At 69.8% G+C, this 218,604-nt stretch carries 202 protein-coding genes and 2 pseudogenes (1 of these 204 running past the window's edge); 93 read left to right on the plus strand and 111 right to left on the minus strand.

From position 1 onward, the window contains the following. The 3 genes from QTI33_RS19405 to QTI33_RS19415 all read left to right on the plus strand — a co-directional run. Positions 1 to 331, plus strand: the end of a protein-coding gene (locus QTI33_RS19405) for a Bug family tripartite tricarboxylate transporter substrate binding protein (RefSeq protein ID WP_286507882.1). It extends 650 nt beyond the left edge of the window; the window shows 331 of its 981 coding nt (coding positions 651-981); its start codon lies off the left edge, out of view; it ends in the stop codon at positions 329 to 331. A gap of 276 nt (positions 332 to 607) precedes the next feature. Then, positions 608 to 1,024, plus strand: a complete 417-nt coding sequence (locus QTI33_RS19410) for a GFA family protein (RefSeq protein ID WP_286507883.1) — start codon at positions 608 to 610, stop codon at positions 1,022 to 1,024. Positions 1,025 to 1,175: 151 nt separating this feature from the next. Further along, entirely contained in the window at positions 1,176 to 1,628 is a 453-nt protein-coding gene (locus QTI33_RS19415) for a hypothetical protein (protein ID WP_286507884.1), read from the plus strand. Between the two features lie 42 nt (positions 1,629 to 1,670). On the opposite strand, the gene QTI33_RS19420 is transcribed toward QTI33_RS19415, so the two are convergent. Both QTI33_RS19420 and QTI33_RS19425 read right to left on the minus strand, forming a co-directional pair. Continuing rightward, positions 1,671 to 3,116, minus strand: coding sequence for a coniferyl aldehyde dehydrogenase (locus QTI33_RS19420; RefSeq protein ID WP_286507885.1), 1,446 nt, complete (start codon positions 3,114 to 3,116; stop codon positions 1,671 to 1,673). After that, on the minus strand, positions 3,113 to 4,018 hold the full coding sequence (locus QTI33_RS19425) for a sterol desaturase family protein (RefSeq protein WP_286507886.1): 906 nt from the start codon (positions 4,016 to 4,018) through the stop codon (positions 3,113 to 3,115). The genes QTI33_RS19420 and QTI33_RS19425 overlap by 4 nt, the downstream gene beginning before the upstream one ends. A gap of 115 nt (positions 4,019 to 4,133) precedes the next feature. On the opposite strand from QTI33_RS19425, the gene QTI33_RS19430 reads away from it, so the two are divergent. Beyond that, complete coding sequence (locus tag QTI33_RS19430) at positions 4,134 to 5,078, plus strand: LysR family transcriptional regulator (RefSeq protein ID WP_286507887.1); 945 nt, start codon at positions 4,134 to 4,136, stop codon at positions 5,076 to 5,078. Here the strand turns inward: QTI33_RS19430 and hmpA are convergent. Further along, positions 5,042 to 6,232, minus strand: a complete 1,191-nt coding sequence (gene hmpA / locus QTI33_RS19435) for an NO-inducible flavohemoprotein (protein ID WP_286507888.1) — start codon at positions 6,230 to 6,232, stop codon at positions 5,042 to 5,044. The two genes, QTI33_RS19430 and hmpA, sit on opposite strands and share 37 nt — an antisense overlap. A 126-nt stretch (positions 6,233 to 6,358) precedes the next feature. Between hmpA and norR the strand changes: the two genes are divergently transcribed. After that, positions 6,359 to 7,966, plus strand: coding sequence for a nitric oxide reductase transcriptional regulator NorR (norR, locus tag QTI33_RS19440; RefSeq protein ID WP_444814859.1), 1,608 nt, complete (start codon positions 6,359 to 6,361; stop codon positions 7,964 to 7,966). Between the two features lie 7 nt (positions 7,967 to 7,973). Here the strand turns inward: norR and selD are convergent, their stop codons facing one another. Continuing rightward, positions 7,974 to 9,062: a selenide, water dikinase SelD gene (gene selD, locus QTI33_RS19445; protein WP_444814860.1), complete on the minus strand. Its 1,089-nt coding sequence runs from the start codon at positions 9,060 to 9,062 to the stop codon at positions 7,974 to 7,976. Between the two features lie 73 nt (positions 9,063 to 9,135). Between selD and QTI33_RS19450 the strand changes: the two genes are divergently transcribed. The 5 genes and pseudogenes from QTI33_RS19450 (at position 9,136) to mnmH (ending at position 13,455) form a co-directional block, all read left to right on the plus strand. After that, positions 9,136 to 9,993, plus strand: coding sequence for a putative selenate ABC transporter substrate-binding protein (locus QTI33_RS19450; protein ID WP_286507892.1), 858 nt, complete (start codon positions 9,136 to 9,138; stop codon positions 9,991 to 9,993). Between the two features lie 97 nt (positions 9,994 to 10,090). Further along, positions 10,091 to 10,759: pseudogene (locus tag QTI33_RS19455) on the plus strand (phosphonate ABC transporter ATP-binding protein); the annotation flags it as partial. Next, positions 10,756 to 11,583 carry a PhnE/PtxC family ABC transporter permease gene (locus tag QTI33_RS19460; RefSeq protein WP_286507894.1) on the plus strand — a complete coding sequence of 276 codons (828 nt, stop codon included), beginning with the start codon at positions 10,756 to 10,758 and terminating at the stop codon, positions 11,581 to 11,583. The pseudogene QTI33_RS19455 and the gene QTI33_RS19460, both read left to right, overlap by 4 nt. Beyond that, positions 11,580 to 12,380 (plus strand): phosphonate ABC transporter, permease protein PhnE, encoded by an 801-nt coding sequence (gene phnE / locus QTI33_RS19465; RefSeq protein WP_286507895.1) that lies wholly within the window; start codon positions 11,580 to 11,582, stop codon positions 12,378 to 12,380. The genes QTI33_RS19460 and phnE overlap by 4 nt, the downstream gene beginning before the upstream one ends. Next, positions 12,373 to 13,455 carry a tRNA 2-selenouridine(34) synthase MnmH gene (gene mnmH, locus QTI33_RS19470; protein ID WP_286507896.1) on the plus strand — a complete coding sequence of 361 codons (1,083 nt, stop codon included), beginning with the start codon at positions 12,373 to 12,375 and terminating at the stop codon, positions 13,453 to 13,455. The genes phnE and mnmH overlap by 8 nt, the downstream gene beginning before the upstream one ends. Before the next feature lie 21 nt (positions 13,456 to 13,476). Here the strand turns inward: mnmH and QTI33_RS19475 are convergent, their stop codons facing one another. From QTI33_RS19475 to QTI33_RS19495, 5 genes are read right to left on the minus strand one after another with little or no spacing between them, the layout of a single operon-like run. Next, positions 13,477 to 14,451 (minus strand): Bug family tripartite tricarboxylate transporter substrate binding protein, encoded by a 975-nt coding sequence (locus QTI33_RS19475; protein WP_286507898.1) that lies wholly within the window; start codon positions 14,449 to 14,451, stop codon positions 13,477 to 13,479. 28 nt (positions 14,452 to 14,479) lie between these two features. Next, positions 14,480 to 16,033 carry a bifunctional 3-(3-hydroxy-phenyl)propionate/3-hydroxycinnamic acid hydroxylase gene (locus QTI33_RS19480; RefSeq protein ID WP_286507899.1) on the minus strand — a complete coding sequence of 518 codons (1,554 nt, stop codon included), beginning with the start codon at positions 16,031 to 16,033 and terminating at the stop codon, positions 14,480 to 14,482. Beyond that, complete coding sequence (locus tag QTI33_RS19485; protein WP_286507901.1) at positions 16,030 to 16,893, minus strand: fumarylacetoacetate hydrolase family protein; 864 nt, start codon at positions 16,891 to 16,893, stop codon at positions 16,030 to 16,032. Before QTI33_RS19485 ends, QTI33_RS19480 begins: the two co-directional genes overlap by 4 nt. A 20-nt stretch (positions 16,894 to 16,913) precedes the next feature. Further along, entirely contained in the window at positions 16,914 to 17,813 is a 900-nt protein-coding gene (locus QTI33_RS19490) for a VOC family protein (RefSeq protein ID WP_286507902.1), read from the minus strand. Continuing rightward, positions 17,810 to 18,838, minus strand: a complete 1,029-nt coding sequence (locus QTI33_RS19495) for an amidohydrolase family protein (RefSeq protein WP_286507903.1) — start codon at positions 18,836 to 18,838, stop codon at positions 17,810 to 17,812. The genes QTI33_RS19490 and QTI33_RS19495 overlap by 4 nt, the downstream gene beginning before the upstream one ends. Positions 18,839 to 18,925: 87 nt before the next feature. On the opposite strand from QTI33_RS19495, the gene QTI33_RS19500 reads away from it, so the two are divergent. Continuing rightward, entirely contained in the window at positions 18,926 to 19,852 is a 927-nt protein-coding gene (locus QTI33_RS19500) for a LysR family transcriptional regulator (RefSeq protein ID WP_286507904.1), read from the plus strand. Here QTI33_RS19500 and QTI33_RS19505 read toward each other — a convergent pair. Beyond that, positions 19,815 to 20,906 (minus strand): Rieske 2Fe-2S domain-containing protein, encoded by a 1,092-nt coding sequence (locus tag QTI33_RS19505; RefSeq protein ID WP_286507905.1) that lies wholly within the window; start codon positions 20,904 to 20,906, stop codon positions 19,815 to 19,817. The two genes, QTI33_RS19500 and QTI33_RS19505, sit on opposite strands and share 38 nt — an antisense overlap. A 67-nt stretch (positions 20,907 to 20,973) precedes the next feature. Here QTI33_RS19505 and QTI33_RS19510 point away from each other — a divergent pair, with 67 nt between their 5' ends. From QTI33_RS19510 to QTI33_RS19575, 14 genes are all read left to right on the plus strand, one after another. Further along, on the plus strand, positions 20,974 to 21,876 hold the full coding sequence (locus QTI33_RS19510; RefSeq protein WP_286507906.1) for a LysR family transcriptional regulator: 903 nt from the start codon (positions 20,974 to 20,976) through the stop codon (positions 21,874 to 21,876). 43 nt (positions 21,877 to 21,919) lie between these two features. Continuing rightward, positions 21,920 to 22,705, plus strand: coding sequence for a YoaK family protein (locus QTI33_RS19515; RefSeq protein ID WP_286507907.1), 786 nt, complete (start codon positions 21,920 to 21,922; stop codon positions 22,703 to 22,705). A 321-nt stretch (positions 22,706 to 23,026) separates the two neighbouring features. Next, entirely contained in the window at positions 23,027 to 23,647 is a 621-nt protein-coding gene (locus tag QTI33_RS19520) for a hypothetical protein (RefSeq protein ID WP_286507908.1), read from the plus strand. Next, positions 23,644 to 24,333, plus strand: coding sequence for an ABC transporter ATP-binding protein (locus tag QTI33_RS19525; protein WP_286507909.1), 690 nt, complete (start codon positions 23,644 to 23,646; stop codon positions 24,331 to 24,333). Before QTI33_RS19520 ends, QTI33_RS19525 begins: the two co-directional genes overlap by 4 nt. Further along, entirely contained in the window at positions 24,330 to 25,541 is a 1,212-nt protein-coding gene (locus QTI33_RS19530) for an FtsX-like permease family protein (protein ID WP_286507910.1), read from the plus strand. The genes QTI33_RS19525 and QTI33_RS19530 overlap by 4 nt, the downstream gene beginning before the upstream one ends. 12 nt (positions 25,542 to 25,553) lie before the next feature. Then, complete coding sequence (locus tag QTI33_RS19535) at positions 25,554 to 26,321, plus strand: outer membrane lipoprotein-sorting protein (RefSeq protein ID WP_286507911.1); 768 nt, start codon at positions 25,554 to 25,556, stop codon at positions 26,319 to 26,321. An 11-nt stretch (positions 26,322 to 26,332) separates the two neighbouring features. After that, positions 26,333 to 27,682, plus strand: a complete 1,350-nt coding sequence (locus tag QTI33_RS19540) for a phthiocerol/phthiodiolone dimycocerosyl transferase family protein (protein ID WP_286507912.1) — start codon at positions 26,333 to 26,335, stop codon at positions 27,680 to 27,682. Then, a complete protein-coding gene (locus tag QTI33_RS19545) occupies positions 27,679 to 28,956 on the plus strand; it encodes a hypothetical protein (RefSeq protein WP_286507913.1) in 1,278 nt (425 codons plus the stop codon). Before QTI33_RS19540 ends, QTI33_RS19545 begins: the two co-directional genes overlap by 4 nt. Positions 28,957 to 29,308: 352 nt before the next feature. Then, a complete protein-coding gene (locus QTI33_RS19550) occupies positions 29,309 to 30,439 on the plus strand; it encodes an ABC transporter substrate-binding protein (RefSeq protein WP_286507914.1) in 1,131 nt (376 codons plus the stop codon). 18 nt (positions 30,440 to 30,457) lie between these two features. Next, entirely contained in the window at positions 30,458 to 31,330 is an 873-nt protein-coding gene (locus QTI33_RS19555; RefSeq protein ID WP_286507916.1) for a branched-chain amino acid ABC transporter permease, read from the plus strand. A 12-nt stretch (positions 31,331 to 31,342) separates the two neighbouring features. Continuing rightward, a complete protein-coding gene (locus QTI33_RS19560; protein WP_286507917.1) occupies positions 31,343 to 32,221 on the plus strand; it encodes a branched-chain amino acid ABC transporter permease in 879 nt (292 codons plus the stop codon). Continuing rightward, a complete protein-coding gene (locus QTI33_RS19565; RefSeq protein ID WP_286507918.1) occupies positions 32,218 to 32,991 on the plus strand; it encodes an ABC transporter ATP-binding protein in 774 nt (257 codons plus the stop codon). The genes QTI33_RS19560 and QTI33_RS19565 overlap by 4 nt, the downstream gene beginning before the upstream one ends. Next, positions 32,988 to 33,698 (plus strand): ABC transporter ATP-binding protein, encoded by a 711-nt coding sequence (locus QTI33_RS19570; RefSeq protein WP_286507919.1) that lies wholly within the window; start codon positions 32,988 to 32,990, stop codon positions 33,696 to 33,698. Before QTI33_RS19565 ends, QTI33_RS19570 begins: the two co-directional genes overlap by 4 nt. 2 nt (positions 33,699 to 33,700) lie before the next feature. Continuing rightward, entirely contained in the window at positions 33,701 to 35,305 is a 1,605-nt protein-coding gene (locus QTI33_RS19575) for an AMP-binding protein (RefSeq protein WP_286507920.1), read from the plus strand. A 23-nt stretch (positions 35,306 to 35,328) separates the two neighbouring features. On the opposite strand, the gene QTI33_RS19580 is transcribed toward QTI33_RS19575, so the two are convergent. From QTI33_RS19580 to QTI33_RS19605, 6 genes are all read right to left on the minus strand, one after another. Continuing rightward, entirely contained in the window at positions 35,329 to 36,630 is a 1,302-nt protein-coding gene (locus tag QTI33_RS19580; RefSeq protein ID WP_286507921.1) for a four-carbon acid sugar kinase family protein, read from the minus strand. Beyond that, positions 36,627 to 37,889 (minus strand): ribulose-bisphosphate carboxylase large subunit family protein, encoded by a 1,263-nt coding sequence (locus QTI33_RS19585; RefSeq protein WP_286507922.1) that lies wholly within the window; start codon positions 37,887 to 37,889, stop codon positions 36,627 to 36,629. The genes QTI33_RS19580 and QTI33_RS19585 overlap by 4 nt, the downstream gene beginning before the upstream one ends. Continuing rightward, positions 37,886 to 38,440: a VOC family protein gene (locus tag QTI33_RS19590; protein ID WP_286507923.1), complete on the minus strand. Its 555-nt coding sequence runs from the start codon at positions 38,438 to 38,440 to the stop codon at positions 37,886 to 37,888. The genes QTI33_RS19585 and QTI33_RS19590 overlap by 4 nt, the downstream gene beginning before the upstream one ends. Positions 38,441 to 38,466: 26 nt before the next feature. Further along, entirely contained in the window at positions 38,467 to 40,362 is a 1,896-nt protein-coding gene (locus QTI33_RS19595) for a TRAP transporter large permease (protein ID WP_286507924.1), read from the minus strand. Between the two features lies 1 nt (position 40,363). Then, complete coding sequence (locus QTI33_RS19600; RefSeq protein ID WP_286507925.1) at positions 40,364 to 41,395, minus strand: TRAP transporter substrate-binding protein; 1,032 nt, start codon at positions 41,393 to 41,395, stop codon at positions 40,364 to 40,366. Positions 41,396 to 41,488: 93 nt separating this feature from the next. Then, entirely contained in the window at positions 41,489 to 42,289 is an 801-nt protein-coding gene (locus QTI33_RS19605; RefSeq protein ID WP_286507926.1) for an SDR family NAD(P)-dependent oxidoreductase, read from the minus strand. A 119-nt stretch (positions 42,290 to 42,408) separates the two neighbouring features. Between QTI33_RS19605 and QTI33_RS19610 the strand changes: the two genes are divergently transcribed. The 5 genes from QTI33_RS19610 (at position 42,409) to QTI33_RS19630 (ending at position 48,329) form a co-directional block, all read left to right on the plus strand. Beyond that, positions 42,409 to 43,443, plus strand: coding sequence for a LacI family DNA-binding transcriptional regulator (locus QTI33_RS19610; RefSeq protein ID WP_286507927.1), 1,035 nt, complete (start codon positions 42,409 to 42,411; stop codon positions 43,441 to 43,443). A gap of 116 nt (positions 43,444 to 43,559) precedes the next feature. Beyond that, positions 43,560 to 43,940 carry a DUF805 domain-containing protein gene (locus QTI33_RS19615; RefSeq protein WP_286507928.1) on the plus strand — a complete coding sequence of 127 codons (381 nt, stop codon included), beginning with the start codon at positions 43,560 to 43,562 and terminating at the stop codon, positions 43,938 to 43,940. Continuing rightward, on the plus strand, positions 43,937 to 46,246 hold the full coding sequence (locus QTI33_RS19620) for an FAD-binding protein (protein WP_286507929.1): 2,310 nt from the start codon (positions 43,937 to 43,939) through the stop codon (positions 46,244 to 46,246). The genes QTI33_RS19615 and QTI33_RS19620 overlap by 4 nt, the downstream gene beginning before the upstream one ends. After that, positions 46,247 to 47,299: a hypothetical protein gene (locus tag QTI33_RS19625; RefSeq protein WP_286507930.1), complete on the plus strand. Its 1,053-nt coding sequence runs from the start codon at positions 46,247 to 46,249 to the stop codon at positions 47,297 to 47,299. Continuing rightward, entirely contained in the window at positions 47,283 to 48,329 is a 1,047-nt protein-coding gene (locus QTI33_RS19630) for an alpha/beta fold hydrolase (protein ID WP_286507931.1), read from the plus strand. The genes QTI33_RS19625 and QTI33_RS19630 overlap by 17 nt, the downstream gene beginning before the upstream one ends. Here QTI33_RS19630 and QTI33_RS19635 read toward each other — a convergent pair. From QTI33_RS19635 to QTI33_RS19650, 4 genes are read right to left on the minus strand one after another with little or no spacing between them, the layout of a single operon-like run. Next, positions 48,326 to 48,646 carry a non-heme iron oxygenase ferredoxin subunit gene (locus QTI33_RS19635; protein WP_286507932.1) on the minus strand — a complete coding sequence of 107 codons (321 nt, stop codon included), beginning with the start codon at positions 48,644 to 48,646 and terminating at the stop codon, positions 48,326 to 48,328. The two genes, QTI33_RS19630 and QTI33_RS19635, sit on opposite strands and share 4 nt — an antisense overlap. Positions 48,647 to 48,654: 8 nt before the next feature. Continuing rightward, positions 48,655 to 49,146, minus strand: coding sequence for an aromatic-ring-hydroxylating dioxygenase subunit beta (locus QTI33_RS19640; RefSeq protein WP_286507933.1), 492 nt, complete (start codon positions 49,144 to 49,146; stop codon positions 48,655 to 48,657). Position 49,147: 1 nt separating this feature from the next. Next, positions 49,148 to 50,407: an aromatic ring-hydroxylating dioxygenase subunit alpha gene (locus QTI33_RS19645; RefSeq protein WP_286507934.1), complete on the minus strand. Its 1,260-nt coding sequence runs from the start codon at positions 50,405 to 50,407 to the stop codon at positions 49,148 to 49,150. A gap of 18 nt (positions 50,408 to 50,425) precedes the next feature. Then, positions 50,426 to 51,379, minus strand: coding sequence for a 2Fe-2S iron-sulfur cluster-binding protein (locus tag QTI33_RS19650; protein WP_286507935.1), 954 nt, complete (start codon positions 51,377 to 51,379; stop codon positions 50,426 to 50,428). Between the two features lie 118 nt (positions 51,380 to 51,497). Here QTI33_RS19650 and QTI33_RS19655 point away from each other — a divergent pair, with 118 nt between their 5' ends. Continuing rightward, positions 51,498 to 52,427, plus strand: coding sequence for a LysR family transcriptional regulator (locus tag QTI33_RS19655; protein WP_286507936.1), 930 nt, complete (start codon positions 51,498 to 51,500; stop codon positions 52,425 to 52,427). Between the two features lie 12 nt (positions 52,428 to 52,439). On the opposite strand, the gene QTI33_RS19660 is transcribed toward QTI33_RS19655, so the two are convergent. Both QTI33_RS19660 and QTI33_RS19665 read right to left on the minus strand, forming a co-directional pair. Beyond that, a complete protein-coding gene (locus tag QTI33_RS19660) occupies positions 52,440 to 54,257 on the minus strand; it encodes an acyclic terpene utilization AtuA family protein (RefSeq protein ID WP_286507937.1) in 1,818 nt (605 codons plus the stop codon). 3 nt (positions 54,258 to 54,260) lie between these two features. Then, positions 54,261 to 55,241: a Bug family tripartite tricarboxylate transporter substrate binding protein gene (locus QTI33_RS19665; RefSeq protein WP_286507938.1), complete on the minus strand. Its 981-nt coding sequence runs from the start codon at positions 55,239 to 55,241 to the stop codon at positions 54,261 to 54,263. Between the two features lie 119 nt (positions 55,242 to 55,360). Between QTI33_RS19665 and QTI33_RS19670 the strand changes: the two are divergent. After that, positions 55,361 to 56,227 (plus strand): annotated as a pseudogene (locus QTI33_RS19670) (LysR family transcriptional regulator); the annotation flags it as partial. A gap of 13 nt (positions 56,228 to 56,240) precedes the next feature. Here the strand turns inward: QTI33_RS19670 and QTI33_RS19675 are convergent. Genes QTI33_RS19675 through QTI33_RS19705 form a run of 7 tightly spaced genes read right to left on the minus strand, consistent with a single transcriptional unit; the run spans position 56,241 to position 63,316 of the window. Next, complete coding sequence (locus tag QTI33_RS19675; RefSeq protein WP_286507939.1) at positions 56,241 to 57,176, minus strand: polysaccharide deacetylase family protein; 936 nt, start codon at positions 57,174 to 57,176, stop codon at positions 56,241 to 56,243. Positions 57,177 to 57,180: 4 nt separating this feature from the next. Further along, on the minus strand, positions 57,181 to 58,224 hold the full coding sequence (locus QTI33_RS19680; RefSeq protein ID WP_286507940.1) for a bifunctional UDP-4-keto-pentose/UDP-xylose synthase: 1,044 nt from the start codon (positions 58,222 to 58,224) through the stop codon (positions 57,181 to 57,183). Positions 58,225 to 58,250: 26 nt separating this feature from the next. Continuing rightward, complete coding sequence (locus QTI33_RS19685) at positions 58,251 to 59,180, minus strand: formyltransferase (RefSeq protein WP_286507941.1); 930 nt, start codon at positions 59,178 to 59,180, stop codon at positions 58,251 to 58,253. Beyond that, positions 59,177 to 60,175, minus strand: a complete 999-nt coding sequence (locus tag QTI33_RS19690; protein ID WP_286507942.1) for a glycosyltransferase — start codon at positions 60,173 to 60,175, stop codon at positions 59,177 to 59,179. Before QTI33_RS19690 ends, QTI33_RS19685 begins: the two co-directional genes overlap by 4 nt. Beyond that, positions 60,172 to 61,314 carry a DegT/DnrJ/EryC1/StrS family aminotransferase gene (locus QTI33_RS19695; protein WP_286507943.1) on the minus strand — a complete coding sequence of 381 codons (1,143 nt, stop codon included), beginning with the start codon at positions 61,312 to 61,314 and terminating at the stop codon, positions 60,172 to 60,174. The genes QTI33_RS19690 and QTI33_RS19695 overlap by 4 nt, the downstream gene beginning before the upstream one ends. After that, positions 61,311 to 61,700 carry a DMT family transporter gene (locus QTI33_RS19700; RefSeq protein WP_286507944.1) on the minus strand — a complete coding sequence of 130 codons (390 nt, stop codon included), beginning with the start codon at positions 61,698 to 61,700 and terminating at the stop codon, positions 61,311 to 61,313. The genes QTI33_RS19695 and QTI33_RS19700 overlap by 4 nt, the downstream gene beginning before the upstream one ends. After that, a complete protein-coding gene (locus QTI33_RS19705; RefSeq protein WP_286507945.1) occupies positions 61,697 to 63,316 on the minus strand; it encodes a glycosyltransferase family 39 protein in 1,620 nt (539 codons plus the stop codon). Before QTI33_RS19705 ends, QTI33_RS19700 begins: the two co-directional genes overlap by 4 nt. A gap of 385 nt (positions 63,317 to 63,701) precedes the next feature. Here QTI33_RS19705 and QTI33_RS19710 point away from each other — a divergent pair, with 385 nt between their 5' ends. The 3 genes from QTI33_RS19710 to QTI33_RS19720 all read left to right on the plus strand — a co-directional run bounded on the left by QTI33_RS19710 (position 63,702) and on the right by QTI33_RS19720 (position 65,791). Next, complete coding sequence (locus tag QTI33_RS19710; protein WP_286507946.1) at positions 63,702 to 64,910, plus strand: hypothetical protein; 1,209 nt, start codon at positions 63,702 to 63,704, stop codon at positions 64,908 to 64,910. Between the two features lie 144 nt (positions 64,911 to 65,054). Beyond that, positions 65,055 to 65,369 carry a hypothetical protein gene (locus tag QTI33_RS19715; protein ID WP_286507947.1) on the plus strand — a complete coding sequence of 105 codons (315 nt, stop codon included), beginning with the start codon at positions 65,055 to 65,057 and terminating at the stop codon, positions 65,367 to 65,369. Further along, complete coding sequence (locus QTI33_RS19720) at positions 65,366 to 65,791, plus strand: DUF1801 domain-containing protein (protein ID WP_286507948.1); 426 nt, start codon at positions 65,366 to 65,368, stop codon at positions 65,789 to 65,791. Before QTI33_RS19715 ends, QTI33_RS19720 begins: the two co-directional genes overlap by 4 nt. On the opposite strand, the gene QTI33_RS19725 is transcribed toward QTI33_RS19720, so the two are convergent. From QTI33_RS19725 to QTI33_RS19735, 3 genes are read right to left on the minus strand one after another with little or no spacing between them, the layout of a single operon-like run. Then, positions 65,792 to 66,214, minus strand: coding sequence for a GlcG/HbpS family heme-binding protein (locus tag QTI33_RS19725; RefSeq protein ID WP_286507949.1), 423 nt, complete (start codon positions 66,212 to 66,214; stop codon positions 65,792 to 65,794). It abuts the gene before it with no gap. A 26-nt stretch (positions 66,215 to 66,240) separates the two neighbouring features. Beyond that, positions 66,241 to 67,974: a thiamine pyrophosphate-binding protein gene (locus QTI33_RS19730; RefSeq protein WP_286507950.1), complete on the minus strand. Its 1,734-nt coding sequence runs from the start codon at positions 67,972 to 67,974 to the stop codon at positions 66,241 to 66,243. A gap of 5 nt (positions 67,975 to 67,979) precedes the next feature. Then, positions 67,980 to 68,969, minus strand: coding sequence for a Bug family tripartite tricarboxylate transporter substrate binding protein (locus QTI33_RS19735; protein ID WP_286507951.1), 990 nt, complete (start codon positions 68,967 to 68,969; stop codon positions 67,980 to 67,982). A gap of 114 nt (positions 68,970 to 69,083) precedes the next feature. Here QTI33_RS19735 and QTI33_RS19740 point away from each other — a divergent pair, with 114 nt between their 5' ends. Next, a complete protein-coding gene (locus QTI33_RS19740) occupies positions 69,084 to 70,001 on the plus strand; it encodes a helix-turn-helix domain-containing protein (RefSeq protein ID WP_286507952.1) in 918 nt (305 codons plus the stop codon). On the opposite strand, the gene QTI33_RS19745 is transcribed toward QTI33_RS19740, so the two are convergent. Then, the gene (locus QTI33_RS19745; protein WP_286507953.1) at positions 69,989 to 70,480 is read right to left on the minus strand and encodes a GNAT family N-acetyltransferase; all 492 of its coding nucleotides are present in this window, start codon (positions 70,478 to 70,480) and stop codon (positions 69,989 to 69,991) included. The two genes, QTI33_RS19740 and QTI33_RS19745, sit on opposite strands and share 13 nt — an antisense overlap. A 155-nt stretch (positions 70,481 to 70,635) precedes the next feature. On the opposite strand from QTI33_RS19745, the gene QTI33_RS19750 reads away from it, so the two are divergent. Then, positions 70,636 to 71,208, plus strand: a complete 573-nt coding sequence (locus tag QTI33_RS19750) for a hypothetical protein (protein ID WP_286507954.1) — start codon at positions 70,636 to 70,638, stop codon at positions 71,206 to 71,208. 26 nt (positions 71,209 to 71,234) lie between these two features. Here QTI33_RS19750 and QTI33_RS19755 read toward each other — a convergent pair whose 3' ends face one another. Then, entirely contained in the window at positions 71,235 to 71,921 is a 687-nt protein-coding gene (locus QTI33_RS19755; RefSeq protein WP_286507955.1) for a GntR family transcriptional regulator, read from the minus strand. A gap of 150 nt (positions 71,922 to 72,071) precedes the next feature. On the opposite strand from QTI33_RS19755, the gene QTI33_RS19760 reads away from it, so the two are divergent. The 7 genes from QTI33_RS19760 to QTI33_RS19790 all read left to right on the plus strand — a co-directional run bounded on the left by QTI33_RS19760 (position 72,072) and on the right by QTI33_RS19790 (position 80,834). Next, positions 72,072 to 73,040 carry a VOC family protein gene (locus QTI33_RS19760; RefSeq protein ID WP_286507956.1) on the plus strand — a complete coding sequence of 323 codons (969 nt, stop codon included), beginning with the start codon at positions 72,072 to 72,074 and terminating at the stop codon, positions 73,038 to 73,040. 61 nt (positions 73,041 to 73,101) lie between these two features. Next, positions 73,102 to 74,316 (plus strand): amino acid ABC transporter substrate-binding protein, encoded by a 1,215-nt coding sequence (locus QTI33_RS19765; protein WP_286507957.1) that lies wholly within the window; start codon positions 73,102 to 73,104, stop codon positions 74,314 to 74,316. A 4-nt stretch (positions 74,317 to 74,320) separates the two neighbouring features. Then, positions 74,321 to 75,181: a branched-chain amino acid ABC transporter permease gene (locus tag QTI33_RS19770; protein ID WP_286507958.1), complete on the plus strand. Its 861-nt coding sequence runs from the start codon at positions 74,321 to 74,323 to the stop codon at positions 75,179 to 75,181. 55 nt (positions 75,182 to 75,236) lie between these two features. Beyond that, on the plus strand, positions 75,237 to 77,054 hold the full coding sequence (locus tag QTI33_RS19775; protein ID WP_286507959.1) for a branched-chain amino acid ABC transporter ATP-binding protein/permease: 1,818 nt from the start codon (positions 75,237 to 75,239) through the stop codon (positions 77,052 to 77,054). Continuing rightward, the gene (locus tag QTI33_RS19780) at positions 77,047 to 77,784 is read left to right on the plus strand and encodes an ABC transporter ATP-binding protein (protein WP_286507960.1); all 738 of its coding nucleotides are present in this window, start codon (positions 77,047 to 77,049) and stop codon (positions 77,782 to 77,784) included. The genes QTI33_RS19775 and QTI33_RS19780 overlap by 8 nt, the downstream gene beginning before the upstream one ends. Positions 77,785 to 77,930: 146 nt before the next feature. Beyond that, complete coding sequence (locus QTI33_RS19785; RefSeq protein WP_286507961.1) at positions 77,931 to 78,359, plus strand: hypothetical protein; 429 nt, start codon at positions 77,931 to 77,933, stop codon at positions 78,357 to 78,359. A 102-nt stretch (positions 78,360 to 78,461) separates the two neighbouring features. Next, the gene (locus QTI33_RS19790; protein WP_286507962.1) at positions 78,462 to 80,834 is read left to right on the plus strand and encodes a DNA polymerase II; all 2,373 of its coding nucleotides are present in this window, start codon (positions 78,462 to 78,464) and stop codon (positions 80,832 to 80,834) included. Here the strand turns inward: QTI33_RS19790 and QTI33_RS19795 are convergent. After that, positions 80,831 to 81,340, minus strand: coding sequence for a MarR family winged helix-turn-helix transcriptional regulator (locus QTI33_RS19795; RefSeq protein ID WP_444814861.1), 510 nt, complete (start codon positions 81,338 to 81,340; stop codon positions 80,831 to 80,833). The two genes, QTI33_RS19790 and QTI33_RS19795, sit on opposite strands and share 4 nt — an antisense overlap. Before the next feature lie 133 nt (positions 81,341 to 81,473). Here QTI33_RS19795 and badH point away from each other — a divergent pair, with 133 nt between their 5' ends. The 11 genes from badH (at position 81,474) to QTI33_RS19850 (ending at position 92,610) form a co-directional block, all read left to right on the plus strand. Further along, on the plus strand, positions 81,474 to 82,241 hold the full coding sequence (gene badH, locus QTI33_RS19800; RefSeq protein ID WP_286507964.1) for a 2-hydroxycyclohexanecarboxyl-CoA dehydrogenase: 768 nt from the start codon (positions 81,474 to 81,476) through the stop codon (positions 82,239 to 82,241). 38 nt (positions 82,242 to 82,279) lie between these two features. After that, positions 82,280 to 83,062, plus strand: coding sequence for a 2-ketocyclohexanecarboxyl-CoA hydrolase (gene badI, locus QTI33_RS19805; protein ID WP_286507965.1), 783 nt, complete (start codon positions 82,280 to 82,282; stop codon positions 83,060 to 83,062). A 176-nt stretch (positions 83,063 to 83,238) separates the two neighbouring features. Beyond that, positions 83,239 to 84,390 carry a cyclohexanecarboxyl-CoA dehydrogenase gene (gene aliB / locus QTI33_RS19810; RefSeq protein WP_286507966.1) on the plus strand — a complete coding sequence of 384 codons (1,152 nt, stop codon included), beginning with the start codon at positions 83,239 to 83,241 and terminating at the stop codon, positions 84,388 to 84,390. Between the two features lie 36 nt (positions 84,391 to 84,426). Continuing rightward, the gene (gene aliA / locus QTI33_RS19815) at positions 84,427 to 86,067 is read left to right on the plus strand and encodes a cyclohexanecarboxylate-CoA ligase (protein WP_286507967.1); all 1,641 of its coding nucleotides are present in this window, start codon (positions 84,427 to 84,429) and stop codon (positions 86,065 to 86,067) included. 8 nt (positions 86,068 to 86,075) lie between these two features. Further along, positions 86,076 to 87,068 (plus strand): Bug family tripartite tricarboxylate transporter substrate binding protein, encoded by a 993-nt coding sequence (locus QTI33_RS19820; RefSeq protein WP_286507968.1) that lies wholly within the window; start codon positions 86,076 to 86,078, stop codon positions 87,066 to 87,068. A gap of 12 nt (positions 87,069 to 87,080) precedes the next feature. Beyond that, a complete protein-coding gene (locus QTI33_RS19825; RefSeq protein WP_286507969.1) occupies positions 87,081 to 87,857 on the plus strand; it encodes an enoyl-CoA hydratase in 777 nt (258 codons plus the stop codon). A gap of 30 nt (positions 87,858 to 87,887) precedes the next feature. Further along, positions 87,888 to 88,931: a zinc-binding dehydrogenase gene (locus QTI33_RS19830; protein WP_286507971.1), complete on the plus strand. Its 1,044-nt coding sequence runs from the start codon at positions 87,888 to 87,890 to the stop codon at positions 88,929 to 88,931. 86 nt (positions 88,932 to 89,017) lie between these two features. Continuing rightward, on the plus strand, positions 89,018 to 90,250 hold the full coding sequence (locus QTI33_RS19835) for an MFS transporter (RefSeq protein WP_286507972.1): 1,233 nt from the start codon (positions 89,018 to 89,020) through the stop codon (positions 90,248 to 90,250). A 68-nt stretch (positions 90,251 to 90,318) separates the two neighbouring features. Then, positions 90,319 to 90,474: a hypothetical protein gene (locus QTI33_RS19840; RefSeq protein ID WP_286507973.1), complete on the plus strand. Its 156-nt coding sequence runs from the start codon at positions 90,319 to 90,321 to the stop codon at positions 90,472 to 90,474. 17 nt (positions 90,475 to 90,491) lie between these two features. Further along, positions 90,492 to 91,880: a phenylacetate--CoA ligase family protein gene (locus QTI33_RS19845; RefSeq protein WP_286507974.1), complete on the plus strand. Its 1,389-nt coding sequence runs from the start codon at positions 90,492 to 90,494 to the stop codon at positions 91,878 to 91,880. A gap of 88 nt (positions 91,881 to 91,968) precedes the next feature. Next, positions 91,969 to 92,610, plus strand: a complete 642-nt coding sequence (locus tag QTI33_RS19850; protein WP_286508095.1) for a LysE family translocator — start codon at positions 91,969 to 91,971, stop codon at positions 92,608 to 92,610. Between the two features lie 13 nt (positions 92,611 to 92,623). On the opposite strand, the gene QTI33_RS19855 is transcribed toward QTI33_RS19850, so the two are convergent. Next, a complete protein-coding gene (locus QTI33_RS19855) occupies positions 92,624 to 93,151 on the minus strand; it encodes a GNAT family N-acetyltransferase (protein WP_286507975.1) in 528 nt (175 codons plus the stop codon). A gap of 87 nt (positions 93,152 to 93,238) precedes the next feature. Between QTI33_RS19855 and QTI33_RS19860 the strand changes: the two genes are divergently transcribed. Next, on the plus strand, positions 93,239 to 93,733 hold the full coding sequence (locus QTI33_RS19860; protein WP_286507976.1) for a C40 family peptidase: 495 nt from the start codon (positions 93,239 to 93,241) through the stop codon (positions 93,731 to 93,733). Here QTI33_RS19860 and QTI33_RS19865 read toward each other — a convergent pair. From QTI33_RS19865 to QTI33_RS19875, 3 genes are read right to left on the minus strand one after another with little or no spacing between them, the layout of a single operon-like run. Continuing rightward, entirely contained in the window at positions 93,730 to 94,161 is a 432-nt protein-coding gene (locus QTI33_RS19865) for a cupin domain-containing protein (RefSeq protein ID WP_286507977.1), read from the minus strand. The two genes, QTI33_RS19860 and QTI33_RS19865, sit on opposite strands and share 4 nt — an antisense overlap. Positions 94,162 to 94,177: 16 nt before the next feature. Further along, positions 94,178 to 95,698, minus strand: coding sequence for an arylsulfatase (locus QTI33_RS19870; protein WP_286507978.1), 1,521 nt, complete (start codon positions 95,696 to 95,698; stop codon positions 94,178 to 94,180). Positions 95,699 to 95,757: 59 nt separating this feature from the next. Next, positions 95,758 to 96,654, minus strand: coding sequence for a LysR family transcriptional regulator (locus QTI33_RS19875; RefSeq protein WP_286507979.1), 897 nt, complete (start codon positions 96,652 to 96,654; stop codon positions 95,758 to 95,760). A gap of 82 nt (positions 96,655 to 96,736) precedes the next feature. Here QTI33_RS19875 and argC point away from each other — a divergent pair, with 82 nt between their 5' ends. After that, positions 96,737 to 97,660 carry an N-acetyl-gamma-glutamyl-phosphate reductase gene (gene argC / locus QTI33_RS19880; RefSeq protein WP_286507981.1) on the plus strand — a complete coding sequence of 308 codons (924 nt, stop codon included), beginning with the start codon at positions 96,737 to 96,739 and terminating at the stop codon, positions 97,658 to 97,660. On the opposite strand, the gene QTI33_RS19885 is transcribed toward argC, so the two are convergent. The 5 genes from QTI33_RS19885 to QTI33_RS19905 form a co-directional block, all read right to left on the minus strand. Further along, positions 97,653 to 98,621: an ABC transporter substrate-binding protein gene (locus QTI33_RS19885; RefSeq protein WP_286507982.1), complete on the minus strand. Its 969-nt coding sequence runs from the start codon at positions 98,619 to 98,621 to the stop codon at positions 97,653 to 97,655. The two genes, argC and QTI33_RS19885, sit on opposite strands and share 8 nt — an antisense overlap. A gap of 121 nt (positions 98,622 to 98,742) precedes the next feature. Further along, positions 98,743 to 99,528, minus strand: coding sequence for an adenylate/guanylate cyclase domain-containing protein (locus QTI33_RS19890; RefSeq protein WP_286507983.1), 786 nt, complete (start codon positions 99,526 to 99,528; stop codon positions 98,743 to 98,745). After that, entirely contained in the window at positions 99,525 to 100,610 is a 1,086-nt protein-coding gene (locus tag QTI33_RS19895; RefSeq protein WP_286507984.1) for a carboxymuconolactone decarboxylase family protein, read from the minus strand. Before QTI33_RS19895 ends, QTI33_RS19890 begins: the two co-directional genes overlap by 4 nt. Positions 100,611 to 100,719: 109 nt before the next feature. Next, complete coding sequence (locus QTI33_RS19900) at positions 100,720 to 102,285, minus strand: cation:proton antiporter (RefSeq protein WP_286507985.1); 1,566 nt, start codon at positions 102,283 to 102,285, stop codon at positions 100,720 to 100,722. 25 nt (positions 102,286 to 102,310) lie between these two features. Then, positions 102,311 to 102,724, minus strand: coding sequence for a hypothetical protein (locus tag QTI33_RS19905; protein ID WP_286507987.1), 414 nt, complete (start codon positions 102,722 to 102,724; stop codon positions 102,311 to 102,313). A gap of 200 nt (positions 102,725 to 102,924) precedes the next feature. On the opposite strand from QTI33_RS19905, the gene QTI33_RS19910 reads away from it, so the two are divergent. The 3 genes from QTI33_RS19910 to QTI33_RS19920 all read left to right on the plus strand — a co-directional run bounded on the left by QTI33_RS19910 (position 102,925) and on the right by QTI33_RS19920 (position 106,156). Beyond that, positions 102,925 to 103,923 (plus strand): formylglycine-generating enzyme family protein, encoded by a 999-nt coding sequence (locus tag QTI33_RS19910; protein WP_444814862.1) that lies wholly within the window; start codon positions 102,925 to 102,927, stop codon positions 103,921 to 103,923. After that, a complete protein-coding gene (locus QTI33_RS19915) occupies positions 103,920 to 104,867 on the plus strand; it encodes a SphA family protein (protein WP_286507990.1) in 948 nt (315 codons plus the stop codon). The genes QTI33_RS19910 and QTI33_RS19915 overlap by 4 nt, the downstream gene beginning before the upstream one ends. A gap of 101 nt (positions 104,868 to 104,968) precedes the next feature. After that, complete coding sequence (locus QTI33_RS19920) at positions 104,969 to 106,156, plus strand: BamA/TamA family outer membrane protein (protein ID WP_286507991.1); 1,188 nt, start codon at positions 104,969 to 104,971, stop codon at positions 106,154 to 106,156. Here QTI33_RS19920 and QTI33_RS19925 read toward each other — a convergent pair. The 21 genes from QTI33_RS19925 to QTI33_RS20025 all read right to left on the minus strand — a co-directional run bounded on the left by QTI33_RS19925 (position 106,153) and on the right by QTI33_RS20025 (position 123,405). Beyond that, positions 106,153 to 107,334 (minus strand): hypothetical protein, encoded by a 1,182-nt coding sequence (locus tag QTI33_RS19925; protein WP_286507993.1) that lies wholly within the window; start codon positions 107,332 to 107,334, stop codon positions 106,153 to 106,155. The two genes, QTI33_RS19920 and QTI33_RS19925, sit on opposite strands and share 4 nt — an antisense overlap. 5 nt (positions 107,335 to 107,339) lie before the next feature. After that, positions 107,340 to 108,380, minus strand: a complete 1,041-nt coding sequence (locus QTI33_RS19930; RefSeq protein ID WP_286507994.1) for a VWA domain-containing protein — start codon at positions 108,378 to 108,380, stop codon at positions 107,340 to 107,342. A 380-nt stretch (positions 108,381 to 108,760) separates the two neighbouring features. After that, positions 108,761 to 108,994: a DUF2789 domain-containing protein gene (locus tag QTI33_RS19935; protein ID WP_286507995.1), complete on the minus strand. Its 234-nt coding sequence runs from the start codon at positions 108,992 to 108,994 to the stop codon at positions 108,761 to 108,763. A gap of 201 nt (positions 108,995 to 109,195) precedes the next feature. Beyond that, complete coding sequence (locus tag QTI33_RS19940; RefSeq protein ID WP_286507996.1) at positions 109,196 to 109,681, minus strand: VOC family protein; 486 nt, start codon at positions 109,679 to 109,681, stop codon at positions 109,196 to 109,198. A gap of 106 nt (positions 109,682 to 109,787) precedes the next feature. After that, a complete protein-coding gene (gene ccmI / locus QTI33_RS19945; RefSeq protein ID WP_286507997.1) occupies positions 109,788 to 111,044 on the minus strand; it encodes a c-type cytochrome biogenesis protein CcmI in 1,257 nt (418 codons plus the stop codon). Then, on the minus strand, positions 111,041 to 111,502 hold the full coding sequence (locus QTI33_RS19950; protein WP_286507998.1) for a cytochrome c-type biogenesis protein: 462 nt from the start codon (positions 111,500 to 111,502) through the stop codon (positions 111,041 to 111,043). Before QTI33_RS19950 ends, ccmI begins: the two co-directional genes overlap by 4 nt. Further along, complete coding sequence (locus QTI33_RS19955; protein WP_286507999.1) at positions 111,495 to 112,037, minus strand: DsbE family thiol:disulfide interchange protein; 543 nt, start codon at positions 112,035 to 112,037, stop codon at positions 111,495 to 111,497. The genes QTI33_RS19950 and QTI33_RS19955 overlap by 8 nt, the downstream gene beginning before the upstream one ends. After that, a complete protein-coding gene (locus QTI33_RS19960; RefSeq protein WP_286508001.1) occupies positions 112,034 to 114,028 on the minus strand; it encodes a heme lyase CcmF/NrfE family subunit in 1,995 nt (664 codons plus the stop codon). Before QTI33_RS19960 ends, QTI33_RS19955 begins: the two co-directional genes overlap by 4 nt. After that, complete coding sequence (gene ccmE, locus QTI33_RS19965; RefSeq protein WP_286508002.1) at positions 114,025 to 114,504, minus strand: cytochrome c maturation protein CcmE; 480 nt, start codon at positions 114,502 to 114,504, stop codon at positions 114,025 to 114,027. The genes QTI33_RS19960 and ccmE overlap by 4 nt, the downstream gene beginning before the upstream one ends. Then, positions 114,501 to 114,647: a heme exporter protein CcmD gene (gene ccmD, locus QTI33_RS19970; RefSeq protein WP_286508004.1), complete on the minus strand. Its 147-nt coding sequence runs from the start codon at positions 114,645 to 114,647 to the stop codon at positions 114,501 to 114,503. The genes ccmE and ccmD overlap by 4 nt, the downstream gene beginning before the upstream one ends. Next, on the minus strand, positions 114,635 to 115,429 hold the full coding sequence (locus QTI33_RS19975; RefSeq protein ID WP_286508005.1) for a heme ABC transporter permease: 795 nt from the start codon (positions 115,427 to 115,429) through the stop codon (positions 114,635 to 114,637). The genes ccmD and QTI33_RS19975 overlap by 13 nt, the downstream gene beginning before the upstream one ends. Positions 115,430 to 115,436: 7 nt before the next feature. Continuing rightward, positions 115,437 to 116,105 carry a heme exporter protein CcmB gene (gene ccmB / locus QTI33_RS19980; RefSeq protein ID WP_286508006.1) on the minus strand — a complete coding sequence of 223 codons (669 nt, stop codon included), beginning with the start codon at positions 116,103 to 116,105 and terminating at the stop codon, positions 115,437 to 115,439. Between the two features lie 4 nt (positions 116,106 to 116,109). Next, on the minus strand, positions 116,110 to 116,745 hold the full coding sequence (gene ccmA, locus QTI33_RS19985; protein ID WP_286508096.1) for a cytochrome c biogenesis heme-transporting ATPase CcmA: 636 nt from the start codon (positions 116,743 to 116,745) through the stop codon (positions 116,110 to 116,112). A 24-nt stretch (positions 116,746 to 116,769) separates the two neighbouring features. Further along, positions 116,770 to 117,357, minus strand: a complete 588-nt coding sequence (locus QTI33_RS19990; protein ID WP_286508008.1) for a NapC/NirT family cytochrome c — start codon at positions 117,355 to 117,357, stop codon at positions 116,770 to 116,772. Positions 117,358 to 117,369: 12 nt separating this feature from the next. Continuing rightward, on the minus strand, positions 117,370 to 117,867 hold the full coding sequence (locus QTI33_RS19995) for a nitrate reductase cytochrome c-type subunit (RefSeq protein WP_286508010.1): 498 nt from the start codon (positions 117,865 to 117,867) through the stop codon (positions 117,370 to 117,372). A gap of 10 nt (positions 117,868 to 117,877) precedes the next feature. Next, complete coding sequence (napA, locus tag QTI33_RS20000) at positions 117,878 to 120,373, minus strand: periplasmic nitrate reductase subunit alpha (protein ID WP_286508011.1); 2,496 nt, start codon at positions 120,371 to 120,373, stop codon at positions 117,878 to 117,880. Continuing rightward, positions 120,345 to 120,683 (minus strand): chaperone NapD, encoded by a 339-nt coding sequence (locus QTI33_RS20005; protein ID WP_286508012.1) that lies wholly within the window; start codon positions 120,681 to 120,683, stop codon positions 120,345 to 120,347. The genes napA and QTI33_RS20005 overlap by 29 nt, the downstream gene beginning before the upstream one ends. 88 nt (positions 120,684 to 120,771) lie before the next feature. Further along, positions 120,772 to 120,936: a periplasmic nitrate reductase, NapE protein gene (gene napE / locus QTI33_RS20010; protein WP_286508013.1), complete on the minus strand. Its 165-nt coding sequence runs from the start codon at positions 120,934 to 120,936 to the stop codon at positions 120,772 to 120,774. Positions 120,937 to 121,058: 122 nt separating this feature from the next. Continuing rightward, positions 121,059 to 122,078 (minus strand): methyltransferase, encoded by a 1,020-nt coding sequence (locus tag QTI33_RS20015; protein ID WP_286508014.1) that lies wholly within the window; start codon positions 122,076 to 122,078, stop codon positions 121,059 to 121,061. A gap of 73 nt (positions 122,079 to 122,151) precedes the next feature. Further along, the gene (locus QTI33_RS20020) at positions 122,152 to 122,940 is read right to left on the minus strand and encodes a DUF899 domain-containing protein (protein ID WP_286508015.1); all 789 of its coding nucleotides are present in this window, start codon (positions 122,938 to 122,940) and stop codon (positions 122,152 to 122,154) included. A gap of 120 nt (positions 122,941 to 123,060) precedes the next feature. Then, the gene (locus tag QTI33_RS20025; protein ID WP_286508016.1) at positions 123,061 to 123,405 is read right to left on the minus strand and encodes a hypothetical protein; all 345 of its coding nucleotides are present in this window, start codon (positions 123,403 to 123,405) and stop codon (positions 123,061 to 123,063) included. Between the two features lie 128 nt (positions 123,406 to 123,533). On the opposite strand from QTI33_RS20025, the gene zwf reads away from it, so the two are divergent. The 4 genes from zwf (at position 123,534) to QTI33_RS20045 (ending at position 127,331) form a co-directional block, all read left to right on the plus strand. Next, positions 123,534 to 125,000, plus strand: coding sequence for a glucose-6-phosphate dehydrogenase (gene zwf / locus QTI33_RS20030; protein WP_286508017.1), 1,467 nt, complete (start codon positions 123,534 to 123,536; stop codon positions 124,998 to 125,000). Positions 125,001 to 125,109: 109 nt separating this feature from the next. After that, positions 125,110 to 125,421, plus strand: a complete 312-nt coding sequence (locus tag QTI33_RS20035; protein WP_286508018.1) for a hypothetical protein — start codon at positions 125,110 to 125,112, stop codon at positions 125,419 to 125,421. A gap of 275 nt (positions 125,422 to 125,696) precedes the next feature. Next, positions 125,697 to 126,416: a hypothetical protein gene (locus tag QTI33_RS20040; protein ID WP_286508019.1), complete on the plus strand. Its 720-nt coding sequence runs from the start codon at positions 125,697 to 125,699 to the stop codon at positions 126,414 to 126,416. Positions 126,417 to 126,419: 3 nt separating this feature from the next. Further along, a complete protein-coding gene (locus tag QTI33_RS20045; protein ID WP_286508020.1) occupies positions 126,420 to 127,331 on the plus strand; it encodes a DUF2628 domain-containing protein in 912 nt (303 codons plus the stop codon). 27 nt (positions 127,332 to 127,358) lie between these two features. Here QTI33_RS20045 and QTI33_RS20050 read toward each other — a convergent pair whose 3' ends face one another. From QTI33_RS20050 to trkA, 4 genes are all read right to left on the minus strand, one after another. Beyond that, positions 127,359 to 127,595: a hypothetical protein gene (locus QTI33_RS20050; RefSeq protein WP_286508021.1), complete on the minus strand. Its 237-nt coding sequence runs from the start codon at positions 127,593 to 127,595 to the stop codon at positions 127,359 to 127,361. A 35-nt stretch (positions 127,596 to 127,630) separates the two neighbouring features. Further along, on the minus strand, positions 127,631 to 128,029 hold the full coding sequence (locus QTI33_RS20055) for a hypothetical protein (RefSeq protein ID WP_286508022.1): 399 nt from the start codon (positions 128,027 to 128,029) through the stop codon (positions 127,631 to 127,633). A 127-nt stretch (positions 128,030 to 128,156) separates the two neighbouring features. Beyond that, complete coding sequence (locus QTI33_RS20060; RefSeq protein WP_286508023.1) at positions 128,157 to 129,623, minus strand: TrkH family potassium uptake protein; 1,467 nt, start codon at positions 129,621 to 129,623, stop codon at positions 128,157 to 128,159. Positions 129,624 to 129,640: 17 nt separating this feature from the next. Continuing rightward, positions 129,641 to 131,107, minus strand: a complete 1,467-nt coding sequence (trkA, locus tag QTI33_RS20065) for a Trk system potassium transporter TrkA (RefSeq protein ID WP_286508024.1) — start codon at positions 131,105 to 131,107, stop codon at positions 129,641 to 129,643. Positions 131,108 to 131,245: 138 nt separating this feature from the next. On the opposite strand from trkA, the gene QTI33_RS20070 reads away from it, so the two are divergent. Genes QTI33_RS20070 through QTI33_RS20080 form a run of 3 tightly spaced genes read left to right on the plus strand, consistent with a single transcriptional unit; the run spans position 131,246 to position 132,830 of the window. Beyond that, complete coding sequence (locus QTI33_RS20070) at positions 131,246 to 131,539, plus strand: type II toxin-antitoxin system Phd/YefM family antitoxin (protein WP_286508025.1); 294 nt, start codon at positions 131,246 to 131,248, stop codon at positions 131,537 to 131,539. Then, the gene (locus tag QTI33_RS20075; protein WP_286508026.1) at positions 131,536 to 131,919 is read left to right on the plus strand and encodes a hypothetical protein; all 384 of its coding nucleotides are present in this window, start codon (positions 131,536 to 131,538) and stop codon (positions 131,917 to 131,919) included. The genes QTI33_RS20070 and QTI33_RS20075 overlap by 4 nt, the downstream gene beginning before the upstream one ends. 29 nt (positions 131,920 to 131,948) lie before the next feature. Beyond that, positions 131,949 to 132,830, plus strand: a complete 882-nt coding sequence (locus tag QTI33_RS20080; protein WP_286508027.1) for a LysR family transcriptional regulator — start codon at positions 131,949 to 131,951, stop codon at positions 132,828 to 132,830. Positions 132,831 to 132,832: 2 nt separating this feature from the next. Here the strand turns inward: QTI33_RS20080 and QTI33_RS20085 are convergent, their stop codons facing one another. From QTI33_RS20085 to QTI33_RS20100, 4 genes are all read right to left on the minus strand, one after another. Next, positions 132,833 to 133,819: a tripartite tricarboxylate transporter substrate binding protein gene (locus QTI33_RS20085; protein WP_286508028.1), complete on the minus strand. Its 987-nt coding sequence runs from the start codon at positions 133,817 to 133,819 to the stop codon at positions 132,833 to 132,835. Then, positions 133,809 to 134,651, minus strand: coding sequence for an amidohydrolase family protein (locus QTI33_RS20090; RefSeq protein WP_286508029.1), 843 nt, complete (start codon positions 134,649 to 134,651; stop codon positions 133,809 to 133,811). Before QTI33_RS20090 ends, QTI33_RS20085 begins: the two co-directional genes overlap by 11 nt. Next, entirely contained in the window at positions 134,644 to 135,453 is an 810-nt protein-coding gene (locus QTI33_RS20095) for an isocitrate lyase/PEP mutase family protein (protein ID WP_353506347.1), read from the minus strand. The genes QTI33_RS20090 and QTI33_RS20095 overlap by 8 nt, the downstream gene beginning before the upstream one ends. 61 nt (positions 135,454 to 135,514) lie before the next feature. After that, on the minus strand, positions 135,515 to 136,507 hold the full coding sequence (locus tag QTI33_RS20100; protein ID WP_286508031.1) for a tripartite tricarboxylate transporter substrate binding protein: 993 nt from the start codon (positions 136,505 to 136,507) through the stop codon (positions 135,515 to 135,517). A 109-nt stretch (positions 136,508 to 136,616) separates the two neighbouring features. On the opposite strand from QTI33_RS20100, the gene QTI33_RS20105 reads away from it, so the two are divergent. Next, a complete protein-coding gene (locus tag QTI33_RS20105; RefSeq protein WP_286508032.1) occupies positions 136,617 to 137,579 on the plus strand; it encodes a DMT family transporter in 963 nt (320 codons plus the stop codon). A 10-nt stretch (positions 137,580 to 137,589) separates the two neighbouring features. On the opposite strand, the gene QTI33_RS20110 is transcribed toward QTI33_RS20105, so the two are convergent. Further along, entirely contained in the window at positions 137,590 to 137,973 is a 384-nt protein-coding gene (locus QTI33_RS20110) for a nuclear transport factor 2 family protein (RefSeq protein ID WP_286508033.1), read from the minus strand. Between the two features lie 372 nt (positions 137,974 to 138,345). Between QTI33_RS20110 and QTI33_RS20115 the strand changes: the two genes are divergently transcribed. The 5 genes from QTI33_RS20115 to QTI33_RS20135 all read left to right on the plus strand — a co-directional run bounded on the left by QTI33_RS20115 (position 138,346) and on the right by QTI33_RS20135 (position 144,030). Beyond that, positions 138,346 to 139,266: an HAD family hydrolase gene (locus QTI33_RS20115; RefSeq protein ID WP_286508034.1), complete on the plus strand. Its 921-nt coding sequence runs from the start codon at positions 138,346 to 138,348 to the stop codon at positions 139,264 to 139,266. A gap of 319 nt (positions 139,267 to 139,585) precedes the next feature. Then, complete coding sequence (locus QTI33_RS20120; protein ID WP_286508035.1) at positions 139,586 to 140,362, plus strand: DUF2092 domain-containing protein; 777 nt, start codon at positions 139,586 to 139,588, stop codon at positions 140,360 to 140,362. A gap of 12 nt (positions 140,363 to 140,374) precedes the next feature. Then, the gene (locus QTI33_RS20125; protein ID WP_286508036.1) at positions 140,375 to 140,902 is read left to right on the plus strand and encodes a hypothetical protein; all 528 of its coding nucleotides are present in this window, start codon (positions 140,375 to 140,377) and stop codon (positions 140,900 to 140,902) included. Between the two features lie 99 nt (positions 140,903 to 141,001). After that, positions 141,002 to 142,177, plus strand: a complete 1,176-nt coding sequence (locus tag QTI33_RS20130; RefSeq protein ID WP_286508037.1) for a BamA/TamA family outer membrane protein — start codon at positions 141,002 to 141,004, stop codon at positions 142,175 to 142,177. Between the two features lie 128 nt (positions 142,178 to 142,305). Next, a complete protein-coding gene (locus QTI33_RS20135; protein WP_286508038.1) occupies positions 142,306 to 144,030 on the plus strand; it encodes a SulP family inorganic anion transporter in 1,725 nt (574 codons plus the stop codon). Here the strand turns inward: QTI33_RS20135 and QTI33_RS20140 are convergent. From QTI33_RS20140 to QTI33_RS20160, 5 genes are read right to left on the minus strand one after another with little or no spacing between them, the layout of a single operon-like run. Further along, positions 144,027 to 144,422, minus strand: coding sequence for a DUF4189 domain-containing protein (locus QTI33_RS20140; RefSeq protein ID WP_286508039.1), 396 nt, complete (start codon positions 144,420 to 144,422; stop codon positions 144,027 to 144,029). The two genes, QTI33_RS20135 and QTI33_RS20140, sit on opposite strands and share 4 nt — an antisense overlap. Further along, positions 144,413 to 145,471 carry an adenylate/guanylate cyclase domain-containing protein gene (locus tag QTI33_RS20145; protein WP_286508040.1) on the minus strand — a complete coding sequence of 353 codons (1,059 nt, stop codon included), beginning with the start codon at positions 145,469 to 145,471 and terminating at the stop codon, positions 144,413 to 144,415. The genes QTI33_RS20140 and QTI33_RS20145 overlap by 10 nt, the downstream gene beginning before the upstream one ends. Next, complete coding sequence (locus QTI33_RS20150) at positions 145,464 to 145,805, minus strand: Hpt domain-containing protein (RefSeq protein WP_286508041.1); 342 nt, start codon at positions 145,803 to 145,805, stop codon at positions 145,464 to 145,466. The genes QTI33_RS20145 and QTI33_RS20150 overlap by 8 nt, the downstream gene beginning before the upstream one ends. Beyond that, a complete protein-coding gene (locus QTI33_RS20155) occupies positions 145,802 to 150,574 on the minus strand; it encodes a response regulator (protein WP_286508042.1) in 4,773 nt (1,590 codons plus the stop codon). Before QTI33_RS20155 ends, QTI33_RS20150 begins: the two co-directional genes overlap by 4 nt. Next, the gene (locus tag QTI33_RS20160) at positions 150,571 to 151,533 is read right to left on the minus strand and encodes an AraC family transcriptional regulator (protein ID WP_286508043.1); all 963 of its coding nucleotides are present in this window, start codon (positions 151,531 to 151,533) and stop codon (positions 150,571 to 150,573) included. The genes QTI33_RS20155 and QTI33_RS20160 overlap by 4 nt, the downstream gene beginning before the upstream one ends. 151 nt (positions 151,534 to 151,684) lie before the next feature. Here QTI33_RS20160 and QTI33_RS20165 point away from each other — a divergent pair, with 151 nt between their 5' ends. Continuing rightward, a complete protein-coding gene (locus QTI33_RS20165) occupies positions 151,685 to 152,506 on the plus strand; it encodes a Rossmann-fold NAD(P)-binding domain-containing protein (RefSeq protein ID WP_286508044.1) in 822 nt (273 codons plus the stop codon). A gap of 9 nt (positions 152,507 to 152,515) precedes the next feature. Here QTI33_RS20165 and QTI33_RS20170 read toward each other — a convergent pair whose 3' ends face one another. From QTI33_RS20170 to QTI33_RS20185, 4 genes are all read right to left on the minus strand, one after another. Next, positions 152,516 to 153,022, minus strand: coding sequence for a hypothetical protein (locus QTI33_RS20170; RefSeq protein WP_286508045.1), 507 nt, complete (start codon positions 153,020 to 153,022; stop codon positions 152,516 to 152,518). 88 nt (positions 153,023 to 153,110) lie between these two features. Continuing rightward, a complete protein-coding gene (locus tag QTI33_RS20175) occupies positions 153,111 to 154,112 on the minus strand; it encodes a Bug family tripartite tricarboxylate transporter substrate binding protein (protein ID WP_286508046.1) in 1,002 nt (333 codons plus the stop codon). A 41-nt stretch (positions 154,113 to 154,153) separates the two neighbouring features. Then, entirely contained in the window at positions 154,154 to 155,140 is a 987-nt protein-coding gene (locus QTI33_RS20180; protein ID WP_286508047.1) for a hydroxymethylglutaryl-CoA lyase, read from the minus strand. After that, complete coding sequence (locus QTI33_RS20185; RefSeq protein WP_286508097.1) at positions 155,137 to 156,339, minus strand: CaiB/BaiF CoA transferase family protein; 1,203 nt, start codon at positions 156,337 to 156,339, stop codon at positions 155,137 to 155,139. Before QTI33_RS20185 ends, QTI33_RS20180 begins: the two co-directional genes overlap by 4 nt. Before the next feature lie 91 nt (positions 156,340 to 156,430). On the opposite strand from QTI33_RS20185, the gene QTI33_RS20190 reads away from it, so the two are divergent. Beyond that, positions 156,431 to 157,333 (plus strand): LysR family transcriptional regulator, encoded by a 903-nt coding sequence (locus tag QTI33_RS20190; protein WP_286508048.1) that lies wholly within the window; start codon positions 156,431 to 156,433, stop codon positions 157,331 to 157,333. A gap of 16 nt (positions 157,334 to 157,349) precedes the next feature. Here the strand turns inward: QTI33_RS20190 and QTI33_RS20195 are convergent, their stop codons facing one another. Further along, positions 157,350 to 158,051: a FadR/GntR family transcriptional regulator gene (locus tag QTI33_RS20195; RefSeq protein ID WP_286508049.1), complete on the minus strand. Its 702-nt coding sequence runs from the start codon at positions 158,049 to 158,051 to the stop codon at positions 157,350 to 157,352. Positions 158,052 to 158,239: 188 nt separating this feature from the next. On the opposite strand from QTI33_RS20195, the gene QTI33_RS20200 reads away from it, so the two are divergent. From QTI33_RS20200 to QTI33_RS20235, 8 genes are all read left to right on the plus strand, one after another. After that, complete coding sequence (locus tag QTI33_RS20200; protein ID WP_286508050.1) at positions 158,240 to 159,430, plus strand: ABC transporter substrate-binding protein; 1,191 nt, start codon at positions 158,240 to 158,242, stop codon at positions 159,428 to 159,430. Positions 159,431 to 159,517: 87 nt separating this feature from the next. Continuing rightward, the gene (locus QTI33_RS20205; protein WP_286508051.1) at positions 159,518 to 160,618 is read left to right on the plus strand and encodes an ABC transporter ATP-binding protein; all 1,101 of its coding nucleotides are present in this window, start codon (positions 159,518 to 159,520) and stop codon (positions 160,616 to 160,618) included. Next, on the plus strand, positions 160,615 to 161,478 hold the full coding sequence (locus QTI33_RS20210; protein ID WP_286508052.1) for an ABC transporter permease: 864 nt from the start codon (positions 160,615 to 160,617) through the stop codon (positions 161,476 to 161,478). Before QTI33_RS20205 ends, QTI33_RS20210 begins: the two co-directional genes overlap by 4 nt. Before the next feature lie 2 nt (positions 161,479 to 161,480). Further along, positions 161,481 to 162,323, plus strand: a complete 843-nt coding sequence (locus QTI33_RS20215) for an ABC transporter permease (RefSeq protein WP_286508053.1) — start codon at positions 161,481 to 161,483, stop codon at positions 162,321 to 162,323. An 11-nt stretch (positions 162,324 to 162,334) separates the two neighbouring features. Further along, positions 162,335 to 163,537 carry a mandelate racemase/muconate lactonizing enzyme family protein gene (locus QTI33_RS20220; protein ID WP_286508054.1) on the plus strand — a complete coding sequence of 401 codons (1,203 nt, stop codon included), beginning with the start codon at positions 162,335 to 162,337 and terminating at the stop codon, positions 163,535 to 163,537. 10 nt (positions 163,538 to 163,547) lie between these two features. Then, positions 163,548 to 164,498, plus strand: a complete 951-nt coding sequence (locus QTI33_RS20225; protein ID WP_286508055.1) for an aldose 1-epimerase — start codon at positions 163,548 to 163,550, stop codon at positions 164,496 to 164,498. Further along, positions 164,495 to 165,400 (plus strand): dihydrodipicolinate synthase family protein, encoded by a 906-nt coding sequence (locus QTI33_RS20230; RefSeq protein ID WP_286508056.1) that lies wholly within the window; start codon positions 164,495 to 164,497, stop codon positions 165,398 to 165,400. Before QTI33_RS20225 ends, QTI33_RS20230 begins: the two co-directional genes overlap by 4 nt. Before the next feature lie 2 nt (positions 165,401 to 165,402). Beyond that, positions 165,403 to 166,368, plus strand: a complete 966-nt coding sequence (locus tag QTI33_RS20235; protein WP_286508057.1) for a Bug family tripartite tricarboxylate transporter substrate binding protein — start codon at positions 165,403 to 165,405, stop codon at positions 166,366 to 166,368. Here the strand turns inward: QTI33_RS20235 and QTI33_RS20240 are convergent. From QTI33_RS20240 to QTI33_RS20280, 9 genes are all read right to left on the minus strand, one after another. After that, positions 166,355 to 167,713: an adenylate/guanylate cyclase domain-containing protein gene (locus QTI33_RS20240; RefSeq protein WP_286508058.1), complete on the minus strand. Its 1,359-nt coding sequence runs from the start codon at positions 167,711 to 167,713 to the stop codon at positions 166,355 to 166,357. The genes QTI33_RS20235 and QTI33_RS20240 overlap by 14 nt on opposite strands. A gap of 103 nt (positions 167,714 to 167,816) precedes the next feature. Next, positions 167,817 to 168,779, minus strand: coding sequence for a Bug family tripartite tricarboxylate transporter substrate binding protein (locus QTI33_RS20245; protein ID WP_286508059.1), 963 nt, complete (start codon positions 168,777 to 168,779; stop codon positions 167,817 to 167,819). A 20-nt stretch (positions 168,780 to 168,799) separates the two neighbouring features. Then, a complete protein-coding gene (locus QTI33_RS20250; protein WP_286508060.1) occupies positions 168,800 to 169,546 on the minus strand; it encodes an enoyl-CoA hydratase/isomerase family protein in 747 nt (248 codons plus the stop codon). Position 169,547: 1 nt separating this feature from the next. Next, a complete protein-coding gene (locus tag QTI33_RS20255) occupies positions 169,548 to 170,357 on the minus strand; it encodes an enoyl-CoA hydratase (RefSeq protein ID WP_286508061.1) in 810 nt (269 codons plus the stop codon). Further along, entirely contained in the window at positions 170,354 to 171,556 is a 1,203-nt protein-coding gene (locus QTI33_RS20260; protein ID WP_286508062.1) for a CaiB/BaiF CoA transferase family protein, read from the minus strand. Before QTI33_RS20260 ends, QTI33_RS20255 begins: the two co-directional genes overlap by 4 nt. A gap of 54 nt (positions 171,557 to 171,610) precedes the next feature. Continuing rightward, entirely contained in the window at positions 171,611 to 173,239 is a 1,629-nt protein-coding gene (locus QTI33_RS20265; protein ID WP_286508063.1) for a carboxylesterase/lipase family protein, read from the minus strand. A gap of 31 nt (positions 173,240 to 173,270) precedes the next feature. Continuing rightward, the gene (locus QTI33_RS20270) at positions 173,271 to 174,326 is read right to left on the minus strand and encodes an ABC transporter ATP-binding protein (protein ID WP_286508064.1); all 1,056 of its coding nucleotides are present in this window, start codon (positions 174,324 to 174,326) and stop codon (positions 173,271 to 173,273) included. Between the two features lie 12 nt (positions 174,327 to 174,338). Next, the gene (locus tag QTI33_RS20275) at positions 174,339 to 176,057 is read right to left on the minus strand and encodes an ABC transporter permease (protein ID WP_286508065.1); all 1,719 of its coding nucleotides are present in this window, start codon (positions 176,055 to 176,057) and stop codon (positions 174,339 to 174,341) included. Between the two features lie 7 nt (positions 176,058 to 176,064). After that, complete coding sequence (locus tag QTI33_RS20280) at positions 176,065 to 177,114, minus strand: ABC transporter substrate-binding protein (RefSeq protein WP_286508066.1); 1,050 nt, start codon at positions 177,112 to 177,114, stop codon at positions 176,065 to 176,067. A gap of 150 nt (positions 177,115 to 177,264) precedes the next feature. Here QTI33_RS20280 and QTI33_RS20285 point away from each other — a divergent pair, with 150 nt between their 5' ends. The 4 genes from QTI33_RS20285 (at position 177,265) to QTI33_RS20300 (ending at position 181,153) form a co-directional block, all read left to right on the plus strand. Further along, positions 177,265 to 178,245, plus strand: coding sequence for a quinone oxidoreductase family protein (locus tag QTI33_RS20285; protein ID WP_286508067.1), 981 nt, complete (start codon positions 177,265 to 177,267; stop codon positions 178,243 to 178,245). Positions 178,246 to 178,265: 20 nt separating this feature from the next. Then, a complete protein-coding gene (locus QTI33_RS20290) occupies positions 178,266 to 179,027 on the plus strand; it encodes a glutathione S-transferase family protein (protein WP_286508068.1) in 762 nt (253 codons plus the stop codon). Between the two features lie 94 nt (positions 179,028 to 179,121). After that, a complete protein-coding gene (locus QTI33_RS20295) occupies positions 179,122 to 179,862 on the plus strand; it encodes a GntR family transcriptional regulator (protein WP_286508069.1) in 741 nt (246 codons plus the stop codon). Positions 179,863 to 180,289: 427 nt separating this feature from the next. Next, on the plus strand, positions 180,290 to 181,153 hold the full coding sequence (locus QTI33_RS20300; RefSeq protein WP_286508070.1) for a bile acid:sodium symporter family protein: 864 nt from the start codon (positions 180,290 to 180,292) through the stop codon (positions 181,151 to 181,153). Positions 181,154 to 181,156: 3 nt separating this feature from the next. Here QTI33_RS20300 and QTI33_RS20305 read toward each other — a convergent pair whose 3' ends face one another. The 10 genes from QTI33_RS20305 to QTI33_RS20350 all read right to left on the minus strand — a co-directional run bounded on the left by QTI33_RS20305 (position 181,157) and on the right by QTI33_RS20350 (position 202,499). Then, positions 181,157 to 183,259 carry a site-2 protease family protein gene (locus QTI33_RS20305; protein ID WP_286508071.1) on the minus strand — a complete coding sequence of 701 codons (2,103 nt, stop codon included), beginning with the start codon at positions 183,257 to 183,259 and terminating at the stop codon, positions 181,157 to 181,159. Continuing rightward, positions 183,253 to 184,593 (minus strand): efflux RND transporter periplasmic adaptor subunit, encoded by a 1,341-nt coding sequence (locus QTI33_RS20310; protein ID WP_286508072.1) that lies wholly within the window; start codon positions 184,591 to 184,593, stop codon positions 183,253 to 183,255. The genes QTI33_RS20305 and QTI33_RS20310 overlap by 7 nt, the downstream gene beginning before the upstream one ends. Then, a complete protein-coding gene (locus tag QTI33_RS20315) occupies positions 184,590 to 185,369 on the minus strand; it encodes an efflux RND transporter periplasmic adaptor subunit (protein ID WP_286508073.1) in 780 nt (259 codons plus the stop codon). The genes QTI33_RS20310 and QTI33_RS20315 overlap by 4 nt, the downstream gene beginning before the upstream one ends. Further along, positions 185,350 to 186,879: a TolC family protein gene (locus tag QTI33_RS20320; protein WP_286508074.1), complete on the minus strand. Its 1,530-nt coding sequence runs from the start codon at positions 186,877 to 186,879 to the stop codon at positions 185,350 to 185,352. Before QTI33_RS20320 ends, QTI33_RS20315 begins: the two co-directional genes overlap by 20 nt. Before the next feature lie 26 nt (positions 186,880 to 186,905). Next, the gene (locus tag QTI33_RS20325) at positions 186,906 to 198,239 is read right to left on the minus strand and encodes a cadherin-like domain-containing protein (protein ID WP_286508075.1); all 11,334 of its coding nucleotides are present in this window, start codon (positions 198,237 to 198,239) and stop codon (positions 186,906 to 186,908) included. A 112-nt stretch (positions 198,240 to 198,351) separates the two neighbouring features. Further along, on the minus strand, positions 198,352 to 198,834 hold the full coding sequence (locus QTI33_RS20330; RefSeq protein WP_286508076.1) for a YidH family protein: 483 nt from the start codon (positions 198,832 to 198,834) through the stop codon (positions 198,352 to 198,354). Further along, positions 198,831 to 199,214, minus strand: coding sequence for a DUF1622 domain-containing protein (locus QTI33_RS20335; protein WP_286508077.1), 384 nt, complete (start codon positions 199,212 to 199,214; stop codon positions 198,831 to 198,833). Before QTI33_RS20335 ends, QTI33_RS20330 begins: the two co-directional genes overlap by 4 nt. A 38-nt stretch (positions 199,215 to 199,252) precedes the next feature. Then, positions 199,253 to 199,636, minus strand: a complete 384-nt coding sequence (locus QTI33_RS20340) for a response regulator transcription factor (protein WP_286508078.1) — start codon at positions 199,634 to 199,636, stop codon at positions 199,253 to 199,255. A 47-nt stretch (positions 199,637 to 199,683) separates the two neighbouring features. Beyond that, positions 199,684 to 200,304 (minus strand): response regulator transcription factor, encoded by a 621-nt coding sequence (locus QTI33_RS20345; protein WP_286508079.1) that lies wholly within the window; start codon positions 200,302 to 200,304, stop codon positions 199,684 to 199,686. A 14-nt stretch (positions 200,305 to 200,318) separates the two neighbouring features. Beyond that, positions 200,319 to 202,499, minus strand: coding sequence for a sensor histidine kinase (locus QTI33_RS20350; protein WP_286508080.1), 2,181 nt, complete (start codon positions 202,497 to 202,499; stop codon positions 200,319 to 200,321). Between the two features lie 371 nt (positions 202,500 to 202,870). On the opposite strand from QTI33_RS20350, the gene QTI33_RS20355 reads away from it, so the two are divergent. Next, positions 202,871 to 204,382, plus strand: coding sequence for an arylsulfatase (locus QTI33_RS20355; protein ID WP_286508081.1), 1,512 nt, complete (start codon positions 202,871 to 202,873; stop codon positions 204,380 to 204,382). Between the two features lie 37 nt (positions 204,383 to 204,419). On the opposite strand, the gene QTI33_RS20360 is transcribed toward QTI33_RS20355, so the two are convergent. The 8 genes from QTI33_RS20360 to QTI33_RS20395 all read right to left on the minus strand — a co-directional run bounded on the left by QTI33_RS20360 (position 204,420) and on the right by QTI33_RS20395 (position 214,192). Continuing rightward, positions 204,420 to 205,166, minus strand: coding sequence for a FadR/GntR family transcriptional regulator (locus QTI33_RS20360; RefSeq protein WP_286508082.1), 747 nt, complete (start codon positions 205,164 to 205,166; stop codon positions 204,420 to 204,422). A gap of 72 nt (positions 205,167 to 205,238) precedes the next feature. Further along, a complete protein-coding gene (gene arfA, locus QTI33_RS20365) occupies positions 205,239 to 206,759 on the minus strand; it encodes an arabinosylfuranosidase ArfA (protein ID WP_286508083.1) in 1,521 nt (506 codons plus the stop codon). 40 nt (positions 206,760 to 206,799) lie between these two features. Then, positions 206,800 to 208,137, minus strand: a complete 1,338-nt coding sequence (locus QTI33_RS20370; RefSeq protein WP_286508084.1) for an extracellular solute-binding protein — start codon at positions 208,135 to 208,137, stop codon at positions 206,800 to 206,802. 13 nt (positions 208,138 to 208,150) lie between these two features. Next, positions 208,151 to 209,491 carry an extracellular solute-binding protein gene (locus QTI33_RS20375; protein WP_286508085.1) on the minus strand — a complete coding sequence of 447 codons (1,341 nt, stop codon included), beginning with the start codon at positions 209,489 to 209,491 and terminating at the stop codon, positions 208,151 to 208,153. A gap of 35 nt (positions 209,492 to 209,526) precedes the next feature. After that, a complete protein-coding gene (locus tag QTI33_RS20380) occupies positions 209,527 to 210,363 on the minus strand; it encodes a carbohydrate ABC transporter permease (protein ID WP_286508086.1) in 837 nt (278 codons plus the stop codon). A 1-nt stretch (position 210,364) separates the two neighbouring features. Further along, positions 210,365 to 211,291 carry a carbohydrate ABC transporter permease gene (locus QTI33_RS20385; protein ID WP_286508087.1) on the minus strand — a complete coding sequence of 309 codons (927 nt, stop codon included), beginning with the start codon at positions 211,289 to 211,291 and terminating at the stop codon, positions 210,365 to 210,367. Continuing rightward, on the minus strand, positions 211,288 to 212,394 hold the full coding sequence (locus QTI33_RS20390; RefSeq protein WP_286508088.1) for an ABC transporter ATP-binding protein: 1,107 nt from the start codon (positions 212,392 to 212,394) through the stop codon (positions 211,288 to 211,290). Before QTI33_RS20390 ends, QTI33_RS20385 begins: the two co-directional genes overlap by 4 nt. A gap of 55 nt (positions 212,395 to 212,449) precedes the next feature. Then, the gene (locus QTI33_RS20395; RefSeq protein ID WP_286508089.1) at positions 212,450 to 214,192 is read right to left on the minus strand and encodes an IlvD/Edd family dehydratase; all 1,743 of its coding nucleotides are present in this window, start codon (positions 214,190 to 214,192) and stop codon (positions 212,450 to 212,452) included. 156 nt (positions 214,193 to 214,348) lie between these two features. On the opposite strand from QTI33_RS20395, the gene QTI33_RS20400 reads away from it, so the two are divergent. From QTI33_RS20400 to QTI33_RS20420, 5 genes are all read left to right on the plus strand, one after another. Next, the gene (locus tag QTI33_RS20400; protein ID WP_286508090.1) at positions 214,349 to 215,113 is read left to right on the plus strand and encodes an SDR family NAD(P)-dependent oxidoreductase; all 765 of its coding nucleotides are present in this window, start codon (positions 214,349 to 214,351) and stop codon (positions 215,111 to 215,113) included. Further along, a complete protein-coding gene (locus tag QTI33_RS20405; RefSeq protein WP_286508091.1) occupies positions 215,104 to 215,988 on the plus strand; it encodes an SMP-30/gluconolactonase/LRE family protein in 885 nt (294 codons plus the stop codon). The genes QTI33_RS20400 and QTI33_RS20405 overlap by 10 nt, the downstream gene beginning before the upstream one ends. Beyond that, complete coding sequence (locus QTI33_RS20410; RefSeq protein ID WP_286508092.1) at positions 215,985 to 217,085, plus strand: aldose epimerase family protein; 1,101 nt, start codon at positions 215,985 to 215,987, stop codon at positions 217,083 to 217,085. The genes QTI33_RS20405 and QTI33_RS20410 overlap by 4 nt, the downstream gene beginning before the upstream one ends. Beyond that, positions 217,082 to 218,011 carry a dihydrodipicolinate synthase family protein gene (locus QTI33_RS20415; protein WP_286508093.1) on the plus strand — a complete coding sequence of 310 codons (930 nt, stop codon included), beginning with the start codon at positions 217,082 to 217,084 and terminating at the stop codon, positions 218,009 to 218,011. Before QTI33_RS20410 ends, QTI33_RS20415 begins: the two co-directional genes overlap by 4 nt. Positions 218,012 to 218,026: 15 nt before the next feature. After that, positions 218,027 to 218,604, plus strand: a 578-nt coding sequence (locus QTI33_RS20420) for an aldehyde dehydrogenase family protein (RefSeq protein ID WP_286508094.1), incomplete at its 3' end; no start/stop codon positions are given.

The following is a 218,604-nucleotide window of genomic DNA, read 5'->3' on the forward strand; positions in this document are numbered from 1 at the left end:
GAGCGGGCAACTGAGAGCGCTGGGCGTCAGCAGCGACGCCCGCAGCGCGGCCGCGCCGGACATCCCGACGATGCGCGAGGCCGGCGTGCCCGGCTACCACGCCACCACCTGGTTCGGCGTCTTCGCGCCGGCCGGACTGAATCCCGCGCTGGCCCACCGCCTCTACCAGGCGATCCACGACGGCATGGGCACGCCCGCAGCCCGCCAGGCCCTGACCGTGCGCGGCGTGGAGCCCGTGCTCGACACGCCGGCGAGTTTCCGCGCCGAGCTGGAGGCGGACATCGCGCGCTGGCGCGAGGTCACGCGCCGCGCGAAGCTCAGCCTGGACTGAGGCGCGGAGGAGCGCCATGCGGAACTGGCTCCGGCGTGCGGGGTGCTCGGTTCGCCGGCTGGTGATCGAGTCGTCTGCGTTGGTGGCGGGCGCGTACGCCGAGCCGCAGCGGGCACCGTCGACCGAAGTCCCATTGACTCATCTCAACATTGACGGTGATGGCCGCCAGGCGTTCGCGGTCTATAGTGGCACCCAGTCGCCGCCCTGCGGTGGGTCGGCTCGACGCAGGCGCTGGGCCGCAGGCCGCTTCGCCTCGCTACCTGAGGAGAGGAACGAATGAACGGTCATTGCCTTTGCGGCGCAGTCAGCCTCACGTCGCCGGATTCCCGAGCGATCGGCGCCTGTCACTGCGGTTTCTGCCGCCGATGGGGAGGCGGGCCACTTCTGGCCGTTCACTGCGGTCCCGATGTTCAGTTTCAAGGCAGCGAGAACATCACTGTCTATGCGTCGTCGGAGTGGGCCCAACGCGCCTTCTGCAGCCAATGCGGAACGCACCTCTACTACAAGCTCTTGGCAACAGGCGAGTACTTCGTTCCAGCGGGCGTGTTCGAGTCTGCCGATTTCGACCTTGCCTCGCAGATCTACATCGACAAGAAGCCCGGCTACTATTCGTTCGCCAACCAGACGCCCATGCTCACCGAGCAGCAGGTCATCGAGCAGTTTTCCTCGCCAGGCAGCGAGACGACGGCATAGCTCGACGGCCTGTCCGAGGGCCTGCCGGCCATGGTCCGAGATGGCAGCCGTGCCTGCGCCACCGACTTGACGGTTTGCGACCTTTCGGCGCAAAGTCGGCTCGCGATCGAAAGCACGCAGGGCCTGCCCGGGTTCTGGGAGAAGATGGCTTATGCGAACGACGCTACGTGTATGGCTGACAGGCTTTCCGCGGCGACTGGCGCGGCAGGCCCTGATCCTGGATGCGGCGGACCACCGCGCGGCGCTGAAGCGGGTTCGTCACGCGCTGTTCGGCCTCCGGCCGACCCCGCTCGACTGCCCCGTGAGGGGCGGGCTGACCCGCATTCCCGAGACCTTTTCCGAACGCCAGGCCTACCTGGCGCTGGACCTGGCGACACTTCACCTGAGCAGCCGTGCCCGCGCGCTTCACACCTTGCAGGACTGGGCGCATGCGCGGCTTCTGAGCCCCAGCCAAGCCGAATGCCTGGCGCAGATGCTCCTGCTCGACCGACAGGACTTCCTGGCCACGCTGGCCGACGCGATGAAGCCGTGCGCGCTTCGCCATGAATTGCGTGCCATGCGGCATCACTTCCGGCGCGGCGGCGCGGCTTGCGCCTGGTCTTGAAGGCGAAGGCGGGATCGACCTGGCCAGCCGCCCTGGGCCGCTTCAGCTGATCAGCCGGAGCAGCCGCCCCATCCGTTCGAAAGTCCGCCCATAGGGCGGCCGCAGCAGCGCCGTGCCCGACAGCCTCGACTGGTGGAACACCGGCTTCTCCTTGCTGAAGGTGCGGAAGCCGTACACGCCGTGGTAGGCGCCCATGCCGCTCGCACCGACGCCGCCGAAAGGCAGCTCCTCCTGCCCGAAGTGCCACATGCAGTCGTTCAGCGTCACGCCGCCGGAGATCGTGCCCGACAGCAGCCGGTCCTGCTCGGCGCCGGCGGCACCGAACCAGTACAGCGCCAGCGGCCGCTCGTGCGCGTTGACGTACGCGATCACCTCGTCGAGCGTGTCGTAGGCCAGCACCGGCAGCAGCGGCCCGAAGATCTCCTCCTGCATGATCTTCATGTCCTCGGTCGGGTCGAGCACCAGCGCCGGTGCCAGCACCCGGCCCGCTGCGCCGCCCGCCATGCCTTCGGCGTGCAGCGGCACGACCCGCGCGCCGCGCTGCTGCGCGTCCGCGAGCAGGCCCTGCAGGCGCATCAAGTGCCGCTCGCTGACGATGCCTGTGCAGTCCGGATTGCCCGCCAGCCGCGGGTACTGGCGCGCCACCGCGCGCCGCATCGCCTCGACGAAGGGCCCGACCGCGCTGCGCGGCACCGCCGCGTAGTCGGGCGCGATGCAGGTCTGGCCGGCGTTGAACAGCTTGCCCATCACCAGCCGCGCCGCGACCTGGTCCAGGTCGGCGCCGGCACCGACGATCGCGGGCGACTTGCCGCCCAGCTCCAGCGTCACCGGCGTCAGGTTGGCCGCTGCCGCCATCGCCACCTGCCTGCCCACCGCCGTCGAGCCCGTGAACAGCAGGTGGTCGAAGGGCAGGCCGGCGAAGGCGGTGCCGATCTCGGCGCCGCCGTTGACGACCGTCAGCTCCTCGGGCGCGAAGCATTCCGCCACCGCCGCCCGCATCAGTTCGGCCAGCCGCGGCGTCAGCTCCGAGGGCTTGATCATCACGCGGTTGCCGGCGCCGAGCGCCGCGATCGCCGGACCCATCGCCAGCTGGTATGGATAGTTCCAGGGGCTCACCACGCCGACCACGCCGAGCGGCTGCGGCACGATGCGGCTGAAGCCGGGCCGGAAGGCGAGGGCGGTCGGGGCGCGCCGCACCTTCATCCACGACTTGAGCTGCCGGCGCGCATGCTTGACCGCGGACTGCACCATCATCACGTCGGCCAGGCGCGTCACGTGCACCGATCGATGGCCGAAATCGGCCGACACCGCGCGCTCGATCTCCGGCGCGATGCGGTCGGTCATCGCGAGCAGGCGATCGAGCCGGTCGATGCGCACCGCGTGCGACGGATTCATGTCGCTGCCGAAGGCGGCCCGCTGGCGGTCGAAGGCCTCGCGCATGCGCAGCAGCGCGGGGTCGAGGATCTGCTCGCGCACGATCGCGTTCATGGCTTGCCCGCCAGCGCCTGCGGCGCGTGGGTGGAGGCATCGCCGTCGACCTCGGCCTCTGCATAGGCGCGGCCACCGCGCACCAGCGCCGAGTGCGCGCGCCGCGAATGGATGAGCGGATAGAACATCTCGACGAACCAGCGCTCCTTGCCGAACACCAGGTCGTCCTGCAGGCCGACCTTGGCCGGGTAGCGGCGCGTGATCTTGGCGGTGCCGAAGAGCAGGTCCCAGACGAACAGCAGGTTGCCGAAGTTGCCCTTGTAGTGGCCGATGCCGTCGTCGTTGGTGAGCGCGTGGTGGGCCCAGTGCGTGGCCGGCGTCGAGAGGGTGCGCTCCAGCACCCAGGCCAGCGGATGCAGCCACCTGATGCGGTAGAGCGGGGCGTCCCACGGCACCGCGCTGTGGGCGCCGAGGATCACCGTGAGCTTGATGACGATGTAGACCAGGTAGACGTTGCCGAAGCCCAGGTAGATCAGCACGCCCGAGGCCCACAGGCCCGGCATCATCAGGTAGTAGAAGAAGTTGTTGCGGTAGGTGACGCGGATGCTCATGTAGTGCGCCGTGTGGTGCGCGCGGTGCAGCGGCCAGAGCAGCGGCGAATGCGAGACCCGATGCCACCAGTACTGCGTCATGTCGTCGGCCACCAGCAGGATCGCGCCCATCGCCCACCAGGGCAGGTGGGCCCAGGCATCGCGCTGCGCCGGCATCAGCAGCGCGCACAGCTTGCCGGTGACCGCGAAGATGAAGGGCTGCGAGAAGGCGAGCAGCGACAGGAACATGAACAGTTCCAGCTTGGTGTCGTCGGCGGTGGCGTGGAACTGCCGGTGCTTGCGGGAGCCGACTTCCAGCAGCGCGAAAAAGAGAATGATCGCCACCAGGACGATGTTCTGGACCAGGTTCACTGTCTTGTCTCCTTGCTTGGTGCCCGCAGTGTTCCGTCAATCCCCTATTGAGTCCAATGCATAGTGAAGCTAATCTCGATGCAGTGGCTGCAATTGGCCGCCCAGGAGTGGCGTCATGGACTTGAAGCGCTGGACCCACATCGTCGCCGTCGCCGACCGGCGCAGCTTCATCCGTGCTGCCGAGCAGGTGCACCTGAGCCAGCCGGCGCTGACCCGCAGCATCCAGGCGGCCGAGGCCGAGCTCGGCCTGCTGCTGTTCGACCGCGGCACCCAGGAGGTGGTGCCGACGCCGGCCGGCGAATTCATCGTCGCGCGGGCGCGCCAGCTGGTGTTCGACAACCGCTGCCTGGAGCGCGACATCGCGCTGTACCGCAGCCTGGAGCTCGGCGATACCGCCTTCGGCGTCGGGCCTTTTCCGGCCGCGACCTTCCTGGCGCCGCTGCTGGCCTCGATGCGGCGCGAGTACCCGGCCATCAACCTGCGGGTCGAGATCAGCAACTGGCAGCTGCTGCTGGCGCGGCTGCGCGAGGAAGACATCGAGTTCTTCGTCGCCGACACCCGCGACCTGCCGACGGACAGCAGCCTGGACCTGCGGCCCCTGCGGCGGGAGCCCGGCGGCTTCTATGTGCGCGCCGGACACCCGCTGGCGCGCCGCAAGGGCGTCGCGTTGCAGCAGCTGTGGACCCATGGGGTGCTGACGGTCCGGCTGCCGGAGGGCGTGCGGGCCGTGATCGCGCAGCTGCTCGGCCTGCCCTCGGTGGCCGAGCTGTCGCTGGCGCTCGAATGCGACCACGTCGACCTGCTGAAGGACATCGCGCTCGGCTGCGACTCGGTGCTGGCGGCCCCGCATGCCGCGGTCGCGCACGAGGTCGAGGCCGGCCGGCTGCGCGCGCTCGACATCGGGGGTCTGCCGCCGATGGCGTCCGAGATGGGCGTGGTGACCCTGAACGGCCGCACGCCTTCGCCGATGGCCAAGCTGATCATGGGTCGGCTGCCGGGCGGTGAGCCAGCCTCGGCTGCCCCTTACTCCAGCGCCGACGCCGGCCCGAAGAACTCATAGCGCGCCTGCCGGTCCGGCACCCCGAGCGTGCGCAGGGCGCTCTTCACCTGCTGCATGAAGGGCTTCGGCCCGAGAAAGTAGGCATCGATGTCGCGGGTCGCCGGCAGCCATTGGGCGAGCTTCTGCACGTCGAGCCGGCCGACCGCGTCCGGCGCATCGGCCTGCGCTGCGTCCTTGGCCACCTCTTCGTAGCAGTAGAAGCGTTCAAGCTGCGGATGCTTGTGCGCCAGCGCATCGATGGCATGGCGGAAGGCATGCGCGCCGCGGGTGCGCGCGCAGTGGATGAAGTGCACCGCGCGCGAGGTCTTCAGCGCGGCTTCGAGCATGGCCAGCGTCGGTGTGATGCCGACGCCGCCGCTGATCAGCACCAGCGGCCGCTCGCCTGCCTCCAGCGTGAAGGCGCCCGCGGGCGGGAACAGCTCGACCGTGCCGCCTTCCCCGACCGCGTCGTGCAGGTGGTTGGACGCCACGCCGCCGGTTTCACGCTTGACGCTGATGCGGTAGGTCTGGCCGTTCGGCGCTGCCGACAGCGAGTAGTTGCGGCGGATCTCCTGGCCGTCCACCACCAGCCGCAGGCCGATGTACTGGCCCGGCTTGAAGTCGAGGATGGCGCCGCCGTCGGTCGGCGCAAGGTAGAAGGAGTTGATCTCCTCGCTCTCGACTTCCTTCCTCACGACCGTGAACGACCGGGCACCGCGCCAGCCGCCGGGCGCATCGGCCCGCTCGTCGTAGGCCTGCTTCTCGGCGCCGATCAGGATGTCGGCCAGCTGGCCGTAGGCGGCGGCCCAGGCGGCGATCACCTCGTCGGTGGCGATCTCGGCGCCGAGCACCTCGCGGATCGCGCGCAGCAGGCAGGCGCCGACGATCGGATAGTGCTCGGGCAGCACCTGCAGCGCGACGTGCTTGTTGACGATCTGGCCGGCCAGCTCACCGAGCGCTTCCAGCCGGTCGATGTTCTTGGCGTACATCAGCACGCCGTTGGCCAGCGCGCGCGGCTGGTCGCCGCTGGCCTGGTGGGCCTGGTTGAACAGCGGCCGCACCTCGGGATGCTCGGCGAGCATGATCCGGTAGAAATGGGTCGTCAGCGCCTCGCCGCCGGTTTCGAGCAGCGGGACGGTGGCGGTGACGATGGACTTTTGTTGGGTGGTCAGCAAGGGAGGGCTCCTGGGTTCACTAGGGATGCGTTGTGCAGTGCAATAGCCGTTCCAGGGGCGGCGGCCAGCCAAATCAAGGACTTGGCGTTGCGAGTGTCTTTCTGACATCACTAAAATCGTGTCGAAATGACTCAAATTCGTGTCCATTTGACCGCCGACAAACTGCTGGAGGCGATTGCACCGCTGCTTTCGGACATGGGCGCCGGCCTGCCCGGCGACGAGCTCTATCGGCGCCTGCTGCAGTCGCTGCGGGTGCTGCTGCCCTGCGATGCGGCGGCGCTGCTGCGGCTGGAAGACGGCAGCCTGCTGCCGCTCGCGGTCGACGGCTTGAGCCGCGACACCCTGGGCCGCCGCTTCCGGATCGCCGAGCACCCGCGCTTCGCGGCGCTGCTGGGCTCCGGCGGGCCCTTGCGCTTTCCGTCCGACAGCCCGCTGCCCGACCCCTACGACGGCCTGGTGGAGGGGGTGCACGGCGAGCTCGACGTGCACGACTGCGTCGGCTGTCCGATCCGGCTCAACCAGCGCGTCTGGGGCCTGCTCACGCTCGACGCGCTGCAGCCCGACCGCTTCTCGCGCGCCGACCTGGCGGCGCTGCAGCTGTTCGCCGACCTGGCCGCGGCCACCGTCACCGTGGCCGGCCGCATCGAGCAGCTCGAGAACCGGGTCGCGCTGGAGAGCCGGCGGGCCGAGAGCTTCAGGCTCGCCGCGGCGCCGCGGGCCCGCACGCTGATCGGGCGCAGCCCGGCCATGCGCCGGCTGCTGGCCGACATCGAGCTGGTGGCCGCCAGCGAGCTGTCGGTGCTGATCCAGGGCGAGACCGGGGTCGGCAAGGAACTGGTGGCCGAAGCGATCCACGCCGGCTCGCCCCGCGCGGCGCGGCCGATGATCAGCCTCAATTGCGCGGCCTTGCCCGAGACGCTGGTCGAGAGCGAGCTCTTCGGCCACGTCAAGGGCGCCTTCACCGGGGCCGCCGGCGACCGGCCGGGCAAGTTCGAGCTGGCCGACGGCGGCACGCTGTTCCTCGACGAGGTCGGCGAACTCCCGCTGCCGGTGCAGGCCAAGCTGCTGCGCGTGCTGCAGAGCGGCCAGCTGCAGCGCCTGGGCTCCGACCGCGAGCACCGCGTGGACGTGCGCCTGATCGCGGCCAGCAACCGCGACCTGGCCGAGGAGGTGCGGGCCGGCCGCCTGCGGGCCGATTTCTACCACCGGCTGAGCGCCTACCCGCTGCGCGTGCCGCCCCTGCGCGATCGCGGCCGCGACGTGCTGCTGCTCAGCGGCTTCTTCCTCGAAGAGAACCGCTCGCGGCTCGGCATCGGCGCCGCCCGGCTGGACGCAGGCGCGCAGGCCGCGCTGCTGGCCTATGGCTGGCCGGGCAATGTGCGCGAGCTGGAGCACCTGCTCGGGCGCAGCGTGCTGAAGGCGCGGGCGCGGCATCATCCGCAGCGGCCGCGGATCCTGAGCCTCACGGCGGAAGACCTGGAGCTGGCAGGGCGCCGGGCCGAGGCGGCCCCGGCGCCGGAAGCGGTAGACAGCGCGGACATCGCCAGTGAGGCGCCGCGCCAGGGCGAGTCGCTGCAGCAAGCCGTCGATGCGCTCAAGAGGCAGCGCCTGCTGGCGGCGCTCGCCGCCCACGGCTTCAACCGGGCGGCGGCGGCGCAGGCGCTCGGCCTCGACCGCGCCAACCTGATCCGGCTGGCGAAGCGGCTGGGGGTCGCGCTCGAACCCGTGAAGTGACGAGGCCTCAGGGCAGCACGCGCAGGCCGGCCTTGCCGGCTTCGGTGCGGCCGATCACGGCCGCGGCGCCGAAGCCTTCGTCGCGGAAGATCGCCAGCACCGCGTCGACCGCCCCGGGCGCACAGCTGACCAGCAGCCCGCCGGATGTCTGCGGGTCGCTGAGCAGCGCCTGCGCGGTGGCCGGCAGGCCCGCGGCCAGCGCGACGTCGTCGCCATAGCCGCCCCAGTTGCGGCCCGAGGCACCCGTCACGAAGCCTTCGGCGGCCAGCGCCTCCACGCCCTCGAGCCGCGGCACCTTCGACCATTCGATCACGGCTGTCAGCCCGGCGCCGCGCGCCAGTTCGAGCGTGTGGCCGGCCAGCCCGAAGCCCGTGACGTCGGTCAGCGCATGCACGCCGGGCAGCGCCGCCAGCGCGATGCCGGGCGTGTTGAGCCGGGTCGTGCTGTCGATCAGCTGCCGGTAGCCGGCCTCCGACAGCTGCTCCTTCTTGAGCGCCGCCGACAGCACGCCCACGCCCAGCGGCTTGCCGAGCACCAGCAGGTCGCCGGCCTGGGCGTCGGCGTTGCGCTTGACCTGGGCCGGGTCGACCAGGCCCATCACCACCAGGCCGTAGATCGGCTCGACCGAGTCGATGGTGTGGCCGCCGGCGATCGGGATGCCGGCCGCGCGGCAGACGTCCTGGCCGCCGCGCACGATCTCGCCGATGGCCTCGAGCGGCAGCTGGTTGACCGGCATCGCGACCAGCGCCAGCGCCATGATCGGCTTGCCGCCCATCGCGTAGACGTCGCTGATAGCGTTGGTGGCCGCGATGCGCCCGAACTCGTACGGATCGTCGACGATCGGCATGAAGAAATCGGTGGTCGCGATCAGGGCCTGGCGGTCGTTGAGCCGGTAGACCGCGGCGTCGTCGGCGGTCTCGATGCCGACCATCAGCTCGGGCGGCATCAGGCCGCCGGCGCCGCTCTTGAGGATCTGCGAGAGCACGCCGGGGGCGATCTTGCAGCCGCAGCCGCCGCCATGCGAGAAGCTCGTGAGCCGCAGCGGGGCCAGCGGGTTGACGGGGCGGGGGGAGGGCGTGTCGTTCATGGGGCCCATTATCCGAGCGGCTTGCAGTTGCGGCTTTCTACAATCGAGAGCTGTCCGCCTATCGGCCTCCGGCTGCCCCATCATGAAAAACATCTCCCGCCGCGCCTTCGCGCTGGTCCTTTCCGTCTTCGCCGTCGGTGCCTTCGCGCAGGGCAAGGTGCTGCGCGTGTCCGCCATTCCCGACGAGGCGCCGACCGAACTGCAGCGCAAGTTCAAGCCGCTCGGCGACTACCTGCAGAAGGAGACCGGCATGGAGGTGCAGTTCACCCCGGTCACCGACTATGCGGCGGTGGTCGAGGGGCTGGCCACCAACAAGCTCGACCTGGCCTGGCTCGGCGGCTTCACCTTCGTGCAGGCGCGCATCCGCACCAACGGCGGCGCGCTGCCGATCGTGCAGCGGGCCGAGGACAAGGTCTTCACCAGCAAGTTCATCGTGCCGGTCGACAGCCCGGCCAAGACCCTGGCCGACCTGAAGGGCAAGACCTTCGCCTTCGGCGCGCCTTCGTCCACCTCGGGCAGCCTGATGCCGCGCTACTTCCTGCTGCAGGCCGGCATCGACCCCGAAAAGGACTTCAAGACCGTGGCCTTCTCGGGCGCCCACGATGCCACCGTGGCCTTCGTGGCCGCCAACCGGGCCGAGGCCGGCGTGCTCAACGCCTCGGTCTGGGACAAGCTGGTCGAGGCCAAGAACCCCAACGCCGCCAAGGTGCGCGTGCTGGCGACCACGCCGACCTACTACGACTACAACTGGACCGTGCGTCCGGGCCTCGATCCGGCGCTCACGAAGAAGCTGACCGACGCCTTCCTGAAGCTAGATCCCGCGAACCCCGCCCACAAGGAGATCATGGACCTGCAGCGGGCCAGCAGGTTCATCCCGACCCAGTCGTCCAACTACGACGGCATAGAGGCGGCGGCCAAGTCCGCGGGCCTGGTGAAGTGATGCGGCGCCCGCCGCCTGCCGGGCCGCGCGCGTGAGCTTCTCGCTCGATGCGGTCGGCCTGGTGCATCCGAACGGCCACCGCGCGCTGCAGGGCGTGTCGCTGGCCGCCGCCGGCGGTGAGCGGCTGGCCGTCATCGGTCCTTCGGGCGCCGGCAAGACCACGCTGCTGCGGGTGCTCGGCGCCGCGCTGCGGCCCGGCGAGGGCGTCGTCCGGCTGCTCGACCAGACTCCCTGGCAACTGACGGCGCCGGCTTTGCGCGGCCTGCGGGCGCGCATCGGCACCGTGCACCAGAGCCCGCCGATCGCGCCCAGGCTGCGGGTCGTGACCGCGGTGCTCGCGGGGCGGCTCGGCCAGTGGTCGGCGCTGCGGGCGCTGGGCTCGCTGCTGCGCCCGTCCGACCTGCCCGGTGCGCACGAGGCGCTGTCGCGGCTGGCGCTGGAAGACCGGCTGTTCGAGCGCTGCGATCGCCTGTCGGGCGGGCAGCTGCAGCGCGTCGGCATCGCCCGCGTGCTGTACCAGCGGCCGGCCCTGCTGCTGGCGGACGAGCCGGTGTCGGCGCTCGACCCCACCCTGGCCGACCTGACGCTGCAGCAGCTGGTGCGGCAGAGCGAGGCGACCGGCGCGACCCTGGTGGCCTCGCTGCATGCGGTGGACCTGGCGCTGCGCTGGTTTCCTCGCATCGTCGGCATGCGCGGCGGGCAGCTGGTGTTCGACCGGCCGGTGGGCGAGGTCGACGAGGCGATGCTGAAGGCGCTGTACGCATGACGGAGCCCACCGCGCTGCGCGATCCGGCGGCTCGGCGGCGGCTGGTCGGCGGCCTGGCTGCGCTGGCGATCGCCTGGCCGATGCTGCAGCTGGCCGGGTTCCATCCCGCGGCCTTGTTCGGCGCCGGCAACCTGCAGGTGATCGGCGGCTTCCTGGCCGGCTTCGTGCCGCCGGCCGCGGCACCGGACTTCCTGGCGCTGCTGGCCAAGGCCACGCTCGAGACCCTGGCCATGGCCACCGCCGGCACCGCCCTGGCCTTCCTGATCGGCGCGCCGCTGGCCTTCGTGACCACCCGCGCGCTGTCGCGCTCGCGCATCGGCCCGGGACCGGGGCGGCTGCGCGCCGCGGCATTGCGGCAGTGCGCACGCTCGCTGCTGATGGTGCTGCGCGCCATCCCCGAGATCGTCTGGGCGCTGATCTTCGTGCGCGCGCTGGGCCTCGGTCCGGCCGCCGGCGTGCTGGCGCTGGCCATCACCTACGGCGGCATGCTCGGCAAGGTCTACGCCGAGGTGCTCGAATCGACCGACACCGCCCCGGCGCGGGCCCTGCTCGAAAGCGGCAGCGGCCGGCTGGCGGCGCTCGGCTACGGCCTGCTGCCGAACTGCGCCCAGGAGCTGACCTCCTACACCGTCTACCGCTGGGAGTGCGCGGTGCGGGCCTCGGTGGTGATGGGCTTCGTCGGCGCCGGCGGCCTGGGCCAGCTGATGGACCAGTCGATGAAGATGCTCAACGGCGGCGAGGCCAGCAGCATCCTGCTGGTCTTCCTGGGCCTGGTGCTGCTGGCCGATGCGCTGAGCAACGCCCTGCGGAGGCTGCTGCGATGAGCGCGTCGTTCGCCGCCGCGCCGCCGCGCTGCCTTCGCTGCTGGGCCACGGCGCTCGCCATCTTGGTCGCGGTGGCGGCCAGCTTCGCCTGGCTCGCGATCGACTACGGCGCACTGTTCACCGGCGAGTCGCTGGCGCTGATGGGCCGCTTCATTGCCGAGTTCTTCCCGCCCGACCTCTCCGCCGCGTTCCTGCAGAAGACCGCCTGGGGCGCCATGCAGACCCTGGCGGTGTCGGCGCTCGGCACCTTGCTGGCGGCAGCCGGCGGTGCGCTGCTCGCGCTGCCGGCGTCGGGCCGCTCGGGGGCCTGGGTGCAGGGCGCGACCCGCTTCCTGCTCAACTTCCTGCGCAGCGTGCCTGAGCTGGTGTGGGCGGCGCTGATGGTGCTGGCGGCCGGCATCGGCCCCTTCGCCGGTGCGCTGGCGCTCGCGCTGCACACCACTGGCGTGCTCGGCCGCCTGTTCGCCGAGAGCCTGGAGAACGCGCCGCGCGAGCCCGAACGGGCGCTGTCGCAGAGCGGCTCGGGCGCCGTGGCGGCCTTCGCCTACGGCAGCCTGCCGCTGGTGCTGCCTCGATGGGTGGCCTACACGCTGTATCGTTGGGAGATGAACATTCGCATGGCCACCGTGCTGGGCTTCGTCGGCGGCGGCGGCCTGGGGCAGCTGCTCTACTTCCACCTGTCGATCTTCCAGCAGCAACAGGCCATGACCGTGCTGGCCGCGATGTTCGGCCTGGTGGCGCTGGTCGACATGGCGAGTGCCCGGCTGCGCCGGGACCTGGGGCCGGCCCATGCATGAGGACGACAAGCGCTACCGCCCGACGCGGGTGGCCGACATCCCCGCCTTCGACACCCTGATCGACGCCCGCTCGCCGGCCGAGTTCGCGCTCGACCACATCCCGGGTGCCATCAACTGCCCGGTGCTCGACGACGACGAGCGCCGCATCGTCGGCACGCTCTACAAGCAGACCGGGGCCTTCGAGGCCCGCCGGGTCGGCGGCGCGATGGTCGCGGCCAACCTGGCGCGCCACCTGCGCGAGCAGTTCGCCGACCGGCCCGCCAACTGGCGGCCGCTGGTCTACTGCTGGCGCGGCGGCTTGCGCAGCGGCTCGATGGTGACCTGGCTGCGGCTGGTCGGCTGGGACGCCCAGCAGCTGGCCGGCGGCTACAAGAGCTTCAGGCACCACGTGCTGGCGCAGATCGAGGCCGCCTGCCCGCAGCTGCAGCTGCGCGTGATCTGCGGCGCCACCGGCAGCGCCAAGACGCGCCTGCTGCAGGCCCTGGCCGCGCGCGGCGAGCAGGTGCTCGACCTCGAGCACCACGCCCGCCACAAGGGCTCGCTGCTGGGCGCCTTGCCCGGCGTGCCGCAGCCTTCGCAGAAGCAGTTCGAGACCCGCATCGCGACCGACTTCCAGGCCCTGGACCTGGCCCGGCCGGTGTACGTGGAAGGCGAGAGCGCCCGCATCGGCCGGCTGTCGCTGCCGATCCCGCTGGTGGCGCGCATGCGCGGGGCCGACTGCATCGAGGTGCAGGCCGACCCGGCCGCGCGGCTGGCCTACCTGCTGCGCGACTACGCCTACCTCGGCGACGACCCGGAGGCCCTGGCCGGCCAGCTGGGCAAGCTCAAGGAGCTGCAGGGCAAGGCGGTGGTGGAGCGCTGGCAGCAGTGGGCGCGGGCGGGCGAACTGGCGCCGCTGTTCGAGGAGCTGATGCGCCTGCACTACGACCCGCACTACGAGCGCTCGCAGGCGAAGCACTTCAGCCGCTGGGCGCAGCGTGCGCGGGTGGCGGCAGCGGACCTGACGGAGGCGGGAATCGAGGCGGTGGCGCAGGGCGTGCTGGCCTTGGCCGCCGTGCCTGCGCCGGCGCCATGACATGCCGCGCCGGGCCTCGCCTCATTCCGGTGCGATGCTCAGGTCCTTCGTGAGCCTGGCCCAGCGTGAATGCTCCGCATCCAGCATGCCGCCCATCTGCGCCACCGTGCCGGCGCCGTCCGTCATCGGGCCGATGGCCAGCAGGCGCGCCGCCATGTCCTTGTCGCTCAGCACGACGTCGAGCTCGCGGTTGAAGCGCTGGACCACGGCGCTCGGCGTGCCGGCGGGGGCGACGATGCCGATCCAGCCGGCGTAGTTGAAGCCGGGCAAGGTGTCGGCCACCGGCGGCACCTGGTCCCAGCCGGCGATGCGCTTGGCGGTGGTGACGGCCAGCGGGCGGAGCTTGCCGGCCGTGACCATCTGCGAGACCGAGGGGACGTCGCTCACCAGCACTTCGATCTGGCCGCCGACCGTGTCGGTCACGCCCGCACTGACCGAGGCATAGGGCACCGAGTTCACCTCGATGCCCAGCTGCGCCGCCAGCAGCCGGGTGACCATGCCGCTGAAGGTCTTCGGCCCTTCGTTGGCGATGGCCAGCTTGCCGGGATTGGCCTTGGCGTACGCGACCAGGTCGCCCAGCGACTGGAACTTCGACCCCGCGTTGACCGAGATGGTGAAGGGCACCGTGCCGACCATGCCGACGGGGATGAAGTCCTTGCGCGGGTCATAGGGAAGGTTCTTGAACAGGTAGGAGTTCATGACCAGGGCCGCGGCGGTCGCGAAATAGAAGGTGTAGCCGTCGGCGGCCGACCGGGCGGCCGCCTGGGCGCCGATCGCGTTCTGTCCCCCTGGACGGTTCTCCACCACGATCGGCTGGTTGAGCCGGCGCGCGAGCTGGTCGCCGATCATCCGCGCCATCGAGTCGGCGCCCGATCCGGCAGGCTGCGACAGGATCAGCTTGATGGGCTTGTCGGGCCAGCCTTGGGCCAAGGCGGTCGGCAGCCAGGTGGCGAGCAGCGCGGCGCCGGTGGTCAGGGTGAAGGTCCTGCGATTCATGGTCGATGTCTCCTGTTGATTGTGGGGTTCAGGCCTCGCAGGCCGCCTTGGCGCCGAGGGCGATGGCCGCCTCTTCGAGCAGCGCCGTCGCTTCTTCGGCCGTGGCTGCGACGCCATAGACGTAGTTGTCCGGCCGCACCAGCGCCGCCACGCAGGCATGACGCCGGAACCAGTCGGCGGCCACCCCTTCGGTTTCCGCCAGGGTCGCCAGCGGTACCCGCGTGAGCCCGCGCCAGAGGCCGGTCTGCGCGCTCGCTGCAGCTTCGTTGGCCAGCACCAGCCGCCAGCCGTGGCCGGCGACCTCGTCCATGCGGCGTTGCTTCCCGCCCTGCTGCAGCCAGGGCTGAGGGAACAGGCCGCCGCGTGCCGCGCTCTCGCGCCCGGAAAGCAGGCCGCGTTCGAGCCGGGGCAGGATGTCCTGGCGCGGCGTGTCCCTGACCACCCCGGCGCAATCCGCCAGCAGCTGCGCATCGCGCGCCCGGGCCTTGGCCGGGTCGCGTTCGCAGATCACCGCGCCGACGCCCTTGATGCGGCTGGTCAGCTCGCGCACATGGGCCTTGCGCTCGGTGCCGTAGCTGTCCAGCAGGGCGTCGGCGGCGCTGCCGCCGACTTCGCCCTGCAGCACGGCGGCGAGCTTCCAGCTCAGGTTCGCCGCGTCGCGGATGCCCTGGCACATGCCCTGGCCGAGGAAAGGCGGCTGCATGTGCGCGGCATCGCCGGCGAGAAACACCCGGCCCTTGCGCCACTGGGCGGCCACCAGCGCGTGGAAGCGGTAGCTGGCCTGGCGCCACAGCTCGCCGTCCGCGGGCGTGAGCCAGCGCGCCAGCAGCTTCCAGGTCTCGGCGTCGGTGGCGACCTCGCCGGGGTCCTCGCCCGGCTTCAGCGAGATCTCCCAGCGCCGGTGGTTCTTCGGCCCGATCACCAGCGTGCAGGGGCGCTCCGGCTCGCAGTACTGCACGCTCACCGGCGGCAGCTTGGCCAGGCCCTGCTCGTTGACCCGCACGTCCACCACCAGCCAGGGCTCGTCGAAGTCGAGGTCCTCCAGCGGCATGTCGAGCTGCGTGCGCACGGTGCTGGAGCCGCCGTCGCAGGCGATCGCGTACCGGGCGCGCACCGTCTGGCGCTCGCCGTTCGCCGCGTCGATGGCGAGCGACACGCCGTTCGCGTCCTGGTCGATGCCTTGCAGCGTGGCGCCGAGCGCCACCGTCACGTTCGGCAGTTCGGCGACCCGTGCGCGCAGCACGCGCTCGACCGCCGGCTGGGTGAAGACCATCGAGGGCGTGTAGCCCTGCGGATAGGGTGGCGCCACCATGGTCATGCGGCGGATCAGCTGGCCGTCGACGCCGAAGTACTCGGAGTTGGTGAAGGGCTCGCAGTGGGGCTGCACCGCTTCCGCCACGCCGAGCTGCTGGAACACCCGCATGATCTCGTGGTCGAGGGCGATCGCGCGCGGTATCTGGTAGACGTCCAGCAGCCGCTCGCAGACATGGACGCGCAGGCCCTGTTGCCCCAGCAGCCCGGCCGCGACCTGGCCCGCCGGCCCGTAGCCGACGATCGCGACGTCGTAGACGGGCTCGCTCATCGTGCTTCGTTCACGATCGGATTGGACAGGGTGCCGACGCGCTCGATCTCGACCTCGTAGCGGTCGCCGGCCTTCATCCACACCGGCGGCGTCCGCGCCTGGCCGACGCCGGCCGGCGTGCCCATCACGATCACGTCGCCGGGCTCCAGGGTCAGCACCTCGGCCAGCAGGGCGATGGTCTCGGCGACGCTGAAGATCATGTCGCTGGTGTTCGCGTCCTGCATCACCTCGCCGTTGAGGCGGCCCTGGATCTTGAGGCCGACCGCGCCGGGCGGCAGCGCGTCGGCGCTCACCAGCAGCGGGCCGAAGCCGCCGGTGCCGTCGAAGTTCTTGCCGATGGTCCATTGCGGCGTGCGCTTCTGGTAGTCGCGCACGCTCATGTCGTTGAAGCAGCTGTAGCCGAAGACGTAGGGCAGCGCGTCGGCCTCCTGGGTGTGGCGCGGCACCCGGCGGCCGATCACCACCGCCAGCTCGGCCTCGTAGTCGAACTTCGAGGACACCGAGGGCACCACGCCGGCCTCGCCGTGGGCGATCAGCGAGGAGGCGCCGCGGAAGAAGAACCAGGGGTAGTCGGGCTTCTCGCGCCCGCCTTCCTTGGCATGGTCGTAGTAGTTGAGGCCGAGGCAGATGATCTTGCCGGGCTCGGGCACCAGCGGCGCGAGGGTCGCGGCGGCCAGCGGCTGGCGGGTGCCATTGGCCAGCGCCTGCCGCGCCGCCTCGTTCAGGTCGACGCCGGCCTGGAGCGCGCGGCGGAGGTCGTCGGGGACCTGCGGCTGGGCATCGTTCAGGTCGATCAACTGGTCGCCGTCGACCACGGCCAGGCGAGGCGCGCCGTTGCGCAGGTAGGTGCTGAAGTTCATGGCTTTCTCTTTCGGGGGAATCAGGAGGGGACGAAGAGGACGCGCCGCTGCGCCTCCTTCAGGGTGGGGCCGGGTGGCGCCGAGATGCCCCACTGGTCGACGCGGCCGGGCGGCCACTTCCAGTCTTCGGGGCCGCGGGGTTGGTAGCGCTCGTCGACCTGCTCGACTTCGGCCGTGTATTCGATGACGACGCCGAAGGGATCGATGAAGTAGTTGAAGAGGTTGTTGCCCGGGCCGTGGCGCCCGGGCCCCCACTGGATCGGGAATCCTGCATCCTTCATGCGGCCGCCCCCGCGCATCACGGCATCGCCGTCGGGCATCAGGAAGGCGATGTGATTGAGCGCGTCGTTGTCCGAGACGCCGACGGCCAGCGTGTGGTGGTCGCTGTTGCAGTTCATGAAGGCGATGGCCACGGTGCGGTCGGCCAGCGTGAAGCCGAGCACCTTCGTCAGGAAGGCCTGGGTCTCGTCCACGGCATGGCTGTTCAGCACGACGTGGGTCAGCCGCAGCGGCCGGTCGCGCGTCGAGGCCGACGGCTCGCTTCGGACGTCGCCATGCACCACCTGGAAGATGCGGCCGTGCGGGTCGCGGAAGCTGAAGCCGGTGCCGCCCGCGGCGTCGTCCAGCGGCTGGATCGGGCTCAGGACCCGGCCGCCGTTCGGTTCGACCTGCGCGGCCACGGCGGCCAGCGCCTCGGCGCTGCGCGCGCGCAGCGTGACGTGGCGGATCCGCGGCACGTCGCCGCCCTGGTACAGCGCGAGCAGGAAGGCATCGCTGCCGCTGCCCCGCAGGCAGAGCGCGCCGTCGCCGCGCGCGGCGACCTCCAGCCGCCAGGTCTCGGTGTAGAAGCTTTCGGCCTGCGCCAGGTCGGGCATGTCGAGCGCCACGCTGCGCAGCCCCTCGATCCAGGGTGAACTCATGCAATGCCTTTCGAAAGGCCGAGGAAACGCTCGGCGTTGCGGTGGACCAGCGCGGCCGCGGTGTCGGCATCGAAGCCTGCGGCCTCGATGCGCGCCACCGGCGTGCGGTCGTGGAAGTTGAAGGGGTAGTCGGTGCCCAGCATCAGCTGGCTGCCGCCGAAGCTGCCGACCAGGTGGCGCAGGGTCGGGGTGTCGAATACCAGCGTGTCGTAGAAGAAGCGGCGCGCCTGTTCCACGGGCGCCTGCAGCAGGGTCTCCTGCAGGGCCGGGAACACGCCCGCACCCTGCTGCAGGCGCGGCAGCAGCGAGGCCAGCGTGCCGCCGCCGTGGCTGAAGGCGATCCGCAGCTTGGGGCGCCGCACCAGCAGGTTGCTGGTGATGGCCGAGGCGGCGGCCAGGCCGACGTCGCCGGGGTAGGCCAGCACCTGCTGCAGTGCCGGCGGCCCCACCAGCCGCTCCATGCCGGCGGGGCGGATCGCATGCACGAACACCGCGGCGCCGAGCCGTTCGCAGGCCTCGAAGAAGGGATCGAAGGCCGGCGCGCCGATCGCCACGCCGTTGATGTTGCTGCCGATCTCGACGCCGGGGAAACCGAGCACCTGGACCACATGCTCGAGTTCGCGGATCGCGAGGTCCATGTCCTGCAGCGGCACCGCGCCCAGGCCTGCGAGGGCGCCGCCGCTTTCGGCGACCATGGCGGCGATCTGCTCGTTCAGGAAGCGCAGCAGCTGCTGCGCGGGCTCGGCCTCCATCCAGTACGAGAGCAGTTCCGGCATCGGCGAGACCACCTGCAGCGCCAGCCCCATGCCGGGCAGGTCCTGCAGCCGCCTGGCCGTGTCCCAGCATTGGTCGGACACGGTGCGGTACACCTTGCCCGAGATCATGACGCTCCGGTGGCAGGGCTGGGCCGCGGCCATCGACGGCCAGTCGGCCGGCAGGCGGCTGCCGAGGTAGGCCGGGAAGTTCTCCGGCACCACGTGCGCATGCGTGTCGATGCCGCAGGCGCAGCCGGATGGGTGTTTCAACGTGCTCAATGTGTGTCTCCGGCCGCGATCGTAGGAAGTCGACCAGTTCGTGTACAGACGATTTGGCCGATAGATAAAATCGGTTTCATGGATATTCGTTCGGTCGATCTCAACCTGCTGGTCCTGTTCGACACCATGGCCCGCCTGCGCAGCGTCAACAAGGCGGCCGAGGCCCTGGCGCTGAGCCAGTCGGCCACCAGCGGTGCGCTGGCGCGGCTGCGTGCGGTGTTCGACGACCAGCTGTTCGTGCGGACGGCCTCGCAGATGGAGCCGACGCCGCGCGCGCTCGAACTGGCGCCGGTGGTGCATCGGGTGGTGCAGACGATCCAGTCGGAGATCCTCCAGCAGGCGGCCTTCGACCCGGCGCGGGCCGAGCGCAGCTTCACGATCCTCACGCCCGACATCGGCGAGGTCGCCTTCCTGCCGGGCGTGCTCCGGCGCCTGCGCGAAGAGGCGCCGCATGTGCGGCTGCACGCGGTGTCCAGGCCGCGGGCGGCGGCCGCGGACGCGCTGGAGCAGGGCGAGGCCGAGCTCGCCGTCGGCTTTTTTCCGGACCTGCAGCGGGCCGGCTACTTCCAGCAGGCGCTGTTCATGAGCTCCTACACCTGCATCGCCTGTGCCCGCCATGTGGGGGCGGGGTCGCGCATGACGCTCAAGCAATATTTGTCAGCGCGCCACATCGTCGTGCGGCCCGACGGCCGGGAACATCTGCTGGACCGCTTCCTCGACGACAAGGGCTGGCAACGCCATGTCACGCTGGAGCTCTCGCACTTCATGAGCCTGGTGGTGCTGCTGCCCGGCAGCGACCTGATCGCTACCGTGCCGCAGGACATCGCGACCGTGGTCGGCCGGCATGTCGCGATCAAGGAGATCGCGCTGCCGTTCCGGCCGCCGCAGCTGCAACTGCAGCAGTACTGGCACCGGCGCATGCAGAACGATCCCGCCAATCGCTGGCTGCGCGGGCTGTTCTATGACGTCAACCGGCGGGAGGCCGGAGCCCGGATGCCGGGTTGACGGCAGCCTGCTCCGCCTCGATCAGCTGCGCCAGCACGCGCCGGGCGCGCACCGGGCCGGCATCGACCGACAGCATGACGGGTTTCAATTCGTCCAGGCCGAGGCCGCCCATGTTCTGCTGGACCGCCTCGATCATCGGCTTGTCCTGCGTGTCGAAGGCCTTGCGCAGGGAGGCCAGGCGGGCACTGTCCATCTCGGGATCGCGCGCCCCCCAGTTGCGCCCCTGGGCCCAGAAATAGTGGGTCGCGGTGGCCGAGGCCGGCGTCATCAGATGGCAGCCCTGGCTTTCGTGCGCGCTTTGCGCGGGCTCGCCCTCCGGCAACACGCCCACGCTCAGCTTCATCAGCGCCGGCGGGTCCCAGCGCACGTCGAGCCAGCGCTCGACGAAGCGATCCTGGGCTTCGTACCAGCGCTGGAGAAAGGGCGGAAGAACCTCATGGCTGGTGCGGCGCTTCGAGAACACGGTGTGGCCTTCCTGCACCACGCCCGACTGCGCGCGCCGGACCGCCTCGCTGCCGAGCAGCCCGGGATGCAGGAACTCGATATGGCCCAGATCCATGATGTTGTCGGTCATCAGTTCGTAGTGGCCCTCGGCCAGGGTGTAGCCCTTGACGTTCTGGAATTCGGGATCCGTCAGGAAATCGAACTCGGGGATGGCGGCCGGGTCCGCCCGCTCGGCGTCGCCCATCCAGATCCAGATCAGGTGGTGGCGCTCCACCGCCGGAAAGCTGCGCACCACGGCGCGCTTCGGGATCATCCCGTTGCCATGCGGGTTGTGCACGCAGGCGCCGCTGCAGTCGAAGCGCAGGCCGTGGTAGGCGCACTCGATCCCGTCATCGACCCGCTTGCCGAGGTGCAGCGGCGCGAACCGGTGCGGGCAACGGTCGTGCAGTGCGTTCGGCCGGCCGTCCGAGGTGCGGAACAGGACGACGGGGATGTCCAGCAGGCGGCGGGGCAGCATCGGGCCCGCGAGTTCGTCGGTCCATGCGGCCACGTACCACGCGTTGAAGAGAAAGGATCGGCCGGGTGATTCATGTGGTGCGGGGGTGTTCATCGGAGCGATCGTATGAAGCGAGGCAGAATCCATCAACGCAATGCCATGAATACGGGAAATCCACGCCATGGATCCAAGGTCGCTCGATCTCAATCTGCTGGTGGTCTTCGACGCCATGCTCAAGCACCGCAGCGTGACGCGGGCCTCGGAGGCCATCGGCCTGAGCCAGCCGGCCGCGAGCGCCGCCGTGGCACGGCTGCGCGCGCTGTTCGACGATCAGCTGTTCGTGAAGATCGGCGCCGAGATGAAGCCGACGCCGCGCGCGGCCGCGCTGGCGCCGAGCGTGCTTCGCGTGATGGACACCGTGCGCGACGAGATCCTCCAGGACAGCGCGTTCGATGCGGCGCTGGCCAGGAGGACCTTCACGGTCCTCACGCCCGACATCGGCGAGGTGGCTTTCATTCCGCCGATTCTCGAACGGCTTGCAGGGCAGGCGCCGGGGGTTCGCATCCGATCCCTGGCCATGCCGCGCAACGCGGCCGCGGAGGCCCTCGAATCGGGCGCGGCCGAGTTGGCGATCGGCTATTTTCCGGACCTCCAGAAAGGCAATTTCTTCCAGCAGCGGCTGTTCAAGACCTCGTATGTCTGCATCGTGAGCCGCGGGCATCCAGGCGTTGCAGACAAGATCACGGTGAAGCAGTTCCAGCAGGCGCGCCATGCCGTCGTCAGCCCGGACGGACGCGAGCACCTGCTCGAGCGCTGGCTCAAGGAAAAGAACATCGAGCGCGACGTGTTCATCGAGGTCTCGCATTTCATGAGCCTGGTGGCGATCGTCCCGGGCAGCGAACTCGTGGCCACCGTGCCGCGCGAAATCGCGCAGGTGATCGCCCGGCACGCGGGCATCAGGATCGTGGACGCGCCATGGAAGACGCCGCCGATCGAGGTCCACCAGTTCTGGCACCGGCGCTTCCACAAGGACCAGGCGGTCATCTGGCTGCGTGGGGTGGTGCACGAGTTGCTTCGCCATTAGTCGCGGCATGCCAAGATGGCGCCGTCGAACCATCGAGACCGCCATGCGACGCCTGCGTTTCCTCACCAACCGCCATCGCGCGCCCTCGACCAACCGGGCCCTGGGGCTGCTGCTGGCCTTCAATGCGGGGGCCGTCAACGCGGGCGGCTTCCTGGTGCTGCACATGTACACCTCGCACATGACCGGCTTCGCCTCCCAGCTCGCCGATGGGCTGGTGCTGGGCAACGCGAAGCTGCTGCTCAACGCGCTGGGTGCGGTGCTGGCCTTCCTGAGCGGCGCGGCGGTGTGCGCGATGCTGGTGAACTGGGGCCGCCAGAACCGCCTGCATGGCGTCTACGCGCTCCCGCTGCTGCTGGAGGCGATGCTGATGCTTCCCTTCGGGCTGATGGGCGCGATCACGCTGACCTGGAACACGCCCTTCGCCGTGCCGCTCACGGTGCTGCTGCTGTCGTTCATCATGGGGCTGCAGAACGCGGTGGCGTCGAAGACTTCGGGCGGCAGCATCCGCACCACCCACATGACCGGCAACATCACCGACCTGGGCATGGAACTCGGCAAGCTCTTCTACTGGAACCGCGCCAATCACGTGGCCGCAGCGCCGGTGCGCCACGACCCGCTGCGCATCCGCATGGCCAGCGGCCTGGTGGGCATGTTCGTGCTCGGGGGCATCGTCGGGGCGCTGGGTTTCAAGTACCTGGGCTTCATCTGCACGCTGCCGCTGGCCGCGCTGCTGCTGGCGCTGTCGCTGCCGCCGCTGGCGCGCGATCTGCCCCGCTCGCGGGTGCTGCGGCGGGTGGCTGGCTTTGTGGGGTGGCGGACTGGGCGCTGATCAGAACAAGCGACGTCCCGCCTCCAGGCCGTGCGGGCGGCTCCGGCTGGCAGCAAGGGGAAATACAAAACCACACTTCTTTCAGCGGAGTGCTTTTCTCTGAGCGGGTTTTCACATACAGATTTCTCATTCCCATCCGACTGGGAATTGATTAGATTCGCTCGCAAGAGATAAAAAGGAACCGCGAGCCGCCAGCCAAGAGCCTTGGTGTGCGCGCTTCTCCCGGACGGACGTTTCCGCGGTGCAGACAGAAGATTTTCAGGGACGGAAATCATGATCGATCCAGCTTCCGGGCCGCTCAGGGTCCGAAGGGGCATCGCCGTGACGGCGCTGACCATAATCGCCTTGACGCTTGCGCGACCGGGCATGGCCTATACGGAGGCGGAGTACGAGGACGCGAGCAGGGCGCTGCGCGCGGTGTACGCCGGCGACAACGCAGCCATTCCCGTCGCGCTGGACAAATTCAAGGCACTGTCTCCGGCCGGATCTGCCGATCCACTGGTGATGGTCAACGTGGGTGCGGCCACCTCGTTGCAATCGCGCGCAACCATCCTGCCCTGGAAGAAGATCTCCTACGCCGAGGACGGCATGGCGATCCAGGACAAGGCCATCGCCCTGCTGACTCCCGCGCACGACGCCAGCCTGTACAAGGGTACGCCGGTGTCGCTGCATGTGCGCCTGGTGGCGGCCAGCACGTTCCTCTCGGTCCCGAGGTTCTTCAACCGAGAAGCACAGGGCGGCAAGATTCTCAACGGCATCATGGACAGTCCGCTGTTCGAGCAGGCCAACCCGCAGTTCAAGGGCGCCACGTGGATGCGGGCCGCGCGATGGGCCGTCGACGAGAAGAGACTCGAGGACGCGAAGAAGTACTTGCTCATCGTCATCGAGAGGAGCGCACCGCAGGCGCATGAAGCCGCGGCGCAACTCGCCGCGATCCAATGAGCGTCGCAGGCAGCGCAGCCGTCGTGCGGTTGCGCGGCATCGAAAAGTCCTACCGATTGGGCCAGCACCGGGTGCCCGCGCTGCGAGGCGTTGACTTGGAGGTCGTGGCCGGCGAACTGGTCGCTCTCACCGGTCCCTCGGGCAGCGGAAAGAGCACGTTGCTCAACATCTGTGGCTTGGTCGATCGGCAGGACGCCGGGCAAGTCCAGTTGGCTGGCAGCACGATCGACCACCTTGCGGAAGATCGGCGCACGCTCATGCGCCGGGATCTGCTGGGTTTCATTTTTCAGGGCTTCAATCTGGTGCCCGTGATGACCGTCGCAGAGAACGTCGACTATCCGCTCTTCATTGCCGGCGTTGGCGTGCGCGAGCGCCGCGAGCGCGTGACGGAACAACTGGAAGCGGTCGGGCTCGCGCAACACGCCCGGCATCTGCCGGACAGGCTTTCGGGTGGTCAGCGCCAGCGGGTGGCCATCGCACGCGCCCTGATCAAGCGCCCGACACTGGTGATCGCCGACGAACCCACGGCCAGCCTGGATTCGGTCACGGCCGACCAGGTGCTCGCGCTGATGCGCCTGCAGAGCCACCAGAAGGGTTGTGCGTTCCTGATCGCAACGCACGACAGCCGCTTGCGGTCGCAATGTGATCGCGTGATTTCCATCCATGACGGGCGGATCGTGTCATGAGGTGGATCCGCTTCGCCCTCAAGAACGCGCGGCGCAATCGCAGGCGTTCCCTCGTGACCGTGGCCATCACCGCGATCGGCACGTTGGCGATCCTGCTCGCGGGCGGCTTTGCGCTCTACACCTACGAATCGTTGGCGCAGGCTTCGGCGCGCATGACGGGGCACCTCATCCTGGGTACTCCCGATCAGTTCTTTTCCGAAGAGGAACAGCCGCTGCAGCACGGCATCGACGACTGGAAGGCGGTGGCGTCTTCTCTGCTCGGCGACGCCGACGTGCGTGCGATCCTGCCTTCGGTATCGTTCTCCGGGTTGGCCAGCAATGGAGAAAAGTCCACGGTCATGGTGGCGCTCGGGGTCGACCCGAAGGCGGAATTCACCATCAAGGGTCCGTTCCTCAAAATGATTGACGGCAGTGTCTTGACGGGTGATTCCGGCGGGGCCGAGGTCATGCTGGGCGAAGGCCTGGCGCGCAGCCTCAAGGCGAAGCCAGGCGCCTCATTGACACTGCTGGCCAGCACCAGTGACGGCGCGATGAACGCGCTCGACGTGATCGTCCGAGGCGTTTTTTCCACTGGCGTCACCGAGGTGGACAAGCGGATCCTTTACGTCGATCTGGTCACTTCGCAACGCTTGCTGCATTCCGAGCGAGTGTCTGCCTTGGGCGTCTTTTTGTCGCGCATCGACAAGACGGCCGACGCGCAGGCGCGGTTGGGTGCATTGCAGCCCGCCTTGGTGACGCGCTCATGGGAGGACGAGGCGACGTTCTACCAATCGGTCAAAGCGCTCTACAACCGCATCTTCGGCGCGCTGGGCATCGTCATTGCTTTGATCGTGGTGGCCGTCGTCACCAACGCAATGGCGATGTCGATCGTGGAGCGAACGCGGGAGATCGCGACCCTGCGCGCCATTGGAACCTTCCCCCGCCAACTGATCTGGTGCCTGACCTGGGAAGGCCTGCTTCTGGGGCTGGCTGGCGTCATGTCGGGCGGTGTCCTGGCCTTCGGCGTTTCCATGCTTCTGTACGTCTTTCCGGTTCAGATGCCGCCACCCCCGGGCCGCTCGACCAGCTACCCGCTGAACATCAGCGTGGACGGCTGGCTGTACCTGGGAACCGCTTTCTTGATGGTGGCCCTGGCCGTTGTGGCGTCAGCGCTGGTTGCGCGCAGGACAGTGAATCTGCCCATCTCCGCCGGCCTGGCACACACCTGAAAGCGAGCCACCATGATCCCCTTCAGAACTTCTTCCATATTGCTGGCGTTTCTGCTGGTCGTGCCCCTGCTTGGCCATGCGGAGGCGCCAATGGCGAACGGGCAAAGCGCCGCCGAGATTCTGAAGAAAGCGGACAGCTACCGTGCTTCGTCTGCAGATCTTCAACTCGACGTCGAAATTGCGGTATTCAACGCGGACGGCTCGCCGTCAAAGGAACGCCGCTACACCGTTTTCTCTCAGTCGCAGCACCGATCACTGGTGCTCATGCAGAGTCCGTCCGAGAAAGGCCAGAAGGTCCTGATGCTCGGCGATGATTTCTGGCTGTTGATGCCCGGCACCAGCCGGCCGCTGCGGATCACGGCAATGCAGAAACTGCTTGGTGACGTCTCCACCGGAGACATCGCGACGATGAGCTGGGCAGAGGACTACGCCAGCGCCATCGTCGGTGAGGAGGCGTGCGCGGGCCAGCCCTGCACCCACCTGAGCCTGACGGCCAACCGCAAGTCGCTGAACTACCAACGAATCGAATTGTGGGTCGGCAAGATCCACCGCGAACCGATCAAGGCCGAGCTGTTTGTGCAGTCCGACAAGCTGGCCAAGGTCGCCCGCTTTTCCACCGACAAGCCAGCTGCACCTTCCGCAGTGGTCGAGATGACCCTGCTTGATCGTCTGAGCAACAACAAGGAAACCCGTGTGCGATACGGCGCGCGACGCGAGCGCACTTTGCCGGCGGAGTGGTTGAACCCGATGTTCCTCGCGGCCAACCCCAAGATCGATTGAGGCGCACACCGATGGCGTGGTCCCGGCCGCTCGATCCTGCTGAAGCTTTCTTTGTGCGGCTGGACCGGGTTTCGCGCATGAATTTCGTTGTACGTGTCGACTGCGACGAAGTCATTGACTCTGCCCGCCTGCGCGTTGCGCTGGACCAGGTTCAGCATGAGGATCGGCTACTGGCTGTGGCGATCACGAAAGTCGATCAGCAGCTGATCTTCGAGTGGCAACCCGGCCGTGCAATTCCCATCGAGGTCCTGGAGAGTTCACGAGATCAATGGGATCGGATGGCCGAGCGACAGTTGTCCAGCAAGTTTGAAGCGGGTGACGCGCCTTTGCTGCATGCCTTGTTGCTCCACGATCGTGCATGTGGTTGGAGCAGCCTCACACTGACGTTCCACCATGCCATCGCGGATGGCCGCTGTGCTGGCGAACTGTGCCGACGCATCCTGGATGCGATGGCTGGTGATGCCCGCGCTACACCTTCCGCTTCGCTCGGTGCGGCCGATTGTGGTGCTGTGCCCGCCGACCTGCTGCCACTGCACGAGGGCTATCCTGAAGTGTTCCGACCGCCACAGTGCAACGCGGTCGAGCGGCGCATCGAGCGCGAATGGGCCCTGCAGGCCTACCGGTCGGGGCCGCCGACGCCTCTCCCATGGTTTGCCGACCATCCGGGCCCGTTCTCGCCGAAGATCCACCGGCTTCGGATTTCTGAGCATGATTGGCGCGATCTCGCGGCGCAATGTCGGCGCAGGAACGCAAGCGTCCATGGATTGTTCTGTGCGATTCAGCTGCTGGCCCTACACGAAATCCTGGGTGCCGATGCAAGCCATAACTTGCTCATTTTCTCCGCGGTCGATCTGCGCGGGCGCCTCGCGACGCCCGCACCACTGCGTCCTGTCCAGCTGCATGCCTCCAACCTCTACAACATGTACACCCTGCACGAGCGCACGGAACTGTGGGAATTGGCCAAGATGGCGACAGTACTGACAAGGGCGCAACTCGATCGTGGCGACGCGCACCTTTTCTATCGTCGTCGCGAGGTCGCACGGTTCGCTCTTCCGAACCCGCAAACAGATGCGCTTCGATGGTCACAGCAGACGATGGAGCCACGTGGCAGCGTATTGAGTACGGTGGGTCAGTTTCGCGGCTTCGCGCCGCATGGCCAGGTGCGCAACGTGTCTTTGGCGATCGCACCGGCGCGCAATCAAGCTTGTTGCACCATGGTTTCCAGCGTGAACGGCCGGCCTGATGTCTGCGTCATTTGTGATGACGCCAATTTGCGGCCCGGTCTGCGAGAGCAGTTGGTGCAGAGCCAGCAGCGGGTGTTGGATCGGGCAGTGCAAGCGTGCGGCGAAATTTCGCCGTGAGCATTCATCGGATGCTAGTGAAAGCGTTGTGGATCTCCGCGGCAGCCGATCCGGCTGGCGTGCTGGCGCAGGAATCCGCCGTCGAGGCGACGGGCAATGTGCGTGTGTTCGGCGAACTTGATCAACTTGCTGGCCGCGGCCCGCTGCACGGTGCTCAGGCTCTGTCCAATGCGATCGCGCTGCCGGCGTCCGCGACAGCGCAGCTCGATGCAACGCTTGGGGCCCGCTACGAGGAAATCAGCGGCTCGGTCACTTTGCGCAGCGCACGGGCCAGCAATCACGCCTATTTCGGGTCTGACACCACGCGCCTGATCCTCGACGAACTGGTCTACACGGCCAGGCCGGGACCCTTCCAGCTGGTGGTGGGAAAGAAGGTCGTGTCCTGGGACGTGGGCTATGCGTTCAGGCCGAATGACCTGGTGCAGCAGGAGGCCCGTCGACCGCTGGTGCAACGTACGCTGGAAGGCCGGCCCTTGGTGATGGCCGAGGGCTTTGGCGAGGATTCAGCTTGGTCAATCGTCGCGTTCAAGAAGAAGGTGCGGCCGGAAGACGCGGCTCCTCTGGCCAGGGAGGAGGAAGCGGTCGCCGGGCGCCTTTACAGGCGCCTTGGTTCCGCAGACCTGTATGCATTCGCGGGGTCGGGCTCGGCGAGCCACGGCACGGCCGGTGCATCGGTCTCCTGGGTCGCCAGTGACGCCATCGAGTTCCATGCGAGCTACCGGCATGCCGGCCGCTACAGCGTACGCAGCGAGGGGCCTCCGTCGTCCGTCCCGGCCCGGGCCAACCCCTACGTGGTGGTTGCCCGCAGCGCAGCGGACCAGGGCTTGATCGGCATGACGTGGACGACCGAGAGCAAGCTCGGAGTCATTGCCGAGGCGTGGTACGACGGTACCGCGCCCTCCGATGGCTTTTGGCAGGCATGGAGCGAACGAAACGAATCGCTGGTACGGGCATCGGTCAGCGCATCGCCTGTGGTCCGCCAGCTGGTAGCGGGAAATCTGGGTTGGCAAGCTGTGCAACTGGGCAATGGCTCTCTGCGGCGGGCGAACGTTTTCTTGCGGGTTTCCTGGACCAGCGATCCATGGGAGCCCGCGCTGGATCTTCTCTACACGCCAGCGGATCGCGGCCTGATCGCCACGGCTGGGCTGTCCTGGAAGAGCGACAAGCTGTGCGTGGATGCCGGCTTGCGGTATTTCGGTGGGGCGCAGAACTCGCTCTATGCGCAGACGCCGATCAAGGCGATTGCGTTCCTCGGGTTGACCCTCTTTTTCTGAGCCGACGCGCTGCCATCCGACGCGGTGCAGGCAAACGCTTGTCGCCCCGCGGCCTGCCTGGCCGCCAGCGCGCGACGCATCGGGGCGACACGCCGGCAGCGCCTGCACCGGCTCGGGAGCGTGGTCGCACGGCTGCGGACGATCAATTCGGAATTGGCTGCCATTTCTGGATGAAAAATCTCAGACAGCTGTCGGCGGCATTGCTCGATCGAGCACGCGTTGCCGCGCAACGAACGCCCCCTTCACCATTCGCGAAGGGTGAGGATGCGCATGGTTGCGTAGCATGGGCCGTATCGAACGGGTCCAGAGAGACTTTCCGCATTCGAGGCGGATAACAAAGAGGAGGCAAAGCGTGTCAATTTTTCGCAAGACAACCGTGTTCGCCGCCCTGGCGGCCGTGATCATGGCGGCACCGGCCGCGCAAGCGCAGAACCAGACCATCGGTGCGCTGTTCCCGCTGAGCGGTCCGAATGCGTCCTACGGCGACGTGTTCAGCGCCGGCGCCAACCTGGCGGTGGAGCACATCAACGCCGACCAGATGCTGGGCGGCACGCTGACCATCCAATACGAGGACAGCCAGGGCCTGCCGCAGCAAGGCGTGATCGCGATGAACAAGCTCGTCAACGTCACCAAAGTCCCTTACGTGCTCTCGGCGTTCACCGGCGTGTCCAAGGCCGTGTCGGCCACCGCCACACGCAGCAAGACCGTGACGGTCAACGGCGGCGGTGTCGGCCCGGACCTGGCCGAGTTGGGTACCTATTTCTGGAATGTGATTCCGCTGGCCAACGTCGAGGTCAAAGCCATCCTGCCGTTCCTGGCCAACGAGAGGAAACTCAAGAATCTCGTGCTGGTCTACGTGGACGACCCGCTCGGCCAGTCGATCCAGAAAGAGATCGAGAAGGCCCTGCCCGCAGTTGGCGGAAAACTGCTGGAATCCTTGTCCGTGCCCCCTTCGGCGCAGCAATTCAGTGGCATCGCGGCGCGCATCCGCGCGGCCAACCCCGATGCGGTCTACATCGCGTCCTTCGGCGCACAGCAGACGCAGATCATCAAGCAGTTGCGCGACAACGGACTCCAGCAGCAGTTCGTCAGCTACTCGGCCTTTTCGGTGCCGGAGACCAGCAGGCTGCCCGAAGCACTGGGCGCGCTCTATACGGCGCAGAGCGTGGATTGGAGTTCCTCCGACCCGGTGACCCGGCGCTTTGCCGACGACTACCAGAGGAAGCACCACAAGGCCCCCACGGCTTACGTGGCCAACTACTACAACGCCGTGCGCCTCTTCGGCCTGCTGGCGCAGCAGTTGCGCCAGCAGGGCAGGCCTGTCACGGGCGAAAGCCTGCTGGCCCAGCGTTTGCAAACCAAGACCTTCGACTTGGTCGGCGGCAGGGTCACGTTCGGAGACGATGGCACCGTCATCAGCCCCATGCAGGTGGTGGAGATCGATGGCAAGGCAGGCAAGATCGTCGCAAGCGGTCTGCGTTGACCGGTCGAGGAATCGGCCATGCTCCTGTTCCAGCTTCTGGTCAACGGCGTGCAGGTCGGCGCGCTGTACGCGCTGATCGCGGTCGGCTTTTCGCTGATCTTCGGCTCCACGAAGGTCTTTCACTTCGCCCATGGCGCGACCTTCACGCTCGCTGCCTACGTCTTCTACGACCTGTACAGCGTTCGCCATCTGCATTGGCCGTTGGCCGCGCTGGCTGCGGCCGGGTCCGCAGTCGTCTTCGGCGTTCTTCTGGACCGGTTGGTGTATGAGCCGATACGGCGCCATCGCGGGTCGTTCTTCACTTTGTTCGTGGCCTCGTTCGGCGCTGGCATCGTCGTGCAGAACCTGGTCGGCATGGCGTTCGGACGCAGCTTCGTCTCTGTTTCTACGCCGCTTTCCAAGGGCATCGAGGTCATGAGCGGCGTGTTCGTGGCCCCCCTCGCCGGCATCGCAATCCTGTGCGCACTGTTGTTCTTCGGCGCGCTGCAGTTCCTGCTGATGCGCACACGCGTGGGCATGGGCATGCGCGCGCTGTCGGAGAACCCCGAGTTGGTGCGCGCCTACGGCCTCAGCCCGCAACGCCTGTCTGTGTTCGTGTTCGCGCTGGGTTCGTTGCTGGTGGTACCAGCCGCTGTTCTGACGGCCGCCAGTTCGGGCTTGAATCCGGCCATCGGCCACCACGCGATGCTCGTCAGTCTCGCGGCCACCATCGTGGGCGGCGTGGGCAGCCTGCGCGGCGCGGCGTGTGCAGGGCTGCTGCTCGGCATGGCGGAAAACCTTGCACTGCTGCAGTTCGGCTCGCAATGGAGCGAGGCCGTGACCTTCATCGTGCTCTTCCTTTTCATCCTGGTGCGGCCCTCCGGCTTCTTCGGCCGAGCTGTCGCACATTGAGAGGGCACCGTCATGCTTTCCTACGTTCTCAACCTGGCCACGCTCGTGTGCATCAACGCGGTACTGGCCATCACGCTGAACTTCATCATGGGCTACGCGGGAATCTTCTCGCTCGCGCACGCGGTGTTCTTTGGCGTGGGGGCCTATGCGGCCGCCAATGTTGCGCTGCATGTCGGCCCTTCGCTGCTGCTGGCCGTACCGGCCGCGATGGCTGCGGCCGCTGTGCTCTCGCTGGTCCTCGCGCTGCCGGCGCTGCGCGTGCGCGGCGAATACTTCGTTGCCGCCTCCCTGGGCCTGCAGGTGCTGGGCGCGACGGTGTTCGCCGAATGGAAAGGCGCCACCGGCGGCCTGGGTGGATTGATCGGTATTCCGCCCGCACAACTGTTCGGCCGCGAACTTGGCGATCCCGCGGCCTTCCTCGCCTTGTCACTGGCTTGCCTGCTGATGGTCGTTGGCCTCACCACCTTGCTGCTGAATTCCGGCTTCGGACGCAACCTGCAGGCCATCCGTGACAGCGAATCGGCGGCCCACGCCTTCGGCAAGAACGTGGCGGCGATCAAGACGCTGTCGGTCGTGATCTCCTCGGCCCTGACGGGTATCGCCGGCGCGCTTTACGCGTTCTACCTGGGCTTCATCAACGTGGAGAGCTTCATGCTCGACAACTCCGTGCTGGTGATGGCGATGGTCATCATCGGCGGCACCGGCACGCTGCTCGGACCGATCGTCGGCGCCCTGCTGCTCATGCTGCTGCCCAGCCTGTTCAGCTATATGAGCTTCCTGCCGCAGGCGGAGATCGGCGCCATCCAGCAGATCGCCTACGGCCTGGCCATGGTGGTGCTGATGATGCTGCGGCCCGGCGGGCTGGTGGGCAGCGCAAGGAGCGGCCGATGAGCACCGACGTAGATCCGCAGGTGCTGCTGAGCATCCGCAACCTGAATAAGAGCTTCGGTGGCCTGAAGGTCACCGACGGCGTGACGATGGACTTGCGCGCGGGCCTGGTCACCACGTTGGTGGGGCCGAACGGAGCGGGCAAGACCACGCTGTTCAACCAGATCACAGGGCACCTCGCTCCCGATTCCGGCGACATCCTCTGGCAGGGCCGTTCGGTGCTCGGCCGGTCGCACTACGCCATCGCCCGCATGGGAGTGGCTCGCACCTTTCAGGACCTGCGGCTGTTCGACCAGATGACGGTGGAGGACAACCTGCTCACCGTGATGGAGCCCAGCGCCTGGGTCTGGCAGCGTGGCGGCCGTGCTGGCGCGCATGCGCGGCGCGACAGGGCGGCGCAGATCCTGAACAAGACCGGTCTGGCCGATGCGGCCAAGGTGCGTGCGGTCGAGCTGGCCTATGCCGAGCGCAAGTTTTTGAGCCTGGCGCGCATCATGGCCGCGGACGCGAAGATCTGGCTGTTGGACGAACCGGCGTCGGGCCTGGACCGCGGCTCCTACAAGCTGTTTCTGGAACTGCTGCGCGGCGCAGTGGGCAGTGGCGTCACCGTCTGCATCATCGAACACAACCTGGACATCGTCTTGAGTGTTTCTGACCGCATCGCCTTTCTGGATCGCGGCAAGCTCCTGGCAGACGGCGACCCCGCCACGATCCTGAAAGACCCGCACCTCGCGGCGATCTATTTCGGCGAGCAGACGGAGGCCGCATCATGAGCGCCGTGCTGCAGACCCGCGGTCTGGTGGCCGGTTACGGCGGCCGGCCGGTGCTCGGCGGCATCGACATGGCGCTGGGTCCGGCCGAGGTGCTGTGCCTCATCGGTCACAACGGGGCCGGCAAGTCGACGCTGCTCAAGTGTCTCTTCGGCCTGCTGTCGCGCCAGGGCGGCGACATTCTGCTGGATGGGGTGCCCCTCGGACGCGTGGAGCCCCGGACGCTGACAGCCGCCGGCGTGTCGCTGATGCCCGAGGGGCGTGGCGTCTTCCCTGGCCTGACCGTGGAAGAGACGCTGAAGCTGGGCATGTGGGCGGCCGGCGTCCCCGCGGCCGAGCGTGCCGACCGCGTCGAGTGGGTTCTTTCCGTGCTGCCGGCGCTTCGGGATCTGTACCGGCGCCGCACGGGCTCGATGTCGGGCGGGCAGCAGCAAATGGTGTCCATCGGCCGCGCGCTGCTGAGCCGCCCGCGCTGCCTGCTGATGGACGAACCGTCGATCGGCCTGGCGCCCAAGCTGTTCCAGGACCTGCTGCACCCGATCCGCGACCTGCAGCGCGCCACGGGCATGTCCATCCTGCTGGTCGAGCAGAACGTCAAGGAAGCGCTGAAGGTCTCGGACCGCGTCATCGTGATGAAGTCCGGCCAGTTGATCCGCGAAGCACAGCCACACGAACTGAGCGACAACGTCGCGTTGATGGAGTTGTATTGAGCATGCTGCCCACCCTGTTGCATGTACTGGACCAGCACGCCGCCGAACGTGGCGATGCTCCGGCTTTCATCGTCGAGGGACGCGCAGTCGACTTCGCCGCGTTCGCGTCCACCGTGGACCGCACGGCCGTCTGGCTGCAGGCCCATGGCGTCCGGCGCGGCGACCGCGTGGCGGTCTGGCTGGTCAACCGCCTGGAATGGCTGGCCCTGTACTTCGCGCTGGCCCGCATCGGCGCGCCACTCGTGGCCGTGAACACGCGCTACCGCGCGCACGAGGTGGGCTACCTCTTGGAGAAGTCGTGCGCGAGGCTGCTGGTGATGCAGTCGAACTTCCACAGCATCGATTTCACGGCGCTGATGGCCGATGTGCCTCAGGCCGCCTTGGCCAGCTTGACCCGAATCGCCATGGTCGACAGCGCCGGAACGGCGCCGCCGGCCACACTGTTCGGGAAACCCGTAATCGCCTTCGCGCTGGACGACCTGCCCCCGGCACCAGCCAGCCGGCCTGCCGGCACCGATGCCGACGCTGCCAGCATCCTGTTCACGACCTCGGGCACCACCCGTGGCCCCAAGCTCGTCATGCATTCGCAGCGCACGGTGGCCATGCATGCGCAGCGCGTCGCGCGGGCCCATGGGCTGCTGGATGAAGGCACGGCGCTGCTCGCGGCGCTGCCTTTGTGCGGCGTCTTCGGGTTCTGCGCGGCCATGGCCGCGTTGGCTGCGGGTCGACCCAGTGTTCTCCTCGACACCTTCGACGCAACGCGCGCCGCGCGCGCGATCACGCAACACGGCATCACTCACCTGTTCGGCAGCGACGAGATGGTCCAGCGCCTGCTGGACGCGGTGCCGGACGCGCGGCCGTTCCCCAGCCTTCGCGTTGTCGGCTTCGCGGCGTTTGGCTCCGGTGCGGACGTGCTGGCGCGCGCAGCCTGGGAACGCGGCGTTCCATTGCTTGGCGTCTACGGTTCCAGCGAGGTGCAAGCGCTGTTCGCGCTGCAGCGGGCCACCCTGCCGCTGGAACAGCGCACCCAAGCCGGTGGCATGCCTGCCCACACGCGTGCCGCGGTACGCATCCGCGACCTCGGCACGCACGCGCTGCTCCCACCCGGCCAAAGCGGGGTGATCGAGATCCGCTCGGACACCAGCTTCGTCGGCTATTTGGACGACGCGGCTGCCACGCAGGCCGCCTTGGACGCCGAAGGCTTCTTCCGTACCGGGGACATCGGCCATCTGCGCGACGACGGCAGCCTGGTCTTCGAGACGCGCCAAGGCGACGTGATGCGCCTGGGCGGCTACTTGGTGAGTCCCGCCGAGATCGAAGAGGCCCTGAAGGCGCAGGAGAACGTGGCTGAGGTGCAGGTGGTCGCGGTAGAGATCGAGGGACGCATGCGGGCCGTGGCATTTGCAATCGCCCAGCCGGGCGCGGTACTGGACGTGCAGCGGCTCCAGCAGGCTGTCGCCTCGGGCCTTGCGTCCTTCAAGGTTCCAGCACGGATCTGGCAGGTGGCGCGCTTCCCCGTTGCCGAGAGTTCCAATGGCACCAAGATCCAGCGTGCCAGGCTGCGCGAGATGGCCTTGCAGCGCATCGCACAGGGAGATGCCGGATGACCCACTCGCGCGCCGGAGATCGCTCAACCCCCGGTGCCATGTACCAGCCGCTCGAACAGGTCCACCCCGCCCATCTGGCCGCCCTTGAGCATCACCTCCATGCCATCGAGCGCGCGTGACTCGCTGTGCAGCCGGCACAGCGGCGCACCCGGCGCGACGAGGCCGGCGTAGGAGAGGCCCCAGGCGTCGAGCGCGCGCACGCCCAGGCTCGAGGTGTCGCCGCCGGCGATGCCCAGGCGCAAGACAGGGGTGGTCGTCAGCGTTTGCGCAAGCAGCAACCCGCAGCAGCGGGCGAGTTCGCGCGCAGGGACTGGCGCCGGCGCGCCACCATCCGACACGGTGCAGGCGAGCACGTGTCGCCCCGCGGCCAGCCTGACCGACAGATCGCGCGACGCGCTCGCGCGGTAGAGCCCGTCGGCCTCGACGAGGCGCGACGCATCGAGCCGCACGATGTCGTACGACCTGGCGGCCTCGACCTGGCGCGCCGTGACGGGCGACAGGCTGCCCGCGAGCACCAGCACCGGCCCGCGTGCGGCCTCGATGCGCTCGGGCACGGACGCACCACGCGCCGGCATCGATCGCGCGACCGCCTCCGTGACGCTGCTCGGTCCGACGGCCAGCAGCGGCGCCTGGGCGGCGTTTCGCCAGAGGGCCTGCCCGATGACGCTCAGGTCGCCGGCTTCGGCCACGTCGAAGAGCACCGCGCGTGCGCCATCGGACCGCAGCGCAGCGAGACGTGCGGCGACCGCTTCGGCGCCGGCGCCGTAGAGCGTCCATGGAACGAGGCCGATCCGCTCGATCCCCTGCTGCGACAGATGCCGCCGCAGGTCGGCCTCGTGCATCGGCGTGACCGGATGGCGCGACATGGTCGGATGGCGATCGATGCGAAACACCTCGCCGCCACTCCCGGCGGCTGCGAACAGGTTGCCGAACAGGCAATGGCGGCCGAGGTTCGGTTGGCCGCCGAGCAGCGCCACCCAGTCGCTGGCCATCGCGGGCCGCAGCAGGCGGATGGCCTCCCCGATGCTCCCCACATCGGGGGCGCTGTCGAAAGTCGAGCAGGTCTTGTAGTGCAGCACGCGGGGCGCGATGCGTCGGGCCAGTGCCGCGATCGGCGCCAGTTCGTCGCGCATCTCCTGCGGGTTCATCGCGCGGGCTGCGCCTGCGATGCCGAGGCAATCCAGGGCGCCCAGCGCTGCGAGGCGCGGCGCATCCGGTGCCTCGAACAGCAGCAGGCTGCGGAGTCCGGCGCGGGCCGCGGTGGCCAGCGCGTCCGTGGCGCCGGTGAAGTCGTCGCCGTAGTAGAGCAGGGGCGGCGAGTTCATCGGCCGAAGAAGCGCAACGCGGCAGCGAGCTCGGGCGCATCCTGTGCGGCGTCCTCCAGCGCGCGACCGGCGCGCGCCGCGGCCCACGCCTGGCGGATGCTCGCGACGCCTGCGGCCGGTCCGCCCGGATGCGCGAGGATGCCGCCGCCGGCCATGAAGAGCAGGTCGTCGCGGCCGACCGCCTGCCAGGTGGCCGGCACCGTGCCGGCCCATTGCCCCGAGGAAAAGGCCGGCATGACGGCGTCGTCGATCCCGTCGGCCAGCGGCGTGAAGCAGTCGCGCGCCGAGGCGACGACCTCGTCGTCGTCCTGGGCGAACTTGCCCTGCAGTCCGTGCACGTGCATGTGGTCGACGCCGGCCAGCCGCCACAGCGTCTGGTAGGCCTGGAAGCCGATGCCCAGCAGCGGCTGGCGCGACATGGCGCCGAAGCCGTTGCGATGGCCGTGGATCGCCAGCGGCGTGTGGCGGCGCAGGCTCTGCAGGGCCGAGAATCCGCACCAGTTGAGGCTGGCCATCACGCAGCTGCCGCCTTCGCGCTCGACCAGGTCGGCGTGCCGGCGCATCGCGTCGGCCTCGTCGCTGATGTTGAAGGCCACCATCACCGATTTGCCCGTTCGGTCGCGGTGCGCGCGGACCGCCGCCATGACCGCCGGCACGCGCTCGGCCAGCGGGGCATGGACCGGATCGGCGCAGACCTCGTCGTCCTTGATGAAGTCGACGCCGGCCGCGCACAGCCGTGCCACGAGCTCGGCCGTCTCCCGGGCCGAGAGGCCGACGTTCGGCTTGATGATGGTGCCGACCAGCGCGCCGTGCGCGACCCCGGTGGCGGCGCGCGTTCCCGCGATGCCGAACCGCGGAAGGTCGAAGCGGGCGCGGTAGGCGGCCGGCAGTTCGAGGTGCTCGAGCCGCATGCCCGTGACCTCGCCGAGGTCGTACAGGTTGCCGGCCACGGTGGCCGCCAGCGTCGGCAGGTTGGCGCCGACGTTGCCGGCCGGATAGGCGATGCGCACCCGGGCCCGGCGGTAGGGACCCGCGCGCCCCTGTCGCGCCAGCAGCGCATTGGGCAGCGTGGGTTGCGCGACGCTCTCCAGTTCGTCGATGGACTCGACCACCGCGCGGGCGCGGGCGCGCAAGGCGTCGGTCTCGCCCTCGACGCGGGCGAAGGTGCCGCAGGACTGCTCGCCGGCCATCACCTCGGCCACGGCGGCCGGGTCGAGCGGCGTCTCGACCAGGTAGGTGGCCCTCAGCGGCGCGTTCACAGCGTGTCCAGGTCGGGGAAGGGCCGCACCGGATCGGCGCCGTCCCAGTCCCGGGCCGCTTCACGGATCAGTCGGAACAGGCGCCCCTTGGGCCCGGCCACTTCGGACAACTCGATCGTCGTGCCGGGATGGCAGCCCGGCAGGTCGCTGCGGTCGTCGAAGTACACGAAGCGGCCGTTCTCGCCGACCTCGCCGCTCATGCACACCTTGAAGCCGGCGGCCTCGGCGCGCCGCAGGTCGGCATCGAAATCCTCGGTCCAGTAGGCGAAGTGCTGCGCGCCCGCGTGGCCGGCGCGCTGGAAGTCGCGGTACATCGAGGGCACGTCGTTGCGGGTCTGCAGCAGTTCCACCTGCAGGCCGCCGGCATTGGCCAGCGCCACCGAGTTGTGCGGCTCGTAGCGCTCGCCGCGGTAGCTGAAGTTGCGGATCGGGACCTTGGGGTTGTAGTACCACGGCCCCACGCCGAGCACGCGCGACCAATAGTCCATGGCCGCCTCGATGTCGGGCACGAGGTAGGCCACCTGGCGGATCTCGCCGAAGAATCTGCTCATTGCTGTCTTTCCGGATGCGCTGGTTGTTACTTGAGGAATCCGATCGAGAACCACGGCACGGCGGCCACGGCGATCAGGCCGATCACGAGGGCGACCAGGTAGCCCCAGATGGGCCGCATGCCTTCCACCGGATCGACCTTGCCGATCGCGCAGGCCGCGTAGTAGCCGACGCCGAAGGGCGGCGCGAACAGGCCCAGGCCCATCGCGAGCACGACGACCATCGCGTAGTGCACCTCGTGCACGCCGACGGCGCGTGCGATCGGGAACATCAGCGGGCCGAACAGCACGATCGCCGGAATGCCCTCGAGCACGCTGCCGAGCACGACGAAGGCCACCACCGAGACCGCGAGGAAGCCGGCCCGGCCACCCGGCATCGCCTCCATGGCGGCGGCCAGGTCCTGCGCGAAGCCCGATTGCGTGAGGCCCCAGGCCATGCCGGTGGCAGCGCCGATGATGAAGATGATGGCGCCGGACAGCGCCGCGGTCTCGACCAGCATCGGCAGCACGCGCCGGAAGTCGAACTGCCGGTACACCGCCAGCCCCGCGATCACCGAATAGACGATGCCGATGGTCGACACCTCGGTCGCGGTGGCCACGCCCTCGACCACCGCGGCCCGGATCACGAACGGCAGGGCGACGGCGGGCAGCGCGTAGACCAGTGCGCGGCCGATGGCGCTGCCGCTGGCGCGCTGCACGCCCGACAGGTCCTCGTGGCGGTAGCGCCACCAGACCACGGCGCACAGCGCCACGCCGAGCACGATGCCCGGCAGCATGCCGCCGGTGAACAGCGCGGCGATCGACACGCCGGTAACCGAGCCGATGGTGATGAGCACGATCGACGGCGGGATGGTTTCGGTCTGCGCGCCGGTGGTCGCCAGCAGCGCGACCAGGTCGCCGGGCTTGGCGCCGCGCTTCTTCATCTCGGGAAACAGCACCGGCGCGATGGCCGCCATGTCGGCCGCCTTGGATCCCGAGATGCCCGACACCAGGTACATGGCGCCGATCAGCACATAGCTGAGCCCGCCGCGGACGTGGCCCAGCAGGCTGGCGAGGAACTGCACCATGGCGCGCGCCATGCCGGTCATCTCGATCAGCAGGCCCAGGAACACGAACAGCGGGATCGCCAGCAGGATCAGGTGCGACATGCCTTCGTCCATGCGCCCGACCAGCACGATCATCGGCGTGCGCGTGGTCAGTGAAAGAAAGCCGAAGGTGGCCAGCGCGAAGGCGAATCCGATCGGGACGCCGGCGAAGACGCAGGCCCCGACGACGCCGGCGAAGAAGATCACCAGGTTGGCCTTGCCCAGTGGCGCGAGCACCGGCGCCAGCAGCCAGAAGACCAGACAGACCAGCCCGACCAGCGCCAGGGCCTTGAGCGAGCGGCCGGGCGGCTGGACCTGCAACAGCCGCAGCACGCTCACGACGATCATCAGCAGCACGCCGACCGGCAGGGCCGCGGCGCGCCAGGCGTTGCTGATCTCGAGCGCCGGCGTCACGACGATCGCCTCTTCCGAGGCGTACTCGTAGGCCGGATGCACCACCAGCAGCAGGAAGGCCAGCGCCGCCGCCAGCGCGAACACGTCGAGGAAGGCGCGCGTGCCGGGCGAGGCCTTGGCGACGAAGGCCGTCATGCGCATGTGCTCGCCGCGCCGAAGGGCCACCACGGCGCCGAGCATCGACATCCACAGGAACAGGATGCCGGCCAGCTCGTCGGTCCAGACGATCGGGTCGTGGAAGACATAGCGCGCCACGACCCCCGTGAACAGCACGACGATGTCCGCCAGCACCAGTGCCGCGGCGGGAAGCTCCGTGGCGATGCCGAGCCAGCGATCGAGTCCATGCAGCGACGCCCGCCAGCCGGTGGCGGGCGTCTCCAGCAGACTCGATGCCGGCCCGACGCCCTTGGCGTGGCCGACGTTCATCTCAGGACACCTTGCCGGCGGTCGCTTCCAAGAGCGCCCAGGCCTCGGGCCCGAACTTGCCCTTCCACTCGGCGTAGAAACCGGCCTTCTGGAGCTGGGCCCGGAAGCTGTCGGCGGCGGCCTGGTTGAACACCAGGCCCTTGGCCGTCAGGTCGGCCTGCAGCGACTCGTTGAGCTTGCGCAGGTCTTCGCGCTGCTGCAGCGCGCCTTCGTTGAAGGCGCGCGCCACGATCAGCTTGAGGTCGTCGGGCAGGCCGCGCCAGGCACGCCCGTTGACCACCAGGTGATAGCCGTCCCAGCTGTGGTTGGTGAGCGAGCAGTATTTCTGCACCTCGTAGAGCTTGGCGGTCTGGACGATCGCGAGCGGGTTCTCCTGGGCATCGACCACCTTGGTCTGGAGCGCCGAGTAGACCTCGCTGAACTGCAGGCTGGTCGGTGCCGCCGACAGCGCCTTGAACAGCGAAATGCCCATCGGGCTCACCGGCACGCGGATCTTCATGCCGGCGAGGTCGGCCGCCGTGACCACGGGGCGCGTGCTGGTGGTGATCTGGCGAAAGCCGTTGTCCCACATCTTGTCGAAGGTGTAGAGCCCGATCTTGGCGAAGGATGCGCGGATGCTGTCGCCGAGCTTGCCGTCGACCGCGCTCCAGACCTGGTCGTAGTTGGAGAAGGCGAAGCCGACGGCCGTGATGGCGCTGAGCGGTGCCACGGTCGCGATGACCATCGTGCCGGGATTGAAGATCTCCAGGCCGCCGCTGCGCACCTGGGCCAGCATGTCGGTGTCGCCGCCCAGCTGGTTGTTCGGAAACAGCTTGATCTCCATGCGGCCCTTGCTCTCCGCGGCCACGCGGGCGGCCACTTCCTGTCCGCGCACGTTCAGCGGATGGCTGACGGGCAGGTTGTTGCCGTACTTGAAGCTGAATTCGGGCGCGGCATGCGCCAGTCCGGGCAGGGCGCTGGCGATGCCGGCCGCCGGCAGCGCCGACAGGGAGCGCAGCAGGCTGCGGCGCGTGAGCGAATTCGAAAGGGCCATTGTCTTGTCTCCTGTTGTTCAGCTGACGATAACGCCCGACCTGGGCGGGCGCAAACCTCGGATCTGATGGATTTTGATGGAATTGACGGAGCGTCAGTTGCAGCGTGCATGCAGGCCGCCGTCCACCAGCAGTTCCACCCCGTTGATGTAGCGGGCCTCGTCGGAGGCCAGGAAGACGGCGGCGTTCGCCACGTCCCAGCCATCGCCCATCCAGCCCGTGGGCGACATCCGGTTGCGCGCCGCGACCATCTCGTCGGTGCTCTGGTAGAAGCCCGAGATCTGCTGGTAGATGTGCGGCGTGTCCATGACGCCGGGCAGGATGCAGTTGGCGCGGATGCCCTTGGCCGCGTACTGCAGCGCCACGCTCTGCGTCAGCGAATTGACCGCGCCTTTCGAGGCGGCGTAGGCGCAGTAGGCGTAGCCGGTCCAGCGCACGCCGCCCAGCGCGCCGATGTTGACGATCGCGCCGCGGCCCTGCGCCTCCATCAGGGGCAGCACGCACTTGCAGGTGAGGAACATGCTCTTGACGTTGACCGTCATCACGCGGTCCCACATGGCCTCGCTGGTCTCGACCGGTCCGCCCTGGGAGGTGATGCCGACGTTGTTGTGCAGCACGTCGACCCGGCCCCAGGCGTCCAGCGCGGACGCGACCGCCTGTTGCACGTCGGGCAGCAGCGTGACGTCGGCCGCCACGGCCAGCGCCTCGCCGCCCTCGGCCCGGATCGCTTCGCAGGTGGCCTGCGCCGCCTCGAGATGGTGGTCGACCGCCACCACGCGGGCGCCGTTGCGCGCATAGGCGACCGCCGCCGCCTTGCCGTTGCCCCAGCCCTCGCCGATCGATCCGGCTCCGAACACCAGGGCCACGCGCCCCGCCAGTCTTGCCTGTGTCTCCATCCGTGCTCCTGAGTGATGCCCTCCCGATTGCCGCGAGGAGGTGCTTACGATAGGCTTGGCGACCCTGTTCGACAAACGCCGGTTCTGATGCTTTTTGATGGATTTTTCGAGGAGCGGCCGTGGCGCGCAGCCTGCCCGGCGTGAATGACGTGGCCCTGGCGGCCGGCGTGTCGAGCGCCACGGTGGACCGCGTGCTCCACCGGCGGCCCGGCGTCAGGCCGGCCACGGTGCAGCGCGTCCTGAAGGCGGCGGCGGAGCTGCAGTACCTGCCGCAGTCGGAACTGTATGCGGCCCTGGCGCCGCCGCCGATGCAGCTGCTGTTCGTGTTGCCCGACCGCAGCGGTCGCTTCTTGCGCATGCTCGGGGAATCGGTACGCTTCCTGAAGGCGCATTGGTCGCCGCTCAACGTGAACTGCCGGGTCGCCTTCGTCCAGAGCTTCGACCCCGACGCGCTCGCGACGGCGCTGCGGCGGCGCGGGCGCGACTGCAACGGCGTGGTCTTCATGGCGCTGGAGCATCCGGTGGTGCGCGAGGCCGTGTCGTGGCTGGCCGATCATGGGGTGCCGACCGTGACCGTGGTGTCCGATCTGTCGAACTCGCCGCGCGCCGCCTATGTGGGCCTCGACAACCGGGCGGCCGGGCGCACCGCGGGCTACCTGATCGCGCGCTTCGTCGGACCGGCACGGCGTGCCAAGGTGGCGATGATCGCGGGCTCGCTGAGCTATCGGGCCCACGAGGAGCGCGAGGCCGGGTTCCTGCACCTGTTCGCCGAGCAGTACCCGCACATGGAGGTCGTCGGCCTGCGCGAGGGCTACGACGACGAGCGCACCAACTACCGGCAGACCCGCGCCCTGCTCGAACGCCACCCCGATCTGGCGGCCATCTACAACATCGGCAGCGGCGCCGAGGGCATCGGACGCGGGCTCAAGGAAAGCGGCCAGGACCGCAAGGTGGTGTTCATCGGCCATGGCCTCACGCCCGACACGCGGGCCCTGCTGATCGACGGCACGATGGACGCCGTGATCACCCAGAGCCCGCAGACCACGATCATGAATTGCGTGCGGATCTTCATCAACCTGCGCGAAGGCCGCGACCTGCTGCTCGGCATCGAATCGACACGCAGCCAGGTGATCTTTCGCGAGAACCTTCCCTAGCCCCGCGCCGGCCATCGGTGCCCGGATGGGTACACATCTCGATACATCGCGATTAGGATAGCGGGGCCAGGCATCGGTCGGATTCTGGCTGTCACAGGCAGAACAAGCACTCGAACATGTCCTGGATTCAAGAGTTTTCCCTGCAGGGTCGACTGGGCCGCACCGGCTTCTGGCTGCGCATGGTCGTGGTCGTTCCGCTGGCGCTCTGGCTGTGCACGCTGGTGCAGCGCTGGCCGGGCGCGCCCTTCGACCTGGTCCCGGTGATGGCCCTCGTGGCGCACCTGGTCTCGGTCTGGGGCCGCCGGCTTCACGACCGCGGGCGTTCGGCCGCATGGCTGCTGCTGGCGGCGGTGCCGGTGGCCGGCGCGATCGCGCTGCTGGTCGAATGCGGCTTGCGCGGCCCGGCGGCGAAGGCCGAACGCTACGGGGCGCCGGCGGGCGTGCGCAGCGACTACCTGCGGGTGACGAACCCCGCCACCGACCCAGCCCTGCCATGACCAACCACCACATCGTCAACGACGTCACGCAACTCAACCCGGTGCGGGTCATGGCCATCGTGGCGCCGGCCTGCACCCAGGACGTCGTCGAAGCGTTGCGCCGCACCTCGGGGCCGGTCTCGATCGGGGGCGGCCGGTTCAGCATGGGCGGCCAGACGGCCAGCCCGGGCAGCCTGCATTTCGACATGCGATCGATGAACCGCATCCTCGCGTTCTCGCCCGACGAGAAGACCATCCGGGTCCAGCCCGGCGTACGATGGTGCGACATCCAGCGCTTCGTCGACCCGCACGGCCTGGCGGTGAAGATCATGCAGACCTACGCCAACTTCACCGTCGGCGGGGCCTTGAGCGTGAACTGCCACGGCCGCTACGTGGGGCTCGGCCCCTTGGTGCTGTCGATCCGCAGCATCGAGGTGGCGCTGCACGACGGCCGGCTCGAGCGCGCCAGCCGGACGCTCAATCCCGAGCTGTTCTACGGCGTCATCGGCGGCTACGGCGGCCTCGGCGTGGTGGTCGAGATCGAGCTCGACCTGGCCGAGAACAAGCGCGTGCTGCGGGTCGACAAGGTGATGCCGCTGTCGCAGTACTGGACCCACTTCAAGAACGAGGTCCGCAACAACCCGAAGGCGGTCTTCCACAACGCCGACCTGTACGCGCCGCACTACGCGAGCGTGCGCTCGGTCACCTGGGTCGAGACCGAGGCGCCGGCCACCACCTCGGCGCGGCTGCAGCCGCTCGCGGGCCGATACCCGCTGCACCAGTACTTCCTGTGGGCCGTGTCCGAGACGCCCTTCGGCAAGGAGCGGCGCGAGAAGCTGGTCGACCCGCTGCTGTACCTGCGCAAGAAGGTGCACTGGCGCAACTACGAGGCGGGCTACGACGTCGCCGAACTCGAGCCGCCGTCGCGCAAGGACCGCACCTACGTGCTGCAGGAGTACTTCATCCCGGTGGAGCAGCTGGAGGCCTTCGTGCCCCTCATGGCCACGGTGCTCCAGCGCCATCGCGTGAACGCGCTGAACGTGTCGATCCGCCATGCCATGCCCGACACCCACACCTTGCTGAGCTGGGCGCCGCGGGAGACCTTCGCCTTCGTGCTGTACCACAAGCAGCGCACGCGCGAGAACGCCCGAAGCCGGGTCGGCGTCTGGACCCGCGAGCTGATCGATGCCGTGCTGTCGGTCGGCGGCACCTACTACCTGCCCTACCAGCCGCACGGCACCGAGGCGCAGTTCCACCGCGCCTATCCGCGCGCCCGGGAGTACCTGGCCCTGAAACAACGGCTCGACCCCGACTTCCGCTTCACCAATGTGCTCTGGGACAAGTACCACCGGCCGGGGCAGCCGGTGCCCGCGGCCCCCGCCGCGCCGGGTTCGGAGTTCCACCAGGTCTTCGGCGATGTCGGGCTGTCCGATGCCTTCTACCGCTTTCTCCAGAGCGTGTTTCGCACCCTGCCGGAAGACCGCTTCCACCAGCTCATCCGCGACGCCTGCAAGCTGCACCAGGACGAGGAGAGCGTCTACCGCTACCTGCAGAGCGAGCTCAGGGGCATCAAGCCGATGCTGGCCGACCTGACGCATGCGCTGCCGTCGCTGGTCAAGCAGAAGGCGGAGATGACCCGGCAGACGCTGCAGCTGCTGGGCGGGCGCAAGCGCTTCTCGGGCTATGCCGAGATCGGCTCCAAGGGACGCTACTTCCGCGGACTCGCGTCGGCGCTCGACATCGGCGGCTCCTGCTATTTCATCGACGAGAAGGCGCCGACCTTCTCGCCGGTCGACATCATGGAGCGCGGGCAGCTGCGCAAGCTCGAAGGCGTGCACCTGCCGCTCGCCGACTACGCGCCGCTGCCGGCCGATCCGATCGCCGACGAATCGCTCGACCTGGTCGGCTGCTACGTCGGGCTTCACCACATGACGGTCGAGCGGCTGCGGGCCTTCCTGGCGTCGGTCAACCGCGTGCTGCGCCCCGGCGGCGTCTTCATCGTCCGCGACCACGATGTCCGCTCGGACGAACTGCGGGTGCTGGTATCGCTGGCGCACACCGTCTTCAATGCGGGCCTGGGCGAGACCTGGGAGACCAACCGGGCCGAGCTGCGCTTCTTCGAGCCCGTGGCGACCTGGGTCGAGCGGCTGGCGCAGGCCGGCTTCAGGGACTCGGGCGCCCGCATCCTGCAGGACAACGACCCGACCGACAACGTGCTGCTGTGCTTCACCAAGGAAGGCCGGGCGCTGGCCGGCAGCGTGGCGAACGACGAGGCGGCTTCGCCGCCGGCCTCCGCGCGGCCCGCAGCGATCGCGGCGGTGGCCTAGATGAGGACGCTGCGGGCGCTGGCCCTCCTGGCGTTCGCGGGCTTCGCGCTCGCGGGCTGGCACGGCGGGGCCGCCGCGGCGGAAGCCGCCACGCCGCCGGTCCACCAGCGCACGCCCGACCAGACCTTCCTGACCTTCCCCGAGTGGTACCTGGTGCACAGCCCGGCGGAGTACGCGGCGTACCTGGGCAGCGGACGGCCGCCCAGCGCCTTTCCCTTGTTTTCGCACATCGGCCAGTTCTGGCAGGGCTACCGGGCGGTCGGCCGAGAACTCGGCAACTACCCGTTCAATGGCGGCTACCACCTCATGGTGATGGTGATCGGCACCAGCACCACGGTCGAGTATGCGGTCAAGGGCGCCTACGAGCACACGGTCGGCAGGCTTGCGGAGGCCACGCGGTCGGGCCCGGCGCAAGTGCCCGAGGAAGCCTTTGCCGCGCGCTATGCGCAGGCCTATGTGGACTTCATCCGGGTCGACCCCTGGTACCTGTTCGACTTCGGGGCCGAGCTGCGCCGGCTCTGGGCGGCGCAGCTGCCGCTGTCGGGGCCCAACCTGATCCGGCGCTGGGAGCGCCGGTTCGCGCTCACGACCGAGCTGCTGGTCAAGGCCGGCTACGCGCAGGCCATCCAGCTCGGCACCCAGGCCATCTACGACGCGCCGCTGCCGGTCACTGCCGTGGTCCTCAGCGGCGCGCCGGCCAGGGATGCCGCGCATCCGGACTACGCGCTGCTCGAAACGGGCGCCGCTGGCGTGCTGGCGACCATCCCGCGCTACGAGGGGTTCACGGCCTACAGCCGATGGCTCGCGGGCCAGGGGATCGATTTCCGGGAGATCGCCGGCAACCGCGGCGAGGTCGTGGTGAGCCTGCTGGTGCCGGCGCAGTGGCCGCCGCCCGGCTCGGCGACGCGGGTGCTGTTCGTGCAGCCGATCCTCACGCGGCCGGGCACCGTGCGGGTGGTGCTGGCCACGCCGATCGACCGGCTCGGCGGCCTGCTGCGGCAGGTGGAGTCGGGGCTGGGCGCCGGTGCCATCGAGCATGTCTACGATTTCTAGCGCGCTCGCCGCGACGCTCCTGCGCTGGGCGGCGGTCGCACTGCTGCTGGTCGCCGCGGTGGTCGTCGCGGCCGCCGGATGGATCGCCTACGCCCACGGCGCACGCAGCGCGCGGGAGACGCTGTCGGTCGAGCAGCTGGCCGGCGGGCAGGGCCGCTGGGTGCCGGCCGGCGACGCCGCGCTCTACGTGCAGGAATGGGGGAACGCCAAGGCCCCGACGCTGCTGCTGCTGCATGGCACCGGGGCCTGGAGCGGGACCTGGTTCGAGTTGCCGCGGACCCTGAGCGAAGCCGGGTGGCGCGTCGTGGCCGTGGACCTGCCGCCGTTCGGGCTGTCGAAGCCGGCGCGGCCCGGCGCCGGCCCGGACTATTCGCGCGCGGCGCAGGCCCGGCGGGTCCTCGGCCTGATCGACAGCCTCGGGGCGCCGGTGGTCCTGGTGGGGCATTCGTTCGGCGCCGGGCCCGCGCTCGAGGCGGCGCTGCAGGCCCAGGGGCGCGTGCGCCAGCTGGTGCTGGTCGATCCGGCGCTGGGCCTGGGCCCGCTGGGCGAAGCGCCGGTCTGCGAGCAAAGCGCCCCTGGCCTGCTGGCGCAGCGCGATCTTCGAACCGCCCTGGTCGGCGCGACCGCGACCTGGCCCGGCCTGACGGGCACGCTGCTGAAGCAGTTCGTCTTCCGGAAGGACGCGGTGACCGACGCGCTGGTCCCCGCCTACCAGCTGCCCTTCGCGCGCGAGGGCTTCAGCGCCAGCCTCGGCGACTGGGCGCTGGCCTTCGCGGCTTCGGCCTGCGAGGGCGCCGCCAGCCTCGATCCCGCGAAGCTGCGGGCCTGGGCCGCCGGCGGCCTGCCGGTGGCGCTGCTGTGGGGCGAGCAGGACAGCATCACGCCGCTGGCGCAGGCGCGTGCCCTGCAAGGCTGGATTCCGCAGGCGTCGCTCACCGTCCTGCCGCAGGTGGGGCACATTCCGCACATCGAGAGTCCGGGCGCCTTTGCCGAGGCGTTGCTGGGCCGGCTGCCGGCGGCCGTGCCTTAGGCTTCCAGCTGCAGGTACACCCGCCCGCCCTCGATGCGCACCGGATAGCTGCGGATGTCCTCGGTCACGGGGGCGCAGGTGCCGCGGCCGCTGCGGATGTCGAACTTGCCCTGGTGCAGCGGGCATTCGATCTCGAAGCCGTCGAGGAAGCCGTCGCACAGGCGCGCATGGCCATGGGTGCAGATGTTGTCGGTCGCGTAGACGCTGCCGTCGACCTTGTAGAAGGCCAGGTCGCGGCCGGCGACCTGCACGCCGACGACGTCGTCGTCGGGCACGCCGTCTTCGTCGACGGCCTCGATCCAGGGGGAATCGCTCATGATGGGTCTCAGATCGGATAGATGATGGAGTTGGGGATCATTTCGCTGTCGTACACGCACAGCCGCTGCTGGAACTTCAAACCTGTGGGCGTGCGCACGATGACGTCGAGGTAGCGCCCGACATTGAAGACGGTCGATTCCTGAGACAGCTTGGTGCGGAACACCGCGTAGTTCGCCTCGACCTCGATGCGCTCGCCGTCGGCGCGCAGCACCAGCGGCGCCCCGACCACGTGGCGCTGGTAGTAGGGGTCGTGAAACAGCGTCTCGCGGATGCCGTAGGCGCGGTCTTTCAGCATGCCCTTGCTTTCGAAGAACAGCGTGGCCAGTGGAAAGCCGCGCTCGTGGTTCTCGCGCGGGATCAGCTTGTAGATGCAGTCGTCGGTGAAGAACTCCGGCCAGAGGTCCCAGTCGCCCGAGTCGACGGCGCTCGCGTAGTCGGCATGGAGCTGGGCCACCTGCAGGTAGTCGGCGAAGCCGATCGAAGTCGTTGCGGCGTTCATGTCAGCACTCCATCACTTCGCGCCAGTATTCATACATGCCGCGGATGAGCGTCTCGGTCACCATGTGGTCGGTGTCGCCGACCTCGCGGCCGCCGAGCTCGGCCAGCGTGCGGTGGAAGGGCTTCTGCTCGAAGCCCTGCTGCGACAGCTCGATCACCTCGCCGTCGTCGGCCGACACGAAGCCCGCCGGCCCGAACAGGTTGGCCTGGCGCAGCCGGCGCTGCGTCATCTCGGGCGTGTCGTCCTCGAAACCGAAGTGCGTCCAGACGAAATCGAAGGCGCCATGTCCGTCCGGCTGGATGTGGCGGGTCGACACGCTGTTGACCTGCTGCTGCAGGATCACGCTCGGGAACAGCGTCATCATCACGGCGGTCGGACCGCCCCACCAGGGCTCCGGCACGATGTCGAGGAAGCGCGGGTCGTTCAGCGCCATGCTCTCCTTGAAGCTGGACACCTGCGTGACCTGGTCGGCCTTGCCGGCGCTGCCACGGGTCGAGATCATGGCCGCATGCCGGTGGCGGGCGTCCATCTTGAGCTCGCTCTTGTTGTCGGCGCGCCAGAGCCCGAAGGTGACGAACCAGGTGTGCAGCAGGCCCGGGTGGTAGGGGTCCTTGATGTTCTCCTGCATCAGCTTCCAGTTGCCCGGGATGCGCTGGCGGTTGTAGCCCAGGATCTTCAGCGGCCGGCCGTCGAACAGGCGGTCGAAGTAGCCGAGGATGACCGGCCCGAGGAAGTCCTCCAGCGATTCGATGCCGTGGTCGAAACTGGCGAACACCACGCCGCCGCGGGTCGCCACCTTGAGCTTGTTCAGGCCGTGGTCGGCGGTCTTGAAGTCGGCCGGCATGCCGCCGTTGACCTTGCCGTCCTGCTTGACGCCGCGCCGGAAGGGCACGCCCTGCAGGTCGCCCTGGAGGGTGTAGCTCCACTGGTGGTAGGGGCAGACGAACTCCTTGCGGTTGCCGTGGCGTTGGCGGCAGAACTGCATGCCGCGGTGGGCGCAGACGTTCTCGACCACGCCGATGCCGCCGTCGCTGTCGCGCACCATCAGCACCGAGCGTTCGCCGACCACGGTGCGCTTGAAGTCGCCGGGGTTCGGAATCTCGGCCTCCAGGCCGACGTAGTTCCAGTGCTTGTTGTAGAAGAAGCGCTCGAGCTCCTTCTTGTGCTGGTCCGGGTCGGTGTAGGCCATGAAGGGAATCCGGCTCGTGCCTTCGGACTCCCAGTGGATCTTGACCGGAAAGGTGTCGGGGGTGGGGCTCATGTCTGTCTCCTTGTCGTCTCAGGTGCCGCTGGCATAGAAGGCGTCGGCGTAGACCTGTTCGGGCTGCACGCCCATCTGGCGGATCAGGTGCGAAGTGGCCTCGACCATCGGCGGCGCGCCGCACAGGTAGGCGCGAAAGCCTTGCAGATGCGGCCAGTCCCGGGCGATCGCCTCGGTCACCAGGCCGCTGCGGCAGTCGGCTGCGCGGCCGGAGGTGACGACCACGTGCACCTTCAGTCCGGGATGCCGGCGCTGCAGCTCGGCCAGCCACTCGCGCCCGTAGATGTCGCGCTCGGAGCGCACGCCGAAATAGAGGTGGATGTCGTTGCCCATGCCTTCGGCGATCGCGCCGCGGACGATCGACAGGATCGGCGCCAGCCCGGTGCCGCCGGCCACGCACAGCATCGGGCCCGGGTGCTTGCGGCGCAGGTAGGCCGAGCCGAGCGGGCCGCTGACGCGCACCGCGTCGCCGACCTTCAGCGTGTCGGCGATGTAGCTGGTCACGCGGCCCTCGGCGACCAGGCGCACGTGGAACTCGAGCTCGCCGTCGTCGCAGAGCCCCGCCATCGAATACGGACGGATGTGGTCCGGCGTGAACTGCAGCAGCGCGTACTGTCCCGGCGAGAAGGACAGGGGCTTGGCCGGCTTCAGGCGGATGCGCTTGATGTCGTGCGTCTGGTCCTCGATCCCCACCACGGTGGCCTTGAGGATCTTCGCGGCGTGCACGACCACCTCGTCGGGCTCCGGAATCTCGATGGTGCAGGACTCGGTCGGGAAGGTCTGGCAGGCCAGCACGTAGCCGTCGCCGCCGTCCGCGGGCCGGTCCGACAGCATCTTGCAGCGGCAGGTGCCGCAGCGCCCGGCCATGCAGCTGTACGACACCGGCACGTCGTTCGCGCGCAGGGTCTCCAGCAGGTTGGCGCCAGGCGCGGCGCTCAATGTCCGCTGCAGGGGGCGCACGACGATTTCCATCTTGTTCTGACTGCCTCTTGTCTCGTGGGAAGGTGATCGTCGGGCGCGCAGGCAGATCAGTCAATGCAATGAGATGAATGGTGGATATCATTCAGATCAATATGACCGAAAGGGCGCCATGGAGCTCCACGACATCGACCTGAACCTTCTGGTGGTCTTCAACCAGTTGCTGGTCGAGCGCAAGGTCTCGAAGGTCGCGGAGAACCTGGGCCTGGGGCAGCCGGCGGTCAGCAATGCGCTCGCCCGGCTGCGCAAGCTGTTCGGCGACGAGCTGTTCCTGCGCACGTCGGCCGGGATGCAGCCGACGCCCTTTGCCGAGCAGCTGGCGGAGTCGATCGGCTATGCGCTGGGCATGATCCACGGCGCGGTCAACGTCCGCAGTTCATTCGACCCGGCGACCAGCCCGCGCAAGTTCTCGATCGGCATGACCGACATCGGCGAGATCTACTTCCTGCCGCGGCTCATGAAGCGGCTGCAGGAGGTCGCGCCCTCGGTCTCCCTCAGCACGGTGCGCAACACCGCGGTCAACCTGAAGGACGCGATGGAGGCGGGGCAGGTCGACCTGGCCATCGGCCTGCTGCCGCAGCTGAAGGCGGGCTTTTTCCAGCGCCGGCTGTTCACCCAGCAGTACGTGTGCCTGTTCCGGCAAGGCCACCGGCTCGACAGGAAGAAGGTGCTGCCCGCGGAGTTCTACGCCGCCGGCCATGTGGCGATCGTCGCGGCCGGCACCGGGCATGGCCGGGTCGACGAGATCCTCGACAGCAGCTCACCGCAGCGGCGCGTGAAGCTGACCGTGCCGCACTTTGTCGCCGTGGGCCACATCCTGCAGTCGACCGACCTGATCGCCACGGTGCCCGAGCGGCTGGCCGAGCGCATGGTCGAGCCCTTCGGGCTCAAGTACCTGGCGCACCCGGTCAAGCTGCCGCCGATCGCGATCAACCTGTTCTGGCATGCCAAGTTCCACAAGGACCCGGCCAACCAGTGGCTGCGAAGCCTGGTGGTCGAGCTGCATGCGGATGATCGGGAGCAGGGCGGCGCGCTGGCCTGAGGCGCGCGTTCTTCAGGGCGCGCCGGCGGCAGGGAGCATCGCCGCCGGTACGCGCACCGGCATGCCCAGCACCATCTGCGCCATGCCCTTGCCCAGCGGGTCGGTGCGCAGCGAGGTCGGTCCGCCGCCGTCCAGCGCGTGCTGCAGCACGAAGTTGAGCGCGTTCAGCCCGGGCGCGTGATACCGGCGGACATCGCCCCGGACCAGGTGGGCCAGGTAGCCGGCCAGCGTGCGTTCGTCGATGGCGCGTGCGATGTAGGGCAGCAGTTCGGGCCGGCGCGCGAAGATCGCGACGTTCGAATGATCCCCCTTGTCGCCCGAGCGGGCGTAGGCCAGGCGGATCAGCGGCACCTCGACCCAGTCGTCGGGTGCCGGGCCGGGCGCTGGCGCCGGCGCGGCCTGCGAGGGCGGGGGTGGTGTCGGCTGGGCCCGGCCCGGCGGCAACTCGACCTGCGATCGCTCGCCGCCCAGGATCACGCTGGGCGCCGGCAGGCGCGACTTGGCGAGCAGGCAGGTGAAGAGCCGATAGCGCGGCTCGACGGCCGGCTTGCCGTTGAGCGTCAACGCGCTGCCTGCCGTGCTGCCGGGCGCCCACGAGACGCCGCAGGCGCGCGACTCGCGGGCGAACAGGTCCAGCGCCGTGTCGCTCGCATGGACCACTGCCACCCGCGCGACGGCCTCGCGCAGCGCGGCGCCGCCGCCGGCATGGGGGCCGTAGCCGTCCTCGGCGCCGATGACGGTGACGGCCGTCTTGTCGAAATCGCCGTAGCCGGCGCGTGCCAGCAGCGTGCGCGCGCGATTGCACAGGGCCTCGCCGGTGCGCCGCGCCTTGCGGATCGCGTCGAGCCCGAACACCGAGACCTGGGCCACGCAGCGAAAGCCGTCCTGGTAGGTCGCCGAGACCTTGTAGCTGTCGCTCGGCCTGCGGCCGCGGGCGCCGCTCACGCGCACGCGGTCGGGCGCCTCCTGCTCGATGCGCACGTCGGTGAAATCGCAGATCACGTCGGGCAGCATGTAGTTCGCCGGGTCGCCGACTTCGTAGAGCACCTGCTCGGCCACGGTCGACACCCGCACGATGCCGCCGGTGCCTTCGGGCTTGCCCAGGCTGAAGCGGCCATCGCCATCGAAGGCGATGACCGGATAGCCGATGTTTTCCCAGTCGGGCACGTCCTCCCAGTCGGTGTGGATGCCGCCGGTGGCCTGTGCGCCGCATTCGAGCAGATGGCCCGCCAGCGAGCCTGCGGCCAGGCGGTCGAATTCGTCGGCGCGCCAGCCGAAATGGTGGATCAGTGCGCCCAGCGTGGTCGCGCTGTCGACGATGCGGCCGGTGATCACGACGTCCGCGCCCATGTCCAGCGCGCGCGCGATCGGCAGCGCGCCGAGATAGGCGTTGGCGCTGTCGAGGTCCTTGGGCATCGGCGCGCCGGTATAGAAATCGACCACCCCTTCGGCACGCAGGGGACCCACCAGATCCAGGCAGTCGTCGCCCTCGACCCAGGCCACCTTCAGCGTCGTGCCGATCCGGCGCTGGAGCGCGTCGATGGCTTCGGCGCATGCGCGCGGGTTGAGCCCGCCCGCGTTGGCGACCAGGCGGATGCCCGCGGCCGCGCAGGCCGGAAGGATCTCGGCCAGCGCGACGTCGACGAAATCGTTGGCCCAGCCTTGTGCGGGGTCGCGCGCCTTGGCGCGCGCCATGCTCGACAGCGTCATCTCCGACAGGTAGTCGAACACCAGGTACTGCATCCCCGGTACCTGCACCAGTTGCCGGGGCCCGAGGATGCTGTCGCCGATGAAGGCGCAGGCGCCGCCGAGGATCGCGGGGGTGGTCATCGCTCAGTCCAGGCGAATGCCGGCGCTGCGGATGACTTCCGCGCCGATGCGATTTTCCTCGGCGAGGAAGCGGGTGAACTCGGCCGGCGTGGAGCCGACCGCATCGGTGCTGATGGCGGCCAGCCGCTCCTTCAGCTCGGGCGACTGCAGCACCGCCGCGATCTCGGCAGCGAGGCGTTGCCGGATCGGCTCCGGGGTGCGCGCCGGCGCCAGCAGCCCGGCCCAGGCGTAGGACACCAGTTGAGGAAAGCCCAGCTCGACCACGGTCGGCACGCCCGGCAGTTGCGCCGACCGTGTCGAGCCGGTGACCGCGAGCGCGTCGAGCTTGCCGGCGCGGATCTGCGGGCCGATGGCCGACACGGCGTCGAACATGAACCCGACCCGCCCGCCCACCAGATCGCTGATGGCGTCGGCCGTGCCCTTGTAGGGGATGTGCGTGGCCTTGAACCCTGCGGCCTGGGCGAAGCGCTCGCCCAGCAGGTGGGCGGCCGATCCGACGCCGCTGCTGGCGTAGGTGGCCTGGCCGCTCGGGCGCACCGCCGCGAGGAACTCCGCCATGCTGTTCACCGCCAGTTGCGGCGTCGATACGAGGACCAGCGAGGTGCGCGAGATCTGCGTGATCGGCGTCAGGTCGTTCGGCCCATAGGGCAGCGACTTGTAGAGCCACTGGTTGTTGGCGTAGGCGCCGATCACGACCAGCAGCGTGTAGCCGTCGGGCGCCGACTTGGCGACCATGTCGGTGCCCAGGATGCTGTTGCCGCCGGGCTTGTTGTCGATCACGAAGGGCTGGCCCATGCGGGCCGAGACCTCCTTCATCACGGCGCGCGCGATGACGTCGGTGTTGCCGCCCGCGGGGTAGGGAACGACCACGCGGACCGGTCGCTCGGGATAGCCGGTCTGGGCCACGGCGGGCTGGACACCGATGGCTGCCGCGGCCGTGACCGCCAACGCGCCGCATCGGCGCAGGAAGGTGCGCAGGAACATGTCTCTTGTCTCCTCTGGAGCGTGAATGATGCGGCCCGGGGCCGGCGGTGGCCTCGCGCATTCCCGGCTACATTGATAACGATCTGGAATCGGGCCCGCCGATCGTCGAAGGAGTCTTCATGCAGTTCAAGGACGTCAGCGCTTTCGTGAAGGCGGCCGAGGCCGGCAACCTGCACGCCGCCGCGGCCGTGATCGGTATCACCCAACCCGCCTTGACCAAGTCGATCCGGCGGCTCGAGGCCGCGCTGGAGGTCCGGCTGTTCGAGCGCACCGCCCGCGGCGTGGCGCTGACGCCGATCGGCCGGGTGCTGTACGAGCGCAGCCGCAGCCTGGAACTGCTGGTCGACGACATCCGCACGGAGCTCGCCGACATCAAGACCGCCGGCAGCGGGCTGGTGCGCATCGGCGCCGTGCCGGCGGTCGTCGAGTCGATCGTGGCGCCGATGCTGACGCGGTTCGTGGACGGCGAGGGCGCCTTGCGCTTCGACATCCAGGTGCAGCTCAGCGGCGGTCTGCTGCGCAGCCTGCAGGCGGGGCAGCTGGACCTGGCGGTGGCCGCCATACCGGAGGTCCTGCCGGCCGACCTGAGCGTGACGCCGCTGGCCGCACTGCGCAGCGCGGTGGTGGCGCGCGAGGGCCATGCGATGCTGGGCCGCCGCTTCACGCTGGCCGAACTGGCGCGCCAGAAGTGGCTGCTGCCGCCCTCGGACATCCTGCTGCGGCAATGGGTGGCGGCGATGTTCGTCGACAACGGCCTGGCGCCGCCGGAGGTGTCGGTCCAGGCCGACGCATCGCCGGCCATCTTCGCGGCGCTGGTGCGCAGCACCGACCTGCTGACCGTCATGACGCATGCGATGCTGCATTCGTCGATGGGCGCCGGCCTGGCGCCGCTGCCGGCGCCGGCGCGGACCTGGGAGATTCAGCTCGGGCTGTTCTGGCGCCGCAAGGGCTTCTTCTCCGGCGCGATGACGCAGTGCCGCGAGCAGCTCGAAGGCGCGTTCAGGGCTGCGGCGCAAGGCGGCCAGCCGGCGTCCAGGCTGCCCCCTGCACCGCCAGCAGCCCCGAGCGCCCCGCCACCTCGCCCTGCCGCAGCCGGTGCCGCGGCAGGGCCGAGCGATCGACCGCCGCGGCGAGCGCGCCGAGGCTGACCAGCTGGTGGCCCTGGGCCTGCCAGCCCTGCAGCAGGCGCTCGAACACCGGCATGAGCTTCATGCCTTCGAGCTCGGCGTGCAGGGTGTAGACCTGGTCGCGGTCGGACCCGGCCGTGAGGCCCAGCAGGTGGGCGTGGACGTTCTGCGCATCGAGGCCGTCGATGCCGATCAGCTCGTCGAGGGTCGGCAGCGTGGTCGGGAACTGCGGCGGCCCGATGACGCGCCCGTCGTCGGCGACCGGAATGAACGGCCCCTCGCCGCGGGTGTCCGACGCCAGCGCGATGCCGAGCGCCGTCTCGGCCTGCGCGGCTGCCGCGTCGAACTGCCAGCCGGCGGCACCGTGCAGCCGCGGGGCGCTGCCGAAGATCTGCGTGTGGCGTTCGACCGCGCGCTTCATCTGGCGCAGCGTCCATGCCGCATCGCGCTGCATCAGGTGGTCCTGCCAGTCGATGTGGTCCCAGCAGTGGACGCCGACCTCGAAGCCAGCGTCGCGGACCGCGCGCAGGGTCGAGGCTTCGCGCCGGCCGATGTCGGGGCCCGGCAGCAGGCTGCCGTAGAGCAGCGTACGCACGCCGTAGTGCTCGACCACCGAGGTGCGCGCCACCTTGCGGAGGAAGCCGGGCCGGAAGACGCGCAGGATGGCCCGCCCGGTGTGGTCGGGGCCGAGGCTGAACAGGAAGGTGGCGCCGGCGCCGACGCGCTGCAGCGCCGTCTGCAGCCGAGGCACGCCTTCGCGGGTGCCGCGCAGGGTGTCGACGTCGATCTTCAGTGCGATGCGCGCCATCGGCTCAGAGCGCCAGGTCGGCGGTGGCCTCGGCCTCGTCCCGGTAGTAGGCGAAGAGGCTGGCCAGCGCCTCCTGCATGCCGACCCTCGGCCTCCAGTCGAGGTCCTTCATGGTCGCGCTGATGTCGGGCACGCGATGGGCCACGTCCTGGTAGCCGCGGCCGTAGTACTCGGCCGACGACACGTCGGTCAGGCGCACCGCCGCGGCCGCCTCGGTGTATTCGGGCAGCGTGCGCGCCAGCCGCAGCATCATCTCGGCCAGCGCGCGGATCGAGTGGTTGTTGGCCGGGTTGCCGATGTTGTAGATCTTCTGGTCGGCCACGCCGCCTTCGTTGGCGATGATCTTGACCAGCGCCGCGATGCCGTCGTCGACATAGGTGAAGGCGCGCTGCTGGCTGCCGCCGTCCACCAGCCGGATCGGCTCGCCGCGCACGATGTGGCCCAGGAACTGGGTGATCACGCGGCTCGAGCCCTCCTTGGGCGTGTGCAGGCTGTCCAGCCCCGGACCGATCCAGTTGAACGGGCGGAACAGCGTGTAGCGCAGCCCTTCCTCCATGCCGTAGGCATGGATGACGCGGTCCATCAGCTGCTTGGCGGCGGCATAGATCCAGCGCGGCTTGTTGATCGGGCCGTAGACCATGTTCGACGATTCAGGGTCGAAGGCATCGTCGGCGCACATGCCGTAGACCTCGCTGGTCGAGGGGAACACCACCCGCTTGCCGTACTTGAGGCACTGCCGCACGATCGGCAGGTTGGCCTCGAAGTCGAGCTCGAAGACGCGCAGCGGCTGCTTCACGTAAGTGGCCGGCGTGGCGATCGCCACCAGCGGCAGCACGACGTCGCACTTCTTGACGTGGTATTCGATCCACTCCTTGTTGATCGTGATGTCGCCTTCGAAGAAGTGGAAGCGCGGGTCGCCCAGCCACGGCCGGACCCGGTCGGTCTGCATGTCCATGCCGTAGACGTGCCAGTCGGTCGTCTCGAGGATGTGGCGGGTGAGATGGTGGCCGATGAAGCCATTGACGCCGAGGATGAGGACTTTGAGCATGGGGTGATCCGTGGGTTGGAAGTGAATCAGTGATCGACCCGCACGCAGGGCGCACCGAAGCGGCGTTCGAAGCCGGCCGCGTCGATCGCGCCGGCGGGGCCCCGGGCGGCCAGCACTTCGAGCGCGCTGCCGTCGGCGGCCAGCAGCCGGAGCGCGCCGGCCTCGCTCGCCAGCCGAAGGCCGGCGCCGGGTGCCCGCCTCGGCCGTTCGGCGAAGCGGGTGCTGTCGATGCGGATGCGCTCGCCGCCGACGTGGCAGAAGGCACCGGGGTAGTGGGGCGGCGCGAGGGCGCGCACCAGGTTGTGGATCTGCAGCGCGTTGGCGGTGGCCGGGATCAGGCCGTCTTCCGGCTTGCGGCCGCCGAAGTAGCGGCCCTGCGAGAGGTCCTGCGCCCGCTCGACGGCGGTGCCGGCGAGCAGCAGCGGCAGGCTTCGCGCCAGCACGATCTCGGCCGCCACCACGACCTTGCCGAACACCTCGTGGGCGGTGTCGTCGATCAGGATCGGCACCGCGCACTGGTCGACGATGGCGCCGTTGTCGGGCTTCTCGTTCATGCGGTGCAGGGTGGCGCCGGTCTGCGTCGCGCCTTCGATCACGGCCCAGTTCACCGGCGCCCGGCCGCGGTACTGCGGCAGCAGCGAGCCGTGCATGTTGAAGGCGCCGCGGCTCGGCAGCTGCAGCCAGGGCGCCTGGAGCATGTGGCGGTAGTAGAACGAGAACAGGAAGTCGGGCGCCGCCGCGGCCGCTTCGGCCAGCAGTTCCGGCAGGTGCGGGTCGGCGGGCGTCACGCAGCGCAGCCCGTGCGCCGCCGCCACGTCGGCCACGCTGGAGAACCAGATGGCCTCGCCGGCGGCGTCGGCATGCGTGACGACCAGCGGCACCTCGACGCCGGCATCGAGCAGCACGCGCAGGCAGCGCACGCCGACGTCGTGGTAGGCGAAGACGATGGCTTTCATGGGCGCTTGCGCTCCAGCACGGCGTTGATGACGTAGCGCGGCCGTGCCCGCACCTCCTGGTAGATGCGCCCGATGTATTCGCCCAGCAGGCCGATGCCGAACAGGGTCAGCCCGACCAGCAGGAACAGCAGGGCGAACAGCGTGAAGACACCGCCTTCTTCCGGTCCCAGCACGACCCGGCGGGTCGCCAGGATCAGGAACAGCAGCGCCGACAGCATCGACACCACGATCCCGAGCAGCGAGAACGCCTGCAGCGGCACCAGCGAGAAGCCGGTCACCAGGTCGAAGTTGAGCCGCACCAGGCTGTAGAACGAGTACTTCGATTCGCCCGCGTGCCGCTCTTCATGGCCGACCACCACCTCGGCCGGGTTGCGCGAGAACTGCAGGGCCAGGGCCGGGATGAAGGTGTTCATCTCGTTGCACTGGTTGATCAGCTGCACCACGTTGCGGCTGTAGGCGCGCAGCATCGAGCCGTGGTCGGTCATCACGATGCCGGTGAGCCGGTGGCGCATCCGGTTCATGGCCCGGGAGGCCCAGCGCCGCCAGGCCTGGTCCTGGCGGTCGCGGCGGATCGAGCCGACGCAGTCGTGGCCGCGGTCCATGGCGTCCAGCAGCAGGCGGATGTCCTCGGGCGGGTTCTGCAGGTCGGCGTCGAGCGTGACGATGCGGTCGCCCCGGCAATGCTCGAAGCCCGCCAGGATCGCCCGGTGCTGGCCGAAGTTGCCGTTGAAGAGGATCACCCGCGTCACGTCGGGCCGGCGCTCGAACTGGGCCGCCAGCAGCGCGGCCGAACGGTCGCGGCTGCCGTCGTTGATGAAGATCAGCTCGTAGGCGATTCCGAGCGCATCGAGCGCCGGGTAGAGCCGCTCGAACAGCGCCGCCAGGCCCTGCTCCTCGTTGTAGACCGGGATCACGACGCTGAGCTCGGGCGTGTCGTCGTCGATGTCGTTGTCGTTGTCGGCTTCGTGGCCGGCAACCGACTTCAGCGCCGTCATGGCCGCACCTCCGCGAGGTCCGCCATCACCGTGCGCACGGCGGCGCAGACGCGATCGACGTCGGCGTCCGTCATGGCCGGGAACAACGGCAGCGTGACCGTGCGTTCGCCGATGTCCTCGGCGACCGGGAAATCGCCCCGGTCGTGGCCCATGGCCCGGAACATCGAGAACAGGTGCATGGCGGGGTAGTGCACGCCGACGCCGATGCCGAGCGCCTTCATGCCAGCGACGAAGCCGGGGCGCGCCGCGGCGAACGCGCGCGGCAGCAGCGGCTGGAACATGTGCCAGTTGCCGTGCAGTTCTGCGTCTTCGGGCGGCAGCTCGAAGCCGAGCGAGCGGTCCCAGCACTCGAAATAGCGCCGGGCCAGCTGGCGTCGGCGCAGATTGAAGTCGTCGATGCTGCGCAGTTGGCCCAGGCCGATCGCCGCCGCGATGTCGGTCATGTTGGCCTTGGCGCCCCAGGCCTCGACCTCCATGCCGCCGCCGGGCAGCCGCTCGACACCCTGCAGCCGCAGCCGCTCGAAGCGCCGGGCTTCGGCCTCGTCGTTCATCACCAGGCAGCCGCCCTCGCCGAAGGTCATGTTCTTGTTGGCATGGAAGCTGAACGACACCAGGTCGCCGAAGCTGCCGATCGGCCGCCCGCCCCACTGGGCGCCGAAGGACTGCGCGGCGTCCTCGATCACGCGCAGGCCATGGGCCGCGGCCAACCGGTTGAGCCGGTCGCGGTCGACCGGCAGGCCGGCCAGGTCGACCGGCAGCAGGGCCCGGGTGCGCGGCGTGATGGCGGCCTCGATGCGGTCGAGGTCGATGTTGCGGGTGCCGGCGTCGGCATCGACGAACACCGGCGTGGCGCCGACCGCCAGCACCACGTTGGCGGTGGCGACCCAGCTCATCGGCGTGGTGATGACCTCGTCGCCCGGGCCGATGTCGCACAGCCGCAGCGCCAGTTCGAGCGAGGCGGTGCCGGAGTTCACCAGCCGCACCGGCCGTCCGCCGAAGCGCCTGGACAAGGCGGCCTCCAGCGCCTGGCACTTCGGGCCGGTGGTGAGCCAGCCGGAGCGCAGCACCTCGGACACTTCGGCGATGGTGCGCTCGTCGATCGAAGGGCGCGTGAAGGGCAGGAAGGGCGTGTCGCTCAATTCGTGCTCCCGCTGCGCGCCACCAGGATGACGCCGATGGCGATGACCGCGATGCCGAGCCAGCGCTGGGCGTTCACCTGTTCGCCGAACAGCCACCAGGCCAGCGCCGCGTTGACGATGTAGCCGATCGAGAGCATCGGGTAGGCGATGCTCACTTCGACCCGCGACAGGGCGACGATCCAGACCACCACGCTGATCGCGTAGCAGGCCAGGCCGCCGAGGATGCCGGGATGCTGGGCCAGGCCGGTCGCGCTGCGCCAGAGCGCGGCACTGCCGTCGCTCATGGAAATCTCGCCGACGCTGCGCGCTCCGGCCTTGAGCAGCAGCTGGGCTGCGGCGTTGAGCAGGACGCCGGTCAGAACCCACGCAAAATCGATGATCTTCATTGTCTGGCTACCACCACGCGTCGTTGATCCTGAAAGATGATCCGCATCGGAAGACCGCGCCGGCGCATCTCGACGAAGCTCGGAAAGTCCATGTAGGCCGCGGCCTGCGGCAGGGCCTGCCAGCGGCTGGCGAAGGCGTCGAACGAGTCGAGCGAGCGGCCGGGCTCCAGCGCCTGTCCCATCGCGAATTCGTCCTCGTAGTCGACCAGCACCACCTCGCGCCGCAGGTAGAAGGGCAGCGTCTGGTCGTAGATGCCGACCGCGAACATCGGGGCCCCGGACCGCAGCACCGGCTCGAGTGCCGACACGAAGGGCGCCGCGCTCTTGAGTTGTCCGTAGGCGTTGTGCGCCGCCATCACGATCGTCATCCCGACGAGATGGCCGAGCGCCAGGCTGACGATGGCCAGCGTCACGCCGCGCCGCCGCAGGGCCCACCATGCGAACGCCGCGAAAGCGAGGAAGGCCGCGCCACCCCAGCGGATCCCGGCGCCCAGCTGGGCGAAGATCTCGGCCGGCGTCGAATGGGAGGCCACCCGCGCGCTCTGGGTCGAGGCGACCAGTGCGATCGACCAGACCAGGACCGGAACCAGCAGGTGGCCGCGCAGCACGCGCGGGCTGGCCTGCTTGAGCCGCAGGCCGATCAGCAGCGCCAGCGCCGGGAACATCGGCAGGATGTAGGAGGGCAGCTTCGATCCGCTGGCGCTGAAGAACAGCAGGACGAAGACCGAATGCACGAACAGGAAGTCGGCCGGCGCGATGCCGCGCGGCGGCGCGTCGCCGTCGCGGCGGGGCCCGAGCCAGGGCAGGGCGCTGGTCCACGGCAGCATCCCGCCGAGCAGCAGCGGCAGGTAGTACCACCAGGCGCCTTCACGCTGGTGGACCTTGGTCAGGTAGCGCGCGAAATGCTCGTGGATGAAGAAGAACTGGGCGAAGCTCGGATTGCGCATCGACACCAGCACGAACCATGGCGCCGCCAGCAGCAGGAAGACCAGCAGGCCGGAAGCCCAGTGCATCCGGCGCCAGGGGCCGAAGTCCCGGCGCCAGAGGCAGGTCAGGACCAGCGTCGCTCCGGGAATCAGGATCCCGACCAGCCCCTTGCTGAGCACCGCGCCGGCCATCGCGGCCCAGGCGAGCCAGATCCAGTTGCGGCGCACGGCGGGTGGCGCGGCAATGTGCTCCGCGATCAGGACGGCGCACAGCGCGATCGTGAGGAACAGCGTCAGGCCGGCGTCGAGGGTCAGGAAATGCGCGTTGCCGAAGACCCAGGTCATCGACGCGACGACGGCCAGGCTGCGGATGCCGGTCTCCCGGCCCCACAGCTTCCAGGCCGTCGCGCCGACCAGCAGCACCGTGAGGAAGCCGGCCAGCGCCGGCCACAGCCGGGCGGCGAAGTCGTTCAGGCCGAACAGGTGCAGGAACAGCGCGCTGAGCCAGTACTGCATCGGCGGCTTCTCGAAATAGAGAAGGCCGTTCAGGCGCGGCGTGATCCAGTCGCCGCTGCGCATCATCTCCCAGGCGATGCTGGCGTAGCGGCCCTCGTCGGGGCTGATGAGCGAACGCGTGGCGAGCGAGCCGAACCAGACCAGCGTCAACGCGGCGAGCAGCAGGGCCAGCATGCCGCGAGAAAGCGCTGGCGCGTCGGCAAGGGACGGTGTGGCGGGGTATCTGCCTCGTTCGATCGGGTGGTTCATGAATACGTCGGATGGACCTCTGGCGCGGTGCTGCATCGCGACACCGTCGCCTCGGCGCCGCAGGTCGATGCCATGCGGCGCGACGGGCCGGCCTGTGCGGCCGCCCGCTTTGTCAGAAGGACGACACACGCCTGGCGGCAGGTCGAAAAGGGTGCTGGGTGGACATGCATGGATGCTATGTCCGCCACCTGCACGAAACCTGAACGGCCGGCCCTGTGCGCTGGTCAGGCAGCGTTCAGGCGCCCTTCATCGTGCGGCCCCGCCCCGGCCGCCGTGTAGGATGCTGCACCGATTGCGGAGGTTCCGAGCCATGCCCCCTGCGACGCCGAGCATCGATGAGCTGCGCCAGCTCGAATCGGAAGATTTTTCCCTCGTGCTGGGCGGCCCCCTGTTTCAACTCTGGCGGCGCTCGCGCCTCTCGGACGAGGTCGGGAACATGCCGCACCGTCGCGCGCTGGCCGCGGTTTTGCTCGCCTGGGCCCCGCTGCTGCTGCTGTCCGTGCTCGAAGGACGGGCCTGGGGCCGCGTCGAACTGCCGTTCCTGCGCGATCTCGAACTGCATGCCCGCCTGCTGGTCGCGTTGCCGCTGCTGATCCTGGCCGAGCTGGTGGTTCACCGGCGCATGCGCCTGGTCGTGCGGCAGTTCCTGGAAGACGGCCTCATTCCCGACGCTTCGCGCAGCCGGTTCGGCCTGGCCGTCGCCTCCGCCCTGCGCCTTCGCAATTCGGTCTGGGCGGAGGTCCTGCTCGTGCTGCTGGTCTACGGCATCGGCGTGTTCGTGGTCTGGCGGACGCGTTTGACGCTCGACGTCTCGAGCTGGTATGGCGTCATCGCCGACGGCCAGCTCAGTCTCACGGCCGCGGGCTGGTGGCTGGCCTGCGTGAGCCTGCCGCTGTTCCAGTTCCTGTTGTTGCGCTGGTATTTCCGGCTGTTCATCTGGGCCCGCTTTCTCTGGCAGGTGTCGCGCATCCGGCTGGACCTGATCCCCACGCACCCCGACCGCTGCGGGGGGCTCGGCTTTCTCTCGCTGGTGCGGGTGGCCTTCGCGCCCTTCCTGTTCGCCCAGGGCGTGCTGCTGGCCGGGATGATCGCCGACCGGATCTTCTTCGGCGGCGCCAGCCTGCTCCAGTTCGAGGTCGAGATCGCCGGCGTGGTCGCCCTGATGGTCTGCGTGATCCTCGGGCCGTTGTGCGCCTTCGGTCCGCAGCTCGAGGCGGCGGAGAACAGGGGCCGCCGCGAGTACGGCACGCTGGCGCAGCGCTATGCGCGCGAGTTCGACCACAAATGGCTGCGCGGCGGGGCCCGGCCCGACGAGGCACTGATCGGCAGTCCCGACATCCGTTCGCTGGCCGACATGGGCAACAGCTTCGCGATCGTGGAAGACATGCGCTGGGCGCCGTTCACCCTGAGGACCGTGCTGCACCTGGCGGTCACCACGCTGCTGCCCGTGCTGCCGCTCACGCTCACGATGTTCTCGGCGCAGGAACTGCTGGCGCGGCTGGTCAAGGTGCTCATGTGAGCCGGTCTCGTTCGGAGCCGAGGGCGTCGTGGCGCGGCCGGATCGCCGACGTCCGGTTTGCCGGCCGATCCGCTTGTGCGCCGGTTGCTCCGCGCGCGCCCGGGTGCTCCAATGAGCGTCCTTTCTGCGACGAAGGAGACATCCATGGCCTACGAAGCGCGCTATGTGTTGCGACCCAACCCCGGGGCCGATCTCGCGGCCGTCATCGACGCGTTGAAGGCGGGGGCGGCGCTCTGGAAGAAGCATGGTGCACCCGAGCCCCGGCTGTGGACGGTGGCGGCGGGCGAACTGGGCAACTATGTGCTGACCGTGGAGTTCGACAACGCGGCGGCCTACGCCAAGGTCACGGACCCGCTGTCGGCCGACCCCGCGTTCCGCCAATGGCAGGCGGGCAACGTCGGCGCCGGGGCCTTCACCTGGGTCCGCAGCAACCTCATGCGAGAACTCCCCCTGGCATGAAGAAGCCAGAAGCGACCGCTGGCCCGTCGGCCTCCGAACTGATCGACCAAAGGATCGCCGAGCTCGGCGACTGGCGCGGCCAGACCCTGGGCAGGATGCGCCGGCTGATCAAGGAAGCCGACCCGGAGGTGGTCGAGGAATGGAAGTGGATGGGCACGCCGACCTGGTCGCACGACGGCATCCTCTGCACCGGCGAGTCCTACCAGGCGAAAGTCAAGCTGACCTTCGCCAAGGGGGCCTCGCTGCCAGACCCCGCCAAGCTCTTCAACGCCAGCATGGACGGCAAGGTGCGGCGCGCGATCGACATCGGCGAGGGCGAGCAGGTCGACGCCGAGGCGTTCAAGACGCTGGTGCGGGCCGCGGTCGCCCTCAATGCGGCGGGCGCCAAGTCGAAGGCGAAGCCGAAGCGGGCGGCTTCCTGATCACACGGCGAGGCCGGCCGCCTGCACCCCCGCGATGCAGATGGCCTCGTCTTCATCGCCGGTGCCTCCGCTCGCGCCCACCGCGCCCAGCACCCGGCCTTGGGCGTCCTTGATCAGCACCGCACCGGTCTGCGGCAGGAAGCGGCCGGCCGAGGTGGCGGCCAGCGAGACGAAGAAGTTCGGGTTGCCCTTGGCCCGCTCGCCGAGCAGCCGGCTCGACACGCCCATGCCGACCGCGCCCCAGGCCTTGGCCTGGGCGACGTCGAAGCGGAACATGCTGGCGCCGTCCTCGCGCGCGAAGGCCTTGAGATGGCCGGCGTCGTCGAGCACCGCGATGCCCATCGGCTGGTAGCCGGCCTGCTTCGAATGGGCGAGCGCGGCGGCGATGATCTGGTTGGCTTGGGCGAGGGTCAGTGAGGTCATGGTGATGAGTTGCAAGGTGGAAGGAGTCAGCCCGGGGCGGGCACCGGCATGAAGGCCTCGAAGCCGAAGCGGTTCATGCTGCCGAAGGCCGGCGCGGCGGGATGCGACACGAAACGCGTGCGGCAGTCCAGCACCGACGGCAGGCCCGAGGCCAGCGCCCGGCCCAGCGCCGGCGCGAGCTGCTCGGCCCGGGTCACGGTTTCGCCGAAGCAGCCGAAGCCGCGCGCGATGGCCGCATGGTCGGTGCCTTCGAGGCTGGTCGCGAATTCGAAATCGAGCTGGGCCCGCTGGCCCGAACGGATGATGCCCCAGGCGGCGTTGTTGTGGATGATGCTGACGACGGGCAGCCCGGCGCGCCGCGCGGTGTCGAGCTCGTTCAGCGTGAAGCCGAAGGAGCCGTCGCCCGTGATGTTGAACACCGGCCGGCCAGGATGCTGCAGCTGCAGCGACAGCGCATACGGCAGCCCGAAGCCGAGGTGGCTCATGCCGGGCTCGTGGAAGCGGGTGCGCACCGCGTCGACCGGCGTGAAGTCGTTGCTCCAGAAGGTGGTGTGGCCGCCGTCGAACACCGCCAGCGCGTCGGCCGGGAGCGCATCGGCGATGGCCTTGGCGAGGGCCGCGGGATGCATCGTCGGGTCCGGGTCGCGCGCCATCGCGGCCAGGCCTTCGACGTAGCGGGCGCGAACCGCGCGCAGGCCGGCGAGCCAGCCGCCGTCCGGCGCTTCCTTCGGGCCCTCGGCCGCGAGGGCGGCCACCAGGTCTTCCAGCGCCAGGCGCGCATCGGCCTGCATCGCCACTTCGTGGAGCACCGGATGGCCCAGCGCCGACGGGTCGGTGTTGATGCTGATGGTGCGGTGGTGGCGGCGCGCCAGGGGCCCGCGCGCATCCCACATCCAGGACGAGAAGCGGCAGCCGACGGCCAGCACCACGTCGGCCTGCTCGAAGGCCGCGCGCAGCGCGTCGCCCGAGATCAGGCCGCCGTGGCCGATGAAGTGCGGGCTGTCGCTGGCGACCGCGCCGAGCGCCATCTGGGTCGGCACCACGGGCGCGCCGAGCAGGCCGGCCAGGCTGCGCACGGCATCGACCGCGCCGCTGGTGACCACGCCGCCGCCGGCGACCAGCAGCGGACGCCGGGCCTCGCGCAGCAGGGCCGCCGCGCGGGCGACCGACTCGGCCGCCGGGCGCGGGCCGAGGGTGGCCCGGTAGCGTTCCGGCGGCAGCGCGAACTCGTCGTCGGGATAGTCGGTCGTGGCCGCCAGCACGTCCTGCGGAATGTCCAGGTGCACCGGGCCGGGCCGGCCCGACAGCGCCTCGCGGAAGGCGCGGCGCACCAGTTCGGGCAGCCGGCGCGGGTCGTGCACGACCGCGTTCCATTTGGTCAGCGGGGCGAACACCGCCTGCGTGTCCAGGTCCATGAACATGCCGCTGTGCGGATAGGCGGCCGCCCGGTGCTGGTTGGTGGTGATGGCCAGCAGCGGCAGGTTGTTGTTGAGCGCCACGCCCATGCCGGAGGCGAGGTTGAGGCCGCCGGGCCCCATCTCGCCGACGGCCACCGCCATGCGGCCCGAGCCGGCGTGGACGGCGGCGGCCATCATCGGCGCGCTCGCTTCATGGCGCACGCCGACGAAGCGCACGGCCTGCTGCTGCGACAGGGCGTGCATCAGCGGCGCCAGCTTGCCGCCGACGATGCCGAAGGCGAAAGGAACTTGCTCGATCGCCAGCAGGCGCACCAGCGCCTGGGCTGCAGTGAGACGAGGCACGGTGCTCAATCCTCCGCGGTGAAGCCGGTGGAGCGCACGATCGGGCCCCATTTCTCGTAGTCGGCCTTGACGATCTGCGCGAACTCCTGGGGCGACTGGTGGATCGGCTGCAGGCCGTAGGTGGCCAGCGCGGCCACGAAATCGGGCACCTGCAGCGCCTCGCCGACCAGGGTGTTCAGGCGCAGCACCACCTCGGCCGGCGTCCGGGCCGGCAGGAACCAGCCCAGCCACTCCTGCACCGCGATGTTCTTGTAGCCCTGCTCGATCAAGGTCGGCACCTCGGGCAGGAAGGGCGAGCGCTGCGCGCTGGTGATGGCCAGCGAGCGCAGCTTGCCCGAGCGCACGTGCGGCATCACCTCGCCGACCACGTTGAAGCTCACCGGCACCTGGCCGCCGAGCAGGTCGTTGAGCAGCGGCGCGCCGCCCCGGTAGGCGACGCTGGTCATCTCGATGCCGGCCGCCTTCTGCAGCAGCATGCCGGCGAAGTGCAGGGCCGAGCCCGCGGCCGGGATGCCGTAGGTCGCGAGCTTGGGATTGGCGCGGGCCCAGGCGACGTAGTCGGCCACCGTCTTGATCTCGGCCGGCAGGCCTGGCCCGGCGGTGAACGAGAAGGCGTAGGTCACGGTCGAGCAGACCGGCGCGAAGTCGGTCAGGGGGTCGTAGTTGAGCTTCTTGTAGGTGTGCGGATAGAGCGTCATGGGCGAGCTCGGGATCTGCAGGATGGTCAGGCCGTCGGGCGCGGCCCGCTTCACGTATTCGACCGCGATGCGCCCGCCGGCGCCGGTGCGGGCCTCGACCATCAGGCTGTTCGCGTAGCGCCCGCGCAGCCGTTCGGCCACCGGCCGTGCCACGTTGTCGCCCATGCCGCCGGCGGGAAAGCCCGAGACGATGACGGCGTTGCCGTTGAGTTGGGCCCATGCCGAGCGCCCGAGGCCCAGGCTGGCCAGGGCGGACAGTGCGGCGCTGCGTTGCAGCAGCTCACGTCGATTCCACATGCTTGTCTCCGGTGTTTCTTGATGAACGGCTCCAGCTTAGGGAGACGGCGGACTTTCCACCATGGACGAATAGGAGGGCTTCTTGTAGATTTCCGGCCTCCAAGGCATAGATTCATGCGGCCCAGCAACCTCCTCGTCGTCCCGTTCCGCGAAGTGCGCCACTTCATGCCGGAGGACAGCCTGCATGTCGAGGCGATCGGTGTCCGGGCCCAGCAGAACCATTGGAGAATTCCGGCTCACCGGCACGAGGGGCTGCACCAGTTCCAGCTGCTCACCGCGGGCGCGCTGGTCGGCACCCTCGACGGCGAGCGCCATGCGCTGCGGGCGCCGGTGGCGCTGATGCTGGCGCCGGGCGTGGTGCACGGCTTCGACTACGAGCCCGACAGCGTCGGCACGCAGGTGACGGTGCCGAGCAGCGCGCTGGCTTCCCTGTGCGCCCACTCGCCGGTGGTGGCACAGCGGCTGGCGCAGACGCTGGTGCTCGACGCCGCGTGCCTGGGCGACAACGCTGCGGACTGCGCCCGGCATTTCTCGGTGCTGGCCGAGGAGTTCCAGTCCCAGCGCATCGGCCGCGCCGAGGCGCTGCAGTCGCAGCTCGTGCTGCTGGCCCTGTGGTTCCTGCGCCAGGAGATCGCGGCCACCGGCATCGGCCGGCGCCAGGCCCTGCGCGACACCCTGGTCCAGCGCTACCGGGCGCTGCTGGAGCGGCATTTCCACGAGCACCGGCCGCTGGCCTTCTATGCCCAGGCGCTGGAGGTCACGGCCGACCACCTGAGCCGCGTCTGCCGGGCGGTGGCCAGCACCAGCGCGCTGGCCCTGCTGCACGAGCGCGTGGTGCTGGAGGCCAAGCGCGTGCTGGCCCATACGCCCATGACGGTCTCGGAGGCCGCCTTGCACCTGGGCTTCGACGATGCCGCCTACTTCAGCCGCTTCTTCAAGGCCGAGGTCGGCTGCGCGCCTTCGGAGTTCCGCCTGCGCATCGCTTCGGGCGCGCAGGCCGTGCCTGCGCCCGGGCGCTCTCAGAGCCGTTGAATCATCTCGTGCCAGGCCATGCCGCCGTGGTTCGAGGCGGACGGCCTGGCGTAGTCATAGCCCATGCGCCGGTAAAGCTCGATGTGGTCTTGCTTGCACATCAGGTGGATCTCGCGCTTGCCTGCGGCCCGCATCCTGCGCACGAACTCGGTCATCAAGAGCTTCGAGAAGCCTCGCCCCTGCCGGGCCGGCGCCACGGCCACCGACATGATGACGACCTTGGGTGCCGCAGGATCGTGCCCCACGAGTTCCTTGAAGGCCGAGTCGGACATCACGACCGGGTCCGCGCAGCCGCTGTTGATGAAGCCGACGACCTCGTCGTCGACCTCCAGCACCAGGAACCCCTGGGGATACACCTCGATGCGCTTGACGATCTTTGCCAGCGTGGCAGCTTCGTCGCCCTCGTAGGCGGCGCTTTCGATCTCGAAGCAGCGAGCGGCGTCGCGGGGGACGGCATCGCGAAGGGTCGTCTGGGTCATGGCGAAGCGATGTGAATGATGCGCAAGGGCGACAGTATCGGTTCGCCGGTGCCCTCGGCCCACCCGAAGGTCTTGGTGCATCCCCCGAATGGCGGATGTGCAAGCGCCGCACCCGAATGCAGACTCCGGCACGTCGCAATGTCAGAGGAGACGAGATGGGAAGCAACAGCCGCGAAAGGCTCGCCATGCGAATCGTGCGGACTCCGTCGAACAAGGTCGAAGGCCCGATTTCCGACTATCACGTGCTCACCTACGCCGATTCCGACTTCGGCCCCCTGCCGCACTACACCAGGCGTCGCGTTCCGCGCGATCAGGTGAAGGCCATCGTCAGCCGCATCAACCAGCGCGACGAGGCCGCGACCTTCTTCCCGCTGCCGCTCAGCGCGGTACCCCGCAGGGTGATCTGGGACCAGCGCCACTGGGCGGAGCTGCGCGCGCACCTTGCGGATTTTCTCCATGTCAATGCACGCACCTTCGGTGCGCGCCGCATCCTCCTCGACCTGCAGTCCCCGCATGGCACCGCGCACCTGATGGAGCCGCTGCGCGGCGCGGTCGAGGATGTCCCGCCGGTCTGCGTGGACGAGATCGTCGTCGTCACGGCCGCCGAAGGCGACGACGACCCGCCGGCCCTTTCACGGCGCCAGCGCGACGCCAGTGTCATCGCGGCCATCGCCAAGGACCACGAGGCGGCCGAAGCCGGGCGTCGCGATCGGCGCTCACGGCCGTAGGCCGGGCGCGGTCCACCCGCCTGCCATCAGCCGGCCACGCCGGCCTGCGTTTCCCGCGCCTGGTTCAGGTCCGGCGAGTCCAGCAGCAGCTGCGCCGTGTGGTCCAGGTGACGCGCGATCAGGGCCTGGGCGGTCGGGATGTCGCGGCCGAGGACCGCGTCGACGATCGCCTGGTGCTCGGCCTGGACGTCGCGCCCGGTGGCGGCCAGCGGGGCCGTCAGGTAGCGGTAGCGCTCGCTCTGCTGGTAGAGCATCTGGTGCATCTTCAGCAGCCATTCGTTGGGGCAGCCGGACACCAGCGCGTGATGGAACTCGCCGTGGTTGGCGGCCCATTCGCGATTGAGATGGCGCGGCTGCCCGGCTTCGCGCTCGGCGATCCGGGTCAGCCGGTGCAGGGCCGAGACGATGCGGCCCTCCCAGGCCAGGTCGCCGTGCCGGATGGCTTTGGCCAGGCACAGCTGCTCGACCTGGATGCGGGCTTCGACCAGGTTGCGCAGGTCGAGCGCCGAGACCGGACTGACGCGAAAGCCGCGGGCGGGCTCCGACACCACCAGCGCCTCGGCCTCGAGCATCGCCAGGCCTTCGCGCACCGCACCGGCACTCACCGCGAGTTCCTCCGCCAGGGCCGCGATGTTGAGCTTGGAGCTCGGCAGCAGGCGGCCCTCGACGATGGCCGCGCGCAGGCGCTCGAACACCAGGCGTGTCTGGCTCATTCCCCTGGGGCGCTCGCTCGTCGCTGTCATGTGTGGTCCGAAGGAACGATGTTCCTTGTTAACCCTAGGTGTAGATAAAGCGTCTATCGATATAGTTTGAATTGAAGAATATATTATTTCGAGCTTCGCGAGAAGTACCGGAGACAGACCATGGCCCTCGAGCTTCGTACCCGGAAGGACCCGCATCGGGCCGCCGTGCATGGCGTGCACTCGCTGGACGGCATCGTCTTCACGGTCCCCGAGCTCGACGAAGCCGTGCGCTTCTACGAGGCCTTCGGCCTGGAGACGAAGCGCGTCGGCGAGCGGCTCGACCTGTGCACGCCCGGACATCCGCACGCCTGGGCCTCGGTCCATGAGGCGCCGGGGCCGAAGAAGCTCCAGTACCTGCGCTTCGGCTGCTTTGCCGAAGACTTCGATGCCATCGCCGCGCGCATCGAGACGCTGGGCGTCGAGCGCTGCGCCCCGCATCCCCTGGGCAGCGGCGATGGCCTGTGGGTCCGGCATCCGGACGGCTTCCCGGTGCAGGTCGTGGTGGCCGCCAAGAGCACGCCGGACTGGCGCAGCGAGAAGCAGCAGGAGCCGCCCGTGCCGCTGGGAACCGGCGCCTCGCTGGCGCGCTCGCGCATCCCGAAGGTGCGGCCGCGCCGGCTGTCGCACGTGCTGCTGTTCTGCCCCGACGTGTCGCGCGCCATCCGCTTCTACGAGGAGGCGCTGGGCCTGCGCCTGACCGACCGCTCGGCCGACCTGGTGGTGTTCATGCACGGCGTGCACGGCAGCGACCACCACCTGATCGCCATGGCGAAGTCGGACGGGCCGGGCCTGCACCACCTGAGCTGGGACGTGGCCAGCATCGACGAGGTCGGGCGCGGCATGGAGCAGATGTACGCGGCCGGCTTCACGCGCGGCTGGGGCGTCGGGCGCCACGTGCTGGGCTCGAACTACTTCTACTACGCGCGGGACCCGTGGGGCAGCTACAGCGAGTATTCGTTCGACATCGACTACGTGCCGGGCGATTTCGAGTGGCGTTCCGGCGACCACCCGCCCGAGGATTCCTTCTACGCCTGGGGCCCCGCGGTGCCGGAAGAGTTCATCACCAACTTCGAGATCCGCAACGCTTGACCGCACCCGGACCCGAGGGTCGACGGCGGCCGCTTCCCCGAACAACTACAGGAGACAGAGCATGAACATGGACCGTCGTTCCTTCGTGGCAGCGGCCGGCGCCCTCGGCGCCGGCGCACTGTGGAGTTCGCAGGCCGGCGCCCAGCCCAGCGGGGCGCCGATCAAGGTCGGCGGCACGCTGGCGCTGACCGGCCCGCTGTCGTCCACCGGGCTGGTGCACAAGCTCACCGGCGAGATCTATGTCGACTCGCTCAACAAGCGCGGCGGCCTGCTCGGCCGGCCGGTGGAGTGGGTGCTGAAGGACGACCAGTCCAAGCCCGACCTGGCCCGCACGCTGTACGAGCAGCTGGTGACGGCCGACAAGGTCGACCTGCTGATCGGGCCCTATGCCACCGGCAACATCCTGTCGGCGATGGGCGTGGCGCAGCGCTACAACAAGACCCTGGTGCACCACACCTTCGGCATCCCGAACCTGGCCAAGTACGAGCAGCAGTTCCCGGCCTGGTCGATCGGCCCCGAGCCCGAGAAGACCCTGCCGGCGCTGGTGCTGACCGCGCTGGCCGCGTCGTCGGCGCCGCCCAAGACCATCGCGGTCGTGACCAGCAAGTTCCCGTCGGTGCACTTCGTGGCGCTCGGCGCGCGCGAAGTGGCCAAGCAGCGCGGCATCAAGGAGGTGCTGTTCCTCGAGTGGGACTTCGGCAACCGCGACTTCGGCCCGATCGCCGGCCGGGTGAAGGAGGCCAACCCCGACTTCATCTGGACCGGCGCCATCGGCCTGGAGGGCAACCAGCTGCTCGACGCGATGAAGAAGATCGACTATGCGCCGCTGCACCACTTCTATCACGTGCCGGCGCCGGCGCCGATGCTGAAGGCGCCCGAGGCCAACGGCGCGCTGTCGATGACCATCTTCGAGGACCATCCGCCCTTCACCAACAACCCGGTGGCGGCCGAGTTCGTCAAGGTCTACCGCGAGCGCGCCGCCGGCGCCGGCATGCCCGACACGGCGGTCGAGACCCAGGCCGCGGCCTCGTTCACGGCCTGGCAGCTCATCGAGGCCGCGGTGATCGCCACCAAGGGCCTGGACGACAAGGCCATGGCCGCCTGGCTGCGCGCCAACCAGGTCGACACCATCCAGGGCAAGCTGCGCTTCAACGAGCGCGGCAACTTCGGCGCCGACCTGAGCCGGGTCAAGCAGGTGCAGAACGGCAAGTGGGTCACGGTCTGGCCGGCCGACTGGGCTGCCCCCGGCGCCAAGCTGCAGACCCGCGGCGCCTGAGCCGATGACACTGCCGAGCGCCACGCTTCTCGCCCAGGCCATCCTCGCGGGCCTTTTCACGGGGGCGCTCTACGGCCTGCTGGGCCTGGGCCTGAGCCTCTCGTGGGGCCTGCTGCGGCAGATCAACCTGGCGCATTTCGCGCTCGCCTTCCTCGGCGCCTACCTGACCTACGAGCTGTCGAGCCGGCGCGGTGTCGACCCGCTGCTGTCGCTGGCCTTCATCGTGCCGCTGTTCTTCGCGCTCGGCACGGCCTTGCACTGGGTGCTGACCCGCTTTCGGGTCAGCCCGTTCAACTCGCTGCTGGTGACCTTCGGCGTCACCGTGATCATCGAGGCGCTGCTGCAATGGATCTGGACCGCCGACTACCGCAAGCTGGAGTCGAGCTATGCCGAGCACAAGCTGCGGCTCGGGCCGCTGTTCCTGCCGGTGCCCGAACTCATCACGCTCGGGCTGGGCGTCGGCATCTCGCTCGCGGTCTGGGTGGCGCTGCGCCGCACCGACCTCGGCAAGGCGATGCGCGCCGCCGCCGAGGACGCCCCGATCGCCGCCGCCTTCGGCGTCAACCAGAACGCGCTGGCGCTGATGCTGTCCGGACTGAATGCCGCGCTGGCCGGCGTGGCGGGCGTGTGCATCGCGCTGGCCTACACGCTGTCGCCGTCGCAGATCTACGCCTGGATCGGCGTCGTCTTCGCCGCCGTGATGCTCGGCGGGCTGGGCCGGCCGCTCGGGCCGCTGATCGCCGGCTGCGTCATCGGCGTCACCGAAGCCGTGACGATGGCGGTCACTGCGCCCTCGTGGGCGCCGCTGGTGTCGTTCTCGCTGCTGATGCTGGTGCTGCTGGCGCGGCCGGGGAGGGTGGCATGAGCCGCCGGGCCGCTCCCAAGGCGAATACCGAAGCGCTGTGCGCGGAGGTTGCCGAATGAAGCGGTCGCTGCTCCTGATCCTGGCGGCCGGCGCGGGCCTGGCCACGGTGCCCTGGCTCGGCCTGCCGGCCTTCTACGAGTCGATCCTCTACCTGGTGCTGCACTGGATCGCGCTCGCCACCTCCTGGAACCTGCTGTCGGGCTACTCGGGCTATTTCTCGTTCGGCCACGGCGCCTTCTTCGGCATCGGCATGTACACCACGGCAACGCTGGCGACGCGCTTCGACATCCCGTTCCTGTGGACCTTGCCGGCCGCCGGCCTGGTGGCCGCGCTGTTCGGCACCCTGCTCGGCGTGGTGGCCTTCCGGGTCCAGGCGGTGCGGGCCGAACTGTTCTCGCTGCTGACCCTGGCCGCCACCTTCGTGGTCGCGACGCTCATTCTCAACACGCCGATCGACGGCGGCCCGGGCGTCTACATGAGCGCGGTGGCGGTCCCGGCGATCGGGCCCACGGCCTCGGGCACCTTCTACCTGCTGGCGCTGGCGGTCGCGCTGGCCACGGTGGTGGCCGCGCTGGTGGTCTACCACTCGCGCTTCGGCACCGGCCTGTTCGCGATCCACGACGACGAGGACGTCGCAGAAGTGATGGGCGTGCCGACCTTCCGCTACAAGCTCGGTGCCTTCGCGTTGTCCTGCGGCCTGGCGGGCGTGGTCGGCGGCGTGCAGGCGCTGTTCATCTCCTACGTGACCACCGGCGACACCTTCACGATCGCGCTGCCGCTCACGGTGGTGCTGATGGCGGTGCTCGGCGGCACGCGCCACTGGGCCGGTCCGATCGTCGGCGCCACCGCGATCACGCTGCTGCTCTATGCGTTCACGGGCGGCGATACCGCGATCATCGGCAAGGGCCTGACCGGCCTGGTGCTGATCGTCGTGATCCTCTTCATGCCTGAAGGGCTGCTCGGCCAGGCCCTGAAGTGGTGGCACGCACGGCGCGGCGCCGGGGCGGTCGCAGCGCCTGCGCCGGTGCTGGCGGCGAGCGCGCCGGCCGTGCCGCCGCGCTGCGTGGCCGGCGGCGCCGGCGAGGTGCTGCTGCGCGCAAGGGGCGTGCGCAAGTCCTTCAAGGGCGTGCAGGCGCTGCGCGGGGTCGACCTCGAACTGCGGCGCGGCGAGATCCTCGGGCTGCTCGGCCCCAATGGCTCCGGCAAGTCGACCTTCATCAATGTCGCGAGCGGCCACTACGCGGTGACGGCGGGGGTGATCGAGTTCGACGGCCGCCGGATCTCGGGCATTCCGGCCCACCGCATCGCGCATGGCGGCATGGCGCGCACCTACCAGATCCCCCGGCCCTTCGCCCATCTCACGGTGCTCCAGAACGTGGCGCTGCCGGCGATGTTCGGCGCCGCCTCGCTCGACCGCCGCCGTGCCGAGGCCGAGGCCTGGCAGTGGCTGGCCTTCACCGGCCTCACCGAGCGCGCCGGGGCGTTGCCCGGCGAACTCAACCTGCACCAGCGCAAGTTCCTCGAATTCGCGCGCGCGCTGGCTTCGCGGCCGCAGGTGCTGATGCTCGACGAGGTGCTGTCGGGCCTGACGCCGTCGGAGATCGACGAGGCCGTGGCGCTGATTCGGCGCATCCGCGACCAGGGCGCGACCATCGTCTTCGTCGAGCACGTGATGCGGGCCGTCATGGCGCTGTGCGACCGGGTCGTGATCTTCCACCGCGGCGAGGTGCTGGCCGAGGGCGAGCCGCAGGAGGTCATGCGGCGGCCGGCGGTGGTCTCGGCCTACCTGGGCCAGGCGATGGCGCCCGCGTGCGCCGAGGCCGCCGACGAAGCGCCGATGCCCGCCGGCATCGTGGAGCTGAGCCATGCTTGAGGTGCAGCAGATCCGCGTCGCCTACGGCCAGGCGACCGCCCTGTGGGACGTGTCGCTGGCGATCGGCCAGGGCGAACTGCTCTGCGTCGTCGGGCCCAACAGCGCCGGCAAGAGCACGCTGATCAATGCGATCGCCGGGCTCCATCGCGTGAGCGCCGGCCGCCTCCTGCTGGACGGCCAGGACATCGCGCGGCTGGCACCGCATCGCTTCTGCGGCCAGGGCATCGCGCTGGTGCCCGAGGGCCGGCGCCTCTTCACCGAGATGACGGTGCGCGAGAACCTCGAGATCGGCAGCTACCTGGGCGCCGCGCGCCGCGAGCGGGCCCGGTCGCTGGAGCGCGTGTGCGCGCTGTTCCCGGCGCTGGTGGAGAAGCTCGCGCAGCCGGCCGGCTCGCTGTCGGGCGGGCAGCAGCAGATGGTGGCGATCGGCCGCGCGATGATGGCGAGGCCGCGCCTGCTGCTGCTCGACGAACCTTCGCTGGGCCTGGCGCCGAGCATCGTGCTCGACATGTTCGAGGCCATCCGGCGCATCCATGCCGACGGCATCGCGGTGCTGCTGGTCGAGCAGAACGTGAGCATGGCGCTGGAGGTTGCGCAGCGCGCCGCGGTGCTGGAGGAGGGGCGCATCGTCGCGATCGGGCGGCCGGACGAACTGATGGCGCGGCCGGAGTTGCGGCGGGCCTACCTGGGCCTCGACCCCGCGCGCGAGCCAGCGCCGGGCGTCGCCTGATTCGCCACGCACCAGGCGGCAGCGCGGTCTGTGGGCCCCTGGGGTGTCGCGTCGAGTCCCATTGCAGGCCCCGGCGTAGGCGGCGAGTGCACCGGATCGGCCCCCTGTCCTACCCCGCGGGCGGGGCGGCCGGTGTCCATTGAGGGATGACTTCCCCGCTGTCCCCCGTGTTGCGTGTCCTGCAGGAAATCTCGCACTTGCATGTCCTGCGGGATGTCGAGCTCGTCTTTGCGCCGGCGGGCCGGGCGACCGAGGTCGGCAGCCCCTTCGAATTGCGCATCGAAGCCTGCCAGCGAGCGCTGCGCCGCCTGTGTCTCGGGGCCACCGGGGCGGAGTTGTCCCGTGTTCGCATGGAGCGGGCGCTGTTCCTGCGCCTGCTTCTTGCCAGCGCCGATGTCCGGCTGGCGGCCTGGAAGAGCGCCGCCGAGTGGCAGCCGCTGCGGCGCTCGCAGCTGCAGGAATCGCTCTCGCACGACGCCGAGCAGCGCGAACTGGGCTTGCTAGAAAAGGCCATGGATGGGTCTCAGTTCGCGAACTACGTCTACGAGGCCGCGCAGCGGGCCTCCGTCGCCTGAGGCCGTCGCCGTCCTGGACCAGCGGCTCCCCGCTGCGCGGCGACCCGCCGCAACCGGGCGAAAATCGGGGGCTTCCTGCTCCACCCGATTTCCCAAGCGCTCGTGGCACCCAACGAACTCCAGGGCTTCATCCTCACCCGCCACTGGCGCGACACCCCGGCCGGCACCGACATCGAGTACTGGCTGGCGACCGACGCCGGGCCGGTGAAGCTGATCCTGACCGCCCGGACTTCGGTCGCGTTCGTCGAAGCCCGGCACCGGCCGGCGCTGGAGGCGCAACTCGCAGCCATGCCCGGCCTGCAGGTGCGTGAGCTCGGGCTCAGGAATTTCCATCGGGAGCCCGTCGTCGGCGTCTATGCGAAGCAGTTCCGCCAGCTGGGCCGGCTGGCACGGGCGCTCCAGGCCCAGGCGATTCCACTGCTCGAAGCCGACGTTCGGCCGCACGACCGCTACCTCATGGAGCGGTTCGTCACCGCGGGGGTGCGGGTCGAAGGAGGGCGCCGGGACGGCGCCACCATCGTCGATGGCCACCTCAAGCCTGCGCCCGACTTCCGCCCGGTGCTGAAGGTGGTGTCGCTGGACATCGAGACCAGCCAGCATGAGGCGCTCTACTCCATCGCGCTGGACGGCAGCGCCGACCGCGTGGTCTTCATGTTGGGCGAGCCGCCGCCCGAGCCCGTGGCGCCCGAGGGCTTCTCCCTCGTCTATTGCCCGACGCGCAGGGCGATGATCGAACGCCTGAACGACTGGTTCGAGACCCGAGACCCCGACGTCATCGTCGGCTGGAACGTGATCCAGTTCGACCTCCGCGTGCTGCAGAAGACCGCCGACGACTGCGGCGCGCAGCTGCTCCTGGGGCGCGAGCGCCGGGCTATCGAGTGGCGCACCCATCCGGGCCGGCAGGGCTACCTGTTCGCGCCGACGCCCGGGCGCGTCGTCATCGACGGCATCGACGCCCTCAAGGCCGCGGTGTGGAGCTTCCCGTCCTTCAGCCTCGAGACCGTCTCGCAGGCGCTGCTGGGCGAGGGCAAGGCGATCGGGGACGCGTACGACAAGATGGCCGAGATCGAGCGGCGCTACCAGGAGGACAAGCCGGCGCTGGCCAGCTACAACATCCGCGACTGCGAACTGGTGCTGCGCATCTTCGAGAAGGCGAAGCTGCTGCAGTTCGCGCTGGAGCGGGCCCAGACGACGGGCCTGCAGGCCGACCACTTCGGCGGCTCCATCGCCGCCTTCAGCCACCACTACCTGCCGCGCATGCATCGGCTGGGCTACGTGGCACCGAACGTGGGCGAGATCCCGAGCAAGGCCTTTCCCGGCGGCTACGTGATGGACTCGAAGCCGGGGTTCTACGACTCCGTCGTGGTGCTGGACTACAAGAGCCTCTACCCCTCGATCATCCGGACCTTCCTCGTCGACCCTGTCGGGTTCGTGGAGGGTTCGAACGCCGACGATCCGGCGCGGGTCGTCCAGGGACCGGGCGGCACCGTCTTCTCGCGCGACAAGCATGCCCTGCCGGAGATCGTGACCACGCTGTGGCGCGCCCGGGACGAGGCCAAGCGGGCCGCGAACGAGCCCTTGTCGCAGGCCCTGAAGCTGCTCATGAACTCTTTCGCCGGGGTGCTGGGTGCGGCCGACTGCCGCTTCTTCAATCCCAAGCTCGTGTCCGCCGTGACCTTGCGCGGACACGAGATGATGAAGCTCACCCGGGAGTTCGTGCAAGACCGGGGCTACGAGGCCATCTACGGCGACACCGACTCCATCTTCATCTGGCTGCGCCGCACCCACACGAATGAAGAGGCGCACGCCATCGCGGCGCAGCTGGCGCTGGACATCAACGCCTGGTGGACGCGCACCCTTCGCGAAGAGCAGGGCCTGGACAACTTCCTGGAGATCGAGTTCGACACCCACTACAAGAAGTTCTTCATGCCCACCATCCGCGGCTCGGACGTGGGCAGCAAGAAGCGCTACGCCGGCCTCAGCATGGATGCCGCGGGCCGGGAGGAAATGGTCTTCCGCGGCCTCGAGATGGCCCGCAGCGACTGGACCCCGCTGGCGCGCCAGTTCCAGGAAGGCCTGCTCTCGCGCATCTTCCACGGCGAGCCCCACCAGGCCTACGTGGCCGACTATGCGCAGTCGACGCTGGCAGGCCGCATGGACGCCCTGCTCGTCTACCGCAAGCGCCTGCGGCATCGCCTCGATGCCTACCAGGTCAACGTGCCGCCGCAAGTCCGCGCGGCCCGGATGGCCGACGCGCACAACGATCGGGTGAACCGCCCCAGGCAATACCAGAACGGCGGCTGGATCGAATACGTCATGACCCTGAACGGGCCGGAGCCCATGGAAGCGCGCCGCTCCCGCATCGACTACGAACACTACCTGGGCAAGCAGCTGCAGCCGATCGCCGATGCCATCCTGCAGCCCATGGGGGAGAGCTTCGTGGCGTTGACGACGGCGCAGCGGGGCTTGTTCTAGATCTCGTCCGGCTCGGCGCCGCCCTGCACGTCATCCACCCGCTGCATGTTCTCGAGGATCCGCAGCAGGTAATGCAGCGTGTGCGTGATGTCGTTGACCGAGAAGTCGCCGATCACCTGCTCGTAGTAGTCGTGGATCTTCGGCAGCGCCTCCTGCTGCCACACCTGCAGGCCTGAGGGCGTCATCGAGACCAGCCGCGACCGGCGGTCGCGCCCGTCGGGCGCCATCCGCAGGCGGCCGTCGCGCTCCATGCGGCTGAGCAGCCCGGACAGCGCCTGTCGGCTCACCTTCAGGTAGCGGGCCAGGTCGCCCACGCTCATCCCGTCGCCGGCCTCGGGCCGCGACAGCGCGCCCAGCACCGCCCATTGCTGCGTCGTGAGGCCTTCGGCCTCGACGGCCTTGGTGCCTGTTTTATGCAACATGTTTGCACATTGGTACAGGCGGAAGAACACCCGGTTGGCCAGCGCCATGCGCGCCGGGTCCGCTGATTGATTAGGGATAACCATGATTCATCTCTGAAAGATCGATTTGACAGGCGAGTCGATCCGACCATAATACGTAAACATGTTGTCGTAATGGCGCGGAAGCTCTCGAAGCTGGCGCCCACGATAGCAAGCTTCGCAACCCTTGGAGACCCAGATGCAGACATTCAATGAAAAGACCGTCGTGATCACCGGCGGCGGCGGCGGCATCGGTGGCGCGACCAGCCGCCGCTTCGCACGCCAGGGCGCGCGTGTCGCGGTGTTCGACCTCAACCCCGAAGCGGCCGAGAAAGTGGCCGCGCAGATCCGCGCCGAAGGCGGCCAGGCCGAGGCCTTCCGCTGCGACATCACCGACCGCGCCAGCGTCGACGCCGCGGTCGCCGCCACGATCGAGCGCTTCGGCGCCATCGACGTGCTGGTCAACAACGCCGGCTGGGACGTGTTCAAGCCTTTCACCAAGACCGAGCCGGCGCAGTGGGATAAGCTGATCGCCATCAACCTGACCGGCGCCCTGCACATGCACCACGCGGTGCTGCCGGGCATGGCGGCGCGCAAGGCGGGGCGGATCGTCAACATCGCCTCCGACGCGGCGCGGGTCGGGTCCTCGGGCGAGGCGGTGTACGCGGCCTGCAAGGGCGGGCTGGTGGCGTTCTCGAAGACCATCGCGCGCGAGCATGCCCGCCACGGCATCACGGTCAACGTGGTGTGCCCGGGCCCGACCGACACCGCGCTGTTCGCCGACTACAAGGAAGGCGCCGGCAACCCCGAGAAGCTGATGGAAGCCTTCACGCGCTCGATCCCGCTGGGCCGCATCGGCCAGCCGGACGACCTGCCGGGCGCCATCCTGTTCTTCGCCAGCGACGACGCGGCCTACGTCACGGGCCAGGTGCTGAGCGTCTCCGGCGGCCTGACCATGAACGGCTGAGGCCGCGTCCCCCCGACCCCTCCCCCTGAAAGAACACCATGGAATTCGAAGACATCCTCTACGAAGTGCGCAACGGCGTGGCCTGGATCACCATCAACCGGCCCGACAAGATGAACGCCTTTCGCGGCCAGACCTGCGACGAGATCATCCGGGCGCTCAACCGCGCCGGCTACGACCGCGAGGTCGGCGCCATCGTGCTGGCCGGCGCCGGCGAGAAGGCCTTCTGCACCGGCGGCGACCAGTCGGCCCACAACGGCAACTACGACGGCCGCGGCACCATCGGCCTGCCGATGGAAGAGCTGCACACCGCCATCCGCGACGTGCCCAAGCCGGTGATCGCGCGGGTGCAGGGCTTCGCCATCGGCGGCGGCAACGTGCTGTGCACCATCTGCGACCTGACCATCTGCTCCGAGAAGGCCATCTTCGGCCAGGTCGGCCCGAAGATGGGGTCGGTCGACCCCGGCTACGGCACGGCCTTCCTGGCGCGCGTCGTCGGCGAGAAGAAGGCCCGCGAGATCTGGTACCTCAACAAGCGCTACTCGGGCCAGGAGGCCGTGGCCATGGGCCTGGCCAACATCTGCGTGCCGCCCGAGAAGCTCGACGAGACGGTGCAGGAGTGGGCCGAGACCATCTGCGAGCGCAGCCCGACGGCCATCGCCATTGCCAAGCGCAGCTTCAACGCCGACACCGCGCACCAGAGCGGCATCGCCGGCCTGGGCATGTACGCGCTCAAGCTGTACTACGACACCGAAGAGTCGCGCGAAGGCGTCAAGGCGCTCGGCGAGCGGCGCAAGCCCGAGTTCCGCAAGTACATGAAGTGAACAACCCCCTGAGGCGCTTCGCGCCTTCCCCCTTCTCTCGCGTCGCTGCGCGAGGCGGGAAGGGGGACGCCGCCAGTGGCCCGGCGAAGCCGGTTCCACGGCGGCCCTGGCTCAGGTTGCGCGAGTTCGAAATGCAGCAGCACTGCTGGACGCTGCGGCTTCTTTCTGGAGACGACATGAATCCTTACATTGACGAAGATCTGGCGGCGCTGGCCGAGCATGCGCGCCGCTTTGCCACCGGCCGGGTCGCGCCGGGCTTTCTGGAGCGCGACAGGACGCGGGTGCTCGACCGCACGCTGATGCGGGAGATGGGCGAGATGGGATTCATCGCGCCCGAGCTGCCCGAGGCCCACGGCGGCCAGGGCCTGGGCGCGCTGGCCGCCGGCGTGATCCACGAGGAGATCGCGCGCGCCGACCTGAGCCTGAGCTACGTCAACCTGCTGGCCTCGCTCAACGGGCAGATCCTGGCCCATCACGGCCGGCCGGAGGTGGTCGCGCCATGGCTGGCGAAGCTCACGCGGGGCGAGGCGCTGTTCGCCATCGCGCTGACCGAGCCGCGCGGCGGATCGGATGCGGCCAACCTGCGCCTGCGCATCGAACGGGTCGGCGACGCGTACGTCGTCAATGGCGAGAAGACTTCGATCTCGGCCGCCGACCAGGCCGACGCGGCGGTGGTGTTCGGCCGCACCGGATCGGTCGAATCGGCGGCCCATGGGGTCACGGCCCTGCTGGTGCCGATGGACCTGCCGGGCGTCACGCGCAACCGCTTCGACTGCCATGGCCAGCGCGCGATCGGACGCGGTTCGCTGTTCTTCGAGAACGTCCGGGTGCCGGTCAGCCACCGCCTGGGCGACGAGAACAAGGGCTTCGTGCAGGTCATGCAGGGCTTCGACTTCTCGCGCGCGCTGATCGGGCTGGAGGTGCTGGCCGTCGCCCGCGTGGCACTGGAAGAGACCTGGGAGTACGTCGCGCAGCGCGAAGCCTTCGGCAAGCCGTTGTCGGCCTTCCAGGGCGTGTCGCATCCGCTGGCGGACTTCGACACCCAGGTCGAGGCGGCCCGCCTGCTGTGCCTTCAGACGCTGTGGCTGAAGGACAAGGGCGCACCGCACACCGCCGAAGCCGCGATGTGCAAGTGGTGGGCGCCCAAGCTCGCCTACGACGTGATCCACCAGTGCCTGCTGATGTTCGGCCATGGCGGCTACGACCGCGGCGCGATGGAACAGCGCCTGCGCGATGTGCTGGGCTTCCAGATCGGCGACGGCACGGCCCAGATCATGAAAACCATCATCGCCCGCACGCGTGCAGGACGCGACGCCGTGCCGGCCTGAGGCCGGTTCATTCCCAAAGCAAAGAAGGAGACAAGCATGGAACTCGACGCCGTACTCATTGCACCGCGCCGCGCCCGGATGGTGGCCCAAGGACTCTGGCACGACCGCACCATCAACGACGACCTCGACGCCTGCGTCGCGGCCTGCCCCGACAAGGTCGCGCTCACCGCCTGGCGGACGGAGGAGGGCGGCACCACCCGCTTCACCTACCGCGAGATGGCCCGGATGGCCGACCGCATCGCGGTCGGGCTGGCCCGGCTGGGCGTGGGCCGCAACGACGTGGTGGCCTGCCAGCTGCCCAACTGGTGGCAGTTCACCCTGACCTACCTGGCTTGCTCGCGCATCGGCGCCGTGATGAATCCGCTGATGCACATCTTCCGCGAGCGCGAGCTGTCCTTCATGCTCAAGCACGGCGAAGCCAAGGTCCTGATCGTGCCGCAGGCCTTCCGCGGCTTCGACTTCGAACAGATGGTGGCGGGCTTGCGGGCCGATCTGCCGCGGCTCGAGCACGTGGTGGTGGTCGGCGGCAGCGGCGGCAACAGCTTCGAGGCCCTGCTCGGCGGCCCGGCCTGGGAGGACAGCGCCGACGCGCCGGCGATCCTGACGCGCAGCCGCCCCGGTCCGGACGACGTGACCCAGCTGATCTACACCTCGGGCACCACCGGCGAGCCCAAGGGCGTGATGCACACGGCCAACACCACCATGGCCAACATCATTCCGTACGCGCAGCGCCTGCGCCTGGGGGCCGACGACGTGGTGCTGATGGCCTCGCCGATGGCGCACCAGACCGGCTTCATGTACGGGCTGATGATGCCGATCATGCTCAAGGCGAGCGTGGTGCTGCAGGACATCTGGGAGCCGGGCCGGGCGCTCGAGCTGATCCGCAGCGAGCGGGTCAGCTTCACCATGGCCTCCACGCCCTTCCTGACCGACCTGACCCGCACCGTGGCGGAGCGCCAGTTGGCAGTGCCGACCCTGCGCACCTTCCTGTGCGCGGGCGCGCCGATTCCCGGCCCGCTGGTCGAGCAGGCGCGCGCCGTGCTGGGCACCAAGATCGTCTCGGCCTGGGGCATGAGCGAAAACGGCGCCGTCACCCTGATCGAACTCGACGACGACGACGAGCGCGCCTTCAACACCGACGGCCGTCCGCTGCCGGGCGTGGAGATCAAGGTGGCCGACGACGCCGGCCAGGCGCTGCCCGCGGGTGAGTCCGGCCGTCTGCTGGTGCGCGCGTGTTCCAACTTCGGCGGCTACCTGCGGCGGCCGCACCTCAACGGCACCGACGCCGACGACTGGTTCGACACCGGAGACCTCGCGCGCGTCGATGCAGGGGGCTACATCCGCATCACCGGCCGCAGCAAGGACGTGATCATCCGCGGCGGCGAGAACATCCCGGTGGTCGAGATCGAGTCGCTGCTCTATCGCCACCCCGCCATCGCCATGGCCGCGATCGTGGCCTACCCGGACGAACGCCTGGGCGAGCGGGCCTGTGCGGTGGTGGTGGCGCGGCCGGGGCACAGCGTGGACCTGCCTTCGATCGTCGACTTCCTCCAGCGCGAGAAGGTGGCGATCCAGTACATCCCCGAGCGCCTGATCGTGCGCGACGCCATGCCGTCCACGCCGTCCGGAAAGATCCAGAAATTCAAGCTGCGCGAACTGCTGCGCGCCACCGTCTAGGAAACAACATGTCCACCTCATCGTTCATTCGCCGCCGCCTGCTGCAGGCCCTTTGCGTCGCCGCCCTCACGAGCACCGGCTGCGCCGCGTTCGCGCAGACGGCGTCGGCCTGGCCCGCGAAGCCGGTCCGCATCGTCGTCGGCTTCGCGCCCGGCGGCAGCACCGACGTCATGGCCCGGATCCTGTCGCAGTCGCTGTCCGAATCGCTGGGGCAGCCCGTCGTCATCGACAACAAGCCGGGCGCGAGCGGCAACATCTCGGCGGCCGAAGTGATCCGCGCCGCGCCGGACGGCCACACCTTCCTGATCGCGCCGACCTCGGTGGAAACCGCCAATCCGTCGCTGTTCAAGTCCACCATCCTGCCGTCGCGCGACCTGATGCCGGTGGCCAGTGTCGGACGCACCCAGATGTACCTGGTCGCCAAGCCGCAGATGGCCGCCAAGGATGCGCGCGACCTGGTCGCCCTGGCCAAGTCCCGGCCGGGCACGCTGTCCTACGCCTCGGCCGGCGCGGGCACGCCGCCGCACCTGGCCTGCGAGCTGTTCAAGCAGGCGACGGGCACCGATGTCGCCCATGTGCCCTACCGCGGCGCGGCCCCGGCCTTGCAGGACGTGCTGTCGGGCCAGGCCGACTTCGTCTGCGACCCGGGCATCGCGTTTCCGCACATCCGGACCGGCAAGGTCAAGCTGCTGGGCATCGTCAGCGCCAAGCGCTCGCCCTTCTTCCCCGAGGTGCCCACGGTGGGCGAGCAGGGATTCAAGGGCGCCGACCTCGACATCTGGTTCGGCCTGTGGGCGCCGCTCGGCACTCCGCCCGAGATCGTGGCCCGCATGAACCGCGAAGTGGCCAAGGCGCTGGCGCAGCCGGCCGTCAAGTCGCGCTATGCGGACCTGGGGGCCGAACCGGTCGCCATGGAGACCGCCGAGTTCCGGTCGCTGCTGGCCGACGAGGGCGCCTTGTTGTCGGCGCTGATCAAACAGCAGAAGATCGTGGTGGATTGACGCAGGACCGGCATGCAGGAACAACCCATCCTCACGCAGACGCACGGCCGGGTCGGCCTCGTCACGCTGGCCCGGCCGCAGCAGATGAACGCGCTCGACGATGCGCTGATGGACGCGCTCGGCGCGGCGCTGCTCGCATTCGACGCCGACGCCGACATCGGCGCCATCGTCATCACCGGCAGCGCGAAGGCCTTCGCGGCCGGCGCCGACATCGCGGCGATGGCCGACTGGCGCTACATGGACGTCGTCCGGGGCGAGTTCATCACGCGCAACTGGGAAACCATCCGCCGGGTGCGCAAGCCGGTGATCGCCGCGGTGGCGGGCGTCGCGCTGGGCGGCGGCTGCGAACTCGCGCTGGCCTGCGACATCGTCATCGCGGCCGAGTCGGCGCGCTTCGCGCTGCCCGAGATCAAGCTGGCCATGATGCCCGGCGCCGGCGGCACCCAGCGGCTGCCGCGCGCCATCGGCAAGGCCAAGGCCATGGACATGTGCCTGTCGGCCCGCGCGCTGGATGCCGCGGAGGCCGAGCGCTGCGGACTGGTTTCGCGCGTCGTCGGCGACGCGCGCCTGCTGCCCGAGGCGATGGAACTGGCGGCGCGCATCGCCGGCTTTTCGCTGCCGGCGCTGATGGCGATCAAGGAGTCGGTGAACCGGGCCTGGGAGGCCTCGTTGACCGAAGGCATCCTGTTCGAGCGCCGGCAGCTCCACGCCCGCTTCGCCAGCGATGACGCGCACGAAGGCATGAACGCCTTTCTCGAGAAACGCCGGCCGGTGTTCCGGCACGGCTGATCCTGATCCATTTCCCAGGAGAAGCACCGCATGCAGGCAGTCTTCATCACGGGCCACGGCGGCAACGAGGTGGTTGTCGTCGGCGAGCGGCCCAGGCCGGTGCGCGGCCCGGGCGAGGTGCTCGTGCGCCTCCAGGCGGCCACGCTCAACCAGGTCGATCTCTACATGCGCGACAGCGGCGCGGGCATCACGCATCGGCTGCCCCAGATCATGGGGCTCGATGGCGCGGGGATCGTGGAGGAGGTGGATGCGGACGAACGTCTTCTGGCGCCCGGCCAGCAGGTCGTGCTGCACCCGGGCATCGCCTGTGGCCGCTGCGAGTTCTGCCAGCGTGGCGAGGGCGTGCTGTGCACCGCGATCCAGTACCTGGGAGAGCATCGCGACGGCACCCTGGCCGAGTACGTCAGCGTGCCGGCCCGCAACGTGTTCGCGATGCCCGCGCACCTGCGCCCCGCCGAGGCCGCGGCGCTGGGGGTCAATCACCTCACGGCCTGGCGGATGCTCTTCACGAAGGCGCAGCTCAAGCCCTGGGAGACGGTGCTGATCTTCGGCATCGGCGGCGGTGTCTCGCTGGCGGCGCTGCAGCTGGCCCGGCTGGCCGGCGCCAGGGTGATCGTCACCTCGCGCAGCGAGGCCAAGCTGCAGCGGGCCCTGCAGATGGGCGCGGACCATGCGATCGACAGCCCGACCCGCGACGTGGCGAAGGAGGTGATGGCGCTCACCGGCGGCCGTGGCGTCGATGTCGTGATCGAGAACGTGGGCGCCGCGGTCTGGTCCAGCGCCATGAAATCGCTGGTGCGCGGCGGCCGGCTCGTGACCTGTGGCGCCACCAGCGGCGACCAGCCGCCCGCGGACCTGCGCCGCATCTTCATCCGCCAACTTCAGATCCTGGGCTCGACGCTGGGCGATCTGGACGAGTTCGCGGCCTTGCTTTCGCTGGTCCGACGCACCGGGCTGCGTCCCGTGATCGATGCGGCGTTTCCGATGGCCGACGCCCACGCCGCACTCGACCGCCTGGCCGCCGCCGACCGATTCGGAAAGGTGGCCATCGCCATCGGCGACGGCGCGCGCTGATCGCTGCGCGAAGGGGCCCATCGCCAGATGGCATGCACGCCATCGGGCAGGCGGCGGGACAATGAATGCGACTTCTCCCGCGCTTCATGTCCGATATTTCCGCCGCCAGCTCCCGCACCCCTGCCGACCAGACCGCCGAACACTGGCGGCGCAATCTCGTCGTCTGCATGTTCGGCTCCTTCACCACCATCGTGGCGATGACGCTGCTGCTGCCCTTCCTGCCGCTCTACGTCGAACAACTCGGCGTGCATGATCCGGCCGCCATCGTCCGCTGGTCGGGCGCGGCCTACGGCGCGACCTTCTTCAGCGCCGCCCTGGTGGCGCCGCTGTGGGGCCGGCTGGCCGACCGCTACGGCCGCAAGCTGATGCTGATTCGCGCCAGCCTGGGCATGGCCGTTGCGATGGCGCTGATCGGCCTGGCGCAGGACGTCTGGCAGCTGGTCGGCCTGCGGCTGCTCGCCGGCCTGCTGGGCGGCTATGCCTCGGGCTCGACCGTGCTGATCGCGACCCAGACGCCGAAGGAACGCTCGGGTTGGGCGCTGGGCACCCTGTCGTCCGCTGTCATGGCGGGCAGCCTGGTCGGCCCGCTGATCGGCGGCGTGCTGCCGCCGCTGATCGGCATCCGCTGGACCTTCTTCGGCGCCGGCGCCGTGATCTTCGTCGCCTTCCTGGCCACGCTGTTCCTGGTCCGGGAGGAGCGTCGCCCGGCGCGCGCCAAGGCCGACGCCAAGCCGGCCGGCGGCTGGGCCGCGGTGCCCGACAAGCGGCCGGTCACCGCGATGCTCTTGACCGGGATGCTGCTGATGCTGGCCAACATGTCGATCGAGCCCATCATCACGGTCTACGTCGCGCAGCTGGTGGCCGAGCCCGCGCGCGTCACGGTGATGGCCGGCTTCGTGATGTCGGCGGCGGCGCTGGGCAGCATCCTGTCGGCCTCCCGGCTCGGCCAGCTGGCCGATCGGGTCGGCCACTGGAACGTGATCATCGGCTGCCTGGCGATCTCGGCCGTGCTGCTGGTGCCGCAGGCCTTCGTCAGCGCGGGCTGGCAACTGGTCGGGCTGCGCTTCCTGATGGGCCTGTCGCTCGGCGGACTGCTGCCGTGCATCGCCAGCGTGATCCGGCACAACGTGCCCGAGGGCAGCGCCGGCCGCATGCTGGGCTATTCGATTTCGGCGCAGTACACCGGACAGGTCGCCGGGCCGCTGCTGGGCGGCTTCGTCGGCGGCCATTTCGGGATGCCCACCGTGTTCCTCGCCACCTGCGTGCTGATGGCCTTCGGCGCGCTGTGGAACTGGCGCGCGAAACGTGCCTGCGACTGACGCGGTCTGTATTTCTTGCCGCCGGCGGCTCAAAATGGGCGTTCTTCCGCTGTCCGAGGATCCGTCCCATGTCCACTCCCAAAGTCCCTTCCGAGGACGACCCCGGGCAGCTGCCCGTGGAGCCTGAATTCCCCACCGATGCCGATCCGACGAACCCCCATTCGGACGAGGGCCAGCCCGGCGCCGACGAGAACGCCGCCGGCTTCGTGAAGGAGAAACTCTAGGACGAGGAGGCCGCCTGATGCCGTCGCCGATCGACCCCTGGCTGTCGGGCTCGGTCGCGCTGGACGTTGCGCTGGCCGGGCGCGCGCCGGCGGCGTCGATCGCCGCCCGGCAGGCCAGGCGCCTGGTAGAACTGCTGGCTTCGGCGCACCGGCACTCGCCGACCTACCGGCGCCTGCTCGCGGGGCGCGAGCTGCACACGGTGCAGCTGGCGGAACTGCCGGTCGCGCACAAGGCCGCACTGATGGGCGACTTCGACGGCTGGGTGGCCGACCCCGGCCTGCGGCTGGACGGCCTGCGCCGCTTCGTGGCCGACCGCCGGCGCATCGCCGAGCCTTTCCAGAGCCGCTACGCGGTGTGGGAGAGTTCGGGCAGCAGCGGGGAGCCCGCCATCTTCGTGCAGGACGCCGCTGCGATGGCGGTCTACGACGCGCTGGAGGCGCTGCGGCGGCCTGTCCTGCGGCCGCTGCAGCGGTGGCTGGACCCGTGGGGCCTGGCCGACCGCATCGCCTTCGTCGGCGCGACCGGCGGCCACTTCGCCAGCACGGTGTCGATCGAGCGGCTGCGGCGTCTCCATCCTGCGCTGGCACTGCGCCTGCACGGGATCTCGTTCCTGCAGCCGGTCGCGGGCCTGGTCGAGCAACTGAACGCGCTGGCCCCGACCGTGATCGCCACCTACCCGAGCGCGGCGGTGCTGCTGGCGGAGGAACGCATCGCCGGGCGGCTGCGGGCCTCGCCGTCCGAGCTCTGGACCGGCGGCGAAGACCTGTCGGCGGCCGGGCGCGACTTCGTGCAGCAGGCCTTCGGCTGCCCGATGGCCAACAGCTACGGCGCATCGGAATTCCTCTCGCTGGCCTTCGAATGCGGCCACGGCCGGATGCACCTCAACAGCGACTGGGCGATCCTGGAACCCGTGGACGCGCAAGGCCGCGCCGTGGCGCCCGGCGAGCTGCCCGCGACGACCTTGCTCACCAACTTGGCGAACCACGTGCAGCCGCTGATCCGCTACGACCTGGGCGACCGCGTGACCATGTGGCCGGGCGACTGTCCCTGCGGCTCCTGCCTGCCCGTGATCGAGGTCCAGGGCCGCTGCGACGACACGCTGCGCCTGGGCGCCGCCCGCTCGGGCCCGGTCAGCGTGCTGCCGCTGGCGCTCAGCACCATGCTGGAGGAGGAGGCCGGCCTGTTCGATTTCCAGCTGGTGCAGGTGGGCCCCTGCGAATTGCTGCTGCGCACCGGGCTGTGCGGTTCGGCGGCCGAACCGGCGCTGCGGCGGGCGCGGCAGGTGCTGGCCGCGTTCCTCGAATCCCAGGGTGCCCCCGGCGTGCGGATCCGTTGCCGCAGCGGCGAACCCGGCCGCGCCGGCCGCAGCGGCAAGGTGGCGCGCGTGGTGGCAGCGGCGCCCTGATTCCGGACCGCGGGCGGGGGGTTTCCCGGTCGGAAGACAATCGGGACCTGAAACGCCGCCGCGCGGGTGGCGTCACTGAGGGGTGATGGTGACCTGGTCGAACTGGCTCGTCTTTTGCGGTGTTTCGTTGTTCATGGCCTTCACGCCGGGCCCGGCCGTGCTGCTGGCAGTCTCCAATTCGGTGTCGGTCGGGCCGCGGCGCGCCATGTGGGGTTCGCTCGGCAATGCGGTCGGCGTGTTCCTGGTGTCGGCCGTCGCGATGGCCGGCCTCGGCGTGCTGCTGAGCAGCTCCGCCACGGCCTTCATGGTGCTCAAGCTGGCCGGTGCGGCCTACCTGGTCTACCTCGGCATCCGGCAGTGGCGCAGCGGTGCCAACGCCTTCGCCGATACCCGCCGGCCGGACGAAGCCGTCGTGCCGCCCGCCACCCTGCGGCTGTTCGGGCATGGCCTCACGGTGGCCGTGACCAACCCCAAGAGCATCCTGTTCTTCTCGGCCCTGTTTCCCCAGTTCCTGACGCCGGGCGCGCCGGTGGCGGAGCAGTTCTTCGTCCTGACGGCGACCTTCGCCGTCTTCACCGTGCTGTCGCATGCCTTCTACGTGCTGCTGGCGCGCGGCATGAAGCACGGCTTCTCCGACCTGCGCCGGGTGCGGCTGTTCAACCGCATCGCGGGCGCGGCCTTCGTGCTGCTCGGTCTGGGCCTGCTGCGCCTGCGCAGCCGCGTGGCCTGAGCCGCAGGCGCCCCTAGGGCGCGCGCGGGGCGTCCGGCTCGGTGCGCGAATCCACCTTGAGCTGCAGGAACACCAGGTCCAGCCAGACGCCGAACTTGGTGCCGACCTCGCGCAGCAGGCCGACCTGTTCGAAGCCCAGCTTCTTGTGCAGCGCGATCGAGCCGGTGTTGCCGGCCTCGATGGCGGCGACCAGCACATGCTTGCCGATGCCGCGGGCGCGCTCGATCAGCGCCACCATGAGCGCCTTGCCGATGCCCGCGCCACGGCAGTCCTGGCGCACGTACACCGAATGCTCCACCGTGTGGCGGTAGCCGTCGAAGGCGCGCCAGTCGCCGAACGAGGCGTAGCCGGCGACGCCGCCTGCGGCATCGATCGCCACCAACACCGGGTAGCCGACGCGCTGCCGCTCGGCCAGCCAGGCCGCCCGATTGGCGGCGTCGACGGTCTTCTCGTTCCAGATGGCGGTGGTGTTGCGCACCGCGTCGTTGTAGATGGCGACGATGCCGTCGATGTGGGTGCTGTCTGCGTCAAGGACCTGCATGGGGCCTCCGGGTTGAAGATCCGCCGATTGTCAGTCCGACCTCTCTATCGCGCTGGGCGGCAGGCTGGCATCATCCGACCCCACACCATGAGCGATCTGCGTTACTCCTCGACCCTCCTTCGCCTGCTTTCCACGGCCGCCTGCCTGCTGGCGCTGGGCTGCGCGAGCCCGCCGCCGGCGTCGATGAGCGGGCCCGGTCCCGCGGCGCTTTCGGCCGAGCAGTCGAACGATGTCGCCATCCATGCGCTGGGGCTGGTCGGCACGCCGTACCGCTACGGCGGCAACACCCCGGCCGGCGGCTTCGATTGCAGCGGGCTGATCGGCTACGTGTACCGACAGAGCGTGGGCCAGGCAACGCCGCGCACCGTGGCCCGCATGGTGGCCTTCGGCCGGCCGGTGCCGGTGTCCGAGATCCGCTCGGGCGACCTCGTGCTGTTCGGCGCCGCCACGCCGTCGCATGCGGGCATCTATGTCGGGGAAGGGCGCTTCGTGCATGCGCCGTCGACCGGCGGCGAGGTGCGCCTGGACCGCCTCGACGGCATCTACTGGTCGCGCCAGCCGACGCAGGTGCGGCGGCTCTAAGGCTGGGCGGGCGCGGCGGGCTTCAGCCCGTAGCGCGACATCACTTCCATCAGCTTCGCCCGGTCGGGCGGACCGCCGGCGTTGATCACGACGGCCACGTCGCGGAAGTACTGCGCGCCGATGTCCGGCGTCAGGACCACCAGCGCGCGCGCCGTCTGCGTCCCTTCGTTCTTGAAGCCGTGCACGGAGCCCCGCGGGGTCGACATCCATTCGCCCGGCTTCAGCTGGCGCGTGTCGGCGTCGACCGAGTAGGTGACCGAGCCTTCGACCACATAGAAGAACTCTTCGTTGTCACGGTGGCTGTGGGCCGGCGGGACGTTGGAGCCCGGCGGCACCGTGAGTTCGAACACGCCCAGCCCGCCGCTGGCCGAGCCGTCGACCAGGTAGCGGATCTCGAGTTGGCCCGCGCGGATCGGGTCGCTGCTCATAGGGGGTCTCCGGTGCTCAGCTGCTCGGGTGCAGCGACTCGACTTCTTTCAGGCGCTTCAAGGCATCGACCTGCTTCAGCAGCGCGTAGTTGATGCTGCCGGCATTGAGCGAGCTGCCCGCCTGGTAGGGGTAGTCCATGAAGTCCGAGAAGAAAGCCTTGATGGCACCCATCACCGGCACGATCAGCCACATCTGCCGGGCCAGGAAGTCGATCGCGCCGCCGCCTTCGTCGAGTCCGCGCTCGTAGGGGTCCATGCGCAGGTTGGTGATCATGGCCCAGTTGGTGGTGGTGCGCGAGCCGGTGGCGATGTTGCCGTGGGCCTGCATCGCGAAGCTCAGCTTCCAGTCCTGGTAGCGCAGCGCGTTCAGGTTGCCGCCCTGGTCGAAGTAGAAGACGGCGTCGCGCGGCCCCTTCTTCTCCTTGCCCTGGAAGTACGGCATGAAGTTGTAGCCGTCGAGCTTGACCTTGAAGTCCTTCTTGCCAACGGTCGTGCCCTTGGCGAGCTTTTCCTTGATGTCCGGCACGCCCGCCGCCGCGCACAAGGTGGGGAACATGTCGATCAGCGAGATCGGGTCGTTGCAGACCGTGCCGGGCTTGATCGCACCGGGCCAGCGGATCGCCATCGGGATGCGGAAGCCGCCTTCCCAGGTCGAGCCCTTCTCGCCGCGGAACATGGTCATCGCGCCGTCCGGCCACAGCGCGATCTCGGCGCCGTTGTCGGTGGTGTAGACGACGATGGTGTTGTCGTCGATCTTCAGCTCGTCCAGCAGGTCCAGCAGCTGGCCCACATGGCCGTCGTGCTCGACCATGCCGTCGGCATGCAGCCCCTTGCCGGTCTTGCCCAGCGATTCCTTCTTGAGGTGCGTGAAGACGTGCATGCGGGTGGTGTTGAACCACACGAAGAAGGGCTTCTTGTCGCCGACGCTCTTGCGGATGAACTTCTGCGCGCCGTCCAGGAATTCTTCGTCGACGGTCGGCATGCGCGCCGTGTTGAGCGGGCCGGTGTCTTCGATCTTGCCGCCGGCCAGCGAGTGAATCACGCCGCGCGGCCCGTACTTCTTCTTGAACGCGGGGTCCTTGGGATAGAAATATCCTTCCGGCTCTTCCTCGGCGTTGAGGTGATAGAGGTTCCCGAAGAACTCGTCGAAGCCGTGGTTGGTCGGCAGGTGCTGGTCCTGGTCGCCGAGGTGGTTCTTGCCGAACTGGCCGGTCGCGTAGCCTTGCGCATTGAGCACGTCCGCGATGGTCGGCATCCAGGCGGTGATGCCGTGCGGATCGCCGGGCATGCCGATGGTCAGGAGCCCGGTGCGGAACGGTTCCTGGCCGAGGATGAACGAGGCCCGGCCCGCGGTGCAGCTCTGCTGGCCGTAGGAGTCGGTGAACAGCGCGCCTTCGTTGGCGATGCGGTCGATGTTCGGCGTCTGGTAGCCCATCAGGCCCCGCGTGTAGCAGCTGAGCTGGGGAATGCCGATGTCATCACCGAAGATGACGAGGATGTTGGGCTTGCCCTTGGCGGGACTGTCCTTCGATGCCATGACGCTCTCCTGGGTCGGGGTGACCGGCGGCAGCCATCCTACCGGCAGAGCCCGTCGCGTCAAGTCCGTTCGTCATCGGTCCTTTCGGGCAGCAAGGCGTCCAGCACGAAGCGCGTCGGTCCGCTGGCGCCCCGGTCACCGACTGCGAGACCCAGCTGCCGCCACAGCGCCGGGCTGAGCGGGCGGACGGCGATGCGAGGGTCGAGCGCGGGCTGGTGCGATTCCGCCGGCAGCAGCGCCGCGCCATAGCCCGCGGCGACCAGTGTCCGGATCGCATCGTTGTAGTTGAGCTCGATGCGCGGCCGGCAATGGACGCCGGCCGCGGAGAACCATTCCGCGGTCAACCGGTAGAGACGGGTGGAGGCGTCGTTCATGATCAAGGGTCGCTGGCCCAGCCACTGCGGCGTCAGCCGTCTGGGTGCCTGCCAGGCCGCCGGCAGGAACGCGACCACGGCCTCGCGCCGCAGGGGCGTGACATGGACGCCCCGCAGCTGCGCCTGCGGCAGCGCGACGATCGCCAGGTCCAGGCTTCCGGCGGCGAGCCGGGCCATGCTTTCGTTGGAGGTCAGCACCTGCACGTTGACGTCGATGCCGGGATGGTGCCCGGCCAGGCGTTCGAGCGCGGGCGGCAGCAGGTGCGCAATGGCGCCCGTCGAGGCCCCCACGCGCACGCGGCCGGTCTGGCCGGCGAGCTGGCGTCGAACGTCCTCGACGGCGTCGTCCGCGTCCGCCAGCAGCCTGCGGGCGCGGGCGATGAAACGCTCTCCCAAGGCGGTCGCCTGCGCGGGCCCCCGCCCGCGAACGAGCAACTGGCCGCCCAGGCGCGACTCCAGCTCCGCGATCTGGACGGTGACGGTCGGTGCCGCCAGGTGAAGGGCGCGCGCCGCATTGGCCAGCGACCCGAGGTCGGCGATGGCGACCAGGGTGCGCAGATGATCGAGGCTCAGTTCCCGCATGTCGCTAATTTAACGTTTCTTAATCCGGGGTTTCATAAATTCAGCTGGAGCCATCGAGGCCGAATCCCTACGATCGCACCCCATGGACCTTCAGATCTTCATCGACGGCGACCAAGGCACCACCGGCCTGGACCTGCAGAACCGGCTTCGCGGCGGGGAATTCCGCATCCGCACCTTGCCGACGGACCTGCGCAAGGACGCGGCGGCCCGCCGCGACGCCCTCAACGCCTGCGACATCGCCATCCTCTGCCTGCCCGATGCCGCGGCGCGCGACGCGGTGGCGATGATCGACAACCCTTCGGTGCGTGTCATCGACGCCAGCTCGGCCCACCGCACCAGCCCGGGGTGGGTCTACGGACTGCCGGAGCTCGATGCAGGGCAAGGCGAACGCGTCGCCTCGGCAGCGCGGGTCAGCAATCCGGGCTGCTATCCCACCGCCGCGATCGCCCTGCTTCGACCGCTGACGGACGCGGGCCTGTTGCCCGCCGACTGTCCGCTCGCCATCCATGCCGTCTCGGGCTATTCGGGCCAGGGCAGGGCGGCGGCCGAAGCGCACGAGGCCGGGGCCGGGGCGCATTCGTTCAAGGTCTACGGCCTGGCACTGGCGCACAAGCACGTACCGGAAATCGAAGCCTACGCGGGCTTGGCGCAGCGGCCCCTCTTCGTCCCGGCCTATGGCAGCTGGCGGCAGGGCATCGTGCTCACCATCGGACTGCACGCGCGAATGCTTCCCCCGGATGTCTCGGGCGCGCGCATCCACGAATGCCTGGCGCAACGCTACCGCGATGCGGCGCATGTGCGCGTGCGGCCGATGTCGTCGGCTGAGCCGATCACCGAACTGGACCCGCAGGTCCACAACGGCTCGAACGACATGAGCCTGGCCGTCGCCTGCAATGAACGCACGGGCCAGATCGTCCTGGGCGCGGTGCTCGACAACCTGGGCAAGGGTGCCGCGGGTGCGGCGGTCCAGAACCTGCGCTTGATGGCGGGCGTCGATATCAGCTGATGAGCCGGTCTGCGCGCACCAGCAGCGACTGCGGCAGCTTCAGCCCGATGGCGTTGGCGGTCCTCTGGTTGAGCACCAGCTCGAAGGTCGTCGGCCGCTCGATCGGCAGGTCCGCGGGCCGGGCGCCCTTGGCGATGCGATCGACATACGACGCCAGCCGCGCATAGGAATCCACCAGCCGCGGGCCGTAGGTGCACAGCGCGCCGCTGTCCGCGAACACCGGCCAGCCGGACATCACGGGCATCTTGCGCGCGATCGCGAAATCGAGGATCTGCCGCCGGTTGGCCACCGCGAAGCTGTCGCTGAAGATCGACACCGCGCGTGCGGGCGAAGCGGCCATGGCGTCCAGCGAGGATGCGAGCTCGCTGCGCGTTCGGGCCGGAAAGTACGCGGTGCGCAGGCCGAGTTGCGTGGCCGCGCCGTCGGTGTAGTCGCGCTCGATGTGCGAGCCGGGATGCTCGGGGTTGGCCACGATCGCCACGTCGCGCAGCGTCGGAACCATCTCGCGCAGGATCTCCAGCAGCTTGCCGTTCATCTCGGCCGCCATCAGCGTGAGGCCGGTCATGTTCGACTCGGGGTGCGCGAGGCTCTTCGCGAAGCCGGCCGAGACCGGATCGCCGCTGAAGACGTAGGCCACCGGCACCGCCAGCGGCAGGCCGCTCACGACATTGACCGCCGGCCCGCCCTGCGCCAGCAGGATGTCGATGCCCAGGCCCTGGAGTTCGGCGACCTGCTCGGGGACGCGGTCGACCGAGCCGTCGCCGTACCGGAACGCGATGACAAGGTTCTGGCCTTCGACATGGCCGAGCCGGGCGAGCGAGGCGCGCAGCGCCGCGACCATCGGCGCCAGGCTGGGGGGCTCCTGCGCGGTGACCCATCCCAGGCGCAGCACCTGGTCGGCTGCGTGGGTCCGCGAACGGACCTGCGTCAACGCCAGCGCGAACGCGGTGCCCAGGACCATGCGTCGTTCCATGGCGGGAGGGTGCACCATCGGTGGCGGTTGCGCAAGACGCCGGCGGACCCTCAGGGTGCGCGAGGAGGTGATGCCGACGCCGCAGCCGCCGCTGTGCGACCGCCGCCGCTCATCGTTCGGCGGCCTCCACGTGGTAGGTCTGGATCGGCTCCGCCTTGCCCTTGACCAGCGCCGGAGGCATGGGCCGCAGCCGGAACCGGTTGTCCAGCGCGCGGCGGATGTCCTCCGTGACCAGCAGGTCGACCTCGTACTTGCCGGTCAGTCCTTCGACCCGGGAGGCGACATTGATGGGGTCGCCGGTCACGCTGAACTTGGACAGGCCGGCGGTGCCGATCACGCCCGCCACCACCTCGCCGCCGTGGATGCCGATGCCGAAGCGCAGCTCGGGCAGGCCCCGCTCGCGCAGGGTGGTGTTGTAGCGCGCCAGGGCCGCGCGCATGTCCAGCGCGGCCAGCACGGCGTCCCGGGCCTGCCAGGGGTTGGCCTCCAGCGCGCCGAACAGCGCCAGCAGGCCGTCGCCGACGAATTCGGTGACATGGCCGTGGTGATGGCCGATGGCGATCGTCATGTGGCGGAAGTAGTCGTTCAGGATGGCCACCGTCACGGCCGGGTCGAGCCGGTCGCACAGGGCCGTGAAGCCGCGCAGGTCGGCGAACAGCATCGTCACCTGGCGCCGCTCGGGCGCCAGGGCGTCGCTGGCCTGGGTCAGCCGCTCCACCACGTCGGCCGGCACGAAGCGCTCGAACTGGCGCTGCAGTTGCTCCAGCCGGTCGTCGGCGGCGAGCAGCAGCCGTTCGAGCTGGTCGTTCTGCCGGCGGCCGTGCAGGACCAGCGCGGCCAGGCCCGACAGGGCGATGGCGCCGAGCGCGACCAGGATCCAGTCCAGCGCCGTCACTCCAGCAGCATGGCCAGCCGCACGGTCGCGTTGGCCAGCGATGCCACGCCGATGGCCTCCAGCAGCGCGGGGCCGCCCAGTTCGGCGCCGAGGGCGCGGGTCTTCTGCTGGATCGACGACGGCTCGTAGTAGACCGTGTCGCGCGCCCACGCGAGCAGGCCGGCTTCGCCCTGCGCCAGCAGGGGTGAGCGAAGCGTCGCCATGGCGCTGTCGATCTCCGCCTGGCCGAGGCCGTCATCGAGCAGCAGCCGCGTCGCCGCGGCTTCGCAGTGCGGGCAGCCCAGCGTGCGCGCGACCACGGCGAACATCAGCGCCTTGGCACTGCGGCTCAGCAAGCCGGATTCGAAGGCGCCATCGAGCGCCGCCTTCATGATGCTGCCCGCCTGCAGGCCGGCCAGCGGCGCGACCACCACGCCGAAAGGGCCGGCAGCCAGGGTCGCCCGGTCCAGGACCGGCGTCGCCGGCCGCCCCGGCCCGAGCTTCTTCATCAACGGCATGGCCAGCGCGAGAAGCCAGCGAAACGGCCCGCTGGCCATGCGCTCGAACTTCTTCTCGGGCGGGCAGGCCAGCAGGGTGCTGACGCGGTTGTAGAAGCAGCCGAGCGAGATCGCAAAGGCGATCTCGCCGATCTGCGCCGGGCTGTAGCCGAGCGCGCGCAGGGCCGCCCGCTCGGTTGCGGCCGGGCGCGGCCGCGACCGAGCCAGGCTGCGGCAGAAGGCGATGTAGGCGCGCTCCTTGCCGTCCAGCTCGGCCATCTGCACGTCGCGCTCGACCTGCTGGATGAACGACTCGGAATAGCCCAGCAGCTTCATGTAGGCCCGGTTGGCGCCATAGCAGTAGCGGCAGGCATTCTCCTGGGCCGTCACCATGCTGCCCATGCGGTGCAGCCGCTCGGGCAGCGCGGCGGGCATGTAGTTGGTCGCCTGGTAGGCGGCCTCGCGCAGCCAGCGGCTGGCCGCCACCCGGCGGTCGACCTCGAGCACCGGGGCGCCGCGGCGCTTGAGTTCGGCTTCCCAGGCCGCGTCCGGCGCCGCCGGCAGGACGGGGTCGCTCCACTGGATCTCACTCAGCAACACGGCCATGCACCACTCCACAGGAAACCGGACGCCATGGCCGATCGTCCATCGGCCGGCCTGGATGGTATATCCAATGCAGACCGCGCCTTGCCGGCCTCCGTGGGCGGCCTCTGCGTCATTGCGGCCGGCCGCCGCCGGCGCTGAGTTCGGCCCAGTCGAGCTCCTGCACCAGCACCCGGTAGGCATCGTCGCCGATCACGTCGTCGCGGCGCATCTCGAAGGCGCGCTGCCGCGCCACCGCGATGGCGCGGCGCCGCAGCGGGCCGCCGGGCACTTCGTCGATCGGCGCCTCGTCGGCATGGCCCGAGTTGAGCTCGACGACCGCGCCGTATTCCTTGCGCAGCAGCTTGCCGGCCAGGCTGTCGTCGTGCGCGATGGCGTCGAGCAGCGCGCGATAGGCCTGCGTGCGGCCGAGCCGGATCTCGCGCCCCACCGGGTCGTCGTCGCTGAGGCCCATGCGCCGGATCAGCGGCGCCATCGTGAGGCCCTGCAGCACCAGCGTGCCCAGCACCACCGCGAAGGCGCACAGCAGGATCAGGTCGCGGTGCGGGAACGGCGTGCCGTCGGGCAGGGTCTCGGGAATCGCGAAGGCGGCGGCCAGCGTGACGATGCCGCGCATGCCGGCCCACGACAGCACGATGCCGCTGCCGAAGGCGCCGCCTGCTTGCCCGCCCGGCGCGGCGGCGCGATGGCGCCGCAGGGTGAGCGCCTTGTAGCTCAGCACCCAGACGAAGCGTGCCGCGATCGTCGTGCCGAGCACCACCAGGGCCGTGAGCACCGCATCGGTGCGCGCGCCGCCGGCTTCCAGCCGCTGCCAGATCGGCCGCAGCTGCATGCCGATCAGCACGAAGGCGAAGGCATTCAGCACGAACACCACCGCCTCCCAGACCGCGAACACGGGCACGCGCTGGCGCGCCGTCAACTGGGCGCCGCCGCTGCGCGCCACCGTCATCGCGTAGGCGACCAGCGTGAGGATGCCCGAGAGCCCGATCGCCTCGGCCGCGATCCAGACGCCGAAGGTCAGGGCGAACTGCATGATCAGCAGCACCGGCACCTCGCGCACGCCGCTCATCAGCCGCCGCAGCGCCCAGGCGCAGCCCACGCCCGCCGCCAGGCTGCCGAAGAGGGTCAGCAGGAACACCGGCGCGAAGCTGGCGAAACCCAGGTGGCCGGCCATCACGGCCATGATCGCGAGCCGGTAGACCAGCAGCGCGCTGGCGTCGTTGAGCAGGCTCTCGCCCTCGATGATCTTGAGCAGCTTGTGCGGCAGCTTGACCTGCCGCATCACGGCGGTCGCGGCCGCCGCGTCGGGCGGCGCGACGATCGCGCCCAACGCGATCGCCACCGGCCAGGACATGCCGGGCACCAGCCAGCGCGCCACCAGCGCGACCGCGATCACCGTGGTGCCGACCGCGGCGATCACCAGCCCGGCGATCGGCCGCCAGTGGGTGCGCAGGTCGCGCAGCGAGGTGTCGTAGGCGGCGTCGACCAGCACCGGCGCCACGAACAGGGTCAGCGCCAGGTGCGGGTCCAGCGTCCAGTTGGGACTGTCGGGCACGAAGGCGAGCAAGGTGCCGCCGAGCGCGAGGAAGGTCGGATACGGCGCGCCCAGCCGCCGCGCGAGCGCAGCCAGCAGCGCCGCGCCGAGCAACAGCACGATGATCCATTCGAAGGTGACCATGGTCGGGCCGATTCGGTGCGGGCGCTCAGGTCCTGTTCGCGGCCTTCCGGGCGATCCACCACCTGGCGATCCGGTCCGCCGGCCCGCGGACCAGCAGGTAGGGCAGGAACGCCAGGAAGAACACGATCACGACCGCCTCGCCGAGGTAGAAGGTGCCGACGGTCTTGAACTGGTAGATGGCGTCCAGGCCGAAGCCCAGGGCGATGATGCGCGAGGTGGCCTTGAAGCCTTCGCGCAGCCGTGCGCCGCGCTGGGCCGGATCACGCAGCAGGGCCCGGAAGTACGGCGTGCGGCCGGCGCGGGCATCCTTGATGCCGTCGACCACCGCGACCACCGCGGCCATGATCGGCTGGAAGATGAAGCGGAACGACTCGGGTCCGCTCGGACGCGAAAGCAGGTCCGTCCAGACGCGGTGAAGCACCTCCTGAATTTCATTCATCATTGGCTCCGTGGCTTGCCGGCTTCGCCCGCGCTCGGCGCAAGGCGGTCGAGCATGCCGGCGCCGAGAGGGCCCGTCAACACGATTGTTGCGGCGTAGGACGCGGCCGACAGCACGGCGCCGGCGGCGCGCGCAAAGCGGTGGTCAGTGGCCTTGGGCCCGCCTATCATGCGGGCGACCCATCTTCCGACCCAAGACGCATGGACAGCTTGAACACGCCTCTCGCCCCGACGCCGGCCGCCCGCGGCAAGCCGCCTGCAGCCGGCATGGCCTGGATACCGGGGGGCACCTTCCTCATGGGATCGGATCGCCACTATCCCGAAGAGGCGCCCGTGCACAAGGTCGCGGTCGAGGGCTTCTGGATCGACACCCACACCGTGACCAACGCCGACTTCAAGCGTTTCGTCGACGCCACCGGCCACGTCACGCTGGCCGAGAAGCCGGCGCGGGCCGAGGACTATCCCGGCGCCGACCCGGCGATGCTGGCACCCTCGTCGGTGGTCTTCCGCAAGACCGAGGGACCGGTCGACATGGGCAACGTCCACAACTGGTGGACCTACCAGCAGGGCGCCGACTGGCGCCATCCGCGCGGCCCCGGCAGCTCGCTGCAGGGGCTCTGGAAGCACCCGGTGGTGCATGTCGCCTTCGAAGACGCCGAGGCCTATGCGGCCTGGGCCGGCAAGGCCCTGCCGAGCGAGGCCGAATGGGAGTTCGCGTCCCGCGGCGGCCTCGATGGTGCGCAATACACCTGGGGCGACGAGTTCACGCCGGGCGGCAAGCACATGGCCAACACCTGGCAAGGCCAGTTCCCCTGGCAGAACCTGCTGGTCGACGGCTACGAGGGGACGGCGCCGGTCGGCTCGTTCCCGCCGAACGGCTACGGCCTGTTCGACATGGCCGGCAACGTCTGGGAATGGACCACCGACTGGTACCAGGAGCACGGCAAGATCGAGCATGCCTGCTGCACCCTCCGCAACCCGCGCGGCGGCACGGCCGACGCGAGCTTCGACCCGCGCACGCCCGCGCTGCGCATCCCGCGCCGGGTCATGAAAGGCGGCTCGCACCTGTGCGCGCCGAACTACTGCCACCGCTACCGCCCGGCCGCCCGGATGGCGCAGCCGATCGACACCATGACCTCGCACCTCGGCTTCCGCTGCATCGTGCGCGAAGAACAACGTCCTGAAGGAACCCGCCCATGAAGTTGCGATCCCTGCGAAGCGCCCTCTGGTGCGCAGCCCTCATGGCGCCGGTGCTGGCGCTGGCGACCGAAGGCGGCATCGGCCGGCCGATCACGGGGCAGCAGGTGTACTCCGATGCCGGGATCGTGCCGCCCACGCCGGGCCTGGTGCTGACGCTCGGCAGCATCTACTTCAACGGCGAACTCGACGGCTCGCGGCAGGTCTCGGTGGGCCGCGTCGTCAGTGCCGGCCTGGAGGCCACGGCCTCGTACAACATCGCCAACCTGACCTATGTCTGGAACACCGGCCCGGGGCGCTGGAACTTCGCGTCGGCGATCGGCCTGCCGGTGCAGTACACCAAGGCCGAGATCGACATCGCGGGCCGCCGGCTGGGCGTCTCGCGCAGCGACAGCAACACGCACTTCGCGGACATCCTGGTCAACCCGCTCGTGGCCGGCTACCACTTCAGCGAGACCGAGCACATCGCCTTCTCGCTGCCGTTCTACGCGCCGACCGGCTCCTACGACCCGAACCGGCTCGCCAACGCCGGGCAGAACACCTGGACCTTCTCGCCGACGGTCGCCTACACCCGGCTGCTGGCCGGCGGCGGTGAGTTCACCGCCGTGACCGCGATCGACTTCTACACCCGCAACGACGACACCGACTACAAGAACGGCGCCGTGTTCCGCATCGACGCGATGTGGACCGCGACCATCGCGCCGCAATGGCACCTGGGCGTGGTCGGCGGCTGGATCGAGCAGCTCCAGGACGACTCCGGGCCGACCGCCGACAGGCTCAACGGCTTCAAGGGCTACTCGGTGGGCCTCGGCCCGATCGTGACCTGGGCCGGCAAGTTCGGCAACCAGCCGGCGGCCTTCTCGGCGCGCTGGGTCTACGACGTCGACGCCAAGAACCGGCCCAAGGGCAATGGGGTCAGCCTGAGCCTGACCCTGCCCTTTCTTTGAGGCCTCGCCCGTCGCGCCTGACCGGCGATTGCACGAAGGTGCAGCTCCCGCCGCCCCTTGGGCCGGTAGCCAGCAGCGCCGCGCTTTCCGAGAATCCGCGCATGCCATCCGCAAGCCCCGGTGCCCCCGACCTCCGACAGCTGGTGCGAGGCGGGGTGGTGGCGGCGGCGCTGGCGGCGAGCGGGCTCTGCGCGTCGGCGCCCGCCTTCCTCGAAGACTTCGTCGACGCGGATGATGGCCATCTCGACATCTCGAACTGGCTGATCGACCGCCAGGGCTTCCTGCCGATCCCGATCGTCATCACCGAGCCGGCGGTGGGCTACGGCGGCGGCGTGGCGCTGATGTTCGTGCGCAACTCGATGCGCGAGAGCGCGCAGAAGGCCCGGGAGACCGGCCACATGTCGCCGCCCGACATCTTCGTCGTCGGCGCGGCCGCCACCGAGAACGGCACCAAGGCCGCCTTCGCCGGCGGGATGGCGACCTTCGCCGAGGACCGCTGGCGTTACCGCGGCGGCGTGGGCCGCGCCGATGTCAACCTGGCCTTCTACGGCATCGGCGGCAGCGGCCTCGGCGACGGCGTCCAGAGCCTGGCCTATTCGCTCGACGGCTGGATGTCGAGCCAGCAGGTGCTGCGCCGCCTGGGCGACAGCGACAACTGGCTGGGCCTGCGCTGGATCTTCCTCGACCTCGACAGCAAGCTCGACCTGAGCGGCGACCCGCGCGCCGGATTGCGACCGGACGAGGCCGCGCAGCGGGCCTCCGGCCTCGGGCTGACGCTGGAGCACGATTCGCGCGACAGCATCTTCACGCCGTCCAAGGGCTGGACCGGCGCCCTGGACGCGATGTTCTATGCCCCGGGCATCGGCAGCGACACGCGCTTCGAGAGCTATCGCGGCCACCTGTTCGCCTACTGGCCCTTCGCCCGCGACTTCGTGCTCGGCGGCCGCCTCGACGGCCGCAGCGTGAGCGGCACGGTGCCGTTCTACATGCTGCCGTTCATCGACATGCGCGGCATCCCGGCGGGACGCTACCAGGACGAGCACACGGCGGTCGTCGAGACCGAACTGCGCTGGAACTTCACCCCGCGCTGGGCCGCCGTGGGCTTCATCGGCGCCGGCCGCGCCTGGGGGCGCAGCACGGATTTCGGCGAGGCCTCGAGCGCGGTGAGCCGGGGCGTGGGCTTTCGCTACCAGATCGCCGAGCGGCTCGGGATGTGGGTCGGGCTGGACTATGCCAAGGGGCCCGAAGACGGCACCTGGTACATCCAGGTCGGGAACGCCTGGCGCTAGAGAAGCATCCCCACCAGCTGGTCGAACAGCTTGTCGAACGGCACCATCGCCAGCGCGACCACGCCGAAGGGCAGGGCCGTGGACGCGGCCAGCGCCAGCAGGCTGCGCAGGTCGACCGCAACCAGCCGCATGGTGAACGCGTTGCCGGCGCTTTGGTAGAGGTCGGTCACCGCGGAGAAGTCGCCGCTCGACAGGGGCTCGGACGTGTCCGGCGTTGCTGGCCCGGCCATCCACTTGTCCTCGAAGGCCTCGCCGACGCGCTGCACCAGCGCGCCGTAGTCGACGACGCCGCGCCGCCAGGCCGCCAGCAGCGGCGGACTGAACACCAGCAGTGGCGCCGTGAACAGCACGACCACCACCCCCACGGTGCCGAGCGCCAGCCGGCCGAGCTGTTCCGGGCTGCCGGCGCCGCCAGCCACGACATGCGCCAGTTCGGTGGCGGCGACGATGATGCCGATGGCGACGCCGACCGGTGAGAAATCGCGCAGCGAATAGCCCACGACCATCAGGCCGGCCGCGCCTTCGGGATGAGAGACGACCAGCCGCAGCTTCAGCCGCGAGACCCGCCAGAGATAGTGCGCCCACAGGCACAGCCGCCAGACCCATCCGAGCAGCAGCACCAGCAGCAGCGGCAGGCTGACCAGTGCGTGCCACCAGCTCGCCAGCGACCGGCCCAGCGGCGCGCTGGCGTCGCCCCGGTGCCAGTCGGGCAGGAAGGCGGCCGGCACGTGGCTCACGAGCAGCAGCGCCGCGGCGCAGGCCAGCACGACCGCGAAGGCCTCGACCATCCAGCTGTCGCGCAGCCGCCGGATCGACCGCACCACGGCCTCGTAGGCGGGTCCCTCGGAGGGCGGGACGATCCCCCGCGTGCCCAGCGACTGCGCGATGGCGCCCAGGCGCGGGATGCACAGCGCCTCGGCCAGCACCAGCAGCGGCGCGGCGAGCAGCGAGCGCGCATGCACCGAGGCATCGCGCAGGAAGGCGGCCAGGACCTCGGCATGGCCGTAGGCGCCCGAGACCAGCGCCAAGGCCATCAGTGGCAACCAGCCCAGCGCGATCACCACCAGGGCGCGCCGCACCACGTGCCGGTGCCAGGGGTCGAAGCGGCCCCACAGCCGCAGCAGGCGCAGCGGCGGGCCGCCGTCGAACAGGTCGAGGTCCCCGGCAGCGTCGTTCATCGGGTTCAATACAGGCGGCTTCCGGACCAGAGCAGCGACAGCACGGCCGCCGCGATCGCGACCAGCGCCGAGACCAGCGCCACCACGCCCGTGAGCTCGGTGTCGCGCGTCAGCACCTGCACGCGCGAGCCGAGCTTGCCGTACACGCTGCGCAGCGCCTCCGCGGTGCCGGCATGGAAATACTCGCCGCCGGTCATGCGCGCCACCTCGCGCAGGGTCGGCTCGTCCAGCTTCATGTAGATCGCCAGCCCGTCGGGCGTGGCGGCGTCACCCTCGACCGTGCCGAGCCCGACCACGTAGATCCGCACGCCGCGGTCGGCGGCCATCTTCGCCGCTTCGAGGGTGTCGACCCCGGTGGTGCGGCGGCCGTCGCTCAGCAGGATGATCGCGGCGGAATCGAAGGAGCCCGGCGCCACGGGCGTGATCTGCTGGGGCGGCGGCTTCGCCTTCTCGTCCAGGCTGCGCCCGCGGGGCCGGCTGCCGAAATTCATGTCACCGAGGTCGATGCCCTGCTCCGGAAACAGCTCGGCCAGGCACTGCACGATGGCGTTGCCCACCGCGGTGCCCATCTGCATCTGGAAGCCGTCGATGCTCGTGACCAGGCTGGCGCGGTCCAGCGTGGCGCGCTGGGCCACCTGGCTGCTGCCGGCGAAGGTGACGAGGCCGACCTCGATCTCCTTGGGCAGTTCGCGCAGGAACAGCTTCGCCGCCTCCTGCGCGGCGGCCATCCGGGTCGGCAGCACGTCGCTCACGCGCATGCTGAGCGACACGTCCATGGCCAGCATGACGGACGACCGCGCCCAGGGCAGCGGCACGCGCGCCACGGGCCGCGCCGCCGCCAGCAGCAAACCCGCGCAGGCGACGAGGAACAATGCGGGCGGAACGTGCCGCCGCCAGTTGCGCCCCGCGACCGCCGTGCGGACCAGCGCCAGGCTGCTGTAGCGCAAGGCACTCCGGCTGCGGCGGCGCAGCAGCCAGACGTAGGCCGCCGGCAGCAGCGCAAGCGCCGGCAGGAACCAGAGGCAATCGGGCCAGAGGAAGGACATCGGCGGCGCCTTGGAGTTGGGCGGTGCGGCACTATCGTGCCCGTGCGGGGGCGGTTTCGCAAGAAGCGCGCCGCCGTCGCCCGGCGCCTCAGGCGGTCCGCGTCGCCCCGTCGGCCTTGAACATCGCCCGGATCCCGCGCACGGCCTGCCGGATGCGCGCTTCGTTCTCGGCGCCGGGCACCTGGGGTAGCTGCCGCGGATGGTGCGTTCGAGTTCGACGAAGAAGTCGACGCCCGGCACCAGCGGCACCGAGCGGATGCACCTGGCAGGTTTGAATCTCACGTAAGCGCCCGGAACCGTCCGAGCGACGCAGGCCGCAACGAGGCGGCCGGATTCGACCATGGCCGCAGGTCAGCGGCCATCCGAAACCGGCGGGCCGCTCAGGCGCGCAGCGCCAGGTTGAGCTGGTCCACCACCTCGGCCCAGTCGGCATCCTCCCGGATCTCCTCGCGCAGGAACTGCGACTGGGCGGGCGTCCAGAAGCTCGCGTCGGCCAGCGCCACCTTGTCGCTCAGGGGGCGGTGCGTGGTGATGAAGCGCTGGATCTCGGACTCCGTGCTGGGAAGTCCGAGCTGGTCGAACAGGCTTTGGAAGGTGTGGCTGCTGAGGTCCATGGCGTGCAAGTCCGTGAGGTCGTTGCCAGAACCATAGCGCAAAGTGCGGCCCGCGTTGCTGTCGGTGCCGCCGACCGCGTGAGTGGCCGCACAATTCGGCATGGCGAACCCCGCGCTGCCGAAGGCCGCCGAGCCCGACGGCCTCACCGAGGCGCGCCGAGGACCTCGGCTGCCGCGAACTGCCGGGCTAGGGCGCGAACCTCACTTCGGGCCGCGCCGCGCCGCCTCGATCGCCGCGATGTCGATCTTGCCCATGGTCATCATCGCGTCGAACGCACGCTTGGCCGCCGCACGGTCGGGGTCGGCGAGCGCGGCGGTGAGCGCGCGCGGCGTGATCTGCCATGACAAGCCCCAGCGGTCCTTGCACCAGCCGCACTCGCTGGCCTGGCCGCCGTTGCCGATGATCGCGTTCCACAGGCGGTCGGTCTCGGCCTGGTCGTCGGTCGCGATCTGGAACGAGAAGGCCTCGCTGTGCTTGAACGCCGGGCCGCCGTTCAGCCCCAGGCAGGGGATGCCGATCACGGTGAACTCGACCGTCAGCACATCGCCTTCCTGGCCCGCGGGGTAGTCGCCCGGGGCCCGGAAGATGGTGCCCACGGCGCTGTCGGGGAAGGTGGCGGCATAGAACTTCGCGGCGTCCACCGCAGTCCCGTCGTACCACAGACAGAGGGTGTTCTTGGGGGTCATGAGGTCGTCTCTCCTGGAGGGTTGAGCATCCGGCATCGGCCCATCGCGCATTGTCGGAAGGGACCGATGCCGTCGTAGGCCGCCGGGCAGCCGGCCCGCGGCGTCTTCATCTCGGCGCGCGTCCCGGGCCGCCCGCGGCGGACGGCGGCACCGTGCCTTCGATGACCAGTTGCAGGTCGGTCCGGCCCACCGGCACCGGCCCCGTACGGCCGACGAGGTCGCCCTCCGACGGCATGGCGTTGCCGCTCGCAGAGATGCGGGCCTCGACGATCACCTGCCCCGCGCCCGACAGCCGGTGGTCGGGCCGCATCGCCAGGCTGTCGTCGAGAACGAAGGCCAGGGGCAGGTCGCCGACCCGGGCCCGCAGCACGGCCAGCGGCAGGCGCGAGCCATCGACCGGGCGCGCATACACGAACACCGTCTCGTCCGGCAGCGGCGTCCTGCCCGCCTTGTCGCCGAGGCGCACCTGGCCGGCGACCGACGCGGCCCCGGCGGCCTTGTCGCCGCGGGCGTCGAGCGGGGCGGATGAACGCGCCTGCGCCAGGTTCGCAGCGATCCGCGCCGCGGTCTGGGAGTCCGGCGGCAGCAGGCGCTGGAGGCGCTCCCATTGCCGTACGGCCTCCGGGGTGTCGCCACGCTCGACCGCGGCACTGGCGGCGAGCGCCAGCGCCTTCGGCTGGTCCGGGTCCAGCGCCAGCGCGCGGCGGACCTGTTCGAGTGCCGCGCCGTTGAGCCTGCCGCCGTCGACGCTGGCCAGCACGTCGGCGTAGTCCGCGCGCAGCGCCGCCTCCTCGGGGGCGAGCGCCACGGCCTTGGCGTAGGCGGCGGCGGCATCGGCCGGGCGTTCGAGGGCCGCATAGGAGCGCGCCAACATATACCAGCCGTCCACGTCGTCGGGCTGGCTGCGCAGGCGCAGTGCCAATTGGTTGACCATGCCCTCGATCTGCGCGGCGCTGGGTTCGCTGTTGCCGTCGTGGGCATGCGCCGCATCGTCCGCCCGCCACAGGGCCAAAGGGTTGCCGAGCTGCAGGTAGAGAACGATGGCCGCGCTGGGCAGGGCCGCCAGCAGGACGGCGGCCAGCAGCGGCGAAGGCCGGTCGACCTGCCGCGCCGACGGGGCCAGGCCGGCGTCGGCCAACAGGCGCCGGGCCACCTCGTCGCGCGCCTCGCGGCCGCGCGCGGGGGCGAGGGTGCCGGCGTTCAGGTCGGCTTCGATGTCATCCAACTGGCCCCGGTAGCAATCGGCCACCGGCACGGCGTCGCGCTCGGCGGCGCCACGCCGGCCCTGGCGCAGCAGGGGCGGCAGCAGGCACGCCATGGCGGCGGCGATCAGGGCGGCGGCGAGCAGCCAGAACGCGATCATCGGCCGGACTCCCGTGAGGCGGCATTGGATGCACCGAGCAGCGCATCGGCCCGCTGGCGCGCCGCTTCGTCCAGCGGCGCCGGGGCCGCAGGGCGACGCCGCCGGCTGCGCACCACCGCCAGCGCGGCCAGTGCCAGCAACAGCAGCGGGCCGAACCAGAGCAGCCAGGTCGCGGGCTTCAGCGGCGGGTCGTACAGCACGAAGTCGCCATAGCGCTGCACCAGGTACGCCTTCACGGCCTCGTCGCCGGCGCCGCTGCGCAACTGCTCGCGGATCTGCCGGCGCAGGTCCACGGCCAGTTCGGCCTGCGAGTCGGCCAGCGTCTGGTTCTGGCACACCACGCAGCGCAGCTGCTGCGACAGGGCGTGCACGCGCGCGTCCAGCTGCGCCTCGGACGGCGCCGCGATCGCGGTCGCCAGCGCCAGGGCGGGCCACAGGGCCGCCATGCGCCTAGGCATCGGGCGCCTTCTCGCGCTCCAGGTCGCGCAGCAACGGCACCAGCGCGCGCTCCAGGAACTCGGGCGTCATCGGGCCGGCATGGCGCAGGCGGATCACGCCGGCGCGGTCGATCACGAAGGTCTCGGGCACGCCGTAGACGCCGAAGTCGATGCCGGTCCGGCCGTCGCGATCGACCCCGGTCGCCAGGTAGGGGTTGCCCAGGCGCGCCAGCCACTGGCGCGCCGCGTCGGGCTGGTCCTTGTAGTTCAGGCCGAGCACCGGGGTGCGCGAGCGGGCGGCGAAGTCGACCAGCACGGGGTGCTCGAGCTGGCACGGCGTGCACCACGAGGCCCAGACGTTGAGCAGCCACACCTGGCCGCGCATGTCGCTGGCGCGGATGCGGCGCCCGTCGCCCTCCAGCAGCGGCAGCTCGAAGGCCGGCGCCGGCTGGCCCAGCAGCGGCGAGGGCAGCGCCCGAGGGTCGCGCCCCATGCCGGCCGCCAGCGCGATCGCCAGCGCCAGGAACACGCCCAGGGGCAGCAGGAAGCGCGTCATGCCTGGCCCTCCCCGGCGGGCGGAAGGGCGTGCGGCGCGGCGACTTCGGGCACGGTCGCGCGTTGCCGCACACGGTAGCGCCGGTCGCTGGCGGCGAGCAGGCCGCCGGCCGCCATGAGCAGGCAGCCGATCCAGATCCAGTCGACGAAAGGCTTGACGTGGATGCGCAGGGCCCAGCGGTGGTCGTCGATGGCCTCGCCCAGCGCCACGTAGAGGTCGCGCGTCCAGCCGACGTCGATCGCGGCTTCGGTGGTCGGCATCTGCTGGCTGCGGTAGATGCGCCGCTGCGGCGCCAGGGTGGCGACCGGGCTGCCGTCGCGGCTGACGCTCACGGTCGCGGCCAGGGCCTCGTAGTTCGGGCCCGCCGAGGCCGTCACGCCTTCGAAGCGGAACGCGTAGCCCGCCAGTTCCGTGCTGTCCCCGCTTTGCATCGGCAACTCGCGCAGGCTCTCCTGGCTGCTGACCAGCGTGACGCCGGCGATGAAGACGCCGACGCCGGCGTGGGCGAGCAGCATGCCGACATAGGCGGACGGCAATTGGCGCAGCGCGGCCAGCCGCCGGCCGCGCTGGTGGCGCAGGCGATCGGCCAGGCTGGCGACCGCGCTGGCCACCGACCAGCAGGCCAGCAGCAGGCCCAGGCCCGTCAAGGCCGAAGGCGCGCGCAGCACCGCCAGCCAGGCCGCGCTGATCGCCAGGCTGGCGAAGCCCGACCAGCGCAGCCGCGTCGAGATGTCCGCCAGCGCCGCCCCGCGCCAGCGCACCCAGGGCGCGGCGCCCATCAGCAGCACCGCCGGTGCCATCAAGGGCACGAAGACCTGTTCGAAATAGGCGGGCCCGACGGAGATCTTGCCGAGCCCCAGGAGGTCGAGCAGCAGCGGATAGAGCGTGCCCAGCAGCACGGTGGCGGCCGCCACCGCCAGCAGCACATTGTTGGCCAGCAGGAACGATTCGCGCGACAGCGCCGCGAACGCGGTGGGCCGGGCCAGCCTGGGCGCCCGCAGGGCGAACAAGGCCAGGGCGCCGCCGGTCACGCCGCCGAGCAGCGCCAGGATGAAGCTGCCGCGCAGGGGGTCGACGGCGAAGGCGTGGACGGAGGTCAGCACGCCGGAGCGCACGAGGAAGGTGCCCAGCAGGCTGAGCGAGAAGGCGAAGATCGCGAGCAGGGCGGTCCAGGCGCGAAAGGCGCCTCGCTTCTCGGTCACCGCCAGCGAGTGGATCAGTGCGGTGCCGGCCAGCCAGGGCATGAAGGAGGCGTTCTCGACCGGGTCCCAGAACCACCAGCCGCCCCAGCCCAGTTCGTAGTAGGCCCAGGCGCTGCCGAGCATGATGCCCAGCGTGAGGAAGGCCCAGGCCGCGAGGGTCCAAGGGCGCGACCAGCGGGCCCAGGCGGCGTCGACCTGGCCCGACATCAGCGCGGCGACGGCGAAGGCGAAGCTCACCGAGAAGCCCACGTAGCCCATGTAGAGCAGGGGCGGGTGCAGCACCATGCCGGGGTCCTGCAGCAGCGGATTGAGATCGCGCCCTTCCATGGCGGGCGGCAGCAGCCGCAGGAAGGGGTTGGAGGCGAACAGCAGGAACAGCAGGAAGCCGGCGCTGACCAGCCCCATGACGCCCAGCACGCGCGCCACCGTCTCGAGCGGCAGCCGGCGGCTGAACACCGACACCGCCGCCGACCAGGCGCCGAGCATCAGCGTCCACAGCAGCATCGACCCCTCGTGCGAGCCCCAGACGGCCGCGATGCGGTAGGCGATGGGCAAGGCGGTGTTCGAGTTGGCCGCCACGTAGCGGACGCTGAAGTCGTTGTCGACGAAGGCCCGCGCCAGCGAGACGAAGGCCAGCAGTACCAGGGCCGCCTGCAGGCGCGCGGCCGGGCGCGCCAGCGCCATCCAGCCGACCCTGCCGGTCGCGGCGCCCGCGAGCGGCAGCACGGCCTGGACCCCGGCGACCAGCAGCGCGACGATCAGGCTGAAGTGGCCGAACTCCGCGTTCATGGCTTGCCCGCCTGCCCGGCCGTGTCGCCCGCATCGACCAGCCGGCGGCGCGCCTGCTCGGCCTTCTTCAGGGCGTCGGCCGCCTCCGGCGGCATGTAGTTCTCGTCGTGCTTGGCCAGCACCTCGCGGGCGGCGAAGACGCCGTCGTCCTGCAGCTTGCCGCTGGCCACCACGCCCTTGCCTTCGCGGAACAGGTCGGGCAGCAGGCCGCGATAGACCACGGGCACCTCGCGCGCCGTGTCGGTGACGAGGAAGCGGACGGTCAGGCCGTCCCCTTCGCGGCGCATCGAACCCGGCACCACCAGGCCACCGAGGCGGAAGCTGCGCGCCACCGGCGCTTCGCGCGCGACCACCTGCGTCGGGCTGAAGAAGAAGACGAGGTTGGAGCGAAAGGCATTGAGCAGCAGCGCCACCGCCGCGGCGGCACAGGCCAGCGCCGCCAGCAGCATGCCGAGCCGGCGTTGCCTGGCGGTCACGAGAGCCTCCGCCCCGCCGAGACGGCACGCCAGCGCCGCCGCAGCCACAGGATTTCGGCGCCCAGGAGCGCGAACGCGACGCCGAACGCAGCCGCGACGTAGGCCGCGTGGCCGCCGGATGCCAATTGCGTCAGCCAGTCCATGAACCGCTCCGGGCTTCGTCCGCAGGGGCCAGGACGCCGCGCTCGCGCAGGATGCAGCGGACCCGGACCAGCGCGACCGCGATGCTGTACATCCAGCAGGCGACGCTCATCAACAGCATGCCGGCCAGCATGGTGGCCGCCATCGACGGCGCCGCCGTGAAGCTGACGGACGCGCCCTGGTGCAGCGTGTTCCACCACCGGACCGAAAAGTAGATCACCGGGACGTTGAGCGATCCGACCAGCGCCAGCAGCGCGCAGGCGCGTTCGGCGCGCCGGGGTTCGTCGATCGCGGCCTCGAGCGCCATGTAGCCCAGGTAGAGGAAGAGCAGGATCAGCTCCGACGTGAGGCGGGCGTCCCAGACCCACCAGGTGCCCCAGGTCGGCTGCCCCCAGAGGGCACCGCTCGCCAGCGCGATCACCGTGAAGACCGCGCCGGTGGGCGCCAGCGCGGAGGCCATCATCGACGACAGGCGGGTATGGAACACCAGGGCCAGCGCCGAGTAGCCCGCCATCACGAGGTAGATGAACATCGACATCCAGGCCGCCGGCACGTGGATGAAGATGATGCGGTACACCTCGCCTTGCTGGGCATCGGTCGGCGCGACCCGGAAGCCGACATAGAGCCCGGCCGCCAGGAACAGCAGGGCGGCGGCGAAGAACCACGGCGCGAGACGCCCGGCGAGCGGATCGAAGCGCCGGGCCGAGGCGAAGGCCAGCCATCGCCGCGCCGCGCCGCCCGCAGGCTCGCGATCCCTGGGCAGTGCCTCGGCGAGAGGGCTCATGGTCGGCTCACTCCATCGACATGCGAAGACCGGCCGCCGTGGCGATCGGACAGAGGAACAGCGCCAGCGCCAGGCAGGCGCCGAGCAGCGACAGTTGCGGCATCACGTCGAGCCCGGCGTCGGCCGCCGCGCCGGCGCCGGCGCCGAAGATCAGCACCGGGACGCACAGCGGCAGCACCAGCACGCACAACAGCACCGCGCCGCCGCGCAGGCCCAGCGTGAGCGCCGCGCCCACCCCGCCGATCAGGCTCAGGACCGGCGTGCCGATCAGCAGCGAGGCAGAAAGCAGCAGCGCGGACGACGCCGGCAGCCCGTACTGCTGCGCCAGCAAGGGCGTGAGCAGCAGCAGCGGCAGGCCGCTGGTGACCCAGTGGGCGCAGATCTTGGCGAGCACGAGCAGGGCCAGCGGGTGCGGCGAGAGCAGCAACTGGTCGAGGCTGCCGTCGGCATGTTCCTGCGCGAAGAGCCGCGACAGCGACAGCATCGACGCGAGCAGGGCGGCGACCCACAGGATGCCCGGCGCCAGCGCGCGCAGTTGCTGGGGGTCGGGGCCGATCGCCAGCGGGAACAGGCTGCTCGCGATGACGAAGAACAGCAGGCTCGACAGGATGCTGCCGCGCCGGCGCCAGGCCAGCGAGACGTCGTGCAGGACGATGGCGGCGAGCAGCGCGGGCATGCGGCTACGCGCCCAGGTGCAGGAAGCGGCCGCCGGCCGGCAGGGCGCAATGGGTCGCCACCACCGCCATGCCGCCGGCGCGCAGGTGCGTGTGGAGCTGGGCCTGGAATGCGTCGCCCGCCTGCTCGTCGAGCGAGGTCAGGGGCTCGTCGAGCAGCCACAGCACGCGCGGCACCAGCCCCAGCCGGGCCAGTGCCACGCGCCGGCGCTGGCCCTGCGACAGCCTGCGCACCGGCACCGGCATCGCGGGCGCCAGGCCGTAGGCGCCCAGCGCGCGGTCCACCAGCGCCCGGCTCGGCGCGGCGCCGGCGATCTGCATCGCGAAGGCCAGGTTCTGAGCGGCGCTCAGGTCGGGGTCGATGCCGTCGCTGTGGCCCACATAAGCCACCGACTGCTGGTAGCCGGCTTCGCCCGCGCGGACCGGCCGCGCGCGCCAGCGCAGTTCGCCCGCGGCGGGCTCGAGCAGCCCGCTCAGCACGCGAAGAAGACTGGTCTTGCCGCTGCCGTTGGCGCCCGTCACCTGCAGCAGCTCGCCGGGGCCGACGGCGAAGTCGATGCCGTCGAACACCGGCCGGCCGGCGCGACAGAAGCCGAGCTGGCGCGCGCTCAGGCCGCGATCGGCCGTGGCTTCGACGTGCATGTCGGCAGGGCGGTGGGACACGCGCTACGGTTCCTTCGCCTGGGCCACGTCGGGCAGGCGATGCGCGATGCCCTTGTGGCAGTCGATGCAGGTCTTCTCGCGGTCGGCCAGGAAGGTCGAGTGCATGGCCTGCGCGCGCGGACTCTGCCGGGTGAAATCCATCGACTGGTAGTCGTGGCAGTTGCGGCACTCCAGCGAGTCGTTGGCCTTGAAGCGATCCCACTCGTGCTGCGCCAGCACCAGCCGATGCTCGAGGAATTTCTCCCGCGTGTTGATGGTGCCGAAGATCTTGCCCCACACTTCCTTCGAGGCCTGCATCTTGCGGGCGATCTTGCTGGTCCAGTTGTGCGGCACGTGGCAGTCCGGGCAGCGGGCGCGCACGCCGCTGCGGTTGGTGTAGTGGATGGTGGTCTGCAGCTCGGGCAGGACGTTGTCGCGCATCTCGTGGCAGCCGGTGCAGAAGGCCTCGGTGTTGGTGAGTTCGAGCGCGGTGTTGAAGGCGCCCCAGAACATCACGCCCGCGATGAATCCGCCCAGCGTCAGGAAGCCCAGGCTGAAGTAGGCGCTGGGCCGGTTGATCGTGATCCAGTAGCGCTTGATCAGCTTGAACATGGCGCCCTCGCGCTATTTCGTCGAACCCAGCACGCCGGGCTTGCGTCGCAGCAACTGCTCCACGTCGACGAAGTTGTTGCCGATGAGCGGCTTGGCATCGGCCTGTGCCACGTGGCACTGGATGCAGAAATAGCGCCGCGGCGACACATCCGCGAGCATGTTGCCGTTGCGGTCCTGGTAGTGGGTGATGCTGACCGGGATCGCGCCGGTCTCCTGCGTGCGGGTGCGCGCGTGGCAGAACATGCAGCGGTTGAACTCCTTGTCGACCTGGTAGCCGTCGATGGTGTGCGGAATGGTCGGCGGCTGCATCGCGAAATTGCGGGTGCGGCGGATGTCCTTGTTCTCGGTCGGGAAGATCGGCGGCGACCTGGTCAGCTCGGGAATGGGCGTCGGCCCCCGCATCGAATCGACCAGCCCCTGGGCCCGCGCGGGTGCGAACAGCAGGCTGGACAGCGCGGCCAGAAGCAGGGCGCACACGGCGTGCGACAGGGTCCGGGATCGATGGCGCATTGTCATTTCGCTACACCTTCTGGATCTTGATCGCGCATTTCTTGAAATCGGTCTGCGCGGAGATCGGGCAGGTGGCATCCAGCGTGACCTTGTTGATCAGCTGGCTGGCGTCGAACCACGGCACGAACACCAGCCCCTGCGGCGGCGCGTTGCGCCCGCGGGTCTCGACCCGGGTGCGCATCTTGCCGCGGCGGGACACCAGCTCGACCTCGACCCCGCGCCGCAGCCCGAGCTTCTTCGCGTCTTCCGGATGCATGTAGCACAGCGCATTCGGCACCGCCCGGTAAAGCTCGGGCACGCGCCGCGTCATCGAGCCGGAGTGCCAGTGCTCGAGCACGCGCCCGGTGGCGAGCCAGAAGGGGTACTCCTTGTCGGGCGCCTCCGCGGGCGGCTCGTAGGGCAGGGCGAAGATCACCGCCTTGCCGTCCGGATGGCCATAGAACTGGAAGCCCGACCCGGCCTTGACGTAGGGATCGCTGCCTTCGCGGTAGCGCCAGCGCGTCTCCTGGCCGTTGACCACGGGCCAGCGCAAGCCGCGCGTCTCGTGGTACATGTCGAAGGGCGCCAGGTCGTGGCCATGGCCGCGGCCGAAGCTCGCGTATTCCTCGAACAGGCCTTTCTGGAGGTAGAAGCCGAAGGCCTTGGCCTCGGCGTTCTGGTAGTCGGGGTCGAGGTCCTTCAGCGGGAACTTGTCGACCTGGCCATTGCGGTAGAGCACGTCGAACAGGGTCTTGCCCTTGACCTCCGGCTGCTTGTCGATCAGCTCGGCCGGCCAGACCTCCTCGATCTTGAAGCGCTTGGAGAACTCCACCAGCTGCCACAGGTCGGAGCGGGCATCGCCCGGCGCGTCCACCAGCTGGTGCCAGAACTGCGTGCGGCGCTCGGCGTTGCCGTAGGCGCCTTCCTTCTCGACCCACATGGCGCTGGGCAGGATCAGGTCCGCGGCCAGAGCGGTCACGGTCGGGTAGACGTCGGACACCACCACGAAGTTGTCCGGATTGCGGTAGCCCGGATAGCCTTCCTCCATGAGGTTGGCGGCCGCCTGCATGTTGTTGTTGACCTGCACCCAGTAGGCGTTGAGCTTGCCGTCCTTGAGCATCCGGTTCTGCAGCACCGCGTGGTAGCCGGGCTTGTCCGGGATGGTGCCGGGCGGGAGCTTCCAGATGCGCTCGGCCTCTTCGCGGTGCTTGGGGTTGGCGACCAGCAGGTCGGCCGGAAGCCGGTGCGAGAAGGTGCCCACCTCGCGCGCCGTGCCGCACGCCGACGGCTGGCCGGTCAGCGAGAACGGGCTGTTGCCCGGGGTCGCGATCTTGCCCGTCAGCAGGTGCAGGTTGTAGACCATGTTGTTGGCCCAGGTGCCCCGCGTGTGCTGGTTGAAGCCCATGGTCCACAGCGACATCACCTTGACGTTCGGGTCCGCGTAGAGCTCGGCCAGCTTGTCGAGCTGCTCGCGGGAAACGCCCGACAGCTTGGTGACGTAGGCGGCGTCGTACTTCGACACGAACTTGGCGAACTCGTCGAAGGTGATGGGGGACGATGCATTCGGGTCAGCGGCATTCTTGGCCGCCTTCTGCAAAGGGTGCTCGGGCCGCAGGCCATAGCCGATGTCGGTCACGCCCTGCTTGAACACCGTGTGCTTGCTGACGAAGTCCTGGTTGACCTTGTTGTTGCGGATCAGGTAGTTGGCGATGTAGTTCATGATCGCCAGATCGGTCTGCGGCTTGAAGATGATCGGCAGGTCAGCAAGGTCGAAGGAGCGGTGCGTGAAGGTCGACAGCACCGCAACCCGGGTTTTCGGCGCGCTGAGCCGGCGGTCGGTCACGCGGGTCCACAGGATCGGATGCATCTCCGCCATGTTCGAGCCCCACAGCACGAAGGCGTCGGCGGCTTCGAAGTCGTCGTAGCAGCCCATCGGCTCGTCCATGCCGAAGGTGCGCATGAAGCCGGTCACGGCGGAGGCCATGCAGTGGCGCGCATTGGGGTCGAGGTTGTTGGAGCGGAAGCCGGCCTTGTACAGCTTGGACGCAGCGTACCCCTCCCAGATGGTCCACTGGCCGGAGCCGAACATCCCGATCGCGGTCGGGCCCTTGTCCTTGAGCACGCGCTTGAACTGCTGCTCCATCAGGTCGAAGGCCTGGTCCCAGGTGACGGTCTTGAATTCGCCGTTCTTGTCGTACTTGCCGTTCTTCTGGCGCATCAACGGCTGGGTCAGCCGGTCGGCGCCATACATGATCTTCGACAGGAAATAGCCCTTGACGCAGTTCAGGCCCTTGTTGACCTCGGCCTGCGGGTCGCCCTGCGTGGCCACCACCTTGTTGTCCTTGACCGCCACCGTCACGCCGCAGCCCGTGCCGCAGAAGCGGCAGGGCGCCTTGGACCATTTCAGCTTGGTCATGTCGCCATCGGTCACGAAGTTCGCCGCGCCCGCCGGCAGCGCCACCCCGGCGACCGACGCCGTGGCGGCGACGGCGGTCTGCCTAATGAAGTCCCGGCGGCTGAAGCTCATCGCTCATCTCCTCGGCCATGGCGGCCGCGTCTTCGTTGTGCTGGTAGACGAGCGCCGCCGACAGCACGCCGTCGAGCTGGTGCAGGTAGGTCAGGTGGGCCGCGATGGCGCGCGAGCTGGGTGCTTCCAGCGTGACGACCATCTTGCCGGCCTCGCTGACCGCATGGACCTCGGCGCCGGCCATGAGGTCGACGGCGGCCCGCACGTCGCCGAGCCGGACCGGATCGGCGTGGACCACGACGCCCGCGATATGCCATTCGTCGACGGCATCCTCGGGCTCGATGGTGATGAAGCGCTTTGCAATCGCCACTCGCAATCTCCTTGGTTGGGGCATGCGTACGGAGACAGCGAGCCGCATCGTGCTCGCCCTTCTCATCAGTTGCGTCTGCGCACCGCCGTTAGTGCGTAGGAGGTCCGCTCACCATCTGGAACATCCACACGAGGAACCCGTAGCCGCCGACGATGGCAACGGACAGGACGGGCACCATGACGGCGGTCAGGAAGAGAAAGCTGCGCAGCTCCTCTTTCTTGCGCTGCGGGTCGAGCGCAGGCTGTTGTTCCATCGTGGTCATCCTTGTTCGCTGGACGATCCCTGCCACTGGCGAGCAGTACGAGGCAAATTAAAGGCATGCGGGCCGGGGTTGTCAAGACAAGAACAGGTGAGGGTGCGCCGGGCAACGCCGCTTCAGGCGTCCGCGGCAGCAGTCTCCAGGACACAGAAGCTGCCGGCGTCGAGCACTCGTTGGAGCTGCAGCGCCGCGGGCTCCAGCAGTGCGACGAAGTCCTCTCGTGTTCGCTCGCGGCCGCCCGGGCCCACCAGCATGTTGAGGTCGGAGAACTTGGCGTCGCGTCCCTCGTCGGGTGGTGCGATCACCCGTTCGACGATCAGCACCTTGGCGCCTTCGCCGAGCGCGCGCCGGACTTGCGCGAGGATCCGGATCGCATCGTCGTCGTCCCAGTCGTGGATCACGGCGCGCAGCACATAGGCGTCGGCGCCTTCGGGCACGGCCTCGAAGAAGCTGCCCCCGACGGTGCGGCAGCGCGCGGCGACACCGGCGCGGGCCAGCAGCGCGGCGGCGGACGACACCACGTGCGGCTGGTCGAACAGAACGCCCTGGAGGCCGGGATGCGCAGCCAGGACCGCGGCGATCAGGGCCCCGTTGCCGCCGCCGACGTCCACCAGCGTGTGGAAGCGGCCGAAGTCGCAGGCCGCGAGCAGGGCGGCGTTGGCGCGGCGCGAGAGCGTGGTCATCGCGCGGTCGAACACGGCGCTTTCTTCGGGATGGACGGACCGATAGGACCAGACGTCGGTGCCGTGCACATGGCGGAAGGCGTTCTCGCCCGTCCGCACGCTGTGCAGAAGGCCGGACCAGGCCTGCCAGTAATATGGCCGGCCGATGAACGCGGCCCAGCCGGCCACCGAGTCCGTCACGTCGCTGCGCAATGGCTGGCCGAGCGGCGCGAGTTCGAAGCGGTGGGCTTCGGATTCATGCAGCACCCCCAGGCTCGCCAGGGCGCGCAGCAGGCGATAGAGCGTGGGTGGATGGGTGCCGGTCGCCGCGGCCAGCTCGTCGCTGGTGCGGCCGGCGTCGGCCAGCAGGTCGGCGATGCCGAGCGTGGCAGCGACGTGAATCGCCTGCGACACCTGGTAGCCCTCGACCATGCGGCGAAGGGTGTTCGCCGAATCCGGATCTGCGTGTGCCAAGGGACCCCCCTGTCGGTTGTGTCCAGGGGGCATTCTGGTCGCGAAAGGCGCCGGGGGCCAGCCCGCCCGATGCCTACGTCCCCGACCGCTCGTTGCGCAATGCCGCCTCCCCGGCCTCCGACACCTCGACCCAGCGCTGGTCGGGCGCCGCGTCCGCGGCGTAGTTGTCGTGCCAGTTCCACCACTTGTACGGCGCCGTCTGGGGATAGCCGGCGGGCGAGTCCTCCCACGACTCCTGCCGGCCCAGCGGCGTGATGTCGAGGTAGTTCCAGGTGCCGCCCATCTGCTCGTCGCCGCGGCTGTTGACGAAGCAGGTCCGGAAGACGCGCTCGCCGTCGCGCAGGAACACGTTGGTGCCGTGCCACTCGTCGACGCCGAAGTCGGCGTCGAAGCGGTCGGTGAGGCTGAACCACGGCATTTTCCAGTCCATCCGTGCCTTCAGCCGTGCGATGTCCGCCTGGGGCGCCCGCGAGACGAAGACCAGGGTGGTATCGCGGGCGTTCAAATGGGCCAGATGGGCGACCTGGTCGGCCACCATGGAGCAGCCCCTGCAGGCCTGGTCCGGCCAGCCGAACACGCCCGGCTCGAAGAAGGCGCGGTAGACGATCAGCTGGCGCCGGCCGTCGAACAGGTCGAGCAGGCCGACCCGGCCCGCGGGCCCTTCGAAGGCATAGCCCGTGTCGACCGCCATCCACGGCATCCGCCGGCGCTCGGCCGCGAGGGCATCGCGGGCGCGGGTTTGCGCCTTCTCCTTCACGAGCAGCTGCGCACGGGCCGCCTCCCAGGCCTGCGGCGTCACGACAGGCGGCCGCTGCATGGCGGGCGGTGCGCCCTTGCGTTCGTTCTCGGTGATCGTCGCCATCGGTGTGTTCTCCTGCTGGGTCGCTGCGCACCATGCGCCGCGGATCGGGAGACAGTCTGGCACCGGAGGAGGAACTCCGGGAGTAACAAGTGTGGCGGCATTCCCGCCGGCAAGGCCGGCCTACAACCGGGTCCCGAGGTCGAGCCGTCGGCGGTTGGCCCAGAGGTTGACCAGCGCGTCGAGCTCCGTCGCATAGATGCCCCGCTGGGCCGGACTGCCCTGGAGCCTGCTGCGCAGGGACGCGTGCCAGAAGCCATCCGAGAGCTGCCGGTACTGGCCCATGATCTCGCAGCCGAGCGGCGCCGTGAGCGAGAACGCACAGCGGCGAATGAGGATCCCGTCGCTGCGCGATCCTTCCACGCCCTTGGTCGACACGAGCATGTGCTCCCCGTCGTCCTGGAGCACGTTCTCTCTCGGGAGCTGGGTCAGGAGCTCGGGCGGCTGGCTTGAATGTGGCTTGTCCATGGCTCCCTGTGTATCGGCCGACCCAAGGCAAGTTGTAGGCGGGATGTCATGAAAAATGTGTAAGCGTGCCGACCGCTGGCATCAAAATCGCTTGCCTTCCGGCTCGGCAACGAAGCAAGGTGACACGAATGGCGAAGATCCCTCCCGGCGTCGGTCCGCGTTTCCCGCAGGTGGTGATGCTGGTGGGCGCGACCGGCGACCTCGCGCGGCGCAAGCTGCTGCCGGGCCTGTTTCACCTCTGCAGCGCGGGCTTCATCCCCGGCTGCCGGATCATCGGCGTCTCGCTCGACGAATTCGACGTGGAAGGCTTCCGCGCCGTCGCGCGCAGCGCGCTGGACGAGTTCGGCAGCCGCAAGGTCCTGCCGGCCGACTGGGAGGCCTTCGCGGGCGTCCTCGACTACGTGCCGCTGTCGGGCGGTGCGCAGGCCCTCAAGGAAGCGGTGGAGCGGGCCGAGAACGCGCTCGGCGCCCCCGAATGCCGGCGCCTGCACTACCTGAGCGTGCCGCCGAGCGCCGCCCTGTCGGTGGTGCGCATGCTGGGCGCGGCCGAGCTGGTCGAACGCTCGCACATCGTGATGGAGAAGCCCTTCGGCACCGACCTGGCCAGCGCGGTGTTCCTCAATGGCCAGCTGCACGAGGTGTTCAGGGAAGAGCAGATCTTCCGCATCGACCATTTCCTCGGCAAGGAGCCGGCGCAGAACATCCTGGCCTTCCGCTTCGCCAACGGCCTGTTCGAACCGATCTGGAACCGCAACTTCATCGACCACGTCCAGATCGACGTGCCCGAGACCCTGGGGCTGGGCAAGCGCGCGGGCTTCTACGAGCAGACCGGCGCCTACCGGGACATGGTGGTGACGCACCTGTTCCAGATCCTCGGCTTCATGGCGATGGAGCCGCCGACCGCGCTCGAGCCGGCGCCGATCAGCGAGGAGAAGAACAAGGTCTTCCGCAGCATGCTGCCGATCGTGCCGGCGGACGTGGTGCGCGGCCAGTACAGCGGCTACCGCCAGGAGGAGGGCGTCGACCCCGACTCCGACACCGAGACCTTCGTCGCGCTCAAGTGCCACATCGACAACTGGCGCTGGGCCGGCGTGCCCTTCTTCCTGCGCACCGGCAAGCGGCTGGCGGAGGGGCAGCGCATCATCTCCATCGCCTTTCGCGAACCGCCCAAGAGCATGTTCCCGCCGGGCTCCGGGGTCGGTGCGCAGGGGCCGGACCACCTGACCTTCGACCTTGCCGATGCCTCGAAGATGTCGCTGTCCTTCTACGGCAAGCGGCCCGGGCCGGGCATGCGCCTGGACAAGCTGAGCCTGCAGTTCGCGATGCGCGACACCGGCCTGGTCGGCGAGGTGCTGGAAGCCTACGAGCGCCTGATCCTGGACGCCATGCGCGGCGACCGCACCCTGTTCACGACCGCCGAGGGCATCGAGCGCCTGTGGCAGGTGTCGACGCCGCTGTTGGAGGCGCCGCCGCCGGTGCGGCTCTACGAACCGGGCTCCTGGGGACCCAAGCCGATCCACCAGCTGATCGCGCCGCATGCGTGGCGGCTGCCTTTCGAGCGCGCCTGGCGGGACCCCAACAAGGCGGGCAGCTGAGCGCGGGCCGCGGCGGCGCACGGCGCCGCGTACCCATGCCCGAAGTAGGCACACTGACGCCGGCGGGCGCCGCAACGATACTGGGCCTCTCGACGAATGGAGGTCGCGTATGGCTCAGCATGCAATCACCGCGGTCCACTACGCGGGCGAACAGATCGACCTCGTGGCGGTTCATCCGGTCGTGGACAGGGAGTTCGGTTCGACCGGGCTGGCGCTGGGGGCGGCGCAGCGGATCAGCGTCGGCGAATGCGCCGACCTGCTGGCGGCCGGCGAGGAGGTCTGCCTCGCGCGGCGCACCGAAGACCACGCCTGGGAAATCATCTGCGACGTCGAGCTGCTGCCTGGCCGGCGCGAGATCACCGGCGTCGACATCGTGAATCGGCCCAACGATGCCTTGAGCAGCCTCCCCAGCTGGGGTTAGCGGCCCGCCGGCGTCGGCGGCGCTGGAGCGCCACCCTTCGGCGATCGTTGCGTCTGCGCGACAGATCGCCGGCGTGGGCGTGAGCGCCCGGCGGCTGGCGAGCAACCCGTCTCTCGTCCCGCGGCCGCTGTCCGACTCGGCAGTTCTCCTTTCTTGCCGCTGCGCGCCGAAGGCATGCGCGCGCTTGACCTGATCTGAGACTGACCATAAAAATGTGATAAACGTATAACTATGTAACTTTTTGCGGGCACTCAGAACCCGCACCAGGAGGGTCCATGAGGAAAATCGCCGGCATCGCTTGCGCTGCCATGCTCTTGAGCGCCTGTTCGACAGGGCCGCAGCGACCGTCCGCCGGTCCGGGCTCGGGCGTGGGCGCGGCCTATGTGCCGATGGTCGAGCCCAGTCCTGCCAGCGGCCCGCAGACGGGCGCCACCTACGAGGCGTTGGTCGCGAAATGCCAACGCGAGGCGAGCGGCCTGCCGTTCATCAAGACCGAGGACCATGACGCCGCCCTGTTCGTGGTCGGCGTCGGCGTGGGTGCCGCGATCGGTTGGAACATCGGACATACGTACTGGAGCGATCGTGGGTTCGCCATCCCCCTCGTCGCCGCCGCGACGCCGTCGGTCCTGGGGCTCATGGGCCTGTTCTCCCAGTGGGTGTACTCGCCCCAGGCGGCCGTCTGGCGCAAGAAGCAGGAGACGCAGGTCGCCAACTGCATGGCCCGCTCCGGCTACAAGAACGTCGACCCCACGGTCCTCGTGACCTGGCTGCCCGTGCCAGCCAGCAGCGCGGCCACCAGGCCGACCGGGCGCGACACCTTCACGGCGGAGAAGCTGGCGAAATCGCGCAGCTGCGCGGCCACGCCGATGGCGACGCTGGTGGCCAAGGGACCGGGCTTCGAAGACTATCGCGTCGCTTGCACGAACGGGCCCGAGATGGCCATCCATTGCGAGTTCGGCCAGTGCCGGGCCGGCAGCGAGTACGCGGCCCGATAGACCATGGAGCCCTTGCACACCGGCGCCCGCACGGAGCCCACCCTCGGCGCGGATCCCGTCGTCCGGCCGCCGCAGCCCGGTGCGCCGGCGTCGGCGGCGCAGGAGGCGCGCGAGCTCTACGAACTGGCCATCGGCGAGAAGAATCGCGACTACTACCTGCGGCGCTTCGAGGCCTTCGACCGGGAAGGCACGCGCTTCGGCTGGCACTGGCCCGCCTTCTTCTTCACGTTCTGGTGGCTCATGTACCGCAAGATGTGGGGCAAGGCGGCGCTCTACTTCCTGCTGCCCAACATCATCGGCGTCGCCATCGGCGCCACTGCGACCGTGGCCCCGCGATTCGCGCTGCTGGCGTACGGCGTGTACCTGCTGGGCCTGTTCGTGATCCCGCCGCTGATCTCGAACGGGGGCTACTACCGCCACTGCCAGAAGCTGATCGCGAGTGCCCGCCACACGAGCAACAACCCGCAGGCCCGGTTCGCCCTGCTGGCCCGGAAAGGCGGCACGAGCAACGTCGCCCTGATCCTGCTGATGATCATGGTCATCGTTGCGGGCATCGGCATGCTGGCGGCCATCGCGCTGCCCGCCTACCAGGACTACACGGTGCGGGCGAAGGCCGCCAACGCCCTGCGCTACGGCAAGGCGGCGGCCGCCGCGGTCGGCGAGCACTACGAGAGCCAGCGCGCGCTGCCAGGCAGCCTGGCGGCCGTCCGGTTCGGCCCGCCGCTGCCGCCCGAGCTCCAGGACCTGCAGTTGAACACCGCCAATGGCGTCATCCGGCTGGTGCTCTCGAGCGGACCGGTGAACGGACGGACCTTCCAGCTGGTCCCGTCCGCGGACGCCGGCGGCCGCGTCACGTGGACCTGCCAGCCGGTGGACATGAAGCCGAAGCTGCTGCCGCCCGAATGCCGGCCGTGAGTCCAGCGCAGACCACAGGAGGCCGGGTCAAGCCTGGCGTGCCTGGATCAGCAGCGTGAGCGCGATCAGTGCGCCGATGGCGCCGATCCCGAGCGCGATGCTGCGGGCCTTTCGCCTGGCTGCGCGGCGGCGCCGGTCCTCGATCTCCTCGAGCCGGTCGAGCACCGATGCGATCAGCGCTTCGTCTTCCTCGGGGTGGGCGAGGCGCTCCTCGACCGCCAGCGCCTGCAGCTTGTGGATCGCGTCCCGTCGTTCATTTGACATCGTGGCATTCTGAAGCATGCGCCGCCGGGGCCCTGCTATCGCGTGACGTAGTACGCGGAGAACTCGCCGGCGCTGTGCGCGCAACGCTGAAACCCGACGCGAAGCAGCCAGCCCTCGAACCTCGGGCTCGCGATGTTCTCGAGGTAGAGGACGCGCGCCTGCAGGCCGTCGCTGCCGTCGAGGAAGCGATCGACCAGCCGCGCGAAGTAGCCTTGGCTGCGGGCGTCCTCGGAGACCTGGATGTGGGCCAGGCAGAGCGCCGGCTCGCCCGGCGTGGAGGCCTTGAACCAGGAATAGCGCATGTAAGCCTGCAGCGCCGCGCTCGTGTACCAGCGCGAGACGACGTCGTGCGCTTGGGGGATGCTGGCCTCGAACCGTGCGAGCCATGCGAAGCAGAGGTCCAGCTCGGCCTCCAGTTTGGTCGTGCAGTCCATGGCCCCATCGTAGCGGGCCTTGGCCTGCGGATATTGCGCTGCAACAACACCGCCGCCCTCGGAAAGCGGTTTCCGGCCTGGGGACTTTCCCCAGCCGAAAATGCCCGCTGGCGTCTCTTTGGCACCCTCACTTGCGCCAGAACGAGGGCGTCAGCAAGGCGATGAAGCTCAGCAGTTCGAGCCGGCCCAGCACCATCGCGAAGGTGCAGACCCAGACCTGGAAATCGGTCAGGCCGCTGAAGTTGCCGGCCGGCCCGACGCTGCCGAGCCCGGGGCCGGTGCAGTTCACGCTGGCCAGCACCGCGCTGAAGGCGGTGACCGGGTCGAGGTCGGTCAGCACCAGCAGCATGCTCAGCGAGATCGTCGTCACGCCGTAGACCAGCATGAAGGCCAGCACCGAGAAGATCACGCGGTGGTCGACCACCGTGCTGCCGAGCGTCACCGGCTGGACCGCGCGCGGGTGCACCAGGCGCGTCATCTCGCGCCGCGCCTGCTTCACCAGGATCAGCACCCGCACCATCTTGATGCCGCAGCCGGCCGAGCCGGCGCTGGTCGCCACGCTCGACAGCAGCAGCATGAAGAGCGGCGCGAACACCGGCCAGGCCAGGTAGTCGACGGTCGCGAAGCCGGTCGTGCTGCCGACCGAGATGGCGTGGAACATGCCGTAGCGCAGCGCATCCACCACGCCGTAGACGCCCTTGGCCCACAGCACCAGCGCCACCAGCAGGCCGCCGCCGATCAGCGCGACGAGCGTGCCGCGCAACTCGGGGTCGCGCCAGAAGCCGCGCCAGTGGCCCTTGCGCATGGCGATGAAGTAGAGCGCGAAATTGCAGCTGGCCGCGAGCATGAAGAGCACGGAGATGCCCTCGAGCAGCGGCGAGGCGAAGTAGGCGAAGCTGGCGTCGTGCGACGAGAGCCCGCCCAGGCTCACGGTCGCGAACATGTGCATCATCGCGTCGATGGCGCTCATGCCGCCGGCCCAGTAGGCGAGGAAGCAGGCGGCCGAGAAACTCGCGTAGATGCCCCAGAGTCCCTTGGCGGTCTCCTTCACGCGCGGCGTCAGCTTGCTGTCCTTGATCGGGCCGGCCACCTCGGCCTTGAAGAGCTGGCTGCCGCCCACGCCCAGCAGCGGCAGGATGGCCACCGCCAGCACCAGGATCCCCATGCCGCCCAGCCATTGCAGGAAGGTTCGCCAGACGTTGATCGACACGGGCAGCTCGTCCAGCTTGGCGAGCACCGTCGCGCCCGTGGTCGTGAGGCCGGACACCGACTCGAAGTAGGCATGCGTGAAGTTGATCGGCCGCCCGATGTCGTCCAGGGCCCACATCATCGGCAGCGTGGCGAACAGCGGCAGCAGCACCCAGGTGAGCGACACCAGGAAGATGCCATGGCGCGGCTGCAGTTCGCGCTTGTAGCGGCCCAGGCCGCCCCACAGGGCAGCCCCGCAGGCGAAGGAGATCGCGGCGGAAAACGCCCACACGTGGCGCAGGCCGTCGGCGTGGGTCCAGGAAATGATCCACGGCACGAACATGCCGAGCGAGAAGAAGGTCAGCAGCGCGCCGAGCACGCGCAGCACCGGGAAGAAGTCGCTCATCGAGAAGGCCGGTGGCGTCAGAAGAAGGTGGCGCTGACGCGGAACAGCTTTTCCACGTCGCGCACCTGGCGCTTGCGCGGCACGAAGATCACGACGTGGTCGTTGCTCTCGATCACGGTGTCGCCGCGCGCGATGATCACCTGCGCCGGAATCGGCGCCGCGGCGCCGGCCGGAGCCTCGCCCTCGCCGATCTCCGGCAGGCCGCGCATCACCAGCCCGAACTGCGCGCCCTTGGGCAGCTGGATCTCCGAAATCCGGCGGCCGACCACGCGCGAGGTCTTGCGGTCGCCGCGGGCCACGATCTCCAGCGCCTCGGCCACGCCGCGGCGCAGGCTGTGGACCGCCTGGACGTCGCCCTGGCGCACATAGGCCAGCAGTTCGCCGAGCATGGTCTGCGCGGGCGACAGCGCGATGTCGATCTGCGTGCCGTGCATCAGGTCGGCGTAGCTGCGCCGGTTGATCAGCGCCAGCACGCGCCGCGCGCCGAGCCGCTTGGCCAGCAGGCTGGCCATGATGTTGTCCTCGTCGTCGCTGGTGAGCGAGAGGAACAGGTCGATGTGCTCGATGCCTTCGTCTTCCAGCAGGTCCTCGTCGGTGCCGTCGCCGTGCAGCACCAGCACGCTGCCCGGCAGTTCGGAGGCCAGCTGCACGCAGCGCGCGTGGTCGCGCTCTAGCACCTTGATCTGGTAGTTGCGTCCGGTCTCGACCAGCTGCCTCGCGAGCCGCAGCCCGACGCGGCCGCCGCCCGCGATCATGATGCGCTCGACCTCGCGATGGTCCGCCTTGTCGTAGCGGTGCAGCGCCGACAGCACCGACTGCAGGTGCTCGCGCGCCGACAGCACGAACACCTCGTCGCCGGCTTCGATCAGCGTCGGGCCTTCGCAGACGATGAAGCGGTCGGGCTCGTTCTCGAGCCGGCGGTAGATGCCGACGATGCGCATGTCGGCACCGGGCACGGTTTCGCGCAGCTCGGCGATGCTGTGGCGCACCATCGGCGCGCCCGCGACCGCGCGCACCGCCACCAGGCAGGCCAGCCCGTTGGCGAACTCGCGCACCTGCAGCGCCTCCGGGTACTCGACCAGCTTGCCGATGTAGCGCGTGAGCGATTCCTCGGGGCAGATCACGCAGTCGACCGCGAAGCCCTCCTTGCCGAGCAGCGGGCTGTCTTCCTTGAAGGCGCTGGAGCGCACGCGCGCGATGCGCGTCGGGATGCCGAACACCTGGTAGGCCACCTTGCAGCAGACCAGGTTGGTCTCGTCCTGCGCGGCGCAGGCGATCAGCATGTCGCAATCGCGCGCCCCGGCCTCGGCCAGCACGTCGGGCTCGATGCCGCTGCCCACCACGCCGCGCAGCTCGATGCGTTCTTCGAGTTCGCGCAACCGCACCGCGTCGGTGTCGATGACGGTGATGTCGTTGCGCTCGGACACCAGCGTGCCGGCCACGCTCTCGCCGATGCGGCCTGCGCCGAGGATGATGATTTTCAAGTGATGTGGTCTCCCGGCAGGCTTTATACGCTGGAAGGCGGCGCGCCAGGGTGGCCGCCACTCCGGGAGCCGTGGGATTGCGGTGCCTGGGATTCATCGATAGACTGGTTTAACGAAAGCCTTAACGGATACTGAAAAATGCCATTGCGAGCGTCGGACATCGTTCCCATCAGCGAGGCGCGCGCCAGGCTCACGGAACTGGCCGAAGACGTCGTTGGAAGCGGTTCGGAAAAAGTGCTGACCAAGAACGGCGCCAGCTATGTGGCACTGGTCGACGCGCGTCGCCTGGACTACTACCATGCCCTCGAGCGCGAGCACGCGAGCCTGGTGCTGGCCGAAGATGCCGTCGCAGGGTTGCGGCAGGCCATGGCCGGCCACTTCGTCGCCGACGACGAACTGGACCAGGCACTCGGCGCCCCATCTGCGCCGTGAGCATTCCGGTCAACGCGAGGGTTCGCGCGGTTCCGAACTTCCTGGCGTACCTGGGCGCGGCGCGCGATTTCATGCACGCGCAAGCCGCCGGGACGGCGCCGGCGCGCTACAAGAAGCTCCAGCGTGAACTGGCGCGGGCGCGCGAGCTCCTGTCTTTCGCTCCGGCGAGCGGTCGGCCTGCGCGGTTTCTCGCTGCCCGCTCCGGATGGGGGCGGCTGCAGGCGGAGCAGGCCAGGCAATTGGCCGCGGCACTGGGCATGCCCGAACTGCGGGAATTCATCCTGGCGCGACACATCCTTGTCTACGCGCATTCCGAACGGGACGTCGTCCTGCTTTCGCTGCGGCATGAGCGCGAGCTGGGCTACGGCATGGCCGATTGACCGGCGCCCCGCCTGCCTAGAATCCCGCGATGGATACCCGCCAGATGCGCTGCATCGTCGCCATCGCCGAATGCGGCAGCCTGACCCGCGCCGCCGAGCGCCTCGGGCTGGCGCAGCCGGCCTTGACGCAGACCCTCAATCGTCTCGAGAGCGAGATCGGCGCCAAGCTGTTCGAGCGCAGCCGGCGCGGTGCGGCGTTGACCGAGGCCGGCCTGGCGATCGTCGAGGACCTGCGGGCTGCCCTGGCCCACGGCGATGCCGCCGCCGAGCGCGCCCGCGCCATGGGCGCCGGCCGGGCCGGGCGGCTGACCATCGGCTTCGTCACCCATGCGGTCTACGAGGTGCTGCCGCGGGCACTGCGCCGGCTGCAGGTGGAGCACCCCCAGCTGGACGTGGTGCTGCGCGAGATGAGCAACGCCGAGCAGGTCGACGCGCTCGAGGGCGGGCGCATCGACCTGGCGCTGCTGCACCCCCCGGTGCCGGTCACGGCCCGGGTGCACGAGCGGCGGCTGGGCGAGGAAGCGATGGTGGTGGCGCTGCCGGCCGACCATGAACTGGCGGCCGACGGCTGCGTGTCGATGGCCGAGATCGCCGCCCACGGGCTGGTGTGGTTCCCGGCCCAGCAGATGCCGCTGCTGCGCACGCTGATGCTCGGCGCCTTCCGCAGCGCGGGCCTGGACCTGCAAGTGCGGCAGGACGCCAACCGCACCCTCACCGTGCTGGCCTGCGTGGCGGCCGGCCTGGGCTGGTCGCTGCTGCCGAGCTCGGTGCGCTCGCTGCAGCATGCGGGCGTTCGCTATGCCCAGGTGCGCGACGGCGCGGCGCTGCCGTCCTTCGAACTGGCGGCGTTGTGGCTGGCGCGCTCGCGGCCGACCTTCGCCGACACCTTCGCCGCCATGCTGGCGGACTGAACTCAGTCCATCTGGATCTTGTGCGTCCGCGCCAGCTGGCCCCACTTGGCGATCTCCGCGCGGCGAAAGGCGTCGAGCTCGGCCGGCCCGCCAGCAACCACTTCGGCGCCGGTGGCCTCCAGGCGCTGGCGGATCCCGGGCTCCTTGAGCAGCGCCGAGAATTCCCTGGCCAGCCGCTCGACCACCACCGCCGGCGTGCCCGCCGGCACGAAGACCGCGTTCCACTCGTAGACCTCGTAGCCCGGCAGTCCCGATTCGGCCACCGTCGGCAGCTGCGGCAGCACCGGCGAGCGCGCCTTGCCCGTGACCGCCAGCGGCCGCAGCCTGCCGGCCTGGATGTACGGCAGGCTCGACGCCAGGCTGGCGAAGAAGACCGGCACCTGGCCCGCCATCACGTCGGTCAGCGCCGGGCCGCCGCCCTTGTAGGCCACGTGGGTCATGCGCACGCCGGCCATGGCGCTGAACTGCTCGGCCGCCAGGTGCTGGGCCGAGCCGTTGCCCGACGAGGCGTAGTTGATCTCGCCCGGCCTGGCCCGGGCCTGGGCCACCAGGTCCTGCACGCTGCCGATCGGTGCCGCCGGATTCACCACCAGCACGTTGGGCACCTTCACCAGCAGCGACACCGGCGCCAGGTCGCGCAAGGTGTCGAAGGGCATCTTGCTGCGCAGCGCCGGGTTCTGCGCATGGCTGGAGGCATCGAGCATCAACGTGTAGCCGTCGGGTGCGCTCTTGGCCACCAGGTCGCCGCCGATCGCGCCGCCGGCGCCGCCGCGGTTGTCGACCACCACCGGCTGGCCGAGCCGGCTCGACAGGGCGGGCGCGACGATGCGCGCCACCGCGTCGACCGTGCCGCCGGGCGGGTAGGTCACGACCAGCCGGATCGGCCGGCTGGGCCAGGGCTGGGCCTGCACCGCCAGCGCCGCGAGCAGCAGGACGGCGCCGGCGCCGGCCCGGGCCAGCCAGCCCGGGCGAGAGAAGTCATGGCGCATGAAGGTCTCCCTCTCGTTCGAAGCCGAAGAGCCGGGCCGGCGTGTCGACCAGGATCCGCTGGCGGGCTGCGGCGTCGGGCACCCAGTCGGCCAGCGCCGCCCGGGCGGCCGTGTAGTCGACGCATTCGCGGTGCTCGGTGTGGGGCCAGTCGCTGCCCCACAGCAGGCGCTCGGCGCCGAACGCGCGCAGCAGCCGCTCGGCCGCCACGCTGGCCTGGGCCGCCCAGGGCGCGGGCCAGCTGCGGTAGGCGGCCGAGAGCTTGACCCAGGTCCGGCCGCCGGCGGCCGCGGCCAGCAGCCACGCCTGGCCGGCGTCGGCCAGGGCGCCGGGGCGGCCGAAATGGTCCACCACCAGCTTGCAGCCGGCATCGAGCACGGGCTGCCCGGCCCGGGCCAGCGCCTGCGCGTCGCGGTGCAGCTCGACATGCCAGTCGAGCGCGCGCACGCGCGCGAACAGGCGCTGCCAGGCCGGGCGCGAGAAGTCGGGGATCGGCAGGCCGACCAGGTTCAGCCGGATGCCGCAGATGCCGCCGTCGGCCAGCGCCTGCAGGGCATCGTCGTCGGCCTCGGGGTCGACCACGGCGACGCCGCGCAGCCGGCGTGGCCGGGTCCGGATCGCATCGAGCAGGAAGCGGTTGTCGGTGCCCAGGAAGCTCGGCTGCACCAGCACCGCATGCGAGACGCCGTGGGCATCGAGCAGCGCGCCGAAGTCGGCCGGCGTGGCGTCGTAGTCCGGCGCGTGGCGGCGCTGCGGCGCCAGCGGCAGCCCGCGCACGAACACGTGGGCATGGCTGTCGATGGCGGTGATCGCCGTCGCCAGGGGCTCAGGCATAGCGCTGTTCGAGCGCGTCGAAGGCGCTCTTGCGCACCAGCGCCTGGCGCTCGGCGAAGGTCGCGACCAGGCCGCCGGATTCGTCGAGCCGGCCGTCCCGCTGCAGCGCCTGCAGCGCCTGCTGCATGCCGTGCACCGCGCCCTGCAGCGCGGCATTGGCATAGAGCACCAGGCCGAAGCCCATGGCGGCGAAGTCGCTCGCGGGCAGGGTCGGCGTCTTGCCGCCGATCACCACGTTGACGAGTTGCGGGCAGGCGATCTCGCGCGGGATGCGGTGCAGCGCCTCGAGCGATTCGGGCGCCTCGACGAAGGTCAGGTCGGCGCCGGCCTCCGCATAGGCGACGGCACGCGCGATCGCGGCGTCGATGCCCTCCACGGTGGCGGCGTCGGTCCGCGCGATCACCAGGAAGTCCGGGTGCAGGCGGGCATCGACGGCGGCCCTGACCTTGCCCGCCATCTCCTGCAGCGGGACCACGGCCTTGCCCTCGAAGTGGCCGCATTTCTTGGGGCTGGCCTGGTCCTCGAGCTGGATCGCGTTGGCACCGGCGCGCTCGAGCGTGCGCACGCTGTGGCGCACGTTGAGCGCGTTGCCGAAGCCGGTGTCGGCGTCGACGATGATCGGCAGCGCCACCGCGTCGCGGATCGCCGCCGTGTGCTGGGCGATGTCGGACAGGCCGACGAAGCCGAGGTCGGGCAGGCCGTAGAAGGTGTTGGTCAGGCCGGCGCCGCTCAGGTAGACGGCTTCGAACCCGAGCTGCTCGATCACGCGGGCCGCCAGCGCGTTGGCCGCGCCCGGCACCATCAGCCCGCGCCGGGCCTCGACCTTGCGGCGCAGCGCCGTGCCGGGATGCAGCGTGTCCACCTCATTCGTCCTTCATGCCGGTGGCCTTGACCACCGCGCCGAGGCGCGCGCGCTCTTCGTCGACGAAGCGCACGAAGGCGGCCCGGGTGCCGCCGATCGGCTCGATGCCCAGGCCCTTGAGGCGCTCGGCGATGGCCGGCGTCTTCATGGCCGAATCGACCGCCGCGCTCATCTTGTCGAGGATCGCCGGCGGCGTGCCCTTGGGCGCGTGGATGCCGGCCCAGTGCGCGATGCGCAGGTCGCCATAGCCCTGCTCGGTCGCGGTGGAGAGCTCGGGGTAGGCCGAGATGCGGCTGGTCCAGGTGTCGGCCAGGGCCTTGAGCTTGCCGCTCTTGAGATAGGGCAGGGCGACGATGCTGGCCTCGGAGGTGGCTTCGACCTGCTTGCCGAGCACCGCCGTGATCGACTCGGAGCCGCTCTTGTAGGGCACGATGTCGAGCTTGGCGCCGTACTTCGTCTGCAGCACGCCCGAGACGAAATGCGGCGTGCTGCCGGTGCCGGCGGTGGCCCAGTGGAAGCCCTCGCCGGTCTTCGAGGCGGCGATGAATTCCTTCAGGTTCTTGTACGGCGCGTCGGCCGGCACCAGCACCACCGAGGGCGCCAGGCCGATCATCGCCACCGGCTCCAGGTCGGCGTCCTTGTAGGGCATGGTCTTCTTGATCATGCTGTTGGAGATCACGCCGGCGGCGCTGATCAGGAAGGTGTAGCCGTCGGGCGCCGACTTGGCGACCACGTCGGCGCCCAGCGTGGTGCCGCCGCCGGGCTTGTTCTCGACCACGACCGGCTGGCCCAGCGCCTTGGAGGCGCCCTCGGCGGCGGCGCGCGCCATCAGGTCGTTGGCGCCGCCGGCCGAGAACGGCACGATCAGCCGGATCGGCTTGGTCGGCCAGGCGGCCGGTGCCGCCTGCGCCCAGGCGGCGCTGCCGGCCGAGGCGGCGGCGAGGGCCGTGGCGACGAAGGTGGCGGCCAAGGTGCCGCGAAGGGAATGGGTCATGGTGTCTCCTGTTGCTTGCTCGCGCCGCGACGCGCGGCCCGGCCAAGTATCGGCAGCTCGTCACCCCCTGGGAATGCCTTGCCGGGTTGCTTATTCATAAGCGGCACTTATGCAACACTCGCGGCTCGGTTTCGCCATCTTCCCGTTCGCCATGTCCTCGCAGCGCCTTTCCGCCACGACCACCTCCCGCACCAACAGGCGCGCCATCGTCACCATGATCGCCGCGATGGGCTGCTTCGTGCTCAACGACGCGCTGGTCAAGCATGTGAGCCAGTCCATGGCCTCGGCGCAGCTGATCTTCCTGCGCGGGCTGATGGCCTCGGCGCTGGTGCTGCTGGCCGCGCACCGCCTGGGCGCGCTGCGGCAGGCGAGCGCCTTGCTGCACCCGCGGGTGGCGCTGCGCGCCGCGGTCGACGCCTGCGCGACCCTGTTGTACCTGCTGTCGCTGTTCCGCCTGCCGATCGGCAACGCGACGGCCATCAACCTCGCCGCGCCCCTGTTCATGACCGTCTTCGCGGTGCTCTTCATGGGCGAGCGCGCCGGCCGGGCGCGCTGGGCCGCCGTGGTGCTGGGCTTCGCGGGCGTGCTGTGTGTGGTGCAGCCCCGCGGCGATGGCTTCAACGCCTGGTCCCTGCTGTGCCTGCTCGGGACGCTGTTCCATGCCACGCGTGACCTGCTGACGCGTCGCATCGACCCGGTCATTCCGTCGATCATCATCACGCTGGCGACGGCATTGGCGGTCACCCTGCTGGCCGGCTGCCTGACGCTGTTCACCGGCTGGCCGCCGTTCGCGCCGGGCGACCTGGCCCTCTTGGGGGTCGCGGCCGCCTTCCTGGCCACCGGCTATCTCCTGCTCGTCCAATGCATGCGCGCCGGCGAGGTGTCGCTCACGGCACCGTTTCGCTACTCGGCGGTGCTGTTCGCCATGCTGCTGGGCTACGCCGTGTGGGACGAGGTCCCCAGCGGATCGGCCTGGCTGGGCATCGCGCTGCTCGTCGGATCGGGTCTCTACATGCTGCACGGCGAGCGCGGCCGGCTGCGGGCGGCCGCGCTGGACGCCCAGCCGGAATGACGGGCGGGCGTTAAGCCTTGGGCGGGGCGGGCGTTTCGGTGTGCACGGCGCACAACCACTGGTCGCCGTCGCGCACCCAGGTCGACGAGTCGAGCATCTCCTCGGTCGAAGTCTCCGACTTGCCCCTGGGCGCCGTCGTCTGCCGGACCCGGTAGACCAGGATGGCGGTGGCGTCGTTGGGACAGAGAACCTCGACGTCGCTGAACTCGAAGCCCTTCACGACCATCGATCCCTGTTCGGCCATTTTCCGGTAGCCTGCGTGATCGAATTGCATCGCGCCATGCGAACTCACCATCAGGGCAGGCTCGCACAACATCGACAGCGCGCTGTCCGTGTCCTGGTCCACCATGGATTGCCAGAACCGGGTCTCCAGATCCATCAGTGTCTTGCGCATGGCGGCACGACTCCTTCTTGATGTTGGGAAGTGAATCCATTCTCGAAAGGGCCCGGCGTTCGGGCGTCGGAGAGCCCGGGTTGTGCCGGTCAGCGAATTCCGACGCGTCGACATCGGATACAACAGCCGCATGCATGCACCGACAGACCGCCAACCTCCGGGGCACCATGGGCTCGTCCTGATCGAGGGCATCATGGGCTCCGGCAAGTCGACCGCCAACGGCTCGACCTGGACAAGATGGCGGTCGAGAACTCCGGGCGAGAATGGGCCCGGTACGACCGGCAGATCCTCGAGCGGCTGGGCCTGCAGGATGCAGCAGGCGGGTCGCTCACCCCTGGCGCCAACGCGTCGTCGACCTGAAAGGAACTCGCCATGCCGAGTGCGGAGCTTTGGTCCTGGAACAACGGCCCGGCCAAGGCGGCCATCCTCGACTTCGTGGCCAGGGTGACCTTGGAGGGCGGCCCGGACCATGTCCGTCCCGCCGATCGAATCGCGACCTTCGACAACGACGGCACGCTGTGGTGCGAGCAGCCGCTCCAGGTGCAGTTCTCGTTCGCCCGGCATCGATTGAACGCCATGGTCGCGCGCGATCCGGGCCTGGCGCAGCGGCAGCCGTTCAAGGCCTATGTCGACCAGGACATGGCGGCGATCAAGGCGGCCGGCATGCGCGGCCTCTTCGAGGTGGGAGCGGCCGTGCACGCCGGCGTGACCGAGGAAGCGTTCGACCAGGTGGCTCGGGACTGGCTCGCCGAAGCGAAGCACCCGACCCTGGGCCGCCGGTTCACGGAACTCGTGTACGTGCCGCAGCTGGAACTCGTTGCGTACCTTCAGAAGCATGGCTTCCAGGTCTTCATCGTGTCGGGCGGCGGCATCGACCTGATCCGCGCCTTCTCGGAGGAGGTCTACAGGATCCCCCGGCACCAGGTCGTCGGTTCCAGCGTCAAGACGCGCTTCGAGATCCAGCAGGACGTCGGACAACTGGTCAAGCTGGCCGAGGTCAACACCTTCGACGACCGCGAGGTCAAGCCCTGCAACATCGGACTTCACATCGGCCGCCGGCCGATCCTGGCATTCGGCAATTCGGACGGCGACCTGGCGATGCTCCGCTACACCAAGACCGGGCCCGGACCTCGGCTCGCGTTGCTGCTCCATCACGACGACGGCAGCCGCGAATTCGCCTACGACCGCGAATTCCGATTGAGCCCGCTCGCCGACGCGCTCGACAACGCGCCGCGCTACGGCATCGAGGTCGTGAGCATGAAGCGGGATTGGGCCGAGGTCTTCGCGCCATGACGACGCCAGGTGCCGTCGCCTGCGGGCGCCGGCCCGCGGCCCGCAGGACCTGCGGCGTCGGCGGGAAGCCCGGGTCTTCGATCCAGACGCACAGGCAGGCCGCGATCGCCTCGCGCAGCGGTGCGTGTCCGGCCGGGTCGTCGTAGCGCCCGGTCCGCTGGTGCCGCCGCCCTGCACATCGCGCGCCGCAGGTTGCCTTGGCGATCCTGCGCCACCTGCCTGCACCAAAGGGCAGCTTTACTTGGACCCTGGGCATGTCTATTCTTGCCTGAGCGTCGCCGCGATCCGTCGCCCCTTTCACCGACCAGGAGAAGCAGACATGGTTCGAACACTACTGGCGGCCAGCGTGCTGGCGCTGTCGCTCGGGGCTGCGGGCCTTCATGCCCAGCCCGCGCCGGCACCCGCCGCGGCCGCCCAGCCGGCGGCCAATCCGGTCGATCCCCAGGCGATCCAGGCGCTCAAGGACATGGGCGCGCACCTGCAGTCGCTGAAGCGCTTCGAGGTCGAGATCGAGCTGACCGCCGAGCGGGTGCTGGCCGATGGCCAGAAGCTGCAGCACGCGGCGACTGCCGAGCTCCAGGTCGTGCGGCCGAACAAGATGCGCGTGCGGATGTCCAGTCCGCGCTCGGTGCGCGAACTCTTCTACGACGGCAAGACCGTGACCCTGTTCACACCGGCGCTCAAGACCTATTCGCAGGCCGAGTTCAGCGACAACCTGAGCGTGCTGATCGAAAAGCTCAAGCAGCGCTTCGGCATCGAGGTGCCGGCCTCCGACCTGTTCGTCTGGGGAACGCCGGAGGCGCCGTTCGATGCGATCCAGTCGGCGATGTTCGCCGGGCAGGATTTCGTCGACGAGGTGCTCAGCGACCACTACGCCTTCCGGCAGGGCGAGCTCGACTGGCAGATCTGGCTCAGCGCGGGCGCCAATCCGCTGCCGCTCAGGCTCGTGATCACCAATCGCTCGGATGAAGCCAGGCCGCAATCGGTCACCGTGTTCGACTGGAAGAAGAACCCGGGCTTCAAGGATTCGACCTTCAGGTTCGTGCCGCCCAAGGGGGCGAGCGAGGCCAAGTTCGTTCCCCTGAAGACCTCCTGAAGGAGCCGTGCCATGAAGCAAGCAGCAAGCAGGACTTACGCGGCCCTTCTGAGCGCCCTGGTGGTTGCCGGGCTGGCCTGGGCGCCATCGGCCGAAGCCATCGGGGGCGGGGGACGCGGCGGCGGGGGAGGCATGCACGGGGGCGGTGGCGGCGGCATGCATGCGGGGGGCGGCGGTGGCGGCGCCAATCGGGCGCAGGTCAACAACCGCAGCGCGGACGTGCGCACCAACAACGTCCGCAACACCAGCGTCAACAACGTCAATGTCAACAACGTCAACCGCAACACCAACGTCGTCGTCACGGGCGGCGGCGGCGGCTGCCGCAACTGCGGCTGGGACAACGACTACCACCCGGTCGCCACCGCGGCCGCGGTTACCGCCACCGTCGCCGTGACTTCGGCGGTGGTGGGTTCGATGGTGCGGGCGGTCCCTGCCGGCTGCGTGCCGGTCAACTACGGCGGAATGGTCTACCAGCAATGCGGCACGGTCTGGTACCAGCCGCAGGGCGGCCAGTACGTGGTCATCAATCCGCCCTATTGAGCCTGGCGCGCCGGGGTGGCGCGCAGCTTGGAACCCGCGCTCGGGCATGCGACGCGGGCCTACACGACGAAGCGGTTTTGATTGCTAGCATCGACCGCCATGCGAATCGCCACTGCCATCGCGTACCGGGTGCTGCGGCGCGGCCGCCCGTTGCTGCTGGCATCGGTCTGCGCAGGCGGCATCGGCGATGCGCTGGCCGAGGGTTTCATCGACCAGGCCGATGGGCAGTTCGACATCGCCACCTCGATGACCCAGGGCAACGGCTTCCTGCCGATCCCGATCGTCATCAGCGAGCCCGCGGTGGGCTATGGGGGCGGCGTCGCCCTGATGTTCGTGCGCAACGTCGAACGCGCGGGCGTGTCCAGGGACGACGGCTCGCCGCGGCTGACGCCGCCCGATGTGTTCGTCGGCGGGGCAGCGGCGACGGAGAACGGCACCAAGGCGGCCTTCGTCGGTGGCAGCCTGAGCTTCGATGACGACCGCTGGCGCGTGCGCGGCGGCGTCGGCCGCGCCCAGGTCAATCTGCAGTTCTACGGCATCGGCGGCGGCGGCCTGGGCGGGGGCGCCCACAGCCTGGCCTATTCGCTCGACGGCTGGTTCTCGAGCCAGAAGGTGCTGCGCCGGATCGGCCGCAGCGACTACTGGCTGGGCGCGAGCTGGACCTACCTCGACCTCGGCAGCCAGCTCGACCTGAGCCAGGACCCGCGTGCCGGCCTGGCGGGCGAGCCGTCGGCGCGGCGCAACTCGGGCGTGGGGTTGACGCTGGAGCATGATTCGCGCGACAACACCTTCACGCCTTCCAGCGGCTGGACCGGTGCCCTCGATGCCACCTTCTATTCGCCCGACCTGGGCGGCGACACGCGCTTCCAGAGCTACCGAGGCCATGTCTTCGCCTATTGGCCGGTGGCGAAGGACGTGGTGCTGGCCGGCCGGCTCGACGGGCGCAGCGCCAGCGGCGGGGTTCCCTTCTACATGCTGCCGTTCATCGACATGCGCGGCATTCCCGCCGCCCGCTACCAGGATGCGCACACGGCGGTGACGGAGGCCGAGATCCGCTGGAACCTCCTGCCGCGATGGGCGGCGATCGCCTTCATCGGCGCCGGCCGGGCCTGGGGCCGCAACGACAGCTTCGGCGACGCACCGACCGAAGTCAGCCGGGGCGTCGGCTTTCGCTATCTGATCGCGAGGCAGCTCGGCCTGTGGGTCGGCCTGGACTACGCGCAGGGTCCGGAGGGCGGCGTGACCTACATCCAGGTGGGCAGCGCCTGGCGATGAGCGCGCTCTCGCGCTGACGCTCTGCACCAAAGGGCAATTGCAGCCCCGCAGCATCGCCGCCAATATCCGGCGTGGCCGGGCCGTGCCATGCAGAAAGGTCTCGTTCGACATGCCAGAAGGAAATGACCATGGCCGACCCTCGATCACCCGATGACGCCACCGCGCAGTCCTGGCTGGCGCGGCTGCTGCCGGTGCTGAACTGGGCGCCGGGCTATCGCCGCGACTGGCTCGGTGCCGATCTGCTGGCCGGCGTCACGGTCGCCGCCTTCTGCATCCCCGAGAGCATGGCCTACGCCGGCCTCGCCGGACTGCCGCCGCAGGCCGGCCTCTACGCCAGCCTGCTCGCGGTCTTCGCGTACGCCATCTTCGGCACCTCCCGGCAGGCGGCCATCGGCCCGACCTCGGCGCTGTCGATCCTGGTCGCGACCGGCCTCGCGGGGCTGTCCCTCAAGGACCCGGCGCGCTATGCCGAGATGGCGGCACTGCTCGCGCTCATGGTCGGCGGCATCGCGGTCGTGGCGCGGCTGTTCCGGCTCGGCTTCCTGGTCAACTTCATTTCCGAGTCGGTGCTGACCGGCTTTTCCGCCGGCGCCGCGATCTACATCGCCACCACGCAGCTCGGCAAGCTGTTCGGCATCGAGGGCGCGCACGGCGAGTTCGTCGACCGCATCGTCTACCTGTTCCAGCACCGGGGCGACACCAACCCGTGGTCGCTCGGCCTGGGCGTGGCCGTGATCGCCGTCCTGCTGGTCACCGAGAAGCTCGCGCCGCGCATCCCCTGGGCCCTGGTGGTGGTCGCGGCGTCGATCCTTCTCATGATGTTCACCGGGCTCGGCGGCCATGGCATCAAGATCACCGGCGAGATACCGAGCGGCCTGCCGCCGTTTCGGGTGCCCTCGTTCACGCTGGCCGACGCGCAGGCGCTGCTGCCCACGGCCTTCGCGGTGTTCCTGCTGTCGTACGTCGAAGGCATGGGCGTGGTGCGCACCTTCGCGGCCAAGCACAAGTACCCGGCCGACGCCAACCAGGAACTGCTGGCGGTCGGCGCGGCCAATGTGGTCTGCGGGCTGGGCTCGTCGTTGCCGGTGGGCTGCAGCATGTCGCGCTCGGCGGTCAACGACCAGGCGGGCGCCCGGACGCCGCTGGCGGGCGCGATCTCCGGCCTGCTGCTGGCCGTGATCGTGCTGTTCTTCACCGGCGCCTTCACGCAGCTGCCCGAGCCGGTGCTGGCCGCGGTGGTGGTGATCGCGGTCAAGGGGCTGATCGACATCGCGGCGCTGAGGCGCCTGCTGCGGGTGAGCCCGCGCGAGTTCTGGATCGCCCTGGCCGCCATGGCCGGCGTGTTGCTGTTCGGCATGCTCGAAGGCGTGATGATCGGCACCGTGCTGTCGCTGCTGCTGCTGGTCTGGCAGGCCAGCAATCCGAGCACCGTGCTGCTCGGCCGCATTCCGGGCACCGAGCTCTACAGCGACCTGGCGCGCCATCCGGACAACCAGATCGAACCCGGCACGCTGGTGTTTCGCGCCAATGCGGGCCTCTTCTATGCCAACGCGCCCAACGTCAAGGCGGACCTGATGGAGGCGATCGAGAAGCAGGGCAAGGAGCTGCGGCTGGTGGTGATCGATCTCTCGTCGTCGCCCTACGTCGACGTGGCCGCCGCCGACATGCTGGCCGAATGCCACGAGGAACTGGCGGGCCGGGGCATCACGCTGCGGCTGTCGAACATGAACGGCGCGGTGCGCGACATGATGCGCCGCGACGGGCTCGACAAGGTGTTCGGCGACCTCGGCCCGGCGCTCAGCGTCGAGTCGATCCTCGGGCAGTGGAAGAAGGCCGGGGCCCGCGCGTCCTAGCGCCCCGAGCAGACGCTGGTCACGACCTTGCAGGGCTCGGTCGGCAGCAGCCCCTCGCATTGCGCGATCGCGGCCTTGCCCGCGCTGCCCGTCGTGGCGCCGCTGGCCGCGCCCCATTCGCCGAAGTTGCCGGTCGCCAGCGCGCCGCAGGCGCGGTCGAAGGAGACGCGCACCCCGCAGCTGCCCGCGCGGCCCGCCATCCGCTCGCATTGGGCGCGGGCCGCCCGTTCGGCCGCCTCGCGGGAGGCGTGGTTGAAGGCGTAGCCATAGGCCCCCGGTCGGGATGCGATCGCGCCCCAGCTGGCGGCGGGCTGGACGGCGTCGGCGGGCGTGGCGGCGATGGCCGTCGACAGGCAGCCATGGAGCAGCGCGAGCGCGGCGATCAGGCGCACGGTGCGGGCCGGCCGGCGACGGCATAGACCTCGACCGGCAGCGCCTTGCCGCGCAGCGCGACCGCGCCCAGCAGGTCGACCGGGATCCGTCCGCCGAGCGCGGCACAGGTCGCCGGGTCGATCAATATCGTGCGCTGTGCCAGCTTGGTGTGCTCCTCGAGCCGGGCGGCGAGGTTCACGGTGTCGCCGATGCAGGTGTAGGTGGCGCGCTTCTGCGTGCCGGTGTAGCCCGCCACCAGCTCGCCGGTGGCGATGCCGACACCGATGCGGATCGCGGGCTTGTCGATCGCCAGCCGCCGGCTGTTGAGCAGTTCGACCCGCTCCACCATCTCGAGGGCCGCGCGCACCGCCGCCACGCCATGGTCGGTCATCGGCAGCGGGGCGCCGAAGATCGCCATCAGGCCGTCGCCGATCATCTGGTTGACGACCCCGCCATGGTCGTTGATGGCGTCGAACATCAGCGCGTAGTAGGCGTTCAGCAGCTCGATCGTCTCCTCGGGCGGCTGCGACTCGACCAGCGCGGTGAAGCCGCGGATGTCGGAGAACATCACCGAGCCCCGCACATGCCGCCCACCGAGCGCGAAGCCGGATTGTTCGAGGTCCTGCGCCACCTCGGAGGTGGCGAAGCGCCGCACCAGTTCCTTCTGCTGGTCGCGCAGCCGCTTCTTCTCGAGGCTGGCGCCGATGCGCGCCTTGAGCAGCACCGCGTTCACCGGCTTGGGCAGGTAGTCCTCGGCGCCGAGCTCGATGCAGCGCACGATGTTGTCCAGCCCCTCCAGCGACGAGGTCACGATCACCGGCAGGTCGCGCAGCTTGGGATCGGCGGTGAGCTCCTCCAGCACCTGGAAGCCGTCCATCTCGGGCATCTCGATGTCGAGCAGCAGCAGGTCGAAGGGCTCGCCACGCAGCATGTCGAGCGCGATCCGGCCGTTCTCGGCGCAGCCGACGCTGTGGCCCTGCAGTTCGAGGCCGCGGGTGAGCAGCAGGCGGTTGACCTTGTTGTCGTCGGCCACCAACAAGCGGGCCTGGGGAGGGTCGGCTTCAGCCACGGCAGAGCGCCTCCAGCGCCCGCGCCACCCGGGCGTACTCGGCCGCCAGCGCATCGAGCGCATCGGGTTTGCGGGCGGCGTCGAGTCCGCCCAGCTCCTGCTCGCGCGCCAGCGCGGCGAGCGCCAGCGCGCCGAAGGTGAGGCTGTTCGACTTCAGCGAATGCGCCGCCCGGCGAAAGACGTCGGCCTGGCCCGCCGCGAGCGCCTCCCGGAGCTCCGACAGCATCGCCGGCGCCTCTTCGAGAAAGGTCTGCACCAGTTCCTTGACGAAGTCGGCCCCCGCGCTCTCCTGCAATTCCGCGAAGGTGGCAGCGTCGATCGTCGCATCGCTCATGTGGTTCGGTCCTTTCGTGGCGGCACGCTGTGCAGTGCCTCGACCAGCCGATCGACGCGGATCGGCTTGGCCAGGTAGTCGTCCATGCCCGCGGCCATGCACATCTCGCGGTCGCCCTGCATGGCGTTGGCCGTCATCGCCACGATCCGGGGGCGCCGTCCGTCCTGCAGCAGTCCGCAGATCTGCCGGGTCGCATCCAGGCCGTCGAGTTCGGGCATCTGTACATCCATCAGCACCACATCGTAAGCCTGGCGCTGCACCGATTCGACGGCCTCGATGCCGTTGGCCGCCAGGTCGGCCCGGTAGCCCATCTGCTGCAGCAGGCGCAGCGCGAGCTTCTGGTTCACCGCGTTGTCCTCGGCCAGCAGGATGCGCAGCGGATGGTGCGCCGCCATCGACGGGTCGATCTGCGGCTTGAGCGCGCCGCCGTCCGCGGGCCGGGCGGCCGAATCGGGCGCCAGCAGGCCGATCAGGGTGTCGAACAGGTGCGACTGCCGGATCGGCTTGCCCAGGTAGGCGTCGAACAGGGATTCGGCCTCGCCCGCGTCGCGCCGGCCCAGCGAGCTGAACAGCACCAGCGGCAGGGTCGGGCGGATCGCACGCACGCGGCGCGCCAGCGCGATGCCGTCCATGCCGGGCATGTGCATGTCGAGCACCGCCAGGTCGAAGGGCTCGCCCTGCTCGATCCAGCGCAGGGCCTCGAGCGGCGATTCGGTGGCGTGCGCGGCCATGCCCCATTTGTCGACCTGCGCCGCCAGCACGCGGCGGTTGGTCGCGTTGTCGTCGACCACCAGCACGCGCCGGCCCTGCAGTTCAGGCTGCACGCCGAGGAAGTCGCGGTGCCGGCTGGGCGGCAGCGGCGCGACCGGGACCTCGATGCTGAAGTGGAAGGTCGAGCCCGCGCCCGGCCCGCCGCTCTCGGCCCACATGCGCCCGCCCATCATCTCGGCCAGCCGCTTGCTGATCGCCAGGCCGAGGCCGGTGCCGCCGTACTTGCGGGTGGTGCTGGAGTCGGCCTGCGAGAACGACTGGAACAGCCGTCCCATGCCCTGCGCCGTCAGGCCGATGCCGGTGTCGCGCACCGCGAAGCCCAGCGCCACCTTGCCGCCCGGGCAAGGCTGCGAACGCACCGTCACGACCACTTCGCCGGCCTCGGTGAACTTCACCGCGTTGCTCAGCAGGTTGAGCAGAATCTGGCGCAGCCGCGGCAGGTCGCCGCTCACCGCGGCGGGCACCTCGCCTTCGAAGACATAGGCGGTGTCGAGGTCCTTCTCGGTGGCCCGGGTGCTGACCAGGTCGAGCGCCGACTCGACGCACTCGCGAAGGTCGAAGGGATGGGCCTCGATGTCCATCCGGCCGGCCTCGATCTTCGAGTAGTCGAGGATGTCGTTGATGATGGTCAGCAGCGCGTCGCCCGAATCGCGGATGGTCGCCACGTAGTCGGCCTGCTCGGCGTCGAGCGGGGTGTCGAGCAGCAGGCCGCTCATGCCGATCACCGCATTCATGGGGGTGCGGATCTCGTGGCTCATGGTCGCCAGGAAGGCGCTCTTGGCCTCGTTGGCGGCCTCGGCGGCGGCCCGCGCCTCCTTGGTCTCGGCGAACATGCGGGCGTTCTGGATCGCGATCACGGCCTGGTCGGCGAAGGTCTTCAGCAGCTTGATCTCCTTCAGGTCGAACGGGCCCGGGGGCTGCCGCGTGACGTGGATCGAGCCGATGTTGTGCCCCTCCCAGACCAGCGGGGCGATCATGATCGCGTAGGTGCCCACTTTCTCGGCCAGCTCGCGCATGAAGCGGGGCAGGTGCGGGTCCGCCAGCGCATCCGGGATGTGCAGCACCGCGAGCGCCTGCTGCGAGACCGCGACGGGGATCGGATCGACCGGCCGCGGGTAGTACTTCTCCAGGGCTTCGCGGGCCGAGCCGAGGTGGGCGCCCAGGTGCACCAGGCCGTCGCTGCCGATCAGCGAGATGCCCATCTGGGAACCGGAGAACAGGCGCTGGCAGCTCTCCAGGATCTTGTCGAACACCGGCTGCGCGTTCTCCATCGAGCTGCTGATGACCTGCAGCACCTCCGACATGGCGGTCTGCCGCTCCAGGGTCGCCTTCATCTCGTCGAACAGGCGCGCGTTCTCCAGCGCCAGGCCCATGCTCGCGGCCACGGTCTCGAGCAGCCGGATGTCGTGGCTGCCGAAGGCATGTTCGCGCTCGTGGTCCTGCATGCCGATGATGCCCAGCACCCGGTCGCTGCCGATGATCGGCACCGCCACGATCGAATGCGCCCAGTCGGTGCCCGGGGCCGGCGCGAAGCCGGCCCGGGTCTGTTCCTCGCGCGTGTTCGCGACCGCGGGCCGGCGGGTGCGCAGGATCCGCGCGGCCGGACCGTCCGGTTTCAGGGGCCGCGCCGGCGGCAGGGGCAGCGGACGGTTGTGCTCGTAGCGATAGAGCGCCTGCATCAGCTCGGTCTTGTCGTCCCACCACAGGATGTTGATGTCGCCGGAGTCGAACACCTCGCGCAGCTTGTCGCCCACCATGCGGATGATGGCCTGGAACTCCAGCCGCGCGGCCATGCCCTGCTGGATGCTGTTGATCAGCGTGAGTTCGCCGGTGCGCTGCGCGAGCTCGGCCGTGCGCTCGGCCAGCAGGGCGTGCAGGGCTTCGTCGCCGGCCGCGGGTTGCGGCGGGTGCGCGGGCGCCGGCCCGAGCCGCTCCCAGAGGAAGCGGTAGGCCAGCGCCTTCAGGGTCGCGGCCTGGGCGTTGGTGGCGGCGCCGCCGTGGCCGCCCTCGATGTTCTCGTAGTAGCTCACGTCCTTGCCGGCCTCGACCATCGCCGCCGCCATCTTGCGCGCATGGGCCGGGTGCACGCGGTCGTCGCGGGTCGAGGTGGTGAACAGCACCGGGGGGTAATCCCGCCCCGGATCGAACAGGTGGTAGGGCGAGAAGCTGCGGATGAATTCCCATTGCGCGGGGTCGTCGGGATCGCCGTACTCCGCCATCCAGGAGGCGCCGGCCAGCAGGCGCGTGTAGCGTCGCATGTCGAGCAGCGGGACCTCGATCACCACGGCGCCGAACAGCGCCGGATAGCGGGTCAGCATCATGCCGGCGAGCAGCCCGCCATTGGAGCCGCCCTGGGCGCCGAGATGCCGGGGGGAGGTGACGCCGCGCGCCACCAGGTCCTTGGCCACCGAGGAGAAATCCTCGTAGGCGCGATGCCGGTTCTGCCGCAGCGCGGCCTGGTGCCAGAGCGGCCCGTATTCGCCGCCGCCGCGGATGTTCGCCACCACGTAGACGCCGCCCTCGTCCAGCCAGGCGCGCCCGAGGGCGCCCGAGTAGCCCGGGGTCAGCGAGATCTCGAAGCCGCCATAGCCGTAGAGCAGCGTCGGCGCCGTGCCGTCGAACGCGAGGTCGGCCCGGCGCACCATGAAATAGGGCACGCGGGTGCCGTCGTCGGAGCTGGCGAAGTGCTGCTCCACCACCAGGCCCGCGGCGTCGAAGAAGGCCGGCATCGCCTTGAGCAGTTCGGGCGGCTGCCCGAGCGTGGCCAGCGAGAGGGTCGAGGGCGTGAGGTAGTCGGTCGCGCTCAGCCAGACCCGGTCGCTGTCGTCGCGGTCGACCGCCCACGCATGCACGCTGCCGATGGGCGGGGCGCCGATGAAGTCGCTGCGGGTCCAGGGCCCGCTGCCGTCGGCCGGCGGAGTCAGCACGTGCAGGCGGTTCTTGACGTCGTCGAGCACGTTGAGCACCAGCTGGCTGCGGGTCCAGGTCGCGGCCGCCAGCGAGCGCGTCGGGCCGGGCTCGAACAGGACCGCGAAGTCGCGCTCGCCGCGCATGAAGGGCTCGAACCGGGTCGCCAGCAGGGCGCCGGCGGGATGGCTGCGTCCGCCCACCTCCCAGGGGTCGCGCAATTCGACCAGCAGCCATTCGCACTGGATGCTCGGCTGGGCCGACAGCGGCACGTCGACCTTCAGCAGCCGGTCGCCTTCGGCCAGCAGGAACAGCTCCGCACTGTAGAAGGCCAGCGAGCGCGACACGAAATCGCGCTCGAAGCCGGGCGTGTGGCTGCGCCAGGCCGAGATGTACATGTCGTCGGCCCGGCCTTCGTAGACTGCGGGCGCGGCCGCGAGCGGCGTGCCGCGGGCCCAGCGCCGCGCGACCCGGGGATAGCCCGAGGCGGTCGACGCCGCCTCGCCGAGGGTGCTGAAGGCATAGACCGTGTCGTCGTCGATCCAGGCCAGGCCGCCCTTGGATTCGGGCCGGAAGAAGCCGCCTTCCTCGGGCGTCACGAAGCGCTTGGCGACGAGGTCGAACTCGCGCGTGACATCGGCATCGGCGCCGCCGCGCGAGAGGCTCAGGAGCGCCTTGCGGTACGCCGGGCGCAGCACGGACGCACCATGCCAGACCCACTGCACGCCCTCGGCGGCGGCGAGGGCGTCGAGGTCGAGCACCGTTTCCCAGGCCGGGTCGGCGCCCCGGTACTCGGCCATGGTGGTGCGCCGCCAAAGGCCCAGCGGGTGGTCGGCGTCCTTCCAGAAGTTGTAGTAGAGCTCGCCGATCTTGGCGACCTCGGCGATCCTGGCGTCGGCGTCGAGCACGGCCCGGATCGCGGCCTGGGTGCGGGCGAACGCCGGCGTCGCGGCCAGGGTGCCGAGGGTCCGGGCGTTTTGCTCGCGGACCCAGCCCAGGGCGTCGGCGCCCTCGACCTCTTCGAGCCAGAGGCGCGGGTCGGCGGGTTCCGTCGACCCGGATGCGGTGCCGGAGGCAGGGGCGGCGCTCATGGGGTGGCGGTGCGAACTGGAATGTCCCGGTACGTGGTGCGCCGCACCGAGCCCGGGGAGACGCCGGCGAAGCGCTTGAAGGCGCGGCTGAAGGCGGCCTCGGACTCGTAGCCGACCCGGCCGGCGAGCTCGGCGAGCGGCGTCGCTTCGTCCCTGAGCCAGGCCTCGGCCGCGTGCATCTTCCAGCGTGCCACGTACTGCATGGCGGGCTCGCCGACCCGCTGGGTGAAGCGGGCCGCGAAGGCCGAGCGCGACATGCCGACCTCGCGCGCCAGCGATTCGACGCTCCAGTGGCGCGCCGGGTCGCGATGCACCAGCGCGATGGCGCGGCCGATCTGGCGGTCGCGCAGGGCGCCCAGCCAGCCGGTCCGGGCGCCGGGGTCGCTGGCCAGCCACGAGCGGATCGCCTGGATCACCAGGATGTCGGCCAGCCGGGTGATGATGGTCTCGCCGCCGGCGCGCAGCGCCTGCGCCTCGGCCACGATCAGGCGCAGCGTGCTTTGCAGCCATTCCTTCTCGGACGACTCCCAGGCGTCGACGCGGATCACGCGCGGCAGCGCTTCGAGCAGGCGATGCGCGGCCGCGTGCTCGAAGCGCACCGCGGCGCAGATCATCGAGGTCGGCGCGCCGCCGCCGCCGTGACGCAGGACCTCGTAGCGGTCCCGGACCCGTTCGCGCGGCAGGTCGAACAGGTGGCCCGGCAGCGCGCCCGCGCCGCAGCCGAGCCGGTGGCCTTCGCCGTGCGGCACCAGCGCGAGGTCGCCGGTGCGCAGCGTGCAGGGCTCGGTGCCCTCGACCTCGAGCCGGCATTCGCCCGCCGTCACGACGTGGAGCATCAGGCAGCTTTCCATTGCCGGCAGCTCGAGCGCCCAGGGCGCGCTGAACTCGCTGCGGCAATAGAAGGTGCCGCTCATGCGCAGGAAATGCAGCGCTTCGCCCAGCGGGTCGGCGGGGGTCATGGATTCGAGCATGGCCGAAGTATCTCCGCGCCGGTGGCAGGACGTCCACCGGTCTGGACGATCGGCCATGAACCGGCGACGGCCTGCAAGCCGCGGCGCGGCGTCCGCGGCCAGCATCGAGCCCTGTTCCATCACCTGCAAGGAGACGATCATGACCAACACTTTGACACTGGTCCTGGGCGGCACGGGCAAGACCGGCCACCGGGTGGCGCAAGGGCTCCGGGCCCGCGGCCTGGGCGTTCGGATCGGGTCGCGCGCCGCCGTGCCGGCCTTCGACTGGGAGGCGCAAGGCGGCTGGCCGGCGGTGCTGGAGGGCGTCGCTGCCGTCTATATCGCTTACCACCCCGACCTGGCGGTTCCGGGCGCGCCGGCGGCCATCCAGGCCTTCACGGACCTGGCGGTGCGCAGCGGCGTCCGGCGGCTGGTGCTGCTGTCGGGCCGGGGCGAGCCGCAGGCCCGGCGCTGCGAGGACATCGTGCGCCGGGCCGGCACCGACTGGACCGTGGTGCGCGCCAGCTGGTTCTGCCAGAACTTCAGCGAGGGGTACCTGGTCGAGCCGATCCGCGCCGGCCTCCTTGCGCTGCCCGTCGGTCCGGTGGGGGAGCCCTTCGTCGACGCCCGCGACGTCGCCGAGGTTGCGCTGGCGGCCCTCACCGAGCACGGGCACGCGGGGCAGGCCTACGAAGTGACCGGCCCCCGGCTGTGGACCTTTGCCGAGGCCGCGGCCGAGATCGGCCGGGCCGCCGGGCGCCGGGTCGGGTTCGTCCAGCTGCCGATGGACGACTACGCGGCGGCGCTGCAGGCGGCCGATCTTCCGCCGGACGAGGTCGCGCTGATCCGCTACCTGTTCACCGAGGTGCTGGACGGCCGCAACGCCTCGATCGCCGATGGCGTGCAGAAGGCGCTGGGCCGGCCGCCCACGGGGTTTGCCGACTATGCGCGCGAGACGGCGGCGGCCGGGGTCTGGGGCTGACGCCTGTGGCTACCAGCGCCAGCGCTCGGCTTCCAGGTCGTCGCCCACGTTGTAGTGGTCGACCAGCCCGGTGGGATCGACGTAGATGTAGAGCAGCCGCCGGTTGTTGATGTGCAGGTAGCGCCACGACCAGACCGTGCCGTTGAACGAGGTCACGCGGGTCTGCTGGTAGGGCGGCCCGTAGGTGAAGAGCACGTCGGGGATGCGCCACTGGCCGGGCCGGATGGTGCTGCCGAACAGGCCCTCGTCGAGTTCCTGCCGCACCGACTGGACGCGGCCCGCCGCGTCGAGGTCGACGTTGCTGACCTGGAAGCCGGCCGGGCCGCGCGAATACTGCAGCCGCTCGCCGCCGGCGAATCGGTAGGTCGCGGTCGGCGGGCCCAATTGCTGGAGCACCGCGTCCCGTGGCGCGCCCATCGGGACCCGCGACGGGTCGCTGGCGCAGCCGGCCAGCAGGCCGCAGAGCAGCGCGACCGCCGCGGCGGCCTTGAAAGGGAAGCGGGCCTGAAATCGCATGGTTGCTGGAGTGTCGGCGAGGCCGGGCGTTGCGGTTGTGGGACGAGCCGCTGAACCGCTGTCCGCAAGCATCCCGGCGCGGCGCCGCTCAATCCGCCTCGATCTTCGCCGCCTTGACGACCTCCGTCCAGCGCGCGGTCTCGGATTTCACCAGCGCGTCCATCTGCTGCGGATTCAGGTAGTCGGCCGTCGCCCCCTGTTCCTGGGCCTTCTGCTTGAACGCGGGGGTGGACACGATCCGGGCGATCTCCGCCGTCAGCTTGTCGATGATCGGCTTGGGCGTCCTGGCCGGGGCGAAGACCGCGAACCACGAGGTGGCATCGAGATTCGGCAGGCCCGCTTCGGCGGTCGTCGGCACGTTGGGCAGGCTGGGCAGGCGGGTCTTGCCGGTGGTCGCCAGCACCCGCAGCTTGCCCGACTGGATGTGCGGCACGAAGGGCGGGGCGGTGCCGAAGGTGATGTCGACCTGGCCGCCCAGCAGGTCCTGCAGCGCCGGGCCGGTGCCCTTGTACGGGATGTGGGTGAGCTGGATGCCGGCCTGCTGCTCGAGCATCGCGCCGGTCGCGTGCTGCAGCGAGCCGTTGCCCGACGAGGCGTAGTTGATCTTGCCCGGATGCGCCTTGGCGTAGGCCACCAGCTCGCCCAGGGTCTTGAAGGGGAGGTCGGCGCGCACCACCACGATCTGCGGCGCCGACAGCACGTTGGCCACCGGCGTGAAGTCCTTGGCCTCCCATTGCGGCGCCTGCTTGCTGACCAGCGGCGTGATGAGGTGGTAGCCCGAGTACTGCATCAGCAGCGTGTAGCCGTCGGGCTCGGCGCGCTTCACCGCGCCGGCGGCGATGACGCCGTTGGCGCCGCCCTTGTTGTCGACCACCACGGTCTGGCCGAGCGCGGCGCCCAGCGGGATGCCGAGCATGCGCGCCGCGATGTCGGTGGTGCCGCCGGCCGCCGTGGGCACCAGCAGCATCACCGGGCGGCTCGGGTAGCCGGCGGGCGCCTGGGCGTGCAGGGCCGGGGCGGTGCCGAGGGCGGCGATGCCGAGCGCGGCCAGGCCGAGGGCGCGGCGCGAGAGGGAGTGAGCGGGTTTCATGGAAGTCTCCTGTCGTCGTTCTGGAAAAAATGAATCTGTCTTCAGGCATCGCGCGCCAGCGCCCGGTCGCGCCACAGCGCGAAGTCCGGCGGCGGCGCGTGCAGGTCGAGCCGGCGGCCGGCCTTGGCGATCTGGCTCGGGATCTCGTGGCCGATCAGGGCCGGCAGCCGCGCGGCCGCCTGCAGCAGCAGCGCCAGGTCGCAGCCGGTGTCGAAGTCCATCAGCTCGAGGGCGTGCACGATCTCCTCGGTGCAGACGTTGCCGCTCGCGCCCGGTGCGTAAGGGCAGCCGCCGAGGCCGCCGAGCGAGGCGTCGAAGCGGTCGGCGCCGGCGTCCAGCGAGGCCAGCACGTTGGCCAGGCCCATGCCGCGCGTGTTGTGGAAGTGCAGGGTCAGCTCGGCGGCAGGGAGCCGTTGGCGAAACGCCTGCACCATCCGCGCAACCTGGGTCGGGAAGGCCATGCCGGTGGTGTCGCACAGCGTGATGCCGCGGGCGCCGGCGGCCATGAAGCGCGCGGCCCAGTCGAGCACCACTGCCGGGTCGATGTCGCCTTCCATCGGGCAGCCGAATACGCACGAAAGCGAGACGTTGACCGGCACCCCGGCCTGCCGCGCCAGCCCGATCACCGCCGACAGTGCCGTGAAGGACTGGTCGCGCGTCATCCGCAGGTTGGCCAGGTTGTGGGTCTCGCTGCACGACATCACGAGGTTGAGTTCGTCGGCGCGCGCCTCGATCGCCCGCTCGGCGCCGCGCAGGTTCGGCACCAGGCAGGTGTAGACCACGCCGGGTGCGCGGGTGATCTCGCGCAGCACGACCTCGGCGTCGCGCAGCGCCGGGATGGCCTGCGGCGAGACGAAGGCGGTGGCCTCGATCTTGGCCAGGCCGGCGGCCGACAGCGCATCGATCAACGCGATCTTGTCGGCGGTGGGCACGAAGGCCGATTCCATCTGCAGGCCGTCGCGCGGCCCGACTTCCTGCATGTGGACGCGGCGGCGTGCGCCCGTCCACGGTGTGTTCGATGCGGTCATGCGATGGCTCCTTTCGAGCGCAGCAGTGAAATCTGTTCGGCCGTCAGGCCGGCCTCGCGCAGCACGGCGTCGGTGTCGTCGCCGAGCCGCGGCGCCGAGGAGCGCACGCCCCCGGGCGTGCCCGACAGCTTGGGCACGATGCCGGGCACGTCGACCTCGTGGCCATCGCGCGTGACCTGGCGCAGGATCATGTCGCGCGCCCGGTAGTGCGGGTCCTCATGGATGTCCCGGGCGGTGTAGACCCGGCCCGCCGGAACCCTGGCCGCGCCGAGTTGCCGAAGCACCTCATCGATGGTGCGCGACAGGGTCCAGGCGCCGATCGCGGCGTCGAGTTCGTCGACCCGCGCCACCCGGCCCGCGTTGTCCTGCAGGTCGGGCGCGGCCGCCAGGTCGGGGCGGCCCACCACGTCCATGAGGCGGCGGAAGATGCTGTCGCCGTTGCCCGCGACCAGCACGTAGCCGTCGGCGCAGCGGTAGGCGTTGGACGGTGCGATGCCCGGCAGCGCGCTGCCGGCCGCCTCGCGCACCGCGCCGAAGGCGCTGTACTCGGGCAGCAGGCTTTCCATGACGTTGAAGACCGCCTCGTGCAGCGCCACGTCGATGACCTGGCCCGGGCCGCCGTGCGCCTTGCGGTGGTAGAGCGCCAGCAGCACGCCGATGGTGCCGTGCAGCGCCGCCAGCGTGTCGCCGATGGAGACCCCAACGCGCACCGGCACCCGCCCGGGCTCGCCGGTGAGATGGCGCAGCCCGCCCATCGCCTCGCCGATGGCGCCGAAGCCGGGCAGGTCGCGGTAGGGTCCGGTCTGGCCGTAGCCCGAGATGCGCAGCATCACCAGCCCGGGGTTGATCCGGCGCAGGTCGTCCCAGCCCAGGCCCCAGCCTTCGAGCGTGCCGGGCCGGAAATTCTCGATCAGCACATCGGCCTCGGCGATCAGCCGGCGCGCGAGGTCCTGGCCCTCGGCGGCGCGCAGGTCGATCGCCACCGAGCGCTTGTTGCGCGACTGCACCTGCCACCAGACCGAGGTGCCGTCCTGCAGCAGGCGCCAGTTGCGCAGCGGGTCGCCGCTGCCCGGCGCCTCGATCTTCACGACCTCGGCGCCGAACTCGCCGAGCGTCTTGCCGCAGAAGGGGCCGGCGATCAGCTGGCCCATCTCGACCACCTTGAGGCCGGCGAGGGCGGAGTTGGAATCGGTGTTCATGGCGCGAATCATGGCCGGCGGCGAGGGGGCCGCAAAGCGGTCATTGGCGAGGCTGCCATCGCGGATCGCGATGGTGGTCCAATAGCCCTGCATGAAGCTCGATCCTGTCTCCTTGCGCCTCTTCGTCGCGGTCATGGAAGAGGGCACCATCGCGGCCGCCGCGCTGCGCGAGCACCTGGCGCCGGCGGCCGTGAGCAAGCGCATCAGCGAGCTCGAGGCGGCGCTCGACGCGGTGCTGTTCCAGCGCAGCAACAAGGGGGCCCAAGCCACCGCGGCCGCGCATGCGCTGCTGGGGCTGGCGCGCGGCGTGCTCTACGGCCTGGACGACATCGCCGAGCAGATGGCCGGCTACGCGAGCGGGCTGCGCGGCCACGTGCGGGTGTTCGCCAACATCTCGGCCATCACGCAGTTCCTGCCCGACGACCTGCGCAGCTTCATGGCGGCGGCCCCGCTGGTGCAGGTGCACCTGCAGGAGCGCATCAGCTCGGCCATCGCGCGCGCCGTGGCCGACAGCACGGCCGACATCGGCATCCTCAACGCGGGCGCCTACGGCGAGGCCCTCACCCTGCTGCCGTACCGCGAGGACGAGCTGGTGCTGATCGTGCCGCGCGCGCATCCGCTGGCGCGGCGCAAGAAGGCCAGCTTCCGCGAGGCGCTGGCGCACGAGTTCGTCGGCGCCCATCCGGGCAGCGCGGTCAACGAGCAGCTGCACCGGGCGGCGGCGGAAATCGGCCTGCCGCTGCGCCTGCGCATCCAGGTCAGCGGCTACGACGCGATGTCGTTGATGGTGGCGGCCGGCATGGGCATCGGCATCCTGCCGCGCCTGAGCGCGCGGCTCTACCTGGCGTCGCTCGACATCCGCGCCGTCGCGCTCGACGAGCCCTGGGTGCGGCGGCAGCTGGTGGTGTGCGTGCGCTCGCTCGAGGCGCTGTCGCCGGCGGCGCGCAGCCTGGTCGACCACCTGTGCGCAGGGGCTTCGCCGCGCCGTCCCTGATGGGCGCTCGCGCGGTCTACCGCAATATCGCTGCGTCGAAGATCCGTCGCTTGGCGTTGAGGATATGGACCCGTGTGGCCTCGGCGGCGTCGGCCGGGGATCGCTGCCCGATCGCGTCGAGGATCTGCTGGTGCTCCATCTGGACCAGCCGGACGCGCTCGATGGTCATCTTCGATCGCACGCTGCGCGCCAGTTCCATGAATTGCCTGATGGGCGCGACGCTGGTTTCGACGGCGGCCACGAAGAACTGGTTGTGCGAGGCCCTCGCGATCGCCATGTGGAACCGGACGTCGTCCTCGATGCCCTTGTTGCCGCCTTCCATGGCCAGGGTCTGCGCTTCCAGGCAGGCCCTGATCGCTGCCAGGTCGTCGGCCGTTCGGAACTCCGCAGCGGCGGCCGCCGCGCCCGATTCGACCACCGTGCGGTAGGCGTAGTAGCGCTCGATGTCCGAATAGTTCCTGATCGGCGGCATGCTCGATGCCGGCGTGCCGGGGGCGCGCACCACGTGGCTGCCGGAGCCGCGCCGGGACTCGATGATGCCGTCCGATCGCAACCTCGACAGCGCCTCCCGGACGGTCGGCCGCGAGACGCCGAACCGGGAGGCCAGTTCGCTTTCGGTCGGCAGCTTCTTCGAGTCGACGTAGTCCCCGCGCAGGATGGCTTCGACCATCCTGGAATAGATCTGGTCGGGCAATGTGCCGCCATGGGCGTCTAGCAAGTGATCCGCCATCGAACCGGTACCCGAAGTCTTTGTCAGACAACTATAGCGGATCTTCGAATGGGCCCGGGCGCATCGAGTCGCATGTTCCCGCTCGTGGCCACGGACTCAGCAGAAACCCGCATGACAATCGAAAAGTTGTCTTACAAAATCTGCGCCTGCCAAGCCCTTCCATCAGGAGATTCCGAATGCGCCCAGTTTCCCTTTCACGGCATCGCCGCGCCCTCATTGCCGCCGTTCTCGGCGCGGCGAGCGGGTCCGTCATCGGCCTGGTCCAGGCGCAGGAACTGCCGAAGTCTCCGGTGGTGATCAACGTGATCGACGCCGCGGGCAACCTGGCGCTGACGCAGGGGGCTTTCGAGGCCTACCAGGCGCAGAACCCCAAGCTGGTGTCCAAGTTCACCTTCACCAAGGCGCCCGCGCCGGAGATCCCGGCCAAGATCAAGGCGATGCAGAACGCGGGCCGCAGCGACATCGACATGATCATCGTCGGCACCGATGCACTCGCCGCCGGCCTCGAGATGAACCTGTGGGTCAAGCTGTTCCCAGACTACGCGGCCAAGTTCCCCAAGCTGCAGGAGAACTACCTCCCCAACGCCTACAAGATGCACGCGCTGGCGAAGGACCACGGCCTGGCCATCGTCTTCATGCCGGCCGGCCCGCTGGTCGAGTTCAACCCCGACAAGGTCAAGGCGCCGCCGACGACGCCCCAGGAACTGCTAGCCTGGTGCAAGGCCAATCCCAACAAGCTGATCTATGCGCGGCCCGCCAACTCCGGTCCGGGGCGCACCTTCATGATGGGACTGCCCTATCTGCTGGGCGACAAGAACCCTGCCGATCCGATCAACGGCTGGGACAAGACCTGGGCTTACCTGAAGGAACTCGATGCCTGCATCGAGTACTACCCCACCGGCACCGCCGCCGTGATGAAGGAGCTGGGCGAAGGCTCGCGCGACATGACGCTGACGGTCACGGGTTGGGACATCAACCCCAGGGCGCTGGGCATCGTGCCGAAGAACTTCGAGGTGCTGCCGTTCAAGGGCATGACGTGGGTCAACGACGCGCACTACATCGTGATTCCCAAGGGCGTCCCGCCGGAGAAGCAGGCGGTGGTGCTCGACCTGATGGCTTTCCTGCTCAAGCCGCAGCAGCAGGCGATCACCTACGACAAGGGCTATTTCTATCCGGGCCCGGCGGTCAAGGACGTGCCGCTGTCGCTGGCGCCCAAGGAGAGCCAGGAGGTGATCAAGGAGTTCGGACGGCCCGACTACGACAAGTGGCTGGCCCAGTTCCCTCATGCCGTGCCGCTCGAGCCCAAGGCCATGGTCGATGCATTCCGCCGCTGGGACCAGGACATCGGCACCCGCAAGACCAAGTGATTCGCGGCGCGCACTGCGCGTACGACCGACGCCGCAGGCGCCCTCGCGGGCGCTCGCCGGCCGACTCCTTTTCCAGCATGGCGTCTCATGACTTCAAATTTTTCCGAGTTGCGCCTCGATGGCGTCACCCGCCGATTTGCCGCGGGCAAGGGCGTGCAGAGCTTCACCGCGCTCGATGCCTTGACCATGACGGTGCGGCGCGGCGAATTCATCGCGCTGCTCGGACCCTCGGGCTGCGGCAAGTCGACGGCGCTCAATTGCCTGGCCGGCCTGCTGCCCTTGACGGGTGGGAGCATCCGGCTCGACGACACGCGCATCGACGTGCTGCCGCCTGAAAAGCGGGGCTTCGGCATGGTGTTCCAGAACTACGCGCTCTTTCCGCACATGAGCGTGGCGCGCAATGTCGCCTTCGGGCTGGCGATGCGCGGCGTGCCCGCGGCCGAGTCGGCGCAGCGCGTGAAGCGGGCGCTGGACCTGGTGCAGCTGAACTCGCAGGCGCACAAGCTGCCCGGCCAGTTGTCCGGCGGGCAGCAGCAGCGGGTCGCGATCGCCCGGGCGATCGTCATCGAGCCGCCCCTGGTGCTGATGGACGAGCCGCTGTCGAATCTCGACGCCAAGTTGCGGCTGGAGATGCGCGCCGAGATCCGGCGCATTCACCGCGAGCTGGGACGATCGACGATCTACGTCACCCACGACCAGGACGAGGCGCTGTCGCTGGCCGATCGCGTGGTGGTCATGAAGGACGGCGTGGCGCAGCAGATTGCCGAACCGCAGCGCATCTACGCGGAGCCGGCCAATCTGGACGTGGCCCGCTTCATGGGCTATCGCAACCTGGTGGCGCTGGACGTGCGCTCGGGGGGCGGCGGGTCGGTGCAGCTCGCCGGCAGCGGCCTGGCGCTCAGCGCGCGGGCGATGCAGCCGCTGACCGGCGGCAAGGCGATGCTGGCGATCCGGCCCGAGGAATTCGACGTCGTCTCCTCGCCGGTGGACAACAGCTTCGCCGCCCAGGTGCGCAATGTCGAATACTGCGGCCACGACAACATCGTCGACGTCGAGGTGGCCGGCGGCCTGATGCTGATCGTTCGCACGACGGCGCGGCTGCGGGTCGGCGATCCGGTCACGCTGGCCATTGCGCCGGACAAGGCGCTGGCCTATCCGCTCGATCCAGCCGCGGGCCTGGCGCCATGACCAGCGCCACCCCGTCCTCCTTCGACCGCTCCCTGCTGCTGCTGGTGCCGGCGACGCTGTTCATGGTGGTGCTGTTCGTCTACCCGTTCCTCTACGGCCTGCAGTTGTCGTTCCGTCCGATGGAAGGCGACTGGCTGGCCAACTACACGCAGTTCTTCACCACCGACAACCTGCGCGACACGGTGTGGACCACGCTCAAGCTGGCCATTCCCGCCACCGTGATCAACGTCGGCCTGGCGCTGCCGATCGCCTACCAGATGCGCCGCAGCGGCCGCTTCCAGAAACTGATCACCACGCTGCTGGTGATTCCGTTGACGCTGGGCACCGTCCTGATCGCCCAAGGCATGCTCGGCTACTTCGGCCCCAAGGGCTGGCTGGCGCAGTCGCTCCAGTGGCTGCACATCTACGAAGGCCCGATCCGGCTGACGCACAACTACTGGGGCGTGCTGATCTCGCTCATCATCTCGGGATTTCCGTTCGCGTTCCTGCTCACGCTGTCGTACATCACCGGCATCGACCCCAACCTGCCGCGCGCTGCCTCGACCCTGGGCGCATCGCCGTGGAACCAGTTCCGGCATATCTATCTGCCGCTGCTGGTGCCGGGGCTGGCGATGGCCTTCGCGCTGTCGTTCGTGCAGGCCTTCTCGGTGTTTCCGTCGGCGGTCCTGCTCGGGTCGCCCGCCGGCGCCACCCGCGTGATCTCGATCGCGGCGTACGAGGCCGCCTTCGAGCGCTACGACTATTCCATGGCTTCGGCCATCGCGATGCTGATGGGCGTGGTGCAGCTGTTCGTCGTTGCCGCGGTCCTGGGCGCCCGCGGGATGTTCTATCGGGGACCCGTCTCCGGCGGGAAGGGTTGAGCATGGACACGCATCGCCTGCTGATGAAACTCTGGAGGTCGCTGGTCGCGCTGGTGATGGGCTTCTTCATCATCAACGTCGCCTTCATGGTGGCCGCGGTCGGCACCAGCTCGGTGGCCCGCCGCTGGCTCGGCACCTGGCTGCCCGATGGCTACACCTTCAGCTGGTACCAGACCGCCTGGAAGGAGTTCCAGCTCGACAGCGTGCTCTGGGTGACGATCGAGGTGGTGGCCGCCGTCGTGTTCCTGTCGATCCTGATCGGCGTGCCGGCGGCCTACGCGCTGGCGCGGCGCAACTTCCGCGGCAAGAACCTGCTGATGGGGTTGTTCCTGCTGCCGCTGATGATCCCGCCGATCACCTACGGCATTCCGCTGGCGACCGTGATGTACCAGGCCCACATCGCCGGCACCATCTTCGGCGTGATCCTGGCGAACATGATTCCGGCCGTGCCGTTCATGATCCTGGTGATGACGCCGTTCATCGAGCAGATCGATGCCAACCTCGAATCCGCCGCCCGCGTGTTCGGCGCCAACACCTTCAAGCTGTTCTGGCACGTGCTGCTGCCGCTGCTGGCCCCGGGCATCCTGGCGGCCTCCCTGCTGGTGCTGGTGCGCACCATTGGCATGTTCGAGCTGACCTTCCTCACGGCCGGCCCGGATTCGCAGACGCTGGTGGTGGCCCTGTACTACGCGGTCTTCGCCGCGGGCGTGCGGGCGCCGCAGTCCGTCGATGCGATGGCGATGGTCTACATGGCGGTCACGCTGGCCTGGCTGCTGATCGCGCTGCAGTTCGTCAACCCGACGCAGCTGGTCAGCCGCGTCAAGGAACATCCCCAAACGGCCTGAGGCCGATCGTCATGAAAATCACGCAAGTCGATACGGTCCACGCGGCCGCCTATCCCAACATCCTGTGGGTGCAGGTCCACACCGACACGGGCCTGGTGGGCCTGGGGGAGACCTTTCGGGGCGCCCAGGCCGTGCAGGCGCAGATCCATGAACTGGTCGCCCCTTACTTGCTGGGAAAGGACCCGCTCGCCATCGAAGCCCACAGCCAGCACCTGCTGTACGGCTATGTCGGCTTCGCCAGCAGCGGCGCCGAGACGCGCGCCGCTTCGGCGGTCGACATCGCGCTGTGGGACCTGTTCGGCCAGGTCACGCAACAGCCGCTCTACCAGTTGCTCGGCGGCGCGGTGCGCGAGCGCGTCCCGGTCTACAACACCTGCGCGGGCTACACCTACAACAAGGCGCCGCAGCGCCGCTCGGTGACGCAGGCCAGCGCCGAGGTCGCGCCGGAAGGGCCCTACGAGGACCAGGTCGCGTTCGTCAAGCGCCCGGCGGCGCTGGCCGAAAGCCTGCTGTCCGAGGGCTACAAGGCAATGAAGATCTGGCCCTTCGATCCGTTCGCCCAGGCCAGCGGCGGCCAGTCGATCTCGGCCCGGGACCTGGACACGGCACTCCAGCCCTTTCGCGAAATCCGGCGCGCCGTCGGCCACGAGATGGACATCATGGTGGAGCTCCATTCGATGTGGAACCTGCCGATGGCGGTGCGGATCGCGCAGGCGCTCGAGGAGTTCAAGCCCTATTGGATCGAGGACCCGGTCCAGATGTCCAACCTGGACACGATCGCCGAATTCCGTTCGCGCACCCGTGTTCCGGTCTGCGGCAGCGAGACGCTGGCCACCATCCAGCCATTCGTCCAGCTGCTCAAGAACAATGCGGTCGACTATGTGATGCTGGACCTGGGCTGGGTCGGCGGCCTGTCCGAAGCCAGGAAGATCGCGGCCCTGGCGAAGGCCTTCCACAAGCCGGTCGCGCCGCATGACTGCACCGGTCCGGTCGTGCTCGCGGCGTCGCTCCACCTGGCGATGAGCACGACCAACGTGGTGCTGCAGGAAGTGGTGCGCGCCTACCTCGGGGGCTGGTACCGCGAGCTGGTGACACAGTTGCCCGATGTCCGCGCCGGCCATGCGACGGTTCCGCCCGGCGCCGGCCTGGGCCTGGCGCTGTCGCCGGCGCTGCTGCAGCGGCCTGACGTCACCGTGCGCAGTTCGAAGCTGTGAGCGGATCGCGATGCACCTGAACGTGACGCCCGAGACCACGCTGCGCAGCGGGGCGCTGACGGCGACGCTGGCGCCGGCTGCCGGCGGACGCATCACCGGTCTTTGCGGCACGGCCGCGGGCGAGACCATCGACTGGCTGGTGCCGCTCGCCGACGCCGTGCGCGCCGCCGGGTTCGAATCCACGCAGTGGCCCAAGGCCGGCTGCTACCCCCTGGTGCCGTTCTCGAACCGCATCCGCGACGGCCGCCTGGCCGGCCCGCAGGGGAGGGTGCAGCTGCCGCTCCATCCGGGGGAACGGCATGCGCTGCACGGCGTCGGCCAGCAGCGGCCCTGGCGCCTCGAGCAGCACGCAGCGGACCGCGCCACCATGACCTACGTCCATGTGCCGGGGGACCACGGCTGGCCATGGGCTTTCATCGCCGAGCAGGTGGTGGAACTCGACCCCGCAGGCCTCTCGCTGAACCTTCGGGTCCGCAACGAGGGGCGGGAGCCGATGCCCAGCGGTTGTGGCTTCCATCCCTATTTCCCGGCCCGCTTCGCGCACGCCCTGCAGTTCGATGCGCGCACCGTCTGGCCGGCGGACGCCGAATTCCTCGCCAGCACGCCGGTGCCGACCGGTCCGGTGGACGACTACGCGTCGGCGCGCGCCTTGCCCGATGTCGAATGCACGCGCTACTACGCCGCATGGAACGGACAAGCGCGGATGGCGGCGCCCGACGGTGCCGCGATCGAACTGCTGGCCAGCGCCGCGCTGCAGCACCTGGTGTTGCATCGGGCGGGTCCGGGCGCCTACTTCTGCGTCGAACCGGTCTCGCATGTCGCCGACGCCGCCAACCTGGCCGCGGCGCGCGCCGACACCGGCTGGCGGCTGCTCGCGCCCGGCGAGGCGATGGCCTGCAGCCTGCGCCTGAACGTCTCTTCAAGCCTTGTCCCCATGGACGCCACGAGATCGACCCCATGACTGAATCGACTGCTTCCCTCCGAACCGCGCTGGACGGCATCTCCGGCATCCTGGTGACGCCCTTCGACGCTTCCGACCACATCGCGCCGGATCGCCTGGCGCCCGTGGTCGACCGTGCCATCGAGGCCGGCGTCCATGTGCTGGTCGCCAACGGCAACACCAGCGAGTTCTTCGGCCTGACCATGGCGGAGGCCGAGCGCATGGTGCATGCCGCGGCGGAACATGTCCGAGGCCGCGTGCCCTTGCTGGGCGGCGTGGGGCGCAGCGTGCACGACGCCTGCGCCCTGGCGCGCGCCTCGCGCCGGGCAGGTGCCGCTGCCCTGATGGTGCATCAGCTGACCGATCCTTTCGTCGCGCCCAGCGGGGTGGTCACCTATGTGCGCCGAATTGCCGATGCGGCGGACGGCCTGCCCGTGGTGCTCTATCTGCGCGACGACGCGATCGGCCTGCCGGTGATCGAAGCCCTGTGCCGCATTCCGCAGGTGATCGGCGTGAAATGGGCGTCGCCCACGCCCTTGCGCCTGGTCCAGGCGATGGCGCAGGTGGCCGACCGCGGCCTGGCCTGGGTGTGCGGCCTGGCCGAGCCCTGGGCCCCGCCGATGTATGCAGTGGGCGCCCGCGGCTTCACCTCGGGGCTGATCAACGTGCGGCCCGACCTGTCGGTGCGCATTCACGCCGCGCTGGCGAAGGGGGACTACACGCTGGCGACGGAATTGATCGGCGGCATCGCGACCTTCGAAGAATTGCGCACGCACGAGCGCAACGGTTCGAACGTGAGCGTGGTGAAAGCGGCGCTGCAATACGCCGGGCGGGACTGCGGCGCGGCCCGGCCGCCCAGCACCTGGCCGCTGCCGGAAGCGGACCTGGCGCAGCTCCGGCGGCTGGTCGACGGCTGGAAGTAGCCATGGGACGCCAATGGTTCGCCGCCGTCCTGTTCGGCCTCGTCGCCGCCGCGAGCTGGGCGGTCGCCGCACAGCCCTATCCAGCCCACCCGGTGAAACTGGTCATCCCGGTTCCGCCCGGTGGCAGCGCGGACGTGGTCGGGCGCCTGCTGGCCAACGCGGTGGCGGCGGAGCTGGGCCAGCCGGTCATCGTCGACAACCGCGCCGGCGCCGCCGGCAGCGTGGGAACGGCGTCGGCGCTGAAGGCGCCGGCCGACGGCTACACGCTGGTCCAGTGCAGCATCGGCAGCTGCGCCATCAATCCGAGCCTGTACAAGAACGTCGGCTACGACCTGCAGAAGGACATGGCGCCGGTGATCCTGCTGGGCTCGTCGATCAATGTGCTCACGGTCAACAACGATGCGGGCATCCTCAGCGTGAAGGACCTGATCGACCAGGCCAGGCGCAAGCCCCTGGCCTACGCGTCTTCGGGCGTGGGCGCGTCCAACCACCTCGCCGCCGAGTTGCTCAAGAAGATGGCGGGCATCGAGATGACGCATGTGCCGTACAAGGGATCGGGGCCGGCCATCACCGACCTCATCGGCGGCCAGGTCCCGGTGTTCTTCGACAACGAGCCTTCCATCCTGCCCTTCATCAAGCAGGGCAAGGTGCGCGCGCTGGCGGTGACGGGCAAGACACGCTCGGCCAACCTGCCGGACGTCCCGACGATGGAAGAACTGGGCTTTGCCGGCTTCGTCATCGAGCCGTGGTACGCCTTCGCGGCCCCGGCGGGCACGCCCGAGCCGGCGATCCGGCGGCTCAATACCGCCTTCGACAACGCGCTGCATCAACCGGCGGTGCGCGACAGGCTGGTCGCGATGGGCATCACCCCGGCGGGCGGCCCGCCCGAGGTGCTCGGCCGCCTGATCCGCAGCGAATACACGCGCTGGGCGGAGTTGATCCGCGCGCAGGGCATCAAGGGAGACTGAGGGACGCCGCAGCGCTGCCCTGTTGTTCGACGGCAAACAACCGCCACTCGCCGGGAATCCCCTTCAGGCGCTGCATTCCCCGGTCCTGAAACGCCAGTCCGGAGCCGGCCACCAGGTCCCTGACGGTGCTCGACACCAGCACTTCACCGGTCTGCGCATGGGTCGCCACGCGCGCGCCGGTATGCACGGCGATGCCCGCCACCTTGCCGCCCATCACTTCGCATTCCCCGGTGTGCAGCCCGGCACGGATCTCGAGCCCCAGCGCGCGCACCTCGCGCGAGATGGCGCAGGCGCAGCGCACCGCGCGCGCCGGCCCGTCGAAGGTGGCGAGGAAGCCGTCGCCCGCGGTGTCGATCTCGCGGCCCCGAAAGTGCTCCAGCTCGCGCCGAACCAATGCGTGGTGACTCTCGAGCAGGTCGTGCCAGCTGCGATCGCCGAGGACGGCGGCGCGTTCGGTCGCCTTCACGATGTCGGTGAACATGACGGTGACCAGCAGCCGGTCGGGTTCGGCGCCGAGTCGAGTCCCGGTGAGGAACTCCTCGATCTCGTCGAGGATGACGTCGCTGTCGCAGCCCCACGGCACGTGGTCGATGCCGTTCAACTCGACCAGCTTCGCGCCCGCGATGCGCTCGTGCATGTACTGGCTGGCGCCGAAATCGATGACGCGATCGTTTCGGCTGTGCAAGAGCAGCGTGGGCACGCGCACGGCGGACAGCACATGGCGGATGTCGATCTCCATGTTCATGCGCAACAGCGTGGCCGCGGCCGCCGGGCTCGCACTGGAGCGCAGCCAGCGCCCCCACCATTGACGGCATCGCTCGTCGCGGACCTGGCTCGGCCAGCGTGCCTCCATGCCGACGTCGCCGCCCCAGGCACGTTCCACCTCGTCGGCAAAGGCGAGCGACTGCTCCCTCGTCGGGCCCCAGGGGTAGTCGGGCGCCCTGGTGCGCCTCGCGAAAGCGCCGCCCATGATGAGCGCCGTCGCGCGCGCCGGGTAGGTGGCGGCGAACAGCGCGCACATCGCGCCGCCCTCCGAGTAGCCGAACAGCGCCGCGCGCTCAGAGCCGACGGCGTCCATCACGGCGCGCACGTCGTCCATGCGAACCTCGAGGCTGGGCATGTTGTTGACGCGGTCCGACAGGCCCGTCCCCCGCTTGTCGAACAGGATCAGCCGGGAGAACGAGGCCAGCCGCGCGAACATCCGCGCCAGCACCGGCTCTTCCCAGAAGACATCGAGGTTCGAGACCCACCCCGGCACCAGCACCAGGTCGCGTGGACCGTTGCCGACCGTCTGGTAGGCGATGTTGACGCCACCGCTCTTCGCGTATTGGGTCGTGGGCAGCATGGAGGTTGCGCTGAAAGCGCCGATCTTCCGGCGCTTTGAAGCTTGCCATAAATCGAAGCGTCGCGCGACCCTGCACGACGGCCGGGGCGGCCTGCGAAGGCCGTTAGTCGACCTTGACGTTCGCCTCCCTGATCCGCTCGAGCTGGACCCGGCCGCTGGCCGTGGCCCAGCGGTGGAAGTCGGCCGGCGAGGCCGAGGGCGCGGCTTCGTTGCCGGTGCCCAGCAGCTTCTCCTGCACCTGGGGATCGGCCAGCGCCCGGGTGGCGGCGGCGAACAGCTTCTCGCTCACGTCCCGGGGCAGGTTGGCCGGCCCGAACAGGCCGAACCAGAACGTGAAGTCGAAGCCGGGCAGGCCCTGCGACGCCAGGGTCGGCATGCCGGGCGCCACCGCAGAGGGCTGGGCGGTGGTCACGCCGAGCATCTTCACCACCTCCTGCTTGCCCAGCGGCAGCACCGAGGCGGCCGTGCCGAAGGACAGGTCGACGTCGCCCGCCGCGACCGCCTGCAAGGCCGGCGCGCCGCCCTTGAACGGGATGTGGGCCATGGGCGCGCCGATCGCCCTTTCGAAGGACGTGGCCGCCAGGTGCGGCGAGCCGCCGATGCCGGAGGACGAATAGTTGAGCTTGCCGGGGTTGGCCCTGACCTTGGCGACCAGTTCGCCGAGGCTGTTGACGCCCAGCTTCGGGTTGACCGCCAGCACCAGCGGCGAGATGGTCAGCAGCGTGATCGGCGTGAAGTCGGCCGCCGTGTACTTCACCTTGTAGAGATGCTGGTCGATGCCGTAGAGCGTGCCGGTCGCCAGCCCCAGCGTGTAGCCGTCGGCCGGCGCGCGCCACAGCAGCGTCGAGGCGAGCGTGCTGCCGGCGCCGGGCTTGTTGTCGACCAGGATCGGCTGCCCGAGTTCCTTGCCCATGGCGTCGGCCACGATGCGCGCGATGAAATCGGCCGCGCCGGCCGGCGAGTAGCCGATGACGAGGCGGATCGGCTTGCTCGGATAGGTCTGGGCCTGCGCGCCGGCCATGCAGGCGAGGGCCGCCAGCGCGGCGAGAAGGATCTTGGTCGTCATCTTGTCTCCTGGTGCGGGCCCTATCGGCCCGTGAATCGCGGCGCGCGCTTCTCGGACCACGCGGCCTGGCCTTCGCGCAGGTCGTCGGAGTCGATCGCGCGCCGCATGTCGTCCTGCAGTTCGGCCACGTTCAGCACGCCGCGGCCGATGCGGTTGAGGTGGCGCTTCATGCCCAGCAGGGCGATCGGCGCCATGCCGGCACAGGTGGCCGCGAGACGCGCCGCGGCCGCCTCCAGCTCGCCGGCCTGCACCAGTTGCGTGAGGAAGCCGATGGCCTTCATTTCCTCGGCGCCGATCTTCTCGGCGGTCAGGAACAGCCGCTTCGCGTTGTCCAGGCCCAGCCGGCTCACGTACCTTTCGAGTCCGCGCTGGTAGAAGTGCAGGCCCAGCCGCGCGGCCGGCATGAACATGTCGGCGCCGGGCACGCCGAGCCGGAAGTCGCAGGCCAGCGCGAAGTCGGTGGCGCCGCCGTACACACCGCCGTGGACCAGCGCGATGGTCACCGGCCGGGCGTCTTCGAGGGCATCGACCACCTCCTCGAAGTTCACCGAGCGTGCCGCGCCGATGCGCGAGATGTCGTAGCCGCTGCAGAAGTACTTGCCTTCGCCGCGAAGCTGCAGCACCAGCACCTCGGGCGTGGCGTTGAGCGTGGCGATGTGCGCGGCCAGGGTCGCGAGGTCCTCCGGGCTCAGGCGGTTGGCCTGTTCGGGGCGGCGCAGCGTGATGGTAGCGACGGCGCCGCTCACTGAAAGTTCGGGGGTGCTCATGTCAGCGTCCATGGAATTGGGGCTTGCGCTTCTCGAGGAAGGCGCGGCGGCCTTCCTTGTAGTCTTCGCTGTCGAAGCAGCGGTCGACCGCCGCGGCCACCTCGCGCGCGTCCGCGGCCGCCGAGTATTGCTCGAAGAGGCGCACCGCGGACTTGGCGGCGAGCACGGTCAACGGGGCGTTGGCCGCCACGGACGCGGCGTAGGCGCGCACCCGTTCTTCCAGGTCCGCGGCATCGACCGTGAAGTTGACCAGGCCGATGCGCAGCGCCTCGTCGGCGGCGAGGAAGCGGGCGCTGAAGAGCATGTCCTTGGCCGCCGACGGGCCCACCACGCGCGCGAGCGCCGCGAGGCCGTCGTAGTCGTAGCCCAGGCCGAGTTTGGCGGCCGGGATGCCGAAGCTGGCGTTCGTGCTCGCGAAGCGCAGGTCCGCGCCCAGGGCCAGCGCCAGTCCGCCGCCGATGCAGAAGCCTTCGATCATCGCGATCAGCGGCTTGCCGAGCCGCGAGAGGCCGGCATGGGCGCGCGCCGCGATCTCGCCATAGCTCTTCTTCTGCTCGGCGTTGGCGCGGTGCTGCTCGAACTCGGAGATGTCGGCGCCGGCCGCGAAGGACTTGCCGCCCGCCCCGCGCATCACCACCACGCGCACCTCGGCGTCCTGCTGGAAGGCCTCGGCGGCATCGCCCAGGCCCTGCCACATCTCGAGCGACATCGCATTGCGTCGCTCGGGGTTGTTGAAGGTGATCCAGCCCACGCCGTCCTCTACCGCAGCGATGATCCTGGCCGTCGCCAGGGGCAGCGACCGGGCGCTCACTCGACCGCTCCTTCGCTCTTCATCGCCGAGATCTCGTCGGCGCCGTAGCCCAGCTCGGCCAGCAGGGCGTCGGTCTGCTCGCCGGGGTCGGGCGCTGCATGATGAAAATACTCGGGATGCGGAAAGGCCGACAGATTGATCGGCGAGCGGATCAGGTTGACTTCGCCGAGCACCGGGTGCTTGGCCGGGCGCGTCATGCGCAGGTGCTTGACCTGCAGGTCCTCGAAGGCCTGGCCGATGTTGTAGACCGGACCGCAGGGCACGCCGGCCGGATTCAGCTTCGCGACCAGTTCCGCGACCGTGAACCGGCGCGTCACTTCGTTGACCGCGGCGTCGAGCTGGCGCCGATGCGCCACCCGCGACTCGAAGCTCTGGTAGTCCGCGTCCTGATGCAGCGCGTGCGCGCCCAGCGCCTCGCAGAAGCCGGCCCACATGTACTGCGTGCTGGCGCAGATGTTGACCTGGCCGTCGCTGGCGTCGAAGGTGCTCATCGGCACCTGGGTCGGATGCGCGTTGCCTTCCTGCACCGGGATGTCGCCAGCCACCGTGTAGCGTGCGCCCTGGAAGTCGAGCTTGTTCAGCATGCCCTCGATCAGCGAGGTATGGACCCATTGGCCTTCGCCGCTGCGCTCGCGGTGCAGCAGCGCCAGCAGGATGCCCTGGCCCAGGAACATGCCCGCAGTGGTGTCGGAGATCGCGATGCCGGTGCGCACGGCGCCGCGCCCGGGCTCGCCGGTCACCGAGCTCAGGCCCGACATCCCTTGCACGATCTGGTCCACGCCCGGGCGGTCGCTGTAGGGGCCGTCCTGGCCGAAGCCCGAGATGCTCGCGAGGATGATCCGCGGGTTGAGTTCCTTCAACTGCTCGTAGCCCAGGCCCAGGCGCGTCTTGACGTCCGAGCGGAAATTCTCGGCCACCACGTCGCTGCGCTCGATCAGGCGGCGCAGCACCCGGGCGCCTTGCGGCGTCTTGAGGTCCAGGCAGAGGCTGCGCTTGTTGCGGTGCAGGTTCTGCTCGTCCGGGCCGCGTCGGCGGCCCGTGACGGAGCCCCGGTCCTTGCGCGCGGGCGGCTCGACCCGCGTCACGTCGGCGCCCCAGTCGGCCAGCAGGCGCACGGCGGTCGGGCCGGCCCGCGCGATGGTCAGGTCGAGGACCTTGAAGCCCGAGAGCGGGAGCGGCGAAGGCGCGGAAGTCGACATGGAAGCCTTGGGAGAAAAGTGAAGAGAAAGGAGAGGGGCGGAGCGCCCCGCACGTCAGTGCGCCGCCCAGTACGCACGAAAGGACTTGCGCGGGTCGTCCTGCGTGCGCGTGCGGCTGCTGTCGCCCTCGAAGACCAGCGTGCTGCGCTGCCCGGCCGTGTAGGGCGCCCAGCGCGGCGTGCGGGCGTTGTTCGGGTCGCCGCTGGCCGCGAACGCGACCCAGGCGCCGGCCAGCTGGTCGGCCAGGCGCACGCTCTCGGCGCTCGGCCCGTTCAGGCCGTGGCGGATGTCGTGCAGGCTGGGGCCGATGTCGGTGCCGTGCGGCGCGCCGTAGCGCCCGCCGTAGGCCGGGCTCGGGATCTTCCAGAGGTAGCTGTAGGCCGGCGCCGCACCGGCCGCGGCCTTGCGCGCCGCCTGCACCTGCGCGGTGCGGCGAAAGGTCATGTCGGTGTCGATCCGCGCCTGCAGCACGTAGGGCGAAGCCGCGGGGTCCTCGTCGCGGTACATCGCGACCAGCTGGCGGCCGTCCGCGCCCACGCGCGCCTGCGCGAACTTGAGCAGGCCCGCCTCGTCGAGGTCGAAATTGACCATGCGGTAAGCGCGCTCGTCGAGCACCGTGCTCACGATCATCGGCACTTCGGCCGACAGGGCCGGGGCATCGGGATCGAAGGGATGGCGCGCGATGGCGCTGCCGTCGAGCACCGGCGAGAAGGCGCGCGGCGCCTCGCCCTTGGCGCGGTCGGCGTTCTCCAGGGTCACTTGCGCGGCCAGCAGGGTCTGCATCGGCAGGGCCTGCAGCTGGCGCAGGGGGTCCTTGCCGAGGCCGAGCGCAGCGACGAATTCGCTCGCCGCCTGGCGCGAGGCGTCCTGCGTGGTCACGCGCAGGGCCGAGCCGCTCATCACGCCCGCGCGGTGGAACAGTCCGCGCGCCGAAGGCATCGCCATCAGCACGCTGGTCTTCAGGCCGCCGCCCGACTGGCCGAACACCAGCACGCGCTGCGGGTCGCCCCCGAAGGCCGCGATGTTCTGCTGGATCCAGCCCAGCGCCGCCACGATGTCGAGCATGCCCACCGTGCCGGAGCGGGCGGCGTCGCTGCCGCCGAGCTCCGACAGGTCGAGGAAGCCGAAGGATCCCAGACGGTGGTTGAGCGTGACCACCACCGCATCGCCGAAGCGCGCCAGCATCTCGCCGTCGAACTGGGGCGAATTGCCCGAGCCCGCGTAGTAGCCGCCGCCGTGCAGGTGGACCATGACCGGCCGCCTGGCGCCGGACGAGGGCGAGGCCGAAGGCGTCCAGATGTTCATCACCAGGCAGTCCTCGCCCATGCCGCCGGGCTGCAGGTCGTACATGATGAGGTCGGCGTAGGCGCGCCGCCGGTCGGCCGGCAGCTGCGGCGCGTAGTTGCCGTAGGCCGTGGCGTCGCGCACGCCGGCCCAGCGCACCACCGGCGCGGGCGGCATGAAGCGGTTCGCGCCCGCGGTATCGGCGCCGTAATGCACGCCCTTGAACACCGCGATGCCGCCCGACATCAGTCCGCGCAGGCGGCCGTTGGAGGTCTCGACGATCGGGAATATCTCGTTCTCGGTCATGGCGCGGGCGCCCTGGGCGCACCACAGGGCGCCGGTGGCCGCGGCGGCGCCCAGAAGGCTGCGGCGGCGAATGGCATGGGGGTCTTTCTGCATGGTTGCGGTCTCCGTCCTGTGGGTTTGTTCTTCAGCTCACGAGCGCCACGCCGCGCGGGTCGATCGAGAGCAGCGATTCGTGGCCGATGTCGAGCACGCTCGACGGCGGTGCATGGACCTTCAGTTCGTCGCCGCCGCCGGCCGGACGCACCAGGTAGTCCCAGTACTCGCCCAGGTAGGTCCGGGCCAGCACCGACACCGCGCCCATCGGCAGCGCGCCGCTGCCCGCCGGGCCCAGGAACAGCGACTGCGGCCGGATCGACACGCGGGCGGCGGCCGACGACGAGGCGCCTTCGACCGGCAGGGTGCCTGCCAGTCCGCGCAGCGCGATGCGCCCGTCGTGCAGCTGGGCTTCGACCAGGTTGGTCTGGCCGATGAAGCCGGCGACGAAGGGGGTGCGCGGCCGGTTGTAGAGGTTCCACGGCGTGTCGATCTGCTCCAGGCGCCCCTGGTGGATGACCGCGATGCGGTCCGAGATCGTCATCGCCTCGGTCTGGTCGTGCGTGACGTAGACCGTCGTGAAATGGAACTCGTCGTGCAGGCGGCGGATCTCGCCGGCCATCTCCTCGCGCAGGTTGGCGTCGAGGTTCGACAGCGGCTCGTCGAGCAGCAGCACTTCGGGCCTGACCACCATCGCGCGCGCGAGCGCCACGCGCTGCTGCTGGCCGCCCGAGAGCTCGGCCGGGTAGCGCTGCGCCAGCGCGCCGAGCTTGACCACGTCGAGGATCTCGGCCACGCGGCGCCGGCATTCGTCGGCCGCCACGCGCCGCACGTTCAGGCCGAAGCCCACGTTCTCGGCCACCGTCATGTTGGGCCAGATGGCGTAGCTCTGGAAGATCATCGACATGCCGCGGTGCTCGGGCGGCACGGTGCGACCGGCGCCCGAAATCTGCTGGCCGTCGATCGCGATCGATCCCGCGCTGAGCTCGATGAAGCCGGCGATCATGCGCAGGGTGGTCGTCTTGCCGCAGCCCGAGGGGCCCAGCAGGGTGACCAGCTCGCCCTTGCGCAGCTGCAGGCTCAGGTCTTCGACCACCGGCACCGCGCCGTACTGCTTGCGCACGTTCTTGAGTTCGAGTTTGGACATGGGAATTGCCTTTCAGGCGCGGCGCAGCATGAAGTCGCGGCCCGCGATGCGCATGCCGATGCCGACCACCAGCGTGACGATGACCACCAGCACCACGCCCATCGCGGCGAGGCTTTCGTAGTTGCCCTGCTCGCTGAGGTCGAGCGTGAGCACCGAGACCACGCGCGAGGCCGGTCCGGTGAGGAAGACGGCGGTCGACAGTTCCTTGGTGCAGATGACGAAGACCAGGATGAAGACCCCCACCAGCGACTTCTTGAGCAGCGGCACCACCACCCGGCCCAGCACCGTGAGGCGACCGCCGCCCAGGATGCGCACCGCTTCCTCGAGCTCGGGGTTGAGCGATCGGATCGAGGCCGCGCTGGCCGTCACCGCGATCGGCAGGAAGCGGGTGGTGAAGGCGACCACGATCAGCGCGCCGGTGCCGTAGAGCGAGAAGGGCGGCCCGGCATAGGCGGCATAGAGGCCGATCGCCAGGATCAGCCCGGGCACCGCCACCGGCGCCAGCGCGAGGAACTGGATCAGCGTCGGGAAGGGCGTGATCCGTCGCTGCGTGGCGTAGGCCACGCAGACCCCCATCGCGACGCACACCAGGGCGGTCGCGGCGGAATAGCTCACGGTGTTCAGCAGCGCCGAGCGCACCGTGAGCTGCTCGAAGAAGATGTTGTGGAAATTGGCGAGCGTGAGGTTGCCGGCGCCGATGCCGCGGCCCCAGGCCTTCGACAGCGAAGCCAGCACCAGGATGATCATCGGCATCACGACGGTCAGCACCGACACCAGCACCGAGTAGCCCAGCAGCAGCCACTTCCAGGCGCCGATGTCGAAGGGCCGGCGCTCGCCGCCCTTGCCCGACACCGAGACGAAGCCCTTGCGCGCGAGCAGGCGGCGCTGCAGGTAGAGCATCAGCACCGTCAGCGCCAGGATCGGCATCGAGAAGGCGGCCGCCTGCTCGACCTTCAGCGGGTACTCGAAGAAGGACACCAGCTGCGTGGTCGCCAGGTTGATGCCGGCGGGAATGGCGATCAGCGCGGGCGTGCCGTAGAGCGCGACCGACTCGAGGAAGATCAGGATCGCGGCGCCGACGATCGAGGGCATGACCAGCGGCAGCGTCACGCGGGCCAGGGTGCGGAACTTGCCGGCGCCGTGGATCGCCGCCGCGTCTTCCAGTTCGGTCGACACCAGGTCGAGCGCCGACTTGGTGAAGACGTAGATCAGCGGGTAGGTGTAGAGCGCGATCACGAAGGCCAGGCCCCAGAAGCTGAAGATGTTGAAGGGCCCCTTGTCCACGCCCAGCGCCTCGGCCCAGAGCCGGTTGAGCCAGCCGGCGTTGGGCCCGGCCAGCAGGATCCAGGCGATGGCGCCCAGGAAGTTCGGCATCACGAAGGCGGCCAGCACGCTCACATGCGTGAAGCCGCGCCCGGGCATGTTGGTGCGCGAGACCGCCAGCGCCAGCGGCACCCCGAGCGCGAGCGCCAGCGCCGTCACGGCCAGGCCCAGGTAGAGCGAGTTGAGCAGCGCCTGCAGGTGCCGCCCACGCCCCAGCGCCGCGGCATAGCTGGCGAGCGACAGCGACCCGTCGGCCGCATGGAAGCTTTCCCAGACCAGCCGCAGGATGGGATTGGCGACCAGCCCGACGAGCAGCAGGACCAGGCCGCCGAAGAGCCAGAGCGAGGGGTCGGCCAGCCGGCTCGGCACGCGGATGCCGGCCGGCGAGGCGGCGAGCGCGGCAGTCATCCTCGTTTCAGACACCGAAGGCGTCCTTCCAGAGCTCGATGACCTGCGGCAGCTGCTCGACCGACTCCTTGGCGGTCGGACGCAGCACCGTCTTGACGTCGCCGAGGCCGAGCACGCCCGGCAGCGACTTGGCGCCGGCGCGCTTGGGGATGCCGTACAGCTCGCGCGCGATGCGCTCGGTGTCCTCGCTGACCAGCAGCCATTCCATGAACAGCCTGGAGGCGTTGGGATGCGGTGCGTTGGCCATGATGGCCGAGGGCGAGAGCATCAGCGAGGTGCCTTCCCTGGGCGCCACGACCGCCAGCGGATTGCCCTTCGACGCCATCAGGGCCGCGAGGTTGATCGGTCCCGCCGAGATCGAGCGCTCGCCCGAATTGACCGTGGTGACCGTGTCGATGATCGAGCGGCCGACCTGCGGCTTGTTGTCGGCCAGCTTCTTGAACCAGCCGTCGCCGTAGAGCTTGCGCATCTCGATCCCCCAGGCGCCGACGAAGCCGCTGAAGCCCGGGTGGCCGACCGACGCCAGGCCGCGCCACTTGGGATCGACCAGGTCGGCCCAGCTGGTGGGCGCCTCCGCGGGCTTGACCTTGTTCGTGTTGTAGATCAGCCCGACCATCGCGACGCTGGCCACGTGGTAGTAGCCGTCGGGGTCGATGTTCTGCAGCCGGCTGTCCATCAGCGCCGCCGATGAAGGCGTGTAGCGGGTCAGCAGCTTGCGCGACTTGAGATCCACGTAGTGGCCGATGTCGGTGGAGGAGAAGACATCGCAGTTGGCGGTGCCGGCCTTCAGGTCCTGGTTGAGGCGCTGGAATGCGACCTGGGCGGTGGTGCGCACCACGTTCACCTTGATGCCCGGATAGCGGGCCGTGAAGGCGCGGGCCATGTTCTCCGCATCCTCGGAGGGCAGGAACACGATGTACCAGGTCAGCTCGCCTTCCTTCTTCGCGGCCTCGTGCAGGGCGGCGAGATTCGCCGGTGCCGGCTGCTGCGCGCCGGCCCAGGGCGCGGCCGCCAGGGCGGCGGCGAAGCTGCCGAACTGTCTTCTGCTGAGGCTCATTGGGGTCTCCGGTGCTTGGAATTTGACAGGCCGCGAGTGTATTGATGGCTCGACAAAAAATGCAAATAGGGTTTATCTGTATACGGATGAACTTCATCGAAGTACGCCGCAAACCTAGAATGCGCAGGCCTTCCACCCTTCATCCCACGCATGCAAAGCACCGCGATCCATATCCACAGGCACGGTGACCCGGGCGTCCTCGAACGCGTCCAGGTCGAACTCGGGCCGCCGGCGCCCGGCGAAGTGCAGATCCGCCAGACCGCGATCGGTCTCAACTTCGCCGACATCTACCAGCGCAAGGGCGCGCACGGCCCGCACGGTGGCGAGCCCTTCCCGATCACGCTCGGCTCGCAAGGCGCGGGCGTGGTGCAGGCGCTGGGGGAGGGCGTCGACCTGCTGCGCGTGGGCCAGCCGGTGGCGTACTTCCAGCCCGGCGCCTACCAGGCGATCCGCAACGTGCATGCCTCGCGCGTGATCCCGCTGCCCGAGGGCTTCTCGCAGGAAGTGGCCGGCGCCAGCCTGCTGCGCGGCCTCACGGCCGAGTACCTGCTGCGCCGGCTCTACGTGGTGAAGCCGGGCGACGCGGTGCTGGTCCATGCGGCCGCCGGCGGCATGGGCGTGATCCTCTCCCAATGGGCGCGCGCGCTCGGCGCCACCGTGATCGGCACGGTTGGCTCCGAGGAAAAGGTGGCCGTGGCGCAGGCCCACGGCTGCCATCACGTGATCGACTACCGGCGCGAGGACTTCGTCGCCCGGACCCTGGAGCTGACCGCAGGCGCGGGCGTCGCCGTGGTCTACGACGCCGTGGGCAAGGACGTCTTCGTGCCCTCGCTCGGCTGCCTGAAGACGCTCGGCATGGCGATCAACTACGGCACTGCCTCCGGCGACGTCGAGGGCTTCGACCTGCAGTTGCTTCACGCGCGCTCGCTCAGCGTGTCCAGACCCACGCTGCGCAGCTTCATCGCCGACCCCGCGGACCTGCGCCGCTCGGCCGCGGCGCTGTTCGAGGCGGTGCAGTCCGGCGCCGTCCGGCTGGAGGTCAAGCACCGCTACGCGCTGGCCGACGTCCAGCGCGCCCATCGGGAGCTCGAAGGCCGGCTGACCACCGGCGCGCCCGTGCTCGTTCCCTGAAACCCATCGGCAACCGACCCATGAAACTCTTCCACGGATGGCTTTCCAGCGCCTCGCGCCGCGTGCGGCTCTGCCTCGCGGAAAAAGCGCTGCCTTATGAAAGCATTCCGATCGACATGAGCCGGCAGGAGCATCACGCGCCCGGGTTCCTGGCGATGAACCCCAATGGCGTGGTGCCGGCGCTGCTGATCGGCCCGGGCCGCTCGCTCTACGAGAGCTCGACCATCTGCGAGTACCTGGACGAGCTTCATCCGCAGCCGCCGCTGCGCCCCTCGGACCCCTACGAGCGCGCCGTGATGCGCAACTTCGTGCGCTGGACCGACGAGAAGTCGCTGCCCAACCTGCTGATCCTGAACTGGAGCATCGCACTGCAGCCCGGCGCCAGCCAGTGGAGCGATGCCCAGCTGCAGGAGAAGCTGGCCCGCATCCCCACGGCCGAGCGCCGCGAGGCCTGGACCCGGATCGCGCGCCAGCCGTATACCGAGGAAGAGAAGGCGGCGGCACTCGGCAAGCTGCTGCAGCTGGTCGACAAGATGGAGCAGATGCTGGCCGCATCGAACTGGCTGGTCGGCGATCGCTATTCGCTCGCCGACATCGCGGCGGTGCCCTTCATCGCGCGCATCGACGAGATCGCGCCGCAGGCGCTGGGCGCCGACCTGCATCCGCGCGTGCATGCCTGGTGGGCCGCGGTGCGGCAGCGCCCGGCCTTCGCCGAGGCGCGCTTCGACCGCTTCGACGACGCGCTGCGGGCGCGGCAGAGAGAAAGCGCGGCCGGTGCCTAGGATGCATGTGCATGCATATTCAACCGGCCTTCTTGCGTATTCGGACGGCCTTGCTGCGTGTCCGGCGCGATTAAGATAGTGGCAGGAGTCCCCCATGGCCAGTTCCCCCCGCATCAACCTGAGCGACAAGATCCGCGAAGCCCTCGAGGCCGAGATCGTCTCAGGCAAGCTCGACGCCGGTTCGCGCATCGACGAGCAGGAACTGATGGACCGCTTCGCGGTCTCTCGCACGCCGGCGCGCGAGGCGATCCTGCAACTGATGTCGGCGGGTCTGGTCACCACGCTGCCGCGCCAGGGCGCGGTGGTCGCGACGCTGTCGCTGCCCGAATACATCGCGATGCTCGAGATCCTCATGGAACTCGAGGGCCTGGCGGCGCGGCTGGCCGCGCGGCGCATGCCGGCGGCGCAGCGCAAGCAGCTGCAGGAAGCCCATGGCGCCTGCCAGCGGGCCGCGGCCCAGGACGACGCCGAGGCCTACGGCCAGGCCAATCGGGTCTTCCACGAGATCATCTACGACGGCAGCCTCAACGAAGTGCTGGCGCGGCAGCTGCGCTCGATGCGCCTGCGCATGCGGCATCCGCAGCGGGCCCTGTTCGACCGCCCCAACCGCATCCGCAACTCGCTCGCCGAGCACCAGACCCTCCTGGAGGCCATCGTGGCCGGCGATGAGGACGCGGCCTACCGAGCGATGACCGGCCACATCTCGAGCGGCGGCAATGTCTATGCCGACGCCATCGCGAGCATGCCGGCCGGCAGGGCGCTGGCCGCACCCCGGAAGCCCGAAGCGCCAGCCGCGCCGCCGGCCGGCCGGCGGCGGGCGGTCGAGAAGGCCTAGCAGCTGCCGACCAGCGCCGGGGCGCGACTGGCAAACCGGACAAAGCCCTGGGCGCTTCCCGCAGGTCGACGGCCCGCCCTGCACTGCGCGACCGATGGCGACCGTGCGCCCATCAGCGCATTGAGATCCAACCGCACGAATCTCGTCTCTCCGCGCCGGAAGAGCGCGTCCAGCCGGCGGATGATCTGGGTCGCCCGTTGGTCCTCGGTGATGTGGCGAGGACATCTTCGAGGCGCTGGAGCGACGCGTGGACGGCGGGCGACGGGACGAGCGGCCTTCCCATCCTAGCGGACAGCGGCAGCTTCCCTGCGCATTCTGCCCCTGCGTGGTGCCGACTGCACCAAAGGACAGTAGCCGGAATTCGGTGCCGCTCGTATTCTGGGAAGGCGCCGATCGCGACGCGCGGACCGATTCATCAGCCACCGCCATGACCATTCAGGAAATGATCATGCTCGCCGCGCAGGCGAGCATCGTGATCACCGTCTTCGGCTACGGCCTGGACGCCACCCTCGACGACGTGCTGTACGTGGTGCGCCGTCCCCTGTGCTTCCTGCGTTCCTTCGTGGCGATGTTCCTGGTCATGCCGCTGCTGGCCATCGCGCTCGACCTGGCCTTCGACCTGCGGCGCGAGATCGAGGTGGCACTGGTGGCGCTGTCGCTGTCGCCGGTGCCGCCCTTGTTGATGAAGAAGGAGGGCAAGGCCGGAGGACGGCAGTCCTACGGCCTGGGCCTGCTGGTGACGATGGGGGTGCTGTCGGTCCTGGTCACGCCGCTCGGCGTGATGCTAATGGCGCAAGCCTTCGGCCGCCAGTTCGAGATGCCCCTCGGCGCCATCGCGCTGGTGATCCTGAAGGCGGTGCTGCTGCCGCTGGCTGCCGGCATGGGGGTACAGGCCCTGCTGCCGCGGGTGGCCGCCCGCATCGCCCGCCCGGCCGCCATCATCGGCACCGTCCTGCTGGCCGTCGTCGCGCTGCTGATCGTGTTCGCCAGCCGGCACGCGATCCTGGCGCTGTTCGGCAACGGCACCATCGTGGCGCTGGTCGGCTTCATCGTCGCCGGGCTGGCCGCCGGCCACTGGCTGGGCGGGCCCGACGCGAAGGATCGCGTGGTGCTCGCGCTGTCGACCGCGTCGCGCCATCCGGGCATCGCGCTGGCGCTGGCGACCATCAACTTTCCGAACGAGCCCGGCGTGACGGCGGCGATCCTGCTCTACCTGCTGGTGAACGTGGTGGTGTCGATGGTCTACGTGACCTGGCAGCGCAAGCGCATCGGCTCGCCGGCCCCTGCCTGAGCTTCAGAACCCGCTCTCGCGCAGCAGCACCGCGAACACGCGGGTCAGTCCCTCGCCCAGCAGGCTGCGCCGCGCGGCCTCGATCTGCAGGTGGCCCCGGGTTTCGCGCAAGGCCGGCGGTGGCGCTTCGAGCTGCACCAGCACATGGAACAGCGCCGGCGTCGGCACCAGCGCCTCGCCGTGCGGCGCGACGCCGAGCGGCCCGCCGAAGCGCGACGCCAGCGCCGCGTGCTCGAGCTGGTTGATGCGGGTGCTGCCGACGTCGATCACGCGGCCCTCGATCGGCGTGGGCTGCCCTTCGGGGTAGAAGCGCAGCCTGCCCCCCGGCGCCAGGCGCTGCACCTCGTCCTGCCGCACATAGGCATCGACCTGCCAGCGCGACGGATCGACCAGCACGCCGATCAGTTCGCGGCTGCCGATCCACTGGCCGCCGCGCCGCTCGGGATCGAGGTCCAGCCACTGGCCCGCGAACGGCGCCTGCAACTGCAGCCGCGCCATCTCGGCGCGGGCCGCGCGCGCCTGCTCGACCTGCACGCCGAGCCGCTGGCGGATGCCGGCCTGCCGCTCGAGGCCGGAAGGGTCGGCGATCAGTCCGGCCAGGCGTTCCTGGTAGCCGCGGATGCTGGCCTCGTTGGCCTGCGAGCGGGCCATGATGTCCGGCTCGTCGAGCACGGCCAGCGTCTCGCCCGCCCGCACCGGGCCCGCGGGGCGGACCTGCTGCAGCAGGGCCGGGTAGGGCGCAAAGACGCGCATCTGCATTTCGGCGCGCGCCAGCCCGACGGCATGGACCTGCGTGCGCCAGGGCACGGCCAGCAGCAGCAGCAGGCCGAGCAGCACGGCGCCGAGCAGCAGCCGGCGCCCGGGCACCACTTCCCTGCGCCGCGCCCACCAGTGCCTGAGTTCGCGCCACACCGGCATCGCGATGAACCACGCGATCTCGACTGCGAACAGGAGGATCCCGAGCGCCTTGAAGAAGAACAGGTAGACCGCCACCGCGATGCCGAGGAAGACCACCAGGCGATAGAGCCAGGTGAGCATCGCGAAGGCCACCAATAGCCGCCGGCGCGGCGGCGCGAAATCCTCCGGCCAGGGCTCGGGCAGGCCCAGCAGCGTGCGTCGCAGCGCGACCCGGGCCAGGGCCGAGGAGCGCTCGTGCAGGTTCGGCAAGTCCAGCAGGTCCGACAGGATGAAGTAGCCGTCGAAGCGCATGAAGGGGCTGGCATTGAGCGCCAGCGACAACACCCAGCTGGTGGTCGCGAGGTACAGCAGCGCATTGCGCAGCGGCCCCGGGTCCGAGAGCGCCCAGCCCAGCGTCGCCAGGCCGGCGAGCCCGAGCTCGGTGAGGATGCCGGCCGAGGCGATCGCCAGCCGCTGGCGCGCGCTCGGCAGCTTCCAGCTTTCGCCGGTGTCGGTGTAGAGCATCGGCCACATGACGACGAAAGCCACGCCCATGTGGGCCACGCGCAGGCCGAGCCGCGTCGCCACCAGCGCATGCCCGAGCTCGTGGAGCGTCTTGGCGACGATCAGCGCCAGCGCAAAACTCAGCAGTCCTTCGGTCGTGAAGGATTCCACCACCGCGCTCGCGAAGCTGTCCCACTGGTGCAGCACCATCACGATGCCGGCCAGGCTCAGCAGGATCACGGCCCAGGCCATGAACGGATGGAACAGCCAGTCGAGATGGCCCGCGACGCGGCCCAGCAGCCGCTGCGGACGCAGCAGCGGAATGCGGAAGAACAGGTAGTGGTGCAGCCACCAGCGCCAGCTGGTCCAGCGCCGCGACGGGCTGCCGTTCTGCAGCCGCGCGATGCCTTCGGGGCCGGGTCGCAGCAGCTGGTTCTGCTCGAGAAAGCGACGGAAGTCGAGCACCTGCCCCACCTCCGGCCGGAGCGCCGTCTGGGCCGCGATCTGGCGGCTGATCTGGCGCGGCGACTGCTCCCAGCGCAGCAGGCATTCGAACTCGAGCCAGCCGATCCGGTAGAAGCGATTGAGCACGGTGTCCTGGATCACCCAGGCCGGATCGCCGCGCAGGCCCGGCGCGGCCTCGCGCAGCCGCAGGTCCTCGCGCAGCGGCGGGGTCGGCCGGTCGGCGGCGTCGTCGTTCACCATCCGGTCCAGGCGCGCAGCGCAGCCAGCGGCCGGCGCAGCAGGTAGTAGCCCAGCACCACGCGCTCGCCCTGCAGCTTGGCCGTGCCATGCAGGCCGAGCCGCGCGTGGGCCGGCGTGCCCTCGATGCTGGCCAGCAGGCGGTACGAGGCCACGCCTTCGTCGCTGGTCCTGGCCTGGTAGCTGGTCTCGAGGATGCGGCCGTGCAGGGGGTCGAGCGGGTGGGCGGTGAGGAACAGCGTCACGGGGGCGCCGGGCTCGATCGCGATGGCGTCGGCGACCGGCAGCTGCACGCGCATGCCGGGCTGCGTCGGGTCGGCCACGTGCAGGATGCGCTCGCCGGTCACCACCGGCTTGCCGAGCCAGTCGTCCGGGTCGCTGAAGACCGCCACCCCGGCCCGCGGCGACAGCACCTGGGTGCGCTTGAGCTGCGCCTCGACCGCCGCCAGCTCGGCCCGGCGCTGCCGCGCCTGGGCGCCCAGCAGGGTCAGCTCGTTCTTGCTCTGCGGATTGTCGAAGGCGCGCTGGCTGGCGGCCTGCAGCTCGGCGTCGGCCACCGCGACTTCCTTGCCGAGCACGTCGGCGCGATTGCGCAGCGTGGTCTCGTCGAGCAGGAACAGCGGCGTGCCCACGTCGACCGCCTGGTTGGGCCGCACCTGCATGCGCTGGATCACGCCGTCGATCGGCGAACTCACGACCTGGGCGTTCATCGACACCACCTCGGCCGGCGCCAGCGTGGTCTGGCTGACCGGCAGCAGCAGCAGGGCCGCCAGCACGGCCAGCCCGATCAGCCATTGGCTGCGGCTCGGCCGCCAGCGCGGCAGCCGCCGCCGCGCCGCGAACGCGGCCCAGCAGTGCGCCCAGGTCTGCCAGACGCCCTGCAGCAGCCCGCGCAGCTGTTCGGCCGGCGGCTGGTCGAGCAGGAAGACCAGCAGCCCCAGCCGATGGCCTTCGCGGTCGTGCATCGGGATGCACCAGAGACCCGCGGGCCACCATTCGGCCCAGCCTTCGGCGATGTCGTCGGGCAGCGCCAGGGCGTCGCGCGCCAGCCAGCGCGGCTGGCCGTCCGGCAACTGCGTCGACAGCCAGCGGCCGGCGCGTTTCAGCCAGACCAGGTAGGGCGAGTCCTCGGTCGGCCGGGCCAGGCCCGAGACGCACAGCAGCGACAAGCGGTCGCCCTGCTGCGCCAGCACCAACGCCTGGCGGAAGCGCAGCAGCGGATGCAGGTCGTTGGCCATCGAGAACCCGAGTGCCTCCAGCGTCGGCGCCGCCAGTGCGCGATCGCGCAGCGCGCTCAGGCTGGCCAGCCACTGGAGGTGCGCCGAGGGTTCGGTCACGGGCCAGTCGTGAAGCGGGCGATGCCGCTCATGCCCGGAATCAGTTCGGGATGCTCGGCGTCGAGGCGCGCCTCCAGCTCGACGGTCTGCGCCACCGCGTCGACCCGGGCGTTGATCGCGCTGACCTGCGCCGCATAGCTCTTGCCGGTTTCGTCGATGCCGACCGTGAGCGGCGTGCCGGGCTTGAGACGCGCAAGCAGCTTCGAGGGCACGTTGAGCCGCACCTTGAGCGGCCCGTCGCTCACCAGCTCGAACATCGGCGTGCCGGCGCTCACGGTCTGGTGCGGCTTCGCGAGCACCTTGGCGATGCGGCCGCCGAAGGGTGCGCGCACCTGGCAGTAGCCGGTCTGCGTGCGCGCCAGGGTCAGGGCGCCCTCGGTCTTCTCGACCTCGGTGGTCGCCATCAGCACTTCGAGGTCGCCGGCGGCGTTGAGCTTTTGCAGGTTGCGCTTGGCATCGAGGTTCTGGCGCGCCATGTTGAGCTCCGCGCCGGCCACCTTGGCACGCGCCTGCGTCTCGGTGCAGATGAACTGGGCGAGCAGGGCATTCTTCGCCACCTTCTGGCCCAGCTCGGCCTGCAGCTCGCCAATGGTGCCGTTCATCTGGCTCGACAGCGTGGTCTCGGTGCGCGCCACCAGCAGCACGCGGATCGCGCCCGGGTCGTCCGCCGGGCCGGACGCGTTGCGTGCATCGGCGGCCCAGCCGGTGGGCCACGCCCCGAGCGCGGCGGCGGCCAGCAGCGCCCGCAAGGCGCGATCAAGGCTTGGCGGCGGCATCAGTCTTGTCCTCGTTGCTGGCCAGCAGGCCGCGCTGGCCGTTGATCGTGCGTTCGATCTCCGCCGCCAGCGTGCGCACGTCGTTCTTGTCGATGGCCTCGGGCAGCACGTCGAAGCCGATCGAGTTGTAGAGCCGGCCCTGCGCCGCCTGGGCGTTCGAGTAGGCGGCCTCCCGCTGGTAGCGCGACAGCAGCATGCGGCCTTCGGCGCGGATCAGCTCCAGCTCGGTGCCGACCGAGGCGCTGCGCGCGGACTGCGCATACTCGAGCAGCCGCTGGTCGACCCGCAGGCTTTCGTCGGCGAAGGCCACCTCCTGGCGCGCCAGCTGGTAGCGCAGGTAGCCGACCCGCACCTGCGTCAGCACCGCCATCGACAGCGCGGTGCGCCGCGCCTCCGCGGTCTGGTTCTGGCTCTGCTGCGCGGCATTGAGCGAGGGCAGCTGCGCCAGCTTCAGCAGGTTGAACGAGACCTGCAGGCCGATCGCGTTCCAGGAGTTGTTGTAGAGGAAGATGTTGGAGTCGTACTGGTAGCCCACATTGAGGCTCACGTTGGGCCACAGCAGGGCCTTGGCGATCTTCAGGTCGTAGTCGTCGACCCGCATGCGGTACCACTCCTCCATGATCTCGGGCCGGTTCTCGAGCGACAGCTGCTCGAGGCGATCGACGTTGCGCGTGACCTCGGTCATCGGCGGCTCGGGCATGTCAGCCAGCACCATGCGGGTGCCGGGGGGCAGCGACATCAGCGCGACGAGTTCGGCCTGCGAGAACTCCAGGTCCTGGCGCCGCACCGTCAGCAGGTACACCGAGTCGAGCAGCGCGCGCTGGTAGGCCAGGATGTCCTGGCGCGGCAGCAGGCCCTGGGTCTCGGCCTCGCGGGCCGCCGCGAGTGCCTTGTGGGTGCGCTCCAGCAGGCCGTCGACCTGCGGCAGCAGGCGCTGCGCACCGAGCGCGCGCCAGTAGGCGTTGCGCACGTCCTGCAGCACGTTCTGCGCGACCTTGCGGCGGCGCTCGTTCGCCATCAGGATCTGGTCGGACTTCTGCTGCGTGCGGTAGTAGGCGACGCCGAAGTCGAGCAGGCTCCAGCTCAGGCCCAGGCCATAGAGATCGCGCTCGCGCTGCTCGGAGGTCGAGGCGCGCAGGCTGACCTGGCCGTCCTCGATGCCGACCGAGGTGCCGCCCGAATCGTTGCTGCGGTTGACGTAGCCGGCCGATGCCACCACGCGCGGCAGCATCTCGTAGCTGGCGACATCGCGCAGGTTCGAGGCCAGCGCGCCCTCCATCAGCTTCAGGCGGTAGTCGAGGTTGTACTTGAGGGCGCGCGCGGCCGCCTCGTAGAAGGTGATCGGAAGGGTCACCGGCTCCTGGTCGACGTACATGCGGACCTTGTCCTCGGTCACGCGCTTGCGCAGCTCCTCCTGGGTGTAGGGGCTCGGCTCGAGCGAGCCGCAGGCGCTCAGCAGCAGTACCGGCACCAGGGCGGCGGTCAGGCGCTTGAGTGGATTCCCTGCCATGTGTGATCCTTTGATCTTCGCCGTCGTCATTCGGCTGTGGGTGGGTGCGCCGGGCCGATCGCATGCAGCCGCCGCGCCGCGGCCTGGAGCTGGGCGCTGAAGCCCTGCGCGGTCTGCGGCCCGGGTGGCGCGTCGTTCACGGCCAGGTCCTCGGCGTCGGGCGTGAAGAGCGAGGGCGCGGCGAGCAGGCCATCGGCGCCGAGGTTGACGCGGCCCTCGCGGCCGAGGATCCAGGCCCAGTCCTGCGCGCTCTCGCGCCGGCTTTCGCCCACCGCGGCCCCGACGTGCTGGCGCGGCACGATGCCGAGCCCGGCGCCCAGCGACGTGCTCCTGATCTCCGGCGTGCCCAGCCAGCCGCTTTCGCTGCCGTCGCTGCCGAAGCTGGACAGCCGCAGCGCCGACTCCACCTGCCGCACCACCGGCCCGACATACACCCCCGGCCGCACGTCGGGCAAGGGCAGGCCGATGTCGTCGTTGCGGTCCAGGTAGCTGAAATAGTCGTACGAGGGCGGTGCCACGTAAGGTGCGGGAATGTCGAGGTCCAGCACCAGCGCCGCGAGGTCGATGTCGCCGCGGCGGTCGCCTACCGTGTAGGTGAAGGTGTCGCGCAGCACCCGGCCCAGCCCGGCGGAGGCCAGCACGTCGGGATTGTTCTGGTCGATGGTGTAGGTGTAGCTGCCGTCGGCGTTGATCACCAGCGTGCCGTAGCGGCCGACCAGGGGCTGGCCGATGGCGCCCGCGGTGCCGGTGCCGGCCTCTTCGCCGGTCCGGATCGCGATCACCTGCAGGCCGTCGCCGCCGTCGACGTCCGCGTCGTTCGGCAGCACGTTGCCCGTGGCCTGAGGCGCCGGCCGTTCGTTGGGCGCCACGTTGCGGTCGTCGAGCGCGACCGGCGTGTCGTTGGCACCCCGGACCAGCACGCTCAATCGCGCATCGGAGGTTGCGCCCGCGGTGTCGCGCATGCGGTAGATGAAGGTCTCGCCAAGCGTCTCGCCCGCGGTGCGCAGGGCCTGCACGGCAGGGTTGGCGTTGTCCAGCACATAGCGGTAGCGGCCGTCGGCGTCGAGCGTGAGCTGGCCGTACAGGCCCGTCAGCACCTGGCCGGCAGCGACCGACCGCCCGGCCGAGTTGCTCACGCCGAGCACCTGGCGGGTCTCGCCGTTGGCGACGCTGTCGACGTCGCTGTCGTTGGCCAGCACGTTGCCGGTCGGGTTCGTCCCCGGCGTGCCGTTGGCGATGCCGCCGGCTTCGATGGCCGTGGCTGCGTCGTCCTGCGCGACCGGCGTGTCGTTGCGGCCATCGATGGTGATGCGCAGTTCGGTGGTGTCGGTGGCGCGCCAGATGTCGCTCAGCGTGTAGGTGAAGGTATCGGTCAGGGTCTGGCCGCTCGCGCGCAGCGCCTGCACCTCTGCCAGGGCGTTGTCGACCAGGTAGTTCCAGCTGCCGTCGGCGTTGAGCGTCAGGTCGCCGTAGAGGCCGCGCAAGGTGCTGCCCACCGTGCCTGCCGTTCCGCTGCCGGCTTCGGGGCCGGTGCGAACGGCCGTGACCGCCAGCGCCTCGCCTTCGAGGTCGCTGTCGTTGGCGATCACGTTGCCGCGCGGGTTCACGCCCGCCTGCCCGTTGTTCAGGCCGCCAGCCTCCACCGCGTCAGCGACGTCCACGACCGCCACGGGCGGATCGTTGATGCCGCGGATGACGATGCGGATCTCGGCCAGATCGCTCAGGCCGCCGAGGTCGCTCGCCTGGTAGGTGAAAGTCTCGCTGACGAACTGCAGCGGGCCCAGGGCCAGCACCGCCGGGTTGGTGTTGTCGATGGTGTAGGTGAAAGCGCCGTTGGCGCCGATGATCAGCTGGCCGTAGAGCCCGGTGACCAGCGTGCCGTTGGTGTTGTCGGTGGCGGCGTTGACGCCCTGCAGCGCGGCGCCGGTGCTTTCGTCGCCGAGCCGGATGCCCGAGACGCGCAGCACATCGCCGCGGTCGACATCGGTGTCGTTGGGCAGCACGTTGCGGGTCGGGTTCACGCTGCTGCCCTGGCCGTTGTCGCCGACGCCGACGGCGACATCGTTCACCGCCACCGGCGCGTCCCATGCGCCGCGCAGCGTGAGGGTGAATTGCGCGATGTCGGCCGCGCCGGCGGTGTCGCGCATGCCGTAGCTGAAGACCTCGGTCAGGGTGTCGCCGGGTCGCAGCGCCTGCACGGCCGCCAGGGCGTTGTCGATCTGGTAGCTGTAGCTGCCGTCTGCGCCCACGGTCAGGGTGCCGTACTGGCCATTGATGGCCTGGCTCGAAGCGACCGCGGTGAGCGCGCCGCCGGCGGCTTCGGCACCGCTGCGGATGCCCGTGAGCGTACGGGTGTCGCCGCCGTCGACATCGGTGTCGTTGGCCAGCAGGTTGCCCGTGGGGTTGACGCCGGGCGTGCCGTTGGCGGTGCCGCCGGCTTCGGTCGCGAAGGCGGCGTCGTCGACCGCCACCGGGTTGTCGTTGCGCCCCTGGATGATGACGGTGAGCGGCGCCGAACTGGTGGCTCCCGCCAGGTCGCGCAACTGGTAGGTGAACGTCTCGACCAGCGTGTCGGTCCCGGTGCGCAGCGCCTGGACGAGCGGGTTGCTGTTGTCCACCGTGTAGGTGAGCGTGCCGTCGATGTTCAGCAGCAGCGAGCCGTAGAGCCCGGCGAAGGGCGTGCCGATGACGCCGTTGATGACGCCGCGCGCGATGCCGGACGCGATCAGCAACTCGCCGGTGCCATCGACATCGTTGAACACGCTGACCACGTTCCCGGTCGGATCGAGGCCCGGTGTGCCGTTGGCCTGGCCACCGGCCTCGACCGCGATGACCTGGACCGGATTGGCCACCGGCGTGTCGTTGGCGCCCTGGATGGTCACGCTCAGCGTGGCGCGGTCTTCGGCGCCGGAGGCGTCGATCACCGTGTAGCTGAAGCTGTCGGTGAGGGTGTCGATGCCGCGGCGCAGGGCCTGCACGGTCGGATCGTCGTTGTCGAGCCGGTAGCTGTAGCTGCCGTCGGCGTCGAGGGTCAGCCAGCCGTAGGCGCCGCGCAGTTCGGTGCCCAGCACGCCCGGGCTGCCGGTGGCGGCCTCGGCGCCGGTGCGCACCGAGGACACGGCCCGGGTCTCGCCGTAGTTCACCGGGTCGGCCGGGATCTCGCCGCCATCGACGTCGCTGTCGTTCGTGAGCACGTTGCCGCTCGGGTCGACGCCGGGCTGATCGTTGTTCTGGCCGCCGGCCTCGACGGCTGTGGCCGCATCGTCGACGGCCACCGGGTTGTCGTTGGCGCCGCGGACCAGCACGATGACTTCGCCGAGGTCGGTCTCGCCGTTGCCGTCGTCGATCGTGAAGGTGAAGCGCTCGATCAGCAGGTCGGAGCCCAGGCGCAAGGCCTGCACCGCGGCATTGCCGTTGTCGACGGCGTAGCTGTAGGTGCCGTTGGCCTGCATGCTCAGCGTGCCGTACTGGCCGACGATCACCGCGCCTGCCGCGCCGACCGGCGTGTCGGTCCCGCCGGCCGCCTCGGCGCCGGCCCGCACGAAGCTCACGGTCAGCGGATCGCCGTCGGGGTCGAAGGCGACGCGGGTGACGTCGCCCGCCGGATCGACGCCCGGCGTGGCATTGGCCACGCCGCCGCGTTCGGTGGCCAATGCCACGACGTTCTGCGCCACCGGCGGATCGTTGACCCCGCGTACCGTGATCACCAGTTGCGCCGTGTCGGTGAGGCCGCTGGTGTCCGTGAGCTGGTAGGTGTAGATGACGTCGACCGTCTGTCCTGCCTGCAGGGACTGGAGCGTCGGGTTGTCGCTATTGACGTCGAAGGTGTAGGCGCCGTCGGCGCCGATGACCAGCAGGCCGAAGTCGCCCGCCACCTGCACGCCGCCGAGCAGCGCGTAGGTGCCGGCGATGGAGGTGCCGGCACCGGCCGCGACGCCCGACAGCACCACGGCGGGTCCTTCGGGCCCGGTGCCGATGCCGCTGACGAGCAGCAGCGAATTGGGCGTGTCGGTGCGGTCGACGTCGAGGTCGACGCCGTTGCCGCCGGGCTGGCCGATGCTGCCGGGGCGGCTCGGGAAGAGGATCACGTTGCCGGCCGGGTTGCTCTCCGCCGCATTGCCGTTGGTGGAGGCGGCCTGGGCGTCCGCATGGTCGTCGCTGGCGCCCGGGTTGTCGTTGGCGCCGGTGATGAGGATGCGCAGTTCGGCCAGGGCGTTGAGGCCGCCGGCATCGGTGACCTGGTAGCTGAAGAACTCCGTCAGCGTGTCGCCCGGAACCAGGCGCTGCACGGCGGGGTCGTTGTCGAACACGGCGTAGCTGTAGCTGCCGTCCGCGCCCAGGGTCAGGGTGCCGTAGGCGCCGATCACGACGGTGCCGTTGGCGCTCGTGGTGCCGGGGTTCACCACCGACAGCGGGCCCTGCGCCAGCGGGGCCACGTTCCGAACCCCCGTCACCTGGCGCGTCTCGCCGTTGGCGGCGCTGTCGACATCGGTGTCGTTGGCCAGCACGTTGCCGGTCGCGTTGCTGCCCGGGGTGCCGTTGCTCACCCCGCCGGCCTCGACGGCGTTGCCGACGTCGGCAACGCCCACCGGCGTGTCGTTGGCGCCGTGGATGGAGACGGTGAGCACAGCGCCGTCGCGCAGGCCCTCGATGTCCGAGAGGGTGTAGTTGAAGCGCTCGACCAGGGTCTGGCCGGTCAGCCTCAGCGCCTGGACGGCGGGGTTGTCGTTGTCCACCACGTACTGGTAGCCGCCATTCAGGTTGACGGTCAGCGTGCCGTAGAGGCCGGTGAACGACCGCGCGCCGATCGACGGCAGTGCGCCCTGCGGCGCGCCCTCCAGGCCCACCGTGATCACGCGCAGCCGGTCGGCGTTGGTGGCGATGTCGACGTCCGTGTCGTTGGCGAGCAGGTTGCCCGCCGGGTCGAGCCCGACCAGCCGGTTGTCGTTGCCGCTGGCCTCGACCGCTTCCGCACTGTCGTCGATCGCATCGGGCTGATCGTTCACGGCCGCCAGCACGATCTGCAGCGTGTCCAGGTCGCTGAGCGCGTCGGCCGGGTTCTGGGTCGGGATGCCGTCGCCGTTCGCGTCGCCCGTGTTGCCGCGGTCGTTGGTGAGGATGGTGAGCGTGTCGGCGCCGTTGTAGTTCAGGTTGCCGAGGTACTGCAGGCTGGCCAGCGCGAGGTTGAGCGCCGTGAGGTCGCCGCTCAGGCCCAGCGTCGCGGTTCCCGTGCCGGTCACCGTGACGCCGGCCGGGATGCTGGCGAGCGTCAGCGTGCCGTGCAGCACCGAGAGCGTGATGTCGAGCGTGCCGCCGGCGGCGTCGACGTCGGTCACGGACAGCCCCGTGAGCGCCAGCGCCAGGTCCTCGAAGCCGCTGGCCGCGACGACGGGCAGCTGGTTCTGCGGCGCATCGTTCTGCTCGACGTAGCCGGCATCGGCTGCGGCGGTCGCGCCTTCGCCGAGGCCGACGACGATCTGTCCGAGCGGGCTGCCGGCCTCCGTGTCGATGCGCACGCGCAGGTCGCCGATCGGCTGCGGATAGCCGATGGTGCCGCTCGGCGTGTCGATGCGGAACACGCCCGCCGGCAGCACGCCGAAGCGGTACTGGCCGTTGGTGTCGGTCGTCGTCGTGAAGACGTGGTTGTCGGCCACCGTGGCGAGGTCGCCGTCGGCGCCGCCCCAGGTCAGGCTCACGCTCTGTCCGGCCAGCGCGGGGCCGTCCGGAACCGCGCTGCCGGTGGCGCTGGCGGTGTCGTTCCACAGCGTGCCCTGGATCAGGCCGAGGCCCGCGCCTTCGGCGAGCACATAGGTGTTCGGCGTGCCGCCGATGCCGGTGCGCTCGCCGTCGACCGCGCCATCCGTTCCCACGGGCGAGCCGCCCCAGCTGGTGAAATCCTCGGGCAGGCTGGTCCAGGTGAGCACGGCGTTGCTGCTGGCGATCGCGGTGGCGTTCGGCAGCGTGACCTGGTAGACCACGCGCACCTGCGCGCCGGGGTCCAGCTGCTCGAAATCGACCGTCAGGCCGCCGCTGGTGCCGACGGTGATGCCGGCGGGCAGGGTCGCTGCCGTGTACAGGGTGCCGTTCAGTTCGAGGCTGACGAAGCTGTAGGCGCTGCCGGTCGGAAACGCATCCACGAGACGGGTGTTGAAGGCAGCCAGGCTGCCGTTCTCGGTGAAGCTCACCGCCACGGTGGCCGTGCCCGTGCTGCCCGTCGGGTTCGGATCGAAGTCGATCACGCGCTTGTCGACACCGCCGAAGCTCGGCTCGACGATGCGCTCGCTCACCGTGTTGCCGACCGCGCGCTGCGCGCCGCCGACGAGCTCGCGGGCCGTCACGTCGAGCACCGTGCCGGCCGTGTTCGACGCCTGGTTGAGCACGCGCGCGTTGAACTCCAGCGCGATCCCCTCGAGGTCGGCATCGTCGCCATTGCCGTTGACCAGGTTGCCGAAGTTGAAGCGGATGGTCTGGCTGCCGTCCGGATTGACGACCACCTGGATCAGTGATGGATCGAAGACGCCGGTCGGGGCGGGGCCCGAGAGATCGGCCGTGATGGGGCGCGCTTCGGGGCTGTTCTCGTTGCCGTTGATGGCCAGCGTGCCGCCGACGACCAGGTTGATGTCGCTGGTCAGCTCGTTCTGCGAGATGAGGGCGACCCGCACCGCGTTCGCGAGCGCATCGGGCGTGATGAAGCCGAGGCCGTTGGGCAGCGTGACCTCGATGTGGTAGTCGGGATTGTTGCCTTCGGGCACCAGCACCACCACCCGCAGGCGGATCAGCTCGCCGACCGTGACCTGCTCCAGCGCACCCGAGGTGGGCGACGGCGCCGCCGTGTCCGGCAGGCCACCGACGCGGGAGATCTGCATCGCCTGGGCGACGTCGAACACCAGCAGCGCGTTGCCCCGGTAGTCGTCGAGCACGCCGCTGTTGAGCGCGCCATCGACGCCGGTGCGCTCGCCAGCGGGGTCGGCGCTGCCCGCGGTGCTGCCGTCGAGGCTGGTCCATTGCACCGTCGCCAGGTTGGTGAACGAGGACTCGGCGGCGGCCGAGGCGTTGACCACGCCCGTGATGCGCAGCACGATGCTGCCGCCCTTGCCGATGTCGATGTTGGCGCCGGCGGCAGTGCGCAACTGGCCGCCGACGATCTCGAAATCGACGCCGCCGTTGTTGCTCGCGGCGCCCTGGTAGGCGACACCGGCCAGCGTCAGGTTGTCGAGTTCGGTCGGCAGGGTGTCGAGCAGGCTGATGTCGAAGGCGTCGAAGTCGTTGCCGCCATTGCCGTTGCCGATCGTGATGGTGAACTCGACCGCATCGCCGTCGTCGAAGCCCAGGCCCGGATCGGTGATCAGCGTCTGCGCGATCTGCAGCGTCGCCTCGCGCACCGTCACCGTGGGCGTGCCGCCGGTCAATGCGACGTTGCGGTCGACGGGCGCGGCGCCGTTGGGCGTGTCGGTGTCGGGGTCGCTGAAGGTGATCCGGGCATTGTTCTGCAGCGCCCTGTTGGCCTGGTTGCCGCTGACGTTGCTCGCCACCAGCCGCACGCGCACGACGAAGCTGTTGTTGCCGACGACGTTGTCCGCCGCGGCGCCGGTCGCTGTGAAGGCCAGCCGTGCGCCGACGCCGTCGTCGCCGAGGGTGCCTGTGGTTCCGCCGAGCGCGCCGGGCGTGACCGTGCCGTTGAAGTTCGCGCCCAGCGCGGCGCTGCCTGCCGTCGTCGTGAGGAGTTCGTAGCCGAGTCCGCCGTTGAAGCCCGTGTCCAGGCGCAGGCCCGGCGGGATCAGGTCGTCCAGCCGCAGGGTCTGGGTGTTGCCTTCGGGCAGCGTGACGACGATGTCGTAGAGCATGCTCTCGCCGACCACGAGGTCGCTGCCCGTGGTGTGCGTGGCGCTCGAATCGCCGTTGTCCAGGCTGCCGCCGGCGAAGTTCTTGCTGACCTCGGGCGCAGCCACCTGCTGGCTTGCGATTTCCACGATGTCGGCCGGCGCGAAATCGGTGCCGCCGTCGACGCTGGCGTAGTGCGTCAGCGCGGCGCTGCTCTGCAGGGTGCGCGCCGCGTCGATGGTGCCGCTGACCACCACGTCGTAGGTGATGACGACCAGGTTGGCTCCGCTGGCATCGGCCGCCGTCCCGGCGCGGCCGGGCGCGAGCGTGGCGACGGCACCGGCGTCGAGGAAGCTGATCTCGTTGCCCGACACGCTGTAGTCGACGCCGGCCACGAGCAGGCTGCCGTCGCCGCGGTAGATCCGAAGATTCGCCGCCGCCAGGCTGTTGCCGACGAAGCCCAGGCCGGCGGGCAGGGTGACGGTGGTGCGGACGTCGAAGGCGCCGCCGCCGCCGCGGTTCTCGATGGCGGTGGCCAGGCGCAGGGTGTCGCCGGCGTCGATGCCGGTGACGCTGCCATCGACCGCCGCGAGATCGCTCACGCTGCCCTGGAAAGGCACGCCGGCCGAGCCGGGCGCGTTCCAGCTGCCGGTGGTGCCGCTCACCGTGCCGTGGCTGGTGGACACCACGCCGTGGCGGATGTCCAGCACCGGTTCGGCCACCGAGACGATCACCGCCACGTCCGACGAGACCAGGTGGTTCTTCACGATGGTCGCCTGCTGGTCGGACTGCGCCAGCACGTCGAGCGAACGCTGGTCGGCAAAGGGCTGGTCGCCCACGCGCAGGGTGAACTGCACTTCGACCCGGCTGCCGTTGACGGTGGAATTGACGTAGTTGCCGAAGTCGAAGACCACCGAATTGCCCGGGCCGGTGCTGACCGAGTCGATGCCGTCGGGATTCGTGTTGCCCGGGCCCAGCGTCCATTGGCCGACGCCGGTGCCCTGGCTCCACGCGACGCCCGCGAGATCGAGCAGCGGCAGCGGCAGGTAGGCCGAGAGCCGGAAGCCTTCGTAGTCCCCCGTGACCAGGTCGTAGCTCAGGCGGAAGGTGACGACGTCGCCCGGATGCAGCTCGGGCGTGGCCGCCGGCGAGCCGCCGTTGACCGTCACCAGCTGGATGTCGACCTGGCGCGTGGCGATGGTGCTGGTGGTCGTCGACGCATCGGATTCGTCGAACCCGGTCAGGTTGAAGGCATCGACGAGCAGGGTGCCCGTCACCGTCGCGTTGTTGCCGACGGCGTCGCCTTCGTTGATCTCGCCGTGCGGCGGATGCGGCGTGGTGTAGCTCTGCGCGATGGTGGCGCCATAGCTGATCACGGCCGTGGTGGCGCCGTCGCGGAAGTCTTCGAAAGCCAGGTCGCCGATCAGCGCGCCGAGCTGCAGGGCGCCGGGCGCGGCCTGCAGCGACGCGCCGAGATCGAAGACCAGCGTGGTCGTGCCGTCGGCATTCGGGGTGCTGGTGACGATCAGGGCGATGGTCTGCGTGACGCCGCCGCGCGTGACGCTGAAGGTCGCCGGGCCGTTGAAGGCCTGGCCGTCGCCCAGCGTGTCGGTGATCGTGAAGCCGCCCTGGCCGAAGAAGTCATCACCCACGGCGAAGAAGTCGGAGATCGCCACGTTGAGCGTGTAGCGCAGCGTGTCGCCGGGACTGAGGCCCGCAGCGCCGACGTCGGCCTGCACCGTGGCCTGCTTGATGAGGCTGACGGACTTGGCGACGAAGCTCGCGTTGGCGCCGTTGCCGGTGTTCGTGAAGCCGATGTCGGTGGCCGGTGCGAGGACATCGCGCGGATCGATCGGCGTCCATCTGCCGCTGACCGTCGGCGCGCCGAAGACGATGGTCGTGTCGTCGCCGGTCAAGGGGGCGACGATGGCCGAGCCGTCCGCGCGTGTTTCGGGCACGTAGAAGTCGACCACCGTGTTCGTCGGGCCGCTCAGCGTGGCGTAGGTGATGGTGTAGGAGGCGAGGAACACGGTGTCGCTGGCGATGGCCGCCGCGATCGCCGCGGGGTTGGTGATCACGCTGCCGTCGCTCAACGTGATCGAGCTCAGCGTGCCGCCCGCGCCGGGGACGATGGCCGTGACCTGCACTTCGCCCGGCAACGGCTGCGTGACCGAGACATTGGCGAGCGTCTGGCCGGACGCCGGCGTGACGGTCACCGTTTGCGAGTGCGGGTAGTTCGGTCCGGTGACGGTCTCGCCCTCGGGCATGTTGATCGACTGTTCGATCGTCACGAGCGAGGGATGGACGACGAAGTCGTGCAGCGAGGCCTCGACCAGGCTCGGGTCCACGGTCGGGTTGTCGAGCGCGTCGTTGCCGAACTCGAAGCCGCCGCGGGCCCGGATCGTGAGGTCCGGCGTGCCGTTGGACAGCTCGGTGTCGGCCAGGTTGCTGAGCTGCGCCGTGACCTGCACGGCGATCGTCGGCTGGTCCTGCGACAGGCTGCCGTAGGGCAGCTGCAGCACCACCAGCTGGTCGCCGGGACGCATGCCGACGCTGGCCGCCGTGATGACCAGCGGATTGCCGCTCGCATCCCGGGCCAGCGGATGCGTGGCATTGCCGGCCGCATCGAAGCTCACGACGAAGGATTGCACCGGCTGCCCGAGGTAGCTGGCCGCGATGAAGGTGGCGCCGTCGTCGCCGTCCTTTCCGGTTGCCGGCATGAAGAGGTCGATGTACGGGGCATAGCCGACGTCCGCCGAGGTATTGCTCATGCTGACCGTGAAGCTGAACTGGCCGCCGAGCAGCGCGTCGGTGCCGCCCGCTGCGAGGCTGACGCTCGGGCCGGCGGCCAGCAGGCCCTGGAAGCCGGCGAGCGAAGCGGCGTCGATCGCGATCGCCTTGTCGACGTCGCCGCTGCGCACCTCGAGCGTCCAGTTGCCGCCGGCGGCCGTGTTGCCGGTGTCGTCGGCCGAGGCGCCGACGTCGGCGCCGGTGAAGCGCGCCAGATCGCCCACGAGGATCTGGCCCGCGAGGCCTTCGCCCACCCTGCAGCCGTACAGCTGGATGTCCGCGCCGGCGCCGAGTTCGCCGTGCCAGCTGCCCAGCAGCTCGCCGGCCTGCGCGATGTTGTCGCTCGTGAGCGTGCGGCTGCCCAGCGTGAACTGGCCCGAGGCACCGTGCGAGAAGATCTGGATCGCGTCGACCGGACCCATCTCGGCCAGCGCCGCGGAGATCGCGGCCAGCCCGTCGGTGCGGTTGTCGATCACCAGCAGCCGGGCATCGGCGGGCAGCTGTGCCGTCAGTTGTGCACGGTTCTCGACGCGGCTGTCGATCACCACCAGCTGGTGCGCGACCGGCGCGGCCGCCGCCGCCGGGACGGGCGTCGACTGGGCCTCGGTCGTGCCGGGCACGCGGGGCCCGGCATCGGCCGGATGCGAAGGATCGGCGTGCTGCTGCTCGGTGGCCGCCGCCGCGGCGGCGTCGAACAGGATGCGCGGCTCCAACGCCATGGCGTTGCTTTGCGGAGTGAATGCGTTCATGAGGGAGAAATCCGTCTTGGCGTGCACTTGAACCACCTCGGAGCATTCAAATCGTCAACCTGTCATGCGTCAAGCCCGGCCTGCCCGGCGGCTGGAGGAGCGCCCTGCGTCCTCAGGTGAGAAAAAGCCAGACGGCGCTGACCGCGCCCATCACGAGGATGGCGAGTGTCAGCAGCGTCACCGACATCGAGCTCGGCTCGAAGCGCTCTTGCACGATCTCCTGATGCACCCGGCGATAGCGCAGCAGCGCCCACAGCAGCACGACGACGCCGACGACGACCATGCCGAGCCCGACGGTGGCCGCGTCGCGCAACGGGAACGAGTCCTGGTTGAGCTTCTCGGCGTTGCCGCTTTGCTGCAGGTAGATGCTGAAGCGATTGATCGTGATGCCGAAGCTCATCAGCGACAGCGCCGTGCGCAGGTAGGCGAGGTGGGTGCGTTCGTTGGCCAGGTGCGATCGCGCGTCCGACAAGGCGGTCCGGTGCTCCGACATCTGGGTCCGCAAGGCGGACAGCTGGGTGGCGGTGTTGGTGGGTTCCTTGGCGACCTCCTGCGCCAGGTCGGGCGGCAGGTCCGGCAGGCGGGGCCCGGTCATGGCGGCTTTCCTCGCACGACCGCCTTCGATTCATTGATCTCGAGCGAGATCCGGCGCGCCAGTTCGAGGTCGCGTCCGAGGAAGAAGCCCAGCAGCGTGCGGATCGCGGCGATGGTGGCGAGGCGCCCGAGTTCGTCCCAGGTCGGCGCCACCACCGTCGAGACCAGGTCGGCTGCCAGCATGAATTCCAGCCCGACCATCAGCCAGCGCGACATGCCCTGCCACACGTCGAGGGACAGCTCGCTGGCCGTCGCTCCCGTGAACGCGCCGACCAGCAGGTTCTTCGTCGCCAGCAGGGCGCCCACGGCGAGCAGCACCAAGGTCGCAGCCTCGAGCAGCTGGGACAGGATGATGGCCGAGGCGTGCAGCAACTGTTCCATGGCTTTGCGGTTGTACCGGCAAGCGACCGTGCCCGGAACTAGCCTTTGGTTAAGTGGCTGCCGTGCCGGCGGATCGCCTCGAGCAGCTCGTCGCTCGAGAAGGGCTTGCGCAGCAGGCACGATCCGTTCGCCTCGATCGCCAGCCGGGCCAGCGCGGCATCGTCGCTGGCCGTGATGAACACCACCGGGACCCGGATGTCGGCCGCCTGCATGCGCATCTGGACTTCGAAGCCGGACAGCCCCGGCATGTGGATGTCGAGGATCACGCAGGCCGGGCGCAGCGTGTCCAGCGAGGCCAGGAAATCCTCTCCCGATTCGAATGTGCTGACCCGATAGTCGGCCAGCCGCAGGACCCGCCCGAGCATCGTCCGCATGGGCGACTCGTCGTCCACCACGGCGATAAGCGGATCGATGGCGTGCACGGCAGGAAGGTACCGCGTTGCCGCGGCGGCGGGGACTGGTCTTTGGTTCAGTCCCCGGGCGCCGCCGGGATGCCGAGCCGGGCCGCGATGTGCATCAGCTCGGCCGCGGTCCGCACCTGCATGCGCTCCATGATGCGGGCCCGATGGAACTTGACGGTCTGCTCGACGATGCCCAGGTCGGCCGCGATCTGCTTGTTGAGCCGGCCCTTGACCACGCCCGCGAGCACCTCGCGTTCGCGCGGCGTGAGCGTGGCCAGGCGCTGCTCGCAGGCCGTGCTGTCGGCCCTGGCGCGGCGCAGCGTCGCCGATTCCGCGAAGGCGGCCCGCACGGCGCCAGCCAGCGCCGGCGCGCCGACCGGCTTGGTGAGGAAATCAGCGGCGCCGGCCTTGATCGCCTTGACCGACATGGGGATGTCGCCGTGGCCGGTCAGGAACACGATCGGCCAGGCTTGTCCCGATTCGGCCAGGCGCTGCTGCAATGCGAGCCCGTCGAGTCCGGGCATGGTCACGTCCAGCACCAGGCAGCCTTCGGTCTCGGGGTCGGGCCGTGCCAGGAAGGCCTCGGCCGAGTCGAAGGTCCGCACCTCCCATTCGTCTTCCTGGCGCAGCATCCGGGCCAGCGCCCTTCGCACGGCGGGGTCGTCGTCGACCAGGAAGATGGTTGCCATGCGGGGCTCCATGATCAGGCGGTCCGGCGCGCCGGCCAGGTGGCGCAGAAGGCGGCGCCGCTGTCCGGCGTATTGGCAACGTCGAGCGTGCCCCGGTGGCCCTCGACGATGGAGCGGCAGATCGCGAGTCCCATGCCCGTGCCGCCGGGCTTGGTGCTCCAGAAGGGGTCGAACAGGTACGGCATGTCGACCGCCGCGATGCCGCTGCCCTGGTCGGTCACGCACAAGCGGACATCGGTGCCCCGCATCTCGGTGCGCACGACCAGCCTGCGGCGCTCCGGCGCGATGTCGCCCATGGCATCGGCGGCGTTCAGGATCAGGTTCAACAGCACCTGCTGCAGTTGCACCCTGCCGCCGTCGACGGGCGCAAGCCCGGGGGCGAGCTCGGTCACCGCCTCGACGTGCCGCGTCGTCAGCTCGGTGCGCACCAGCTCCAGGGTCTCGGACACCAGCTCGTTGAGATCCAGCGGCGCCAGCGTCATCTCCCCGCGCTTGAAGAGGGCGCCCAGCCGGCGGATCACTTCCGCTGCGCGCCGGTCCTCGGTGATGATGTCGTCGCAGATGGCCTGCAGTTCGTCCAGGTCGAGTGGCCGTTTCCCAAGCATCTTGCGCGCCGCTTCGGCGTTGCCGAGGATCGCCGCCAGCGGCTGGTTGAGCTGGTGGGCGATCGAGGCCGAAAGCTGTCCCAGCATCGACACGCGGGTCATGTGGGTGAGCGCCGATCGGTCCTTCTGGGCCTGGAGTTCGGCTTCCTTGCGAGCCGTGATGTCGAGCGCCACGCCGGTGATGCGCTGGCTGCCGCCTTTTTCGGCCCGGCCCCGTGCGGCGATCCACCGCACCTCGCCGCCGGGTTCGACAACGCGGTACTCGGCGTCGAGTTCCAGGTCGCGTTCGACGGCTTGCCGCGCGGCCTGTTGCAGGTCTTCGCGATCCGCCGGGTGCACGGAGTCGAGCACGTCGTCGAGCGAGCTGGCCGTGGTGCCGGCGTCCCTCGGGGACTTGCGGTCGACGTCCCAGATCCAGGTCGAAAGCCGCGAGGCACGCGCCGCGAGACTCATCCGGTCCTCGCTGCGTTCGAGCGCCAGTGCGGTGTGCCGGCGGCGACGCCGTTCGATGAACAGGGCGGCGATCAGCACGGCCTGGATCAGGAACAGCGCCATCGCCAGCAGCGCCTGCGTGCGATACAGGTCCCAGAAGGTCGGCTCCTTGAAGAAGACGGCTGTGTCCGGAGGAATGTCGGCCTCGGCGAGGCCCCAGCGGCGCATCTGGCGCCAGTCGACCTGGAGCATGGCCGGCAGCACCGCCGGCAGGGCGACGGCCCGAGGCGCCACGCCATCGAGCAGCGCGTTGATCGCGTCCGCGGCGAGTCGTCCCATGTCGCGGTTCGCGGGCATGCGCCCGCCCACGATGCCGGTGCCGATGAACGCGCTGAACGGTCCGTAGACCGGCGCGCCGGTCGATGCGGTGGCGATCCCCGCGATGGCGTCGCGAGGCGAGTAGTCGCGCCCCGTGCCGTCCCGGTAGTAGCCGGGCGAGAACACCAGGTCGCCGGCTCCGAGCCCCTTGAGCCGCGCTTTCAGTGCCTCGGTCGTGAGGCCGGCGAGGTACTCGACCGCGGCCGGCTGGAGCGCAAGTTCGTCGAGCTCGGCGCGGGCCTGGGCTTCCCAGATGCGGTCGCGCGGGCTGGTGCCCGTGATGACCAGCAGCCGGCGGGTGCCGGGATGCCAGCGCAGCGCCTGCTCGACGGTGCCGCGGAAGTCGTATTCGACCGGCACGCCGAGCAGCGGCACCTGCGTCGGCCGGAGGGTCTGCACATAGGCCTTGTCGATCCCCACATGGACCACCGGTGTGCCCGGGAACAGTGCCGGGCGATGGTAGAGGATGAAGTTCAACGCCGGGTCGCCGATGACGACGATGACCTGCGGCAGCCGCTCGGCATACTTTTCGCGAAGGTAGGTGGCAAGGTTCCGGTCGAATGCCTCGCCCGAGAAGGTGGGACGGTCGAGGAATTCCTGGAAGACCTCGACTGGCCGCGCCTCGGTGCTCGCGATCCGTTCGCGCATGGCGCGATCGACTTCGATGTTGGCCGGCAGCAGGCGGTTGTTGGAAAACAGCACCAGCACGTCCTTGGGCGTGACCTGCGCGATCGTGCCGGCAGAGATGCAGAGGCCGGCGAGCAGCACGACCCAGCCCATGGTCGGCGCACGCTTTGCGACGGCGTCCGGGGGGGCGTGCGCGGAGGTCCGGAACGGCAAGGAATGGTCTCGTCGAGGCGCGTCTGAATGGAGCCGATCATGAGTTCGACCCGGCTTGCCGCACAGTGGCCCAAGGTGCAGCGCCCCCTGCACCTTGGGGCAATCGTGCGACTGTGGTCGCCGGCGTTGGCGCAATGCTCGCGTGTGTCGCAGCCGGCCCGCAAGCTGGTTTTCCTGGAGGCGAAGCCGACGCCGCCCCCGCGTCGTCTATACCAAAGGTCAGTTGCGCCGGGTAGCGCCACGCGGATGATCGCCATCTCCGCAACCTGCACCCTGCAGGGCGTCGGTCGATGACTACAAGGAGTTACGGTATGGCGAAGAGCAAGAAGCCGAATTTTCTGGTGATGTGGGGCGACGACATCGGGCAGTCGAACCTGAGCTGCTACACCAAGGGGATGATGGGCTACCGCACGCCCAACATCGACCGGATCGCGAAGGAGGGCATGATCTTCACCGATGCCTACGCCGAGCAGAGCTGCACGGCCGGGCGCGCCTCCTTCATCACGGGCCAGTGCGGCCTGCGCACCGGCCTCACCAAGGTCGGCCTGCCTGGCGCCGAACTGGGCCTGAAGGCGGAGGACATCACGATTGCGGAGGCGCTCAAGCCGCTCGGCTACCGCACCGGCCAGTTCGGCAAGAACCACCTGGGCGACCGCGACGAGCATCTGCCGACGATGCACGGCTTCGACGAGTTCTTCGGCAACCTCTATCACCTGAATGCCGAAGAGGAGCCTGAGGAGGTCGACTACCCGAACGTGAAGGACTTCCCGGACTTCAAGAAGAAATACGGCCCGCGCGGCGTGCTGCACTGCTATGCCGACGGCAAGGGCGGGCAGAAGATCGAGAACACCGGCCCGCTGACCAAGAAGCGCATGGAGACCTGCGACGACGAATTCCTGGCGGCGGCCAAGAAGTTCATCCAGGCCGCGCACGACGCCGACGAACCCTTCTTCGTGTGGTTCAACACCTCGCACATGCACGCATGGACGCACGTCAAGCCCGAAAGCCGCGGCCAGTCGGGCCGCTGGCAGTCGGAGTACCACGACGTGATGATCGACCACGACAAGTGCATCGGCGAGCTGCTCGACTTTTTGGACGAGCTCGGCATCGCCGACAACACCTTCGTGAAGTACAGCACCGACAACGGCCCGCACATGAACACCTGGCCGGATGCGGGCACGACCCCGTTCCGCAACGAGAAGAACTCGAGCTGGGAAGGCGCCTACCGCATTCCCCTGATGGTGCGCTTTCCCGGCAAGATCGCCGCGGGTTCGGAGTCGAACGAGATCGTGAGCCACCTCGACTGGTTTCCCACCATCCTGGCGGCGGCCGGCGAGCCCGACATCAAGGAAAAGCTCAAGAAGGGCCACAAGATCGGCAAGACCACCTACAAGGTCCATCTCGACGGCTACAACCTGGTGCCCTATCTCACGGGCAAGGAAGCCAAGAGTCCGCGCCCGGGCTTCATCTACTTCACCGACGAGGGCGATGTGGCGGCGCTGCGCTACGACCACTGGAAGATGCTGTTCATGGAGCAGCGCGTCACCGGCACACTCAAGATCTGGCAGGAGCCTTTCGTGGTGCTGCGCACGCCCTACATCTTCAACCTGCGCATGGACCCGTACGAGCGCGCGCAGATCACGTCGAACACCTTCTACGACTGGATGTTCAGGCACATCTACCTGCTGGTGCCCGCGCAGGCCATCGTCGGGGAGTTCCTGGCGACCTTCAAGGAGTTCCCGCCACGCCAGAAGGCGGCCAGCTTCAGCCTGGACCAAGTGATCGAGAAGATGACTGAAGCGTCTGGCGGCGGGGGGCACTAGCGCCGCCGTGCCGGGTCGCCGCGCGCGGCGACCGGGCTCACACCGGGTCGAGGTCGGAATCGAGAATGCGCGAGATGTCCTCGCGCGTCTCCTCCAGCTGGACCAGCGTCGCCTGGCGCGCACCCAGCGGGTCGCGGTTGAGCAGGGCCGTGAGGATCGCCTTGTGCCGGGGCAGCGACAAGGCGTGGGTGTCCGGCAGCTGGCTGCTGAGCTTGATCGACTCGCGCAGCGCCAGGGAGAGCATGTTCCCGATGTAGGCCAGGAGGTCGTTGTTCGTGGCCTCGGCGATGTGGCGGTGGAAGGCGAGGTCGGGCTCCAGGAGTTCCTCGGGCGTGGTCGCGCGTTCCATGCCCTTGTACGCCTCGGCGATGGCCTGAAGCGAATCCGGACTCGCCACCTTGGCCGCCAGTGCCGCCGCCGCCGGCTCGAAGATGCGCCGCACGGTCAGCAGCGTCTCGACGAATTCGGGTTGCGGCTTGGTCTGGATCAGCCAGTACAGCACGTCGGGATCGAGCAGGTGCCAGTTGCTGCGGGCACAGACGATCGCGCCGGCGCGTTGCTTCGAGACCACCAGGCCCTTGGCGACCAGCACCCGGGTGGCCTCCCGCAGCACCGGCCGGCTGACGTCGTAGGCCGCGCACAGCGACGCTTCCAGGGGCAGCCGCTCACCGGGCTTGTATTCGCCGGAAACGATCCGCAAGCCCAGGTCCCGCACGATCTGCGAGTGCATGCTCTTGCGATCGGGCGGCTGGCGATAGCCGGGGTCACGGTGCGACGCTTTCATCTGCGAGGTGGTCCCATGGGAGGTTGCTGTCTGCACGCGATTGTCACATTCCGCCCGCCACGGCGAAAGCGCTCAGGATGGCTTGGCGTTCGAGGTGACGATCAGGTTCCAGGAGCCCGGCTTCAGGCGCGCCGTGATCCGGTGGCCGTCGACCTCGACCGCCGCGAGGCTGCTGGGCGCGACGTTGTCGGGCGCTTCCTGGGTGTTGGTCGCCTTCATGTCCGTGTGATGGAGCTGCAGCGCCTCCACCAGGCGCTGCCGGTCGCCCAGCCCGCGCAGTTCGATGCTGATCTCCTGCTCGTCGCTCAGGTGGCGGTTGAGCGCGAAGATCGCCGTCTGGCCCGTGCTGTCGTCGTGCACCACGCTGGCGCACAGGTACGGCACTTCGGGAAAGGTCTTGGCCTGGTAGGTCGGCGAATGGATCACCGGCCGCAGCACCCGGCCCCGGGCATAGCGGGCCGCCTGGGCGAACGGATGGAAGATGGTCTGGCGCCAGGCCGGTCCGCCCGGCTCGGTCATGATCGGGCCGATCACGTTCACCAGCTGCGCCATGCAGGCGGTCTTGACGCGGTCGGCGTTGTTCATCATCACGATCAGCGCGCCGCCGACGGCCAGCGCGTCTTCGTGGTTGTAGACCTCCTCGATCAGCCGCGGCGCCTGCGGCCAGCCAGGCTTGCGCCGGTCGTCCAGCGTGCGGGCCTTGTACCAGACGTTCCATTCGTCGAAGGACAGCATGATCCGCTTGTGCGAGTGCTTGCGCGCCGCCACGCTGTCGGCGACCGCCGCGATCTCCTTGATGAACAGGTCCATCTGGTCGATGTTGCCGAGGAACTCGGCCGTCGACGCGTGCGGATTCTCGAAGTAGGCATGCAGCGAGATGAAGTCGACGTCGTCGAAGCAGTGGTCGAGCACCGTATCCTCCCACTGGCCGAAGGTCGCCATGTCGTGCTTGGACGAACCGCAGGCGGCCAGCACCACCGTCGGGTCGACCCAGCGCATGACCTTGGCGGTCTCGTGCGCCAGGCGGCCGTACTCGTCGGCCGTCTTGGCGCAGATCTGCCAGGGGCCGTCCATCTCGTTGCCCAGGCACCAGAACTTGATGTCGTGCGGCTTCTCGTGGCCGTGTTCCTTGCGCAGCTCGGACAGGGTGGTGCCGCCCGGATGGTTGCAGTACTCGAGGAAGTGCCGCGCCTCGTCGGGCCCGCGGGTGCCGAGGTTGACGGCGAACATCGGCTCCACGCCGGCGTCGCGGCACCAGTCCATGAACTCGTTGGTGCCGAACTGGTTGGTCTCGGTCGACAGCCAGGCCAGGTCGAGCCGGGTCGGGCGCTGGTCCTTCGGGCCGACGCCGTCTTCCCAGTTGTAGCCCGACAGGAAGTTGCCGCCGGGGTAGCGCACGATGGTCGTGCCCAGCTCCCGCGTCAGCGCCATCACGTCCTGGCGGAAGCCGCGCGGGTCGGCGCTTGGATGGCCGGGTTCGTAGATGCCCGTGTAGACGCAGCGGCCCATGTGCTCGACGAAGGTGCCGAACACGCGGCGGTCGAGTTCGGAGATGACGAAGTCGTTGTCGACGACCAGGCGGGTGGAGATCATGTTGGCGTAGGGTGAAAGCGTGATGGAGGGGCGCGGTGCGTCAGCGCACCGCGTCGAGCAACTTGTTGACCCGCGTCTCGGCGGCGTCCTGGGTTTCGCGCACGGTCTTCTTGCTCAGCTGCATGGTGACCAGTTCTTCGTTGATCGCCTGCTGCACCGCCGCCGCGCGCGGCACGTTGTGCGCCAGCCCGCGGCCGATGGTCGAGATCTCGGTGATCTTCCCGCGCATCGGCAGCGCCTTGAACTCGGCGCTGTCGTAGACGCGCTTGTTGGCCGGCAGGTGGCCGGTGCGCGACCACTCGAACTCGTTGTCCCAGAGGAACTTCATGAAGCTCAGTGCGGCCTTGCGGGTCTTCTCGTCCTTGGCGCCGCCCTTCAGCATGACCCAGGCATGGCCGTCGGCGAAGGTGGCGCGCTTGGCGAACAGCTGCGGGAACGGGATCACCAGGTAGCCGCCGTGCGCCGGCGAATCGGCCTTCTCGGAGGCGGCCATGAAGTCGTCGATGCGCCAGGTGCCGGTCAGCGCCACGGCGGCGTCGCCCTTGAACCAGGCCTGGTTGACGGCGCCGGAGTCGACGCCCTGCACCACCAGCCCCTCGGTGTACAGGGTGCGCATCAGCTCCAGGATGGCGGTCACGTCGGGCTGGTGCATGTCGATGCGCGGCTTGGCGCCTGCCGTGAACAGGTTGCCGTTCTGCTGGAACATCATCGAGAAGAAGGTCCAGGTGTTGGTCGGCACGCCGCCGGCGGTCGGCCAGGCGAAATAGGCCTTGCCGGTGGCCTGCTTGTACTTGCGCGCCTGGGCCAGCAGCTCGGCCGGCGACTTCGGGATCTGCACCGAGCCGTCGGCATTCACCAGGCCCGCCTGCTTGAGCAGGTGGGTGTTGATGTGCCAGAGCCACGACCAGGTGTCGAAGGGCAGGCCGTAGGTCTTGTCGTTCATGGTCACGCCGGCGCGCGCGGTATCGGTGAAGTCGGCCGGGCTGATGCCGACCGCCTTCAGGTCGGCGTCGATCGGCTCGATCAGCTTGCGGTTGACGTAGTCGCCGATCGACGACTGGTGCATGACGGCGATGGTCGGCACGTCGCGCGCCACGATCCGCGCCGTCAGCTGGTCGTAGTACGGCCCCCATTCGGCGATCTGGGGCTTGACGACGACGTTGTCCTTGTTGGTGGCGTTGTACTTGTTGACCAGGGTCGTGATGACGCCGCATTCGCCGCGCGCCGCCCGCACGTCGGTCGACTTGCCGAAGTCGGCCTCGCAGGCGCCGAAGAAGCGCGCCAGCGTGATCTCGGTCTTGTCCTGGGCCTGCACCGGCTGCAGGGCAGCCGCCGCAAGGGCCAGGACCGACGCGGTCTTGAGGAGGGTTCTGATCATGGTGCGCTTCCGTTCAGCGCACGGAATCGAGCAGCTTGTTGACGCGGGATTCCGCGGCGTCCTGGGTCTCGGCCAGCGGCTTCTTGCTGACCATCATGTTGCCGATTTCCTGGTCGACCGCGATCTCGATCGCGCGCTGGCGCGGGATGCTGTGCGGCATGCCGCGGCCGGTCGACGACAGCTCGACGATGTTGCTGCGCATCGGCAGGGCCTTGAAGGCGGCGCTGTTGAGCGCGGTCTTGTTGGCCGGCAGGTGGCCGGTGCGGGCCCATTCGCCGTCGTTGTCCCAGAGGAACTTCAGGAAGGTGAGCGCCGCCTTGCGCTGGGCTTCGTCCTTGGTGCCGCCCTTGAGCATCACCCAGGTGTGGCCGTCGGCGAACTCCGACTTGCGGTCGAGCAGCTTGGGGAACGGATACACCGCGTAGCCGTTGCTGAGCGCCGTGCCGGGCTTCTCGGCCTGGGCCACGAAGTCGTCGATCTTCCAGGTGCCGACCACCACCACGCCGGTCTCGCCGTTGACGAAGGCCTGGTTGGCCGCGCCGTAGTCCAGCCCGGTCATGACCAGGCCTTCGCTGTACATCTGGTTCATCAGGGTCAGCGCCTTGGTCGCCTGCGGCGACTTCATGTCGAGCTGCGGCTTGGCGCCGCCCTTGAACAGCTCGGCACCGTTCTGCTGGTAGAACAGCGACAGGAAGGTGCGCATGTTGGGCGAGGTCGAGTTCACGGTGGTCCACGAGAAGTACGGCTTGCCCGTCGCTTCCTTGAACTTGCGCGCCTGCGCCAGCAGTTCCTCGGGCGTGGTCGGCATCACCGGCGTGCCGTCGGGCTTGGTGAGGCCGGCCTTCTTCATGAGGTTCAGGTTGAAGTGCCACAGCCAGCCCCAGGTGTCGAAGGGCAGGGCGTAGGTCTTGCCGCCGAACTGCGTGCCGGCCTTGGCATGGTCGCTGTATTCGGCGGTGTCGATGCCGGCCGCCTTGAAGCTGTCGTCCACCGGCTCGATCAGCTTGCGGCTGACGAAGTCGCCGAGCGACGATTCGTGCATCACGGCGATGGTCGGCACGTCGCGCGCCACGATCCGGGCCGTGAGCTGGTCGTAGTACGGGCCCCATTCGACGATCTGCGGCTTGACGACGATGTTGTCCTTGTTGGTGGCGTTGAACTGGTTCACCAGCGTGGTGATCACGCCGCATTCGCCGCGCGCGGCCTTGACGTCGGTCGACTTGCCGTAGTCGGCCTCGCAGGAACCGAAGAAGCGCGAGAGCGTGATCTCGATCTTCGGCTGCGCCTGCACGGCGCCCGAGAAGGCGGCGCAGAGGCCGAGGCCGATGAGTGCGCGGGTGGCTGTCGTATTCATTCGAGTCTGTCTCCTGGGGGTGGTGGTCTGGCGGGTCATTTCGCGGCCGTGCCGGAGACGGCCGCGATGATGTATTTCTGGAAGAACAAGTAGAGGATGAACACCGGGAGCCCGGCGAACACGGCCTGCGACATCAGGTAGCCGATGCCCTCGGACTGGCCGAAATTCGATTGCGTCGAAGCCAGCCCGAGGGTCAGCGTGTACATGTCGGGCTTGGAGGCCGAGATCAGCGGCCACAGGTAGTCGTTCCAGGCATGCAGGAAGGTGAAGATGCCGAGCGTGGCCTGGGCCGGGATCGACAGCGGCAGGATCACCTTGAAGAAGATCTTCAGGCGCGACGCGTTGTCGAGCATCGCCGCCTCCTCGATGTCGCGCGGGATGGCCTTGAAGTACTGCGTCATCAGGTAGACGCCGAAGGGCGTCGCCAGCCGCGGCAGGATCAGCGCCGTGTAGGTGTTGTGCATCTCGAGGTCGGCGAACATCAGGTGCAGCGGCACGATGATGGCCTGCTCCGGCACCGTGAGGCCGGCCAGCACCGCGAAGAACAGCAGGTTCTTGCCGGGGAACTCGGTGCGGGCGAAGCCATAGCCCGCGAGCGAGGCCAGCACCAGCATCGCGAAGGTCTGCACCACCGAGACGATGACGCTGTTCATCGTCCAGCGAAACACCGACGAGGTGCCGATGATGTCGGTGTAGTTCTTGAGCGTGAAAGGCCCCGAGAAGATCACGTCGGTGCGCACGGTGAGGAACTCGTTCGGCTTGAACGAGAGCGCGAAGACCCACACCAGCGGCGCGATCCAGACCACGGCCAGCGCGATGACGGCGCCGAGAATCAGGCGGTTGCCGAGGCTCTTGCCCACGATGTTCTGCATGTCAGTACTGCTCCTTGCGGCTGGAGATGTAGACCTGCACGGCCATCGCGATCAGCATGATGCCGAACAGCACCTGCGACGCAGCCGCCGCGGCGCCCAGCGTCCAGTGCTGGAAGCCGGCCTCGTAGATGAACTGCACGATCGGTCGCGAGCTGTTGTTCGGGCCGCCCTGCGTCAGCAGCTGGGCCTGGCCGAACAGCTGAAACTGCAGGATGACCTCGATCACCGCGACCAGCGCCACCGTGCGTCGGATCGCCGGCAGCGTGATGTGCCACAGGGTGCGCCAGCGGCTGGCGTTGTCGAGCGCGGCGGCCTCGTAGACCTCGCCCGGCACCTGCTGCAGGGCGGCGAGGAACAGCATCATCGGCAGGCCGATGATCCACCACACGGTGACGGCCGCGACCGTCGGCAGCGCCCAGGCTTCCGAGGTCAGCGGCGACAGGTCGGGCAGCCCGGTGGCATGCGTCAGGTTGGCCAGCAAGCCCTGGTGCGGCATCAGCACCAGCTTCCAGACCAGCGTGACGATGGTGACCGACAGCACCGACGAGCCGAAGAAGATCGCCCGCAGCGCGGCGGCCGTGCGGCCGGGCCGGTTCAGGGCCAGCGCCAGGGCGAGGCCGAGCGCGACGAAGACCGGCGTCGACATCGCCACGAAGGCGAAGGTGTTGCGCACGGCGCCGCGGAAGATGTCGTCGTGCCACAGGTCGCTGTAGTTCTTGAAGCCGACGAAGTCCGCCGTCTGCGACAGCATGTCGACGTCCTGCAGGCTCATGTAGATGCCCTTCAGCAAGGGCAGCACGAGCAGCAGCAGGTAGACCACCAGAAAGGGCACGATGAACAGCGCGTTGCTCCAGCGCGAGCCGCTGCGGGCCCCCGTGGCGCGGCGCCGGGCCGGCGCCGCGGTGCCGGCCGGAAGGGTGGCGCTCATGGGGCCCTCCGCGCCGCCGCGTGGTGGGCGGCGCCCGAGGGGTCGAACAGGTGGACCGCCGCCGGATCGAGGCGCAGGCCGATGACGTCGCCGGCCATGATCTCGCTGTCGCGCGCCGCATGCGCGACCACGGTGCCGCCCGAGCGCAGCGCGATGTGGGCATGGGTCTGGTCGCCGAGCCGCTCGACCACCTCGGCAGTGCCGACCAGCACGCCGGCGGCGTCGGCGCGCTCGATGGCCAGCGCTTCGGGGCGCACGCCCATCTCGAGCGTCGCGCCGGCCGGCAGCGAGCCCGCGTCGACCGAGGTCTGGACCAGCGTGCCGTCGGGCAGGCGCACGGCCGCGCGGCCGTCCAGGCCGTCGGCACGCGTCACGTCGATGAAGTTCATCGCCGGCGAGCCGATGAAGCCGGCCACGAAGCGCGAGGCCGGATGCCGGTAGATCTCCATCGGGCGGCCGATCTGCTCGATGCGGCCCTGGTTCATCACCACGATGCGGGTGGCCAGGGTCATGGCCTCGACCTGGTCATGGGTCACGAACACCATGGTGGACTTGAGGCGCTGGTGCAGGCGGGCCAGTTCGATGCGCGTGCGGGCGCGCAAGGCGGCGTCGAGGTTCGACAGCGGTTCGTCGAACAGGAAGGCCGCCGGCTCCTTGACCACCGCCCGGCCGATCGCCACGCGCTGGCGCTGGCCACCCGACATCTGGACCGGCTTGCGCTGCAGCAGCGGCACCAGTTCGAGCATGCGCGCGGCTTCCTGCACGCGCCGGTCGATCTCGGGCTCGGCCACGCCGACGTTGCGCAGGCCGAAGGCCATGTTGTCGTAGACCGTCATGTGCGGGTAGAGCGCGTAGTGCTGGAACACCATCGCGACGTCGCGCGCGCCGGGCGGCAGGTGGGTCACGTCCCGGTCGGCGATGCGGATCTCGCCCCCGGACACCGGTTCCAGGCCGGCGATCATGCGCAGCAGGGTGGATTTGCCGCAGCCCGAGGGGCCGAGGAAGACGAGGAACTCGCCCGGCTCCACCGCCAGCGCGAGGTTCCTGATCACATCGACGCTGCCGTAGCGCTTGTCGATGCCCGTGAGTGTGATGCCTGCCATGCTTGTCTCCAGTGTTCGGGTCGTGTGCGCCGGGCCCTGCGGGTCCCCGGCGAGGTCAGTGGGAATGCCGCGGCACCCCGGCGCCGCGCGTGCCCACGAGGAAATCGAAATCGCAGCCCTCGTCGGCCTGCATGACGTGCTCGACGTAGAGCTTGCGGTAGCCCGAGCCGTCGGCCGGGTCCGCCTGCTGCGCGGCGGCCCAGGTCGCGAGCCGGTCGGCGAGCTCGGCGTCGCTCACCTCGAGGTGCAGCCGGCCGGTGTCGGCATCGAGTTCGATCCAGTCGCCCTCGCGCACCACCGCCAGCGGGCCGCCGGCGCGCGCCTCGGGCGCGACATGCAGCACCACCGTGCCGTAGGCGGTGCCGCTCATGCGGGCATCGGAGATGCGCACCATGTCGGTCACGCCCTGGGCCAGCAGCTTCGGCGGCAGGCCCATGTTGCCGACCTCGGCCATGCCCGGGTAGCCGCGCGGGCCGCAGTTCTTCAGCACCAGGATCGAGTCGGCGGTCACGTCGAGCTCGGGATCGGCGATGCGCGCCTTGTAGTCGTCGAGGTTCTCGAAGACCACCGCGCGGCCCCGGTGCCGCAGCAGCCGCGCGGTGGCGGCCGAGGGCTTGAGCACCGCGCCCCGGGGCGCCAGGTTGCCGCGCAGGACGCGGATGCTGCCGTCGGCGACCAGCGGGGCGTCCCAGTCGCGGATGACCTCGGGGTTGTAGGAAGGGGCGTCCTTGACGTTGTCCCAGAGCGTCTGGCCGTTGGCGGTGAGCGCATCGGGATGCGGCAGGCGGCCGGCCTCGCCCAGGCGGCGCAGCACGGCCGGCAGGCCGCCCGCATAGTAGAAGTCTTCCATCAGGAAGCGGCCCGAGGGCATCAGGTCCACCAGCGTGGGCGTGCCCTGGCCGACGGCCGTCCAGTCGTCGAGCGCGAGCTCGACGCCGATGCGCCCGGCGATCGCCTTCAGGTGGATCACGGCGTTGGTCGAGCCGCCGATGGCGGCGTTGGTGCGGATCGCGTTCTCGAACGCCTGGCGGGTCAGCAGCTTCGACAGCCGCAGGTCCTCGCGCACCATCTCGACGATCCGGATGCCGCTCATGTGGGCCAGCACGTAGCGCCGGGCGTCGACCGCCGGGATGGCGGCGTTGTGCGGCAGCGTGACGCCCAGCGCCTCGGCCATGCAGGCCATGGTCGAGGCCGTCCCCATGGTGTTGCAGGTGCCCGCCGACCGCGACATGCCGGCCTCGGCCGACATGAACTCGTGCAGGGTGATGGTGCCGGCCTTGACCTGCTCCGAGAGCTGCCAGACCACCGTGCCCGAGCCGATGTCGCGGCCCTGGTGCTTGCCGTTGAGCATCGGCCCGCCGCTGACCGCGATCGCCGGCACGTCGACGCTGGCCGCGCCCATCAGCAGGGCCGGCGTGGTCTTGTCGCAGCCGACCAGCAGCACCACGCCATCGATCGGATTGCCGCGAATGGATTCCTCGACGTCGATGCTGGCCAGGTTGCGGGTGAACATCGCGGTCGGGCGCAGGTTCGATTCGCCGTTCGAGAACACCGGGAACTCGACCGGAAAGCCGCCTGCTTCGATGATGCCGCGCCGCACGTGCTCGGCGAGCTTGCGGAAGTGGGCATTGCAGGGCGTCAGTTCAGACCAGGTGTTGCAGATCCCGATGACCGGCTTGCCCTGGAATTCATGGTCGGGGATGCCCTGGTTCTTCATCCAGCTGCGGTACATGAATCCGTTCTTGTCGGCGGTCCCGAACCATTCGGCGGACCTGAGCTTGACGGGCGACTTCGACATGGAGGCTTTCGTGGGGATTGAACGAAGTCGCAAATATAGTAAGACTATTGGTCTGTATTGCCTCGGGGAAACCCCTAGATTTACCCATTTTCTTGTCATTAAGTATGACTACATAATCGGCTGACCGAAGCATTTCCCGCCTTCGCGGGCACCACCATGACCACCGCCTTTGCCCACTATCCGAGCCTGGCCGACCGCACCGTCCTGATCACCGGCGGTGCGACCGGCATCGGCGCCACCCTCGTCGAACAGTTCGCGGCGCAAGGCGCCAGGGTCGGGTTCATCGACATCGACACCGCGGGCGCCACGCTGGCCGAAGGCCTGGCCGGTGCCCGGCACGCGCCCCTCTTCGTCGCCGCCGACCTGACCGATATCGATGCGCTGGAAGCCGCCATCGAGGCCGTGCGACGCCGCCACGGCCCGATCGCCGTGCTGCTCAACAACGCCGCCAACGATCGCCGCCACCGCATCGAGGACACCACGCCCGAGGCCTGGGATGCGGGCATCGCGGTCAACCTGCGGCACCAGTTCTTCGCCGCCCGCAGCGTGGCGCAGGACATGCGCCAGGCCGGCGGCGGCTCGATCGTCAACTTCGGCTCGATCAGCTGGAAGCTCAAGCAGGGCGGGATGCCGGTCTACACCACCGCCAAGGCGGCGGTGCAGGGTCTCACGCGCAGCCTGGCGCGCGACCTCGGCGCCTTCAACATCCGGGTCAACACGCTGGTGCCGGGCTGGGTGATGACGGAAAAGCAGCTGAGCCTGTGGGTCGACGATGCGGCGCGGGCCGAGATCGCGCGCGGCCAGTGCATCAACCAGCCGCTGATGGCCGAGCACATCGCGCGCATGGCCCTGTTCCTCGCGGCCGACGACAGCGCCATGTGCACGGCCCAGGACTTCGTGGTCGACGGGGGATGGACGTGATGCAGGCGCAGCTGCTGGTCGACGCCCGGGCCCGGCTGGGCGAATGCCCGCTGTGGTGCGAGCGCGAGGGCGCGCTCTACTGGACCGACATCGAGGGCGCCACCCTGCATCGCTGGGACGCGGCGCAGGGGCAGACACGGCAATGGACCCTGCCGGAGCGCCTCGGCAGCTTCGCCTTGTGCGAGAGCGGCTCGCAGCTGCTGCTGGGGCTGGCCTCCGGCATCGCGCTGTTCGACCTGGCGCAGGGGACGCTGTCGCCGATCGTGCCGGTCGAGGCCGGGCAGCCCGCCACGCGGATCAACGATGGCCGCTGCGACCGCGAGGGACGCTTCGTGTTCGGCATGTTCAACCCGGCGGAGGCGCCGGTCGGGCACTTCTATCGCGTCCATCCCGACCTGCGCATCGAGCGCCTGGCGCTGCCGCCCGCGGGTGTCGGTAACAGCATCGCCTTCAGCCCGGACGGCCGCACGATGTACTACACCGATTCGCCGACGCGGACCCTCTTCAGCGTCGACTACGCGGCCGACGGCCGCCTCGGCACGCCCCGGGTCTTCGTCCAGCTGGGCGAGAGCGATGGCTTCGCCGACGGCTCGGCCGTGGACGCCGACGGCGGCCTGTGGAACGCGCAGTGGCGCGGCAGCTGCGTGGTGCGCTGGGACGCTGAGGGCCGCGAGTCGGCCCGGTTCGAAGTGCCCGCGTCGCAGGTGACCTGCCCGGCCTTCGGCGGTGCGGACCTCGACCAGCTCTACGTGACCACCGCACGGGCCGGCCTCTCGGCGGCCGAGCTGCAGGCGCAGCCCGAGGCCGGCGGCGTCTTCGTCCTGCAGCCGGGCTGGCGCGGCCTGCCGGAATCGCGCTTCGCGGGGGCGCCGTGAACGCGACGGCGCGGATCGTTCGCCGCGAATTCGGCACGCTGGCCGATGGCCGCCAAGTCTTCGAATACACCCTCGACAACGGTGCGGGCCTGTCGCTGAGTGCCATCAACCTGGGCGGCATCGTGACGTCGCTGCGCGTGCCGGACCGCCACGGCAGGGCCGAGAGCATCGTGCTGGGCCTCGCAACGCTCGCGGACTACGAGACGCGCAACCCGCACTTCGGGACCATCGTCGGCCGCCATGCCAACCGCATCGCCCACGGCCGGTTCTCGATCGACGGCGAGCCGTTCCAGCTCGCGCTCGACGCCGGCAGCCCGCACGCGCTGCATGGCGGGCCCGGCGGCTTCGGCCGCTGCTGGTGGGACATCGAGCCCGTGCCCTCCACGGGCGACGGCAACGTGGCGCTGGCGCTCACGCGCGTGAGCGCCGACGGCGAGCAGGGCTACCCCGGGCGGGCGGAAATCCGTGTGCTCTACACGCTCACCGCGGACAACGCCTACCGCATCGACTACGAGGCCCGCAGCGATCGCGCGACCATCGTCAACCTCACGCACCACGACTATTTCAACCTCGCGGGCCAGGGCAGCATCCTCGGCCATCGACTCACGATCCCGGCCAGCCGCTATTGCCCGGTCGACGAGAGGCTGATTCCCGAGGGCATCGCAGCGGTGGCCGGGACGCCCTTCGATTTCCGCTCGCCGTCGACCATCGGCGAGCGCATCCGCGACGGTCATCCCCAGCTGCTGCGCGCACGGGGCTACGACCACAACTGGGTGCTGGACCCGGTCGACACCGCGGGCCTGCGCTTCGCCGCCCGCCTGGCCGATCCGGTGTCGGGCCGCGTCATGGACATCGAGACCACCGAGCCCGGCCTGCAGTTCTATTCCGGCAACTTCCTCGACGGCAGCCTGCCGGGCGCGACCGGGCAGGCCATCCGGCAGGGCGACGGCCTGTGCCTGGAGACCCAACACTTTCCGGACGCACCGAACCAGCCCGGCTTTCCCTCGACGCTGCTGCGGCCGGGGGAGATCCATTCGAGCACCACGGTGCACCGCTTCGGGCTGTGCGCCCCCCATCCCACCGAGAGAACCTCATGACTGCAACCACGACTCCCCGCTACCAAGGCCTGTTTCCGGTCGTCCCCACTCCCTTCACCGACACCGGCGCGCTCGACCTCGAAAGCCAGAAGCGCGCCGTCGACTTCATGATCGATGCCGGTTCCAACGGCCTGTGCATCCTGGCCAACTTCTCGGAGCAGTTCCTGCTGGCGGACGACGAGCGCGAGGTGTTGACGCGCACGATCCTCGAGCACGTGGCCGGGCGCGTGCCCGTGATCGTGACCACCACGCACTTCAGCACCCAGGTCTGCGCCGAACGCAGCCAGCGCGCGCAAGCCATGGGCGCGGCGATGCTGATGGTCATGCCGCCCTACCACGGCGCAACCTTCCGGGTCGGCGAGCCGCAGATCCACGAGTTCTATCAACGGCTCTCCGATGCCGTGACCATTCCGATCATGATCCAGGACGCGCCGGCGGCGGGCACGCCGCTGTCGCCGGCCTTCCTGGCGCGCATGGCGAAGGAGATCGAGAACGTCGCCTACTTCAAGATCGAGACCGCGGGCGCGGCGGCCAAGCTGCGCGAGCTGATCCGCCTCGGCGGCGATGCGATCGAAGGGCCCTGGGATGGCGAGGAGGCGATCACGCTGGTGCCCGATCTGGATGCCGGCGCGACCGGCGCCATGACCGGCGGCGGCTTTCCGGACGGCATCCGCCCGATCCTCGACGCCTGGCGTGAAGGCCGGCGCGACGAGGCGATCGCGGGCTACGAGCGCTGGCTGCCGCTCGTCAACATCGAGAACCGCCAGTGCGGCCCGCTGGCCGCCAAGTCGCTCATGAAGGAGGGCGGCGTGATCGCCTGCGAGGCGCCGCGGCATCCGTTCCCGCCGATCCAGCCGGCCGCCCGCAGGCTGCTGATCGACACCGCGCGCCGGCTCGACGCGCAGGTCCTGCGCTGGGCCCGCTGAGCCAAGGAGCGAACCATGCAGAACTTCGACAACCTCATCAACGGCGAATGGCGCGCGGCGGCCAGCTACAGCCCGAACGTCAACCCGAGCAACCTGGGCGACGTGCTGGGCCAGTACGCGCAGGGCGACGCGAGCCAGGTGGACGCCGCGGTCGCGGCCGCCACCGCCGCCTTCCCGGCCTGGTCCACGGGCGGCATCCAGGCGCGCTCCGAGGCGCTGGACAAGATCGGCAACGAGATCCTGGCGCGCAAGGAAGAGCTGGGCACGCTGCTGGCGCGCGAAGAAGGCAAGACGAAGGCCGAAGGCATCGGCGAAGCCACCCGCGCGGCGCAGATCTTCAAGTTCTTCGCCGGCGAATGCCTGCGCCTGTCGGGCGAGGTGCTGCCGTCGGTGCGCCCCGGCATCGGCATCGAGATCACGCGCGAGCCGGTCGGCGTCGTGGGGCTCATCACGCCGTGGAACTTCCCGATCGCCATTCCGGTCTGGAAGATCGCCCCGGCGCTGGCCTTTGGCAATTGCGTGGTCATGAAGCCGGCCGACCTGGTGCCGGGCTGCGCCTGGGCGCTGGCCGAGATCATCAGCCGCTCGGGCAT

The organism is Variovorax davisae (assembly GCF_030316845.1).
GTDB classification, from domain to species: domain Bacteria; phylum Pseudomonadota; class Gammaproteobacteria; order Burkholderiales; family Burkholderiaceae_C; genus Variovorax; species Variovorax davisae.

Coding starts and splice junctions, on each gene's coding strand:
- QTI33_RS20100 (WP_286508031.1), bottom strand. CDS start 136,507: ATGACCCATTCCCTTCGCGGCACCTTGGCCGCCACCTTCGTCGCCACG.
- QTI33_RS19515 (WP_286507907.1), top strand. CDS start 21,920: ATGCGACGCCTGCGTTTCCTCACCAACCGCCATCGCGCGCCCTCGACC.
- QTI33_RS19735 (WP_286507951.1), bottom strand. CDS start 68,969: ATGTGGAATCGACGTGAGCTGCTGCAACGCAGCGCCGCACTGTCCGCC.
- QTI33_RS20160 (WP_286508043.1), bottom strand. CDS start 151,533: ATGACCCCCGCCGACCCGCTGGGCGAAGCGCTGCATTTCCTGCGCATG.
- aliA (WP_286507967.1), top strand. CDS start 84,427: ATGGAACTCGACGCCGTACTCATTGCACCGCGCCGCGCCCGGATGGTG.
- QTI33_RS19600 (WP_286507925.1), bottom strand. CDS start 41,395: ATGGCCCTTTCGAATTCGCTCACGCGCCGCAGCCTGCTGCGCTCCCTG.
- QTI33_RS20330 (WP_286508076.1), bottom strand. CDS start 198,834: ATGACCGGGCCCCGCCTGCCGGACCTGCCGCCCGACCTGGCGCAGGAG.
- QTI33_RS20385 (WP_286508087.1), bottom strand. CDS start 211,291: ATGAGCGCCACCCTTCCGGCCGGCACCGCGGCGCCGGCCCGGCGCCGC.
- QTI33_RS19525 (WP_286507909.1), top strand. CDS start 23,644: ATGAGCGTCGCAGGCAGCGCAGCCGTCGTGCGGTTGCGCGGCATCGAA.
- QTI33_RS19415 (WP_286507884.1), top strand. CDS start 1,176: ATGCGAACGACGCTACGTGTATGGCTGACAGGCTTTCCGCGGCGACTG.
- QTI33_RS19410 (WP_286507883.1), top strand. CDS start 608: ATGAACGGTCATTGCCTTTGCGGCGCAGTCAGCCTCACGTCGCCGGAT.
- napE (WP_286508013.1), bottom strand. CDS start 120,936: ATGGAACAACAGCCTGCGCTCGACCCGCAGCGCAAGAAAGAGGAGCTG.
- QTI33_RS19635 (WP_286507932.1), bottom strand. CDS start 48,646: ATGAGCGATTCCCCCTGGATCGAGGCCGTCGACGAAGACGGCGTGCCC.
- QTI33_RS19745 (WP_286507953.1), bottom strand. CDS start 70,480: ATGACCCAGACGACCCTTCGCGATGCCGTCCCCCGCGACGCCGCTCGC.
- QTI33_RS19565 (WP_286507918.1), top strand. CDS start 32,218: ATGAGCACCGACGTAGATCCGCAGGTGCTGCTGAGCATCCGCAACCTG.
- QTI33_RS19935 (WP_286507995.1), bottom strand. CDS start 108,994: ATGGACCTCAGCAGCCACACCTTCCAAAGCCTGTTCGACCAGCTCGGA.
- mnmH (WP_286507896.1), top strand. CDS start 12,373: ATGCATGAGGACGACAAGCGCTACCGCCCGACGCGGGTGGCCGACATC.
- QTI33_RS19755 (WP_286507955.1), bottom strand. CDS start 71,921: ATGAGCCAGACACGCCTGGTGTTCGAGCGCCTGCGCGCGGCCATCGTC.
- QTI33_RS20265 (WP_286508063.1), bottom strand. CDS start 173,239: ATGCAGAAAGACCCCCATGCCATTCGCCGCCGCAGCCTTCTGGGCGCC.
- QTI33_RS20055 (WP_286508022.1), bottom strand. CDS start 128,029: ATGGACTGCACGACCAAACTGGAGGCCGAGCTGGACCTCTGCTTCGCA.
- QTI33_RS20155 (WP_286508042.1), bottom strand. CDS start 150,574: ATGAGCGCCGCCCCTGCCTCCGGCACCGCATCCGGGTCGACGGAACCC.
- QTI33_RS19675 (WP_286507939.1), bottom strand. CDS start 57,176: ATGGCGCGCATCGCACTGAAGATCGACGTCGACACCCTGCGCGGCACC.
- norR (WP_444814859.1), top strand. CDS start 6,359: ATGACTCAAATTCGTGTCCATTTGACCGCCGACAAACTGCTGGAGGCG.
- QTI33_RS20215 (WP_286508053.1), top strand. CDS start 161,481: ATGGACACGCATCGCCTGCTGATGAAACTCTGGAGGTCGCTGGTCGCG.
- QTI33_RS20315 (WP_286508073.1), bottom strand. CDS start 185,369: ATGCCGCCGCCAAGCCTTGATCGCGCCTTGCGGGCGCTGCTGGCCGCC.
- QTI33_RS19975 (WP_286508005.1), bottom strand. CDS start 115,429: ATGAGCCCTCTCGCCGAGGCACTGCCCAGGGATCGCGAGCCTGCGGGC.
- QTI33_RS20320 (WP_286508074.1), bottom strand. CDS start 186,879: ATGGCAGGGAATCCACTCAAGCGCCTGACCGCCGCCCTGGTGCCGGTA.
- QTI33_RS19500 (WP_286507904.1), top strand. CDS start 18,926: ATGGATATTCGTTCGGTCGATCTCAACCTGCTGGTCCTGTTCGACACC.
- QTI33_RS19825 (WP_286507969.1), top strand. CDS start 87,081: ATGCAGGAACAACCCATCCTCACGCAGACGCACGGCCGGGTCGGCCTC.
- QTI33_RS19995 (WP_286508010.1), bottom strand. CDS start 117,867: ATGCGCCATCGATCCCGGACCCTGTCGCACGCCGTGTGCGCCCTGCTT.
- QTI33_RS19865 (WP_286507977.1), bottom strand. CDS start 94,161: ATGAGCAGCGACCCGATCCGCGCGGGCCAACTCGAGATCCGCTACCTG.
- argC (WP_286507981.1), top strand. CDS start 96,737: ATGGACCTTCAGATCTTCATCGACGGCGACCAAGGCACCACCGGCCTG.
- QTI33_RS20300 (WP_286508070.1), top strand. CDS start 180,290: ATGACCATTCAGGAAATGATCATGCTCGCCGCGCAGGCGAGCATCGTG.
- QTI33_RS20285 (WP_286508067.1), top strand. CDS start 177,265: ATGCAAAGCACCGCGATCCATATCCACAGGCACGGTGACCCGGGCGTC.
- aliB (WP_286507966.1), top strand. CDS start 83,239: ATGAATCCTTACATTGACGAAGATCTGGCGGCGCTGGCCGAGCATGCG.
- QTI33_RS19835 (WP_286507972.1), top strand. CDS start 89,018: ATGTCCGATATTTCCGCCGCCAGCTCCCGCACCCCTGCCGACCAGACC.
- QTI33_RS19785 (WP_286507961.1), top strand. CDS start 77,931: ATGACTTCCCCGCTGTCCCCCGTGTTGCGTGTCCTGCAGGAAATCTCG.
- QTI33_RS19555 (WP_286507916.1), top strand. CDS start 30,458: ATGCTCCTGTTCCAGCTTCTGGTCAACGGCGTGCAGGTCGGCGCGCTG.
- QTI33_RS20325 (WP_286508075.1), bottom strand. CDS start 198,239: ATGAACGCATTCACTCCGCAAAGCAACGCCATGGCGTTGGAGCCGCGC.
- QTI33_RS20345 (WP_286508079.1), bottom strand. CDS start 200,304: ATGGCAACCATCTTCCTGGTCGACGACGACCCCGCCGTGCGAAGGGCG.
- QTI33_RS19535 (WP_286507911.1), top strand. CDS start 25,554: ATGATCCCCTTCAGAACTTCTTCCATATTGCTGGCGTTTCTGCTGGTC.
- QTI33_RS19575 (WP_286507920.1), top strand. CDS start 33,701: ATGCTGCCCACCCTGTTGCATGTACTGGACCAGCACGCCGCCGAACGT.
- QTI33_RS20060 (WP_286508023.1), bottom strand. CDS start 129,623: ATGAGCGACTTCTTCCCGGTGCTGCGCGTGCTCGGCGCGCTGCTGACC.
- QTI33_RS19960 (WP_286508001.1), bottom strand. CDS start 114,028: ATGAACGCGGAGTTCGGCCACTTCAGCCTGATCGTCGCGCTGCTGGTC.
- QTI33_RS19625 (WP_286507930.1), top strand. CDS start 46,247: ATGAGGACGCTGCGGGCGCTGGCCCTCCTGGCGTTCGCGGGCTTCGCG.
- QTI33_RS19830 (WP_286507971.1), top strand. CDS start 87,888: ATGCAGGCAGTCTTCATCACGGGCCACGGCGGCAACGAGGTGGTTGTC.
- QTI33_RS19450 (WP_286507892.1), top strand. CDS start 9,136: ATGAAAAACATCTCCCGCCGCGCCTTCGCGCTGGTCCTTTCCGTCTTC.
- QTI33_RS20290 (WP_286508068.1), top strand. CDS start 178,266: ATGAAACTCTTCCACGGATGGCTTTCCAGCGCCTCGCGCCGCGTGCGG.
- QTI33_RS19485 (WP_286507901.1), bottom strand. CDS start 16,893: ATGAACTTCAGCACCTACCTGCGCAACGGCGCGCCTCGCCTGGCCGTG.
- QTI33_RS20270 (WP_286508064.1), bottom strand. CDS start 174,326: ATGTCCAAACTCGAACTCAAGAACGTGCGCAAGCAGTACGGCGCGGTG.
- QTI33_RS20045 (WP_286508020.1), top strand. CDS start 126,420: ATGGAGCCCTTGCACACCGGCGCCCGCACGGAGCCCACCCTCGGCGCG.
- QTI33_RS20130 (WP_286508037.1), top strand. CDS start 141,002: ATGCGAATCGCCACTGCCATCGCGTACCGGGTGCTGCGGCGCGGCCGC.
- QTI33_RS19765 (WP_286507957.1), top strand. CDS start 73,102: ATGAACATGGACCGTCGTTCCTTCGTGGCAGCGGCCGGCGCCCTCGGC.
- QTI33_RS19640 (WP_286507933.1), bottom strand. CDS start 49,146: ATGAACGCCGCAACGACTTCGATCGGCTTCGCCGACTACCTGCAGGTG.
- QTI33_RS19925 (WP_286507993.1), bottom strand. CDS start 107,334: ATGAACGACGCTGCCGGGGACCTCGACCTGTTCGACGGCGGCCCGCCG.
- ccmA (WP_286508096.1), bottom strand. CDS start 116,745: ATGCACGTCGAAGCCACGGCCGATCGCGGCCTGAGCGCGCGCCAGCTC.
- QTI33_RS20250 (WP_286508060.1), bottom strand. CDS start 169,546: ATGAGCACCCCCGAACTTTCAGTGAGCGGCGCCGTCGCTACCATCACG.
- QTI33_RS19650 (WP_286507935.1), bottom strand. CDS start 51,379: ATGGAAATCGTCGTGCGCCCCCTGCAGCGGACATTGAGCGCCGCGCCT.
- QTI33_RS20185 (WP_286508097.1), bottom strand. CDS start 156,339: ATGAACACCGATTCCAACTCCGCCCTCGCCGGCCTCAAGGTGGTCGAG.
- QTI33_RS19655 (WP_286507936.1), top strand. CDS start 51,498: ATGGAGCTCCACGACATCGACCTGAACCTTCTGGTGGTCTTCAACCAG.
- arfA (WP_286508083.1), bottom strand. CDS start 206,759: ATGATCTCCACCCGCCTGGTCGTCGACAACGACTTCGTCATCTCCGAA.
- QTI33_RS20380 (WP_286508086.1), bottom strand. CDS start 210,363: ATGCAGAACATCGTGGGCAAGAGCCTCGGCAACCGCCTGATTCTCGGC.
- QTI33_RS20355 (WP_286508081.1), top strand. CDS start 202,871: ATGGCGAAGAGCAAGAAGCCGAATTTTCTGGTGATGTGGGGCGACGAC.
- QTI33_RS19475 (WP_286507898.1), bottom strand. CDS start 14,451: ATGAATCGCAGGACCTTCACCCTGACCACCGGCGCCGCGCTGCTCGCC.
- QTI33_RS19560 (WP_286507917.1), top strand. CDS start 31,343: ATGCTTTCCTACGTTCTCAACCTGGCCACGCTCGTGTGCATCAACGCG.
- QTI33_RS19430 (WP_286507887.1), top strand. CDS start 4,134: ATGGACTTGAAGCGCTGGACCCACATCGTCGCCGTCGCCGACCGGCGC.
- QTI33_RS20110 (WP_286508033.1), bottom strand. CDS start 137,973: ATGCGCAAGACACTGATGGATCTGGAGACCCGGTTCTGGCAATCCATG.
- QTI33_RS20070 (WP_286508025.1), top strand. CDS start 131,246: ATGCCATTGCGAGCGTCGGACATCGTTCCCATCAGCGAGGCGCGCGCC.
- QTI33_RS19840 (WP_286507973.1), top strand. CDS start 90,319: ATGTCCACTCCCAAAGTCCCTTCCGAGGACGACCCCGGGCAGCTGCCC.
- QTI33_RS20220 (WP_286508054.1), top strand. CDS start 162,335: ATGAAAATCACGCAAGTCGATACGGTCCACGCGGCCGCCTATCCCAAC.
- QTI33_RS20090 (WP_286508029.1), bottom strand. CDS start 134,651: ATGCCTGAGCCCCTGGCGACGGCGATCACCGCCATCGACAGCCATGCC.
- QTI33_RS20050 (WP_286508021.1), bottom strand. CDS start 127,595: ATGTCAAATGAACGACGGGACGCGATCCACAAGCTGCAGGCGCTGGCG.
- QTI33_RS19775 (WP_286507959.1), top strand. CDS start 75,237: ATGAAGCGGTCGCTGCTCCTGATCCTGGCGGCCGGCGCGGGCCTGGCC.
- QTI33_RS19420 (WP_286507885.1), bottom strand. CDS start 3,116: ATGAACGCGATCGTGCGCGAGCAGATCCTCGACCCCGCGCTGCTGCGC.
- QTI33_RS19845 (WP_286507974.1), top strand. CDS start 90,492: ATGCCGTCGCCGATCGACCCCTGGCTGTCGGGCTCGGTCGCGCTGGAC.
- QTI33_RS20120 (WP_286508035.1), top strand. CDS start 139,586: ATGGTTCGAACACTACTGGCGGCCAGCGTGCTGGCGCTGTCGCTCGGG.
- QTI33_RS19620 (WP_286507929.1), top strand. CDS start 43,937: ATGACCAACCACCACATCGTCAACGACGTCACGCAACTCAACCCGGTG.
- QTI33_RS19750 (WP_286507954.1), top strand. CDS start 70,636: ATGGGAAGCAACAGCCGCGAAAGGCTCGCCATGCGAATCGTGCGGACT.
- QTI33_RS20245 (WP_286508059.1), bottom strand. CDS start 168,779: ATGACGACCAAGATCCTTCTCGCCGCGCTGGCGGCCCTCGCCTGCATG.
- QTI33_RS20115 (WP_286508034.1), top strand. CDS start 138,346: ATGCCGAGTGCGGAGCTTTGGTCCTGGAACAACGGCCCGGCCAAGGCG.
- QTI33_RS19740 (WP_286507952.1), top strand. CDS start 69,084: ATGCGGCCCAGCAACCTCCTCGTCGTCCCGTTCCGCGAAGTGCGCCAC.
- QTI33_RS20175 (WP_286508046.1), bottom strand. CDS start 154,112: ATGAAACCCGCTCACTCCCTCTCGCGCCGCGCCCTCGGCCTGGCCGCG.
- QTI33_RS19710 (WP_286507946.1), top strand. CDS start 63,702: ATGCCCCCTGCGACGCCGAGCATCGATGAGCTGCGCCAGCTCGAATCG.
- phnE (WP_286507895.1), top strand. CDS start 11,580: ATGAGCGCGTCGTTCGCCGCCGCGCCGCCGCGCTGCCTTCGCTGCTGG.
- QTI33_RS19855 (WP_286507975.1), bottom strand. CDS start 93,151: ATGCAGGTCCTTGACGCAGACAGCACCCACATCGACGGCATCGTCGCC.
- QTI33_RS20180 (WP_286508047.1), bottom strand. CDS start 155,140: ATGACCGCATCGAACACACCGTGGACGGGCGCACGCCGCCGCGTCCAC.
- QTI33_RS20295 (WP_286508069.1), top strand. CDS start 179,122: ATGGCCAGTTCCCCCCGCATCAACCTGAGCGACAAGATCCGCGAAGCC.
- QTI33_RS19885 (WP_286507982.1), bottom strand. CDS start 98,621: ATGGTCCTGGGCACCGCGTTCGCGCTGGCGTTGACGCAGGTCCGTTCG.
- QTI33_RS20025 (WP_286508016.1), bottom strand. CDS start 123,405: ATGGACAAGCCACATTCAAGCCAGCCGCCCGAGCTCCTGACCCAGCTC.
- QTI33_RS20040 (WP_286508019.1), top strand. CDS start 125,697: ATGAGGAAAATCGCCGGCATCGCTTGCGCTGCCATGCTCTTGAGCGCC.
- QTI33_RS19680 (WP_286507940.1), bottom strand. CDS start 58,224: ATGCTCAAAGTCCTCATCCTCGGCGTCAATGGCTTCATCGGCCACCAT.
- QTI33_RS20395 (WP_286508089.1), bottom strand. CDS start 214,192: ATGTCGAAGTCGCCCGTCAAGCTCAGGTCCGCCGAATGGTTCGGGACC.
- zwf (WP_286508017.1), top strand. CDS start 123,534: ATGGCGAAGATCCCTCCCGGCGTCGGTCCGCGTTTCCCGCAGGTGGTG.
- QTI33_RS19950 (WP_286507998.1), bottom strand. CDS start 111,502: ATGCCTAGGCGCATGGCGGCCCTGTGGCCCGCCCTGGCGCTGGCGACC.
- QTI33_RS19940 (WP_286507996.1), bottom strand. CDS start 109,681: ATGACCCCCAAGAACACCCTCTGTCTGTGGTACGACGGGACTGCGGTG.
- QTI33_RS20080 (WP_286508027.1), top strand. CDS start 131,949: ATGGATACCCGCCAGATGCGCTGCATCGTCGCCATCGCCGAATGCGGC.
- QTI33_RS20240 (WP_286508058.1), bottom strand. CDS start 167,713: ATGCTGCCCACGACCCAATACGCGAAGAGCGGTGGCGTCAACATCGCC.
- QTI33_RS19540 (WP_286507912.1), top strand. CDS start 26,333: ATGGCGTGGTCCCGGCCGCTCGATCCTGCTGAAGCTTTCTTTGTGCGG.
- QTI33_RS20200 (WP_286508050.1), top strand. CDS start 158,240: ATGCGCCCAGTTTCCCTTTCACGGCATCGCCGCGCCCTCATTGCCGCC.
- QTI33_RS19630 (WP_286507931.1), top strand. CDS start 47,283: ATGTCTACGATTTCTAGCGCGCTCGCCGCGACGCTCCTGCGCTGGGCG.
- QTI33_RS20305 (WP_286508071.1), bottom strand. CDS start 183,259: ATGGTGAACGACGACGCCGCCGACCGGCCGACCCCGCCGCTGCGCGAG.
- QTI33_RS20125 (WP_286508036.1), top strand. CDS start 140,375: ATGAAGCAAGCAGCAAGCAGGACTTACGCGGCCCTTCTGAGCGCCCTG.
- QTI33_RS20230 (WP_286508056.1), top strand. CDS start 164,495: ATGACTGAATCGACTGCTTCCCTCCGAACCGCGCTGGACGGCATCTCC.
- QTI33_RS19645 (WP_286507934.1), bottom strand. CDS start 50,407: ATGAGCCCCACCCCCGACACCTTTCCGGTCAAGATCCACTGGGAGTCC.
- ccmD (WP_286508004.1), bottom strand. CDS start 114,647: ATGGACTGGCTGACGCAATTGGCATCCGGCGGCCACGCGGCCTACGTC.
- QTI33_RS19665 (WP_286507938.1), bottom strand. CDS start 55,241: ATGTTCCTGCGCACCTTCCTGCGCCGATGCGGCGCGTTGGCGGTCACG.
- QTI33_RS19870 (WP_286507978.1), bottom strand. CDS start 95,698: ATGGCATCGAAGGACAGTCCCGCCAAGGGCAAGCCCAACATCCTCGTC.
- QTI33_RS20095 (WP_353506347.1), bottom strand. CDS start 135,453: ATGGTGCCGGGCGCGGCCAACGCGCTGGCGGCCCGCGTGATCGAGCAG.
- QTI33_RS20390 (WP_286508088.1), bottom strand. CDS start 212,394: ATGGCAGGCATCACACTCACGGGCATCGACAAGCGCTACGGCAGCGTC.
- QTI33_RS19915 (WP_286507990.1), top strand. CDS start 103,920: ATGAAGTTGCGATCCCTGCGAAGCGCCCTCTGGTGCGCAGCCCTCATG.
- QTI33_RS19900 (WP_286507985.1), bottom strand. CDS start 102,285: ATGGTCACCTTCGAATGGATCATCGTGCTGTTGCTCGGCGCGGCGCTG.
- QTI33_RS20225 (WP_286508055.1), top strand. CDS start 163,548: ATGCACCTGAACGTGACGCCCGAGACCACGCTGCGCAGCGGGGCGCTG.
- QTI33_RS20085 (WP_286508028.1), bottom strand. CDS start 133,819: ATGCGCCATGACTTCTCTCGCCCGGGCTGGCTGGCCCGGGCCGGCGCC.
- QTI33_RS19875 (WP_286507979.1), bottom strand. CDS start 96,654: ATGCGGGAACTGAGCCTCGATCATCTGCGCACCCTGGTCGCCATCGCC.
- badH (WP_286507964.1), top strand. CDS start 81,474: ATGCAGACATTCAATGAAAAGACCGTCGTGATCACCGGCGGCGGCGGC.
- QTI33_RS19930 (WP_286507994.1), bottom strand. CDS start 108,380: ATGTCCTTCCTCTGGCCCGATTGCCTCTGGTTCCTGCCGGCGCTTGCG.
- QTI33_RS20260 (WP_286508062.1), bottom strand. CDS start 171,556: ATGTCGACTTCCGCGCCTTCGCCGCTCCCGCTCTCGGGCTTCAAGGTC.
- QTI33_RS20205 (WP_286508051.1), top strand. CDS start 159,518: ATGACTTCAAATTTTTCCGAGTTGCGCCTCGATGGCGTCACCCGCCGA.
- QTI33_RS19720 (WP_286507948.1), top strand. CDS start 65,366: ATGAAGAAGCCAGAAGCGACCGCTGGCCCGTCGGCCTCCGAACTGATC.
- QTI33_RS20210 (WP_286508052.1), top strand. CDS start 160,615: ATGACCAGCGCCACCCCGTCCTCCTTCGACCGCTCCCTGCTGCTGCTG.
- QTI33_RS19700 (WP_286507944.1), bottom strand. CDS start 61,700: ATGAAGATCATCGATTTTGCGTGGGTTCTGACCGGCGTCCTGCTCAAC.
- QTI33_RS20235 (WP_286508057.1), top strand. CDS start 165,403: ATGGGACGCCAATGGTTCGCCGCCGTCCTGTTCGGCCTCGTCGCCGCC.
- QTI33_RS19860 (WP_286507976.1), top strand. CDS start 93,239: ATGAGCGATCTGCGTTACTCCTCGACCCTCCTTCGCCTGCTTTCCACG.
- QTI33_RS19530 (WP_286507910.1), top strand. CDS start 24,330: ATGAGGTGGATCCGCTTCGCCCTCAAGAACGCGCGGCGCAATCGCAGG.
- QTI33_RS19615 (WP_286507928.1), top strand. CDS start 43,560: ATGTCCTGGATTCAAGAGTTTTCCCTGCAGGGTCGACTGGGCCGCACC.
- QTI33_RS20375 (WP_286508085.1), bottom strand. CDS start 209,491: ATGAATACGACAGCCACCCGCGCACTCATCGGCCTCGGCCTCTGCGCC.
- QTI33_RS19725 (WP_286507949.1), bottom strand. CDS start 66,214: ATGACCTCACTGACCCTCGCCCAAGCCAACCAGATCATCGCCGCCGCG.
- ccmB (WP_286508006.1), bottom strand. CDS start 116,105: ATGCCCGCGCTGCTCGCCGCCATCGTCCTGCACGACGTCTCGCTGGCC.
- QTI33_RS19780 (WP_286507960.1), top strand. CDS start 77,047: ATGCTTGAGGTGCAGCAGATCCGCGTCGCCTACGGCCAGGCGACCGCC.
- QTI33_RS20360 (WP_286508082.1), bottom strand. CDS start 205,166: ATGAAAGCGTCGCACCGTGACCCCGGCTATCGCCAGCCGCCCGATCGC.
- QTI33_RS19480 (WP_286507899.1), bottom strand. CDS start 16,033: ATGAGCGAGCCCGTCTACGACGTCGCGATCGTCGGCTACGGGCCGGCG.
- QTI33_RS19770 (WP_286507958.1), top strand. CDS start 74,321: ATGACACTGCCGAGCGCCACGCTTCTCGCCCAGGCCATCCTCGCGGGC.
- napA (WP_286508011.1), bottom strand. CDS start 120,373: ATGAGCTTCAGCCGCCGGGACTTCATTAGGCAGACCGCCGTCGCCGCC.
- QTI33_RS19895 (WP_286507984.1), bottom strand. CDS start 100,610: ATGGCCGTGTTGCTGAGTGAGATCCAGTGGAGCGACCCCGTCCTGCCG.
- QTI33_RS20400 (WP_286508090.1), top strand. CDS start 214,349: ATGACCACCGCCTTTGCCCACTATCCGAGCCTGGCCGACCGCACCGTC.
- QTI33_RS19580 (WP_286507921.1), bottom strand. CDS start 36,630: ATGAACTCGCCGCCCCTGCTCTACTACGGCGACGACTTCACCGGCGCC.
- QTI33_RS19505 (WP_286507905.1), bottom strand. CDS start 20,906: ATGAACACCCCCGCACCACATGAATCACCCGGCCGATCCTTTCTCTTC.
- QTI33_RS19955 (WP_286507999.1), bottom strand. CDS start 112,037: ATGACGCGCTTCCTGCTGCCCCTGGGCGTGTTCCTGGCGCTGGCGATC.
- QTI33_RS19920 (WP_286507991.1), top strand. CDS start 104,969: ATGCCATCCGCAAGCCCCGGTGCCCCCGACCTCCGACAGCTGGTGCGA.
- QTI33_RS20165 (WP_286508044.1), top strand. CDS start 151,685: ATGACCAACACTTTGACACTGGTCCTGGGCGGCACGGGCAAGACCGGC.
- QTI33_RS19660 (WP_286507937.1), bottom strand. CDS start 54,257: ATGACCACCCCCGCGATCCTCGGCGGCGCCTGCGCCTTCATCGGCGAC.
- ccmI (WP_286507997.1), bottom strand. CDS start 111,044: ATGATCGCGTTCTGGCTGCTCGCCGCCGCCCTGATCGCCGCCGCCATG.
- QTI33_RS20190 (WP_286508048.1), top strand. CDS start 156,431: ATGAAGCTCGATCCTGTCTCCTTGCGCCTCTTCGTCGCGGTCATGGAA.
- QTI33_RS19715 (WP_286507947.1), top strand. CDS start 65,055: ATGGCCTACGAAGCGCGCTATGTGTTGCGACCCAACCCCGGGGCCGAT.
- QTI33_RS19605 (WP_286507926.1), bottom strand. CDS start 42,289: ATGGAGACACAGGCAAGACTGGCGGGGCGCGTGGCCCTGGTGTTCGGA.
- QTI33_RS20150 (WP_286508041.1), bottom strand. CDS start 145,805: ATGAGCGATGCGACGATCGACGCTGCCACCTTCGCGGAATTGCAGGAG.
- QTI33_RS20035 (WP_286508018.1), top strand. CDS start 125,110: ATGGCTCAGCATGCAATCACCGCGGTCCACTACGCGGGCGAACAGATC.
- selD (WP_444814860.1), bottom strand. CDS start 9,062: ATGGGCCCCATGAACGACACGCCCTCCCCCCGCCCCGTCAACCCGCTG.
- QTI33_RS19820 (WP_286507968.1), top strand. CDS start 86,076: ATGTCCACCTCATCGTTCATTCGCCGCCGCCTGCTGCAGGCCCTTTGC.
- QTI33_RS19690 (WP_286507942.1), bottom strand. CDS start 60,175: ATGACGGCGCTGAAGTCGGTTGCCGGCCACGAAGCCGACAACGACAAC.
- QTI33_RS19795 (WP_444814861.1), bottom strand. CDS start 81,340: ATGGTTATCCCTAATCAATCAGCGGACCCGGCGCGCATGGCGCTGGCC.
- QTI33_RS19570 (WP_286507919.1), top strand. CDS start 32,988: ATGAGCGCCGTGCTGCAGACCCGCGGTCTGGTGGCCGGTTACGGCGGC.
- QTI33_RS19595 (WP_286507924.1), bottom strand. CDS start 40,362: ATGAACGTCGGCCACGCCAAGGGCGTCGGGCCGGCATCGAGTCTGCTG.
- QTI33_RS19705 (WP_286507945.1), bottom strand. CDS start 63,316: ATGCTGGCCCTGCTGCTCGCCGCGTTGACGCTGGTCTGGTTCGGCTCG.
- QTI33_RS19760 (WP_286507956.1), top strand. CDS start 72,072: ATGGCCCTCGAGCTTCGTACCCGGAAGGACCCGCATCGGGCCGCCGTG.
- QTI33_RS19910 (WP_444814862.1), top strand. CDS start 102,925: ATGGACAGCTTGAACACGCCTCTCGCCCCGACGCCGGCCGCCCGCGGC.
- QTI33_RS19905 (WP_286507987.1), bottom strand. CDS start 102,724: ATGAATGAAATTCAGGAGGTGCTTCACCGCGTCTGGACGGACCTGCTT.
- QTI33_RS19685 (WP_286507941.1), bottom strand. CDS start 59,180: ATGAAAGCCATCGTCTTCGCCTACCACGACGTCGGCGTGCGCTGCCTG.
- QTI33_RS20405 (WP_286508091.1), top strand. CDS start 215,104: ATGGACGTGATGCAGGCGCAGCTGCTGGTCGACGCCCGGGCCCGGCTG.
- QTI33_RS20105 (WP_286508032.1), top strand. CDS start 136,617: ATGCAACACTCGCGGCTCGGTTTCGCCATCTTCCCGTTCGCCATGTCC.
- QTI33_RS19590 (WP_286507923.1), bottom strand. CDS start 38,440: ATGAGCAGATTCTTCGGCGAGATCCGCCAGGTGGCCTACCTCGTGCCC.
- QTI33_RS20275 (WP_286508065.1), bottom strand. CDS start 176,057: ATGACTGCCGCGCTCGCCGCCTCGCCGGCCGGCATCCGCGTGCCGAGC.
- QTI33_RS19510 (WP_286507906.1), top strand. CDS start 20,974: ATGGATCCAAGGTCGCTCGATCTCAATCTGCTGGTGGTCTTCGACGCC.
- QTI33_RS19460 (WP_286507894.1), top strand. CDS start 10,756: ATGACGGAGCCCACCGCGCTGCGCGATCCGGCGGCTCGGCGGCGGCTG.
- QTI33_RS20170 (WP_286508045.1), bottom strand. CDS start 153,022: ATGCGATTTCAGGCCCGCTTCCCTTTCAAGGCCGCCGCGGCGGTCGCG.
- QTI33_RS20135 (WP_286508038.1), top strand. CDS start 142,306: ATGGCCGACCCTCGATCACCCGATGACGCCACCGCGCAGTCCTGGCTG.
- QTI33_RS20335 (WP_286508077.1), bottom strand. CDS start 199,214: ATGGAACAGTTGCTGCACGCCTCGGCCATCATCCTGTCCCAGCTGCTC.
- QTI33_RS20020 (WP_286508015.1), bottom strand. CDS start 122,940: ATGGCGACGATCACCGAGAACGAACGCAAGGGCGCACCGCCCGCCATG.
- QTI33_RS20370 (WP_286508084.1), bottom strand. CDS start 208,137: ATGATCAGAACCCTCCTCAAGACCGCGTCGGTCCTGGCCCTTGCGGCG.
- QTI33_RS20415 (WP_286508093.1), top strand. CDS start 217,082: ATGACTGCAACCACGACTCCCCGCTACCAAGGCCTGTTTCCGGTCGTC.
- QTI33_RS19490 (WP_286507902.1), bottom strand. CDS start 17,813: ATGAGTTCACCCTGGATCGAGGGGCTGCGCAGCGTGGCGCTCGACATG.
- QTI33_RS19990 (WP_286508008.1), bottom strand. CDS start 117,357: ATGTTCAAGCTGATCAAGCGCTACTGGATCACGATCAACCGGCCCAGC.
- QTI33_RS20350 (WP_286508080.1), bottom strand. CDS start 202,499: ATGGGCTGGGTCGTGCTGCTCGCCGGCCTCTGCATCTCTGCCGGCACG.
- QTI33_RS20280 (WP_286508066.1), bottom strand. CDS start 177,114: ATGAGCCTCAGCAGAAGACAGTTCGGCAGCTTCGCCGCCGCCCTGGCG.
- badI (WP_286507965.1), top strand. CDS start 82,280: ATGGAATTCGAAGACATCCTCTACGAAGTGCGCAACGGCGTGGCCTGG.